Source organism: Thermostichus sp. MS-CIW-37, from assembly GCF_054060065.1.
In genome coordinates this window covers 1-162,272 of record NZ_JBSSCV010000003.1, presented here as the reverse complement: position 1 = coordinate 162,272, position 162,272 = coordinate 1, and the positions used below count along the sequence as shown (strand labels likewise).

Sequence of the window (162,272 nt, the reverse complement as noted above, 5' to 3'; positions counted from 1 at the left end):
CAGGACTTGGGTCATGGTTCTATCATAACTTCCGCATTCCTCCCGACACTGACCCTACGGGTACAGTGCGGGGCTCCTGCGATTTCTAGCTGAAGTTCAAGTGCGCTGTTGTTAGGTTAATCTCAAGCGTCAGTGGATTTCCAGCGTAATGTCGATTGTGCTGATCTGTGGCCCTGTGCGCTCCGGCAAAAGCCGGCTGGCAGAGGGTTTGGCTGCGGCTTCGGGCTTGCCGGTTGTCTACCTGGCTACCGGGCCGAAACCCGATCCCAAGACGGATCCAGAATGGGCAGAGCGCGTTCAACAGCACCGGCAACGGCGGCCTTCCAGTTGGCAGACTTGGGAAACCGGGAGGGACTTGGGGGCAGAACTGCAAAAGTTACCCCAGCCCTGCTGTGCGCTGGTGGATTCGCTGGGGGGATGGGTGGCGCAGGGCCTAGACTGTCCCTATTCAGAATGGGATCCCTTGGTGCAATCCTTCTTGGCAACCTTGCAAAGCCATAGAGGGGAGATCCTCCTGGTGTCTGAAGAGGTGGGCTGGGGGGTGGTGCCCGCCTATCCCATGGGGCGGCGCTTTCGGGATCGGATGGGAGAACTCACCCAAAGGCTGGCTCCTCTGGCTGACCAAGTGTTTTTGGTAACGGCAGGTTTTGCCCTCGATCTCACCCGCCTGGGGATCCCGGTGGCAGGCAAGATGGAACAGAGCTGAGATAAGCTGCATTTGCAAGCCAGATAGCCGTGTCGCTGTGCCGATTACCTTCTACCTTCCCGCCAAGGCCATTCAAACTCTGGATCTCACCCCCGGCCATGAGCTGGTGAAAACCCTGATGGCGGATCCCGTGCGTGCTGCCCAGCAGGTGCAATGCGCCATCGATTGGCCGCGCAGCCCTGAGGATCCGCGGGAGCTGTCCGAGATCCCGGAGGTGCGCCTGTGGTTTATTCGGTGGGATACGGTCTACCCCTGGATGCCCTACTTCCTCAATTGGCGTCAAGGAGAACTGGCCCGTTACGCGGCTATGATGGTGCCCCACCAATTCAACCCTCGGGAGGGCATTGTTTACAACCCAGAAGCGTTGGAGATCTTCGTCTACCAGAAGATCTTTGTGTTGATGCGGTGGTTCAAGCAGCAGAACCTGGGATCCGCCTCTATGCTGCGGGATATGGCTTTGGTGTTTGGCTTCGAGATCCAGCCGGAGTTTCTCGCCCTGTGGGAGGCAGAGCCATGAAGGTGATGGTGGCCGACACCTGGCCAGGGATCCCGGGAGCTACGGCAGTGGCCGACGCTTGGCAGCAGGTGGTTCAACGCCCTTGGGGCCGGCTCAGTGTGGATCCCACCCCTTCGGAAGCTCAGCTCAAGGCTCTCTGGCAACAGATCTCCGAGTGGGCAGGAGAGAGAGATCCCCTACTGGTTTTGCCGGGCAGCGTTGCCGATCCCATAGGGCCAGGCCAAACCTGGGCCGATCTAGCCCATGCGTGGGGGTTGAGCTTGCTGTTGACGTTGCAACGGGAGGCCGCCCTGAGCCAAGGTGCTGCTTTTGCCGCCCTGTTACGCCAAGCCAGGGCCCGTGGTTTGGGATGGGTGCTGGTTGGATCCCTGCCCGAAACTGGGGATCCCCAGGCTTTGGCAGAGCTGGATGCAGCTTTGATCCCACGCCTGGCAGCCCAAGTGGGAATGCCGGTGTTGGGGAGGATGGCTCCTGATGGCCAGATCCTTTGGGATACAGATGCTCTATCGCTCTGCGACGCTGGTAAAACCATTTTCAATCTGGCCGGAGCGGATCCTGCTAGAAGCGGGTCTCAAACTCGATGGAAATGACATTGTTGCCCTCAAAATCGGTACTGGCGCGGGTGAGGGTTTGCTCGTTGAAGCGGTAGCGGGCGCTGTAGCGGGTGGGCTGGAAGGGATCCGTCAAGTTCCGCTGCAGCGAGAGGGAAGTGGCCGGCCCCAGATCTCGGGCCACCTCCAAGGCCAGCCCCACTGAAGAACGGTTGGGAGCGCGGGTATCGATCTGGGGGATGGGGCTGAGGCGAATTTCATCCAGGCCAAGGGTATCCCGCAGAGCTTCCTGCAGCTCGCTGAGCAGGGCCGTTCCCGCCAGCCCGGCCACCCCTGCCTCTGGATTGAGTTGGGCCAAAGCCGTTCCCCCCAACAGGGCGACGATCTCTTCCGGGGAGCGGCTGGGGCTGCTGGAAAGGGACAGAACTCCATTGCGGGGATCCGCCTCGGCAAGTTGGCTGGCCCGCCCGTTGACCGTGGCAAAAATATCGATGCTCTGCTGGGATCCCGGCAGGTTGCGGTTGGTGTCGAAGGGGGAAAGATCTTGGGGGAAGCGGTACACCTCGAAGGCTTGGGTCATCAAGCGCAGGTTTAAGAAGGGATCAAAGGGGTTGTCCAAGTCGAAGGTGGCGGTGTTGGGGCGGGAGCGATCCAAGCGAAAGTTGGCGATGGGCAGGCTGACCCGGCCTCGCTCCAGAGTGATGGTGCCTGCCGGGCGCGGATCTTGGGGGGTGCCGAAAAGGCGCAAGGTGCCGGAAGCATTGAATTCAAACAAGTTAGGCCGCTGCACCCGGATCCGGGATCCCAAGGCCAGCTCCAGCCCATTCAACCGCGGCTGCCAAAAGGGTAGGGCTGTCGCGAACGTCGGCGGTGCAGAGTCCTCAGCCGCCTCTGTTGCGGTGGGTGGCTCAGGGCGAGGGCTTACATCCACAATCCCCTCGGAAACCTCTAAACGACCTTCAATCAACGGTCGCAGGAGCAGCCCCCCCACCACCACTTCTCCTTCCAGGCGGCCCGTGTAGAGATTGGGCAAGTTCAGGCGGATCCCTTGGAGCTGCAGGCTCAGCGGCTGCAGAGCTTCTCCTTCTTGCAAAGCTCCGCGAGAGTTGATGGGCAAAACGCCTCTGGCCACCAGGGATCCCTCCCCCAACTGTCCGCGCAGCTCCTGGACTTGCAGTTGATTGAGGTTAAAAGCAATCTGGCCTGTCAGGTCGGTGATGGGTTCCGGTAGGGCTGCCAGCTTGAGGATCCCGGAGTTGACGCTCAAGTTCCCCTGTAGGCTGGGCTCTCGTAAGGTGCCGCGGATGGTCAGCTCCAGTTGGCTTTGGCCGCCTTCCCAGCGCACTTGGTCGGTGAGGAGATTGATCAAGCGCAGGCCGCCGTTCTCAGCCTGTAAGCTCAGGTCGATCTGATCCTCTTTGGCTTGAACTAAGGACTCCGTCCCGCTGTCGCGATCGGCGAAGGGCAAGGTGTAGGGCACCAAGCCGGCAATGCGGATTGGCTCGTCGCCGTTGGCGAGAAGAGTGCTCTTCAAGCGCAGTTGTCCTTGTTGGTAGTCGAATTGTCCCGCCACCTCCCGCAGGGGCACTTGGTTAATCTGGGCGTTGACCACCGTCAGGGATCCGGTGGCACGGGGATCCCGCAGGTTGCCGGCCAGCTCCACATCCAGGTTGAGATCCCCCTGCAGCTCCAGCTCCTCCGGCAAGAAGCGATCCAGCAAAGCCAGAGGAAATCCTTGAATTTGCAGGGATCCCGACTGCTCCTCTAGGCCCAGCCTGCCGGAGAACAGGGCTTGCCGCTCTCCACTGCGCAACAGCAGCGGCTCCAGCACCACTGCTCCCTCCGCACCGCTTGTGGGAACGACAAGGCTGCCGACCGCAGTGAGGGTTTCAATGCCAAACTCCTCGGCTTGCCAATTCCGGCCCTCCAGTTGAAAGCTGACACGGGGCTGGGCAAGGTTGCCGGCAATACTCAAGCTGCCCTGAAACTCCCCTCGCAGACTCGTGGGCGGCGGGAAAGTGCTCCGCACCGCTGACGCGAACAGCGGATCCATGCGGCTGGCCAGAGTCTCCAGGTGGGCGGCCAGGATCTGGGCATAGTACTCTAGCTGCTCCAGGAGAGGATGGTTGGGCAAACCAACCGGATCGGTCTCCAACACCGAGGCAGGGCCCAAGGGGGGCAATTGGAAACCCCGGGTGGTGAGGTCGCGCCACTGCCGCCACTTGAAGGCGGAGATGATATCTTCTAGCCGACCTTGATGGGTGCTGATCTCTAGGTCAATTTGGGGAGCGAGAGCCGCCAAGGTGGGATCCAAACCGGCTTGCAGAAGAGTTGCAGGCAGCTCTAAGGTGCCCCTAGCCGTATAGGTGCTCTCGAACAAATCCAGTTGGGCTTGAGCAATGGTCAGCCGGGGAGAGCCGGAGTCGCCCGCAGTCTGGTAGTCAAAATCCACCGAGAAGCCCTGCACTTTCATCCCTCCCCACTGCAGATCCGCTACCGCAGCCCGTCCTTGGGCAGCACCACTCGCCAGGTCAACTGCCACCTCCCCATCGAGGTTCCCCTGTAGGCTGGCCCACGGCCCGGCAGCTAAGCCCCCCAGCAAAGCCAGCGGCAGCCGATTCACCGTCACCTGGAGCTGTTCCTGCTGTCGTTGACCTACTGCCTCCGCCTCCCCTCGCCGGACTTGAAATTGCAAAGGCTGCAACTGGGGATCCAACTGCAACGCCAGCCTGTCCTGCTGTCCCTGGAGATCCACCTCTACCCCTCGAGCAGACCCCTGGAAGGATCCGGCCAAGTCTTCAAATTCAACTCCTGCTATGCTGAGGCCCTGGAGCCGAGCCTCTCCCTCCACCTCTAGGTTGTCCAGGGATCCCCGAATCTGCCCCGAACCTTGCAGCACCCCCTCCACCAAGGGTGGCAGGCCGGGCACTTCTGCCAAGGAAACCCCATCCACAGCCAAGGCCAAATCCAGGGATCCCACCTGCAGGGTTTGAGGATCCACCGGGATCCGCCCCCGTATGCCGGCCAGCCGAGTTGCGTCGGCCAAGATCTCACCTTCTTGGATCACTAGGCCCGCCCCATCCCAGGCCACCTGGCCCCTTGCCTCTCCCAGAGGCTGCGACAGGATCACCGAGCCCTGCGCCCGCAGCGCCCCCAAAAAGCCCAGCTCCGACACCTCAGCCGTGTTCACCTGCGCCGTGAGGGCTCCTGAGAGGGATCCCGTCCATTGGGGGTTAAAGAAAGCCAGCGGCACATTCTGGGGGCTCACCTGGGCTTGCACTTGCCCTCCTGCCCACCGCCCCGCCACCTGCGCCTGCCCTCCTTCTACAGCCAAGACTGCCTGAGGCACCTCCACCACCCAACCGTCAGCCTCTGGCAAGAGCTGGAGCTGCCCTCTTCCGGCGATCTCTCCCCCTTGGGTTGCCCAGGTGGCCTCTACCTGAGGTTGGGATCCCGTCAGCGTCACCTGCACTTGCGCGGAAACCGGCCCCACCCAAGGAAGAGCGCCCCGGCGCGGCAAGTCTCCCCCGTAGAAAGCCAGCACCTGCTCCGCATCCATCCCCGTCACCTGCAGTTGGAACTGGCCCGCCAAGCCAGCAGCCCATTGCAATTGGCCGGATCCCTGAATGCGACCCCCCGCCGCCCTTAGGTCGATTGCCTCAAAAGTCAAGGTTTGATCTGCAAAGTGGAAGCCAAAGGCATACTCCGACACCGGCAGGCGATCCACCCGCCCCGGCGAAAGCCCCCGCAACTGTCCCCGGATCTGCGGCTGATCCAAGGCTCCAGTGACCGCTACGGATCCCCCTACCACCCCCTCCACCGCCACCGGCAGGCCAGTCACGTCAAACGTCTCTTGGATCTGTTGAAGACTGGCCGGCACCAGTTCCGCCTGCAAACCAAACCCCTGCCCCTGGCTCCAGTCCACAGGGCCTTTCAGCTCTGTGAAGGAAAGCTGACCCAAACGACCGCTGACTCCCTGCAGCTCCAGCCCCTGCAAGGTAAAGCCAACGGAGCCGTTCACCTCTTCAAAGGGATGCGGCAGCATCTCCAGATCCAGCCGAGCCTGTTGAACCTGGGCCTGCCCCGTCAACTCCAGCGGTTGATCCCGCCGCCAGAGCACCTGGAGATCCAAGCCAGTTTCCCCCTGCACCTCCGCAAAAGGGGCCGCCGGCACCACACTGGGCAAGAGATCCAAAGGCAGACGAGCCGCAGAAAGCGTCACCGAACCGGAAGCCTGGGCAAAATCCGCCACCCCCCTGAGCTGCAGGGGGTACCCCCCCTCCCCCTCCCGAGGGAGCAACCGTGCCGTCGCCTGGAAACTGGCCCGCCCCCCGAAAAGATCCTCCTCTCCTGGCGGGGCATTGTGAGTCAGCCACACCTGCACCTGGCCCTGCAGCCGATCAAACTGGCGTCGCTCCCCCACCAAAGGGATGGCCGTCAGGGATCCCTGGCGCAAACGGATGTTCAGCCCATGCAAGGGCAGGGATCCCTCCCCTTCGGGCAGTTGAAACTGAACATCCGCCCAGCCGCGATCCAGCGTTTCCATCAGCAGCAGTTGTGGCTGGTTTAGGGTAACATTCAGCACCCACTGACCCGTCTGCAGCCAAGTCCAGAAATCAGGGCTGAGGTCGATGGAGCCGATACTGGCCAGATGTTCAACGCGGCTTTCTCCCAAGCTCACCTGCCAGGGGGCCAGAAACCTCACCTCCCCCAATTCCACGCGCCGGCGCATCGCTTGCGAGAGGGTTGCTTCCACCTGCGGCAGCACGTGATCTTGAAGGTAGATCCCTGTTCCCCAGGCGGCACCAAAGGCGGCAGCCGTCAAGCCCAAACCCACCCCAGCTAGAGTGATGGGGGAAAGGTTGAATCGTTGCTGCTGCATCTTTGGATCTTGGTGATCCTCTCCCAACCGCCTACCCCTTAAAAACCTGACAGGCTCCCAAAAGCCATTCGTGCACTGCGGGCCGACCTTGCCGGCACAGTTGCCCCCATCCTACCCAAGGACTCCTGGCTTGCCACGAGGGAACAGAAAGAAGAAATCCCTGCTCCCAGGCGTAATTCCCCCAAAGACCCAGCGGAAAAATACCGTCTCGCGAAGAGAACGGGGATGCTAAGCTATCTCCACACCCGAGATTGAACCCACCTTGGGGCCTCTCTCAGGTGTTCCCTTCTGTCGAGATGGTTGAAAGGAGAAGAGCCATTCCGGAACCCCTATCTCTGACGGTCAGCTTGCGCGGCAGCCACGAAGCGCTGGAAAACTGCCAGGTCTTTCACCTGACCGGCCTTCTGGATGCCTTTTCCGAGCCGGTCTTTGTTAAGGTGGTCACCAAATACCTGGAAGAGGGATCCCCTAACCTGATCCTGGATTTGACAGGGATCGACTTCATCGACAGCTCTGGCGTCGGCGCCCTGGTGCAATTGGCCAAGCTGGTGCAGGGCCGCGCAGGTATCTTTCAGGTGGTGAGCAACCCCCGCATTACCCAAACGGTGAAACTGGTGCGCCTGGAGAAGTTCCTATCTTTGCGCAACTCCTTGCAGGAAGCCTTGGATCGCCTGAAGGAAGGAAGTACGGGCAGTACAGAGACCGCCTGATACGTAATAAGTATGGGTCTGGGAACCTTTTGGGGGATCAGTGCTGGAGCAGGGGATCCCGACTGGATCACGGTCAAAGCAGCCCGCATCCTCAGCACGGTCAACTGGGTGGCCTGTCCCCAAAATGCCGCCGGCCAGCCGGGCCTGGCCTATCAGATTGTGCGCCCTTGGCTGCGACCGGAACAAACCCTCTTGCCGCTTCGCCTGCCCTTTGTCACCCAGCCGGAAGTCCTGCAAGCTGCCTGGCGAGTGGCTGCCCAGCAACTAGCCCCACTCCTAGAAAGGGGAGAAGATGTCGCCTTCATCTGTGAGGGAGACGTGGGCCTCTACAGCACCTTCGCCTACGTGGCCCAAGCCCTGCGGCAGCGGATCCCCGCCTTGCCCATCCAGGCCATACCGGGGGTGTGCTCTCCCTTAGCCGCTGCTGCTGCCCTGGGATCCCCCTTGGTGCTCGGCTCCGAGAAATTGGCGATTTTACCGGCTCTGTTCGCCCTCTCGGAACTGGAGCAGGCTTGCGCCTGGGCTGAGGTAGTCGTCCTCATGAAAGTGGCCTCTGTCTACCCTCAGGTTTGGCAGTGGCTGGCCGAAAGAGGTTGGCTGCAACAGGCCAGCTTAGTGGTCTGGGCCGGCTGGCCCCAGCAAACCCTCTTCCCCACCCTGGAAGGACTGGCCGACTACCAGCCCCCCTACTTTTCCCTGCTGATCCTGCGTTCTTGGCCCCGAAATCAAGATTCTCTTAACCTGGAAAACGAGCTACAGCTGGAATGAGTTTTCTAGGATAGGGAATGAGTTCCTTCCGGCGATTAAGCCCGAAGCAGGGGTTGGTCGTTGTTTTTTTGCGTGTGTTTCCATTGAGCTTAAGTCCCGTACCGAGCCGGCTTGTTTCCCCAAAAAAGCAGGTATCTTGTGCCGGAAAGATGTCAAGGAAACCCAGTCCAGCATCCTTAGGATCCTTGCGTTGACCTACATCAAAAAGAGATGAAAAGACCAAGTTAAAGGAATGATCCGACCTGTTAAGAATAGTTGCCAACCTGGGTTGAGGGATCGGCTATAGGTTAGATTATGAATGTAGTGATTCAGGCGAGGAGGATAATATCTCATCCCCATCTCAAATGCGAGGCACCGCCTCTCGACTGACTCAAATCCAAAATTCAAGTCCAAAATTCTCTGTCGGTCAACGCTTTGATCCAAGCTTCCGATCCGTTGCTTCGGCAGACTCTCCTGAGAAGTGGTTGTCTCGCTCAGCAGAGCACCTGGTACCTACGACAGGTTTTCCTCAAAGCAGAACAAGGGAGTTAGGCAGATAGCAGTTGGGCTTGCTGCACAAGCCACTGGGAAAGTGAGAGAGCGCTCTAGGTGTTCCTCAAATAATCCTCAAATAAAAGTGGTTTTGCCAGATCAACAAGCTCAGCCGGCTATTTTGAGTCTCCATTCATGAGCGAGTCAGGGTGGGAAAATCGGTGATCAGGTTCAGGTGCTCTCAACCTGCAAGCTCTGCGAGTCGGAACCAGCGCTCAGTGGGACAAGGACTGCGGGCTTTAGCAATTCGAGGTTCTCTCAGTTCATAGTTTCACTCTCACTTTCAGGAGGTTGCTATGTTTACCTTTCTCTCAAAGATTGCTAGAGCAGTTGTCCGCATATTCGCTCCTGCCAAGTCCGATCTGGTGGAAGTGGGTTACCAGCCCATCACGGATGATATCTATCGCATCAACGGCTCAGCCTGCCGTTTTAGCGATCTGGAGATCTCATCGTAAACCTCAGAGTCGGATTCTGGTGTCGGAGCGGCCACTGGCGCTGGCCTAGAAATTGGAAACAAGTTAAGACAACTGAATAAGTCTTAGTTAAGTCTTGGATGCGGTTAGTCCGCGTCGGCAGGGGTGGTTTTCCTCCCTGTGGCCAAGTTCTACCGGTTCAGTGGTGGCTCCCCGTGGGGGTCACCACTTATTGTTTTGTTGTTTGCAAGTTGTTTGGGAAAATAAGGAGAATGCTTGCGGTTGCCCTATCTCAACCTGTGTTGCCTTCCCCCGTAGTTTACCCAGCTACATCGAATGATCTGGATCCCTTGGCCGAAGTTCTAGCCCAGGTTTTTCATCCCCCCTCAGGTCTGCAACGCTGGATCTACCCAATTCGCAAGCTGGGCATTCGCGAAGAGTTGCGCCTCAGGCTGGCCGCAAGGGATCCCTACTACTGCTGTCTGGCAGCTGCGGTGGGATCCGAAGTGGTGGGCACTGCCGAGATCTCTTTGCGGGTCACAGCCCACGGGAAGTATCCCTACCTCTCCAACTTGGCGGTGCTGCCCGGCTGGCGGCGGCGAGGAATTGCTCGTCTGCTTTTGCTCAGTGCTGAAGGGGTGGCGAAAGGGTGGGGCTACCGCTGTTTGCATCTGCACGTATTGGAAGACAATCTCCCCGCGCGGCAACTGTACGCTCAACTGCGCTATACCCCCATCGAACGCACCGCTCAACTCTGGCGATGGTTGGGGATCCCTCCGCAGCTTTTGCTCTGCAAGTGGTTACCTTGAATTGGCAAAGGAATTGGCAAAGCGGCAACATTGAGCTGGCAGAGTGGAGATGCTTCCCACCCCGCTGGCTTGCTTCTGCGCAGTGAGGCGAGTTCCTGGACTCATATAAAGTTATGTAAACTAGAGATGGGTTCTAGAGAGGTCTCGGAGGGGCAATGAGGGAATTGGGCAGGGTTTTCATGGGATTGGTTGTGGGCCTGCTTGTGGGCTTTGGGATGACTCAGCCTGCCTGGGCCCAGTGGGGAACTACTCCTCTCCCGCCAATAGGTTCTCCTGCGCCGGAGTTCGCATTGCCAGATCAATCCGGGCAAATACGGCGGCTGGCGGATTTTCGGGGGGAGTGGGTGGTGTTGTATTTTTACCCCCGCGACTTCACTTCCGGCTGTACGATTGAGGCCCGCCGCTTTCAGCAAGATTTGCCCAAGTTCCGGGCCATGGGGGCACAGGTTGTGGGCGTGAGCGCCGACTCGGTGGACTCTCACAGGCGCTTTTGCTCGGCAGAGGGGCTACAGTTTCCTTTGCTGTCGGATCCCGATGGTACGGTTAGTCGAGCTTACGGCTCCTGGATGGGCGATGTTGCCCTGCGCAATACGTTCTTGATCGACCCGGAGGGGATTTTGCGAGAAATCGACCCAATCGTGAACCCCAGCCGCCACAGTGCTGAGGTTCTGGCCCAGTTGCAGCAGCTTATCAGGAACTAGCCCTCTAGCTTTCCGGGCCAAAAGTCTGCTCGAACTCGTAGAGCAACTCGTCGATCTCCTCCAGCGCTTGGTTGACATCCACGCGCAAGCTGCCCAAGTCTGGCTTTTCCAACAGCTTGGCTACCGCTGGCCGGCGTTCGCGGATTAGCTTGATGCGCTCTTTCAAGGCGGCAATTTCGGCGGCGTCCATAGCTTCAGAGACCTAATTGACTGATACATTTACGCTGAACACTGCTGAACATCACTGTTCAACTATGCAGCGATAGCATTCTGTTTGTTTCCATTCGCGTTAGCGGGACGGAGTCCAAACAGAATGGCGGTATCCCGCAAAGCTTTGAGTAGAATACCCAAAGCGCAGTTTCCGTGTCGTCTTACTACCAATTTTCTGCTTTGCTTTGGCTACCATGTTGGCAGACTCGAAAGTAAACAGAAAGATCAACTGGTAGTAATCCGTACTGAACATATTATACATTATTTTCAGTATAGTTGAGCTTATTATTGACTAGAGTCATGCTCTCCTAGCTTATCGCTTCCGCTGGGGGAGTGTCGCCTGCTGGGATCCCTTTCTGAACCACCGAGAGCCAATCATAATAGAGCTGCGCAACCTGGCACTCAACCCCGCTTCAGAGGTGCTGACATGCTCCCCTACACCCAGATTGTCGCCCACCGTGGGGAGCACACCCACGCCGAGGAAAACACGTTGGCCGCTTTTGCTGCCGCTATTGAGGTGGGGGCCGAGCAAATTGAGCTGGATGTGCGCTGTAGCCGAGATGGGATCCCACTGGTTGTTCACGATGCCGATTTGGATGGACAGCCTTTGGCCGCATTAACTTGGGCCGAGATTCGGGCCCGCAAACCCACGATTCCCACTCTTGAAGAGACCCTGTCACATATCAAGGGCAAGATCACCCTCGATATCGAACTCAAAGAAGCAGGCTATGAGGAACAAGTCCTTGCCCTCGTTAGCGATATTTTGACCCCCGAAGAATTTGTGATCACCTCTTTTTTGCCTCAGGTGGTGCAGCGGGTTAAAACGCTTTTGTCCCCGCAACCCAAGGTTGGCCTGTTGATCGAGGCAAAGGCTGAGGAGCAAGCCAAGGGATCTTTACTTACCCGTTGCCGGGAGTTGGGAGCGGATTTTCTGGCCCCCCACTACAGTTGGGTGAACTTGCAGTTCTTGGCTGAAGCTGAACAGGCCGGGATCCCTCTGTACGTTTGGACGGTGAACGATCCTGAAGTGATGAAGTTGTGCTTGCAGCCATTTGCCGGCTCAGTAGGACAAAATCCCGTTGTTCAAGGGTTGATTACCGACCGTCCCCAATTGGCTTTGCAAATTCGCGCCCACCTTTTGGCAGGAGTAGAGGGGGCAAAACCCTAGACCATGGGCACAAACTGCACCGGAAAAGCCCCTTTTTGAACCCATCCTTGGGCTGTTTTGCAGAGGATCAGCAAGGACTGGGATCCCTGGGCACCGGAGTCCGAAGGGCTTTCTCCCACCGGCACCACCAAGGTGCCCCCCACCGCCAGTTGATCCAGCAGCACCATGGGCACAGTTGGGGGCGCTGCCGTCACCAGAATGGCATCGTAGGGAGCATGCTCTGGCCAACCTTGGTAGCCATCCCCCTGACGCACTTCCACGTTGCCATAGCCCAGGGCAGCGAGGGTTTGTTGAGCTTGAGCAGCCAATGGGGACAGACGCTCCAGGCTATACACTTGCCGGGCCAGCTCTGCCAAAACAGCCGCCTGATAGCCGGAGCCGGTGCCGATTTCCAACACCACCGATTCAGGCGTGAGGCGAGCAGCTTCTGTCATAAAAGCAACAATATAGGGCTGAGAAATGGTCTGGCCATAGCCGATGGGCAGAGGGCAATCCCTGTAGGCCCGATCCCGCAGATCAGAGGGGACAAAAAGGTGACGCGGCACTTTTCCCATGGCTTCCAGTACCCGTGGATCTCGGATCCCTCGTTTGATGAGCTGTTTCTTGACCATCTGCTCCCGTTGGGAAGCAAAAGGATCGGAAGCGTCTGGGGGCTGAGGTTCAACTTCTGGGATCCCAGCTGGAGAGCGAGAAGAATGTCTCCACCGGAAGGATGAGAATGGGTTGATCACCGATACACAACCTCCAGAAACGATGAGCTGCTCAGATCTGGACTCTGCTCAAGCTGTGGATAACACCGCAGCTGTTTGCTTTATGGGCTTATGGATCCCCGCCTGCCTCTTCCCTTTGTCGGCGAGGCAGAAAACAATTGCTACATACTGCGAGGATGGCTTAACCCTGTCTCTTTCATTGAAATTGAAAGAGAGCTAAGGGTGAGGGAAAAGATGCCTGTGGAGCCCTACCCCAATCCTGGCTCACTTTTGGCAAAACTTCACCACTTGATGAAGAGATTGTTGCCGAATGGGAAGATGGAAAAAGCGAAACAAAACCCCCAAGAGCCTTTGTTCTGATCCTGCGTGGCCTTCTGGAACTTCAGATGAAGCTCACAGCCGGGATCCCCATGGGAGATATGGGATCCGGTTTGATCAAAATTGTAAAGTTTTGTGCGCAATCTGCCGGGGCGAGCAATCACCACCCTGGTTCTGCCAGCGCAAGATTTTATAGTGTTGATCCCTACCTTTTCCCCGCAAGGGGAAGATGGTGAATGGGGTGACAGGCTGGGAACTGTCCTAGCGACACCTGGGGAGAGAGGCTGGGTTTAATAGACTGTAAACGTAATTTACGGTACAGATCTATGACAACTGCTGCCGCTTCTGCTACTCCCACTGCCCCTGAGACGACGCTGCTGAACGTCTGGCAAGTGCTGGCGGAAGAGTTTGCCGGTCAGGTTGCCCTACGGGATCCCCACGCGCAGCCAGTTTTCGAGATGTCTTATGGAGAGCTGTTTCGCCGCATTCAAACCCTGGCGGCTGGCCTGCAGGCTTTGGGCATTTGCCCGGGGGATCGGGTGGCCATTTTTGCCGATAACTCCCCCCGCTGGCTGATGGCCGATCTGGCCACGATGTTCACGGGAGCTGTGAATGTGCCCCGCAGCGCTGTGGCGGATCCCAGTGAGCTGGGCTACATCTTGCGCCACTCCGGTAGCACGGCCCTGATTGCTCAGGATCTGAAGACCCTGAGGCGGATCCGGCCGGATGTGCAGGAGCTGGGCCTGGAACGGCTGCTGTTGCTTTCCGATGAGCAGGAAGCAGGGGTGCTGAACTTTTCCCAATGGCTGCAAAAGGGTCGGGAACACACCTACCAACCCCCAAAGCTGGAGCGATCCCAACTGGCCACCATCATCTACACCTCCGGCACTTCCGGTCGGCCCAAGGGGGTGATGCTCAGCCACGGCAATCTGATGCACCAGGTGGAAAACTTGGGCGTGGTTGTACAGCCACAGCCGGGGAATAAGGTGTTGACCCTTCTGCCCACTTGGCACTCCTATGAGCGGGCTTGCGAGTATTTTCTCCTCAGCCGTGCCTGCATGCTGGTCTATACCAGCCCTCGCTTTATCAAACAAGATTTCCAACAGGAGCACCCCCATTTTCTGGTGGCAGTGCCGCGGATTTGGGAAACCGTTTATGAAGGGATCCAACGGCAATTCAAAGAGAAAAGCCCCCTGATGCAGCGGCTGATCCGCGCTCTGATGGCCGTGAGTGAGAGCCATGTGCTCTCTGGACGGATAGCTCGCAACCAGTCGATTTTGCATTACGGAGTCAGCCCCTGGGTGCGCCTGCAGGCTCGCCTGCAACATTGGCTGCTCTGGCCCCTGCACCGATTGGCCGATGTGCTGATCTACCGCAAGGTACGACGGGCGTTGGGCCCCAATTTTCAACATGCCATCAGCGGCGGTGGATCCCTGCCTGCCTACTTGGATCTGTTCTACGAGGTGGTGGGCATTTCCATCTTGAATGGCTACGGCCTCACCGAAACTTCGCCGGTGTTGTGCGCGCGGCGTCCAGACAACAATGTGCGCGGTACGGCTGGCCCCCCTCTGCCGGGGACGGAGTTTCGCATTGTGGATCCTGAAACTCGACAGCCCCTGCCCTCCGGCCAAAAGGGGTTGATCCTGGCCCGTGGCCCGCAGGTGATGATGGGCTACTACAACAACCCGGAAGCCACTGCCAAGGTGCTCAGCTCCGACGGCTGGTTTGAAACCGGGGATCTGGGCTGGCTCACCCCCGACGGGCAACTGGTGATCACCGGCAGAGCCAAGGATGTCATTGTCCTACTCAATGGGGAGAACATCGAGCCCCAGCCGCTGGAAGATGCTTGTCTGCAGTCTCCTTACATCAGTCAGATCGTGATCGTCGGGCAAGACCAAAAAAAATTGGCTGCCCTCATCTACCCCAACCTCGATGCCCTCAAAGCCTGGGCTGCCGAGCAAGGGATCCCGGCTGAGGAAGCCGAGCTGCTGGCCCAGCCCCAGATCCGCACCTTGATTTTGCAGGAGGTGCGCCGCCGCATCCAAGAACGCCCTGGCTACCGGCCCGACGAGCAGGTCAGCGACTTTCGCTTCTTGCCGGAGCCGCTGAGCGTGGAAAACGGCCTCATGACCCAGACCCTGAAGATCAAGCGCAATCCGGTGGCCGAGCGCTATGCCCATCTGATCCAAGAGATGTATCCGGCTTGAGGTGCAGGCCCGCCTAAGTTTGGGATCCCCGTTGTTGCTCCAAGTAGCGCCGGAATTGCTCCGGTGGAATGGCCCCTCGGTAGGCTCCACAGTAGTAGAGGGTAAGCACTGCCTTGTAGGCCCAATCGCTTGGCACCACATCCGGGAAAGGGCTGGGCAAAGTATCTGCTTGGTTGTTGGCGCAGGCTTGCAAAATTTGCTCTGTGGTGAGCTGTTCTGCCAGGTCTGGAGGGAGTTCCCGCAGGTTGGCTTGGGCCAGAGCGGCGGTGGGCAGGCTCAAACTGGAGAGGGCTGCGCCCACAAGAGCTGAGGTGAAGAGGTGTTGCACTTTCATAGCACTCCGTGCTGTGCAGAGCACAGACAACTCGAAGAGGGTTAACGAGGGATCGATTGAGAGGGAATCCGTCCGGGGAGTCCCTTCTTCAGGGTAGTACGGACGAAAGGAGCGTCTGGATCTGGATAGAACGCCTCAGCCGCTTTGTTCCCGGATTAAGATGCAGGAAACGGGGGCACCTCCAAAACCCCAAAACAAGCCAAAAGGCAAGATTGAGTCTGTACAGCAGGCTTTTGTGCTGAGAGCTAGAGGCCGATGAACGTATCCAAAGGGCCAAGTTTTGACGGCGTGGATCCCCCGGATCCCAAGCTGATCGATGCCTGCGTGCATTGCGGGTTTTGCCTGACCACCTGCCCCAGCTACCGTGTCATCGGCAAAGAGACGGACTCGCCGCGGGGGCGGATCTATCAGATGGATGCCCTCAACCAGGGGCAGATCGCCCTTTCTGCGGCTACGGTTTCCCACTTCGACAGTTGTTTGGGCTGTTTGGCCTGTGTTACGGCCTGTCCATCGGGGGTGCAATATGACCGCTTAATTGCCGCCACCCGCCCGCAAATCGAACGCAACTACTCCCGCAGTTTTTGGGATCGGCTTTACCGCCAGTTCATCTTCTCGGTGTTTCCTTACCCGGAGCGGCTGCAACCGCTGCTGTGGCCTCTCTGGCTGTACCAAAAAATGGGGATCGGCGCTTGGATCCGAAAGGGTCTGGAAAAGGTCTCCCCGCGTTTGGCGGCCATGGAATCCCTGATGCCCCCCCTGGAGGTGGAGCAACTGCTGCCCAAGCGTTACCCTGAGCGGATCCCGGCGGTGGGAGAACGCCGTTTTCGGGTGGGACTCATTTTGGGCTGCGTGCAGCGCCTGTTTGCCCCGCAGGTGAATGAGGCCAGCATTCGCGTCTTGACCCACAACGGCTGTGAGGTGGTGATCCCGCCTGTCCAGGGCTGTTGTGCGGCCTTGCCCCACCATCAAGGGCAACTGCAGCAGGCGGAAACCCTGGCCCGCCAGATGATCGATGCCTTTGCCGATTACGAGTTGGATGCCATTCTGATCACCGCTTCCGGCTGCGGACATACCCTGAAAGACTATGGCCACCTATTGGCCAGGGATCCCGACTACAAAGAGAAGGCAGCCCGATTTGCCGCCCAGGTCAAGGACATTCAGGAGTTTCTCGCTCAGGTGGGGTTAACGGCTCCCCTACACCCGCTGCAGCCGGAACCCCTGGTGCTGGTCTACCAGGATGCCTGTCACATGCTGCATGGGCAGCAGCTCAGCCAGGAACCTCGACACCTGTTGCGGCAAATCCCGGGGCTGGAGCTGCGGGATCCCGTCGATGCCGCCCTTTGCTGCGGTAGCTCCGGCGTCTATAACCTGTTGCAACCCCAGGTGGCGGATGAGCTGGGATCCCAGAAGGTGACGAACTTGCTCAACACCGGCGCCCAGGGGATCGTCTCCGCCAATATCGGCTGCCGCCTACAAATCCAGAAACATCTGCGCCTACAGGGCAAAGCCGGGATCCCCATCTATCACCCGATGGAATTGTTGGATCGCGCCCTTACCGCTGCGCGACGCTTTCGCGAACAAGCTACAGGGACTTCTTCGGGTCAGGCAGAGGTAGCCGAGGCAACCGGTTGAGTGGATCCTGGATTTCCGGTCGCGCTGGCGTAACCTGGCGCAACATAGCCTCCCACCCCACTTCTCTCCCCCATCGCCGATGGGCTATTCCATCAACAGGCCCAAGTCCAGGTGAGGCTGCCACAGATCGGCCAGGCGCTCCAGCAATTGCTCCCGCTGCTGAGCATAGTGGCCCTCCAGATCCGGCAAGGGATCCCAGCCTTTTTGTCGGCGCAGCCAGTTCAGCCATTGTCGCCGCCACAGGTGGTTGTCAAACAGGCCATGCAGATAGCTGCCCCAAATCCGACCCGTGGGATCCCGCCAGCCCAGGTTCTCTTGCTCGAACAGCGGCAGGCAGCCAGAGGGATCCGCCTGGGTGGATCCCTGATGAATTTCGTACCCCTGGATGGGGGCCAGGGCAGGCCATCGGCTTTGGGTCTGTACCTGCTGGGTGACCTTGGTGGGCTGTAAAACGGTGGTCAAAGGGAGAAAGCCCAACCCCGAGTAGGTGCCGGCGATCCCCTCCCAGCCTTCGGGATCGGCGATGGTTTCTCCCAACATTTGCAGTCCGCCGCAAATGCCGACGATATGGCCGGAGTATTGGCGCAGTTGCTCGGCCAAGCCGGTCTTTTGCAACGCGAACAGATCGTTGAGGGTGGTTTTGCTGCCGGGCAGGATGACCACATCCGGGGATCCCAAACTTTGGCCGGGGTGAACCCAGCGCAGATGGACGGTGGGCTCCGCCAACAAGGGGTCAAAATCCGAGAAATTGGCCACCTGGGGCAAACGCACCACAGCAATCTCCAGGCGCCCTTCCCTCAGGGCTTGGCCACCGGCCCGGTCGCGGCGATCTTCCCAAAGCAGGGGGTTGGCTGCAATTCCCATCGAATCCTCTTGGGGCAGAACCCAGTCCACCCAAGGCAAGACCCCGACAACTGGGATCCCGGTGTAGTTTTCCAGCCAATCCAGGCCAGGCTGCAACAGTTCCCGCGAGCCCCGAAACTTGTTGATGACAATGCCCCGGATCAGGGCCCGTTCTTCGGGTTCCAGCAGTTGGAGTGTGCCCACCACATGGGCCAGCGCCCCACCTCGGTCGATGTCCGCCACCAGCCAAGTGGGGGATCCCAAATGCAAGGCAACCCGCATATTTGCCAAGTCCCGATGTTTGAGGTTCACCTCTGCCGGACTGCCTGCCCCCTCGCAAAGGATCCAGTCGTACTGCTTTTGCAGGCGAGCAAGGGCTTCTTTAACCGCTTGCCAGGCCGGCGCAAACCAGCGCTCGTAATACTCTCCGGCGCGGTAGGTGCCCACCGCCACTCCGTTCAAGACGATCTGGGAAGTCAGGTTGCCCTGGGGCTTCAGAAGAATCGGGTTCATTTCCACCGCAGGGGGAATCCCGGCAGCCCAAGCTTGCAGAGCCTGCGCGTAGGCGATCTCTTTGCCCTCTGGGGTGACATAGGCGTTGAGGGACATATTCTGAGCTTTGAAGGGGGCGACCCTTTTTCCCGCTTTCTTGAGAATGCGACAGAGGGCTGTCACCAAAAGGGTTTTGCCCACATGGGAAGAAGTTCCCACCACCATCAAGGATCGACCTGAACAGCTCACCCCGGATCCCTCACCCTTGGTTTCTGGTTGTTGCCATTCTCCCCGCGGCCAGCCTCGCCAAGCCAGGGCCTCCGTTGGCAAAGGCGACTCTGCAATCCCCTAGTTAACCGCCCTGCTGATGCCCAGAGCCGCACCCTCCGGTCTGCACGGGATCCCAGGGGCTTGCGCTTTGTGCTTTCGACAGGATTTTGAGCTGGGGCAGATGGATTCGAACCACCGAATGGCGGGACCAAAACCCGCTGCCTTACCGCTTGGCGATGCCCCAATTCACATTGCTTAACCAGCTTAATTAATCTAGCGATGCAGCTTCGGGTCTGTCAACAGTTGCAGTGAGCTCCTATGCGTGGGGAAGCTGAAGCTCTTCGCCAAGGTCAGGGCCAATGTCAAGAGGAGTCACGGGGAGAGTGCGGGCTACCTCAAAGAAATAGGCGCGGATCTCTGGCCCGAAATAGATGACATCTCCGCTCCTCAGGTAGTGAGTAGCCACCCGCGTGCCGTTGACAAACACCCCATTGGTACTGGACTGGCCCTTGCGGTTGCCGTCGATCAGGCAATAGGTAAACCCTGTCCGGTTGGACTTGGTGGGCACCCGCACCAGGTAAGCGTGGCGACGCGAGACAAACCGATTGACGATCTGGATGGCGTTGGAGGGATCCCGTCCAAGCGTATAGATACTCTCCCGCAGGATGTAGCTGCAGGGCCGGACAGGATGGCAGATGGACAGGGTGAACTCCGGATGGGACACCGGCCGTTCAGGGACTTGATCGAACAAATCCGCCGGCAGATCAAAGCCCTGGCTGGGAAGAGGACTTTTCCCGCCAACCTCTGTGATGGAGGTGAAAAAATCGTCGTAGCTATGTGGCAAAGGTCTTCCCCCCTCAACGCTCAACGCCATTTACAGCAGCTTGGCTTTCCAAATTCAAAGTCTTATCTATAGTTCCCCAAAATCCTACTGCTTTCAAAGGAACTCTGGTCTTGGCGGGCTGCCGGAAAACCCACAAGCCCCAGTGTACTGTACTATACACCATAGGCAGCCTTGGAGATACCCCCTTTCCCCGGAAACTGGGCTTGGGCTCAGGTTGGGCCCATTTTGGTTTTCAGGAATCCCTTGGGAGCCTCAGCCTTCGCGGGCTATCCTGAGTAACAGATTCTTGAGGTAGGGGTGTGACAGAGGCCCTGCTGCGTCGGTTGGATGTGGCCACAGAAGCTGCCCTGGAGGCAGGGGCTTTGCTGCGCAGTTATGTGGGGGGCACCCTTGCCATTGAGGAGAAACGTCCGGGCGACTTGGTGACGGCGGCGGATCGCGCTTCCGAGGATCTCATCTTGAAAATCTTGAGGCGGCACTTCCCCGAAGATGTCATCTTGACCGAGGAATCAGGCCAGCAGGGATCCCCGGAGGGTGCCTACGCTTGGATGATCGATCCCCTAGATGGCACCACCAACTTTGCCCATGGCTACCCTTTTGCCGCCGTCTCCATCGGTTTGCTGCAGGGGCGGGAGCCGGTTTTGGGGGTTGTTTGTGACGTTTTTCGCGGGGATCTGTTTCGCGCCGTCCAAGGAATGGGGGCCACCCGCAACCGTCAACCCATTCGAGTCTCCACAACGGCTGAATTGTCTCGGAGCCTGCTGGTTACCGGCTTTGCCTACGATCGTCGCGAAACCCCCGACAACAACTACGCCGAGTTTTGCCACTTTACCCATCTCACCCAAGGAGTGCGGCGCGGCGGATCTGCAGCTCTGGATTTGGCCTATGTGGCCACCGGCCAGTTGGATGGCTATTGGGAGCGGGGCCTCTCCCCTTGGGACATTGCCGCAGGGATCGTTCTGGTGCGGGAGGCAGGCGGCAAGGTGACCGCTTATGATGGCAGCCCGGTGGACGTTTACAGTGGCCGACTGTTGGCCAGCAATGGCTGGTTACACGCTGCTCTGCAAGAAGAACTGGCCCAGGTGCGGCCTTTGCCGGTCTCCTTTCCCATGCGGCGGGATCCCCACCCAACCTAGAAAAACCGGGAAAGCTTGCCGGTTGAACGAGTTGAATTCGAGACAGAAGTAGTTGAAGAATAATCAAGAAGACTACAAAACATCCGTGTCGGGCAGGGTAGGTAGAAGATTGGTTAGCAAGCTCCACAGAAAACAGCGACATTGCTGCCGGGCGGCACAGTTCGGCCTGGCTCTCCTCTTGGGAGCGATGGCCCTTGGGGTTGCCACTGCTGGCCCCGGTTACCCTCAGCCGGCACAAGGGAAAGTCGCCCCCACCGAGCAGGCACAGCCCCTCGATTCCCGTTGGGCCGAGATCCAGGCCCGGGGGCGCATTCGGGTTGGCTTGGATCCCAGTCTGGGGCCGGCCTATCTCTATACCGACTTGGAGCGACAAACCTACGCCGGCTTCGAGTGGGATATCCTGGAGGCGCTTGCCCAAACCCTTCAGGTGCAGGTGGATCCCATCTATGTGGCCTGGAGCGAACAGTTGGCAGCTTTGCAAGCGGATGAGGTGGACTTGATCTGGGGGGCGCGGGAAGCTTTGGGCTTGGATCCGGAGCAGTTTCTGGCCACCTGGCCCTACTATCTCAGCCCGCAGCGCTTGGTGGTACGGGATCCCTTCCCCACCTCTGGGCCAGAGGAACCGGCCATTGAAGCACTGTCGCAATTATTTGGCCGCAAAGTGGGCATTGTAGTTAACAGTACGGGGGCAGCCCTGCTGGAGGCGTACAACGAGAGGAGAGGCAACGCCATTCGTCTCTTTGCCACCAGTAACCCTGAGCGCTTGTTTGCTCAGCTACAGGCTGGCCAGTTGGATGCTGTGCTGGTCGATCAGCCCGTTGCCGCCCTGAACCTGCGCCAAGCCGGATCCCGACTGCGCCTGGTGGGGCCGCCCTTGTTCCCCATGCCTCTGGTGGGAGTGGTATCCTCTCAGCATCCTTCCCTCAAGGAAGCTGTGGATGCGGCGATCGTGATCCTGACCGAAAACGGAACCTTGCAGCAAATCTTGGAGAAGTGGCAACTATGGGATCCAACTCTGATGTCCCCCGCCTCAACCGAGGGCTAGCCCGCTACGAGACCGACCATTTCGCCATCTTGGGCGTCCCTCTCACCACCGACTCCAAGGGGATCCGGCGCGGCTACCTGCAGGCGGCCAAGGCCCTCCACCCGGATCGGTTTGTGGGGGATCCCGAAGGTGCAGAGCGCGCCAACATCCTCTTTGCCAAGCTGGTCAACCCGGCCAACGAAGTGCTGACCAAAGAGCGGGAGCGAGGGGAATACGAAACGGTGCTCAAAATGCGGATCAAACGCCTTTTGGAGACACCGCCCCCCGACCTTTGGCCCTCTGGGGAAGCTGTCAAAGGCTTGGCCGAGCGCCCCGATTGGCAGGAAGAGTATGTCAGACGGGTGGAGAAGCTGGCCAAAGAGCAATACAGCTCCATGGAAACCCTGCTGGAGAAAACCGAGCAATTGAGCGAGCTGAACCTGGCCTATTTGTTGCTCAAGGCCGGCTACCAGGGGAGCCTAGCCCCTGCCTTTAGAACCACTACCGCGACCGGGATCCCAACCCCTTCCCCCAGCCGTACCACTGTGGGTGGGATCCCAGCCTCCCCCGTCGTTGCTCCGCCCAGCCGTCCCCCTGTTCAGCCCGTTCCCACCCCACCTCCGGCTCCCAAGCTCAGCCCTGCGGAAACCCGCTTTATCCAAGCCTTGGACATGATCGAGCGCAAGCAATACCGGGATGCAGTGCAATATCTGAACTTCGCCATCAGCGCTGAGCCCAACGTGGCCCGCTACTACCTGCACCGGGGCATTGCTCACCTGAAGCAGGGGAATGCTGGCATGGCCAAAGCAGACTTTATGCAAGCCAGTCGCCTAGAACCTGCAAACGCCGAGTTGATGGCAGAAGTGCGCCGTTGGATGCAGCAAGTCACCACCCAACAGCCCGTTCCCGTCCCCAAGGACTCCGTCCCGCCAACGCGAGTGGCCAGCCGTCAAACGTCACAGGCTCAGAAAGTGGTGCCGCCTCCCCGCAAAGAAGACAACGGCGGGTTCTTCAGCCGCCTCTTCGGCAGGAAAAAGTAGGCAGAGCCCCCCTTAACGCGCACCCCCTAGCACCAGCAGCGTCACCAGGGATCCCGTATTCCAGAGGCTGTGCAGTAGGATGGGAGCCAGCAGGTTGCGGCTGTGGCTGTACACCACCCCCAGCACCACCCCCAGCATGGTCAAAGGCAGCAGATCGGAAAGGTTGAGGTGGGCAAGGGCAAAGGTGAAGGCGCTAAGCCCAATGGCGGCCCCCATAGGCAGGTAGCGGCTTAGAGTAGGCAGCCAAAAGCCCCGGAACAGCACCTCCTCAAAAACAGGGGCACAGACAGACACCACGGCCAAAAACACCAACCGCGCCCCCCAACCATGGCTATCCAGCAGCAGGGGCAAAATGGGATTCCCACCCCCCGCCTGCGGTAGCAGCAATTGCGAGAGTGCCGCTGCCAGCACCACCAAAGGCAAGGCCACCCAGTAGCCACACAAGCCCCACAGCAGCCAAGGACCCCACAACCGCACCTGCAGCACCCTCTGCCAGCCGGGGTAGGCGTGCAAGAGACGGTACAATAACCCCGCCCCCAGCAAAGCGCCGGAATTGTAGGTGAGAAACAGGGCTACCGCCTGGTGCCAAGGGCTGAGCTGCCGTGCCCCCAGGCCGAGGATGATGATGTAAAGTCGAGGCACCAAAGCGTTGAGGGCGATAAACCCCAAAAACCAGCCGGTCAGCACCGCTTGCGCCCCGATCCCCGGCCAAGGCACTTCCCAAGCAGGGCCCAGAAGCGGACGTTTGCGCCAAAGGCTCCAGCCCAGCCAGCCCAACAAGAGCATCAACCCCAGCAGTGCCCCCAGCACGGGGATCCCGCCCACCACCGCCAGTCGAAATAGAGCCGCCAAGGCCAATTTTTCCTGCTGTTGGTTGAGGGCATTCAGGCTATCGCTGCGCTGCTGCAGTCGGTAAAGCTGTTGTAGAGCCACCGCCTCAAACCAACCATCCAGATGATTGCGAATCTGCACCTCCGCCTCTGGCAAGATGCGCCGCGGTGTTCCCCACAGTCCCTGTAGAACCTGGGCTGCTCTCTTTTGACTCGATTCCACCTCCATCGCGCCAGCGGCGCGGAGCACTTTGGGACGTTCCAGGTCGATGATCTGCTGCCATTGCTGCCGAGCAGCTTCCAGATCTTCTTGGTAGGCATAGAGCAAGCCCAGGCGCAGCCACAGTGCATCCAGCTCCGTCTGCAAATCTTGCATTGAGGCCAGAAGGGCAGGATCCACCTCTGGAGATTGGGCCAGTTCTGGGCTGGCCGCCTCAGATTCGCCAGCAGGAGTTGACCGGGCCAGCCGTTTCAAACGTTTCAGGCGTTCGGTGTAGTTATCGGCGGTCTGCTGATAGCGATTTTGGGCCACCTTGAACACATCCTGACCCAAAAGTGCCCGTGCCAGATCCTGATAGCGGGGATCATCGAGGGTGCGGGAAGCTTGCAGGGCGAGATCGGTTTGCAACAAATCCAACTGCGTTTGGGGCGGCGGCTGGAACCAACTGCTGGAAAGAGAAAGCCCGACAATCACAATGGCCAATAGGCTCAGCAGGTTGAGGATCCCACGGCGAACAGAAAGCCGAGCAGAAGAGGGGTCGGCAAAGGCCGTGGCTTCAGGGTGAGACATTGCGGCAACGGATCCAACTCAAGCGGGTTATATCCTATCTTCTGTATTGTCTTGGCGGAATGGAGTTGTTATTACTGCATTACGGATTTGTCCTGTTGTCACCGTCGCTCCAGCCAATAGCGATAGATGGGCAGGCCCAGTTGTAGGCAGTGCCACTCCCGCTCCGTGGGGATGCCGAGGGGATTGGAGTCCAAAGGCCCCTGGTGGGGATCCCAAAACTGCGGATGATCCAAAAATCGAGCTGCCATTTCTTCGGCCACCTCTTGGATATCCGATTGCAGGAAGACGGGGCTGCCCGGTCGCAGCAGCAGAGCCAGATCCGCCACCAGTTGGGGCTGGACGATCCGCCGTTTGTGATGGCGCTTTTTGAACCAGGGATCCGGAAATAGGATGGTCACCCGGCTGAGATCCCCCGGCGCAAACAGATGCCGCAAAGAGACATTGATGTTGGCAAACAGAAAATGGACGTTATCCAGCCCCAGCTCATCCCGCCAGGCATTGGCCCGCTCCACCAGCGCCTGCCGAATCTCTACCCCTAGGAAGTTCCAGTCGGGCTGCTCCTGAGCGAGGCGCAGCAGAAATCGTCCGCTCCCTGTGCCGATATCCAGATGAAAGGGCTGCCCCAGCCGCCGGTATACCCGTTCCCAATGGGGTGGGGGGGTGGGCTGCTGATACTGCGCCTGCAGGGGATTGACGTGCTGCCGTACCCGGTGACCGAGGCCCCTCTGTAAGGGGATCCCGGCCCAAGGCGGAGAAGGGGGGCGCTTCTCCAGTTGGCCCTCAGGCGATTGCTGCCCCTGTTGCACCTCTGCTTCCATAGACCACCTCCTGCCGCCAGCTGCGGCCCTCGCCCACTGACCAAGGGATCCCCCAGCTTGGAGGGGAGCGACAAAAGTCCAGGAGATCTAGGCTACCACCGGATGCTGTCGATGACTTGCCGCAAGATCTGGGCCGAGCGGTGCAGCTGCTTGCGCTCGCTCTCGGTGAGGGACATGGCCAGCGTGCGTTCCACCCCCTGCCGCCCGACCACTCTGGGCAAGCTGAGACAGACCTCTGGCAGATCGTACTCCCCTTGGGTGAGGCTGCTCACCGTCAAAACGCGGTGTTGATCCCGCAGCAGGGCTTGGACAATTTGCGTCACCCCCAACCCAATGGCGTAGCTGGTGGCCCCTTTGCGACGGATGATCTCGTAGGCAGCGTTGCGCACCTGCTCGAAGATATCCCCCAAATAGGCGGGATCCCAGTCCGGCGAGAGTTCCCCAATCGGGGTACCGGCAATGTTCACCTTGCTCCAAGCGGCCACCTCGCTATCCCCATGTTCGCCGATGATGTAGGCGTGCAGGCTACGCGGATCCACCCCCAGGCGCTCCGCCAAAAGATAGCGAAAGCGGGCTGTGTCCAAAACCGTCCCCGACCCAATTACCTGCCCTGCCGGCAACCCCGACAACTTCAGGGAAACGTAAGTCATGATGTCAACGGGATTGCTCACCACCAAGAGGAGTGTGTCAGGGCAATGGGCCATCAAGGCCGGGATCAAGCTTTTGAAGATCTCGACGTTGCGCTGCACCAAATCCAAACGGGTTTCTCCAGGCCGCTGCTTAGCCCCTGCCGTCAAAATCACCACGTCTGATCCGGCACAATCCGCCAGCTCCCCTGCCCGTATCCGCGTCGGCTCCACAAAGGGGATCCCGTGCACCAGATCCATCACTTCCCCTTCCAGCTTGTTGCGGGCGATGTCGTGGATCACCAGCTCATCCAGGGTATTTTGGATCACCATCGCGTAGGCACAGGCCATGCCCACCTGCCCAGCTCCGATGATGGATCCCTTCAAAAGGCGGCGAGAAGTCAGCCCCTCGACCTGCTGCTGGGAGCGCTGCTTGGGTTGGTGCTTAGAAACAGTCATGGCTGCAGCCGCTACTCTTCGTTCTCCAGCTTAAGCCTGCCTAGAGGAAGAAAAAAACAGGCTACCGCTCTCCAGAAGAACTGGAAAGGCGAGAAGAGGCAGGATCGGTTGCCGCAGCGGACTGGATCCATCTGAAACAATAAAAACAATAAATAGCCCTCTAACCTTCAACAGTCCTCAACCCGGCTGCTGGGTTAGCCGCTGCCAAAGCTCGAGGGGAATGCGCTCGTGAGGACACTTTAGGGACTGAATCTGAGCTAAATCTTCCGGCATGTAGTGCAAGGCTACCCGCGCTGCCGGATCCAAAAGGCTGCGCCGTCGTCGGTTACATTGCTCCGCTTCTCCCAGAAACACGTCCAGCCAGCCATCTCGCTCTTGGTAGCGAATCCTCAAAGCAGAGAGAGAAGGCAGAGCAGAGGAAACTTCTTTGCGGTAGAGCCGAAAGCCCTGCTCCAGACTCCAGCCCAACCACCACTGAGGCGCCAATTGCCCCAACTGCCTACACCACACCCCCGCCTGAACCTGTTGCCATGCCATGCTTGCCACTCCGCGACCCGCTCTCCCGAGGGAACTTAACTGCAAATCTTTAGCAATTGCCATTTGGGTAAGCACTCTACCAGACCTCCCTAGCTTGATGCAAGTCTTTATCAAAGAAAGTCCCTGCCAGGCCGGTATAATATTGCAAGTCTATATCAATAGAGTTACGCTGCTACTCAGTTGAGCGGTGGAGTTGTATCCATCAGTCTTCCTCTCTTGTCTTAGGTAAATTGGGGATCCCAAGCAAGCAGGAGTGGCCATCTTGGGTTGTCAGAGATCCCTTTTTCGGGCCTAGATGAGTTTTTTGCTAATGAGATTGATTTCAATTGCAGAAGCATGGTTTCTGCTTAAGTATGTCGATGCATGGGTATGGCAGAGCACGGGGGGAACAAGAAGCGATTTGACCTTGAAAACGGCAGCGCAGGTCTCCTCACGCCGGCAGGACAGAGTTCTTGATTAACCTGCAAGAGTTGCTTCAAAGAATATCCCCGCCGGAACACCTGAAAGCTCGTGCCAGCGCTGGGATCTTTTGTACTGAGTGATACAAACGCTTCTTCAGCAATCTGTAATGAGCAGATATCTGTAGGGTGAATGCTTATAAGATGAATGTTTATAATAAGGTAGGGCGTACTGCAGAGCCGTCTCTTTCGACTCCTCCTTCCCGTTGTCCGAATCTACTGGGTACTTCTAGCCTATGGTTGAAAGGGGGACTGCTGGGCCAGACCAGGCTGGCAGCGTTTATGATGCGCTGACGCGGGCCGATCTGTGGAATCCCCAGGTCATGTACCGTGGGCGCCCGGTACAGGCTCGGGGACGGGCTGTGCTGCGCACCATGTTCGAGAGCGTCAGCGATGGGTTGTTTGTCCTTGAGTGTCTGCCCCCGGAGCCAGAAAGAGGCTCACCTCAACCGCGCTGTCGGTTTTTGGTGGGTAACCCGGCTTTTTGCAGGATGTTTTTTCTCTCCTCTCGACCTATCGAGGGAGAAGAGCTCCAGAGTTGTCTACCGCCTTCTCTGGCTGCGCAGATTCAACTGCACACCGAACACTGCCTCAGCCATGGCCGGCAAGTGAGCTTTGAGCTGAGCCTAACGGCCTCTGCCGCTCCCGACCCAGAGTCGACCCATGTTCTAATCGTTACCCTTTCTCCAGTAGTTGAGGAGAACAAGCCAATCAGCCGAATTGTCGGCTCCTGTCAGGACATCACAGCACGCAAGCAAGTGGAGTGGCAGCTACAGCGCAGCCAAAAGCAACTGTTGGAGCACAACCGGGCTCTGATGGAGCTCACCCGGCACAAAGCCCTCAGCCAAGGAGACTTACAAGCTGCTCTGCAACAGATTTGTACTACAGCCGCCCATACCCTGGGGGTGGCACGGGTGGGGGTCTGGCTCTACACGTCGGAGCGCTCCAGCATTCGCTGCATCAATCAATTCGAGATCACCCCAGACAACCCCGAGGGATCCCATACTCAAGGGGCGGAGATCTGGGCCAAAGACTATCCCCGTTATTTTCAAGCCCTGGAGCAAGAGCGCACCATTGCTGCCGACCAAGTGGTGGCGGATCCCCGCACCGCCGAGTTCGGCAATTCCTACCTGACAGCAATGGGAGTGGTCTCGATGCTGGATGCCCCCATTCGACTGGAAGGACGGATGGTGGGTGTTCTCTGCCACGAGCACATTGGCTCCCCTCGCCACTGGACCTTAGAAGAGCAAAACTTCGCCGGATCCCTGGCGGATTTGGTGTCTCTGGCCCTCGAGATCTCGGAGCGCCGGCAAGTGGAAGAGGAGCTGCGCCAGGCTGAGGAGCGCTATCGCAATTTTTTCGAGAATGCGGTAGAGGGCATTTTTTTCACCGATGCGGCAGGTCGGTATCTCTCCGTCAACCCGATGCTGGCCCAGATCTGCGGCTACAGCTCCCCCGAAGAATTGATGCGCGAAGCGAAAGAGGCGGGCAAGCGGCAGCTCTATGTGGATCCCAGCCAGTGGGAAGAATTTGTGCGGCTATTGCAGGAACAGGGATCCGTACGCGGCTTTGAGTACCGGCTGCGGCGGCGGGATGGCTCGATCATCTGGGTCCGAGAAAAAGCCCGTTTGGTTAAAGATAAAGCCGGAAATATCCTCGGCTATGAAGGCATCTGCGAAGACATCACCGCCCAAAAGCAGAGCTTAGCCTACATGGAGTTTCGCGCTCATCATGATGCCCTGACAGGTTTGGTGAACCGCGAATCCTTTCGGGAGCGGCTGCAGCAGACCCTGCAGCAATACTACAGTGAATCTCTGGCCCTCTTCTTTGTGGATTTGGATCACTTCAAAGACATCAACGATACCTTCGGCCACGGTGTCGGCGATGCCCTGTTGCAGGGGGTAGCTGAACGGTTAACCAAGTGCGTTCGCTCTGGAGATATCGTCGCCCGCTGGGGAGGGGATGAGTTCACCCTACTGCTGCCCCGAATTGGCAGCCCCACAGTGGCAGCGCGTCTGGCTCAGCGGATTGTCGATGCCTTTCAAACTCCCTTCTCCTGCGAGGGCCATTCCCTTTCCGTGACCTGCAGCATTGGCGTCGCCCTCTACCCCCAAGACGGAGTGGAGGCATCTACCCTTTTGCACCATGCCGACTTGGCCCTCTACCAGGTCAAAGAAAAGGGTCGCAGCGGCTTTCAGCTCTACCGGCCAGTTTCAGGGATCCCGGCAGCAGTCCGCAACACTATCCTGTAAGCTGGTTGGGTCAGAGGCCCTTCTGGTTTGTGATTTGTGCATCCAGGTCGCAGCTATCGCCGTCTCATTCCCTTTATCCGGCCCCACCTGTGGATGTTGTTGCTGGGGCTGACCTGTACCCTTGGCTTTGTGCTAACCATGCCCGCCCTCGCCTACTTGATCGAGTGGGTGGCCCGCTCCATCGGTGCCGGGGATCTGGGGCAATTGCGGATGCTGGCCTTGATTGGGGTGGTGTTTTTCTTGGTGCGCGGCGCTTTTCAGTATGGCCAAGACACCCTGATGGCGAGGGCCTCCTTGCAAATGGTTTTGGAATTGCGCCAACAGATCTATGCCCACCTGCAGGCGCTGGATGTGGATTATTTTTCCGGCAGCCGCACCGGCGATCTGGTCTATCGCCTTACGGGGGATCTGGATCGGGTGGGAGAGGTGGTGCAGCGGTTTTTCCATCGCTTCATCCCCAGCGTGCTCACCATCTTGGCGGTGGTGGCCTACCTGTTCTATCTCAACGGCATTCTCACCTTGACCACCTTGCTGATAGCCCCCCTGATGGGAGCCTTGATCAGTTGGTTTGGGGATCGCCTTTTGTTTCGCTCCCGCCTCAACCAAGAGAAGATGTCGGATTTGGCCGCCCTCTTGACAGAGGTGTTTGCCGGGATCAGCCTCACTCGCGCCTTTGCGGCTGAGGACTACGAAATTCGCCGCTTCAGTGCCATTGCCGAAAGCAACCGCCTGGCCCGGTTTCAGACCGAACAGATGAGAGCCATTCAAGACCCGGTGGTGGGTTTTCTGTACGCCATGAGCGTGTTGGGTGTGTTTTGGGTGGGCGGCTGGCAAATTAGCCAGGGCAACCTGACCGGCAGCCAGTTTCTCGGCTTTATCGCCGGTGTTGCGATGTTGATCGACCCTATTGTTCACATCACCAACAACTACAGCGAGCTGAAACAGGGTGAGGCTTCGGTGGAGCGGATTTTCGAGCTGCTAAACACCCGCTCCCAAATCCGGGAGCTGCCCGGGGCCCGCCCCATGCCTCCCATTCAGGGTTGGGTGGAGTTCGACCAAGTTTCCTTTGCCTACAAACCGGATCAGCCGGTGCTCAAACAGATCAGCTTTCAGGTGTCTCCCGGCGAGATTGTGGCCTTGGTGGGATCCTCCGGCGCCGGCAAATCCACCCTGGTGAGCCTGATTCCCCGCTTTTACGATCCCCAGCAGGGCTGCATCCGCATCGACGGCATCGACATCCGCACCGTCACCCTCAAGAGCCTGCGCCGGCAGATCGGCATTGTGCCGCAGGAGATCACCCTGTTTTCGGGAACCATTGCCAGCAACATCGCCTACGGACAAGAGCATTTTGACCTGGAAGCGGTACGCCAGGCGGCCCAGGTGGCCAACATTGACACCTTTATCGAGAGCTTGCCCGATGGCTACGCCACCCGCGTGGGAGAACGGGGGGTCACCCTCTCCGGTGGACAACGGCAACGGCTGGCCATTGCCCGCGCCGTGCTCCTCAACCCCAAGATCTTGATCCTGGACGAGGCTACCTCTGCTTTGGACAACGAGTCAGAAGCGTTGGTGCAGGAAGCGCTGCAACGGCTGATGCAACGCTGCACCGTTTTTGTGATTGCCCACCGCCTCTCGACAGTGCGCACCGCCCACCGCATTTTCGTCTTGGAGCAGGGGCAATTGCTGGAGCAGGGAAATCACCGAGAATTGCTGGGCAAAGGGGGTCGCTACGCCCAGTTTCACCTGCGCCAGTTTCATTGAACCCTTGGCCTCTGGATCTCCTGGATCTCCCATGCCTGCCAGAAGGGCCGGTAAAACTCCGGATCCGCAGGTGCTCCCCCCGGGATCCCGCAGATGGCCGCTGCAAATTGCACGGCTCGTTGCACCAGAATCGCCTCCGGCCATCCCCGCAACAGCCCCAGGATGGCTACGGCGCTAAACGCATCTCCCGCCCCCACTGTATCCACCATCTGAGGCGCGGGCACTGGGTCGGCCCGATGGATCTGAGTAGGGGTGATCAGCAGCGCGCCTGCCGCTCCCAAGGTCAGAAATAGACCTTTCAGGTTCAGATGAGCCTGTAGGATCTGCCCTTGCTCCAGCACGTCTCCGGCAGGGATCCCTTCCAGTTGGGCTACTTGTTCCAGCTCTGCCTGGTTCAGCTTCAGCCAAGTGCAGGTGCGCAGCATCTCCTGGATGGCGTCTGGATGCCACCAGGGATCCCGCAGGTTGAGATCCAGAAACACGGGACAGCCCAAAGCGGGGATCCCCTCTTGAAAGTGGCGATGGGCTGCCTCCCGGCGGGCTGCCAAGCTGCCCCGGTAGAGCAGGCTGGGCTGGAGAGCTTGCAGAGCCCCGATATCCAACTGGATGTAGTCGTAGGCTTGGTCGGGCAAGATGGCGAAGGTGGGGATCCCTTGCTCATCCAGGGTTACTTGAACCTTGCCGGTGGGGTGAACAGAATCCTGCTGCAGACCCTCCAGGCGCAGCCCCTGCCGTCGCAAGGCCCCCAGCAGCTCTCTGGCGGCCTCGTCTTGGCCAACACGACTGAGCAAGAGGGGATCGGATCCCAGCCCCTTGAGGTTCCAAGCCACATTCAAAGCTGCTCCGCCCAGCACAATCTCTGTGGGGAAGCAGTCGAAAAGTACCTCCCCCAAGATGAGCGGCAAACCCAGGGGCACATGAGAGGGATCCATCTTGAGCACTCAGCTAGAAATCGCAGGAGCCCCGTGCTGTACCGGTAGGATCAGTGTCGAGAGGAAAGTCCGCCTCCATGGTTATAATTGTACTGCGGACACCAGAAACGGTTGTTTAAGGCACTGGTAACGGTCGATTGGGGGTGCTGTAAACCACCCCAGAGGCTCGTGGTTGGCTTGCCAACTGCAGGGCTACTAAAAGCCCGCTCTGTACTGCTTTAGCGGTCGGAGTCGGGTAGTTTACGAAGCAGCCGTTGACGTCCGCGGTGCGGAGCCCAATCCCTGGAGCTCCAGGATCTGCTGATAGGTGTTGCTGCGGAACCAACGCTCGATTTCTCTGGCCCGCAGCACCGGCAGCGGATGGGTGCGCCCCACCGTTTGCATCTGCTTCAGCTCCATCTGCCACAGATCCCCGTCCAGCTCGTCGTAAGTACGGGCCTGCTCCAAAAAGGCGTCCACGTTCAGCTTGGAGGCCAATTGCGGGGATCCCCCACACAATTTCATCAACACCGAGATCACCGTCTTGGCATCTTGGGCTACCAACAGCGCCGCCCGGTCACAGGTAAACTCGGCACACCGCAGCCAGTGCATCAGTTGATCCTGCAACGCCTGATAAAACAACCCCCCGAAGGGGAGCAAGCTGGTGGAGAGCATGAGAATGTTGGCCATCGTCAAGTAGACCCCGTGATTGCACTTCAAGTGGCCCAACTCATGAGCGATCACGGCCTGAATTTCCGGCGGCTCCAACAGATCCAGCAGAGAGCTGTGCAAGACAATGAAGGGCTTTTTCCCCTGCATGGCAAAGGTGTAAGCATTGGGCGTGGGGTTCTGCCGCACGTAGAGCTGGGGCACCTCCAGATCCAAGATGCGACAGGCCTGCACCAAAAGCTGATGAATTTCCGGCAACTGATGCTCGTTAATTTGGATACTAGAAGCAATGTTGTCCAGATAAAATATCTGTCCTGCTGTTGAGCCAAGCCAATTTTGAATCAGCAGGCCCAGCCCCGGCACTTGCTGCAGAGAGCGGGTGGCTTGCAGATCCACGGGATGACGAAATTGGTCGGCCCGCAGGCCCAGCAGAATGCGAGGTTCTCGTTGAATGGACGACATAGACAATAGACAACAGAGGGAGAAAGGACTTCGGTTACAACTCGTAGGGCACAAACTGGCGGTGGCGATTCAACAAAAATAGCCGCTCCGGCGGCGGATCCGGCAGGGTCGGCTTGTCAGTAAAATCAAACGGGTTTTCTCCAGAGGGGATCTCCCAATAGACCACATGATCTTGAATGCGAGTGCCATCGGTAACAAAGCGCCCAGTATCGGCGGCAGCACGCTCAGCGCGGCGATAGAGTCGCCCTTGCCAGGTCAAGTGCGGGGGCAGCCCCAATCCCAAAAACAGTTGCTGCCGACTGGATTCCTGGTTGAACACCGTTTGCAGGCGATCCGCCCAGATCCTTGCCAGATCTGCCGGTTGGGGAGCAGCATGAGCCTCTGCATCGGCTGGAGTTACCTCCAACAGCAGTTGCTGGTTCAAAAGAATCCGAGCGGCTTGAGCTGGGGGATCCCCGCTGCCGGTCGTCGAGGGATTGGGACTGGGGATATCCAGACTGACCTGCACCTGAGGGCTGCTGGCCTGTAGCAAAATCTCTTCCAACCGTTGCTTCAGCAGACGGAGGCGAGCGGGGGCATCGGGGGTGCGCAGGGTCAAAACCAGCTCACTCCCCACCCGAAACTCGCTTTCTGCCCAGGTTGCCTCACTCCGCCAACTCCCCATCAGCCCACCCACGAGCAGGATCCCTGCCCACCTCGCCATCCTTGCCGGCCCCCTTACCGAGGGTGAAGCGCTCCTCTGTGGCCTTGACAAGTTCACTAACCTCGCCTCTCCCCTGCAGGACTCCTTGATCTTAGCCGCTACCCTAGATACATCTGTTCTCTTGACCCTATGCCGTTGGCAAGCTCGGCTTCTTTGTCATTGTTCTAAGGTCATCATGCGGATCCCGACTTCCACCTATCGCATTCAGTTTCATGCTGGGTTTGACTTCGACGCAGCACGACAGATTGTTCCCTACCTGAAGTTGCTGGGCATCAGTGACTTGTATGCCTCTCCCATCTTCCAAGCCCGCAAAGGCAGCACCCACGGCTACGACGTGGTGGATCCCAGGCAAATTAATCAGGAATTGGGGGGAAGCGAAAAGTTTGAGCTCTTGTGGGAAGCCCTCAATCAGCAGGGAATAGGCTGGCTCCAGGACATTGTGCCCAATCACATGGCCTACGATGGCCAAAACCAGATGCTTATGGACGTTCTGGAGAGTGGCCCCAACTCAGATTTTGTTGACTACTTTGATGTGAATTGGAATCACTCTTACCTGGGGATCAAAGGCAGAATCTTAGCCCCTTTCTTGGGAGATTTCTACGACAAATGTTTGGAGTCGGGTCAAATCCAGCTTCGTTATGATGCCGATGGCCTAAGTATTAACTACTACAACTTGAGGTTCCCCCTCAATATTGACACCTATGCGGATGTTTTTACCTACAACCTGAGCAAGCTGCGGCGAAAATTGGGACGCAGCCACCCCGACTACGTCAAGTTGCTCGGGATCCTCTTCAGCCTGAAATTCATTCCCAGCAAGGAAGATCTCCTGGAGCGCACCGATCAAATTAGCTTTGCCAAGCATTCGTTGTGGGAACTCTACACTTCTAGCCAACCTATCCAGAGCTTTTTTGACGAGAACATTGCCATTTTTAACGGCAAGCCAGGGGATCCGTCGAGCTTTGACCTGCTGGATAGTCTTCTGGCGCGGCAACATTTCCGCCTTTCCTTCTGGAAGGTGGGTGCTGAGGAGATCAATTATCGTCGTTTCTTTACCATTAACGAGCTGATCTCGCTGCGGGTAGAAGATCGCGAAGTGTTTCGCAAAACCCATCAGCTTATCTTTAAGCTTGCAGAACAGGGACGATTTAATGGTTTGCGCATCGATCATATCGATGGCTTGTTCAATCCCGAAGAGTATCTCCATCGCCTGCGGGAACGCTGCCCAAATCTTTACATCGTGGTAGAGAAAATACTAGAGGCCAATGAAAGTCTGCCCCAAAGCTGGCCGGTTCAGGGCACAACGGGTTACGATTTTTTGGCTAAGCTCAACGGCATCTTTTGTCAAGAAGAAAATGCGGAGGCTTTTGACTCTCTCTATCAAAACTTCACAAATCTGCGATATGCCCCAGAGCAGGTTATCGAAGATAAAAAACGCTTGATCATCGAGCGCAACCTGTCAGGGGATATGGATAATCTTGCTTTTTTGCTCAAGCAGATCACCAGCCACCATCGCTATGCCAATGACTTTACCCTCTACAGCTTACGTCGAGCTTTGGTAGAAGTTTTGGTGTGCTTTCCGGTCTACCGCGTCTATATCCACGAAGGGATCCTCAGTCCAGAAGGTCAACAGGTGGTTCGTCAAGCCGTGGAGAAGGCCAAGGAGAACCTGCCCGTTTTGGTGAATGAGCTGAATTTTATTCAGCGCTTTCTCTGCCTGGAGTCTCTGGACAATTTATCAGACCAAGAGAAACATGAGCAGATCTATTTTGCCATGCGCTTGCAGCAGTTGGCTGGCCCTCTCATGGCCAAAGGGGTGGAAGATACTGCTTTTTATGTGTACAACCGCCTTTTATCTCTCAATGAAGTCGGCGGGGATCCCTGTCGCTTTGGCCTTTCGGTGCAAGAGTTTCACCGCTTTAATCAAGAGCGGGCAGCTCGGTGGCCTCTGTCCATGAATGCTTCTGCTACCCACGACACCAAGCGTGGCGAAGATGTGCGGGCCCGGCTGAATGTGCTTTCTGAAATCCCCGCCGAGTGGGAAAAGCACATCAATCTTTGGCATGAGCTGAACCTCGGCTACAAAGTCCGCAGCAAACAAGCTAAGCGCTCGGAACTGCCGGATCGCAATGACGAGTATTTGCTCTACCAGACATTGCTCGGCTCTTATCCCTTCCAACCGGAAGAGGTGCCCCAGTTTGTACAGCGGGTCAAAGATTATGCCATCAAAGCAGTGCGGGAAGCTAAGGTCCACACCGCTTGGCTTCGCCCCGATACCGAGTACGAAGAAGCCACTACCGCCTTTATCGAACGGATCCTTCAAGGTCCTAACCCCTTTTTGGAGTCCTTTTTGCCTTTCCAACGGAAAGTTGCTCACTTTGGCATTTTTAATTCTCTCTCACAGACGCTGATCAAACTGACCAGCCCTGGGATCCCGGATATTTACCAAGGCACGGAACTGTGGGATTTGAGCATGGTGGATCCCGACAATCGTCGGCCTGTGGATTTTTCCCGTCGCCTCGCCTATCTAGAAGAAATTCAACGGCGGGTTAAACAGGATCCTCTCCAACTCATCGCGGATTTGCTCCTGCACCGCAGCGACGGACGCATTAAGCTGTTTCTGATTTACCACGTGCTCAAGGCCCGCCAGGAACAGCCCCAATTGTTTCTCGAGGGCAGCTACATTCCTCTGCAAATCAGCGGATCCCATGCTGACCATGTTGTGGCTTTTGCCCGTCAGCACAGTAAGCAGGTATTGCTCACGGCGGTGCCGCGTTTTTTAACAAAGTTGATCGACGAAACCCAAGATCCTCTGGGAGAATCCGTTTGGGCAGATACCGAAATTCATCTGCCGCGCTGGAAGCGGCTGGACTGGGTGAATGGGCTAACCCAGGAAAGGATCCCTGCCGGCGAAACCTTGCCGGTGGGCGTTGTCTTGAAATCCTTCCCGGTAGCCCTGCTGTGGGGACAATCCCGCTAGCGGCCTAGGCGGGAGCTAGGGCCTGAAAGTTGACGATGCGGGCAAACTCTTGGGGGTCTAGGCTGGCCCCTCCCACCAACACGCCGTCGATCTCAGGCTGGGCCATCAGCTCATCGATGTTGCCGGCCTTCACCGAGCCGCCATACAAAATGGGCAGTTGGGCATTGCCCAAGTGTTGCCGGATCAAGCCGATGACCCGGTTGGCCTCTTGAGCTGCACAAGTCTGGCCGGTGCCGATGGCCCAAATGGGCTCATAGGCAATCACCAAGTTCTCCAGATCGATCCCTTGCAAGGCGCGATCCAATTGCCCCACAATCCAAGACTCGGTCAAGCCTTGCTCCCGCTGCTGCTGGCTTTCTCCCACACAGAGGATGGGGGTAAGGCCGTGCCGCTGGGCGGCTGCCAAACGCCAATTAACGGTTTCGTCCGTCTCGCCGAAGTACTGCCGCCGTTCGCTGTGGCCGACGATGACGTAGCGCACCCCCAATTCCGCCAGCATGGGGCCGGAAATTTCCCCGGTAAAGGCCCCCTGATCCTCCCAATGCAGATTTTGTGCCCCCACGGCTATGTCGGATCCGCGGCTTTGCTCTGCCACCACCGCCAGGTCTGTAAAGGGCACACATAGGATGATCTGCCGCTGGGATGCTGACCCTGACGGCGATGACCGTAAAGCCAGGCCCAACTCTCGCAGAAACTCGCGAGCCTCAGCCTGAGTCTTGTGCATTTTCCAGTTGCCGGCGATGAGGATGGGGCGCAAGATGAGATCCTCCCTTAAAGACAGCAGAAGGAAGGGATCCCGCAAGCAGAAAGCCCAATAAAACAGCAGGGATCCCAGCTTTGTTTTTTCGTATGACACAGTTTACCAGCAAGCGATCCCAGAAATACGGCGACGGGATCCCCTCTCCAAGCGCCGGTTAACCCTTCAACCAGCATGCAGACGGGACAGGCCAAGACCCAACAGGGAAGGCAGCTTCCTACAGCCCAACGAGCTGGGTGTTTTCAAAGGTAGCCAGAATTTCATCCAGATCTTTGTTCTGCAGCGAGTAGGTAGCGGTGGCATCGTTGCCAAACTGAATTTCGTCCCCGTCCTCCAGATCCCGAAATTCCACCCGTTGCCCGCCCACGTAAAGGCCGTTGGTGCTGGGGGTGCCCTGAATGTCTCCGTCGATGATTTGGTAAGTGAACCCATCGGGAGAAGAGGGGGATTCTGTTTTGACCAAAATGGCGTGGTAGCGAGAGGCGTACTGGGAGTCGATGCGAATGCTGTTGCGTGGATCCCGGCCTAAGGAGTAGAGCTCAGCCGTCAACCAGTAGGCTTTTGGCCCATGACGATCCTTGACGATCAGCACGTGATTGAGGGCCGGTCGGCGAGGGGGCGTGGTCATGAAAGGCACCCGCTTGCACAACACTGAGGGCAAGATAGCCAAAACATAACATAGGATCCCCCAGGTGGATCCCTGTGTCCACCAGATCAGCCTCTCCAAGAGCAGCGGAATCTGCCCATCACTCTGAGCTGGCGCGGGATCCCCCTGAGTAGATTTTTGTAACAATTCCTCTCATAATAGGATCGACGATGCAGATGGATCCCTGACCATGAATGGCTCGCAACCGGATCCCGGTGTTCAACCCCGTTCTCCCCAGACACCGAGGCTCATTGAGTTGCCGGAAGATGAAACCGATGCGCAGCTCAGCGATCCCCTGCGGATGCAGCGTTACGAATGTCGTTCTTGTGGCTATGTTTACGAACCGGCTAAGGGGGATCAGCTCAATCGGATCCCGGCGGGCGTGCCGTTTGAGGAATTGCCAGCCGATTGGAAATGTCCGGTGTGCCGAGCCGACAAGCGCTTGTTCCAAGCAGTGGGTGCCAAAGGCAAGCCTTCGGGTTTTCAAGAGAACCTGCGCTATGGCCTGGGGGTGAATGTGATGACCCCTGCCCAAAAGAACCTGCTGATCTTTTTGGGATTGGCGCTGGGATTTTTATTTTTGATGAGTTTTTATTTCGTCGAGTGAGGGTCAAGATGTTCAAACCCCTGAGGCTGGTGCTGCTGGTTGCTGTCTCGGTGCTGCTGATGGCGGCGGGGATGCCCAACATGCGGGTGGTGCCCTGGGAGCAGGTGGAAGTGCCCACCCAGAACATTCTGCTGGACATTGCCTTCACCGGCACCACCCCTTCCCATGGCTGGTTGGTGGGAGACAAGGCGACGCTGCTGGAATCCCGCGATGGGGGTCTGCACTGGCAGGTGCGGGAGCTGCCGGGTCTGGAGCCGGAAGCCTACCTGGCCTCCATTAGCTTTGCTGGGGCAGAAGGCTGGGTGGCCGGGCAGCCGAAGATCCTCCTCCACACCCTGAACGAGGGATCCGACTGGACTTCCATCCGCCTCAACAACCAACTGCCAGGGGAGCCGCTCTTGATCCAGGCTCTGGGCCCTGGCGCCGCCGAAATGGTGACCAATGTGGGGGCCATCTACCGCACCGAAGATGGCGGTCAGACCTGGCATGCCCAAGTGGATGAGCCGATTGGGGCCATCAAAAACATTGCCCGCGGCCCTGAAGGCGAATATCTGGCGGTGTCGTCGCGGGGCAGCTTCTACTTTCTGTACACTCCTGAAAGTCGCACCTGGAAGCCCTACCCGCGGGAAAGCTCCCGCCGCATTCAAAACATGGGCTTTGGCCCCCACGGCAGCGCTTGGAAATTGAACCAAGGGGCGGAGATCGCCTTTACCGATGACTTCACCTCCGGCCAGTGGTCGTCGCCGCTGCGTCCGGGGCGGGCCCTCAGCTTTGGCTACCTCAATGCCGCCTATCAAAACGACCACGACCTGTGGGTGGTGGGGGGTGGCGCTACCCTGATCCACAGCCCTGATGGTGGCAAAACCTGGGAACAGGCCAAGAAACTCAGCAACATCCCCGCCAACTTCTACAGCATTGAGTTTTTCGGCCCTGAGCAAGGGTTTATTCTGGGGCAACGGGGCACCCTCTTGCGCTATGTCAGCTCCAACAACTCCTGAAGGTCTCAGGGATCCCTAATCGGCACACGGGTGGATATACGCGCCAAGGATCCAGCTTCACGCCCGCGGCTGCTGGTTGCTGCCAGTGGCACTGGTGGCCACATTTTTCCGGCTTTGGCTATTGCCGAGCAGTTGCCCGACTGGCAGATCGAATGGCTGGGGGTGCCGGATCGGATGGAAGGGAAGCTGGTGCGGGAGCGCTATCCCTTGCACCGGGTTGTCATGTCCGGCTGGCAGGGATCCCCTCTCCGCAAGCTGCAAGCCTTGGCCCAACTGGCCCGCGCCACCCTGCAAGTGCGCCAACTCCTCAAGTTGGGACGGTTTGACGTTGTTCTGACCACCGGCGGGTACATTGCCGCTCCGACCATTTTGGCCGCCCGCTCGCTGGGGGTACCGGTGTTGCTGCACGAGTCCAATCGGATCCCGGGCAAAGTGACCCGTTGGTTGGGGAGATTTTGTCAGGTGGTGGCGCTGGGCATGGCAGAGACGGCAGAGCATTTGCCAGGGGTGGCTGCCCAAGTGGTGGGTACGCCGGTGCGGGCCGAGTTCTACACGCCCCAGCCTTTCCCTGCCGACCTCCCCATTCCCGACGGGGATCCCCTCATTGTGGTCATGGGGGGTAGCCAGGGGGCGCGGGGCCTCAACCGCATGGTGGCCGCCTGTGCCGAAGCTTGGTTGGAGGCGGGGGCCTGGATTGTGCATTTGACCGGCGGCAGCGAAGCTCAAGATCCGGAAGCCAGGATCCCCAGCCATCCCCGCTACCGGCCCTTTCCTTTCCGTCGAGATGTAGCTGCCTTGTTGCAGCGGGCCAACTTTGCCATTAGCCGCGCCGGAGCCATGAGCCTGGCGGAGTTGCTGACCACCGCCACCCCGGCCATTTTGATCCCCTATCCCTTTGCCGCTGAGGATCATCAGTATCAGAATGCTCTGGCCTTTGTGGGGCGCGGTGGGGGGGTGGTCATGCGAGAATCCGAAGAGAACTTGGACTTGCTGCGGCAAACGGTGTTGACCTGGTTGGCTCAGCCGCAGGTGGTTGCCCAAATGGCCGCCCACTTGCAAGCCACAGCTCCCCCCAATGCCAGCAAGGTTCTTGCCCGCCTGTTGCAGGAGATCCGCCAGAGTTCTGCCCGTTAAGCCGTGGTACAGCCAAGATTGGACAGCCTTTCCCAACGCCCGCCTGTGCCCGCCAAAGCGGCGGAGTCCCCAACCCTGCTGGCAGAACTCCCGCCCGCCGACAGGATGGAATCGCTGTTGATGCGGCTAGAACAGTGCTTCGGGATCCCCCAGCGGGCTCCCGATGGGCTTTCCCCCCGCCCGGATCTCCTGGACGAGTTGGTGGGCACGATCCTTTCCCAGAACACCACCGATGCCAACAGCAGCCGTGCCTTCCGCGCCCTCAAAGCCGCCTTTCCCTCTTGGGAAGCGGTCTTGGCCGCCGATCCGGCAGATCTGGTTCAGGTGATTCGCCCCGGCGGCTTAGCCCACCTCAAGGCAGTCCGAATTCAGGAGATCCTGGCTGCCATTCAAGAACGACAGGGATCCCTGAGCCTCGACTTTCTGCGCGACCTGGACGACGCCGGCGCCCTCGATTTTTTGCTCTCCCTGAAAGGGGTAGGGCTGAAGACCGCCACCTGTGTGTTGTTGTTCGGGCTGGGTCGGGATCTCTGCCCGGTGGATACCCATGTGCATCGGGTGGCCAACCGTCTGGGCCTGGTGCGGGCCAAACATCCCAACGACACTTTTGCTCAGCTTTCCCCCCAGATCCCCAGGGGCAAAGCCTATTCCCTGCATGTCAACTTCATCCGGTTGGGCAAGCGCATCTGCAAGGCCCGCATGCCCGAATGTGGCCGCTGCCCGCTGCGTCCCACCTGCCCCTCTGGGCGGCAGCGTTGATCCCGACAGCAGGGCTCTATTCTGCGGGCGCAGTAGAAGCATCTGGGATCCCCTCTTGTCCGTTCCTGCCGGCGTCTCTCTCTGCTGGGGGAACTTCCAACTCCAGGGCTTGCCGCACCGATTGAATCTCTTGGGAGAGCAGCACCCGCTCTCGATCCAACAGGCCGACGATCTGCTCCGGGTCTTCCCGCGAGACCACTGGCAATTGGCGCAAATCGTATTCGTACATCGGCTCAGCTGCCACCGCTACCGCCTCATCGGGGAAGGTGGTGAGAACCGGAGATTGGCTGACCTCCTGTACGGTTAGCTCCGCCAACTCCGCCGCCTCCTTATGGGCCAAGGCCCGCTCCAGATCTTCCAGGGTGAGAATGCCCCGCAGCCGCTCCTGTCCGTCCACCACCAACGCGCTATGGCACTTTTGCTGCAGCAAACTCTCCAGAGCTTCTCGCAGCGGTGTGTCTTGCCGAAGCAAAAGAGATGGGGGCACCATCACCTCTTGCACCGTCAGCTCTCTAGGCTCCTGCCCAAGGACTCCGTCAAGCGTTGCGTGGCGATAGCGACGGGCGGAAGGGTAGATGGCCGGCGAATGCAACTGCTCCGTCAGCCAGATGCTCAAACCCACTGCCGCCATCACCGGCAGCGCAATGTGATAGTCCCGCGTCATCTCAAACAGCAGCAAGATGGCCGTTAGCGGAGCCCGCACGCTGGCCGCCAACACCGCCGCCATGCCCACCATGGCGTAGGCAGCAGGGGGAGACAAGGCAATCAAGGGCAAAGCTTGAGATAGCACCTGACCGTAGCCTGCCCCCAGCACTGCCCCCATGAACAAAGCCGGGGCAAAGGTTCCCCCCACAAAGCCGCTGCCCAGGCTCAAAGCGCTCAGCAACAGCTTGCCCAATAGGAGCAGGCCCAGATGGCCAAGAGAAAAGGGAACGGCCTGCAGAATCGACTCAATGGTTTCATAGCCCACCCCCAACGCCAATGGGATCCCCAAACCTGCGCAGCCCAGGATCCCGCCCCCCAAAATGGGCTTGCTCCAAGCTGGCCAGGCCGCCAGGGGGCCACTGTTGAACAGGTGCTTGCCCCACTCCAGGGTGTAGCTGAAGGCCATAGAAACCAGGCTGGCCAAAAAGCCCAAGCCGAGATACAGAGGTACCTCCAGCAAGCTGTGGATCTCGTAGTCCGGCAAGACAAAAGCCGGCTGGGTGATGGTGGGCAAAAGAAAAGCGGGTTGTGCCCCCAACCCCACCTGGGCGATCAAGGCGGAGACCACCGCCGCCAACACCACCACACTGACAGCAGAAGTGGTGAAGGTGCGGGCCAAAGCCAGCTCCAGCGCCAAAAACACCCCGGCAATGGGCGCGTTAAACCCTGCCGCCAGGCCAGCCGCTGCTCCGGCAGCCATCAACAGTTGCACCCGCTCCCGCGAGAGGCGTAGGTTTTGCCCCAGCAGGGATCCCAGCAAAGCGCCACTTTCCACACTGGGGGCCTCAGGGCCAAGGGAAGCTCCCGCACCCAACGAGATGGCAGCCGCCAGGAGCTTGAGCGGGATCCACCAGGGCTGAAGTGCCAAAGGACGAGCAGGACTCACCAAGCTGGAGAGGCTCAAGTTGGGAAAGGGCACAACTGCCCCCAAAGCGCCGATCAGCAGGCCCCCCAGCACCGGCGCCAGAGCCAGTGCCCAAGATCCCAGCAGCCACAGGCCATAGTGTTCTGCAGCCCTGCCGAGGCCATCGACGAGGGTGTCCTGCAGCAGATAGCGCCACCAGCCAATCAAGTAGCGAAATCCAACCACCAACAGCCCCGTGGCCAACCCCACTGCCGCCGCCAGCAGCAGCAGCAGGTTCTCGGAGGAGAGGCGCAGGCGGAGAGCGGGGGCGCTGTTCATGATGGCTCAAGGGCTTTGGGAAGGCAGGGTTAAAATTTCTACACCGGTTTCGGTAACGGCGACTGTATGTTCAAATTGCGCCGAGAGCTTGCCATCCAAAGTGACCGCCGTCCACCCGTCGGAGAGCACCTTCACCTCCCAGGTGCCCTCGTTGATCATCGGCTCGATGGTGAACACCATGCCGGGGCGGAGTTTCTCCCCTTTTCCTCGCTCGCCGTAGTGGGGGATCTGGGGGGCCGTGTGGAATTGCCGTCCCACCCCATGCCCGACAAAATCCCGCACTACGCTGTAGCCCTGGGCCTCGGCGTATTCTTGAATGGCAGCGCCAATGTCGCCGACTCTCCCCCCCGGCTTTACAGCAGCAATGCCCCGCCGCAGACATTCTTCGGTCACCTCCACCAGGCGCCGCGCCCGCTCAGAAGGCTGTCCGACAAAGAAGGTTTTGGAGGTATCGCCGTGGTAGCCATCCAAAACCGGGGTGACATCGATGTTGATGATGTCGCCTTCTCGCAGGATCTGCTTGGGGCTGGGAATGCCGTGGCAGACCACGTGGTTGACGCTGGTGCAGATGGACTTGGGAAAGCCATGGTAGCCCAAAGGGGCACTTTTGGCCCCATGCGCCCGCGTCCATCGCTCGGCCTCGTCGTTGAGCTCTTGGGTGGTGACCCCTGGCCGCACCATCGGCTCCAAGTGCTTGAGCAGATCTGCTGCCAGGCGACAAGCCCGCCGCATTTTCTCCAGTTCCCGTGAAGAGAGCAACACAATGGGCTGAGGGGCTTGCGTGAGCTGGTTCATACCCGTCTGCAAAGCGGATCCCAACTGCTCCCCCCATCGCTGGGAGCGACGGCTGAGGTCTGTCAACAACGCTCGCATGTCTTCCATCATGAGACCTTATCTGTGAAAAGCTCTGTGAAAACGGATGGATCTCTGCACCTGCAGACTGTCCAGGATTGGGTTCTCAGTTGGGATTCTGAATCGCCTTGCGCCCATTCACAGACCCCTGCCGGCCATTTTCTGCCGCCGACGAATCCGCTGCACCAACCACAGCCCCAGAAAATAGCTGACAAGGGATCCCCAAAAACCGACAAACGCACAGCCGACAAACAGCGTGCCCGACATCTCCAAGCCCCACTGCATCCAGTTTTGCCAGGTGGCCGCCACCAGCTCTGTGGAAGGGGATCCCAGTAGCCATTCTCCCACCTGGTAGTTGAATGCATAGATGGGCACATAGGTGAAGGGATTACTCACCCAGGTTCCTGCCGCCGCCGCCAGCTTATTGCCCCGAAACGGAACAGCCAACACCAGAGCGGCCAACGTTTGAAAGCCGAAGATGGGGAAACAGCCGGCAAAAACCCCTACCGCCAAGCCACGGGCAATTTCTCTTGGCGACGATTGCAGCCGCAACAGGCGCAGATAAAGATAGCGCAGCCAACGCTTCCAGGAAGGATCCCGGCGGGCTAGGGTCGGCCCTGGTTGAGATCCAGAGTAGGATCTGGAATAAAGCTTAAGGGATCCCGGCGAAGGCCAGGAGAAAGAGGGCAGCCTCAACCAAAAGAGGGGGCTCATGGTGGCAAGGGGGCAACTGAGAGAAGGTGTTAAGTCCTGTAAATCCAGTGTATCTTTCCTGCCCTTGGCGACAAAGGGCCATTGGCAAATCCGGGCCAGCAGCAACGGGGTGACGCCGGGGGATCGGTTTACGGAGTGGTCACCTGAGCTTGTCCACCAAGGCCAGCACGAAGTTAAGACCCAAGTAGGAAACCAGCACCACCAAGAATAGGAACAGGGCAATGTTCAGCCCGGATCGCAGGGATCCCGATTTCATTTTGGGATCAGGCTTTTCGGGGGGAGTTGTCATCTGGAGTTCTGGGGAAGACTGTGAATCTAAGATCCCATCTTGGCTGTGCAGGTGTACCCATCGGCTTACTTTCCGAAGATTGAAGGCCTCTTCTCTGAACACGGAGCAAGCCCAGTTCCTGGCCCCCGGCCAATGGGAGCGACTTGGATCGAGAATACCTGGGTAAACTACCCGACCCTGACTGCTTCGCAGTACAGGGCGGGCTTTCGGTAGCCCTGCAGTTGGCAAGCCAACCACGAACCTCTAGGCTGGTTTACAGCAGCCCCCAAAAGCGCAATCACATTCGCACCATTCAAATCCGCATCTCCTTCCCATCCACAGTGCCCACACTTGAACGACTTGCCACTGCGGTAGGATTGCGTAGGATCGGGATGGATGTGCAAACACCGGTGGCAGGTCTGCGACGTGTAGGCAGGCGGAACAAGAATCAGAGCAACCCCCGCACGCAGAGCCTTGTACTCCAAAAATTGACGGAGTTGATAAAACGCCCAACTGTTGGCCCTGCGCCGTTCAGCTTTGCTGCGTGGCTGTTGATTGACCCTTTCCCGAATCCCTGTCAAGTCTTCCAGAGCAATAGCGCTGTTTGTCGCCTTTGCCCTAGAGACAATAGCTTTGGAGATGCGATGATTGACCCACACTTGAAAGCGTCTTTCCTTGCCAGACAGCCGTTGCAACAGTTCTCTGCATCTGCGCCGCGAACTGCGTGTGCCCTTACTGGCTTTGCGTTGGAGTACCGCCCTCAACCGGGAGTAGTGGTCTCGGACTCTGTTCAACTGCTGTCCATTCCAGTTGTCCCCCTCTAATATCTGTCCTTCCCAAGTCCACCCCGATCACCTTGTCGGTATCTTGTTGCTTGGGTGGCTTTCCCTCTACGCAAATCTGGATGTAGTAGGAGCCATCTTTGCGCTTGACCAGGGTGGCAGATTTGGGGTTGGAACCAGCCAGCATCCCACGCTGGTAGTTGCCAATGGCCAGTTCAAAGCGTTCTCTCCCTTCCACCGTGGTCAGCGACACCGTCCAGTCTTTTTGACGGAACGAGAAGATGCGTGCGTCGTAGGTAACGAACCTACGCTTGAACTCTTTAACTGGACGGTTGCGCTGTCTCGCCACTTTGCGGGCGCCGGCCAGCCGTCTGCAGACCTGTTGGGCCAAGTTACTGGACAAGCCGAATCGGGCGCGAATCTCGTAGTAGCAAAGGGATTGCAGTTTGACCGCATTGACGATCTTCTCCGGCGTGTTCTGGTTGACCCAGTTCAGTGCCTGCACAAAGGCATCCATCGTCGCGTCCAATTTAGCGGCTTGCGACTGGGACACCTTGAGCTTGCAGGATATGGTCAGGACTTGGCTCATAAGTCCATTGTACTTCATCAAAGCGCATTCCTCCCGGCACTGACCCTACGGGTACAGTGCGGGGCTCCTGCGATTTCTAGCTGAGGAGATCGCATCTCAGAGAAGACAACGGCACCGGGAACCATCTGAATCGCTCACCTGTTGAAGATGATGAGTTTTTCCCAGATGGACAATGGGAGTGGATCCGCTGTCTGCAAGCTGAGTTATCCTGCCGCCAAAATTGCCTCCAACAAGGGATCTGCCCCAAAACGCACCACATCCGTACAGGGCCGTCCGGTCTCGGCTTCCACCCGGCGGATCTGCTCCAGGGCCGCTTCTTCCTCCCAGCCGAAGGTATTGAGGGCAATCCCCACCACGGGCGCGGGGGCAAAGGCCCCGGCAGCTGCCGCCACCTGTTCATACAGCTCGATCACCTTGGGTAAGGGCGGGATGGGCACGTAGTCTATCCCCTTGATGTGGGTCTGGCCGGCGCGGTGTACCAGGATAAGGTGGGTGGGCTGGGATCCACGCAACAGAGGCAAGGTGGCCGTAGAGGCGGGGTTGAGCAGGGATCCCTGGCCTTCCAGATGCAGAATGTCGTGGTCAGAGCCATAGCGTAAGATCAGTTGCTCCACCGCCCCACTGGCATAGTCCACCCGCACCGCATCCAAAGGGATCCCCTCGCCGCCGATCAGGATCCCAGTTTGCCCGGTGGCCAAAAAGCGGGAGCGCAGGCCCCGTCTCAGGCTGGCCCGGTGCAGCTCCAAGCTGGTGGACATTTTGCCCACGCTCATGTCGGTGCCCACCGTCAACACCCGTTTACAGGGCAAGGTGCGGGCCAGGGCTTTCCCCACCGACAGGTTGGGGGGCTCGCGGCGAATATCCCAGATCCAGGCCCCCGGCTGCAACCACTGCCGAAACTGGGGATCCTCGGCCAAAGGCGTGTGCAGCCCATTCACCAGAGACAGGCCAGCTCGCAGGGCCAGGCCCAACTCCTCCCGCCATGCTGGCGGCAACTGCCCCCCTGAAGGGGCGATCCCAATCACCAGAACTTCAGGCCGGTGGGCCAGCGCCTCCTCCACCGAGGCCACGATGGGGATGTCTTTGGCAATTCCGGTCAGATGGGCCAGGGATCCCCCCGCCTGCTCCCGGTCGATCACCGCCACCACCGGGAAAGAGCCGTAGCGCAGCAGCCCCAGCCCCGTTTTCCCATGCTCCCCCAGCAACCCCCCGTGGAGCAGGATGGCCACGCGACTTTCGCTGGACAGGGATTCCGGCCTTCCCATTATTCCTCCCGCAGCTCTACCCCCAAACCCGGTCGGTCGGTGGGGAGCAGGCAGCCGTCCTGCAGGATGGCCCCGGCAAAGGGATCGTCGATGAGGTTGAGGTGGCTATCCAAGTCCAGGTAATCCACCAGGGGAGCCAAGTGGGCCGCCGCCGTATTCCCCAGGGCTGTGTTGCTGTAGCAGCCCAACATCACCTGTAGGCCGTGGGCTTTGGCGGTGTGGATCATGCGCCAGGCTTCGCTGAGGCCTCCGCACTTCATCAGCTTAATGTTGATCCCGTGGACGCGATCCACCAGAGGGGGGATATCGCGGCTGTCCATACAGCTCTCATCCACAAAAATGGGCAGCTTCGACTCGTGCCAGAGGGTGATCAGCTTCGCTTCCTGCCCCCTCTCCAAAGGCTGCTCCAGGTAGCTCACCCCTTGCCCCGCCAGCCAGTTGCTCATGCTCAGGGTTTGCTCCACCGTCCAAGCGCCGTTGGCATCTACCGTAATCAGGGATCCCAGCGGGATCACCTCTTGTACAGCAATCAGCATGTTCTGATCCGCCATCAGTCCTGAGCCGCTGCCCAGCTTGATCTTAAAGGCCCGCGCTTGGGTCTGTTCCATCCAGGCCAAGGCGCGCTGGCGGGCCGCCTGCGGGGTGGAGATGCCGATCGTCATCGTCGTGGGCGGAATGCGGGAGCGATCCAGCCCCCACAACTGCCACAGGGGCCTCCCTAGCCGTTTGCCCATCCAATCGTGCAGGGCCATATCCACCGCTGCCCGCGCTGCCGAAGGGATCCCGGCCCGCAGCAGTTCTGCCTCGATTGGCTGTCGCTCCCAGGGGGAATGGCGGCGCAGGATCCCTTTGGCCACGTCCAAGCCCATCAGGATGTCGTCCAGAGACTGGTGGTAGTCGTCGCTCACCGAAAAAGGGCAAGCCTCTCCCCACCCTTCAACTCCCTCCTCCTCAATTCGCACCCAAGCCAGGGTTGTCTCGCTGTGGGTACCTCGGCTGATGGTCAAGGCGTAGCGCTTGTGAACGGTGAAAGGTTCGACGTAGAGCCGCATGGGCATCTCCAGAAGAGGAAGCTTGGAGGGGCAATTGGGCCTGGGCCGCCCCTTTGAGCTTAGCTTGGTTCCCAGCCCAGCCTGCCCCCGTCCCCAAGCCCAGAAAACAAGTTATCCCTTGCCCCGTCCGCCGTCTATGGTGGGATCCAGATCCACCGTTCTCCATACCCTTGCCACATGAATACCGCCGAGCTGCTGGTTCGCTGCCTGGAAAATGAGGGGGTGCAGTACATCTTCGGCGTTCCTGGCGAAGAAAACCTGGAAGTCCTGCAAGCCCTGCGCCGCTCCTCAATTCGCTTTATCACCACCCGCCACGAACAGGGGGCCGCCTTCATGGCCGATGTCTATGGCCGGCTGACGGGCAGAGCGGGGGTGTGTCTCTCCACCTTGGGGCCGGGCGCCACCAACCTGATGACCGGAGTTGCCGATGCCAACCTGGATGGAGCACCCCTAGTGGCCATCACCGGCCAAGTCGGCACCGACCGCATGCACATCGAATCCCATCAATACCTGGATTTGGTGGCCATGTTTGCCCCCGTCACCAAGTGGAATGCCCAGATCGTGCGCCCCAGCATCACCCCGGAGATCGTGCGCAAGGCTTTCAAATTGGCCCAAACCGAGAAGCCCGGGGCCGTCCACATCGACTTGCCGGAAAACATCGCCGCCATGGAAGCCAGCGGCACTCCCTTGAGGAGAGATCGCCTGGACAAAACCTACGCCTCCTATCAAAGCCTGAACGAAGCGGCGTCCCTGATCTCCCGCGCCCGCAACCCCTTGATTTTGGCCGGCAATGGGGCCATTCGCGCCCAAGCCAGCAGCGCCCTCACGGAATTTGCCACCCGCTTGAACATCCCCGTGGTCAACACCTTCATGGGCAAAGGAGTGATCCCCTACACCCACCCCTTGTCCTTGTGGGCCGTTGGCCTACAGCAGCGGGATCTGGTCAGTTGTGGTTTCGACCGAACCGATCTGTTGATCGCCGTCGGCTACGACCTCATCGAGTACTCCCCCAAGAAATGGAATCCCGACGGCACCATCCCCATCGTTCACATCGCCGCCCTGCCGGCTGAAATCGACAGCAGCTACATCCCGAAAGTAGAGGTGGTGGGAGACATTTCCGACTCCCTGATGGAGATCCTGCGCCGCTGCGATCGCACGGGCAAGCCGGATCCCTATGGCATCAGCCTGCGGCAGAACATCGTCCGCGAGTACACCTGCTATGCCCAGGATCAGAGCTACCCGATCAAGCCCCAAAAGCTGATCTACGACCTGCGCCAAGTCCTGGAACCCGAAGACATCGTCATCTCCGATGTCGGCGCCCACAAGATGTGGATGGCCCGCCTCTACCACTGTGACAAACCCAACACCTGTCTCATCTCCAACGGCTTTGCCGCCATGGGCATCGCCATTCCGGGGGCCTTGGCCGCCAAATTGGTGCATCCCGACCGGCGCATCGTGGCCGTAACCGGAGATGGAGGGTTCATGATGAACTGCCAAGAGCTGGAAACTGCCCTCAGGGTGGGCACTCCCTTTGTCACCCTCATCTTCAACGATGGCGGCTATGGGCTGATCGAGTGGAAGCAACACAACCAGTATGGCGAGGCTGCTTTCGTCAAGTTCGGCAATCCAGACTTCGTTAAGCTGGCGGAGAGCATGGGCCTCAAGGGCTACCGTGTCGAAAAGGCTGCCGAGCTGATCCCCATCCTGAAGCAGGCCCTCGAGCAGCCGGTGCCCACCCTCATCGACTGCCCTGTCGATTACAGCGAAAACCTTTACCTAACCCAGCGGTCGCAAGCGTTGGTCTGCGAGGCTTAGGGGACGAGATGGATGTGAATGCGAGATTTGAGCCGAGTTGGGGCATAGTAAGCCCAGGGTTGGCGGCCTCTGGGAAGTCCAGACTTATGTATCTTTACCGTTGACCCTTAGCAGCCAAGTGCAGTGAAATAGAGGCATTGTGGGTGACCCGCCAGCATGAGCGATCTTCCTTCCCCTCCCTTTACCTCGCGCCGCGCCGGCGCTGCCAGCAAAGCTCTGGCCATCGCCAACGTCAGCATTACCCCCTTTGGCCGCAAGTTAAAGGAGCTGGGCTTTGCCGACGATAAGCAGATCCAGGACATCCAAAACGCCCTCAAAGCGGATCGAGAGGGCAACAGCAAGGCCCTGGCTCTGGTGGTCAAGGATATCGTGGGCAAAGAGATCACCCCTGACCTGGAGCGGGCTTACAAACGGCAGCAGCTCTTTGAACTGAAAATCATCTACGGGATCCCCTCCCTGGATGTCGACCTGGAGCCGATGGAGATCTCCGAGATGATTGGGCTGATCGACTCGATCTTGCCCCTCGACATCTGCAACCGCTACAAGTTCTTGCCCATTCGCCGCCAGGATAACCAAGTGACGGTGGCGATGGTCAAGCCAGACAACCTGCAGGCACTGGACGACATTCAACGGCGCTTTCGCATCCAAGGGCTGAAGCTGCAGCGGCGGGTCTTCACCCAGCGGGATTTCGAGACCCTGATCAACCGCTACATGGATGTGCAGGCGGATTTACTTGCTGTTAAAGGGATCAACGACGCTGTTGCCCAGCAGGAAGAAGAGGTGGTGGTCAATACCGCCGAAATCGATCTGGATGCTATTGAGGATGTGGCTGCCGATGAGGTCGGCGAGGGATCCCTGGAGCAGCAGGTCAAATCGGCAGATGATGCCCCGATTATTAAACTGTCCAACCAGATCCTGGTCAAGGCCCTGCAGGACGGGGCGTCTGACATCCACATCGAGCCACAAGAAGAATACCTGCGCATCCGCTTCCGCAAAGATGGGGTGTTGCGGCAGGCTTTTGAAAACTTTCCCAAGAAGATCGTCCCTGCCCTCACCGCTCGCTTCAAAATCATGTCCAATTTGAACATTGCCGAGCGGCGCATGCCCCAGGATGGGCGGATTCGGCGGGTCTTCAAGGGGCGCAAGGTGGACTTCCGGGTCAGCACCCTGCCCTCCCGCTATGGGGAGAAGATCGTGCTGCGGGTTCTGGACAACTCCGCCACCCAACTGGGGCTGGACAAGCTGATCACCGACCCAGAGACCTTGGAAAGCTTCAAGGAGATTGTCAGGCGACCCTTTGGCCTAATCCTGGTAACTGGGCCAACGGGATCCGGGAAAACCACCACCCTCTACTCGGCGCTGGCAGAAGTGAACGATCCCGGCATCAACATCAGCACCGCCGAGGATCCCATCGAATACTCCCTGCCGGGGATCACCCAGGTGCAGGTGATCCGAGAAAAGGGCATGGACTTTGCCATGATCCTGCGCGCTTTCTTGCGGCAAGACCCGGATGTGATCCTGGTGGGGGAAACCCGCGACCACGAGACGGCCAAAACCGCCATCGAAGCCTCCCTCACCGGCCACCTGGTGTTGACCACCCTGCACACCAACGATGCCCCCGGTGCCATTGCCCGTCTGACGGAGATGGGGATCGAGCCATTTATGATCTCCAGCTCGTTGCTGGGGGTGCTGGCTCAGCGCTTGATGCGCCGAGTGTGTACCGAATGTCGGATCCCCTACCACCCCACGCCGGAGGAGCTGGCCCGCTATGGCCTTACCCTCAGTGGCGACGGCGAGCAGCTCACCTTCTACAAAGCCAACAAGCTCTCCCCCAAAGAAGTGGAGCAGCGCAAGGCCACCGGCAAGCCCATCTGCGAGAACTGTGGGGGCGTGGGCTACAAAGGTCGGGTAGGGGTGTACGAGTTCATGCGCATGAACGACCGCCTTGCGGACTTGATCAACAAAGAGGCCCCCACGGAGGTGATCAAAGAAGCGGCGGTGGAAAGTGGCATGAAAACCCTGCTGGCCTACAGTTTGATGCTGGTGAAGCAGGGCCTCACCACGCTGGAGGAGGTGGATCGGGTGACCCTCACCGACAAGGGTCTGGAAAGCGAGCTGAAGGCCCGTGCCAAGGCTCTCAGCACCTGCCGCAACTGTGGCGCGGCCTTGCATGTGGACTGGATGGACTGCCCCTATTGCCTGACCCCGAAGTTTTAGGAAGTCGGCTTGGCACTTGACGATGTTGGGGTGCCGACTATAACACTCCTATACAGTTGCCTTTCTCACATGGCTTTGGCCGGCGGCTCTTTTGATAGACAGTTCTACTCGCCTTTGGAGAACCCAACCCTATGCCCCAACTGATGATCGAAGACCTCATGGAAGCAATCGTCCAAAAGGGCGGTTCCGACATTCATATCTCGGCGGGTTTGCCCCCCTACTTCCGCATCAATGGTCACCTTGAGCCGACAGAGCATGAGCCTCTCTCGGCAGAGGAGGTGCAGCGGTTGATCTTCAGCATGCTGAACAACAACCAGCGCAAGCAGCTGGAGCAAAACTGGGAATTGGACTGCTCCTATGGGGTGCGGGGGATCGGGCGCTTCCGCGTGAACGTCTACCGCGATCGCGGCACCTATGCTTGCGCCATGCGGGCCCTGGCTTCTGAGATCCCCAACATCGACAAGCTGGGCCTGCCGGATGTGTGTAAGGAAGCAGCTCGCCTGCCGCGGGGCTTGGTGCTGGTAACCGGCCCAACGGGATCTGGCAAATCCACTACGCTGGCTTCCATGATCGACATGATCAACCGCGAACGGGCCGAGCACATCCTCACCATCGAGGATCCCATTGAGTATATCTACACCCCCATTCGCAGCATCATCCACCAGCGGCAACTGGGGGAAGACACCAAGAGTTTTGCCAATGCCCTGCGGGCAGCGATGCGGGAGGATCCGGATGTGATCCTGATCGGGGAGATGCGGGATCTGGAGACCATCCAGTTGGCCATTACCGCCGCCGAGACGGGCCACCTCTGCTTTGCCACGGTACACACCAGTTCTGCTGCCCAGACGGTGGATCGCTTGGTGGATGTGTTTCCGCCCGAGCAACAGCAGCAGATTCGCGTGCAGCTCTCCAACTCCCTCAAGGCCGTCTTCTCGCAAACTTTGGCCCGCCGCCTTAACCCCAAACCGGGAGAGCCTGGACGGGTGCTGGTGCAGGAGATCATGGTAGTGACGCCGGCCATTGCCAACCTGATTCGGGAGGGCAAAACGGCCCAGATCTACTCGGCTATCCAGACGGGGGGCAAGCAGGGCATGAAAACGCTGGAGCAAGATCTGGCTAACCTTTACCTACAGGGCAAGATCGACTTCGATACGGCCATGTCTAAGACCTCTCGCCCTGAAGAGCTGCAGCGGCTTTTGGGCAACGTTACCGGGCCCTCGCCAGCCGCGGCTGCCCAACAACAGCGGCCAGCAGCAGTTGCCGCCCGTCGCTAAACCTCGTTGCCACCAGGCAGTGCTGGGATCCCGGGGTGAGGGTTCATTGCCGATCTCTAGCCGCTGACTTGATTTGTGGCTAAGCTCTAGCTGAGAGATTGTTGATCTGCCCAAGGTTTGGGCTGACTTCTCTTTTGCACCTGCGAAACATTTAAAGCCATTTCGTTATTTAGAGCGATCTAGCCGGGGGTACAGCCATGCCGCGCTATAAGGTTCGGGGGTTAAAGGCCGGTCAGCCGGTACGCCTGACGGTGGTGGCCAACAGCTTGACCGAAGTTCGTGCACGGCTGCGCCGAGACGGGATTTTTGCCAAACAGGAAGACATTCAGGAAGAAAAGCCCTTTTTCTCCTTGGAGACGTCTTTCGATTTGTCGATGCTGGGATCCATCGACATTCGCGACAAGGCAGTGTTCTCCCGGCAATTTGCTGCCTTGATCAACGCTGGCGTGTCGATGGTGCGCTCTCTCACCATCATGGAGGAGCAAACCAGCAACCGCAAACTCAAAAAGTACCTGCGGGCTATCCGAGCGGAGGTGGAGGCGGGGAAAAACCTCTCCGACTCCATCCGCCCTTATCCCGACGCCTTCGACGGCCTCTACTGCAGCATGGTGCAGGCGGGGGAGGTGGGCGGCGTGCTGGACGAAGTGCTCAACCGCCTGGCCAAGCTGCTGGAGGACATGGATCGCCTGCAGAAGCAGATCAAGTCAGCCATGACCTACCCAGTGGTGGTGACGATCTTGGCTGTCTTGATTTTCTTGGGCATGGTGCTGTTCATCTTGCCCACGTTTGAGAGCATCTACAACGACTTGGGTGGGGAGCTGCCCGGCTTTACCCAGTTTTTCATCAACATCAGCAAGTTCCTGCGCACGCCCCAGTACAGCTTGGGGCTGGTGGGCTTTCTAGGGGCCGTCTATTTTGCTTTCCGGCGCTTTTACCGCACCCCTGCCGGCAAGGAGACCATCGACGCGCTGGCCCTCAAGCTCCCTACCTTCGGGGATCTGATCCAGAAGTCGGCGGTGGCTCGCTTCTGCCGCACCTTTGGCGCTCTCACCCGCTCCGGGGTGCCGGTGCTGACTTCCTTGGAAATTGTGCGCGACACCTCCGGCAACCAGGTGGTGGCCAACGCCATTGACGCCGCCCGCCAATCCATCTCAGAGGGAGGGCAGATTGCCCCTGCTCTGGGCAAGGCCAAGGTCTTCCCAGTCATGGCCATTCAGATGATCAGCGTGGGGGAAGAGACAGGGGAGCTGGACGCGATGCTGATGAAGACGGCGGATTTCTACGAGCTGGAGGTGGAGGAGGCGGTACGCGCCCTCACCAGCCTGCTGGAGCCGTTGATGATCGTGATCCTGGGCGGTATGGTGGGCTGCATTATCGTGGCCATGTACATGCCCATGTTCAACGTGTTCGAGTTGGTGAAGTAGTGGATTGGGCTGACCCTTGAACCCCCAGGGCGGCCAGGGCACAGGGTAGGAGCAACAAAGGAAAGGGATCCCATGCTGAGGCGATGGTTAGCGGCCCTAGTGGTGTTTTTGGGGGTAGGGTTGGCAGTTTTGCTTTCCGAACAGCCGACGGGATCCCTGGCGGGACGGGTGGAGCTGCCGGCAGAGGCTCCGCCTGGGGATGTGCAGATCATTGCAGCCGGCCCGGTCACGCGCAGCGCCAGCTTGACCGCAGATGGCGAATATCGCTTGGATCGATTGCCTGTTGGGGAATACCAGGTGACGGTGCAGGGGAGCGGCCTGGAAACGGTGGGCAGCGAGGGATCCGTTCTGGTGCGGGAGGGGGCAACGGTTCGGATCCCCACCTTGCGCCCTCAGCTTGTCCCCCCCGGTCTCCATCTCTACAGCACCAGCCAGGTGTTCACGACCGCAGAACCGGCGCGGCTGCAGTGGCGGGCCACCAGCCTGGGCTCGGTGCAGCTCAGCCTCTATCGCTTTTCCCTAACAGAGCTGCAGGGATCCCCTCTCTTGCGAGATTTGGCGGATGCCGGCTATGGATCCTTGGATCCGGCTCTGTATCCCACCCTGCGGCGGGAGCTTGTGCGCAGTTGGCAGCAGCCGGTGCCACGACGAGCGGGAGAGGGGTGGACAGCCCAAACCTTGGAGCTGGGGATCCTGCCGCCGGGGGCCTACTGGGTGGAGGCGGAGGGCCGGGAGCCGCTGAATGCGGCTGCACCCTTGCCCCGTTTCGACCATTGGTTTTTGGTGAGCGATCTCGGCCTCATCCAGAAGCAGGATGCCAGCCAGTTGGTGGTGCAGGCGGTGCACCTGCGGGAGCTGCGTCCCCTGGCCGGGATCCAGATCCAAGTTTTCGGGGAGTGGGGGGATCCCCTGACGGCCACCACCGATGCAGAGGGGCTGGCCCGCTTTGGCCTGCCGGCGAGAGAGGGTTCTTCCCTGGTGGTCTATGGCCGCAGTGCCGACAGCACATTACAGGCTTTGTCCCGCAGCTATGCCTATGGCTGGAACCAGCCCCACCGGATCTACGCCTACACGGATCGTCCCCTCTACCGCCCTGGCCAAACCGTCTATTTCCGCGCCCTGGTGCGAGAGCAAACCCGCCTCACGCCGCCCCCCCCAGGACAAGCAGTGCAACTGACCCTTACGGCCCCCAACGGGGATGTGTTGAGCGAACAAACCCTGGCCACCAATGCTTTTGGCAGTGTCCATGGGGAGTTTCAACTGCCAGAAGAAGCGTCCCTGGGCAGCTACGGCCTGGAGTGGCAGGTGTCAGGGCCGCAGGGATCCAGCGGCGAATACACCTCTTTTCAGGTGGAAGCCTACCGCAAGCCGGAGTTTGAGGTGGCGGTGGTGCCCGACCGACCTTGGCTGGTGCGGGGGGGATCCCTGAAGGTGCAGGTGGAGGCCGAGTATCTTTTCGGCGCGCCGGTGGCCGCTGCCCAGCTCCGCTACCGAGTTTACAGCAGCCCCGACTGGAGCCTGCGCTATGGGCTGTTGCCCCGTTCTGCCGAGGAAGACTATTTCGCCGACGACCTGGGAGAGGAGCAGGGCTACTACGGCGGCTACGGCCAGTTGGTGGCGGAAGGGGAAGGGGTGACGGATGCCCAAGGGCGGGCGGAGTTTCGCCTGGATCGCCTGCTGCAGGATCTCAACTGGGAAGAAGACAGCTACTGGGGCCCCCAAGAGGTGCAGCAGTTGCGCATCGAGGTGGAGGTGACCGACATCAGCCGTCGCACCGTGACCGGAACGGCGCGGGCCTGGGTCACGGCTGGCGAATTTGCCCTCTTTGCCGAGGCCGACCGCCACCTGCCCGCTCCGGGGGATACCCTCACCTACCGGCTGCAAGCCCGCGATTACGATGGCCGCCCCGTCAGCGCCACCGGAGAGCTGAGCCTGGAGCGCTGGCGCTGGGATCCCAAGAGCAACACCTACCAACGGCAAGGTACCCTGCTGCGGCAGCCTTTTCAGATTGTCAACGGGGAAGGCAGCCTCGACCTCCACCTGCCCGCCGACCTGGAGCCGGGAGACTACCGGGTGCGGTTGACGGCATGGGATCCCCGCCGTCAAAGTGCTCCGCACCGCTGGCGCGAACGGGTGCAGGAGGTGGACTATCTCTGGGTGGTGGAGCCGGGCAGCCCCCTACAAAGTTGGGGATCCCTGCCCAGCCTGGAAGTGGTGGCGGATCGGCAGATCTACCAGGTGGGGGAAGAGGCCCAGATCCTGATAGTCTCGCCGCTGCCGGATGTGGCGGTGCTGGTGGGCATTGAGGGATCCCGGCTGCACCAGGTGCAGGTGCTGCGTCTCCAGGGGCATACGGCCACGCTGCGGCTGCCCATCCGCGGCGACTATCGTCCCAATCTCTACGTCACTGCCACTGCCATCGGCCCAGAGCGGCGGCTGTACCGAAGCGAGGCCCTGCTGCGGGTCTCCCCCTTGGATCGCTTTTTGCAGGTGGAGCTGCAAACCGATAAACCCACCTATCGACCGGGCGAGACCGCCCAAATCCAAATCCGCACCCGCGATGCCCAAGGGCAGCCGGTGAGCGCCGAGGTGGGTCTGGGGATTGTGGACAATGCCCTCTACCTATTGCGACCCGACTTCACCCCGGATATTCGCCGCTTCTTCTATGGGCGCCAGTACAACCAAGTTACCACCACTACCTCTTTCCCTCAGCAATATCCCGGCGGTGCTGACAAGCTGGCCGGCCAAGTGCGGGAAGACTTTCGCGATACCGCCGCCTGGTTTCCGGATCTGGTCACCAATGCCGATGGCCTGGCTCAGGTACAGGTGCGTTGGCCCGACAACCTGACCACCTGGCGCTTGACCGCCCGCGCTGCCACTGCCGACACCCAGGTGGGATCCGCTCTTGCCACGGTCTCAGTCAGCAAAGACCTGTTGGTGCGCTTGGCCGCTCCCCGCTTTTTCCGGGTGGGGGATCAGCTCACCTTGGCGGCCATTGTGCAAAACCGCACGGGTCAAGCCCAAGCGGTGGAGGTGCGGCTGGAAGTTCCTGTTCCTGCCGGTGGGATCTTGAAATTGCAAGGCCCGGAACGACAACGCCTCACCGTGCCGGCCCAAGGAGCGGGGCGGGTGGAATGGCCTCTCCAGGTTCTGGGGGCCGGAGATACCTCTCTGCGGGTCTGGGCGGAAGGGAATGGGCTGAAAGATGCATTGCAACTGCAGATCCCCAGCCAGCCCTTTGGGGCGGCGCATCGCTTCTCCCAAGTGGGCCAACTGGGAACCCCGTCTGGCTTGCGTGAAGGGGAGTCTGGCAGTCTGGAGTTGCCGCTGGATTGGCCCGCCACCTGGGTGCCGGGATCCCGGCAGCTACATCTGGAACTGGCTGCCAGCCCGGCAGCAACCCTGCTGGGGCCGCTGGATTACCTGGTGAAGTTCCCCTACGGCTGCACCGAGCAAACCCTGAGTCGCTTCTTGCCCGCCCTAGCCGTCGCCCAAGTCAGCGAGCAGTTGGGCTTGAACCTGCGCTCGCAAACCCTGGAGCGGCTGCCTCGAGTGCTTCGATCCGGCTTGCAGCGACTGGAGGGATCCCAGAACTACGATGGGGGCTGGGGCTGGTGGGCCCATGACCGGAGCAACCCCTATCTGACCGGATACATCCTGCAGGGGTATCACCTTGCCCAAGCTGCTGGCTATGCCCTCAAAGAGTGGCGGGTGCGGCAGGCCTTGGACTATCTGGCCGCTCAACTGGCCCAGCCACAAGCCCTCTCCCCGGATCTGCAGGCTTTTGTCGCCTACAGCCTGGCCCTCTGGGATCCCGCTTTGGTAACTGCCGACCTGCCGCCGCCGGCCCAGCTTTCCACCTTTGGCCTGGCCTACCATGGCCTGGCTGCCCTGCAACTGGGCCAGAGGGATCTTGCCCAGGCAGCCCTGGATGAGGTTCTGGAGCGGCGGCAACAGGATCCCCAAGGGCGCTGGTTTATCCCGGCTGCTCCAACTCGTGCGACCCAAGAGCGCTCCACCTACGACGACATGGAGGTGGCCGGCCCGCTTTTGCAATTGGCCGTTCGCTTGCAGGATGACCGGGCTGCCCAGATTGCCGATGCCCTTCTCCAACAGCGGCAAAACAACCGCTGGCGCACCACCAAAGCCACCGCCGATGCTCTCCTCGGCCTGTCCGCCTACTACCAAGCCCAGCAGCAGCAGCTTCCCGGCCCCGGCGAGGTGCGGGTGTTGGATGGGACAACCGGATCCCTTCTTGATCGCTGGCAGGCCGGCCCTGCGGATCCCCGCTATGGGCTGGATTGGGCTGACGCAGAAGTGGGGAACCTGAGCAGCCTGCGCCTGGAAAAGTCCGGCCCCGGCCCCCTTTACTACAGCTTGAGGGGAGAAGCCTTCGTCCCCAACCCTCTGCCCTCTCAAGCCCAAGGCTTTGCGGTGAGCCGCAGCTACTTCCGCCTACAGCCCCAGCTCCAACCCAACGGGAAGATCCGCTACCGAGAGCAGCCGCTGCGCCCTGGCGACACAGTAAGGGCCGGAGAAATCCTCCTGGCCCGGTTGACGGTGGAAGCCGAGCGGGACAGCCACTACGTGGTGGTCGAGGATCCCCTGCCCAGCGGCGCCGAGATCACCTCCCAGGATCCGCGAGAGTTCACCGGCTTGGCCCCAGACTACTGGTGGGACTGGTTTTGGACCCGCCAAGAGAATCGGGATGACCGCGTGGCCTTTTTCAGCACCGAGCTCAAGCAGGGTCGCCATGAGTTTGTCTATCTCTTCCGTCCGGAGATCCCCGGCCAATTCCAGGTGGCTCCTGCTTTGGCAGAAGAAATGTACGACCCCAGCCGCTATGGCCGCAGCGCCGCTTACTCCCTCGAAGTTCTCCCTTGAATGCCTCGAACCTGCCCACTTGGCCAGAAACAAAGTAACCAGTTGCGTCAGTGTGGCCCAAGGGCTGACGCAATGAGCAGCTGCGCATGGCTGGGCCGCCCCCAAAGCACCTGCTCCTGTTTGTAAACGACCATGCCGGGCGGGGATCCCTTGGGTTTGAACACCAGTTTCGGGCGAGTGTAGACTACCGGCACCTGTTCGCTGAGGCGACCGCGGCTGAAATGGGCCGCCAAATCAGCAGCCGCCTGCAGATCTTCGCTTTCTGCTACAGCCCCGGGGGGCAAGCGCAGCAGCACATGACTGCCGGGGATCTCTTGGGCATGAAACCACCAATCGTGTTCCTGAGCCACGCGAAAGGTGAGCTGATCATTTTGCAGGTTGTTGCGCCCCACCCAAATGGAGAAGCCACTGGGGCTGGTAAAGCGGTGGGGGTTGAAGGTTGCCGGTGAGGCATGTTTTGAGCTCGCCCGCAGAGACTCTGTCCCGCTGTTGCGAGTGGGACTCTCCAAGTAGCGCTGTTCAATCAGCTCGGTCTCAATTTCCTTGAGGGTGGTCAAGTCTTGGGGATCCCGATAGGTTTCCAGCTGCTGTAGAGACGCTTCCACCTGCTCGAGGTAGAGGATCTCTTGGCCAAGCGCCTCTTGTAAAGGTCGGAGGGCATCCTGGGCCCGTTTTTGTTTGCGGTGCTTGCGGTAGTAGGCTTGGGCATTGAGAATGGCATTTTTTTCGGGGTCGAGAGGGATCTTGACCGTCTGGCCGCTGGCAAAATCCGGCAGCTCGATGTGATGCAACCCTGGCCGCCAGAGGTGGAGGTGGGCCATCAACAAGTCGGCAGCCTGCTTGGAGGCTTCCGCTTGGGTGGAGTCGGCCAGCATTGCCTCAAATTGCTCTCGCCGCTGATAGAGCTTTTTCAGCAGGGTGGATACCCTTTGCAGCAGACGGTGGCGCTCTCGCTCAAACTGTTCGCGGTTAAGCTGAGCCTGGTAGTAGCTTTCCAAAAGTTGGTGCAGATTGAGTCGAGAAGGTTGTTGCAGGGACTCCGTCCCGCTAACGGGAACGGCACCGCTTGCCCAGCCGAGAACGGTGTATCCCTGGGGAGTGGGAGCTGGGTCAAACTGGCCTGTTTCCAGACGGGTTAACCAGTCTTGCCACCTGGCAAACAGTGCCTGCCAATCGCGGGCAGAGAGGTGATCGGTGGAGGTTTGCGGCGGGATCCCAGCCTGATGGCACATCGCTTCCACCAAATGCCGACTGAGGCCGCGATAACAGCGCAACAGCCGTTGGCCGATGGGGCCAGGGATCAGGGCGACGCGCTCTTGCCACCAGGAAAAGGGCTCGGATCGCTGCGGGATCGGGTCGGTTAGGGCCGGAGGAGCCTCGTAGGGCAGGCCCGGTTGTACCGGACGGATTCGCGATTGGCGCTCGCTTACCCCATGGCCACTGGCCAAGATCATGCCCGCCTCGTCCACCAAAATGGCATTGCTGTGCTTGCCCATCACCTCCAGGTAGAGATGGCGATAAGGGGGATCCCCGGGCCGAGGGGCAAAGCGCAAGTCAATCACCCGTTCCCAATCCTCCAGCAGAGCCAGCTCCGTCAGAGCCAAACCCTTCAGGTGCCGTTGGAGGAACTGGCTAAATTGAAAGCCATCCGGCTCTTTGGGAGGAGGCTGACAGAGGTGGAGACGGGCCGCCTGAGGATGCCAGCACAACAGCAAGCAGAGGCGGGCAGTGAGGGTGCGCAAGCCAATGACCACTGTCCACAGATCGGTCTGTTGGATCCATTCCACGCGGGCAGGCAACACTGGATCCCGACCTGTCTTAGCCTGGGTTAGATCGGCGAGCACAGCACGCAGGGTGGTTAAATCAACCGGCTGCATCCCTGTTGCTGATACATTTACGCTGAACACTGCTGAACATCACTGTTCAACTATGCAGCGATAGCATTCTGTTTGTTTCCATTCGCGTTAGCGGGACGGAGTCCAAACAGAATGGCGGTATCCCGCAAAGCTTTGAGTAGAATACCCAAAGCGCAGTTTCCGTGTCGTCTTACTACCAATTTTCTGCTTTGCTTTGGCTACCATGTTGGCAGACTCGAAAGTAAACAGAAAGATCAACTGGTAGTAATCCGTACTGAACATATTATACATTATTTTCAGTATAGTTGAGCTTATTATTGACTAGAGTCATGCTCCTTCGCTACGCAATGCTCAGGCGGCTGGTCTGAGGCTGGCTTATTCTGACCCTTGGCCCGCAGATCCGACGCCCCCGACAGATGTTGAGACGGGTCTGGAGTGGCTGGTGAAAAACTCTGGGCAAGTTTTACCGGGTAGTTTCACCACCTCTATCCCTATGGTGCTCCGCACCGCCGAGGCGACTGGCTGGGCAGGAGTATCCAACTCGGCAGAACAGAAGGGGTTGACCGCCTAATCTTCGTCTTCATCTTCTTCGTCATCTCCGTCTTCCCATTCCTCATCGAGATCCAGCAGCAGGGCATAGAGCTGATCAAAAAGCTCTGGCGGCTCATCGGGGGTGAGCAGGTAGGGATCCCCTTCGTCAGGCAGAGCGGCGTAGAGCAAAACGGGATCGAGGGGAGTAAAGATGCCGTATCTCTTCTCTTGGTAGAAAAAGGTAGCCAGCAGTTGAAACTCCTGGGCATCTTCCTCGCTCTCGCCCAGCTCAAACACATCTTCTTCTTCGACCGGGGGCAATTCCCCCTGAACTGTGAGGATGTCGAAGCCATTTTGCTGCAAGGTCAGGTTCAACTCCCCCAGAACAGCCTGGATGGTGGGCAGGGCAGCCTGTAACTCTTCGGGATCCGGCTCGTCCAGGATCCCTTCCATGTCGGCATCGCCGTTCACCGCTTGGCTGGGTTCCTCTTCCCCTTCCCAAACCAGCACTTTAATCACAGCATCAACGGGAGTCACCAGAGCATAGGTCTGCTCGTCGATGACCACCTGACGCAGGATCTCGCACTTGAGAGGCTGGTTTTGCTCGTCGCGGAGCACCAAGGTTTCATGGGATTCAGTCATTGAAAACAGCCCAGGGTAGGAAAGACGGGGGTGTACAGAAGCTCATTCTCCCATGTTCTGCCCCCCTGCAATGCTGAGGGATCCCTTCCAGGCCCACCGGCAGAACTCTATGCTTCGGCTTCTCCTTCTGCTTGGGTTAAGGCTTCCAGAGCCAATAAAATCTCCTCTTCTCGGCGGGCGTAGGTTTCTTCGTCAATTTCTCCCAAATCTAGCTGAATTTGCAGGGCTGTAAGTTCTTTTTGCAGGTTTTCTTTGCTGTCTAGCTGCGCTTCGGCGCGTTCTTGGATCTGCTCCGCTAGCCAAAGCAAACTTTGGGCCGGCCACGTCAACAATTGCCAAACCATCCCAGGGCCCCTAAAGCAGATGATGAGTCTTCGTAATCCTATCAATTTGGATTCTCAGGTGGCCATTGCCCCGGCCTAGCCGTGAAACTTTTTGTTCCCTTCCTCCCCAAGCTGGAAAGACTGGGACACGCACGAAGCGCCAGGGGAAACACTGGCTATTGGTGCTCAGGCAAGTCCTAGCCGCGAAGACTAATCCTCTCGCTGGTGCTTCTCGATCCACTCTATGAGCTCCCCCTCGGAATGGGTACACAGGCGCTCTCCCGTGATTGGGTCTTGGACAGACCACCAGACCATGCCGCTGCCATCTACCCACTGCCGCACCCGCAGTTCATCGCAGGCCGCCAAGACTGCCTTCAGGCTCTGCCAAAGGTGGCGCAGTCCTCTGAAGAGCGCTGAAGAGAAGGGATCCCTGCCGCCGTACTCGGCTGCCAGCTGCCGCTCTTCTTGTTTCAGCAGCTCCATCAAGCGGGTGTTGTTGGCCGCCCTAGCTGCTTCCAAACGACGGGCCAGGGAGGCTGCTATGTTTTGGCGATGGCGGGCCAGGAGACTTGTCCCCCTCATTTCAGCGATTGCACTCATAAGGCTGCTCTACATACCAGTACCTCTACACGATCAATCCTACCAAAAAATCTGTAGTCAAGGATACGAAAAGTGCAAAACCATCGGTCCTGCACGCTAACGTGCGGGATCCGATCCCAGTGCCCTGCCTGGGAGCTGCCGGAAGTTAATCCAACAAGGGGCCACCTGAGCAGCTCAGATCAATCGGCGGCTTCCCCGGACGGATTTAACGGGGGCTAATCCACAGGCAGCAAATTCAAGCGGAGCGGCAACCGGAGTTTTTCCGCGTCTTGCAGGAAAAAATGCTTGCAAGCCTACTTCCACCGAGCTGCCACAACTCGGAACGAGCCGACCAAAACAGCTTAGGCAGGAGGTGGAGAGGAAAAGGATGGGGGGCTATCAACTTCAATGTAGCCTAACCCTCTCTTCTGGACGATGGTCCGTAGCTCCTGAATCAACTTTTGATCTTGGGAAGCGGTACGTGCTCCTGACTCGGCAGCCCATTCTTTCAAGCTTTGAATTTGGTCACGAGCGATGGCAGCTAGAGGAACCGTTTGGCGAATGGCGGTCAGGATATCTTCTTGGGTGAACTCGCGGGGTGGATCCTGATTAAAGGCCATGTGCATGGCATCGTAAATGGTCTGTTCAATTTCCGCCCCGCTGAAATCTTCTACAGCCATGGCCAGCTCAGTATAGGAGAAGTCTCGTACTCGGTTGGACCGTAGCCGTTGGACATGGACTCGAAAAATCTCTTCCCGCTCCTTTTGGTTGGGTAAGTTAACAAAGAAAATTTCATCAAACCTCCCCTTGCGAAGCAGCTCAGCGGGCAAGACGCGGACATTATTGGCAGTGGCGACAATAAAAACGGGCTTGGTCTTTTCTTGCATCCACGTAATCAGGCTGCCGAAGACGCGCTTGCTGGTGCCCGAGTCGCCAGAAAATTCGCTGCTAATGCCCCCAAAGGCTTTATCTAGCTCGTCAATCCAGAGAACACAGGGGGCCATAGCTTCGGCAATTTGGATCATCTGGCGCACACGGCTTTCGCTTTCCCCGACAATGCCCCCAAACAATCGTCCCACATCCAGCTTGAGCAGAGGCATTCGCCACTCGCGGGCGATGGTTTTGGCACATAGGGACTTGCCAGTACCCTGAATGCCAACCAGCAAAATCCCTTTGGGGCTTGGTAGGCCATAGGCATGGGCCTGGACACTAAAGCTGTTGCGGCGTCCTCTAATCCAGGCTTTGAGGTTTTCCAGGCCACCGACGTTTTGCAGAGTCTCAGAGGGATTGTAAAACTCCAGGATTTCAGTTTGGCGGATGTATTGTTTTTTCTCTTCCAAAACGAGATCAATATCCCCTTCGCTGACTTTACCGCTGGAAGTACAGACAACCTCGGTTGACCCCTCTTCAGCGATTTCGCCAATCACCAGGTGAATGTGGCTTTGCCCATTCTTATTGGCTTGAAGCGGCGGCAGCTCAAGAGTGGCAGGATAGGCCGTGCCGCTTTTGAATAAAGGAAAGAAATCCGGTGCCTGTAAATAGGGGTTCCAGAGGTGCAAGGCATAAGTATGGCGGAGATGATCTTGGAGATGGGCAAAACGAGTTAGGGCTAATGCTCTGTCGTCAAGGGATCCCTTAAGTACAGCGCCTCTCCTGTTGACTCCCCGCAGTTTAGCTGCCGGCTAGGGGCAAGTAGCATGGGTTGTCAGCTAGGGGATCCCGCTAGCGTTTTGCAGGAGTTGGGGGAGGTAGGTAGAGGGTATCGCGGTGGTCAAACCAGATGCTCGCCAAACCTTTAAGCCAGAGGGACAGCCAGATCCATTTCCACTTGAAATCAAGTCTTGCGCCTTTGAGGTTTGCGCCTTCTACAGTGGCATGATCCAGGTTGGAGCCTTCCAAGTTGGCATAGCTCAGGTCAGCCCAACTGAGATCGGCCCCGCTGAGATTGGCTCGGCTGAGATCGGCCCCGCTGAGATTGGCTCCAATAAGGTTGGCCCCGCTTAAATTGGCGCCGACCAGCTTGACTCCGCCCAAGTCGATCCAGTTCAAGTTAGCTCCGCTTAAGTCGGCTCCCTCCAGGTTTCTGTTGTCGGGCCGACCATTGACCAGTTCCCACACAAGATGCCACTTGGCATTGAGCTGAGTTTCTGGAGAAAGAATAGAGCGTCGCAGGTTGGCCAATTTCAGATCTGCCCCCCTCAGGTTGGCCCCGCTGAGGTCGGCACCGCTGAGGTAAGCGTTACGTAACTTGGCTCTGCCCAGCTTGGTCTGGGTTAGGTTGGCTTCTCCTAGCTTGGCCTTGTTGAGGCTAGCTGCGCTCAGGTCAGCCCCGCTGAGATCGGCTCTGCTTAGGGAAGCTCGGCTTAGGTTAGCTCCGATGAGCTTGACTTGGCTAAGGTCTGCCCGGCTCAGGTTGGCTTTCCTCAGATCTGCCCCGCTCAAGTCCGTTTGGCTCAGGTAGCGCAGAGGGCTGGGAGCATTGACATCAAGCAAGTTCAAACCCGACCTGCCCAGCTTGGCCTCGCTGAGGTTGGTGCCGATGAGGTTAGCCTCCCTCAGGTCGGTGCCAACTAAGCTGGCCTTGCTCAAGTTGGCTCCAATGAGCTTGGCGCCGACCAATTTGGCCCCCACCAGTTTGGCCCTGACCAGTTCAGCCTTGATCAGGCTGGCTCCACAGAGGTTGGTTCCCTCCAGGTTTGCCTTATTCAGATTGGTCTGGCTGAGGTTGGCGCCTCTCAAGTCCGCCTGACTCAGATTGGCTTTGCCCAACTCTGCCCACCTCAAATTTGCCCCGCTGAGGTTAGTTCCTCTCAGGTCAGCCTCCACCAAGCTCGCCCCTGTAAGCTTGACTCCGCTCAAGTCAGCCTGGCTCAAATTGGCCCTGCTCAGGTCGGCATAGATCAGGTTTCTTGCCTGAGCACGGCCGTTGACGAGCTCCCACACCAAGCGCCACTTGGGATCCAGCTGTGTCTCAGAAGAGACGAGAACTCTGCGCAGGTTCGCCAGCTCCAGCTTGGCTCCCCGCAGGTTGGCCTGAGTCAAGTCGGCCCCCTCCAAGTTGGCCTCGCTGAGGTTGGCTTGGCTGAGGTTGGCTCCTCTCAAGTTGGCCGCGGCCAGCCTCGCCCCTTTGAGATTTGCTCGCGTCAGGTCTCTTCCCCTCAGGTCGGCCCGCTCTAGAATAGCCCTGCTCAAGTCAACGTGGTTCAGTTTTTTTTCCTGAGCACGGCCGTTGACGAGCTCCCACACCAAGCGCCACTTGGGATCCAGCTGTGTCTCAGAAGAGACGAGAACTCTGCGCAGGTTCGCCAGCTCCAGCTTGGCTCCCCGCAGGTTGGCCTGAGTCAAGTCGGCCCCCTCCAAGTTGGCCTCGCTGAGGTTGGCTTGGCTGAGGTTGGCTCCTCTCAAGTTGGCCGCGGCCAGCCTCGCCCCTCTGAGATTTGCTCGTGTCAGGTCTCTTCCCCTCAGGTCGGCCCGCTCCAAGTTGGCTCCGCTCAAGTCGGCTTGGGCTAGGCTTTCCCCCTGGGCAACGCCGTTGATGATTGTCCACACCAGGTGCCACTTGGGATCCATCTGCGTTTTGGGAGAAATGACAACCCACCTCAAGTTGGCGTCCGTTAGGTTGGCCCCCAGCAAGCTGGCGCCGATGAGGTTGGTGCCCAGGAGGTTGGCTCCGCTCAGGTTGGCTCCGTTCAGATCGGCCCCGCTGAGGTCTGCTTGAGTTAGATTGGCTCCGCTCAGGTTGGCATGGCTGAGATTCACCTGGCTCAGTCTCGCGCGGTTTAGGTTTGCTCCTCTCAAGTCTGCCCCACTCAGATCTCGCTGACTGAGGTTGGCCTTTCTCAAATCCGCCCAGCGGAAATCTCGCTCGCCAGCCTCCAATTTTGCCCCCAGATCTCCCACCGGACGAAGGGTAACCGGATAGGCTTTCGCGATTTGGATAAGTTGGGGATCACCCGAATCCATTAGGGTTGTCCAGAGAGCAAACTGCTTTTCCCAATCCAGAGGTTGGTTTAGGGTTTGGAGGAGAAGCTCTCTGCCTTTTCCGTTGTAATGGCTAAAACATTCGATGGCGCCGTTTGCGCTTCTGGGATCCTTGCCTCTCAAAACCGGCTGGAGGATCTCTAAACTGCAATCGATATTGCCCAGATCTTTATCAGTAACTGTAGGCACGCCTCATCCCCCCTTTGGCTGCTTTGTTCCTATTCTTGCTATGGGCTTAGAGAGGGTCAAGACCAGTTCAGGGAATTCCCTTAGAAAGGTTAACCTTTGATACAGGAATTCAATCCTTTTTCAAATTCCCTGATCCAAGATAGCGAGCTGAGGAAGAGGGAACTTCCATTTTGGCTATCGGCTTGCTTCTGCCTTGCCGGCGGCTGGTGCTGCAGCTTTTCCCTCAGCCTCGGCCAAGGGATCCCGGCAGGCAACACAAGCAGGGTAGGCAGACAAATACAAGGTGTTGCGGCGGCCAAACCACTCGTAGCGGTGATCTCGGATCTGTTCGTAGCCTCGATCCCCAAGACCCTTCAAGCCAGGGAAGCTGCGGTACAGAGCCAACCACAGCTCCCCGCCCGGCAGAAGAGCAGCAATCTGTTCAACGGCGGCGGATCCCTGCCAACGGCGCTCCGGCTGCTCCAGGTCGATGAGGATCATCCCCAGCTCCACCTGCTCCGGCGGGATCCCCCATTGGGCCAAGGCAGAGGCATCTTGCATGGGGGCATAGCAAAACCGTTGCCCGCGATCCAGTTGCTCCAAGAGCTGAACACCGGTGGCACAGAGGTTGCAGAGGCCGTCGTAGATGACCAAGTAGGGCATGGCGGGATCCCTCAGGCGGGCTGACCCAAAATCTGTGCTTGGTACTGGGCTTCGGTAAGCAGTTGCCGAGGCTGCCGCTGCAGGAACACCCGACCCATCAGGTGATCGTATTCGTGCTGAAAGATCCGCGCCGGAAAATCCTGCCAGACCACCCTTTGCTGAACGCCTTCTGGAGTGTAATACTCCACCTCCACTTCGCGGGCGCGGGCCACCAGACCACGGCAATTGGGCACACTCAAGCAGCCTTCCCAACCCAGCACCTGTTCAGCACTACAAGCCAGCAGACGGGGGTTAACCATCACCAGAGGCTGCATTTGCGGCGCTTCCGGGTAGCGGGGATTGGGACGAGAGGCCACAATCAGCACTTGGAGCAGGGATCCCACCTGAGGAGCAGCCAAGCCCACCCCCTGCGCCTCTTTCAGGGTAGCCAGCATACCTTCTATAAGATCCTGCAAGGCCGGCGTTTTGAACTCCGTCACCGGCTCGGCCACTTGCGTCAGGATGGGATCCCCCAATTGGCGTAGGCGAAAAGTCATGGCTTGCCCCAAGCAATTCTTCTTCTCAGTCTAGCGGGGATCCCTGAGCAGCCTAGCGGCTCTTGCCAGTAGCCACCAGTTCCAGGGCCAGCTTGGAGCGCTTCAGCCCTTCTGGGATGGGGATGGGGTAGTGGCCGGTAAAGCAAGCGGAGCAGAACGAGTTGGGATCCCGGCCCGTGGCAGCCAGCATGCCTTCCCAGCTCAGGTAGGCCAAAGAATCCACTCCAATCTTCTCGGCGATTTCCTCTACGGAATGCTGGGCGGCAATCAATTGATCCTGGCTATCGGTATCGATGCCGTAGAAGCAGGGATGGGTGACCGGGGGGCTGGAAATGCGCATGTGGACCTGGGTAGCCCCCGCCTGGCGCAGGGCCTTGACGATTTTCTGGCTGGTGGTGCCCCGCACAATTGAGTCGTCCACAATAACAATCCGCTTCCCCCCCAGCACATCCTCCAGGGGGTTGAGCTTCATGCGAATGCCCCGCTCCCGCATGGATTGGGTGGGCTGAATAAAGGTGCGGCCCACGTAGCGATTTTTGATCAGCCCTTCGGTGTAAGGGATCCCCAATTGGCGAGCATAGCCAATGGCTGCCGGCGTGCCGGAATCGGGAACGGAGATCACCCAGTCAGCTTCTGCCGGGGCCTCCTTGGCCAGTTGTTCTCCCAAACGCACCCGGTAGGAGTAGAGGCTTTCCTCATGCATCCAACTGTCGGGGCGGGCGAAGTAGATCATCTCGAAGATGCACAACTTGGGGGTGGCCTCCGCCCAACGCACCGATTGCAGCCCCTGACGGCTGATCCACACCAACTCTCCCGGCTCCACCTGCCGCAGAGGGTCGGCCCCAATGATATCCAAAGCACAGGTTTCTGAAGCCAATACATAATGCAGCGGCTCGGCCTCGGGGTGGCTGAGGGTGCCGTCGCTGCAGATGATCTCCAGCATCTCTGACTGCAGCAGCTCATCCAGAGCGGGGTTGCTGCTCAAAAGCCCCAACACCAGCGGACGCACCCCATAGGGATCCCGTGCCCCGATCAGGCCCTCTGGCGTGCCGATCACCAGACTAAAAGCCCCCTGACAGCGGCGCAAAGCTTGGCAAGTGGCCGCGATCCAATCTTGACCTTGGTTCACCGCCTGGGCAATGGCGTGGGCAATACACTCGGAGTCGGTGCTGCTGGTTAGGTGCCGGTCGGCGGCCTCCAGTTCCTTCCGCAGCTCTTCCGCATTGACCAAATTGCCGTTGTGGGCCAGAGCCAGCGGCCCCAGGCGAGTCTCCACGATCACCGGCTGAGCGTTGGCCACGCGGCTGGATCCAGTGGTGGAGTAGCGGGTGTGACCAACCGCCAGATCCCCGGTCAGTTGGGCCAAGTTCACTTCATCGAAGACCTGGGAGACCAAGCCCATCGCCTTGTGAACCCGGCAAAAGGATCCCTCAAAAGTGGCGATCCCTGCCGATTCTTGGCCGCGATGCTGCAAGGCAAATAGGCCAAAGTAGGCCAGCTTGGCCACCTCCTCTCCTGGAGCCAGTATGCCAAAGACCCCGCAAGCCTCTTGCAGCTCTTCCCGGGCATACCCCGCCCCGCTGATGTTTTCTGAGGGGTACAGGGCATCAACGCCAACGGCAGTCTGCCCCTCTGCTTCTCCACAGCCAGAAGATGGTTCTGCTCCCGCCCTTGCTGCCATGGATCCTCGTCTTGCTGTCACGCTTACCAGTCTAACTCGGCCCAGGTCATTCCCCTCTATCTGGCTTCACTCCCAAAGGGAGAGTCCACAGGTGGGGTTTGCAAAAAACTAATGCTCTATCTATAGTGTTAGCAGCGTGTGAGACGCTCCTGCTTTTGCGGCTGAGGAAGCAGGTTGGCCGGGTTTTTGAGTTAAATGCCACCGAAGCTCGGCTCTCCTAGAACCGGCAGGATCCCAAAGCTTTGTGTTGTGAGGAGTCAAACCCCATGAGACAGCAGCCCCATAGGTTCCGTCAGAGCTGGACGTTAGCAGCCTCCTCTGTAATAAGGGCCAGTGTAGCCGCTCTTCTGTCGTTGTCACTTGTGGCTTGCCAAGAAGATGCCGGCGAACAGCCTGCGGTTACCATCACGCCGATCTCGGTGGTGGCCCCAACGCCCACTCCTTTCGTCATCCCCAGTCCTGTCCCTACGCCGCTGCTCACCCCAACCCCCACTTCCACTCCCCTCTTTAATCCTTTCCCCACTCCCAGCCCCTCTCCCACCGCTTCCTTTGCGGCAGAGCCGCCTTCGATTGCCGTGGTGTCGCTGACGGACGCGCGACAGACAGTACCCTTCAACGTGCTGGTGGCCGTTACGACTCCTGCGGGTTTGGGGGCCGGCATCAGTTTCCGGGTGGAAATCCGGCAAAGCCCCCTCACCCTCACCTTTGATTTCACTGCCGCTGCCGTCGGCTGTCAGCCCAACAGCAAAACCTGCATCGGCACCATCCCCATCACCATTCCCACTTCTGCTCCCACCGGGGATTATGAAGTGACGGCAATGGTGGCGGATACCCAGGGCCGAATCGCTTCGGCCAAAGCTCCCTTGCGGGTGTTGCCCGCGCCCAGTCCCTCCCCCTTGCCAACGCCGACCGGCACCCCCAATCCCTTTCCCTCGGTATCCCCTTCGCCCAGACCCAGTCCCTCTCCCAGTCCTTCGCCGACGCCCAGCCCCAGAAGCTTCTAACTCCCTCAGGCAGTCTCTCTTGTCGATTCAGGACTAAGGTAGCTCTTGAAGAACTCGCTTCAGGGTGGCGATCAGGTGTTCAATATGGGCTTCCTCGATGATCAAAGGCGGGGAAAGGGCAATGGTATCACCTGTAGTGCGAATCAATACCCCACGTTCGTAGCAGCGCAAAAAAGCTTCAAAAGCTCGCGCTGTCGGTCGGCCAGGGATCCCTTCCAATTCAATTGCCCCCACCAAGCCGAGGTTGCGTACATCGATGACATGAGGCAAGCCGCGCAGGGAATGGAGAGCCTCTTCCCAGAGGGGGGCAAGGCTGGCAGCCCGCTCGAACAGGCCTTCTTCTCGATACAGGTTCAGGGTAGCCAAGCCGGCGGCACTGGCAACTGGGTGGCCGGAGTAGGTGTAGCCGTGGAAAAACTCGATGGGGCTCCAGGACAGTGTCCTGCTGTTGTCCCCTGGACGGTGCAGGTCATCAGCGGAACCAGCAGCCTCCATGAAGGCGCTGTAGATCTCTTGCTTGACGATCACTGCGCCCATCGGGATGGTGCCATTGGTGAGGCCCTTGGCACAGCAAATCAGATCCGGCACCACTCCGAAATAGTTGGCCGCAAAAGGGGATCCCAGACGCCCAAAGCCGGTGATCACCTCATCGAAGATGAGCAGAATGCCGTATTTGTCGCAAATGGCCCGCAGCTTTTCCAAATAGCCCACCGGCGGCAGCAACACCCCCGTTGAACCGGCAACCGGCTCTACGATCACCGCTGCAATCGTGCTGGCATCGTGGAGAGCGACGATCCGCTCCAAGTCTTCTGCCAAGTGGGATCCCCAGCGAGGCAGGCCGCGGCTAAAGGCGTTTTGCTCCAGGTTGTGGGTGTGGGGTAGGTGGTCTACGCCGGGAATGAGGCTGCCGAAAAACTTGCGGTTGTTGGAGATGCCCCCGACCGAGATGCCCCCAAAGCCAACGCCGTGGTAGCCCCGTTCTCGGCCAATCAGCCGCTGCCGGGATCCCTGTCCGCGTATCCGGTAGTAGGCGATGGCCATTTTCAAGGCCGTATCCACCGCCTCAGAGCCAGAGTTGGTGAAAAAAACGTGATCCAGTCCGGCAGGGGTGAGCTGGATGAGCTGCTCCGCCAGTAGAAAGGCTTTGGGATGGCCCATCTGAAAAGCTGGGGCGTAGTCCAGTTGGGCCACCTGCTGTTGGATCGCTTCCACAATTGGGGGGCGGCAGTGGCCGGCATTCACACACCACAGCCCGGCAGTCCCATCTAGGATTTGGCGGCCATCGTGGCTGGTGTAGTACATGTCTCGGGCGGCCACCAACAGGCGCGGGTTGGCCTTAAATTGCCGATTGGCCGTAAAGGGCATCCAAAAAGGCTCCAGATTCAGCTCCGCTTGCAGAGCGACGGCTGCTTTTTCCAGGGTTTCTTGCATGGCTGGCCCTCCGGCAGTAGATGAGATTTCAAGCTGGCAGAGATGGGATCTCTAGATTTAGATAATTGCTGGAAAGCAGATTTGGATTGGATAGTTATTGTGGATATAGTCGTTTCAAGTTAGGGTGAGACGCCGGGCTGTTGGGAGAAGCCTTCTGGCAGCGCACAGTCAACATTGAGTTAGGGGTTTAGTGTCCTAGTTTGAATCGAAATGACCACAGTCATTGGAAAGAGACTCCGTCTCGCCAACAGGAATGCTAGGGCAATCCTAATCGGCCTGAGATGCCTCTGAAAAGTTAGTATCTCCGCTCCTGAGGGGGAAACCGGGTGATCACCACGGGGCGATAGCTGATCTGAGGGGATCCCTCCCGAAAAGCGGCCAAGGTGTGTTGTAAAAACCGTTGATCGTCCCGTTGGGGGTAATCTTCCCGCGCGTGGGAGCCACGGCTTTCCCGCCGTGCCAGGGCGCTGGCGAGGATCAAGGCCCCCACCGTCATGAGGTTGTCCAGCTCCAGCGCTTCGATCAGCTCGGTGTTCCACACCTTGCCCCGATCGTCCAAGCGCAAATCCTGCTCGTAACGCTGGCGGATCTGCTGCCATTTTTGGATCCCTTCTTGGAGAACCGATTCGGTGCGGTAGACGCCGCAATGCTCGGTCATGCAATCTTGAAATTGCCGCCGCACCTGATCAATGCGGCTCTTCCCTGATCGTTCCAGGAGCCCGGCAATCCGGCTGGCGGCCTGTTTGAGTAGGGATCCCTCGTCCACTTTCGGCAAGGCTCGACCTCTGACGGCTTCTACCATGGCTGCCCCTGTGCGCCGCCCGAAAACAACGCACTCCAGGAGAGAGTTGCTGCCCAGCCGGTTAGCCCCATGCACCGAAACACAGGCCGTTTCACCGGCAGCGAACAGCCCTTCCACACGGGTTTGGGCATCCCGCAGTACCTGCCCCTCCACCGTCACCGGGATCCCGCCCATGCAGTAGTGCACCGTCGGTCGCACCGGAATGGGATCGACAACCGCATCGATGCCCAAGTGGCGATGGGCCTCCTCCCAACAGAAGGGCAGCCGAGTGTGGATCTTTTCTGCCCCCAGATGCCGCAGGTCTAAGTAGACAAAATCTTTGCCGTCAATACCGCGCCCGGCCCGCACCTCCGTAACAATTGCCCGCGAGGTGATGTCCCGTGGGGCCAACTCCATCTGGCTGGGGGCATAGGCGGCCATGAAGCGCTCCCCCTTCCCATTGATCAGATAGGCCCCCTCTCCACGCACTGCCTCTGAGATCAACACCCCCACCGGATACAGGCCCGTGGGATGAAACTGCACAAACTCCATATCCTGCAGAGGCAGGCCGGCCCGCGCCACCATCGCCATGCCATCGCCGGTGGAAGCAAAGTCGTTGGACGTGGAGTTGTAGATGCGCCCATAGCCGCCTGTAGCCAACATAACCGCCTTGGCCCGCACCACCTCCAGCCGCCCGCTGGCCTGCTCCAACATCACCACGCCCTGGGCTTGGTTGTCCTCCAGGATCAGATCCAGCACATACCATTCGCTGTAGAGCTTGACCCCAAAACGCTTGAGGTTGCTCACCAACTCGTGCAAAATGGCGTGCCCGGTTTTGTCGGCGGCATAACAGGTGCGCGGGTGGCTGTGTCCCCCAAAGGCCCGCTGGGCAATGCGGCCATCCGGCAGGCGGGAGAACAAGACCCCCAGGTGTTCCAGGTCAATGATCACCTCAGGGGCTTCCCGGGCTAGAATCTCCACCGCATCTTGATCCGCTAGGTAATCGGATCCCTTGACGGTATCGAAGGCATGAGCCTCCCAGGAATCTTGCGGATCAACATTTTGTAAGGCGGCGGCAATGCCCCCTTGGGCTGCTACCGAGTGGCTGCGAATGGGATGGGTTTTGGACACCAAGGCCAGGTCGAGGTTGGGATCCCGTCGCATAGCTTCCAAAGCCGCCCGGCAACCGGCCAGCCCTCCCCCAATGATGACAATGTCGTGCTCCAGCATGGATGCAGGCAAGCTCTCGCAAAGGATGTCCGCCACAGCTAGGATGGCGTTTCCCCATTATGGCCGGCTCCAGCAGCCTCCCCGGCAGCAACTGGGCATAGCTCGTTATCGCTACGCGACGCTTGCGCGAACGCGCCGGTGAGGTGTAGCCCCTTCCCCTCTGGACAAAAACTGTCAGGCCAGAAAATGAGACGCTTTCCGACAAGACCCATCCAACAGGCTTGGCTGGCTACGATAAAGGTTGGGCCTGGCTTTGCCCTTGAAGAACGTTGCAGCTCATGGCGTGGGTGAGAAGCTCTCCCTAGGAGCAGCCGGAAATGCCAGTGAGCCCGGTCTGGCAGACAGCCCTGAGCGGTGATGATTTGGTGTGGAGGATGGCTATGCGCATTGCTCAGATTGCCCCTTTGCATGAGAGTGTGCCCCCCAAGCTCTACGGCGGCACCGAGCGAGTTGTGTCTTGGCTCACCGAAGAGCTGGTGCGGCGGGGGCATGAGGTGACGTTGTTCGCCAGCGGCGACTCCCAAACCCAAGCGCGTCTAATCCCCTTTCGGGAGCGGGCTTTGCGTTTGGATCCCACGGCTATCGACACGGTGGCTCCTCATATTTTGATGGTGGAGAAAGCCTTTCAGATGGCAGACGAATTCGACATCATCCACGGCCACATCGACTACTATCCCTATGCCCTGGCCCGTCGCCACCCCCAGGTTTCTTTTCTGGCCACCCTGCATGGGCGGCTGGATATTCCGGAGCTTCAGCCCCTCTACACCGAGTTTCAGGATATTCCGGTAGTTTCCATCTCCAATGCCCAGCGGCTGCCTTTGCCCCAGGCGCGATGGCTGGGGACGGTTTATCATGGCTTGCCTCTGGATCTCCACTCTTTTTACCCGGAAACAGGGGATTATCTGGCCTTTTTGGGTCGGGTCTCGCCGGAGAAAGGGCTGGATACGGCTATTGAAATTGCCGTCCGGGCTGGGATGCCCCTCAAGGCTTCCATCAAAATCGACCCTGTGGATCGGCAGTACTATGAGTCTCAAATTGAACCCTTGGCCCGCCGCCATCCCAACGTGGAGCTCATGGGAGAAATTACTGAGCAGGAGAAAAGTGAGTTCCTGGGCAAAGCCTATGCAGTGCTGTTTCCCATCCGCTGGCCCGAGCCTTTCGGCTTGGTGATGATCGAGGCGATGGCCTGTGGCACGCCGGTGATCGCCACACGCTTTGGCTCCGTGCCGGAGGTCATGGCCGATAGCCGCTCCGGTTTTATTGTCGATTCGGTGGAAGAGGCGGTGGCGGCAATAGAGAAGGTGGGATCCCTAAGCCGAGCCGGGGTGCGGCAGGTGTTTGAGGAGCGGTTCAGCGTGGAAAGAATGGTGTCGGACTACGAGGCTCTCTACCGCCAACTGGTGAACGAGCGGCAGGAGATGTCGCGAAGAAGGCAGCTTAATAAGGCTTAGATGGGCCAAGTAGCAGCTAGGGCTGCTGGGCTGCATCGGGGGGCCCCTGCTTCTTCGCCTTCTTTGAGTGGACCGATAGCAGTAAGCTGTTCGCGTAGGAGACCGGCTGGATAGGGATCGAGAAGACCGAGATGGCAGAAGACATCATCCAAATTCAAGATCAGTACTACATCCGGGCCAGCGCCTCTTGGGTGGAGGCACGCTCTCATGTTCTCAAGCATGACAACTGCTTTGCCATCTTTGACCGGCGAGGGAACATGCGCCCCCTCGGCATCCGGGATCATGGCCTCTTCCGGGACGACACCCGCTTTTTGTCCCGCTGGGTGTTGGACTTGCAGGGAAAGCAGTTCCTGCTGCTCAGCTCAGAGGTGCGGGAAGACAAAGATATTTTGGCGGTGGATCTGACCAACCCGGAGTTCACCACCTCAGAGGGGCAGTTTATCGGTCAAGATACTCTGCATGTTTTACGGACTACTTTTTTGTGGAACAACGTTGCCTACGAGCGCATTCGCATTCACAACTACGGCTCGGCCTCGTTTCGCGTGCCGATTACCCTGCGCTTTGAGGCGGACTTTGCCGATATTTTTGAGATCCGGGGCATCCGACGGGCCCAGCGGGGTCAAGTGCTGCCGGCCCAGGTGAACCCTGAGGGAGTGGTTCTCCGCTACCGCGGCTTGGATGGAGTGGAGCGGCAAACCCAGTTGCAATTTTTGCCGGCGCCGGAGCTAGTGTCGGAGAAGCTGGCGCAGTGGTGGGTGCCTTTGGCCCCGCAGGAGGAACGGGATTTGGAGCTGAGGGTGATCTGCAGCTACGGCGGGGAGGAGATTGCCCCTTTGACCTACCAGGAGGCTCTGCAGGCGGAGCGGGAACAAAGGGCTTCCTTGCGGGCGCAAGCCCACCAGATTGACACCGGCAATGCTCAGTTTAACGATTGGCTCAACGCCTCGCGGGATGACCTGCTGATGATGCTCACCCGCACTCCCTACGGGCTTTATCCCTATGCGGGGGTGCCCTGGTTTACCACGGTCTTCGGGCGAGATGCCCTGATCACCGCCTTGGCTACTCTTTGGTGGTTCCCGGACTTGGCCCGAGGGGTGTTGCTCTATCTGGCGGCCCATCAGGCCCAGGAGCTGGATCCCAGTCGCGATGCGGAGCCGGGCAAGATCCTGCACGAGCAGCGGCGCAGCGAGATGGCCAAAACCCGCGAGATCCCTTTTGGCAACTATTTTGGCAGCATCGACTCCACCCCTCTGTTTGTGGTGTTGGCAGGACGCTATGTGCAGCGCAGCGGCGATCTCGAGCTGTTGCGGCAGTTGTGGCCCCATATCGAGGCAGCCCTGAGATGGATGGACACCTACGGGGATCCCGATGGGGATGGCTTTCTGGAGTACGCGGGCAAAGCTCACCGGGGCCTGCGCAACCAAGGCTGGAAGGATTCTGAAGATGCCATCTTCTACCCAGACGGATCTTTGGCAGAGCCACCTCTGGCCTTGTGCGAGGTGCAGGGCTATGCCTATGAGGCCAAGCGGCTGGCGGCAGAGATGGCCGAGCTGCTGGGGCGGCAAGAGCAAGCAGCCCAGTTGCGGCAACAAGCGGAAGAGCTGCAGCAGCAGTTTTGGGATCACTTCTGGTGCGAAGAGTTGGGGGGCTATGCCCTGGCTTTGGATGGCCAGAAGCAACCTTGCCGGGTGCGCAGCTCCAACATGGGCCACTGTCTGTTTTCGGGGATCGCCCATCCCGAGCACGCCGCCCGCATTGCCCGGCAACTGCTGGAGCCAGCTTTCTTCAGCGGCTGGGGGATCCGCACGGTGCCGGAGGGAGAGGGCCGCTACAACCCCATGTCCTACCACAACGGCTCCATCTGGCCCCACGACAACGCCTTGATTGCAGCAGGCTTATCTCGCTATGGCTTCAAGGGCGAAGCGGTGCGGGTTTTGACGGCGCTGTTCGATGCCAGCCAGTTTTTGGAGCTGAAGCGGTTGCCGGAGCTGTTTTGCGGTTTTGGTCGTCGGCAGCGGGAGGGCCCCACCCTCTATCCAGTGGCCTGTCTGCCCCAATCTTGGGCGGCGGCCAGTGTGTTTTTGCTGTTGCAGGCTTGTCTGGGGCTGGAGATCGACGGGCTGGCCCAACGGGTGCATTTGACCAAGCCCACTCTGCCCCTGTGGCTGCCCCACGTCATCCTTGAGAATGTGCAGGTGGGCCAGGGATCCCTGGACATCGGTCTCTATCTGCAGTCAGGAGGGGTGGGGATCACCGTCCTCAGGAGTGTGGGGAACGTGGAATTGACGGTGAAATAATTGCAAAATCCAAGACGTCCACAACACAACCTACAACTGAGTTTCACCTGCCAAATGTGGCGATAGAGACACAGCTCAACGGTTCAAACGGCTCATCCCACATCAGAAGCCCTACTCTTGAATGTAGAGCTGATCTAAATTCCACAAGGGCCCCAGAATAGGTCGGGGATCCACCCCTTGAATGCGGTTGCGCAGGGCCGAGAGAACCAGGGGGTTAAAAGTGCCGATTTGGGGCAGTTGTTCCTGAATGATGATTTGAAACCGGTCGTAGAGGGCTTTGCGCTTCTCAAACTCCAGTTCCCGCACCCCTTCAATAAAGATGCGGTCGATCTCCCGTTCCCAATCGCTCACCTCAACCCCTTCTGCCGGGTTACCGGGCAAATCTCCCAGATTGAAGAGGTGCAAACGGCCATCGCTGCGCCAGATGTTGGAGCCGTTGTTGGGTTCGGTACCGCCGCCGCCAAAGCCCAGCAACAGGGTTTCCCAATCGCGCCTATCGGTGCGCTGCACCAGGGTGTTGAAGGCGATGGGAGTAAAATCGACGGTGATGCCGATCCGCTCCAGGTCGGCTTTGATCAACGCGCCGGTGGCCTCTCGCTGATTGTTGCCAGCGTTAGTCAGCAGGGTAAAACGGACGCGGTTGCCCTCGGAATCCCGCAGGTGGCCCTCCGCATCATAGGTGTATCCGGCATCGAGGAGCAGTTGCCGCGCTTTTTCAGGGTTGTAGTCGTAGGTGGGCAAGCCCTCTTCGGGGCTGAGGTAGAAAGGGCTGGCGGGGGAGAAAACCGAGTGCTGGATCTCGCCCAACCCTTGCAGGACGCTATCGACGTAAAACTGCCGGTTCATGGCGTGGGCCACCGCCCGGCGGAAGTTCAAATCGTTGAACCAGCGACTTTTGACGGGATCCACAAAGGGCCGCCCGGTCTGGGGATCGCGGGCTCGGCTGAGGTTGAAGGCAAAGAAATTGTTGTTCAAAGTCTGGCCGAGATTGTAGATGGTGAACTGATCTCGCTCTTCTTCTCGCTTTAAGAGCTGGAAATCCCTCCCCCGCACCGAAAACACGTCGGTCTCGCCGGAGCGAAACTGCAGCAGCGCGGTGTCCTCTGAGTCCACAATGCGCAGGATTACCCGTTCAATGCGCGGGATCCCTTCCCCTTTCCAGTAATAGGGGTTGGGCCGGTACACCAGCCGCTGGCCGGGGGTGTATTCCTGCAAGATATAGGGGCCGGCCCCCACCAACTCCTGCACCGGCGTGTCGATACCCCAGGTTTGCAAGAAAAGGGGGTTGCCCTGGCTGTCCACCTGCTCGACGGTGGGCTCGAGGATGTGCTTGGGCAAAATAGGGGATCCGGCCTGCAGCAGAAAGGGAGCGAAGGGCTCCGGTAAAACAAACTCAATCCGCCGCTCGTCCAGGGCCCGCACCTGAGGCAGTGCTCCAGCTTCCCCAATTCGCTTCACGTCCCGCGAGGAAGTCGGGATCCGCTCGTCGAAGATGATGCGGTTGAAGGTAAAGTCCACATCTGCTGCCGTCAGGGGCTCTCCATCCGACCAGCGCAGCCCTTCCCGCAAGGTAAAGACATACCGCAAGCCGTCCTCAGACACTTCCCAGCCTTCCGCCAGCTCCGGTTTGGGCAAGAGGGTATCCTCATCCAAGGTGACCAAGCCCGCCTCCAGGTAGGCGATGGCGTCGCGGCTGGAGCTTTCGGCGGCCAAATAGGTGTTGAAGGTTTTGGGATCCGAAGTCACCGTGGCAACCAGATGGGGGGGGCGGGTGGGCGTGGCACAAGCGCTGAGCCAGAGCAGAAGGATCCCCAAGAGTAGAGGGACAAAAAGGCTTCTCTTGAGCTGGTCTGTTGAGGTGCTGTTTTGGCCCGCCATTTCTTTTGCCAAGTCGTTGTTCCAAGCAAGTTTGGGACGGCTCGCCCGCATCCCGCGCCCTGTGGCCCAAGCGCTCCGCGCTGCTGAGGCCCTCACCCCCAGCCCTTCTCCTAGAGGAGTAGCCCCCCTCCCGGCCCCTTTCCCAGGGGGAAAGTTGGGGATCCAGGTAATGGGTGGTTTGACTGCGACTTGGGCAGATTCTGCGTTTTTGAGGGAGCGATTGCTTGCCAGTTTGGCAGCTCAGGCAGTGGGGTGACCAGGTTCTTTTCAGATTCTGATGGGAAGGTCAGAGGAAGCTTGTCCTCTCTGTTCCAGCAACAGGGCTACTGCGAAGGCAGCAATGGCCTCTCCCTGACCTATGGGGCCCAGTTTTTCGTTAGTAGTAGCCTTGACCCCCACTTGCTTGGGGGAGATCTGCATCGCCTCTGCCAGGCGGGCCTGCATGGCGGGGATGTGAGGTTTGAGCTTCGGCTGCTCCGCCACCACCACACTGTCTACATTGGCAACGCACCAGCCCTCTTGGCCCACCAGCTGCACCACTTGCTGTAGTAAAAGGATGCTATCTGCCCCTTTCCAACGCTCTTCTTCAGGGGGGAAGTAGTAGCCAATATCCCGCAGAGCGGCAGCCCCCAGGAGAGCATCCATGATGGCGTGGGTGAGGACATCGGCGTCGCTATGGCCCAATAGCCCCTTTTCGTAGGGGATCCGGATCCCGCCCAGGATCAGGGGGCGCCCCTCGACGAGGCGGTGGATGTCGTAGCCCTGGCCAATGCGCACTTTTCCGGCTCCCTTGGGAAAACCATCGAGACCCTTGTCGACCATCGCCCCCTCCGAGGAGCTAGGGGGATGGGAGTCGAGTAACCGACAAGCAGCTTTTGAGAACGCCTCTTTCTATTCTGCCGGCTCCAGAGGGGAATAGCAGATGGGACAAGACGAACCACTGTAGCAGTCGAAGCAGATGAGGTGAGACTTCCCGTAGGGATTGGCGCAGCGCTTGGCCCACTGATAATCGCTGTAGCTAAGATAAGATCTTTTCCGCAAACGTCACATCTGGCCATCCCGCTTTCTTCTCCTCAAGCTTCCGAATTAAAACACCACACTAGAGAGATGATCCTAATCGATCCCTGAGCCCCAGCTTGAGAGAAACTATCCCCCAGCCCTGTCCAGAAGGGGATCCTGCCGCCCACAGGGGATCCCGTCTTCGAGAGGCGTCCAGCCCGGCTGCCAAAGATCCCGGTTCTTCAGGGTGGCCGCGTTGACCCAGAGGCGCACCTGGGGATTGCAGACGGCTCTGAGCTCGGCAAACACCAGCCCTCCTTCCCCTTGTTGGCGAGCGGTGACCTGAAAATGTCGCCAACCTAGAACAGGCTGAACGGAAGTCCATTTGGAGCCGAGGAGGTGCGGGAAAGGCTGTTTCCGACGGGGTTTGTTGCGAGCCACGGGACGGAGGGTGCGAGCGGGTAAGGGATGAAAGGGACCCAGCTTTCCGGCCATTCCTGAGGACGGCAGCGGGGATCGAGGGGAGCGGCAAAGCCAGCCGAGATCCTGAGTTTCCCTCAGATCCTCCTGTGATCGGTATGTGTGATCGGTATGATCGAGGGGATCCCTTTCCACTCCAGCCTATCCAACCATGGAGCAGCACCGGCAACGGCTTCAGTTCTCTTTCTGGCAGGCAGTCTTGAAGGGGGGCCTTCTGTTTCTGATCCTGGCTGGCCTAATCTTGGGAACAGGCCTGCCCTTGGGAGCGGCAACCGGCCCCACTTTGTCCGGCAAACTTACGGGGCCAGAGTGGCGACAAGCAGACCCGGAGGCCAAGCAGGACTTTTGTCGCAAAGCCTTTCAAGCGTTTCGCGCCTCTCCTTCCCAAAGCTATATCATCAGCTCCAATGTGCAGGCTTTGACCTCAGAAGGTTTGTGTCGGCGCTTGGATCAGTTTTATCAGTATGCCGTCAACGACGAGATCCCCATCAACCAGGCGGCCAATATTGCCCCATTGCTGTTTTCAGACTTACCCCTGGAGCAGCCTTGATCCCTGTGGAGCGCTTGGTCTGCTGGGGACAAAGGCGGCGGGCGAGGATCTGGGCCCAGCTCTCAACAGTTTGGCCGGATCTAGACAGGCGTAGCCAGAGGTTCCGGGGGTGCAGGGAAAGGGAGCTGCTGCAGTTGGGGTTGGTGGGGGCGGATCCCCATCGCTTGGCGCATCAAGGCAGGCTTGAGCAGCGGCAAAACCTCCAGTCCCCACAGGCCCAGGCGACGCAAGACCAGCAACGGCCAGCTTCGGTTGGAAAAGAGGCGATTGGCAGCATCGGTTGCGAAAAGAACCAGCGCATTTTCTGGGCGGCGACAGCGCTCGTAGGCTTGTAGCAAAGCCGGATCGCCGGGATCCTGGCCTGTCAGTTTGGCTTCGATTAACAGGGTGGCCAAAGCTGCCACGTCCCGCATGCCCAGGTTGGCCCCCTGCCCCCCCAGCGGATGGGTGGTGTGAGCAGCATCCCCCACCAAAGCTAGCCGGGATCCGATGTAGGTTTGGGCATGGGCCCGCTGTGGCTCATAACAGGCTCTGGGAGAGGCCGCCAGCAAGGCTCCCAACTGGGATCCAAAGCAGGGCCGGATGGCCTGCAAAAACTCAGCCTCAGACAAGCCCATCAGCCGATCTCGATCCGCTTGGCGCACTGTCCAGACGACGCAACTGCGATGGGGATCGGAGGTGGGCAAAATGGCGAAGGGACCGCTGACCTGAAAGCGCTCGTAGGCCACCTGCCGGTGAGGATGCTCATGGGTGAGGGTGGAAACGATGCACACCTGTCCATAGCCCCAGCGGGATAACGGGATCCCAGCCTGTTCCCGCAGCCGCGAACGGGCCCCATCTGCAATCACCAGCAAAGCAGCTCGCAGAGTTTGCCGGGATCCCTCCTGGGCCAGCTCTACCCGAATGTGATCTGCTGCAGGGGAGAAACTTTGCGCCTGAGCAGGGCTGAAAAGGGTTACCGAAGGGCACTCGCGAATGCGCTGCAACAGAGCTTTTTGGGTAATTTGATTTTCCACGACGTAGCCCAGCGCCGGCGCTTGGAGCGTTTCGCGGCACAACTGAGCCATCCAGGGGCTTTCCCCATCAGAGACCTGAATGCGGTGAATGGGAGAAACTCCCCAGGCTTCCATGAGGGGCCACACCCCAATTCGCTGCAGAATGCGGGCTGTCCCCAGAGCCAAAGCGCTGGCTCGGCCATCGGGCCCCACCCCCTGCGAGAGATCCCGCCCCTCGATCAGCCCAACACGGATTCCGGCCTGACCCAAAGCGGCTGCCAAGGTGGATCCCACCATCCCAGCTCCGGCAATCACCACCTCGAAGTCCAGTCGCCTTGGCTTGGCTGCTGTCGGAGCAATGGCTAGGGGAGCAGCGGAAGTGGGCAAAAGGCTCATGGGCACTCACGGCAAGTAGGCTTAACTTCCATTCTAGGGTTCCTGCACCCGGCAGGCCGCTAAGGACAAGCGGCAAGTGGGGTCAAAGCGCCACGAGGGATCCCTTTTGATCTCAGCCCCTTTGTTTGCTGCTGCAGGGTGGAATCCCTGTGGGTAGCTCTCTGCTGATTGTTGCCCAGGGGGAGCGGGCCGGAAGGTGCGCACCAGAGTGACGTTGTTGGACGAAGGGGTTGGTGCTGGGATCCCATGGGCCGCAGGGGGCTGGGAAAGGCATCCCTGAGCCATAGCCGATAATAGGACTGTCCTCTTGCCATCTCACTTTTATGCCCAGCTCCATCATTTCCCCGGAAAACCTGCTGGATCTTTGTGAACAGGGTGTACACAAGGCATTGGCTGCTGGAGCCGACCAGGCAGAAGTGTTTGCCAACTCAGGCCGGGAAACGGAAGTCACGTTTGAAAAAAACGACCTGAACCTGGCCCGCAGCAGCAGCGAGACCCTGTTCGGCATTCGGGTTTTCTGTGGCGGCAGGCTGGGCTTTGCCACCTCCAACCGCCCGGAAGAGCTGGCCGAGACGGCGGCTGAGGCTGTAGCCATGGCCAAGGCTTCGCCGGCGGATCCCCTGAACGGGCTGCCGGAGCCCCAACCTCTGCCCCAGGTGCCCTTTGCCCTCGACCCAGGCCTGCTGGAACTGGATGCCGCCACCCTGACCCAGTTGGGATCCCAATTGCTGGAGTGGGTGCGATCCAAAGACCCTCGCATCACCATCGACAGCGGCTCCCTCAGCGTTGAGGAAGAGACCCTGGCTATCGCCTCTTCCACCGGCATCCGCGCCAACCATCACAGCGTGGAAGCGGGGGGCTCCCTCTTTGGCATGGCCATTGATGGGGACGAGGTGGGCAGCTTTGCCTACGACGGCGACAGCGTCCAGAAGCGGGCCGATCTCATCCCAACGCTGGAGCGGGCTTTTGATCGCTTTGTCCAAAAATGTGTGGGGGCGCTGGGGGCTACCGAAGGGGAGAGCTTTCGCGGCCCTATCATTCTCCCTCCAGATGTGGTGGAGGACTTCCTGGGGGATCTCCTCTTTGTCTTGGGGGCAGATGCGGTGCGCAAAGGCAAAAGCCCTCTGGCGCAAAAAATGGGATCCCGGATCGCCAGCCCGTTGCTCACCGTGGTTTCTGAAGGCCTGGGCCTGCCCGGCTACCCCATTGAGCCCTTCGACCGCGAAGGGATCCCTCGCCAAATCACCCCCTTGGTTCACGAAGGGATCCTCTGCAACTTCATGTACAACAGCTACGAAGCTCGCGCTGCCGGGATCCCGTCCAACGGCCATGCCACAGGGGGGGCGGGCAGCCTGCCGGGGGTGGGGCCAGCTTGTTTGAGAGTGGCGCCGGGGACAACCCCCCTGTCTGAGCTGTATGCCATGGAGCGGGGCATTATTGTCACCCGTCTTTCCGGCAGCAGCAACCCCATCACCGGCGACTTTTCCGGGGTGGTGAAAGGGGGCTTCTTGGTCAAAGGCGGCGAAAAACGCCCCATCCTGGAGACCACCATTGCCGGCAATCTCTACGATTGTTTGCGTAATATCTCCGCCATCTCACAAGAGGTGACCGTTTTCAACGGCAGCACGGCTTTTCCTGCTCTGCGCATTGAAGATGTATCGGTAACGGCTGGCTAGTCGCGCCGGCGGGACGGAGTCTTGAATAACTGGGTATCGTGGGGGGCGGACAAGCCTTCCTGACCAGAGGGTGGAGAGTAGCCAGTCTGCGAACAGGCAGGAGACAAACAGAGGGTGGATCCTATGTGGCCAGTAGAGGGTCGGCAGCGCGTCATCATCGAGGCGGTGACACCGGAAATCGACGGCGGGCGCTACGCCATCAAGCGGACGGTGGGAGAGTATGTGGTGGTGGAAGCGGACATCTTCGCCGACGGCCACGATCAGCTCTCGGCGGTGCTCTGTTTTCGCGAGGCCGGTGCAGAGGGTTGGCAGGAGATCTTCATGGATCCCATCGGCAACGACCGCTGGCGGGCCCAATTTCAGGTCACTCAGATCGGCCAAGCTTCTTACCGGATTTTGGCCTGGGTGGATCCCTTCAAAACCTGGCAGCAGGATCTGTACAAGCGGGTGGAGGCCGAGCAGGATGTTTCTGTGGAGCTGCTGATCGGGGCCAAGCTGATCGAGCGGGCCGCCCAACAGCAAAGCGGCGATCGCGGTGGCGGCGCGGAGCACTCTCTGCAGGCAAAGCTGCGCAACTACGCCCAAACACTCCGCCAAGGGGGGGATCCCGCCATAGAAGCAGCCCTATCCCCCACGTTGGGATCCCTGATGCAGGTTTACGGCGAGCGCCCTTTTGTCAGCACCTACCCAGAGCGGCGGGTTTGGGTGGATCCGGTCAAAGCCCGCTTCAGTGCCTGGTACGAGCTGTTTCCCCGCTCCTGTGGCCCCAACGAACACACCCACGGCACCTTCCGAGATGTGGTCGCGCGGCTGCCGCTGATTGCGGAAATGGGCTTTGATGTGCTTTACCTGCCCCCCATCCATCCCATTGGGCGCACCTTTCGCAAGGGCAAGAACAATGCCATGACCGCCGAGCCAGAGGACGTGGGTTCTCCCTGGGCCATCGGCGGGCTGGAAGGCGGGCACAAAGCCATTCACCCCCAATTGGGATCCCTGGCCGACTTTCATCATCTGGTGGCGGAAGCCAAACGGTTCCACATCGACATCGCCCTGGATATTGCCTTTCAATGCTCTCCGGATCACCCCTATGTAAAAGAGCACCCGGAATGGTTTAAAAAGCGGCCCGATGGCAGCATTCAATATGCGGAGAACCCGCCCAAAAAGTATCAGGATATCTATCCCCTCAACTTTGAAACAGAAAACTGGCAAGCCCTTTGGGAAGAATTGAAAGGTGTGATCGAATACTGGATTGACCAGGGGGTCAAGATCTTCCGGGTGGATAACCCCCACACCAAGGCATTCGGCTTTTGGGAGTGGTGTATTGGTCAGATCAAAGCCAAGCACCCGGAGACGATCTTTCTGTCCGAAGCGTTCACTCGCCCAAAACTGATGAAATCGCTGGCCAAGCTGGGCTTTACCCAGTCCTACACCTATTTCACTTGGCGCAACGACAAGTGGGGCCTGACCGAGTATTTCACCGAGCTCACCCAAAGCTCAATGCGGGAGTACTATCGCCCCAACCTGTGGCCCAATACGCCCGATATTTTGAACGAGTTTTTGCAAAAGGGGGGTCGCCCGGCTTTTATGCTGCGTTTGATCCTCGCGGCTACCCTCGGGGCTAGCTACGGCATCTATGGCCCGGCTTTTGAACTCTGCGAAAACCGCCCGCTCCGTCCCGGCAGCGAAGAATATCTGGACTCGGAAAAATATCAAATCCGCCACTGGGATCTGGATGCCCCGGATAACTTGCGGCCTTTGATCCAGCAGGTGAACCGGATCCGGCGACAAAACCCGGCCCTGCAGAGCGACTGGAGCTTGGTGTTTCATCCCACCGACAACGAGGCCCTGATTTGCTATTCCAAGCGCACCTTCAGTGGCGATAACCGCATTTTGGTGGCAGTGAATTTGGATCCTTTCCACATTCAGTCCGGCTGGGTCACCCTCAACTTGGGGGCTCTGGATTTGGAGCATTGGCAAACCTTTAAGCTGACCGATCTGTTGGACGGCCAGCAGTATTCCTGGCAGGGATCCACCAACTACATCAAGTTGGATCCCTGGACGATGCCTGCCCATATTTTTCTCCTGGAGAGCTGAAGACCCTGAGAAGGACAGTACAGTGGTGTCATGCCCTCTGCGGAGTTCTCTCGATGGGCCAGGAGATTGCCTGCCTCAGCTTTGGCGCCGAAGACTTTGCCAAGTTCGCCGCTCAACTCCGGCAAGAGACGGATTTGCTGGAGCGCTGGTTGGCCGGTGCGCCGGGGCTGGATCCGGCTTGTCAGCCCTTTGCCCAGGGATCCCCGGTGGGCGGGTTTGAGCTGGAGGCATGGCTGGTGACCCCTCAGGGAGATCCGGCCCCGATCAACTCAGCCTACCTGGAAGCGGTGAACGATCCGCTGGTGGTGCCGGAACTGGCCCAGTTTAACGTGGAGATCAACAGCCGGCCCCAAGTTTTGACCGGCTTGGCTCTGCGGCAGTTTCAGCAAGAGCTGGGCCAAACGTGGGATCGCTGTTGCCGGGTGGCCGAACACTTGCAGGCGGGGTTGATGATGATCGGGATTTTGCCCACGGTGCAGCAAAAGCAACTGACCTTGGAGATGATCTCCCCCCGCAAGCGTTACCTGGCCCTCAATGAGCAAATCCTGAACTTGCACCGGCGCGAGCAATCCCCAGGGATCCCTTCCCTGGGGCTAGATATCGAAGGACCGGCTGGGCGGTTGCGGGTTACCCACCCGGACATCATGCTGGAGGCAGCCACCACCTCCTTTCAAATCCATCTGCAGGTATCCCCCCAACAGGCGGCCCGTTACTTCAACGCTTCCCTGCTCGTGTCAGCCCCCTTGGTGGCGCTGGCGGCCAATTCTCCCTACCTATTCGGGCACAACCTGTGGGCAGAAACCCGCATCCCTTTGTTCGAGCAGGCCCTAGATGGGCCACCCCCCCTTGCCCCCACCCACCAACCTCGCGTCACCTTTGGGCAAGGCTATGTGCAAGAGTCCCTGATGGAGCTGTTTTGGGAAAATGTGCATCGCTACCCGGTGGTGCTGCCGCAAACGTTGGCCGCCTCTCCCTGGGAGCTGGCCCATCTGCGCCTCCACAACGGCACCATCTGGCGCTGGAACCGACCCCTGATCGGCTTGGATCCGGTTCCCCATCTGCGCATCGAACAGCGGGTGGCGGCGGCAGGCCCAACCCTACCCGATATGATCGCCAATGCGGCCTTCTACTTTGGTCTGGTGCAAGCCTTGGGATCCCAGCCCGTCCCCCCCGAGCAGGAGCTGAGCTTTGCCCAGTGCCGCGCCAATTTCTACACGGCGGCCCGCTGGGGTCTGGAGGCCCCCATCACTTGGCTCAAGGGTTGGCAGGGATCCCTGCGCCAATTGCTGCTGGAAGAGCTGATCCCCCAAGCAGAGGCGGGTTTGGTTCAACTGGATCTGGCCCCCTCCGATATTCAGGAGTACCTGGGCATTCTCCGCGCCCGGGTGGAGTCGGGGCAGAATGGGGCCACCTGGCAGCGCCGCTATGTCGCCCGGCATGGTAAAGATATGCAACAATTAACCTGTGCCTACTGGGAACGGCAGCGGCAAGGCCAACCGGTACACACCTGGGATCTCAGCTAGGGCTCTCTCCACAGCCGGTTGTACCAGCGGTGGGCCACCGCGGCGGCAGGACGGATCCCTGGCCCGCATCTCGAGTGGGCAAACTCTCTCTCAGATGGCCTTGTTGCGACCCGAGCTACCGCAGCGAAACGGTTCATTCGCGACCAAGGACTTCGTTGGACTTCTGCTCCCTCCTACCCCAGGGAGAGAGGCCAGAAGCCAGAAGTTTGAATCGAGCCTCTTAGCCCAAACAGTATGCTCACCGTCCTCGATCATTTACCGGATCAACTGCTGGATCTAGAGGCCCATCAGCTTTACGACCGATTGGGTGGGCCAACCCTCATCCATCTGCCGGGACGACGGGATCCCGCCCTGTTTGTGTCCGTCCTGCTGCACGGCAACGAAACCACCGGTTGGCAGGCGGTGCGGCAGCTCCTCCGCCACCACGCCCAGCGGGAATTGCCCCGTTCTCTTTCCCTTTTCATTGGCAACGTGCAGGCTGCCCGCCACCGGCAACGGCGGCTAGATGGCCAACCGGACTACAACCGCATTTGGGGCCCCGGCTCCACCCCCGAGCACGCCATGGCCCAGGCCGTCCTGCAGCAAATGCAGCAGCGGGGCGTTTTTGCCAGCGTCGATATCCACAACAACACGGGCACCAACCCCCACTACGCCTGTGTCAATCACCTGGATGCCCCTACCCTGCACCTGGCCACCTTGTTTGGGCGCACCGTCCTCTATTTCACCAAGCCAGAAGGGGTGCAGAGCATGGCCTTCGGGCGCTTCTGCCCGGCGGTGACCCTGGAGTGTGGCAAGCCGGATCAACCCCACGGCACCCAGCATGCCTACGAATTCTTGGAAGCCTGCCTTCACCTGTCGGCGATCCCGCAGCGCCCTGTCTTCCGCCAAGATATCGACCTGTTCCACAGCGTCGCCATTGTCAAAATCCCGGATCAGGTGAGCTTCAGCTTTGGGGAAGAGGATGGCAACCAAGAGGGATCCCCCTCCCACATCCGCTTCCCGCCGGATTTGGATCTCCTCAATTTTCGGGAGCTTCCCCCCCACACCCCCATTGGCTGGACGAACAACGGCTTCCACCTGGAGGTGCAAGACGAGCAGGGCCAAAATGTGGCGGATCGCTTTTTCTATGCCTGCAATGGAGAAATTCGCACCAGCGTGCCCATCATGCCGGGCATGCTCACCCTCAACAGCCGCATCATCCGCCAAGACTGCCTCTGCTACCTGATGGAGCGCTACCCCCTGGCCGGCTGAGCCGGGCTGCCAATTTCCGATCCCCAAACCAGAACGGGTAGTGCTCCGCACCGCTGCGCTAACAGTACCCGTCTACCGAGGGATGGTGGGTACGCTAACGTGGGACAGAGCGACCCCTGCAAGCCCTATCCTGAAAACTGCCAACGGCACGCTGAGCCCACGGGATCCCTATGTTGCGCCTGCTGCGGATCGAGAACTTTGCCCTGATCGAGCAATTGGAGATCCCTTTTCGAGCGGGGCTGAACGTGCTCACCGGAGAAACCGGGGCCGGCAAATCCATCATCCTCGATGCGCTGGATGCAGCTCTAGGAGGTACAGCTCGGGCTCTGCGAACTGGCAGCGAACGAGGTCTGGTGGAAGCGATCTTCAGTCCTAATCCTGAACTGCAAGCCTGGCTAGAACAAGAGCACATCGACCCCCTAGAGGAGGGCCTGGTTTGTAGTCGCGAGCTGGTGTTGCGCAACGGCAAGCTCACCAGCCGCCTGCGGGTGAATGGGGTGCTGGTGAACAAAGCCCAGATGCTCAACCTGCGGGCCAAATTGGTAGAGATCACTGCCCAGGGGCAAACCGTTCAAATCCAATCTCCCCAAACCCAGCGCCGTTGGCTGGACGACTTTGGCGGCGAAGAGTTGTTGCGAACACGGGCGGAGGTGGCTGCCCTTTACCAAACCTGGAACCATCTGAAAACAGAGGTGGAATCCCGCCAGCAAAGCCAACAACTGCGCCTGCAACGGCTAGACCTACTGGAGTTTCAAGCGCAAGAGCTGGCCGCCCTGCGCCTGGAGGATCCCGACGAAATGGCCAAGCTGGAGCGGGAACGGGAGCGCCTGGCCCACCGCGTGGAACTGCAACAGCAAAGCTACGCAGCTCACCAATTGCTCTATCAAAACGACAGCGGCTCACCGGCCATCGCCGATCTGTTGGGCCAGGTAGAACGGTTGCTCCAGACCATGACCCAGCGGGATCCCGACCTAGCCCCTCTGGCGGAAATGGTCAGCAGCGCTCTCATTCAGGTGGAGGAGGTGGGGCGGGAGCTGGTTCGCTACGGCGAGACGCTGGAGGCGGATCCCGGTCGGTTGAACAAAATTGAACGGCGCTTGGCGCAACTCAGACAAGCCTGCCGCAAATACGGCCCGACCTTGGCCGAGGTGATGGCCCATGCGGAGCGGGTGCAGACGGAGTTGGCCCAACTGCGAGGAGACAACACCGACCTAGAGGAATTGCAGGTGCGGCTGGACAAAGCTGCCCAAGACCTGGAGCGCCATTGCCAGGTGCTCTCTCAACTGCGGCAACAAGCGGCCTGTCAACTGGAAAAGGCCCTCATAGAAGAGCTCAGCCCGCTGGGGATGAGCGCAGTGCAATTCCGGGTGCAGATCCAACCCGGCCCCCCGACAGCAGAGGGGGTGGATCAGGTGAGTTTTTGGATTAGCCCCAACCCGGGTGAGCCTCTTCAACCTTTGGCCAGCATTGCCTCGGGCGGCGAGATGAGCCGTTTTCTGCTGGCCTTGAAAGCCGTATTCAGCCGCATCGATCCGGTGGCCACCATGGTTTTCGACGAGATCGATACCGGCGTGTCGGGCAAAGTGGCGCAAGCCATCGCCACCAAGCTGCACAGCATTGCCCGAGATCACCAGATCCTCTGCGTCACCCACCAACCCCTGATCGCTGCCTTGGCGGATCACCACCTGCGGGTTCACAAGGTGGTGCACCAAAAACGAACTTCTGTGCGGGTGGAGCTTTTGGGAGAACGGGAACGCCGCGAAGAACTGGCCCAACTCACTGCCGGTCACTCTGCCCAAGAAGCGATGACGTTTGTGGAGGCTCTTCTCAACCAAGCAGCTCAACTGCGCAAGCAGCAAATGGCCAGTCCCGCTTGACTCTCCTTCTGGGAAAGGGGAGGGGAGTGAGGGCCTCAACCACCCAAGAACAGCTCCAGCACCTCAGGATTGTTCAACAAGTTGGGGCCGGTATCCTCAAAGCGGTTCTCTCCGGTGGACAAAACATAGCCCCAGTCCGCCATCTTCAGGGCCTGCTTGGCATTCTGCTCCACCATGAGGATGCTGATGCCGAGACGGTTGATCTCTTGCAGGAGGGCGAAGGTCTGTTCTATATACAGCGGCGACAGGCCAGCGGTCGGCTCATCCAGCAACAACAACTGCGGCTCCACCATCAACGCTCGCCCTATGGCCAGCATCTGCCGTTGTCCACCCGATAGGGATCCCGCCGCTTGGCGTCGTTTCTCTTTCAGGGGTGGAAACAGCTCATAAACCCGCTCCAGTTGGGCGGCAGGGTTGTCGCGTCGGATGAAGGCCCCCATCTCCAGGTTCTCTTGCACGGTGAGGGAAGGAAAGACATTGTTGGTCTGGGGCACAAAGCCGATTCCCCGCTGCACCAGTTGCTCGGCAGGCAAGTGGGTGATGTCGGATCCCTGAAACAGCACTCGGCCTGAGCGGATGGTGGCCAAGCCAAATAAGGATTTCAGCACCGTCGATTTGCCGGCTCCATTGGGGCCGATGATCACCACAATTTGCCCGGGGTTCACCTTCAGGTGGATCCCCTTGAGGATGTCCACCCCCCGGTAGCCGCTGTAGAGATCTTGGATGTCCAGCAAAGGGGTCATGAGAGGGATCCCTCCGAAGGCAGAGGGGAGGGCTGGGGTGGGTTTAGGGAGTCGGCCAGTGCCACAGATCCCAAATAGGCCTCCCGCACGGCTGGGTTTTGTTTGATCTCCTCCATGGATCCCTGGGTGAGAACCTTGCCGGCAGCCATGACCACCACATGGTCGCAGAGACGGGTCACCAGATCCAGATCGTGCTCGATGATGCAAAAGGTGCAGCCCCGCTCGCGGTTGAGATACTCGATAAAGCGCATCAAATCCGCCAGCAGGGTGCGGTTGACGCCAGCCCCCGGCTCGTCCAGCAGGATCACCCGTGCATCGGTCATCAAGGTACGTCCCAGTTCCAAGAGTTTTTTTTGCCCCCCGGAAAGGGTGACGGCCAGTTGATCCCGCAGATGGATCAGGTTCAGCCGTTCCAGAACCTCTTCCGCCCGAGCTTGCAGGTTGCGTTCTTGTCGTTGCACCCGCCGCCAACCGAACCAAGTGGCGAACAGGTTTTCCCCTATCTGGTTGGGGGGAACCACCATCAAGTTCTCCAAGACGGTCATGCGGCCAAACTCCCGCGGGATCTGAAAGGTGCGCACCAGCCCTCGACGGAACAGATGGTGAGGGGGCAGGCCGGTGATGTCTTCCCCATCTAGCCAGATGCGCCCGCTGCTGGGCCGAATAAACCCGGCGATGATGTTAAAGAGCGTGGTCTTCCCTGCCCCATTCGGGCCGATCAAGCCCGTAATCCGACCGGTTTCGATGCGGAAGGAACAGTGATCCACCGCGCTAATGCCGCCAAACCGCTTGGAGATGTCGTCGATAACAATCACGCCGCTGCCTTGGGAAAACCCCGCCGACCGATGAGTTCAGTATTTCTCAAAATATAATGAGCCCAATGGCCGAGTTTGCCCATTATCCTTCCTGGATTCCTACAGGGGCAACTGCCTTTGGAGGCCGCAGCCAGCCCTACAGCAGCCAAGGAACGGGCGAGATCCTGAGTCTGGCCCGCCTGTTTCCCGGAGCCATCTTTTCTTGAGGGAGTGGGGAACGCTTTGAGGTGAGCCAACGTCTGACTGCTACGGTTCAACACTTGCTTGACTTTTGGGATCTGAGTTCTACTTTCTCTTCCCTCATAGGAGGTTGTTGGTTATGTCTCCCATGAACAAACTCACCCGACGGGCCTTTGCGGCGGCGGCTGCCCTGACGGCTGCTGCTCTTGCCACCACTCTGCTGCCCAGCACGGCTCAGCAGGCCACTCAGGGGCCGGTCAAAATTGGGGCTTTAATGTCTCTTACCGGGGATCTGCAGGCCTTCGGGGAAAACTGCCTCAAAGGGATCAAGCTGGCGATTGACCAAATCAACGCCGCCGGTGGCATTTTGGGATCCCCTGCCCAAGTGGTCGAAGCGGATGACCAGACGTCGGCTCAGCCGGCTATCGACGCAGCTCAGCGGTTGGTCACCGTGGAGAAGGTGGCCGGCATCATCGGCGCCTTGGGCAGTGGCATCACCATTCCGGTGGCCACGACGGTTTCTGTTCCCAATCGGATCCCGCAAATTTCCCCCGCTTCCACCGCTCCTACCATTACCACCCTGGAGGACAACGATTTTCTGTTTCGCACAGTTCCTTCCGATGCCTATCAAGGGGTAGCCCTGGCCCAGATCACCCGTGAAGAGAAGCTGGAGCGCCTGGCCATTATTTACATTAACAACGACTACGGCCAGGGCCTTGCCGACAGCTTTAAGACTGCTTTTGAAAAGCGGGGCGGCACCATCACCAAGTCGGTTCCCTACGAGCCCGGCAAGGCTTCCTACCGCAGTGAGCTGACCCAACTGAAGGAAGGGGATCCCCAGGCGTTGGTGCTGATTGGCTACCCCGAAAACGGTGTGGTCATTTTGCGGCAAGCTTTGGAAGAGGGGCTGTTTGACCGCTTTGTCTTCACCGATGGCATGCGCTCTCCCGATGTGGCAGCCCAGGTGGGAGCCGAAAAGCTAGAGGGATCCATCGGCGTTTCGCCCCAGGCCCTCACCGATAGCAAGGCTTACCAAATCTTTGCCGAAGCCTACAAAGCTGCCTACGGGGAGCTGCCCCCCACCCCCTACATCGACACCGCCTACGATGCCGCTTTTGTCCTGTCTCTGGCCATTCAGAAAGCCGGCAGCACCGACGGCACCGCTGTTCGAGATGCCTTGCGGGAAGTGGCCAATCCGCCTGGCACCGAGATCCTGCCCGGAGAGTGGGCCAAGGCGGTGGAGCTGATCGGCAAAGGGGAAGACATCTTCTACACCGGCGCCTCTGGATCCATCAACTTCGATGAGAATGGGGAAGTTGCCGGCACCTTTGCCCACTGGACTTTCCAGGGGGGGAATGTGGTCGATCTGAAGGTGTTTGAGCCGGAGAGCTGATTTTCCCCTACGGCTCCTGAGCGGGGGCCGGTTTCTCCTTCCGAGCTCAATTGAGACGATATAAGTAAGACGGGCCTGCACAGAGTACTCTCTGCAGGCCTTTTTGTGGGTTTGGGCCGCGCGGCTGTACGTCCCCAGCAGGGATCCCTCCCCATCACGTAGCTTTTTTTGCGGCAACTCAGCGGAGGGCAAAGCAGGCTAAAGTGTCGGCATCCTGGCGTCTTGTGGAGAATCCTCGATGTTGTCCACCCAACTCCTCCTCCCCGGAGTGGCAGCTCTGCTCGGCTTCGGGTTTGCTCCAGCCGTCCTGGCTCAGACTTCCCACACCCAGCAGATGGCGATCCTGAACGGCAACGCCACCACCCTGCAAAGCAACGTCCTGCAAAACACCGTCCTGATCCTGCCCAACGTTCCCCCACAACAGTACGCCGACAGTTGGGGCTGGAGGAGCAGCCGCTCTTTGCCTCCCACTCCTGCTCCCATCACCGTCGTCATCCTCAACTTCCAAGTCAACCTAGCTGCCGAGGAAGTCGAGCCGAGGTCTTGCGGCCAGCGCTGTAGGGGATCCCTGCGCCTGCCTTGAGCGGGGGAGGCTGCTTTTTGCACTCCAGACTGCCCAAGTCCGCAATCCGGTTCGCGGCCACGCTCGGATCTGGGTGGATGGGGATTGATATAATCCAGGGCAATTGTCCGCTGCTGGGCGGCAGAGGGTTTTAACGCAAGCTTGGCCCGGCTCTGCAATCTTGCTTTTTGGTGTGCGAGGGATCCCCATGAATCGTTCCAGGCAACTTCGCCCTTGGCTAACTTCAGCGCTCACCCGCGGGATGGTGCTCAGCACCGCTTTTGCCCTCGCTGGAGCGTTGCGTAGCGATCTGCTGATGGGATCCCCGGCTTGGGCGCAATCGGTTCCTCAGCCCGGCACCCTCGACCTGCGCACCGGTGGCGACACCCCCGCCCAGCCCTCCCCCACCCCACCCCCCACTGCCGGCGAGCCAGAAGTGTTGGTAGCGGAGGTAGTGGTTGAGGGCACTGAAGATCCGGAGCTGATCAACCGGGTTTACAGCGTCATCCGCACCCGCGCCGGCGAGGTTTCCACCCGATCCCAGTTGCGGGAAGACATCAATGCCGTGTTTGCCACCGGATTGTTTGCCGATGTGCGGGCAGTGCCTTCCGATACGCCTTTGGGGGTGCGGGTCACCTTTGAGGTCAAGCCCAACCCAATCCTGAAAGCCGTGCGCACGGAAGGGGCGAAAGTTCTGGATCCGGAAGTGCTGCGGGCCGCCTTTGCCGACCAGGAAGGGCGGGTGCTCAACTTCGGCGAGCTGCAACTGGCTGTGGCCGAGATCGAGCAGTGGTACGCCAATAAGGGTTACGTGCTGGCCAAAGTGACGGATGTGCGCTCCTCTGAAGACGGCACCATCACCCTGGAAATCGCCGAAGGGGTGATCGAGGACATTCGCGTTCAGGGCAACACCAAAACCCGCGACTTCATCATCACCCGCGAGCTGAAGTCCAAGCCGGGGGATGTGTTTAACCGCAACCAAATCCAGGAAGACCTGCAGGCGGTTTTTAATCTCAACCTGTTTCAAGATGTGAATGTGGGGCTCAACCCCGGCCAGGATCCCGACAAGGTGGTGGTGGTGGTGAACGTGGAAGAACGTCGCACCGGTACCTTGGGCGGCACCATCGGCGTTAGCTCCGCCACAGGGGTCTTTGCCGGCCTCAACGTCTCCGAACAAAACTTGGGCGGCAACAACCAAAGTGCCAGCTTCAACGTGCAGGTGGGCACCAACGAAACCCTCTTCGACTTAAACTTCACCGACCCGCGGATTGCCACGCTGGACATTCCCACCTCCTACAACGTCAACATCTCCAACCAGCAGAGCTCCAGCTTTGTCTTTAATGAGGGATTCACCCTGCCCAATGGGGATCCCGTGCGCATCAACCGTCTTGGTGGCGGGGTGACTTTCTCTCGCCCGATTGGGGGCAATTGGCGGGCCAGCTTGGGCACCCGCATCCAATTTGTAGAAGCTCGCGACAGCAACGGGGAGCAGCAGCGCTTCGATGTGCTGGGCAACCCGATTACCTTCAGCGAGAGCGGCCAAGACAGCTACACCACCCTGCGCCTCGGCCTCATCAACGATACCCGCGACAACCCCAACAGCCCCAGCCAGGGCTCGGTCTTTCGCATCTCCACAGAACAGTCGGTACGTCTGTTTCAAAATGGCTTGAATGCCAACCGCCTCGAGGCCGGCTACAGCCAGTTCATTCCCGTCAACCTGTTTGAAACCCGCAGCGAGCGACCGCAGGTATTGGCCTTTGATGTGCGAGCAGGCACGACCATCGGCGACTTGGCTCCCTACGATGCTTTTGCCATTGGTGGCGGCAACTCGGTGCGGGGCTTTTTCGAGGGGGGTATCGGTTCCGGTCGCAGCTTTGCCACCGCAACCGCCGAATTGCGCTTTCCCATTTTCGACCCGGTGGGGGCAGTGGTCTTTGCCGACTACGGCACCGATTTGGGCAGTGGAGCTGCGGTGGCCGGCAATCCTGCCCTGGTGCGCAACAAGCCGGGCAGTGGTTTGGGGCTGGGGGTCGGCATTCGCATCCAATCTCCCTTGGGGCCGCTGCGCATCGACTACGCGGTTGGGCAAGGCGGAGCCGGCCAAGGTCAACTGCACTTCGGCATTGGCGAGAAGTTCTGACTTGGCCGTGGATCGGCTGCCGGCTTGCTATGGTGGGAGCAGGTGCTCGTCAGTGGAAGCAACCCATGAAACAGCAACTTGGCCAATCGTTCCGCGGCGGATCCCTGGCGCTCCTGCTGGGCCTCAGCTTAGCCCTGGCAGGGTGTGGGCAACTGGCGCGGCTGGGCATCGGCACAACCCCCATCGCCCAGATCGAACAAAACCCCTCCCGCTACACCGATGTGTATATCCGCGGTCGCGTGGTCAACCAGATAGGAGTGTTCGGCCAGGGTGTGTATGAGCTCCAAGACAACAGCGGTTCCCTTTGGGTCATCACCGACAAGGGGCTGCCGGCCATGAACAGCACAGTGACCGTGCGCGGTAAAGCCCAAGAGGGGATTGTGGTGGGAGGACGCAGCTTCGGGGTCTCGTTGGTGGAAGCAGAGCGCTTCTAGCCTGCCCCCAAAGCCAACATGGAAACGCGGCCTGCCAAGGTTTTGGCAATCTGCTTCAAGGCCCGGGCTGAAGCCGACTCAGGTTGGCCGATGACAATAGGCGTACCCATATCTCCCCCTTGGCGCAGGGCGATTTCCAGCGGGATCCGCCCCAGCAAAGGGATCCCCAGCTCGCGGGCCGTGGTCTCTCCCCCTTCTGAGCCGAAAATATCGTACTGGCGATCCGGCAGGTCGGGCGGGACGAAGTAGCTCATGTTTTCCACAATGCCCAGGATGGGCACCCCCAACTGCCGAAACATGTTCAAGCCCTTGCGGCTGTCCAGCAGGGCCACCGATTGGGGCGTGGTGACGATCACAGCTCCTGCCAGCGGCACTGCCTGAACCAGGGTCAACTGAGCATCGCCGGTGCCGGGGGGCATATCCACAACCAAGTAGTCCAACTCTCCCCACTGCACCTGATAGAGGAATTGCCGGATCACCCCGTTCAACATCGGCCCCCGCCAGATCACCGGCTGATCCCGCCCCACCAAAAGGCCCATCGACACCATCTTGACGCCGTAATTTTCCAGGGGGAAGATATCCTCGCCGCCGTCCTCCCGTTTTTGCACAACCAGAGACCGATCCTGCAGGCCCAACATCAGCGGCACATTGGGGCCGTAAATGTCGGCATCCAGTAGCCCCACCCGGGCCCCGCTTTGGGCCAGCGCCACCGCCACATTCACCGACACCGAGGTTTTGCCCACGCCCCCTTTGCCGCTGGAAATGGCGATGATGTTGCGCACACCGGGGATGGACTGGCGATCCGGCAGGGAAGGGGAACGGGGGGTTTCCGCCGTTACCGTGACATCAATGGCTTCGATGGGGGTCAACCGGCGGATGGCAGCTTTGCACTCCTCCACAATGAATTCCCGCAAAGGGCAGGCCGGCGTGGTCAGTACCAGGGTAAAGGCCACTCGCCCAGGCTCGACGCGAATATCCCGGATCATGTTCAGTTCCACCAGGCTGCGGCGCAGCTCCGGATCTTGAACAGGGCGCAACGCCTCAAGGATGGCGGCAGCATCAAGGGTGGAGGTTGTCATGGAATCCAAAGGCCCAGTGGGTCAGTCCATATTTCACTCTAGTCGGTTTTTCTGCTGGGTTCTCGTCGGCAGGGAAGGACAGCTCCAAAACTGGCTGCCGCTCTAGCTCTGCCGAAACAAGCTGACTTAGGCTATCGGGGTCGGAAGGCGACACTCTTGAACGGGTGAGTGAAGGAGAACGATCGTGCAAGCACTGGTCATGGGAGTTGGTTTGTGGTTAGGGCTGACGTTCTTGGCGCAGTTGATCCCTCTGCTGGAAAAGAGTGGATCCCGTCGCTTCTCAATCCGGGACGAGCGCGCCCACCGGGCCGTACCAACTCTCTCTTGTGGCTTGCCCTGGGATCCCTCCTGCCGCTACTTTTCTCGGTCACCCCACCTGCCCTGCGCAGTGAACCCTCTGGGCCCCTGCCGTTGTCCCCACTACGCCGCGCTCCCAAAGAACTCCGCCCATCAGCCGTCGGACAATCGGTAGCCTGTGGCCCATTGGGGACATCGGGGAGATGAATTTTGGCGCCAGCTGAAGCGGGTGAGTTGCGGGCCGGCAGGGATCCGCTTGAAGAGTGTGGCCAAAAGCAGACCGGAACGGTGCCCATGAGAGCACTCCCAGTCTGAGGATTCTGTGCTAGCATCTCTGCCGTGAGCACTTGCGCAATTGAATTGCAGGTTTATCGATTCAAAAGGCGTGCGAGCTGCTCGGTGTTGTCAAGAGCTAGGAGGTACATCTGTGAGTATTCAAGACCGGATTGAAGCTACGGCCAAGAATATCGAGGGCAAGATTCAAGAAGCAGTGGGGGAGCTCACAGGGGATGAAAAGCAAAAACTAGAGGGCAAGGCCAAGCAAATGGAGGCTGCAGCTCAGCATGCCAAGGAAGATCTGAAAGATGCGGTGAAAGAGGGTATAGACAACCTTTTGGGTTAATTGGGTTGAGCAGATTGAGTCGCTCAGCGGAGCGAGCCTTCTGATGCAGGCACAACCTTCACTTGTTCACTTTGCGTAAAGAATGCTTTGAAGTTTGAGGATTGGCAACAGAAGCATCCTCTTCTGGGCTAAGGGCTAGAGGTAAAAGCTGGACTTGCAGCAGCCTCTGGCCTTTTTCAGTTTGTGTTCGTGTCTGTTGAGCTGTTTTTAAGGTGGGAGGGCTGCTTTTATGGAAACACTGAACCGGCGAGCGGATATTGTTGAGCCTTCAGAATCCTCTGGGGATCTGGAGTTTCTCTACACTCGCGACATTGAGTTCCGTCAGGAAACAATCTACTTTTTGGTGGTGGATCGTTTTTTTGATGGGGATCCGGAAAATAACGAAGGGCCGAACCCAGAACTTTATGATCCTCAAAGGCAAGACTGGGGCAAATACTGGGGTGGAGATCTACAAGGGGTAATCGACAAGCTGGACTATCTGCAACAGATGGGGATCACAGCCATTTGGCTCACGCCTTTGTTCGAGCAAGTGGAGCGATTGTTTATTGAAAGTGCAGCGATGCACGGCTACTGGACGAAAGACTTTAAGCGCATCAACCCACGCTACATCGCCAAAGGGGAGGATCCCTCGCTCAACAATCCGGCCCCTACCACTTTCGATCGGCTCATTGCGGAGATACACAAGCGCAAAATGAAGCTCGTGCTGGACATTGTTTGCAACCACAGCAGCCCGGATACAGGGGGCGTCAAAGGTCAGTTGTTCGACGATGGGAAGCTCATTGCCGATTTCAACAACGATGTAAACCATTGGTACCACCACTACGGCGAAGTGACGAACTGGGAAGATGAGTGGCAGGTGCAAAATTGCGAGTTGGCCGGACTGGCGACGTTTAACGAAAACAATCCCGACTATCGCAACTACATCAAGTCCGCCATCAAGCAGTGGTTGGATCGAGGGGTGGATGCTCTGCGGGTAGATACTGTCAAGCACATGCCCATCTGGTTTTGGCAGGAGTTCAATGCCGATATCCAAACCCACAAGCCGGATGTTTTTGTTTTTGGAGAGTGGATCTACAGTGGCCCAGATGTGGAAGCTTCGGTGCAGTTTGCCAACCATTCCGGCATGACGATCCTGGATTTTGGCCTGTGCATGGCTATTCGGGCAGCTTTGGGGCAGGGGGCTGCTGAGGGCTTTCGCCTCGTCGATGACGTCATCGCCAAAGATTATCGCTACAACGGGGCTACAGAGCTGATCACCTTCATCGACAACCACGACATGTGCCGCTTCCAAACCCTAAACCCGGATCCGGAAATGCTGGCGGTGGCAATCGCCATTATCATGACCAGCCGTGGGATCCCTTGTATTTACTACGGCACCGAACAATACCTGCACAACGACACCGATGGGGGCAACGATCCCTACAATCGCCCGATGATGGAAAGCTGGGATCCCAACTCTCCACTTTATCGGCAGATTCGCCTGCTATCGGGGTTGCGCCGTCTCAACCCGGCGGTATCTTTGGGCAGCCAGTGGCGCAAATATCTGACAGAGGAGGTTTGGTGCTATACCCGTCGTTATCGGGATAGCCGCTGCTTTGTTGCCCTCAATCGGGGGGAGGCCACCCACCTGGAGCAGGTGGACACCGAATTTCCCGATGGGGAGCACACCTGTATCCTGACTCGCCAGAAGTTTACGGTCAAAGAGGGGAAGATCCACGGTTTGGATTTGCCCACCCGCGGAGTAATCGTCCTTAGCCATGTGGGAGAGCGAGTCAAGGGCCAGGTGATCGTGCGGGCCCAACTGAATGGGGTAAATACCCAACCGGGGGAATGGATTGTGGTCATCGGGGATTGCCCAGAGTTGGGCTATTGGGACATTGCTCGGGGCTACCCGCTGGAATACATCAACGCCAACACCTGGTTTGGGGAGATCCCTTTCAACGAAAGCGCCGGTAAAGCCATTGCCTACAAGTACGTTCTGCTGCGAGAGGGTCGTTCGCCGATCCGAGAAAACCTGGTAGCCCGCCGCTGGTTGCTGGCCGCCGAGGGAACGGTCAAGTGGCGGGATCGGTGGGCCGGTTGAAATGAACTACCCCACCGCATAGGCGGATGGGGTTTCCCCATCCCCTTGACGGCAGGATTTTAGTCTCTTCCTCTGCCCCAGGTGCTTCATAGCCCCACAGGACTTTGAAGTAGAGCTGAAGCATCCAAGACTCACGAGGCTGGTTCCCAACCCCGGTTGCCGATGAGTGGCAACGTTGTACATCACCATCACCGAGCCCCGATCCCTGGGGATTTCAAACCCACAACCAGAGCAGACATGATAGCGGTTGCTCAAGTCCGCCCACTCCTTGTGGACTGCCCCACATTGGGGACAGCGCTGGCTCGGTTTGAGGGTCTGAGTGGGAAGCATGAGGACTAAACCCCCTTTCTGCTCGATTTTGTAGGTAATCATCTGGTTCAATGTACCGAACCCCACCGACAGAATCGACTTGTTTAGCCCTGCCTTGCGCTTCCCACCCTTGCGGGTCATCCCTTTGACATGCAACTTCTCCGTTACGCCGTTCGCCTATGGCGGCGCGGAGCGCTTCGCCATAACGACAAGCTATCTCTGACGTCACTTTGTGTTGCCAGTCTTTGCGCTGACGGGCAACTTTGGCTTTGAGTTGCGCTTCCCGCCGGTGGATTTTCTTCCACCTTCTGGAAGCCTTGACGCCCTTTTTAGGAGCGCGCTTTCTCCGCTTCAACTTGGCAAGCTTGCGTATTTTCGCCTCACTTCTCTGAGTAAAGCGAGGGTTAGTAATCTCCTGAAACTCCGCCCCATCAAACAACGTCAGGGCGGTCTCTGTACCCAAGTCATAGGCAACGATGGACTCATATCGCAAATCCGACTGTGAACCAAACTTAGGTTCAGGTATCGCCACCTCCACCGTCAACGAAGCGAACCACTGCCGCCGGGACGGCTTGTAGACAAGGGTCAGCGTTGTTGACACGCCCCAATGCTTGGCTTGACCACGCATTTTCAGGGTCATGCCCAAGTCATTGAGTGTGACCGTGCCGTGCTTTCCCGTGCTGTTGACCTTCCACCCCGACCGGGCAGGATACGTCCAGCCCGAATACCGGCGAATGGACTTGAATCTTGGCTTCCTACTCAGTCCTTGAAAGAACCGTTGGTAAGCATAATCCACCCGCTTGACGGTAGCTTGCAGGGCTTGGGAGTTCAGTTGGGCAAACTCCCCCCACACCTGCTTGAATTCGGGGAGTAGGTTCTGCTGTTCCAGGTAGGTCACCGTTCGGCGGTGGAGGTGGTACTCGGTTTCCCGATGGGCAATGCAAGCATTGTAAAGATAACAATGCAGGCGACGAGCCTCGAACAAAGCTTTTTCCTGTGCTTTGCTGGGATACAGTCGAAAGGTCTGCCTTCTGGTTGCCATATGCGTTATCCTACCCCCACCTGTCCTAGTTCTGAGTGCTCCACAAATCCAGTGGCGCTATCCATCCCCACTCTATAGAGGGTGGGGAATTCCGGGCGTTTTGTTAAACTTGAGCTTGCTTGAACTTGTCGGGCAAGTTATGGAAATTCGCCCTGCCACCGCCTTGGACGTGCCTGTTCTATTTAATCTCATTTGCGCTTTGGCTGAATATGAGAAGCTGAGCCACTTGGTAACGGGATCCGCCGATCTGTTGCACCACTACTTGTTCGGCCCAGAAGCCTTTGCCTCGGCATTGCTGGCAGAAGTGGAGGGGCGAGCGGTGGGCTTTGCTCTCTATTTCCGCAATTTTTCCACCTTCCTGACCCGACCGGGGATTTACCTTGAGGATCTGTTCGTGTTGCCGGAGTTTCGCGGCAGAGGCATTGGCAAAGCGCTCTTGGCACGGGTGGCTCAGGAGGCGGTGGCCAAAGGATATGGGCGGCTGGAGTGGATGGTTTTGGATTGGAACCAGCCGGCGATTGAGTTCTATCGACGCATGGGTGCCAAGCAACATCCCGAATGGATTCTCAACCGCGTGGTGGGTGCTGATTTGGAAGCTTTGGCTCGGCTGGCTGAGGATCCCCATCGAGCTTGAGTGTGCCTTCTGTGGGGTAGTCGGCGCGGAAATTTTCTCAGAGCGGGAGAGGGAAGTGAAAACCCGCCGGCTGTCTCACCGCAATTGGGAATGGCCGACGACCAGCCGGAAATCTGGGGGCCGAGACCTCTTGTATACTTTTCTTGCGGCTGAGCTGAGCTCGAGGCCAAGCATGATCCCACCGCAAACCGCTATTCCCCAGGGAGCTGAGATCCTCTGCATTGGCACGGAATTGCTCTTGGGAGAGATCACCAATACCAACGCCCAGTACTTGGCAGCCGAGCTGGCGCAACTGGGGATCCCGCATTATTACCAGACGGTGGTGGGGGACAACGAGACCCGCATTCACCACGCGCTGGAGGTGGCCTGTGGTCGTTCTAGCTTGATATTGATCACCGGGGGCTTGGGGCCGACACCGGACGATCTTACCCATGAGGCGCTGGCTTCCTTTTTTGGGGCGGAGATGGTGGAGCACCCCCAAGTGTGGGAAGAGATCCTGCAAAAGTATGGGCAGCGGGGCATTGTGCCTTCGCCGAGCAATCGCAAGCAGGCTTTTCTGCCCCGAGGAGCGACGGTGTTGCCCAACCCGCTGGGCAGCGCCTGTGGCCTCATTTGGCGGCCCAGGCCCCACCTGACGATCCTCACTTTTCCCGGGGTGCCGCGAGAGATGCAACACATGTGGCGGGAGACCGCCGTGCCCTATCTGCGCTCCATCGGCTGGGGAAAGGAGGTGTTCTACAGCCGGGTATTGCGCTATTGGGGCATTCCCGAATCGACATTGGCGGAACGGCTGGGATCCCTGCTGGCGGGGGAAAACCCCACGGTGGCCCCCTACGCCAGCCAGGGGGAGGTACGCCTGCGGGTTACCGGACGTGCTCCCAGTCGTGAAGAGGCCCAAGCCTTGATCGCCCCGGTGGTGGAGCAGATTTTACAGATTTCTGGAGAAGACTACTTCGGCAGCGATGACGCCACCTTGGCTGGTGTGGTGGGGGAGCTGTTGCTGCAGCGGGGGCAAACTCTGGCGGTGGCAGAATCCTGCACCGGCGGGCTGCTGGGGCAGTTGGTGACCGGGATCCCGGGCAGCTCCCGCTACTTTGTGGGGGGGATCGTGGCCTACGACAACCGCATCAAGGAACAGCTTTTGGGGGTGAAGCCGGAAACCCTACGGCAGCACGGGGCCGTGAGCGAGGCGGTGGCCGCCCAAATGGCGCTGGGGGCCAAGCAAGTCCTGGGCTCCAACTGGGCCTTGAGCATCACCGGCATTGCCGGGCCAGAGGGAGGCACCGCCACCAAGCCAGTCGGTCTTGTGTATCTGGGTTTGGCGGATCCGCAAGGGAAGGTGGAAGTACACGAGTACCGGTTTGGCAGCCTGCGCGGCAGAGAGGGGGTGCGTTGGTGGAGCGCCCAGACGGCTCTGGATCGCTTGCGGCGGCGCTTGCTCTGCTACCCCCTTTAGGGGGGATCCAGTCTCTCGGGGTTGGATCCCTGAGTAAGCTGGGGGAGCAGATGGATCCAACCGATCTCCAGAAGCAGACCCTACCAGGCAAGGAGCAAGCCGATGATCCCCGATGCCGTCCAGGCGGGCAAGGAAGCCCTGCGGCAGGGCCGCCTTCAAGAGGCCATCCAACTTTTTGAAGGCTACCTGGCCCAATCCCGTCAGCAGGACAAAGCATTAGGGATCCCGGCAGACTCATCTGACGGCGAAGCCCTGGAAGCCCAAATGAACCTGGTGCGGGCCTACCACCAGTTGGGCCAGACGGAGAAGGCACGGTCCCTCTGCCTAGAGCTGCTGCAACACCCCAACCCCCAGGCGCAAGGCTGGGCCAAGAAGATCTTGCTTCGCCTGCCCACTGCAACAGAGTCTCCGGCGGCTCCGTCCGCCAAATCTGTCGAACCGCGTTCTGCTCCCCCAGATCCGGCTCCTGGGGCGGGATCCCTGTCCACCCGTCAACGGGCCGCCCAACTGGGTATGAAGATCCCCCTGCCGGAGCGGGCCGGCCCCCTGCATTGGGCCAAGTGGGGATCCCTGGGGGTGGGCATTGTCTTCCTTTGGTGGCTGAGCTTTGTGTTGGTAGGCAGCCATCTGGATTTTGGCCGGCTGAGTTTTCCGCGGCAGCTTTGGTTTTTGCAGGGGTTGCTGCCCTGGCTGCGCAATGGCCTGCGGTGGTTGGTGGCCGGCAGCCTGGCGGTCAACTTTGGAGTAGGCCTTCTCTTTTTTGCCCCCTGGCTGATGGATCAGCTCCACCAACGGCTGCACAAGTTGCGTTGGGCCAGGCTTGGCGAAATCGAACGCCACAGCCCCGAAACGGCGCGCCTGCTGCAGCGCATCTGTGCCCAAAACCAGCTAAAACAGCCCCGACTGGGGGTGATCCCAGATGCCGGGCCGCTGGCCTTTGTTTACGGCACTTTTTCTGATGGCTGCCGCATTGTGGTCACCCAAGCCCTGTTGCAGCAGCTTTCTGAGGATGAGATTGCCGCCGTCTACGCCCAGGCCCTGGGGCGAATTGTTAATGGAGATATCCTGGTCATGACCCTGCTGGGATCCCCGATTCAACTGGTTTACCTGGCCCTAGAGCAGGTGAGCCAACTGGGAAGCAAACGGCGGGATCTCATCGGGCATGTGGCCCCGCTGCTCTACCTCATCTACACGGTGCTTTCCTACCCGCTGTTTTTCCTCTCGCGCCTGGGCACCTACCATGCCGACCATTTTGCCGTACAGGCAACCGGCAACCCGAACGGGCTGATCGCTGCTCTGCTCAAATCGGCTGCTGGCCTGCAGGAGGCCCACAAAAACGACCGCCGACCTTCCTCGCTGTTGCACTGCACCCGCCTGTTCAGCTTTTTGGACTTCAAAACCATCGCCGCTGCCAGTGCTGCCGCCCGCCTCCAGGATCCCTCCCAAGCCGGCCAAGTCTTTCTTTGGGATCAGTTCAACCCTTGGGCCCGCTGGATGCAGGTCAATTCCAGCCATCCGTTGCCGGGGCACCGCTTCAAGGTCTTGGCGGGATATGGGGAGCGGCTGCGCCTCCTGCCGGAGCTGAGTCTGGGATCCGGGTCCAAATTGGATGTGGCCCGCCTGCAAAGCCGGTTTTGGCTGGATCTGGCCATCTACGCTGCCGAAGTGGTCGGGATCCTCATTGGCTGGCTGGTGGGGCTGATCCTCTACCTGCTGCTGCAAAACCGTCTCGATCCCAAGGTGATCGCGGCAGCAGCGGTGGTGGGCTACGGGGTGGGCTTGTGGGCCAAAGCGGGGTTGATGTACGGGGGATCCCTGCCGGCAAGGCCGACGGATGTGCTCAGCTTGCTGGCGGATCCCGACGCGGATCCCTGCCGCGGACAATGGGTGGAGCTGGAGGGGGAGTTGGTGGGACTAGGCCCCTCCGGCTATCAACTGGGGGCAGAGCTGAAGCTGCAAGATGCCACAGGGCTGATCCCGGTGCGCTTTACTTCCCCTTTGGGGCCGGTGGGCAATGTCTTTTCCGGCCTGAAGCGGATCCGCGCCCTGGTGGGCCGGCGCGTCAAAGTGGTGGGCTGGTTCCGCCGCGGCAATACTGCTTGGGTGGATCTGGCCTACGTCCAGGTGGGATCCAATAAGCTGCACAGCCGACCGCGCCTTTGGCTGGTTGTGTTCGGCTTGGGAGTCATCCTGCTGGGGATTTGGGGGGCGTTCTATTTCCCCAACTTGGCCTCTTACCTGCGGCGGTGGTGAGCCAGGCTCTCTTCCAGTTGGCTGAGAAAACTAGCGGCGAGAGGGCGTTAACTGTGCCTTGCGCAGGCGCACCGACTGGGGCGTGATCTCCACCAGCTCATCCTCGCCGATGTATTCCAAAGCCCGCTCCAGGGTCATCTCCACCGGCGCTTGCAAGTGCACCAGCTCCTCCCCACCCGCAGCCCGGTGGTTGGTCAGTTGCTTGGTCTTGCAGACGTTCAGCTCCAAGTCTTGGGGACGGTTGTGCTCGCCCACGATCATGCCCTTGTAAACGCGGGTACCTGGCGTAATAAAGAATACACCTCGATCTTCCGCATTCTTGAGGGCATAGGTAGTGGCCACCCCTTCTTCAAAAGCAATCAGCACCCCGTTGCGGCGCATTTCCATCTCAGAAGTCAGGGGACGGTATTCCAGAAAGCTGTGGCTCATGATCCCCTCGCCGCGGGTGATGCGGATAAACTCCCCCCGAAAGCCGATCAGCCCTCGCGCCGGAATGACAAACTCCAGCTGAGCCCGACCATCGGATCCCACCATCATGTTCTGCATTTCTCCCCGCCGTTGCCCCAGCCGCTCGATGCAGGCCCCCACCGTCGCTTCCGGCACATCCAGCACCAAACACTCATAGGGCTCATAGGGCTGGCCGTTGACCTCGCGGAAAATTACCTTCGGTTGCCCCACCTGAAACTCATAGCCTTCCCGCCGCATGGTTTCTAGCAGGATGCCCAGGTGCAGCTCGCCTCGCCCCGACACCAAAAAGCGATCCGGCGAGTCGGTTTCTTCCACCCGCAGCGCCACGTTGGTTTCCAGCTCCCGCATCAGGCGCTCCCGCAGTTGCCGCGAAGTTACAAAAGTACCCTCTTGCCCGGCGAAGGGGGAGTCGTTGACGCAGATCATCACCTGCAATGTGGGCTCGTCCACTTTGATGAGCGGCAAAGCCTGGGGATTCTCGGGAGAGGTGAGGGTATGGCCGATGTTGGCCTCGGCAAACCCCGCCACGGCGACAATGTGGCCGGCGGTGGCTTCCGTCAGCTCGATGCGCTGCAGCCCCTGAAAGCCGAACAGCTTGGTTACTTTGCCCTTGGCAATGGATCCATCCTCTTTCACCACTGCCAATGGATCCCCCAGACGGATGGTGCCGTTGTGGATCTTGCCGATCACGATCCGGCCCAGGTATTCCGAATACTCCAGCGTGGTGACCTGCAGTTGCAGCGGCTTGCCGGGATCCCCAATGGGGGGTGGGACGTGCTTGAGGATGGCCTCGAAAAGAGGCTTCATATCCAGGGATCCGCTGTACTTCCCTTCCAGAAAGGCTTTGAGATCGGCTTCTTCCAGGGCAAAGCCACGCAATCCGGAGGCAAATAGGTAGGGGAAGTCGCACTGGTCTTCGTCCGCCCCCAGCTCCAAGAACAAATCCAGCACCTTGTCGACGGCTTTGTAGGGCTCGGCGCGAGGCCGATCAATCTTGTTGACCACCACAATTGGGCGCAGACCCTTCTCCAAAGCCTTGCGCAGCACAAAGCGGGTTTGCGGCATCGGGCCTTCGTTGGCATCCACGATCAACAAGCAGCCCTCCACCATCCCCAGCACCCGCTCCACCTCGCCCCCGAAATCGGCGTGGCCAGGGGTGTCGACGATGTTGATCAAGGTTTCGCCGTAGCGGACGGCTGTGTTTTTGGCCAAGATGGTAATGCCCCGCTCCCGCTCCAGCGTGTTGGAGTCCATCACACAGGTGGGAATGTCTTCCCCCTCCCGAAAGATGCCCGCCTGGCGCAACAGGGCATCCACGAGGGTGGTTTTGCCATGGTCAACATGGGCAATGATGGCGACGTTGCGGATGGGGAGTGACATAGATAATCAGCCAGGGGAACATTGCCCTATAGGCAGGAGAGCCCTAGGGATCTCTTTACAACTTTAGCGCAAAGAAGCGTTACATCGCTAAACAGTTGAGCGCCCTTGACTCTGGGCTTAGCCCCAGCACTCCCAAAGGGTTATCCCGACTGCCTCAATATCCAGAGGGATCCCCTACATATCGGCGCCGCGCAGGTAAAGCACTAGGATGACCGCCGGGCCTGCCAAGACGATCAAGGCCAGCAGAGCCAACTGCACAAAAACTTCGTATTGTCCGAACATAATCCCAGATCCTGTGGCTTACGCTTTGTATCCTAAGGGGTGCCCTCCACCCCAGATGGGAGAGCTGTTACAATTCTTCAAGTCATGCGCTCTTCGCCAAGGGATCCCTAGCGCTCCTGCTGGGCTTGAAACACCACCGGATCCAGGTTGAACAGTTCCTGCAAGATCCGCATGGCTGCCCGCCGCGCCTCGATATCCCGTTTGGCCCGCAGTTGCACCATCGGGTCGTGCAGGATCTTGTTGACGATGCCGCGGGTCAGGGCGTCGATCACCTCCAGATGCTTTTCGGCGAAGTCTTTGCCCAGGCGGGAGAGGGCTTTTTCCATTTCCTGTTCGCGGATAGACTCCACCTTGTGGCGCAGGCTGGAAATGGTGGGCACCGTCTCCAGAGAACGCCACCACTCCATAAATTGATCCACCTCCTCTTCCACTAGGGCCTCGGCAGCCAGAGCCAGCTTTTGCCGTTGGGCGCGGTTTTCTTCCACGATGCGGGAGAGGTGATCCACATTGAACACCTGTACCCCCTTCAGCTTTTCCACGTCGGGATCGATGTTGCGGGGCACAGAGATATCCACCAACAACAGCGGCTGATCCGGCTGCAGCACCCCTGCCAGTTGCTGGTAGTTCAGGATCGGCTGGGTGGCGCCGGTGCTGGTGAAGACCAAGTTGGACTCGGCCACACTGTTCAGCAGCGACTCCCAAGGCAGCACCTGGATCGGCTGCTCAAATTGCTTGGCCAGGGCTTCGGCTCGCTCCAGGGAGCGGTTCACCACCGTGATATCGACTGCCCCTTTGGCCAACAGGTGCTGCACCAACAGACGGGCCATTCTCCCCGCCCCCACCACGGTAACTTTGCCCTGAGAGAGGGATCCCTGCTCTTGCAGGGCCAGCTCCACCGCTGCCGAGCTGATGGACATGGCGCCGGTGCCGATCTCCGTCTCGGTGCGGATGCGCTTGCCGGCGGTGATGGCCGCCTTAAAGAGGCGATTGAGGATGCGATCCATGCCGTTGCAGGCTTGGCCCAGTTGCTGGGCTTTTTTCACTTGCGAGAGGATCTGCCCTTCTCCCAGCACCAAGCTATCTAGCCCGGCAGCCACCCGCATCAGGTGGGTTACCGCATCCTGGTAAAGAAGGGTAAACAGGTGCGGACGCAGTTGGGGCAAGGGGATCCCTTTCAGCTCAGCCAAGAACTGCATCGTCTGCCGGACACCACTCTCCATTTCCGAGGTGACGATGTAGACCTCCAGCCGGTTACAGGTGCTGAGGATCGCAGCCTCCTCAATGTGGGGGTGGGTGCGAAGCTGCTGGATCGTCTCTCCCACCTCCGCCTCCGCGATGCTGAGGCGCTCCCGAATCTCTACGGGAGCTGTGCGATGGCTAAGACCGACAACCGCGATAAACATGCCTCTCCGTCGTCTGTACAGCAACAGCAAAAGTTATTAAAAACAAAAACTCTGAACAAAAGCAAATATTGTTTCAGAGAGAAAGCAAGAGCTGTGACCGATACGAGGGGATCCCTTGAGTCGGTTCCAGCAAGCTTAGGTAACTTTTCTCAGCCTACCTAAACCCTAAAACCAGTATCGAACCGGTTTTGCCGGATTTTGCTGAAGAGTTATTACGTTTTTGCGGGTTGGGTCTTGATAGACTTCGTAACTTTCCCAAAAAGGCAAGGGCGACCTCCAGCAGGGGAAAGCCGCCCCGATCTCCGAGGATGTTGGGTAGGGGATCCCTCAGCGCAGTTGCAGGCCGCGGGGCTGTTGGCCGTCTTTCATGTGGATGGTATCCACAAAGCGCACCGTGCGGGATTGGCTGGAGATCACCAAGGTCTCGGTGCGGGCCCCGCCCCCGAAGAAGCGCACCCCGCGCATCAAGTCGCCATCCGTGATCCCGGTGGCAGCAAAGAGCACTTCCTTGCCACTGGCCAGCTCTTCACACTCCCACACCTTGTCGGGATCCTCGATGCCTTTTTCTTTGAGTTCCCGTCGCGTTTCCTCCACAGGCGGCAGGTAAGTGCCCGCCTGAACTACTTCGGGATCGTAGATCAGCCGACCTTGGAAGTGGGCGCCCAAGCACCGCAGAGCGGCTGCCGAGATCACCCCCTCAGGAGCAGCTCCGATCCCCATCAGAGCATGAATGCCGGTGCCGTTGAAGCCCGCCGAGAGAGCCGCCGAGATGTCGCCATCGGTGATCAGCTTCACCCGTGCCCCCGCCTCTCGAATTTGGCGAATCAGATCGGCGTGGCGCTTGCGATCCATGACCACCACCGTCAGATCGGAGATCTCCCGATCCAGGCTTTCGGCGATGATCTTCAGGTTTTTCTCGGGGGGATAGTCGATGTGCACCTTGCCCTTAGCCTGGGGCGGAGCTGCCAGCTTCTGCATGTAGATGTCCGGGGCATGGAGAAGGCCACCTTTCTCGGAGATGGCCAGCACCGCCATGGAGCCATTTTGGCCTTTGGCCACCAGGTTGGTGCCCTCGCAGGGATCCACAGCGATGTCAATCTCCACCAGCTCTTCCACGCGGCAGAACTGCTCAGCATCCGGGCGGGTACAGATGCCCACCTCTTCGCCGATGTAGAGCATTGGGGCCTCATCGCGGGTTCCTTCCCCAATCACAATTCGACCGCGCATGGGGATCTGGTTTAGTTTTTCCCGCATGGCCTCTACAGCCACCTGATCCGCAGTCTTGTTGTCCCCTTTGCCCATCCAGCGGGCGGCGGCAATGGCAGCCTGCTCCACAACTTCGATGATCTCTAGCCCCAACTTGTTGTCCACGGTGTGCCCCCTTGCTGATCTCAGAATGGTGAAGGCCAACTTAAGGATATCTTCAGACTCTTCCTCTCAGTTTACCAGGGCAGGCTTCTCCTCGAGATCCGATTCTCTCAACCCCAATAAGCTGAGAGAACAAATCTCCCAAAGCCAGTCAGGAAGAGCGATCCCCGTCTTGGTGGCTCGCTATTGTCGCTTGGGGATCAGGGATGGTAGCCTATTTTAAGGGCAATAAGTTTTTCTTAACGCAATTAAAAAAACGCAATGAAAAGATACGCTTTCGTCAACCGTTCCGGACAGGTTCAGGTGATCCGAACGATCCCCGGCCACTGGGAGCGCACCCTCTTCCCCGGCCAGCAGGCGATCTTTGAGGCGGAGCCGGACGACTATCTGGAAGTTTACAGTTGCTGCTGCTCCACCGCCATCCTGGAAGAGCGCCGCCCCTGTCGCCATCTGGTGGATTCTTCCTCGCCTGAGGTTGATCTCTACCTATGGTCATCTTCACACCGGGGAACTCTGGCGGATGCGTTGAACGGTTGACACGCTCCACCGGCTTGCTTCCACGCGGCAGTAGAAGGTGTCTTGGCAAGAGGACTCGGCTTGCCCAAGATAACTAGGTTGGGGATCGCTTCTCCTGAGGCCGATCCCCGAGTTTTTCAGAGGGCGGACGCGGCTCTGGAGAAGGGGCATCGGGGGGACGGGTCAGGCAACTGCCCCGCGCAGCATTGCGAAAGGTATCGATGCGCTCCACGCAATTTTGATGGCCGCAATAGGGGCAATACAGGCGATCCCCAGGTTGGGGCTCCACATCGGCCTGGCTCCACCACCGCCGACAGCGGTCACAACAAAAGTGATAGAGGAACTCCAGCGCCACTCTCATGGGATCCCTTGCAGAGCTGAGCCGATCAGCATGGAAAAATGGGCATTATCCGGATCCCGGCAGTTGGGATCCCTCCCTAGCCCTCGGATTAAGACAAACTCATTATGAGTATGGTATGTTAGGTTTGGTTTACGTTTGCACTTTACCGCAAGGAGCGTGGATTGATGTCTCAGGAAGGATGTCTGCGGGTTGGCCAAGCTGCTCCCGATTTTTCGGCCACCGCCGTCTATGACATGGAATTCAAGACGGTGAAGCTCTCCGACTACCGGGGTAAGAAGTATGTGGTGCTGTTCTTCTACCCCTTGGACTTCACCTTTGTCTGCCCAACGGAGATCACGGCCTTTAGCGACCGCTATGACGACTTTGCCAAGCTGGATACCGAGATCCTGGGCGTCTCGGTGGACAGCGAATACTCTCACTTGGCCTGGATCCAGACCGACCGCAAAGCCGGAGGGGTGGGCGAGCTAAGGTATCCTCTGGTCTCTGACCTGAAAAAGGAGATCAGCGCTGCCTACAATGTTCTGGATCCGGAGGCCGGTGTGGCGCTGCGCGGCCTGTTCATCATCGACAAAGAAGGGATCATCCAGCACGCCACCATTAACAACCTGGCCTTTGGCCGTAGTGTGGATGAAACCTTGCGCACCCTGCAAGCCATCCAATACGTGCAATCTCACCCCGACGAAGTTTGCCCGGCCAACTGGCAGCCCGGCCAGAAAACCATGAATCCCGACCCGGTGAAATCCAAGGAGTTCTTCGCGGCGATTGCCAAGTAGGTTGGCCCCTGGGATCCCTGGCTACATATAGGAGATCCCCAGCGCTTCCGGGCGTAGCTTCAGCTCAAGGTGGGCTGGAGCTTTTTTGTCGAAAACAGGCAAGCAAAAGATCCCCCAACCTTGCTAGGGGATCCTGAAACCCAGTAGGGAGCGAAGCTGTGGGGAGTTCAATCCCAGGGTTTCCCGCCGGTGAACTTGTAGGTAATCGGCTCCTTGTTTTTGCCGATGTTGCGATCCACTTTGCCGATGGGCTCGCGGCCTTCGTTGACCTTCTCGGGAAAGACGCCGTCTTTGGGATGCACCAACACAGGCTCCCCCCCCGCGGGAATGCGGAAGATCTGGTAGTCGTTGATCTTGTAGTCGGATCTCAACTGGGCACCCAGCGCCAAACACTGCTCTTTGCGGGCAAAGGTGAGAAAGTTTTTGCCTTCCACCATCTCAGCAGCGCCGCCGGTGGGCATTTCAAACACCTGCCCCGGCTTGCCCGTCCAGGTGATGACGTATTTTTCTTCGGTTTCGGCTGCGCTCAACAGCCCCCCGGTGGATCCCCCAAATAGAGGCAGCTTTGCTCCCTGACGAGGATCGCCTTCCATCACAGCCATAGTCTACCTTTCTCAACTCGTTGTGGTTTGCGGTGGTTTGCCTTGTCCAAACCGCGGTTTGCGGCGCGAAGCACTTTGAATCTACCACTGACTCGATTTTTGGCCCCAGTTCCGCCTGGGAACTGTAATCTTTCGTAGCAGACTGGCTGGCCCTCAGACAGATCCCTGGGCGCCCTGTAGGCCACCATAGAACAAGCCGGAGACCCACAGCTTTCTGGAAAAGGAATAGCGCCCATGGCTCAGTGGTCACTCCATCCCAGCTCGCAATCCAATGCCAGGGTCATTCTCATCCCCACCGCCTTTGGCCACGACACTCAGGCTCCAATGGCCATTCTCAACGCCGGTTCAGAGCTGTGTGCCTTCGAGCCGAGGTTGGGGATCGATGTGGATAAGCTGGCGGTGGCGCAGTTGCCGGGGCTGGTGGATGAGCCTCCCTACGGCATGTGTGAGGCGGCGGTGACTCAAGCTTGGAGACGACAACAATGGCCGGTGCTGTTGCCTTCGGTCTTGGCTGCCAGTTGGGGGGCCATTCGTGCCCTCTGGAAGCACTACCCAACTCTGAGTGTGGTGCATTGCAGCGCTCATGCCAACCTGATGCCGCCCCCAGAGATGACCCAGCCGGATCAAGATACAAGCTATGGCAGTGCTGCCTGGGTGGAGTTGCTCTATCAGCACATGCTGCCGGTGATCCATGTGGGGTTGCGCAGCGGCAGTGCGCGGGCCTACGCATGGCTGAAAGCCCACCACAGCCCAATATTCTGGGCCCAAGATGGCTGGGATCCCCAGCAGGTGGTGGCCTCTTTGCCGGATCAACCGGTGTTTTTGGTGGTGGACTGCAGTGTGTTGGATCCTTCCTTGGCGCCCGCGGTGCATCACCCAGAGCCAGGGGGGGTGAGTTGGCCGCAACTGTTGCAGACCTGTGAGGCCATCTTTGCTGCTCGTCCTGTGGTTGGCCTTTCGCTGGGAGGGGTGGCGGTGGGATCCGCAACACGGCAAACTGCTCGCGTGGTGGCCCGCCTGCTCAATTGGTTGCTGGCCTGCTATGCCCTCCACTCCCTGAAGGTGACCGCTCAACCGCAACCTGCCCAGACGGTTTAAGCTGCTCAAAGATGAATGCCTGAATATCTGGGAATGGTTGCATGAACCTCTATCGCCGAGTGATCTTCCCGCAACTGTTGGATCTGGCCCTCTCGGGAGAACGGATAGAGCGCTATCGGCGGCAGCTTCTGGCCCATGTGCAGGGATCCGTTCTGGAGATTGGTTTTGGCACCGGCCTCAACCTATCCTGCTACCCAGAGCACATTCGAAAGATCACAGGGGTAGATCCCAATCCCGGCATGGGATCCCTGGCTCGTCGGCGCATTGCATCTTCTCCCATCGCCGTTGATTGGCAGGTGGCGGATGCCCAGGAACTGCCTTTTCCAAGCCAGAGTTTTGATAGCGTGGTCAGCACCTGGACATTGTGCAGCATTCCTAATGTGGCCAAGGCTTTAGGGGAAATCCGGCGGGTGTTGCGAGCAGGGGGAAAGCTGTTTTTTCTCGAACACGGCCTCAGCGAGGATCCCCAGGTGCAAAGATGGCAAAATCGTCTCAACCCCCTCCAAAAAGTGATTGCAGATGGCTGCAACCTCAACCGAGATATGGCCCGGTTGATCCGAGAAGCGGGGTTTCGGTTTGAGCAACTGGAGCGGTTTTATATGCCTGACCAGCCGAGATTCATTGGCTACACCTATCAAGGCATAGCGCTTCCCGCCGCGGAAGGAAACTTCCAGTTCTAGAAGACTTGAGCAGCCACCAATTTTCCAACAGCTCTCTACCTGTTCGCCTTTCTAATCACACAGTCTAATCACACAGTTGCAGACGGGATTGCGGCTGCCGCATGGCCGGGTCGATCTCGTAGGTCAGCTCAAAGTTGATCACCCGCCAGCGCTGAGGGGATCCACCCCTATCCTCTGGGATTTGGGAGCTGAAGCTGACGGGCAAGCCATAGAGGCGAGGTGGGCCAGGACGACGGTGGGATCCCTGCTCCAGATAAGGGGTGAGCAACTGGCGGTAGCGCTCGGCCACGATCACCTGAGTGGCTCGCATTCCTTGCATGCGCAGCCGATCCAACTCTTCATGAATCTCAAAACGGATCCCATCGGCGTGGGTGTGCTGACGAAACCAGCGACCTTCCCAAAAGCGCCAGCGCCGTCCGGATTGCAGGTGTACCAGCTCCTCTTGTTCAGCATCCGCCTCAAATGCACCATGGCGAGGGCAGAGGTAGGTATCGGTCAGGGTGAGGGCCGCAATCGTTTGCCGACAGTGGGGGCACTGAATGCTGGGGCCGAAGATCGGGTAGGAAAAGGCAACAGTCATAGGGAACCCCACAAAACGCGGCTGGATATCTGGGCAAATCTGCAGTTGTCCACATTATAGATGTTGGCTTTTGGGGATCCCCATGACAAAACCGGAGGAGATCTTCTAAATTGGGAGGTAGGGGGGATGCGCTCGAAGTCTGTACTGATTCTGGGCGAGCCTCAAGGAGCTCCGCGATAGCAACGGGGAGTGGGTGGTACCCACTTCTTTGCTTTTTGAGGGGGCTTACTGTCCCCTTTGCCAGCTCCGGCTCCAAGGGGTTTGGATCTGGCTGCAGCACCGGGTTGGTGACGAGTAGGTTATGGTTCACCCTCTTATTCCACAGTTGGAGAGCTTGGCCCGTCCCTTGGCCGCTCAACTGGGATACCAGTTGGTGCAGATGGTTTTCCACACCAACCAGCATCCGCCAGTTCTGCGGGTGGATATCCGCCCACTGGATCCCGACCGAGAAACCAGCCATGCCGATTGCGAAGCCATGAGCCAAGCCTTAGAAGTCGAGCTGGATCGGGTGGATCTGATCCCCGGCCAGTATGTGTTGGAGGTGTCCAGCCCTGGCATCAGCAACCTTCTCACCAGCGATCGCGACTTTGTGGTTTTCAAAGGGTTTGCGGTGGAGGTGACCTTGGATCCGCCCTACAAGGGCAAAGCCGTCTGGTCAGGACACCTGCTGGGTCGGGATGAGGAGAGGGTTGCCTTATCTCTCAAGGGGCGGCGAGTCCAGTTGCCCCGCGCTTCGGTGCAGCGGGTTGCCCTCTCATCGGAAACTGACTAGGAGACCGGAGATAGAGAGAGCGTTTGACCGCAGGTGGTGCGGCCCTCCCTTCGCATCAGAGATGCGGGTTCAGTTCCCGCTGTGGAGCAATGGCAACAGCAAGTTTCACGAAGTTTGTGCAGGAGGACAGTGGTTATGGCGATGGTGCCTCTGCCGGGTTTGGCGGAAATGGTGGAGATGATCTCGCGGGAGCGCAACTTGCCCCGCCATGTGGTCACCGATGCTCTGCGAGAGGCGCTGCTCAAGGGCTACGAACGCTACCGCAAAACCATCCAGCGAGATGTGGTCTTTGCAGAAGACCACTTCCGCAATTTCGATGTGGAGTTGGATGTGGAGGCAGGAGGCTTTCGCGTTTTGGCCACCAAAGCCATCGTTGAGCAGGTGCAAAACCCCGACCATGAGATCTCTCTGTACGATGTGCAGCAGGATTACCCAGAAGCCGAAGTAGGCTGGGAAGTCACAGATGATGTCACCCCACAACAGGCGGAATTTGGCCGCATGGCGGCCATCCAAACCAAGCAGGTGCTGGCGCAAAAGTTACGGGATCAGCAGCGCCGTCTGATTCAGGAAGAGTTCCGCGATCTGGAAAAAACCGTACTGCAGGCACGGGTGCTGCGCACCGAGCGGCAGACGGTGATCATGTCGGTATCCAGCGGTTTCGGACAACCTGAGGTGGAAGCAGAACTGCCCAAGAAGGAACAGCTGGCCAGCGATCGCTACACTCCCAACGCGGTGATGAAGGTCTATCTCAAGAAAGTCTATGAGGGATCCCGGCGGGGGCCACAGCTTTTGGTTTCCCGGGCCGATGCTGGCTTGGTGGTGAACCTGTTTGCCAACGAGGTGCCAGAAATTGAAGAGGATATCGTGCGGATTGTGGCAGTGGCGCGGGAGGCCAACCCCCCTTCCCGAAATGTGGGGCCACGTACCAAGATTGCGGTCGATACGGTGGAGCGGGACGTGGATCCAGTGGGGGCCTGTATTGGCGCGAGGGGATCCCGGATTCAGGCGGTGGTAGCGGAGCTGCGCAACGAGAAAATCGATGTCATCCGCTGGTCGCCGGATCCTGCCACCTACATTGCCAACGCCCTCAGCCCGGCCAAGGTGGTGGAGGTGCGGCTAGTGGATCCGGAAATCCAGCAAGCTCATGTGTTGGTCAACAGCGACCAGCTCAGTTTGGCCATTGGCAAAGAGGGGCAAAATGTGCGCCTGGCAGCCCGCCTCACCGGTTGGAAAATCGACATCAAGGAAGTGGAGAGCTACCGCGCAGCGCTGGAGGAGGCCCAAGCGCAAGGGTTGCCCTATCCCTTCATCACTCCGGCGGCACTGGAGCGCTTCCGGCGGCGGGCCGAACGGGCTGCTCTGGGCCTAGAGGATGAGGAATACGAAGAAAAGCGCCGCTTGGAGGAAGAGGAGCTGGCGGGGGACGATAGGCTGGAAGAAGACTGGGCTGACGAGGACGAGGACTTCGACTACGACGCCGAGTTCGACATTGCCCAGCCGAAGGGGTAATGATATACGCTCTACCCTCACTTTGCCCGTACACTTTGCTCGTAGAGGGCGGCTTCTGCCGGAAGTCTGGGCTTTGGAATGAGTTTTGCTGCAGGGGATCGCGGTTGCACCGAGACCGCAATGGCGCATGTGGGGTTTTCCTGCCTGCTTGGGCAGAACTGCCCTGTTCCGGCAATCTGCATTGGTGAAAGATGCTAGCTTTTGTTAGCATGCAGGAGCCAAAAAAGTTCGGCAGGCAAATCAAAACTCTTCCGAGCCAGAACCCAAACCTCAATCCAACACAGCGGGATCCCTTGGCTAGTTCAGAGTTTGCCCTGGAGCAGTTGCTCTTTGCCCCGGCCACGCCCGACCCCGACGCGGTGCGGGTGATCTATGCCTTTCCCAACACCTACGCAGTGGGGATCACCAGCCTGGGCTATCAAGTCATCTGGAGTCTGCTGGCCAGCCGCCGAGATGTGGCCGTCTCCCGCCTCTTTACAGATCTGGCTGAACCCCTGCCCCGGGAGCCGGAGCTGTTCGGCTTTTCCCTATCCTGGGAGCTGGATTATGTCCATATCCTGGCTCTGCTGGAACGGCACGGGATCCCTCCCAGATCTGAGGAGCGGGAAGAAGCCCACCCCTTGGTCTTTGGCGGCGGCCCGGTACTGACAGCCAACCCTGAGCCCTTTGCCGAGTTTTTTGACCTGATCTTGTTGGGGGATGGGGAAGGTCTTCTGGAGAAGATGATCGAGGTCTATCGGGAGGTGCGCCAGGGATCCCGGGCTGAGAAATTGCAGGCGCTAGCGCAGGTGCCAGGGATCTATGTGCCCGGCTTGTATGAACCCCAATACCGGGAGCCCGACGGCCCGGTGGAGAAGGTGCTCCCCAAAGTGGCCGGGATCCCTAGCTCCATTCGCAAACACACCTTCCGCGGCAACACCCTCTCGGTTTCCACAGTAGTCACCCCCAAAGCGGCCTGGGAGAGCATCTACATGGTGGAGGTGGTGCGCAGCTGCCCGGAGATGTGTCGGTTTTGCCTGGCCAGCTATCTCACCCTGCCTTTCCGGGTGGCGGATGTGGAGGGGCATTTGATCCCGGCGGTAGAGCGGGGGCTGCAGGTCACTCAGCGGATTGGGTTGCTGGGGGCTTCTGTAACCCAGCACCCCCAATTTGAGCAGTTGCTGGAGCACTTGGCCCAGGATCGCTTCGAGCAGGTGCGTCTCAGTTTGGCCTCGGTGCGCACCGCTACCGTAACCCCACGTCTGGCGCAGGTACTCTCCCGCCGGGGCAGCCAGTCCATTACGGTGGCCATCGAAAGTGGCTCAGAACAACTGCGCCAGATCATCAACAAGAAGTTAAGCAACCCGGAAATCTTGGCAGCAGCAGCCCACGCCCAGGCTGGAGGTCTGAAGGGCATTAAGTTCTACGGCATGGTAGGGATCCCGGCGGAAACCCAGGCAGATCTGGAGGCCACAGTAGCCCTTTTCCAAGAGCTCAAAAAAGCGGCTCCCGGCCTGCGCCTGACGCTGGGTTGCAGCACCTTTGTGCCCAAAGCCCACACCCCTTTTCAGTGGCACGGGGTGGATCCCAAAGCCGAGAAAAAACTGCAGTTTTTCCAGAAACACCTGCGTCCCCTGGGGGTGGAGTTGCGCCCGGAAAGCTATAGCTGGTCGGTGATCCAAGCCCTCATCTCGCGAGGGGATCGGCGGGTGGGAAAGGTCTTGCAGTTGGCGCGGGACTTTGGCGAATCTTTGGGGAGCTACCGGCGCGCTTTCAAAGAGCTTAAAGGGCAACTGCCGCCCCTAGACTACTACGTGCACAGCCACTGGGATCCAGGGGATCCCTTGCCTTGGCAACACATCGAAGGGCCCCTCACCCTGGAGCGACTGTTGCAACATCGCCAGGAAGCTCTTTCTGTTCGCATCCCTTAGAGATGTCTATTGGGGTTGTTTGCAGGCCGCAATGCTGCTGGCAATGACCGCCTCGGTTTCGGCCAAGCCTTTCCAGCCCAAGATCTGGGTTTCTTTCTTTTCCAGGCGCTTGTAGGTGGCGAAAAACTCCGCGATCTCATCCAGGCGGTGCTGGGCGATGTCTTCCAGCTTGGTCACTGCAGCATAGCGGGGATCCTTAGCAGGCACACACAGCAGCTTCTCATCCGGATCCCCGCCATCGATCATCTGCAACATGCCCAAGGGTCGCACCGTGACCACACACCCTGGGAAAGTGGGCTGATCCATGATCACCAAGCCATCCAAGGGATCCCCATCCCCGGCCAGCGTGTTGGGCACAAAGCCGTAGTCATAAGGGTACTGCACCGAGGAGTAGAGCACCCGATCCAGCGCCATTGCTCCCATGTCTTTGTCAAACTCATACTTGTTTTTGCTGCCGCCGGGAATCTCAATCAAGAGGTTGAGCAGGCCGGGCTTGGGTTGGGCAGGGATCCGCGACAGGTCGATCACAGCAAGCACCCTCGGATTGGGAATAGACAGCCAGAGGGTATTCTGACATACTCCTTGCCCCAAAGGACAGAGACTCTTGACACTTGCCGGGAACAGGCGGGACGAAACCCTTAGCCGCCTTCACATTGCTTCACATTATTTTCTCCACGTCTGGCTTAGCGTCGCATCTTCCTCGACGAGATGGGAGACTGGGTTTTCTCTCCCCCTTTCCCTCAGCAGGCCCAGAGCCGCCTGGAAGGATAGGGTTCCGGATCCGGCTTCCTTGATTGGATCAGACATACTCCCCGGGCAAGATTCGAACTTGCGACCAATCGGTTAACAGCCGACCGCTCTACCGCTGAGCTACCGAGGATCAAGCGTTTCTCATCATAGGGGAAAAAAGGACTGCTAGGCAACTGCCGATGAGGGGTTCTGGTTTGGCCTTGGGATCCCTGTTCAGTGGAGCGGGCTTGATTTTGCTCAATTGCTCGCCTTTCTCAGGTCTATCTGACGGATCCAGGGGACAAACCCTGAAAACGCCCTCGTCAACCGAACGGAAGCCATTACAATGGTTACGGACATTTGCCAGCGCCCCTCATGGACTTCGGAGTCGGATTTCTCTCCAACAACGTCATGCTGCCGATCCTGGATTTTTTCTATGGGATCGTGCCCAGCTATGGACTGGCCATCATCTTCCTGACGTTGGTGATCCGCTTTGCCCTCTACCCGCTCAATGTGGGATCCATCCGCAACATGCGGCGCATGAAGGTGATCAGCCCGGTGATGCAGCGGCGGATGCGAGAACTCCAGGAGAAATACCGAGACGACCCGCAGAAGCTTCGGGAAGCCCAGGCCAAGCTTTACAGCGAGCTGGGGGCCAATCCCTTGGGGGGCTGCCTGCCACTGCTCATTCAAATGCCAGTGCTGTTTGCCCTGTTTGCCACCCTGCGGGGATCCCCTTTTGCGGCAGTAACCTACGATGTCAACTTGCAGATCCTGCCGGCGGAAGTGGCGGCTGAGGTGGTACCAGCTCCCTACGTCAGCCCCAGCAAGAACATTTTTGTCACCGACTCTCTTCACAAGCCGGTGGTGTTGGTGGAACCCAAAGGCACCAAGATTGCCGTCGGGGAAGAGGTGCAATTTTTGCTTCAAGGGCCGGGGGGCAAACCTTTTGAGCAGTTGGTGGCCGAAGCGGGCGGGGATCCCAGTCTGTTACAGCCCACCTGGAAGATCACCAAAGGAGAAGATCGTGCCCAGATAAAGCCGGATGGCACCTTGCTGGCTCTGCAGCCGGGGGATGTGACCGTGCAGGTGTCCATTCCCGGTTTGGCCTCTGACACCGGCTTTCTGTTCATCGACAAGTTGGGCCGTGTGGGGGCCTTCGACGAAGATGGCACCATCCACTGGGATATCATCGCCATGATCGTCATCTTTGGGGTGTCCATTTACCTGAACCAGTACCTAACCAATGCCGGACAGGATACCGGCAAAGAGGATCCCAGCCAAAGTTCCATGGCTCGGATCACCCCTGTGCTGTTCTCGGCGATGTTCCTGTTCTTCCCTCTGCCGGCAGGGGTTTTGCTCTACATCCTCGTCTCTAACATCTTCCAAACGGTGCAGACCTTCCTGCTCTCGCGGGAGCCGTTGCCGGAGAACTTGCAGCAATTGGTGGAAGAGGAGCGTCGTCGGGCTGCCCAGACGATCACGGTGGAGGCCAAGGAAGTGGAGAAATCGACCAAGCCCAGAGCAGCCAAGGAGGGACGGGAATCCTTGCCCTTTGAGCCCTAGGGGATCCTCGCTGTTGGGGTGGACTTGTGGTGGAGTGTTGATACCTGATACATTTACGCTGAACACTGCTGAACATCACTGTTCAACTATGCAGCGATAGCATTCTGTTTGTTTCCAACCAGAATGGCGGTATCCCGCAAAGCTTTGAGTAGAATACCCAAAGCGCAGTTTCCGTGTCGTCTTACTACCAATTTTCTGCTTTGCTTTGGCTACCATGTTGGCAGACTCGAAAGTAAACAGAAAGATCAACTGGTAGTAATCCGTACTGAACATATTATACATTATTTTCAGTATAGTTGAGCTTATTATTGACTAGAGTCATGCTCTTCAAAGTTGGAAGCTGCCCAGGATGAGCCGTCCTAAGTCTTCTACGGGATCTGCTGCTAAGAAATCTGAGGGAACCGTTGCCCCTTCGCCAAACAAGTCCACCTTTGCGGCCAATCAAGAGCGAGCCAGGCAGTGGTTACAGCAGGTGCTGGCGGCTATGGGGATCCCAGCGGCGGTGCGGGTGGTGGGGGAGGTGCTGGAAATCGAGGCGTCTTCTTTGACCCCAGCTCAGAAGCGGCTGCTGTTGGCGAAAGCCCCCCCCTTGCCCTCTCCATCTTCCAGAGATTCCCCTCAAGAGGAGGATCGCTCCCCCGTGGTGCTGGATGCGTTGCAGTACCTGGCCAACACCCTTCTCAACCTGAACCAGCCGGAAGACCAGCAGCAGCCCTACATTTTGGATTTGGACGGCTATCGGCAGCGGCGTTTGCAGGAGCTGAAGGTTTTGGTTGCCGCTGCTGTGGAAAAGGTGAGGGCCACTGGCCGGGAATACGAGTTTCCCGATCTCTCGGCTGCCGAGCGTCGGCAAATTCATACTCTCTTGAATGACCCTGCCTATGCCGATCTGGAAACTTTCAGCCGTGGCAAAGAGCCCGACCGGCGCTTGGTTATCCGTCGGGCAGCTTCCCCATCTTGAGAGTGGGCAGAGGGCTGGGAACAAGTTGGCCCTCTTGCTACGGTGACGACAGGGATCCCTGCTACCCAAAACGCGTGAAGGGGGGTGCCATGCTGAGGCCAATTCGTCTATCGGATCTGCGGCAGATGCCCGGTCAAACCCAAGAATTGCAGTTTAGGCAGTTTTTTTCGGGCTTTGAGAGTTTGACCCCTGTGGAGGGATCCCTGGAAGTCAGCCATCGGGGCCATTTTCTCGAAGTGAGTGCTGAAGCTCGTACCATTGTCACCCTCACCTGCCACCGCTGCCTACAGCAGTTCAACCACCGGCTGCACCTGGAAGTTGAGGAGATCATTTTGATTCGGGATCCCGAACCTCTCCCCTTGGAGCTGGAATTGCAAGACGAAGAAGATCTGCTGGAGAGCCTGCCCCCCAATGGTGAGCTGGATGTCGAAGACTGGATGTACCAGCACCTGCATTTGGAGATGCCCCGCCAGTTGCCCTGCCGTCCCGATTGTCCGGGCATTGCGGTGGAAGCTACAGCACCAACGGCGGATCCCCGCTGGGCAGCCCTAGCTTCTCTCCTGGAAGACTCTCCCTAGCTTTTTTGATGTTGCGCCCACAAGTTCTCTGGCGTTTTGCTCGACCCCACACCGTCTACGGCACCAGCGCCAGCGTGGTGGGCCTCTACCTGTTGGCGGGGTTTGTGGCTGCCGGATCCCTGCAACCGGTTCTCTCCGCACTACCCCACCTGGTCTGGGCTTGGGCGGCCTGTCTGGCGGCCAATGTCTACATCGTCGGCTTGAATCAACTGACGGATATTGAAATCGACCGCATCAACAAACCCCATTTGCCCTTAGCTGCTGGATCCCTGAGTTGGCGACAGGGGGTGGGGATCGTCGTGGGTTGTGGAGCGGCGTCCGTCCTACTGGCCATGGCCGGGATCCCCTACCTGCTGCTGACGGTGCTTTTGAGCAATGGGATCGGCACGGCCTATTCGCTGCCCCCCTTGCGGTTGAAGCGTTTTCCGCTGGCGGCCTCGGCTTGCATCTACAGCGTGCGCGGCTTGATCGTCAATTTGGGCCTTTACAGCCATTTTCAGCAGGTGATGCAGGGAAGGGTCGAGCTTTCGGCTGCGATTGTTTGGCTGACGGGGTTTATGTCGATTTTTGGGCTGGTGATCGCCCTTTTCAAAGATATTCCCGACATGGAAGGGGATCGCCAGTTTGCCATTGCCACCTTCTCGCTGCGCTTTGGGCCAGAGCGGATCTCAAGGTTTTGTATCGGCATTTTGGCCTTGTGCTATCTGGGATTTATCGGGGTGGGAATCTCCTTTCTCCTTGCGGGCAACGGCTTCTGGCTGTTGGTGGGCCATGTGTTGGGGCTGGGGATCCTCTTGGGCTATGGTGTCCATCTGGATCTCAACCGCCGAGATGCGATCGTTGGCTATTATCAACTGATCTGGAAGTTGTTTTACTTGGAGTATTTGCTTTACCCTTGGGCCTTTTTCTCTTTTTTCTAGAGCATTTCTTGAAGCTGCAGTCGCTTCAAATTAGGGTGGACACCTGAGCTACTGATCGCGCCAGCGGGACGGAGTCCTTGAAAAGACTTCTGGCCCTATGCATTATTGCTCTACAACACTGACGCGACCAACGTTTCGGGTGTGGGCACAGTATCCTAGTTTGAACCAAAATGAGCATAACGATCTCCCCAAACTCAGACAGGAAAAAATCTAGAGATACCGCGTCATTTGCACTCGAAAGCGGCCTTTTTTCGTTTCGGCTACCTCTTCGATTTGCAGCCGACCCCGACCTCGAATGGCAATCCAATCCTGAGGGCCAACGGTGTAGCTGGCTTGGGTAATGGGCTTCCAATTGACCCGCACTTCCCCCCGTTGGATTTCTTCCACCATCTTGCTGCGGGAGATGCCAAACCCAGCTGAGGCTACCGCATCCAAGCGCAAAGAGGCTTCTATGCTGGTGATGGATTTGACGCGGGGGGGCTGAATGTTCAACTGGCCCAGGGGGATCCGGCTCACTTTGACAGGCACTGTGCGCACCTGCGTCAGGTTTAGGGCGAGGTAGTCCACCATTTCGGGCACAACGATGGCCTGGGCGCCTGAGTCTCCCAACACAAGGATGTCTCCCACTTTCTCGCGGGCGATGCCGGACGCCAACAGGGCTCCCAGAAAATCGCGGTGGGTGGCCGGGTCGAAGAGAAAGTTGCCTTGAATCTGAATGGCGGCCAATGGGATCCCTTCTGGGTCGGACTTTGGATCCCGGACATCCAGACCCACCTCAGAGCGGGCCAGGGCTATGCGTTGGCGCTCTGCTTGAGGGTACCCTCCCCAAGCCCACACTTGTAGTTCGGTCAAGTTGCACAGCCGAGCTTGCACCTCTGCTATTTCCGGTGGCGAGAGGAAGTCGCTCCAGACCACTTGCCAGGTTTTGAGAGCTTGCTCTCCCAAATCCAAGACCCGTGCCAAGGTTTCTCGATGCTCTGCCCCTCGCAACAAATCGGCTCTGGGTAGCATTTGGGGTGCTTCGACCTCTGTGGTTCAGTCCCGTTTTTCCCATGCTAAGCTAGATAGCCGGAATCACGGCGGGCGTAGCCAAGCGGTTAAGGCAGAGGATTGTGGATCCTCCATTCGTGGGTTCGAGTCCCATCGTCCGCCCTTGAGCGGAATCAGGAAAATTCAGTCAGGACAGGGCCACAGAGGCCAGTCCATCTATCTAGACCCTGACAAACGAAAACAGACAACACCCCATCTGGACGCAAAAATCGTGAAGGTATTCGTCAAGGTGATCTGGAGCACCTGCCTCTCCCTCTCAAAACAAGCTCTGCTGTGGTCTTTCAGGTTAGGGTGAGCTTCTGGCCCCCTGCATTATTGCTCCGCAACGCCGACGCGAGCAACGTTTTGGGTGTGGGCACAGTATCCTAGTTTGAATCGAAATGACCATGACGCTCTGCTTGCGGATGGACTCACCAGGACTTTGTCCCGCTATCGCGAACACAGCTCAAGATTAGGGTTCCCACTTCGTCAATGACCCCCGTCCAATCGGCTTCGATCACCGCAGTTGCCTCCGGCATCTCGACAATTGCCGGCCCGCGCAGTTGAAACCCCACATCCATGCGCTGCCGATCGTAGACCGGCACCGAGCACATCCTGCCCCCAAACCATGCCTCTCGCCGACCCTTGAGGGGATCCCCTGGCAAGGGGGGGGGTGCGGTCAAAGGCACGGTGGGTAGGGCCTGCACCGCCTGGAGACGCAACTGAATTGCCTCCACCGGCTGGGCTGAATCTTGCCATCCATAGCGTTGTTGGTGGGCCTGGTGAAACTGCTGTTCCAGATGAGGAATCGGATCTGACAACTGCACCGGGATCTCCAACTCAAAAGACTGGCCGCGATAGCGCAAGTCCAAGCTGAAGTGCAACGCCGGCTCCTGCAGATCGGCTTGGGCCTGGCGGATCAGGGGTTCTGCCCATTGGGCCAGCAGGGATCCCCCTGAAGCGGACGTGAGCTGCCGCAGAGGTTGGAGGATGGCCCGCCGATAGTCTCGCCGCAGATCTGCCAAAGCCATTCCCAGCGCCGAGAGCACCCCACAGGCAGCCGGGATCAAGATCGTGCGGATGCCCAGCTCTTCTGCCAAAGCACAGGCATGCATGGGCCCGGCTCCGCCGAAGGCCAACAGGGCAAAATCGGCGGGATCCAAACCCCGCTCCACGCTGATCACCCGCAAGGCCCGCGACATGGCGACATTCGCCAAGGTGCGAATGCCAACGGCAGTTTCCTGCAAGCTCAAGCCCAAGGGATCCGCCAGCGTGGCAATAGCCTGTTCCGCTAGCCTCCGCCGTAGCTGCACCGAGTCGCCCAGCCGCCCGCCATCCGGCAGGTACCCCAGCCAGAGGTTGGCATCGGTAACCGTCGGAGCTGTTCCCCCCCGACCGTAGCAGGCCGGCCCGGGGTTGGATCCGGCACTCTCTGGCCCCACCTGGAGCCCACCGCCGGGCAGCAAATAGGCCAGGGATCCGCCGCCGGCACTGACGGTGTGGATGTCAATTTGGGGCTGTTGCACGGGCAAGCCGCACACCACCGCTGCGGGAGTAACCTGGGGGATCCCATCTTGGATCAAGGCCACATCTGTGCTGGTTCCCCCCATATCGAAGCTGAGCAAGTGGGGGTAGCCACTCAGCCGACCCAGATAGGCCGCCCCATAAACCCCGCCTGCCGGCCCTGAGAGCAAAGCCACCGAAGCATGGGCCGCCGCCTGAGCAATGGAGGTCACCCCGCCGGAAGACTGCATGATCAACGGTTGGGGGATCCCTCGCTCCCGACATCCTTGGGCCAAGCGGTGCAGGTAGCCCGCCAATGCCGGGCTGAGGTAGGCATCGATGGCGGTGGTGCTGAAGCGCTCGTATTCGCGGAACTCCGGCGCCACCTCGCAAGACAGGGAAAGGTGCAGATCGGGAAAAGCCTGCCGCAAGGCCGTCCCCAGCCGCTGTTCGTGCTCCGGGTAGAGAAAAGAAAACAAAAACCCCACCCCAATAGCGCGGATCCCATCCCGCTGCACCCGTTCCCCCACCTCCTGCACCACCCGCCGGATTTCGGCATCGGTGAGCGGCTCCAACACTCCACCCACGCTGCAGCGCTCCTTCACCTCCAGGCAATGGTGGCGGGGCACCACTGGCTCCGGCTTGGGCTGCGTCAGGTCATACAGAGAGGGGCGGTTTTGACGGGCAATGGCCAGCACATCCCGAAAGCCCGCCGTGGTCAAAAACAGGGTGGGGGATCCCTTGCGCTCCAGCAGCGCGTTGGTGGCTACCGTCATGCCATGACAGAAGAGGTCAACCCAGAGCACCCCCAGCTTGTCCAGCGCCGCAAAGACTCCCTCCTCAGGGCTGGGGGTAGACAGCACCTTCGCCGTCTGAATCTGGCCGTCGCGCAGGAGCACCAGATCGGTAAAGGTGCCCCCCACATCGATCCCCAAGCGGGCCAAGCTGCGGCTTGCTTCCGTCTGATCCAGATTGGCCGGATCGATGTTGCTACCCAACGCTGACGCGACCATGGCTTCTATCGCTTCTATAGTCCATCGCTGTCCTTCACCAGCCCTGCCCGAACGGCATCCAAGAACTGGCGAGCAGTGCGACCGGAAAAGCCGTTTTGCTGTTGGGCCCAGATTAAGGCCTGGCGGCGCAGGGCATCCAGAGATTGGGTGAAACCCAGCCGCTGGGCCAAGTGTTCTACGGTTGCCAGGTAATCTCCCTGGGTGAAGGGGGTGAAGGTGAGGGTGAGGCCGAAGCGATCCCGCAGCGACAGCTTTTCCTGTACGGTATCCCAGGCGTGAACTTCTTGATCTTGGGGATTGGGTCGGTCGCCGAAAAACTCGCGGATGAGATGGCGGCGGTTGCTGGTGGCATAAAGGCGCACGTTGAGGGGCGGCGCGACGAGATCTCCCTCCAGGAGCACCTTGAGCTGCTTGAACTCGGTTTCCTCTGCCTCAAAGGAGAGATCATCCACAAACAAGATAAAAGGCAACACCTGCGCCCGCAGCTCTGCCAAAATTTCCGGCAACTGAATCAAGTCTGTTCGCCTCAGCTCCAATAGGCGCAACCCCTGCGGGCCGTAGCGGCGCAACAACGCCTTCACCAGAGAAGACTTGCCGGTGCCCCGCGCCCCGTAGAGCAACACATGCAAAGCCGGATCCCCCCGCAGCAGGGCTTCGGTGTTGGCCGCCAACTGCTGTTTCTGCCGTTCGTAGCTGTAAATCTCCTCCCAGTCAGGCAGATCGGGAGCGGGGATCCCTTGCAGCCCTGATGCCCCCCAGCGAAAGGCCCAGTAGCGAGCACAGATTCCCACCCCTTCTCGGCGATAGTGGGCAATCAAGTCCTCCAGGCTCAGGCCCCAATCGGCAAAAGGGCGGGGATCCCAGCCAGCGCTATCGGTTTCCCCATCGGGCCAGGGGATCCCGAACCCCAACGCCTGCATCTGCTCGGCAATGGTCTCCTGACTGTCCGCTAGGGTTTGCAGACAGCGCAGGTCGTGGCGGGCCGCCTGCATAAGAGGCTCTGGGATCCCTTGGGATCGCAGCGCTGCACGGGCAAAGGGGTTATCGGCCCAGCGGATCTCCCGGATCAGCCATTGCCGCCAGCTCAGGCCCTGCCGGGCCAAAAGCTCAAACCAGCGCCCGTAGGCCCTCCAGCACGGCAGGGGATCCCCACTCATCAACTGCTGGATTAGCTCCTGCCAGGCTAGGGCTGGGGGGTGGGTGCAGATGTCCCGGAATACCAGCAGCTTGGCCGCTGCTTCTGCTGCTTCTTGGAGGGGGGTCATCGCTTGAAGCCGCTCTAACTTGGCGTTGCTTATCCGCTCCCTAGGGGAGGAGACTGGGGGTAGTTGCGTTAACAACACGGAGCGCTTGAGTTACCTGGCATTGTCCCGCCGGCCCAGTTCATAGAGGCCTCCGCCGACGCAGGCGATCAGGCCGCAGGAGACGGCCCAGCTTTTGCCCAAGGAGATCTCCGTCAGGGCTACCACCAAGCCTGCTGCCAGCAAAAAGGGAAGGGTGCTCAGCAAGGAAGCCAAAGCTCCACTGGGATCCCATAGCAATTGCTTTTCCCAGCTCTCCTGCAGCTTGTGATGCAGCGGCGAAAACCCCCACATTAGCCCTAAGCCCCACAGAGCCGTGGCGGCCCATAAAGAGGGGCGAAGCATCTCCCAGCCCACAAGTCCAACCCCAACGGGATCCACCGGTCAACTCCCAACCCTGCCTTTCTAGGCTAGCGGGATTGGGCCCAATCGGTGGCGGTAATGGTGGTGCCAGGAAATTGAATGGGGTTGCCCAAGCTCTGGATTTGGGCCTGGAGAGCTGGCAACAGCCGCAAATCCAAAAGCGGCTCCTCCACGATCGCCGCCGGGATCAGATCCCGTTCTAGGGCAAAGTGGGCCGTGTGGCCGGCGGCGGTGCCAATGGCCCATTCCACGGGGTGCACCCGGTAGGAAGCGCTGGCGATGCGACTGGTGGCGATGTTTTTGTTGCCGGCTAGCAGATTGTCAATGCGCTGGGGGATCAGAGCCCGCAGGGGGATCTGGTAAGGGTAGCTGGGGGCCTGCGCGTCTTTGTTGTTGCTGGGGGGCAGGGAAAAACCCGGCAGCAGGCAATCGTGAAAGTCGATGGGGTACTGGCCCACCCCCACTGAGTCGTAGAAGATAAAGGGGCGACCACGATTCAACTCCGATTCCCGCGTGGTGATATCCGACTCGTAGATGGTAAATCCCTGCGGGTAGGCCCCACTGGGGCGACCGATGATGCGCCGTGACTCGCGGATATAAGGGTACTTGGAGAGGCCGCTGGCAGTTCCCATGGGGGTATTGGGCCCCCGTAGGTAGGCATAGCGCAAGTAGAAGTCTTTTTGAAAGTTGGGATCCTCCTGCTGCAGGAGAAAATCTGTCCTTCCCGCCACCAGCCAGTAGAAAAAGCCCTTGGCATGTTGCTCGCCCCGCCGCAGGGCTTCCACCCGCAAGCCCCCCATCCAGCCGCCGGGATCCAACTGGCCTGAAGCCTGCAACTGCTCGTGGGTGAGGATGAGGTTCATCTCCGGGCCGGTGATGCGCCAGTCGTTGCCCCAAGTCCAGTTTTGCATTGACTGATCCCCCACCCGAATGGCCTCTTCCCCAAAGCCGAACACCTGCCCCCGGATGCGGCGGTAGGTGAAGATCAGCGCAAAGTTGAAGCGAGGGTGTTCGTAACTGTAGTAGGGGCCGTGCAGGGGATCGTTGTAGAACTCCGGCTTGACCGGCACCTGCGGCACGGGGAAGCGCTCCATGACAAAGGTGTAGGTGAAGCCCTGGGTACAGTAGGGATCCACGTAGGGCTTGGAGCTGGGTTCCCAGCGGCTTTGGCCATCGGTTCCCAGGCGGTAGGGCACCCGCGCCAAGGGCAGCAGCTCGCCGGTTTCGGTGGCATCGATCACCACCCAGGGCAGGGTTTTGTCTTGGCGTTCTGGCGGCGGCTCAAAGCGCAGGATCTCCTTGTCCCAGTCGTCGGTGGGCTCCAGGCGGTAAAAGTCCAGGAGATAGGTGGACAAATCCCCCCGCTGCTCCGGCTCCACGCCGGCGTGTTTGGGGATGTTACGAATGGCCTGCACACTGCGGATCTGAGAGTCTTTGATCTCCAAATCCTTCACTACCGTCTCGGTGAACAGCCGCAACTGCCCCGACTGCAGATAGGGATCCAACATCTCCCGGATAACCTGATGGCCCACCTGAGGGGAAAAGCAGAGCACGCTCACCCAGCATTTGCCCGGATTGGGATCGCCGCCGTATTTTTCCCGTACCCGCCGGCGAAACTCGCTGTAGCCTTTGGGGAAGATGTCATTTTCTCGTTGCAGGGGTCGCTCGTCCAAAGCGGAGACTCCCTGGGCGCTCACCTGCCCCCCAATCCAATCGCTGATCTCCGTCATGCACACCTGCCGGCCCAGTTGCAGCGCGTCATAGGCCGCCGCCACCCCCCCCAGCCCACCCCCGGCGATGAAAATCTCACAGGGGATCCGGGTTTCCGGCAAGGGCTGGGCCAGAGCCGCTCCGGCGCCCAGGATCCCTGCTCCCAACGCCACACCGCTCCACCCCAGAAGGTTGACCTGAAGTTTCATCGAATGAGCCTCTCCCCACCCACGCTCTGGCTTAGCCTTTTGGACTTTCCGGCAACCTCTATCATGGGAGAAAGCCTTGCGGATGCTCATGCCGGATTCCACCTTTGTCATCACCACCCCCATCTACTACGTCAACGCCGCTCCCCACATCGGCAGCGCCTACACCACCCTGGTGGCGGATGCCATTGCCCGTTACCATCGCCTGCGGGGCAAGGATGTGCTGATGGTGACGGGAACTGACGAGCACGGCCAGAAGATCCAGCGCACCGCCGAAGAGCGCGGCATTCCCCCTCAGCAGCACTGTGACGAGATTGCGGCTCAGTTTGCCCAGCTTTGGCAGTTGCTAGACATCCGCTACGACCGCTTTATCCGCACCACCAACCCTCGCCACAAGGCCATTGTGCGGGAGTTTTTTCAGCGGGTTTGGGATCAGGGGGATATTTTCGTTGGGCGGCAGCAGGGGTGGTACTGCGTTGCCTGTGAAGAGTTTAAAGACGAGGCGGAGCTGCTAGAAGGTGGGTTTTGCCCTCTGCACCCCACCAAGAAAGTGGAGTGGAAAGATGAAGAAAACTACTTTTTTCGCCTCTCCCGCTACCAGGAAAAGCTGGAAGCCCTCTATGCCGAGCAGCCGGAGTTTATCCAACCAGAAAGCCGCCGCAATGAGGTGATTAACTTTGTCAAGCAGGGCCTGCGGGACTTTTCCATCTCTCGCCCTAGTGTCTCCTGGGGGATCCCTTTTCCGGCGGATCCCGGCCAAACCCTTTATGTTTGGTTTGATGCCCTCATCAACTACATCAGTGCTGCTTTGGATCCTGACGACGAGCCCACCTTGGCAAATGCCCTACGCCGCTACTGGCCTGCGGATGTCCACCTGGTGGGCAAGGATATTGTCCGCTTCCACGCCATTTACTGGCCGGCCATGCTCATGTCCGCAGGTCTGCCCCTGCCCAAGCAGGTGTTTGGCCACGGCTTTCTCACCAAGGATGGCCTCAAGATGAGCAAAAGCCTGGGGAACACAGTGGATCCCTTTGAGCTGGTGCGCCAGTACGGCGCCGATGCCGTGCGCTACTACTTTCTGACGGAAATCGAGCTGGGCAAGGATGGCGATTTCAGCGAGGGCCGCTTCGTTGACGTGCTCAACGCCGATCTGGCCAACGACCTGGGCAACTTGCTCAACCGCACCCTCACCATGCTCAAGAAATATCAACCGGACTACCGCATTCCCGCAGTTGGGATCCCGGCTGACCACCCTCTCAAAACCTTGGCCGAGACCCTTGCCCCTCTGGTGGCCGCGGCCTACGAGGGGATGGATCCCGGCTCTGCCGCCCGCAAGGCCCTCAGCTTGGCCCAGGCCAGCAACAAATACCTAGATGAGCAGGCCCCTTGGACGCTGCACAAACAAGGGCAGGGGGAACGGGTGGCCCAGATCCTCTATGCCGTTCTGGAAAGCGTGCGCTGGGTGGCAGTGCTGCTCTCGCCCCTCATTCCCGCTCTCAGCCTCAAGATCCTGCAGCAACTGGGGTTCTCCCTCACCGACATCACGCAACTGCGCTGGGATCCGGATGCTACCTGGGGTCAGCTTCCCCCTGGGCAAGAACCCCAGCCCCCCACGCCCGTCTTTCAGAGAATCCTGAGGAGCGCCTAAGAATTGGCAGGATCCGGTCGGGAAGATTGGGCATCGGGCTGGGATCCCTCTGGTGTGGATCTGTCGGCAAAAGGGCGAACATCCCCCAGGGGAATGGTTGAGGAAGCGACGGGGAAAGCACGGTTGGACGGGTCGGATGGGCGCAGCCGCGGGTTATGAATCGCGCCAGCAGGGGAGGGCACTTCGCCGGACAGCGTCTGCCAAGCTGCCCGTACCCCTGCCCAAAGGCTGCGGATATTGACCTGGGCGCCACGGGCTTGGGTGCGTGCTCCTTCGATGGAGCGGTTGACCTGCTTCACCACCTGCCCGGCCCCTTTCACCCCTTCGTCGAGGCTGTCAGCAATCTCGCTCACTTCCAGGCTGGTCAGGCGCAGGGCTTCCAGTGTGGGCGGCAATTCCCGCAGCAGGGTATCGAAAAAGCGTTCTACACTTTGAGCGGCTCGACCCAGTTGGATGACGGCGGGCAGCAGGGTCAGGATCACCGCCAAAATGCCCACTGCCACCAGACCTACCGAGAGGCCCAGCCAAAATACCGGATCGGTCATCGCGCTTCTTCCTGTCGATCTTGGGCTTCTAAGTTCGCTTCTTCCCTGGCCAGGACGCTGCGGTTTTGGGCTTGGCTCAGTTCTTGTCGCTTTTGCAGCATCGCCTCTTTGCCCACCGCCACCGCCTGTTGCAGCCTCAGCAGGGCCTCGTCCAGACTTTTTTGGGCGGAGTCGAGCAGCTTTTCCGATTGGTACTGCAGGCTGCTGGTCACATCTTCTGCTACCTCTGGCAGGGCCTCTGCCGATTTCTTCAGCAGTCGCCGCGTTTCCCGTCCGCTGCGGGGAGCCAAGAGCAGGCCGATGGCGGTGCCCACAGCAGTTCCCAGCAACAGCCCACCGATAAACGCACCAGTCCGGTTTTCAGCCATGCTTTGCCAGAGTTGAGTTGGATACGGGTGGCCCCGAAACTAGACTACCTCAAGATCTCTCTAGATCTCTGGGCTCTCTGCTTTCGCCGACCGCCCCTAGAGAATCCGCAGGGGATCCACATCTATGCTGACGCGGATCCCTTGGGGGAGATGGCCAATGGCGGCCTGAATCTGGGCAGCCAGCTTCGGGCGATCCCAATCTTGGTCGGGCAGTTGCTTCAGCAGGATCTGCCAGCGGTAGCGTCCGGCAACCCGCTCCACCTGAGCTGGCCCCGGCCCCAACACCTCTGCTGGGATCCCCTGTAGGCGTTCGGCCACCCGATGGCAGTAGCGCTCCAGGGCTTCCAGGCGGGTGCTGCTCAAGCGGATCAAAATCAAAGCTCGGTGGGGAGGATAGCCCCCCTCTCGCCGTTGTTGCAGTTCTGCCCGCAAGAAGCCCTCGTAATCTTGGGCCAGCACCGCCCTCAAAATTGGGTGCTCCGGCAGATAGGTCTGGATAATCGCCTGTCCTGGCAGGGATCCCCGGCCCGAGCGCCCTGCCACCTGGGTGAGCAGTTGAAAGCTGCGCTCGCCGGCGCGATAGTCGGCTTGGTGCAACAGCCCATCGGCGGCCATCACGCCCACCAAGGTTACCTGGGGTATGTCCAGCCCTTTGGTGAGCATTTGCGTGCCCACCAGCACCTGGGCCTTGCCGCTGCGAAACTGCTCCAGCAAATCGCGATGGGATCCCTTGCGGCGGGTGGCGTCGCTGTCGTAGCGCAAAATTGAGAGCTGCGGCCAATGCTGGTGCAGCACTTCCACCACTTTTTGGGTGCCGGTGCCGAAGTGCTTGAGGTAGGGGGATCCACAGGCGGGGCAGCGCTGCGGATGGGGTTGGCGGGCGCCGCAGTAGTGGCAGCGCAGTTCCTGCCCGCCGAGATGGGCCAGATGAAAGGTGAGAGAAACATCACAATGCTCGCAGGTGAGGACAAACCCGCAGCTACGGCACAAGACGAAGGTGCTGTGGCCGCGGCGGGGGACAAAGAGAATAGCCTGTTCCCCTCTGTCCAGCGTCTGCTGCAGGGCCTGGTGTAGACGGCGGCTGAGGATGCTGCGGTTGCCGGCTTGGAGCTCCTGGCGCATGTCCACCAGCTCCAGTTGGGGCAGGGTGGCCGGGATCCCAGCTTGGGGGATGCGCTGCGGCAGGGCCAGCCGGATCCACCGCTGCGGATCCTGCAGATGGGCAGCATAGGTCTCCACTGCCGGGGTCGCACTGCCCAAGACCAAGGGACAACCGGCCAGCTCGGCCCGCCACTCGGCCACCTGCCGGGCGTGGTAGCAGGGCTGGGGCTGATCCTGCTTGAAGCTGTCGTCGTGCTCTTCGTCCAAAACGATCAGGCCCAGCTTGGACAAGGGGGCAAACACCGCCGACCGAGTGCCGATCACCACTTGGGGGGTGGAGGACAGCATCTGCCGCCAGGTGTCGTAGCGCTCGCCTTCCGAGAGGCCGCTGTGGTAGGCCCACACCTGGGATCCCAGCCGCGCCCGAAACCGATCCATCAGTTGCGGGGTAAGGCCGATCTCGGGCACCAGCACCAGCGCCGACTGCCCTTGCTGCAGCACCTGGGCGATCACCTGCAGGTACACTTCCGTTTTCCCAGAACCGGTGACCCCGTGCAGTAAAAACTGCTGGAACCGGCCCAAAGCTTGCCGGATCGCCTCTACCGCCTGGGCCTGGGCGGCCGTCAAGGGCCTGGGCGGATCCCGCCACCCCGGCAGGCTGGCATCTCCCAGCCGCAGCAGTGGGCGCTCGTAGAGGTGGACACGGCCTTTGCGGGCCAACCCCTGCAGAACCGCTCGGCTCACTCCTGCCAGGCGCTCCCACTCGGCGAGCAGCAGCTCTCCCCCCTTCTGCTTGAGGATCTGCAGCGCCTTCTGCTGAGGGAGGCTCAGCCCCTCTGGGGAGTCGTCGGCCAGACTGGCGGCCAGCTGGGTTTTCACCCTGCCCCCCTGTTGCTCCTGCCAAAAGCTCTCCACCCAACCCCGTCGCTGCAGTTCCCGCAGGGCGAGGGCGGCAGTGGGCACCTGCTGTTGCACATAGCGCCAAGACAGCTCTCCCCCTTTGGCCTGAAGCAGCTGCAGCAGGGTTTGGGCAGCCGGCGAACATTCCTCCCCTTCGGCAGGGAGCCTGAGCAAGCGGACACGCCGCTGAGAACGGCTGAGCAAGCCGGGGGGCAATACCGTGCGCACCACCTGGGCCAGAGGGGTGAGGTAATAGTCGGCCACCCGCTGCAGCAGGGGCCAGAATTCTTTGGGCAGGATCCCTTTGGCCACCACCGCCTCGATCTCCCGCACCGACTGCGGATCCACCCCTGCCGGCAGCTCGGAGCGCCAACCCAAGGCCACTGCCCCCGCCATTTGCTGACCAAAGGGTACGCTGAGCAGGTCGCCCGCTTCTGGCGCGGATCCCTCTGGCACACGATAGGTAAAGCAACCCCCCAAATGGGGATGATCCACCCACACTTCCAGCCAGCGGGGAGGCACAGGCTGCAACACGGGATCCCTCACGGACGGGGCAGAAACCTCGGCAGATCGACCGCCCGCTTGCTTGCCCGAGCCGGCAGAGGCTGAACTGTGGACTTTGGCTTAGCAGCAGGGGTTGGAGACAGAGGCTGGCCCAGGGACTCTGTTCGCGTGAGTGTGCCGGAGGCATTGGACTCCACCCCGCCGGCCCGAGGTGGGACATCCAAGCCTTTGCGCTCCAAAGCCGCCTTCAAGCTCAGCACATGCATCTGCTGCTGCTCATATTTTTCTCGGAGGGAGCGGTTTTCTTCGCAGAGGGCGGCACGCTCCGCCTGCAGAGCTTTGATCTGCTCTGTTTGCTTCTCCAGTTGCCCAGATAGGGCTGTGATCTCTTCTTGCAGGTGGAGAATGGCCATTTGGGCAGAGTGCAGTTCCGGCTGTCGGTCGGGCTGAGCGGCCAACTGCTCCAAGGCAGCCTGCAACTGCCGCTCCATGGCGGAGAGATGCTGCTGGGCTTGGGCGTACTGTTCCTGGAGATGGCGGTGCTCTTGCTGCCAACGGGCAACTTCTGCTTGGGCTTGGGAGAGGGCCACTTGCAGCGCTTCGGCCTGGGCCTGCCACTGCTGTTGAAGCTGTTGCTGCGCCAGGGATCCCTGACGCAGGTGCTCCTGTTGAGCTTGCAAAGCCGCCAATTGAGCTTGGGCTTCGGCCAGGGCTGCTTCCAACTCCTGCCGCTGTTCCCGCCAGCGCTGCTCGGCCTCGGCTTCTGTCTCGGCATAGCCTGCCAAACGGGCCTCGAGGTGTTCCCGTTGCTCCTGCCAGGCTGCCTGTTGGTCGCTGTACAAAGCTCGCAGGCTGCTCAGCTCCGCTTGAGTTTCGGCAATTTGGGTGCGGGCCAGAGAAAGCTCTGCCTTAAAACGCTGCAACATCTCCACCCGTTTTTCTGCCACATCTTGGGCTTCCAGAAGAGAAGCTTGCAGCTCCTGCTGGCGCTGTTCCCATTGACGGCGCTCCTGAGCGTGGGCCAAGCGTAGCTGCTCAATCTGCTCCTGCAGGGCCTCGATATCTTGCCGCTGCCGTTCATTTAGGCGTTGCCGAGCCGCCAGTTGAGCTTCCTGCTCCGAGATCTGCACTTTCTGATCCGCCAAAGCCTGCTGCAACTGTTGCAAGAGGTGCTCCCGCTCCTGCAGCGCCTTTTCTTGTTCGGCCACCTTCTGGCGCAAAGCCTGCAGTTGTTCCTGAAGAACTCGCCGCTCTTGGAGCTCGGCTTCGGCTTTGAGCAGACGGCTCTCCAAGGGCTGTTGCTGCCTCAGGGCCAAATGGCGCTCCGTGCTGGGATCCGGTTCGGATGCTGAACAGCCCGCATGAGTCTCTGAAAGGATGGGATCCGAGTCACCTGAAGAGGGAGCACGCATAGATTGAAGGAGAGATGAAGAAGCGGGAGCAAATGATAAAGTTCCCTGCAGTATAGAGAGATTTTTGGGCGGGTTCAAGCCAGAAGGGTGATCTTGTAAAATCTCCTGCTGCTCCGCACGGCGCGGAGTGCTATCGGCCTGTTTTGGCCGCGCTCTTGCTTCTGAGGTTCCCAAATCCCCGGACTGGGCAGAAGGGCTTGGCTTACTTTTTTTCGGCCGCGAGGCCCGATCCCGACCGGAAGAGGTCTCCCCTTGCTTGGGCGTGCTCTGAGAGTCTGCCACCTTGCCCCCTTTCATCGCCCACAACACCCACCCCCGCCATCACGGACAGATGGCCCCACCATTCTAAACTGAGTCTAAATCTAAATCGACTCGGTCTCAATCCAAGCGTCTCTGCTGAGTGTAGAGGAGTCCCGCCCGTGCTCGGAGCTCCTGGCAGACGCAGGTCGGCCTCATCGTTGCAGGGGCAAATGCGAGGACTCGCTTCCACTGGCCCGAACAGGGCAGCCAGAGAGCCTGTGGAAAACCGTCTTATCTTTGTCCTTTCTTTTGCGATACTGCTAGGGGTGATGTTGAGAATGACAGCACGATGGCGATGCAAAATGGAGCCAGGGATCCGCTTCAACTTCCTCAACAGCAGACGGGCTCGGCGGGATCCCAGTTGTGCCTTGCCTGTTCTGCTCCCTGTGGCCTACTGTTGAGCCTGCTCTGGGTTGTCCCTGCTCTTGCTCAGCCGGAATCTCCCAGCTCTGCTGCCTTTGCTCTGCCCAACAGCCGCGAAATCCTCACCCCCCCACCCCCCCCCACCCTATCGATTCCCCCCAACCCTGCTGACTCCACCCCTGCGGCTGACCTGACTCTAAAGGGGGCTTTGACGGCTGAAGAATTGGTGGTGCCCCAATCCCCCTTGCAGGTGCGCATCGAGCGAAGGGAGGGCTTGTCTTTGGAAGAAGCTCTGGAGATCGCCGTTGCCCAGAACCCGGCTGTGCAGCGGGCCAGACTGACTGTCGAGCGGGCCGAGGCCGGGGTAGCTCTAGCTCAAGCTGCCTTTGCTCCCACCCTCTCCAGCCGTGCCAACTACCAGTACAGTGAGGCTCCCTCTCCGGGTGGTGGGCCAAGGCGCGAATCCCACACCCTCTCGGCCAGTGTGGTGCGGGTGGAGTATACCGCTTTTGACAGTGGCCTCAGGGAGCAAAACCTGAAGCTGGCCCAGGAAGCTCTGCGCATCGCCCAACTGCAACTGGAGCAAACGCTGCAGACGGTCAAACAAGCTGTGGCCAATGCCTACTACGATCTGCAAAGCGCAGATGCCAGGGTTGCCATCAGCCAAGCTGCCGTTGAAAGCTCTGAAGCTACTCTGCGGGATGCTCAAGCTCGAGAAGGGGCCGGGCTGGGTACCCGCTTTGAGATTCTCCAGGCAGAGACGGAATTGGCCAACAATCGACAAACCTTGCTGGTGGCCCAGAACACCCAGCAACTGAATCGCCGCCGCCTGGCCGAACTGCTGAATTTCCCCAGCCCCACCGACGTGTTGGCCAGCGACCGCATCGAGCCGATGGGAGAGTGGGATCTCAGCCTGGAAGAGACCATCATTGCTGCCTTTGCCCAACGACAGGAATTGGAGAGCCGACGCCGAGAATTGGAGCAGGCCCAAAGCCGTGTGCGCCTAGCACAGGCCCGCAATGGCCCCCGAATTGGCTTATTCGCCAGCCTCGATGCCGTTAACGATTTCAACGCCAGCCGCGATAGCTTTGATGTTGGCTATTCGGTGGGAGCCAATTTCAGCTTGACTTGGTTCGATGGGGGAGAAGCGGCTGCCCAAGCCCGCCAAGCTCAGATCGACGGGCAGGTGGCCGTGAGCAATTTCGTCGGCACCCGCAACGAAATCCAGCGGGGGGTGGAAGAAGCCTTTCTGACCCTCAGCTCCAGCCGTGAACAGATCGACTCGGCCAAAGTGGCAATTGCCTCGGCAGAAGAGAGCCTGCGCTTGGCCCGGCTGCGTTTGCAAGCAGGGGTGGGCACCCAAACCGAGGTGATCAATGCTGAAGCTGCTCTCACCACTGCTCGTGGCAACCTTTCCAATGCTGTAATCGCCTACAATCGCGCCTTGGTGCAACTGAAACGGGCCATTGGCAGCCTTTGACCTGAGCCTTTCTCCCTCACTCCCAGCCCTTCTTCCAAAAGGAGAGGGGTGCTATGGATACCGCGACGAAACAGTTCTATTCCAAGCTGGAAGTATAGTTGCTTCAGGTTAGGCTGAGACAGCCAGGCTATTGAGAGAAACCTTCTGGCCCTCTGCATTATTGCTCTGCAACGCTATTGCTCCGCAACGCTGACGCGAAGACGCGACCGACATTTTAGTTGTGGGTACAGTGTCCTGGTTTGAGTCGAAATGACTATGACCCCAGCGCTGCGCATTGCCAACGCGAGCAAGAAAGAGGGGGAACTCTGTGAAGACTATGAAAAAGCAAACCGTGAAAAATCCCCTGCCTTCGGGTGTGGGGAGAACGTCAAACCGCCCCCCCCTGCAATTTGTAATGGCCACAAAAGGGGATCCCTAGAGCTTGCGGGAATAGAACTCGACCACCAAAAGCTCGTTGACCGGGGCGCAAATTTGCTCGCGGGGGGGCAATTCCTTGATGCGTCCGCGCAGCTTTTCTTTGTCAAACTCCAGGTAGTCTGGCAAGAACAATCCCGGATACTCCGCGTAGGCGGCCACCAGCTTGCGGGAAGATTCCTTGTTTTTTACCGTAATCACATCCCCCACTTTGCAGCCATAGCTGGGAATGGTTACCTTTTGGCCGTTAACCTCTATGTGGCCGTGGCTCACGAGCTGCCGAGCTGCCGGAATGGTTGGAGCCATGCCAAGACGAAATACGATGCAATCCAACCGCATTTCCAGCATTTGCAGCAAGGCCAAACCGGTGGATCCCTTGGAGCGCCGTGCCTTGCGCATGTAGCGGATCATCTGCCGCTCGCTCAGCCCGTAGTTGAAGCGCACCTTCTGCTTTTCTTCCAGGCGAATGGCATATTCGGATTTTTTCTTGCGCTCGGCCCCGTGCATACCGGGTGGATTGGTATTTTTGGGGCGCTTGCGCGTCAAACCGGGCAGATCAAGTCCCCCAAAGCGACGAATGATTTTTAGGCGGGGACCTGTGTAGCGGGACATGCGGGCATTTCTCCAAAATCAGCAAACAAACTCTGCAAGAGATGGTCAGCTAGGGAGCAAGAGTACAAACCACCAAAAGAATCGGCGATCTACTATATTAAGCGTTTGATCCCTACTTTGGGCAAGGGGGCAAGGCTGTCTTTTGGGATCCCGTCTCCACCGTTCTAACTGTCTTGTCAGTCGTAGTGAACCCCCATTTGGGTGCGGATGAAGGCGCGATCTTCGCTGAGCAGGCCGTTGAGGGTGCGCCGTTCCCCCAAGATGGGATCCGGATCCAGGCCGATGGCTTCCAAGTCGGCCAGCACCATCAGCTCCACCAATTGCGGGAAGCTTACTTTGGGTTCCCACCCCAGGACTCGCTTGGCTTTTGAAGCATCCCCCAACAGCAGATCCACCTCGGTTGGGCGGTAGTAGCGGGGGTCGATCTCGATCAACACTTGGTCTTTGTACAGCCCCTGTTCGGCTTGGCCGGAGCCTTTCCAGGTAATCGGCAGGCCCACCAGCGCGAAGGCCCGTTCCACAAACTCACGCACGGTGTGGGTTTCCCCAGTAGCCAGCACATAGTCATCCGGCTGGGGTTGTTGGAGCATCATCCACATCCCCTCGACGTAGTCTTTGGCGTAGCCCCAGTCCCGCTTGGCATCCAGGTTGCCCAGGTACAGCTTGCTTTGCTTGCCGGCAACGATGCGGCTGACGGCGCGGGTGATCTTGCGGGTTACAAAGGTTTCCCCTCGCCGTGGGCTTTCGTGGTTAAACAAGATACCGTTGCAGGCGAAGAGGTTGTAGGCTTCGCGGTAGTTGACCGTCTGCCAGTAGCCGTACACCTTGGCACAGGCATAGGGGCTGCGCGGGTAGAAGGGGGTGGTCTCCTTTTGCGGGATCTCCTGCACCAGGCCGAACATCTCCGAGGAGCCTGCCTGGTAAAACTTCACCCGGATCCCGGTGCGCTGCTGATAGTCGCGGATGGCCTCTAGGAGACGCAGGGTACCCATGGCCACTGCATCAACAGTGTATTCCGGCGCATCAAAGCTCACCCGCACGTGGGATTGGGCCCCCAGGTTGTACACTTCCGTCGGCTGCACCTGTTCCAGGATCCTGCGCAGGGTGGTGCCATCCGTGAGATCCCCGTAGTGAAGGAATAGCCTAGCCTGGGGGTCATGGGCATCCACGTAGATGTGGTCGATGCGGTCGGTGTTGAAGGTGCTGGCGCGGCGGATGATGCCGTGAACTTCGTAGTTTTTCTGCAACAACAGCTCGGCCAGGTAAGAGCCATCCTGTCCGGTGATGCCGGTAATTAGGGCACGTTGGGTCATAGAGTTGGGGGCAAAGATCGGGAAAAATGAAGAACCAAGTGGCTCAAGGCTCAAGTCCAATGGCAAACCTCAAAGCGGAGACCTTGAAGCGAGAACATTATAGTGCAGCAGGACTGATACATTTACGCTGAACTTTCCTGTTCGCTTGCGTGGCGTAGCCACACATTGCTGCCCAGAGAAGCAGCGATAGCATCCTGCTCAGTACTGAACAGAATGGCGGTATCCCGCAAAGCCCTGAGGAATACCCCCAGAGCGCCTTGCCAATCCCGTGGTAGCTTGTGGTTGCATTCGGGACAGACAAACACCTTCGCACCCCCTAACTGGGTGTGGATATGCCCACACCTCGTACAGGTCTTGCTGGTGTACGCCTCTGACACATCCACCACCACGTTCTTCTTCCTGGCTTGGAACTTCAGGAACTGCTTGAACCGATAGTGCGCCCAGGTCAGCATCGCCCTAGCCGTCTTGCTACCAAACTTTCTTCCCGCCTTGGCAACCATCTGGGCCGACTCGAAGGTGGGCAGAAATATCAAGCGGTAGTGATCGGTCAGGAACGCTGCTACCTTGCGATGGCACTCGTCCACTAGGTTGTGTTGATCTTTTATTTGAGCCAAAAGAGAGCACTGACGAGATAGAGAAAACTCAAGAAGTTTCTTGCCAACTTGTCAAAACGAGAAAATAGATGCCGGTACTGCTTCAACTTATGAAAAAAAGCATTCGGTTAAATGCCTTTCTTTATATAAATGCTTGTCATAATACCGCTGCGTCTTTCTATTCCTTTTAGGCGGAATAACCGCTTGAGCTTCCCCTATCTTCTCAATCAACTTATCGGCATCATATCCTTTATCCCCAATTACTTTGGTATCCTCTCTCTGCCAGCCCTCTATCAATTCTTCCCCTTGAGTAATATCGTTCCTTTCTCCGCCAGTTATCCTCAATTCCAGCGGATTTCCCAACCCATCTACACTCACATGAATCTTGGTGCTGTATCCGCCTCGGCTTCTCCCCAAAGCTTGCTCCCCTTTTTTCCGGCAGCACAGGAGTGCGCTCGAACCATGGTTGAATCAATAATAAGATGCTCTAAATCAGGGTCGTCAATAAAATACTTGAACATCCGTTCCCACACTCCAAAACGACTCCACCGGTGGAATCTTTGATAAATGGTGTACCATTTGCCATATCCTTCTGGGAGGTAGCGCCAAGGAGCACCAGAACGTGCCATCCAAAGAACTGCTTCAATAAACTGTTTACAGTTTGCTTCTTTCCCAATGTTAACTCTCTCTTCTGTCCGTAAAAAGCCAATATCTTCTGCCATTTGTTTTCATCTAAAAAACCAACTTCATCCTCTTTCCTCCATAAATTATTCTCTCCATCTCAACATAAGATCAACACGACCTAGGACATTGAACCCACAACCAGAACCTTGAATACAGAAGGCCAGAAGGTTTTTCTCAGTAGCCCGTCTGTCTCAGCCTAAACTGAAACAACTATATCGCCACATGAGGCTTCGGCAAATGCGCTAGTGGAGCGGAGTCCTTTCGCCTACAGGTCTAGAGGCTTGTTTTGGCCGGAGCTGGGCTGCTCGCCATCCATTCTTCTCCTGAGTGGAAGGCGATTGGAGAACACCTCATGCTAGGCATTGCTAACGCGAACTGGCATTCCACTCATGGTGAAAGACGCCCGGCCTGTCGATGCGCTCAAAGGTGTGGGCCCCGAAGAAGTCCCGCTGGGCTTGGGTGAGGTTCTGGGGCAGGTTGGCGGTACGGTAGCTGTCGTAGTAGGCCAAGGAAGCGCTGATGGCCGGGAAAGTGCTCCGCACCACTGACGCGAACGGGATCCCCAAGGCCGCCGCTGTGGCCACCACCCGCCGCCAGGAGCCCTGCCGTTCCTGGAGGGCCTGCTTAAACTCCTCATCTGCCCAGTCTACGCGGGTGTAGTGTCTCTAGTATCGACGAAATCTTCAAGTAGAGCCAGTATAAGCTGCCTCGGTGAGGGAGGATTCCTGGTAAAGGCGGGTGGCAGGAGGAAATCCACAGGCGCTGCCATCTTTGTGGATCACTTTCTCTTCCCAGGGCAGGCGATAGGCCCCATTCACCAAATCCTGCATGTAGGTGTAGGGGCAATCTTGGGCTCCGCCTTTGACGGCCACATAGCCACGGTGTCCGAATTGATAAATGTTGTTTTCCACACCCCAATGGATGCGAGCTTCCCGCACCAAATCTGGGCGCACTTCGCCAGTAATGATTTCATCAGGGCGATGGGATCCCATGACCAGGGGGGTGCCATCAAAGTTGCAGATCATGCCCTCCCCCATAGAATCAAACGTGCCATCCGACCCACACATACACACCGAGGCCGTCACCATCAAATTGCAAAAGGCATTGGCCTGATTGGTAATTTGCCAACTGTGGCGAATGGGGGCAGTATATCCGGCAGTGCGCAACATAATCTCGGCCCCTTTGTAGGCACACTCGCGGGCCATTTCTGGAAACATGCCATCATGACAAATGATCAGGGCAATCTTTGAGCCATTCGGGCCATCACAGACAGGGATCCCTAAATTTCCCGGCTCCCAAGGTTCGACGGGAACCCAAGGATGCAGCTTGCGATAGTACAGTTGTAGGTTCCCTCGATTGTCGAGAATAATGCCGCTGTTATAGGGATTACCCTGCGAGTTGTATTCCATGATTGAGAAGCAGCCCCAAATATCGTTCTCTCGGCAGGCGGCACTGAAGGCAGCTACCTCTGGTCCATCCAGTCGGCACATGATCTCCGGATTAGTGTCCATCGACAGGCCGTGCAGAGAGTACTCCGGAAAGACCACCAAATCCATGCTGGGCATGCTGCGGCGAGCCTTCCCCACCATACTGACTATCTTTTGGGTTTGCGCCGCCAGATCATCGGGAGTAACCACATTGGGTAGCTGCAGTTGCACCAGTCCCAATACAACACCGTTGGGAGTTTTATTCAGGCCACCGAGTCCACTCATGATCAAATCCTTTGCTGATGAAGATGGAATGGGTTAGAGAGTTAGTCGAATGGATTTAAGAACTTGTAAAAGCCGATGTATCGATTTGCTATCTAGCAATCCCAGCTTAGGTAGATAATGGTAGGTAATGGGTGAACCTTGCTGTAACAAGATAAATTGGTAGTCTTCTCCATTTGTAGCTAATCCCCAAACAAATTCTTGATTTTTTATTCCTTTGTAAGCATAGGTCAATAATTGGGCGATGGCCAGGCTTGTAGCTACTGTTCCTCCCTTGGTTTCTATCACGAGGATCCAAAAGCTCTCTCTTGCTCCTCTTCTAATGGCGAGTAAGTCTACACGACCTTTGATGGCAACTTGGCCTTCTTCCTCCTCAACGATAATATCGGCAATATTTTCTTCTAGATTAATTTTGATGTCGCTCGATAGAAAGCCTGCCAGTTTGAGAAGTGGAGAAACAAACAGAAATTTGACTTGCCCTTCATTCAGAGTGTCATCGGCCAGATAGCTAAAATACAATTCCTGGAGTTGGGTCAGCTCCTCAATCTCCCGTTCAGTCAAAGGGGGTAAGTCCAGTTTTTCCTCGAACTCTAAAGAATCTCCCCGACACAGCCCTAAGAGCTCGTGAACCTCTCTCAGAGTCAGGGTATTGGCAGGTCGGGTTTGTACAGCGGTCATAACCAGGGATCCCTAAATCGGGTTCACTTCGACTATAGCCAGTCGGCTACTTCCCGGTGCCCAAGGCCCCAGGCATGCCTGCCAGGGTTCGCCGCGGAGAACTGGTCAGGATCATGATCCCCAAGGTCAGCACGTAGGGAGCGGCATTCCACAGGTAGTAGTTGGACTGCACACCCACCGACTGCAAGGCTGGCCCAATCGCCTGAGCTCCGCCGAACAAAAAAGCAGCCAATAAACACTGCAACGGGTTCCACTTGGCAAAGATCACCAGGGCCACGGCCATCAAGCCTTGTCCGCTGGAAATGCGTTCTGTCCAACTGCCGGGGTAGTATAGGGACAGGTAAGCTCCTCCCACGGCTGCCAAGAAGCTGCCTGCCATGATGCACAGAGCCCTTACCTTGGGCACCGAGATCCCCATGGCCCGTGCTGCATCGGGGTTGTCGCCCACAGCCCGCACGAATAGGCCCCAACGAGTGGAGCGAAAGAACCAGTGCATGACAAAGGCCAGGAGGATCCCCAGCAGCAGAAGTGGGCTCAGTTTTAGGGCAGCTTGAATGGCAGGACTGCTGCTCCAATTTCCCAACTCAAAGGCAGGTAGCCGGGGGGCTGCGGGCTGAATGAAGGGTTTGCCCAGGTAAAAGGCCATTCCACTGCCAAAGATGATCATAGCAATGCCCACCGCAACATCGTTAACCCGAGGTTGTTGGGCCAAAAAGGCGTGGATCCCTCCCAAGGCTAAACCGGCAAACCCGGCCACCAATACCCCTAACCAAGGCGCGACCACACTGCCTGCCGTGTTTTGGGTGAGGAAGGAGATGGCGTAGGCGCTCATTGCCCCCATCAACAGGGATCCCTCTAGGCCGAGGTTGATTTTGCCGCTTTTTTCCGTCAGACACTCCCCCAAGCTGACGAACAAAAAAGGCGCACTTCCCCGCAAGGTTCCGGCGATCACCGCCAAGGGGATCCCCCACCATCCTAGGGCTTCTGTTTCCATCTGAGTTTTTCTCCTGACCACTGAATTGGTTACTTGACCAAATCATTGCTACTTCGGGGGCCAGTTATCTAGGCTGGTTCTGAGGGTTCTCGATCCCGAAAAAAGTCGAAGCGCCCGTAGAGGGATTCGCTGTAGAGAATCAGCAAAAAGACAATGCCCTGAAACACCAACACAGTAGCATCCGGCAAATTGTGGGAGCGCTGCAAAATGCTGCCGCTGGCCAGGATCCCTCCCAGGAGGATAGCCATCGCCACTGCTGCGGCTGGGTTTTGTCGAGCGACAAAGGCCACCAGAACGCCGCTGTAGCCATAGCCCACAGTCAAGGACTCATTGGCCCGCCCGTGTACGGCAGCCACCTCTACCATGCCCGCCAAGCCGGCACAGGAGCCGGCCAGAAAGGTGATTAACAGTGTGAGTTTACCGACAGCAATCCCCACCATTCGGGCCACCTTTGGGTTACCCCCTATTATGCGCACCGAAAAACCCAACGTGGTGCGTTGAATCAACACATAGGCAACCAGGCAGGCAACGATGCCATAGACCAAGCCGAAGTGGATGCGGGTGCCCCATAGCCGACCCAACATGTTGGCCTCGTCAACGGCAAAGCTGGAGGGCTTGCTCAAGAAACTGGGATCCCGCAGCGGCCCCCCCACCCAATGGTTCATCAGGGCAATGGCAATGTAGTTCATCAACAGGCTGCTGATGGTTTCATTCACACCCCGGTAGTGGCGCAGTGCCCCCACCACCATGATCCACAGGCCACCGGCCACCATGCCCGCCAAGGCCATCAGGAAAACGACCACGGGTGGAGCCAGGGATCCCGCCCACAGCCCCATCGCCACAGCTGCCACCCCCCCCATCACCAGAGCTCCTTCATTGCCGATGATCACCAGCCCCATGCGGGCCGGCAGGATGGTACACAGGGAGGTGAGCATCAGGGGAGCCGCCCGTTGCAGAGTATTTTGCCAAGAGAACCAACTGCCGAAGGCAGCTCTGTAGATGGAGCCATAGACGGCGAAGGGATTTGCGCCGGCCATGGCACAAAACAAGCCGAAGATCAACAGCGAGGCCAACAAAGCCCCAAAGGGCAGTAGGATCGGCTCAAGGCTGGAGCGCCACCGCAGCGGAACCGAGCGGGAAACAGCAGAAGAGGTGGTAGCCATCAGCTAGAGATACTCCCGATCACGCCTTCCACCAGGTAGTCCATGGATTCCAGCTCGATTGCCCGCTGGCCGTATTCCACTCCGGCAGGGATCACCTCTTTGCCGGTATTGTCTTTGAGAGGGCCTTTGTAAATGACCAACGAGCCAGCTTGCAACTGGGCAAGGGCCGCTTCTCCAGCTTTTTTGGCCTCATCGCTGGCTGCCGATCCCCAGGGGGAAGTTTTAATGAATTTCTCTTTGATACCCCCCCGAATGAGGTGGGGGATCCCACCGTTCATCAGGGTTTTGCCCGCCTGGATGGCTTCGGCAAACTGGGTATAGACGCTTGTCCAGTCGTATTCAGCGCCCGTCAAATAGCCCTTGGGAGCCAGCGCCGCTTGGCTGGTGTTGTGACCACAGCTCATCAGACCTCGCCGCTCTGCTGTTTCGATAACGATTTTGGGACTGTCCACATGGCAGGTGAGCACATCGATGCCTTGGTCGGCCATGCTGTTGGCAGCTTCTGCCTCTTTGACAGGTAGAGCCCAATCTCCCGTAAAGATCACCTGAGTGGTGATGTTGGGGTTGACACTCTTGGCTCCTAAGGTAAAGCTGTTGATGTTGCGCAACACAATGGGAATGGGTTTGGCGGCGATAAACCCAAGGCGGTTGCTTTTGGTCATGGAACCGGCCAGCACCCCGTTGATGTAGTGGCCTTCATCCAAGTAGCCGAAGTAGCTACCGACGTTTTTCGGATGCACTCCCTCAATGTAAAGTCCACCGGCGTGAAAGAATTGTACCTCTGGATATTCCTTGGCTACCCGCAAGATATGGGGATCGTAGTAGCCAAAAGAAGTGGGAAAGAGTACCGTTGCCCCATCTTGCTCGATCATGGCCCGCATGGTTTCTTCCACGGCCACCGTTTCCGGCACATTTTCTTCTTCAACGGTTTTCACCCAAGTTAGGCTGGACAAGCCAACTTTTCCCTCTGCATGGGCCTGGTTCCAGCCAAAGTCATCTTTGGGGCCAACGTAAATAAAGCCGATGGTGATCTCTTTCTTGTTCTGGGCCTGGGCACGCCACAACTGTGAGGTCAAGGTGATGGCAGCGGCGGCAGCACCAGAGCGAAGGAGCTGCCTACGAGTGTACAGATGACGAAACAATGGCCGGCTCATGTTGAGAATCCTATTCGTGAATAAGCTTTCTGGAAAGACGAGACCCAGCAGACTCGGTGAGGTTCTGAACCTCTGCTGAACCCCTGGCAGCAACTACTGTATTTGATAGCCTCTATCGAGAAGTTTTGGTAGTCTAAATTACAGTTTTCTCGATTCAAAGTTTTGATGCTTCACTTTATGCTGGCAAAAGTCCTTCCCGCTCACCCAAAGTTCGGTTAGCCCGTTTTTGGCACTGATAACATTCTCAAGTCTGATGAGTTTTGCGAGTGGGTTTTATGGGTTTTCAATGGCAAGAGGGTGTTGTTCTGGCCGGCCCGGATCTGGTTCCCCATCGCTGCTCCCGCTTCGGGGTAGAACAAGACACCGTTACCTGCATGGAACTGGGGGATCCCATTGTTGGGTTGGAACAGAGATCCTGGGTGATTTTGCCGGCTTTCACCAACAGCCACACCCACATGGGGGATAGCTGTCTGCCGGATGGGGCGACAGGCCTGACTTTGGAAGAGGGGTTCTTCCGACCTGACGGCTACAAATATCGAGAGTTAGCCAAACAGTCGCCGCAACAGCACCTGGAACACATCGCCGCTCACCTGCGCTACATGGCGGCAACGGGCACCATCCGACACATCGATTTTCGCGAGCAGGGGGTCTACGGCTGCCAACTGTTGCGGGAAGCTGCAGCCCAAACCGGGATCCACTCAGTGATCTTGGGCCAGTTTGAGAGCCTCCCTTTCAGTGAGGAGCAATTGCGGCAAAATCGGGATCCCTTAAACCCCCAAGCCTATCAAGAATTGCAAGAGATTCTGGCAGTAGCAGATGGATTTTCCGAGAGCACCCTGAACGATTTGACGGAACCCGCCTGGCGGCAGATCCACGACCTGACCGAGAAAATAGGCAAGCTGCGGGCCATCCACTGTCTGGAAAATGAGGGGTATCGAGAGGTCAGTCTGGCCATCGCCGGACGGGGAGATTTGGAGCGTGCTCTTGATTTTTACCGTCCCCATTTGGTGATTCACGCAACGGTGGCCAACGCAGCGGAAATTCAATTGCTCTCCCGGCATCGGGTGAATGTCGTTTTGAACCCACGGGCCAATGCCAACTTGGGACTGCCTCTCCCGCCGATTGCCCGCCTGCTGGAGAGTGAGGCCAATCTCTTGCTAGGCACCGACAACGGACTTTTGAATAGCCCGAACCTTTTGGCAGAGCTGGATTTCACCTACAAAGTGGCCAAAAGCCAGTTTGGAGATGCGGTGCGCCCTGATCCAGTCGAGATTTTGAAGATGGTGACCAGCAACATCCGACATTTACGGCCTCTACTGGGATCCGATGTGTACGGCTATTTGGATGTGGGGCTGCCCGCCGATTTGGTGTTGCTGGACTTCACCCGTCCTCATTTGCGGGCCAGTCGTCATCTAATTGCGTCGATTCTCACTCGGGTTACCCCGGCAGATGTGGTGCTGACGATGCGGCAGGGCCAGGTACTGTGGCGGGATCCCCAGCGGGTCAACTGATGTCGAAGCTGCGACTGGGAAAAGCTGGTGAAATGCGATTATTCCTGTCTATTTCTGGAAGCGATGTAGGCTCGCCACCCCCCCCAAGCGGTGATGTCCAATTGCCCCTCACACAGGTAGGGTTCGGCTAGGATCCCCAGCACTTCCTCCCCTTCTGCCAAAAGAATGCGGCCCACTGACAAGCCTGGCGGCTCTTGCAAAAGGAGTTGACCCAACCCATGGGCAGGGATTTCCCAAATCTCCAGAGCAATTGCAGAACCGCCCTGGCAAACCCGTACCATGCCTGGATAAAGACCGTCGATGGACCAAAGCCGATAACAAGCGGCTGTTTGGGCTTCCCGCACAAAGCGACCCCCAATTTGCAGTAGGTTCTCATTGAGGGGTAGCCCCCGCATCAGGGTGCCATTCACGGCCAATTTAATGTCCATATCAAATCAAACAGATTCTCCCGCCTCCGGATCCCCGGCCAGAGAGGGATCCCAAGACCTCCTCATGCTACCCGTTGCTAACGCGAACTGGCATTCCACTCATGGTGAAAGACGCCCGGCCTGTCGATGCGCTCAAAGGTGTGGGCCCCGAAGAAGTCCCGCTGGGCTTGGGTGAGGTTCTGGGGCAGGTTGGCGGTACGGTAGCTGTCGTAGTAGGCCAAGGAAGCGCTGATGGCCGGGATCGGGATCCCCAAGGCCGCCGCTGTGGCCACCACCCGCCGCCAGGATCCCTGCCGTTCCTGAATGGCCTGCTCGAACTCCTCATCCAAGAGCAGGTTCACCAGCTCTGGATCCCGTTTGTAGGCCGATTGGATCTCACCGAGGAAGCGGGCGCGGATGATACAGCCCCCTTTCCAAATCCGCGGAATCTCGCTGAAGGTGTAGACGTAGCCGTGGGCAACGGTGGCTTTTTTGAGCAGGGCCATCCCCTGAGCATAGGAGCAGATTTTGGAGCAATAGAGAGCAGCGCGCAGATCTTGGATAAAGCGATCGGGATCCCCTTCAAAAGTGGCGTCCGGCCCTTTCAACTGGGCAGAGGCAGCCACCCGCTCCTCTTTCATCGACGAGAGGATACGAGCTTGCACTGCCGCCTCGATGGTGGGCACCGCTACCCCCAGATCCAGAGCATCTTTGACCGTCCACAAACCGGTGCCTTTCTGCCCGGCCTTATCCAGGATGAGATCCACCAAAGGCTTGCCGGTTTCCGGATCTAGGGTTTGGAAAATCTTGGCGGTAATTTCAATCAGGAAAGATTCCAGCTCCGTTTCATTCCAAGCCTGAAAAATCTCCTGCATCTGCGAGGCCGACAGCTTCAAGGCCCTGCGCATTAGGTCATAGACCTCGGCGATCAGCTGCATATCGCCGTATTCGATGCCGTTGTGTACCATCTTCACGTAGTGCCCGCCCCCTTTGGGCCCCAGGTAGGTGACACAGGGGCCGTCTGGCACTTGAGCGGCAATTTTGGTCAAGATGGGCTCCAGTTGTTGGTAAGCCTCTGGGCTACAGCCGGGCATGAGGCTGGGGCCGTTCAGGGCGCCCTCTTCCCCGCCGCTCACCCCCATGCCGACAAAGTGGATCCCGGTGGGAGCTAGGGCTTCGGCACGGCGATCGGTGTCGGTGTAGAGGGAGTTGCCGCCGTCGATGATGATATCCCCCGGATCCAGCAGCGGCTTCAGCTCGTCGATCACCGCATCGACCGGCGCGCCCGCCTTGACCATGATCAAGAATTTGCGGGGCCGCTCCATCAGTTGCACCAGTTCCGGCAGGCTGTAGGCGGGGGTGATCCGTTTGCCTTGGGCTCGCTCCCGCATGAACTGGTCGGTTTTGGAGCTGGTGCGGTTGTAGACGGCAACCGGAAAGCCGTTGCGCTCGATGTTGAGGGCCAAGTTTTCCCCCATCACCGCCAGGCCGATCACCGCAAAGCTGGGCTTGCTCATAGTTGGGCACTATCGACACCTCACCCAATCTAGAGGCCAATCCGACCGACCGGGTTCAGGGATCCTGTTTTCTTCACGTTTGCCGTGGTTGCGGGTTTTGGGGTGGGTTTCCAGGACAGCTCAAGCTCTCGCGGGTGGTTACACCGGTTACCGGGTGGGATCCCTCAGCTCGCTCACACAACTGCCGCTTTGCCGCCCGATCCACATAGGCTTCGCTGAAATCGGCGCCGGCAATCTGCGCGCCCTGCCAAACTGCCCGCGCGGCAATGGCTCCCGTGAGGTTGGCCCCCCTGAGATCGGCTCCTGCCAAATTGGCCAGATCCAAGAGGCTATTGCTCAAGTCGGCACCGGATAGATTGGCCCCTGCCAGGTTGGCTTTGGTGAATGCCGCCCCCGCAAGGTTGGCCCCGTGCAGATCGGCGCCCTGCAGGTTGGCACTGACAAAGCTGCTGCCCCGCCAATCTTGGCCGGACAAATCCTGACCCTGCAGATCGGCGTTGTTGAAGTTGAGACGGGTTTGGCTACCCGCTATGGAGCCCCAGAGGAGCCAAAGCAGCAGAGTGGCCGCCAGCAGCATGCCCAGCTTCCCGAAGTCGCGCCAGCAAGTCGAGGCGTTGGATTTTGGGGCCATCGAGGATCCCTAGATTCTCTACCCCCATTCTTGCCGATTTTCCCCTTGCCCACTGAGAACTGGGATCATTGCGTTGCAGCAGAGACAGCCGTTATCCGCCGTAGGTTACATTCCGCTCGGTGGTGCGAAATTGCAGGATCGTCAGCCCCACCACAATGAGAAACAGGACGATGGATTGCGCGGCAGCCCTACCCAAATTGCCTGAAGACACTCCGATTTTGTAGATCTCGTAGATCAACACCGAGGTGGATCCGGAAGGGCCCCCAGCAGTCAGCAAGTCAATGGTGCCAAAGATATCGAAAAACGCATAGGTCATGTTGGTAATCACCAAAAAGAAGGTGATGGGAGAAAGCAGCGGTAGGGTGATGGCAAAAAAGCGACGCACTGCCCCGGCCCCGTCGATGGCAGCCGCTTCCAGCAAATCCTTGGGCAGGTTTTGCAGGCCGGCAAGGTAAAACAAAATGTTGTAGCCCATCTGCTTCCAAACGCTGGCAAAAATCACCACCCAAGGGGCCAAGTTGGGATCGCTGAGCCAGTTTAAACGGGGGATCCCCACCAGGCCCAGCAAATGGTTGGCCACCCCTCCCAAGGGGTTGAACATGATAAAGAAGATGATCCCGGCCACCGCCGGAGAGATGGCGTAGGGCCAGATCAGCAACACCCGATAAATCGCCGCCCCCCGAATCGGCTGATAGGCCAGCGTGGCAATCAACAGGGATCCGCTCAACCCCAGCACCACGATGGCCGCCGAAATGGCAAAGGTAATCCCCAGGCTGCGCAGATAGGTGGAATCCGTCAGCAAAGCGGTAAAGTTATCCACACAGACGAAGCGGCTGCGCGGCGCCCCCACAAACGTGAGCAGGGTGGAAAGGCGGAAGGTATCCAGCCCTGGGTAGTAGAGAAACACCACCAAGATCGTGAAGGTGGGCAACAAGAGCAGCCACGCCAGCCACCACTGCTTAAAGATGCCCCTCTCCTGAACAGCTGGGCCGGGGATCCCCAGGCGGCGCTCCTGCTCCTTCTGCGTCCACGCCAACAGCGGCCAGAGGGGAATGGCCATGCCCGCCAGCACCAGCCCCACGCCAAAGGCCATGTCGATGGCCTTGCGCTCCGGCTCAAAAGTGCAAAAATCCAGGGGCGCCATAAAAATCAGGGATCCCAGCCCTCCTGCTAGGCCCCCCAGCACTGCCCCCACCGGCACAGGCCACTCGATGCGTCGAAAACGGAGCCCCATCCAGAGGGATCCCAGCAACCCCGCCAACAGCGGCACCAACACTTGGACGAATCCCAACATGCCTCTCACCTCGGCTTTGCTCTTCACAAGAGCCTTATCAAAGCCCGGAAAGGGGCAGGCCGCCGCCCACCCCCATCCCTCAATAACACCCCTGGCCCATCGACACTGGGGCTACTGGTAAAGGGAGTTGTACTCGGCCAGAAGGCGGTTGGCCTCCTCGTTGGCCTTGGCCATGGCCTGGGCCGGATCCCCGCCTTTAAGCATCAGATCTTCCATGGTTTGGGTTACCACGTTGCGAATTTCGGGGAAAGCCCCCAGCAGCGCCCCCCGAGTGGCAGGGGTCACTTTGGAATTATTAATTTGGTCGCTGGCGGTGAAGAAGTTGGGGTTTTCCTTGAACCAGCCCTTCGACTCCAGCAAGGCTACCGAGCTTTTCCGAATGGGCAAGTAGCCGGTCACTTGGTGCCACTCGGCAGCATTTTCGGTGTTGTTCAGCCACAACATGAAGGTCAGCGCCCCCTCTTCCACCTCCTTGGGCAGATCCTTCACCAGCCAGAGGCTGGCTCCCCCGATCAAGTTCCCCGTCCAACCCTTGTCGGCGTTGTAGGGCATGCGGGTGGTGACCAGCTCGATGTTGTTCTGCTTGGCGGCATTGGTGATGTTGGCGGCATCGGCGCTGCTGGTGATGGCCATGGCGACGGTACCGGTCTGGATGGCCTGCTCGGTGGCTGCCCAATCCCGCTGCTTGCCGCTGTAGATGTAGTAGCCTTTGTCATACATCCCTTTCCACCAGGTGGCGATGGCAATTGACGGCTCCGAGTCCAAAAAGACCTGGGTGGCACGGGCGGCACGGCCATTGTCGTTGTTGGCCAAGAGGGCATTCTGCTGGGCCATCCACTGCTCGTAGAACCAGCCGTGATTGGGCCAGGTCACACAGCCCTGGGGAGCGTCGGGGAGGGCCATGATCTTTTGACAAGCAGCCTCCAGCTCTTGCCAGGTGGCCGGCGGCTTTTCGATCCCAGCCTTCTTCAAGATGGCCGTGTTGGAGTAGAGAATGGGGCTGGAGCTGTTCCAGGGCATGGAGGTAAATTTGCCATCCAGGGTGTAGTAGCTCACCACCGGCTCGATAAAATCGTCGAAATTCACTGGGATCCCGTTCACTTCGGTGCGATTGCCCAGAGCCTCGGCAATGGACTTGAAGTAACCAAAATCCCGTGCCCGTTGGGTGCCCACCTCAAACCATTGCACCACCGAAGGAGCAGCATTTTGTTGAATGGCCAGGTCGGTGGCTTGCTGAATTTCTTCGTAGTTGCCGTAGCCTTCGACCGTAACTTTGTATTGAGGAAATTGTTTGTTGAACTCTGCCGCTTTTTCGCGGACCCAATCCAGGCGGTTGTCGGTAAAGGCAATCCAAACTTTGACTTCGGCAGGAGACTGAGCAAAGCTGTCGGCAGCCAGAAGAGCAGCAGCAGACGCAGCCACCAGGCCAGCCGCAACAGCCAGGAAAGTACGACGGGTGTTCATAGAAAAATGCAGTCGCATTCGCTAAAGGCACCTCTGAGATTACAGCACCGACATTAAGAGCAGGTTATGTCTGGCGGGATCCCTCTAGGAAGTGAACCTTCAGGCCAAAGTCAGAGTCAGACAGGGTAAAGGCTGAGCCTGGGTTATGATCGACAACCTCTCTAGGGGTCTGGAAAAATGAGAATGAAGATGAAAAATGCAAGCTTTTGCCTGTTGTTGGCTATTGCCCTCCTGATGGCGCTTGCCCCCTTTGCGCAGGCTCGCCCCCGTCAACGCACTGCCACAGCCACCACGCCAACGGGCGGATCCCCGGCCCTGAGCGACGAACGCACCTTCACAACTTCCGGCACCTACACTCGCACCGGGCCAAGTGGCAGATCGGGTAGTGGCACCTATTCCGGCCAGGGATCCCGGCAACTCATTCCCGGTCAAGGGATCCAAGGAGACTACTCCGGCCAAGTCACTACCCAACAAGGTCAGACCTGGAACCTGAACCATCAGCACACCACCACCCGCACGAATGAGGGCTGGCAACGGCAGGGCAGCACCACGGTGCACAATGCCCAGGGCGAGACGGTAGGCAGCAGCTCAAGCCTTACTGAGGGCCAAGCGGGGCAAGGCTGGCAGCGCAGCGGCCAATTCAGCAATGCCCGCGACCAAACCTACACCACCGAATCGAGGGGCACACCGACGGGGCCAGGACAATGGCAGCGCGAGGCTCATGTTTTCAATGCCGAAGGGGATCTGCTTGGTGGCACCCAGTCCTCTGTGCAGTACCGATTTGTGCCAGGACAAGGCTGGGTGAAAACAGTAGAAGGCAAGACTCTAAAGGGTCAACCCATCCGCCGCACCACCACGATCGGCCCCAACCTGTGAAGAAGAATCTGAAGGGCACTTTAAGGGATCCCTTAGGATTTTGTGGGAGGAAGCGGGCGGACGGAATCGAACCGACAACAGCAGTTTGGAAGACTGCGGTTTTACCATTAAACTACGCCCGCACAGGCATTCACTGATGCCAGAAGCCTATGATAGCACCTCTCCCCAGTCAAGGTCTGGAGAGAAATCCATTTCCATCAGCGAGACGGGCTTCTTGGGTGGGCTGCGCTTACTTGCGGCGGAGATCTTTCTGGCGTTTCTTCTGCCATTGGCGAAATTCTTTCTCGTAGCGTTCACCTTCTGTTTGGTAGGCGTTCCAGCCCTTGAGGGAAACGGTCAAGCCCCAGCCCATGAGGATAAATAGCGACCAAGATAGCCCTCCACCGGAGAGCCAGTCTAAGCCCAGCAAAAAGCTGTTGACAATTCCATAGCGGCCCAGCAGTTGGTAAAACTGCCGACGGCGGTAGCGCTGGAATTCTCGGTGTTGGCTGTTCAGCTCTTGCCAGGCCTTCCATTCCTGCTCGGCCAAGTCCAGCTCTTGGGGGGAGATCCCCAGTTCGGCAGCCATCTCCTGCAGTTGGGAGCGGGTGAACTCGCCCAGGCGTGGCTGGCGGGCAATGGCCCGCTGCAGGATCTGCTGCACGTCCTCTTGGCTGTACCGGGATCCCGACATTTGGCTGGCTGATATTCAACTTTGTAAACCTTATAATCCCCTAGTCTAGGCTAGCCGGATCTTGGGCCTTATGAAGCGCCGTCTGCTGCGGGATCCCAGCTGGCAAATCTCAACTCGAATGTCAAATCGCACTAATCGCAGTCACCGAAAAAACTGGGTCTGAAGCCCCGCCCTTAAGGCCTACGGCCCGCTGACGCGACAGGGCGGCTTTCATGTGTGTACAATACAACCCATGAAACAGACTCTAACACTGGTTTGTAAGTCCAACCCACGCCCGAACAGGCGGCCAAAATACAAGCCACACTCCAGGCCTTTGCCGCCGCTTGCCACTACACCAACCAAACGGTCAAGCCAAATATCTGCAACCCTGTTGCCATTCAGGCACAGGTGTACCAAACCCTGCGCAGCGAGTTCGGACTCAGTGCCAACCTAGCCGTTAGAGTCTGTGCAAGAGTGGGAGCTAACCGCAAGACT

The 162,272-nt window shown here is 58.8% G+C and carries 129 protein-coding genes, 4 tRNA genes and 7 pseudogenes; 61 read left to right on the top strand and 79 right to left on the bottom strand.

Features of this window, described 5'->3' with window-relative positions; translation table 11 throughout:
- Positions 1-148 precede the first annotated feature (148 nt).
- The 3 genes from cobU to ACVWYZ_RS02835 are packed head-to-tail and all read left to right on the top strand — an operon-like array spanning position 149 to position 1,813.
- Entirely contained in the window at positions 149-706 is a 558-nt protein-coding gene (gene cobU, locus ACVWYZ_RS02845; RefSeq protein ID WP_457465911.1) for a bifunctional adenosylcobinamide kinase/adenosylcobinamide-phosphate guanylyltransferase, read from the top strand.
- A gap of 37 nt (positions 707-743) precedes the next feature.
- On the top strand, positions 744-1,223 hold the full coding sequence (locus ACVWYZ_RS02840) for a CRR6 family NdhI maturation factor (protein WP_414358003.1): 480 nt from the start codon (positions 744-746) through the stop codon (positions 1,221-1,223).
- Entirely contained in the window at positions 1,220-1,813 is a 594-nt protein-coding gene (locus ACVWYZ_RS02835; RefSeq protein WP_414358000.1) for a hypothetical protein, read from the top strand. Before ACVWYZ_RS02840 ends, ACVWYZ_RS02835 begins: the two co-directional genes overlap by 4 nt.
- Here ACVWYZ_RS02835 and ACVWYZ_RS02830 read toward each other — a convergent pair.
- Positions 1,782-6,656 carry a translocation/assembly module TamB domain-containing protein gene (locus tag ACVWYZ_RS02830; protein WP_457465908.1) on the bottom strand — a complete coding sequence of 1,625 codons (4,875 nt, stop codon included), beginning with the start codon at positions 6,654-6,656 and terminating at the stop codon, positions 1,782-1,784. The genes ACVWYZ_RS02835 and ACVWYZ_RS02830 overlap by 32 nt on opposite strands.
- Before the next feature lie 296 nt (positions 6,657-6,952).
- On the opposite strand from ACVWYZ_RS02830, the gene ACVWYZ_RS02825 reads away from it, so the two are divergent.
- From ACVWYZ_RS02825 to ACVWYZ_RS02810, 4 genes are all read left to right on the top strand, one after another.
- The gene (locus ACVWYZ_RS02825) at positions 6,953-7,366 is read left to right on the top strand and encodes an STAS domain-containing protein (RefSeq protein WP_457465906.1); all 414 of its coding nucleotides are present in this window, start codon (positions 6,953-6,955) and stop codon (positions 7,364-7,366) included.
- A 12-nt stretch (positions 7,367-7,378) separates the two neighbouring features.
- The gene (locus ACVWYZ_RS02820) at positions 7,379-8,134 is read left to right on the top strand and encodes a precorrin-2 C(20)-methyltransferase (RefSeq protein WP_457465904.1); all 756 of its coding nucleotides are present in this window, start codon (positions 7,379-7,381) and stop codon (positions 8,132-8,134) included.
- Between the two features lie 1,294 nt (positions 8,135-9,428).
- Positions 9,429-9,887 carry a GNAT family N-acetyltransferase gene (locus tag ACVWYZ_RS02815; protein WP_457465902.1) on the top strand — a complete coding sequence of 153 codons (459 nt, stop codon included), beginning with the start codon at positions 9,429-9,431 and terminating at the stop codon, positions 9,885-9,887.
- Between the two features lie 215 nt (positions 9,888-10,102).
- Positions 10,103-10,588 carry a peroxiredoxin gene (locus ACVWYZ_RS02810; protein ID WP_238376979.1) on the top strand — a complete coding sequence of 162 codons (486 nt, stop codon included), beginning with the start codon at positions 10,103-10,105 and terminating at the stop codon, positions 10,586-10,588.
- A gap of 4 nt (positions 10,589-10,592) precedes the next feature.
- On the opposite strand, the gene ACVWYZ_RS02805 is transcribed toward ACVWYZ_RS02810, so the two are convergent.
- Complete coding sequence (locus ACVWYZ_RS02805; RefSeq protein ID WP_414344512.1) at positions 10,593-10,778, bottom strand: hypothetical protein; 186 nt, start codon at positions 10,776-10,778, stop codon at positions 10,593-10,595.
- A 447-nt stretch (positions 10,779-11,225) separates the two neighbouring features.
- Between ACVWYZ_RS02805 and ACVWYZ_RS02800 the strand changes: the two genes are divergently transcribed.
- Positions 11,226-11,966 (top strand): glycerophosphodiester phosphodiesterase, encoded by a 741-nt coding sequence (locus ACVWYZ_RS02800; RefSeq protein WP_414332228.1) that lies wholly within the window; start codon positions 11,226-11,228, stop codon positions 11,964-11,966.
- On the opposite strand, the gene ACVWYZ_RS02795 is transcribed toward ACVWYZ_RS02800, so the two are convergent.
- Positions 11,963-12,697 carry a protein-L-isoaspartate(D-aspartate) O-methyltransferase gene (locus ACVWYZ_RS02795; protein ID WP_457465900.1) on the bottom strand — a complete coding sequence of 245 codons (735 nt, stop codon included), beginning with the start codon at positions 12,695-12,697 and terminating at the stop codon, positions 11,963-11,965. The two genes, ACVWYZ_RS02800 and ACVWYZ_RS02795, sit on opposite strands and share 4 nt — an antisense overlap.
- Positions 12,698-13,320: 623 nt before the next feature.
- Here ACVWYZ_RS02795 and ACVWYZ_RS02790 point away from each other — a divergent pair.
- A complete protein-coding gene (locus tag ACVWYZ_RS02790; RefSeq protein ID WP_457465898.1) occupies positions 13,321-15,201 on the top strand; it encodes an AMP-dependent synthetase/ligase in 1,881 nt (626 codons plus the stop codon).
- Between the two features lie 13 nt (positions 15,202-15,214).
- Here the strand turns inward: ACVWYZ_RS02790 and ACVWYZ_RS02785 are convergent, their stop codons facing one another.
- Positions 15,215-15,535 (bottom strand): hypothetical protein, encoded by a 321-nt coding sequence (locus ACVWYZ_RS02785; protein WP_414331146.1) that lies wholly within the window; start codon positions 15,533-15,535, stop codon positions 15,215-15,217.
- Between the two features lie 255 nt (positions 15,536-15,790).
- On the opposite strand from ACVWYZ_RS02785, the gene ACVWYZ_RS02780 reads away from it, so the two are divergent.
- Positions 15,791-17,167, top strand: coding sequence for a (Fe-S)-binding protein (locus ACVWYZ_RS02780; RefSeq protein WP_457465896.1), 1,377 nt, complete (start codon positions 15,791-15,793; stop codon positions 17,165-17,167).
- Positions 17,168-17,251: 84 nt separating this feature from the next.
- Here the strand turns inward: ACVWYZ_RS02780 and ACVWYZ_RS02775 are convergent, their stop codons facing one another.
- The 3 genes from ACVWYZ_RS02775 to ACVWYZ_RS02765 form a co-directional block, all read right to left on the bottom strand.
- Positions 17,252-18,751, bottom strand: a complete 1,500-nt coding sequence (locus ACVWYZ_RS02775) for a cobyric acid synthase (RefSeq protein ID WP_457465922.1) — start codon at positions 18,749-18,751, stop codon at positions 17,252-17,254.
- Positions 18,752-18,944: 193 nt separating this feature from the next.
- Positions 18,945-19,016, bottom strand: a tRNA-Gln gene (locus tag ACVWYZ_RS02770).
- 72 nt (positions 19,017-19,088) lie between these two features.
- Positions 19,089-19,646 (bottom strand): FHA domain-containing protein, encoded by a 558-nt coding sequence (locus ACVWYZ_RS02765; protein WP_414356749.1) that lies wholly within the window; start codon positions 19,644-19,646, stop codon positions 19,089-19,091.
- A 269-nt stretch (positions 19,647-19,915) separates the two neighbouring features.
- Here ACVWYZ_RS02765 and ACVWYZ_RS02760 point away from each other — a divergent pair, with 269 nt between their 5' ends.
- From ACVWYZ_RS02760 to ACVWYZ_RS02750, 3 genes are all read left to right on the top strand, one after another.
- Complete coding sequence (locus ACVWYZ_RS02760) at positions 19,916-20,752, top strand: inositol monophosphatase family protein (RefSeq protein ID WP_414356752.1); 837 nt, start codon at positions 19,916-19,918, stop codon at positions 20,750-20,752.
- A 187-nt stretch (positions 20,753-20,939) separates the two neighbouring features.
- Positions 20,940-21,797: an ABC transporter substrate-binding protein gene (locus ACVWYZ_RS02755; protein ID WP_457465894.1), complete on the top strand. Its 858-nt coding sequence runs from the start codon at positions 20,940-20,942 to the stop codon at positions 21,795-21,797.
- The gene (locus ACVWYZ_RS02750) at positions 21,755-22,816 is read left to right on the top strand and encodes a J domain-containing protein (protein WP_457465893.1); all 1,062 of its coding nucleotides are present in this window, start codon (positions 21,755-21,757) and stop codon (positions 22,814-22,816) included. The genes ACVWYZ_RS02755 and ACVWYZ_RS02750 overlap by 43 nt, the downstream gene beginning before the upstream one ends.
- 12 nt (positions 22,817-22,828) lie before the next feature.
- Here the strand turns inward: ACVWYZ_RS02750 and ACVWYZ_RS02745 are convergent, their stop codons facing one another.
- The 4 genes from ACVWYZ_RS02745 to ACVWYZ_RS02730 all read right to left on the bottom strand — a co-directional run bounded on the left by ACVWYZ_RS02745 (position 22,829) and on the right by ACVWYZ_RS02730 (position 26,876).
- Complete coding sequence (locus tag ACVWYZ_RS02745; RefSeq protein WP_457465891.1) at positions 22,829-24,436, bottom strand: CPBP family glutamic-type intramembrane protease; 1,608 nt, start codon at positions 24,434-24,436, stop codon at positions 22,829-22,831.
- Between the two features lie 98 nt (positions 24,437-24,534).
- Positions 24,535-25,254, bottom strand: a complete 720-nt coding sequence (gene trmB / locus ACVWYZ_RS02740) for a tRNA (guanosine(46)-N7)-methyltransferase TrmB (protein WP_414374841.1) — start codon at positions 25,252-25,254, stop codon at positions 24,535-24,537.
- 92 nt (positions 25,255-25,346) lie between these two features.
- The gene (locus ACVWYZ_RS02735; RefSeq protein WP_457465921.1) at positions 25,347-26,267 is read right to left on the bottom strand and encodes an L-lactate dehydrogenase; all 921 of its coding nucleotides are present in this window, start codon (positions 26,265-26,267) and stop codon (positions 25,347-25,349) included.
- Positions 26,268-26,516: 249 nt separating this feature from the next.
- Positions 26,517-26,876 (bottom strand): hypothetical protein, encoded by a 360-nt coding sequence (locus ACVWYZ_RS02730; RefSeq protein WP_457388178.1) that lies wholly within the window; start codon positions 26,874-26,876, stop codon positions 26,517-26,519.
- A 694-nt stretch (positions 26,877-27,570) separates the two neighbouring features.
- Here ACVWYZ_RS02730 and ACVWYZ_RS02725 point away from each other — a divergent pair.
- Complete coding sequence (locus ACVWYZ_RS02725) at positions 27,571-29,586, top strand: diguanylate cyclase domain-containing protein (RefSeq protein ID WP_457465889.1); 2,016 nt, start codon at positions 27,571-27,573, stop codon at positions 29,584-29,586.
- Between the two features lie 36 nt (positions 29,587-29,622).
- On the top strand, positions 29,623-31,347 hold the full coding sequence (locus ACVWYZ_RS02720) for an ABC transporter ATP-binding protein (RefSeq protein ID WP_414374844.1): 1,725 nt from the start codon (positions 29,623-29,625) through the stop codon (positions 31,345-31,347).
- Here the strand turns inward: ACVWYZ_RS02720 and ACVWYZ_RS02715 are convergent.
- The 3 genes from ACVWYZ_RS02715 to ACVWYZ_RS02705 form a co-directional block, all read right to left on the bottom strand.
- Positions 31,341-32,279 (bottom strand): carbohydrate kinase family protein, encoded by a 939-nt coding sequence (locus ACVWYZ_RS02715; RefSeq protein WP_457465887.1) that lies wholly within the window; start codon positions 32,277-32,279, stop codon positions 31,341-31,343. The two genes, ACVWYZ_RS02720 and ACVWYZ_RS02715, sit on opposite strands and share 7 nt — an antisense overlap.
- Positions 32,280-32,519: 240 nt before the next feature.
- On the bottom strand, positions 32,520-33,389 hold the full coding sequence (locus ACVWYZ_RS02710) for a M48 family metallopeptidase (protein ID WP_011433741.1): 870 nt from the start codon (positions 33,387-33,389) through the stop codon (positions 32,520-32,522).
- A 34-nt stretch (positions 33,390-33,423) separates the two neighbouring features.
- Positions 33,424-34,092: a hypothetical protein gene (locus tag ACVWYZ_RS02705; RefSeq protein ID WP_414332314.1), complete on the bottom strand. Its 669-nt coding sequence runs from the start codon at positions 34,090-34,092 to the stop codon at positions 33,424-33,426.
- A gap of 175 nt (positions 34,093-34,267) precedes the next feature.
- Here ACVWYZ_RS02705 and treY point away from each other — a divergent pair, with 175 nt between their 5' ends.
- On the top strand, positions 34,268-37,069 hold the full coding sequence (treY, locus tag ACVWYZ_RS02700; RefSeq protein ID WP_457465886.1) for a malto-oligosyltrehalose synthase: 2,802 nt from the start codon (positions 34,268-34,270) through the stop codon (positions 37,067-37,069).
- 4 nt (positions 37,070-37,073) lie between these two features.
- Here treY and tpiA read toward each other — a convergent pair whose 3' ends face one another.
- Both tpiA and ACVWYZ_RS02690 read right to left on the bottom strand, forming a co-directional pair.
- Positions 37,074-37,826 (bottom strand): triose-phosphate isomerase, encoded by a 753-nt coding sequence (tpiA, locus tag ACVWYZ_RS02695; protein WP_457465919.1) that lies wholly within the window; start codon positions 37,824-37,826, stop codon positions 37,074-37,076.
- Between the two features lie 217 nt (positions 37,827-38,043).
- Positions 38,044-38,553: an FHA domain-containing protein gene (locus tag ACVWYZ_RS02690; protein WP_457465885.1), complete on the bottom strand. Its 510-nt coding sequence runs from the start codon at positions 38,551-38,553 to the stop codon at positions 38,044-38,046.
- Positions 38,554-38,773: 220 nt separating this feature from the next.
- Between ACVWYZ_RS02690 and ACVWYZ_RS02685 the strand changes: the two genes are divergently transcribed.
- The 4 genes from ACVWYZ_RS02685 to ACVWYZ_RS02670 are packed head-to-tail and all read left to right on the top strand — an operon-like array spanning position 38,774 to position 41,970.
- Complete coding sequence (locus ACVWYZ_RS02685; protein ID WP_457384587.1) at positions 38,774-39,079, top strand: rubredoxin; 306 nt, start codon at positions 38,774-38,776, stop codon at positions 39,077-39,079.
- Between the two features lie 8 nt (positions 39,080-39,087).
- Positions 39,088-40,077: a photosynthesis system II assembly factor Ycf48 gene (locus ACVWYZ_RS02680; protein ID WP_457465883.1), complete on the top strand. Its 990-nt coding sequence runs from the start codon at positions 39,088-39,090 to the stop codon at positions 40,075-40,077.
- Positions 40,078-40,107: 30 nt separating this feature from the next.
- The gene (gene murG / locus ACVWYZ_RS02675) at positions 40,108-41,211 is read left to right on the top strand and encodes an undecaprenyldiphospho-muramoylpentapeptide beta-N-acetylglucosaminyltransferase (RefSeq protein WP_457465882.1); all 1,104 of its coding nucleotides are present in this window, start codon (positions 40,108-40,110) and stop codon (positions 41,209-41,211) included.
- 3 nt (positions 41,212-41,214) lie between these two features.
- Complete coding sequence (locus tag ACVWYZ_RS02670) at positions 41,215-41,970, top strand: endonuclease III domain-containing protein (protein WP_457465880.1); 756 nt, start codon at positions 41,215-41,217, stop codon at positions 41,968-41,970.
- Positions 41,971-41,986: 16 nt separating this feature from the next.
- On the opposite strand, the gene ACVWYZ_RS02665 is transcribed toward ACVWYZ_RS02670, so the two are convergent.
- The 7 genes and pseudogenes from ACVWYZ_RS02665 to ACVWYZ_RS02635 all read right to left on the bottom strand — a co-directional run bounded on the left by ACVWYZ_RS02665 (position 41,987) and on the right by ACVWYZ_RS02635 (position 49,380).
- Positions 41,987-43,858, bottom strand: a complete 1,872-nt coding sequence (locus ACVWYZ_RS02665; RefSeq protein ID WP_457465878.1) for a chloride channel protein — start codon at positions 43,856-43,858, stop codon at positions 41,987-41,989.
- Between the two features lie 6 nt (positions 43,859-43,864).
- Complete coding sequence (map, locus tag ACVWYZ_RS02660; protein ID WP_414342345.1) at positions 43,865-44,653, bottom strand: type I methionyl aminopeptidase; 789 nt, start codon at positions 44,651-44,653, stop codon at positions 43,865-43,867.
- A gap of 195 nt (positions 44,654-44,848) precedes the next feature.
- Positions 44,849-45,424 carry a DUF2062 domain-containing protein gene (locus ACVWYZ_RS02655; RefSeq protein WP_457465876.1) on the bottom strand — a complete coding sequence of 192 codons (576 nt, stop codon included), beginning with the start codon at positions 45,422-45,424 and terminating at the stop codon, positions 44,849-44,851.
- Positions 45,425-45,563: 139 nt separating this feature from the next.
- Positions 45,564-45,713 (bottom strand): hypothetical protein, encoded by a 150-nt coding sequence (locus ACVWYZ_RS02650; RefSeq protein WP_457388187.1) that lies wholly within the window; start codon positions 45,711-45,713, stop codon positions 45,564-45,566.
- Positions 45,714-45,880: 167 nt separating this feature from the next.
- A pseudogene (locus ACVWYZ_RS02645) lies at positions 45,881-47,063 on the bottom strand (RNA-guided endonuclease InsQ/TnpB family protein).
- A gap of 203 nt (positions 47,064-47,266) precedes the next feature.
- A complete protein-coding gene (locus ACVWYZ_RS02640) occupies positions 47,267-48,328 on the bottom strand; it encodes a DUF1611 domain-containing protein (RefSeq protein WP_414383856.1) in 1,062 nt (353 codons plus the stop codon).
- A complete protein-coding gene (locus ACVWYZ_RS02635) occupies positions 48,328-49,380 on the bottom strand; it encodes a dipeptide epimerase (protein ID WP_457465874.1) in 1,053 nt (350 codons plus the stop codon). Before ACVWYZ_RS02635 ends, ACVWYZ_RS02640 begins: the two co-directional genes overlap by 1 nt.
- A 177-nt stretch (positions 49,381-49,557) precedes the next feature.
- Between ACVWYZ_RS02635 and ACVWYZ_RS02630 the strand changes: the two genes are divergently transcribed.
- The 5 genes from ACVWYZ_RS02630 (at position 49,558) to ACVWYZ_RS02610 (ending at position 60,994) form a co-directional block, all read left to right on the top strand.
- On the top strand, positions 49,558-51,195 hold the full coding sequence (locus ACVWYZ_RS02630; protein WP_457465872.1) for an acetolactate synthase large subunit: 1,638 nt from the start codon (positions 49,558-49,560) through the stop codon (positions 51,193-51,195).
- Positions 51,196-51,351: 156 nt separating this feature from the next.
- Positions 51,352-53,412, top strand: a complete 2,061-nt coding sequence (locus ACVWYZ_RS02625; protein WP_457465870.1) for a GspE/PulE family protein — start codon at positions 51,352-51,354, stop codon at positions 53,410-53,412.
- A gap of 131 nt (positions 53,413-53,543) precedes the next feature.
- Entirely contained in the window at positions 53,544-54,686 is a 1,143-nt protein-coding gene (locus ACVWYZ_RS02620) for a type IV pilus twitching motility protein PilT (protein WP_238376760.1), read from the top strand.
- 197 nt (positions 54,687-54,883) lie between these two features.
- Positions 54,884-56,110, top strand: coding sequence for a type II secretion system F family protein (locus ACVWYZ_RS02615; RefSeq protein WP_457465868.1), 1,227 nt, complete (start codon positions 54,884-54,886; stop codon positions 56,108-56,110).
- Between the two features lie 72 nt (positions 56,111-56,182).
- Entirely contained in the window at positions 56,183-60,994 is a 4,812-nt protein-coding gene (locus ACVWYZ_RS02610) for an alpha-2-macroglobulin family protein (RefSeq protein ID WP_457465867.1), read from the top strand.
- 47 nt (positions 60,995-61,041) lie between these two features.
- Here the strand turns inward: ACVWYZ_RS02610 and ACVWYZ_RS02605 are convergent, their stop codons facing one another.
- The 9 genes and pseudogenes from ACVWYZ_RS02605 to purF all read right to left on the bottom strand — a co-directional run bounded on the left by ACVWYZ_RS02605 (position 61,042) and on the right by purF (position 71,954).
- Positions 61,042-62,871 (bottom strand): Rqc2 family fibronectin-binding protein, encoded by a 1,830-nt coding sequence (locus ACVWYZ_RS02605; protein ID WP_457465865.1) that lies wholly within the window; start codon positions 62,869-62,871, stop codon positions 61,042-61,044.
- Positions 62,872-63,417: 546 nt separating this feature from the next.
- Positions 63,418-64,023: a DUF3727 domain-containing protein gene (locus tag ACVWYZ_RS02600; protein WP_457465863.1), complete on the bottom strand. Its 606-nt coding sequence runs from the start codon at positions 64,021-64,023 to the stop codon at positions 63,418-63,420.
- Positions 64,024-64,130: 107 nt separating this feature from the next.
- Positions 64,131-64,367: a gas vesicle protein GvpG gene (locus ACVWYZ_RS02595; protein ID WP_011433717.1), complete on the bottom strand. Its 237-nt coding sequence runs from the start codon at positions 64,365-64,367 to the stop codon at positions 64,131-64,133.
- Positions 64,368-64,556: 189 nt separating this feature from the next.
- Positions 64,557-64,946, bottom strand: coding sequence for a hypothetical protein (locus tag ACVWYZ_RS02590; RefSeq protein WP_457465861.1), 390 nt, complete (start codon positions 64,944-64,946; stop codon positions 64,557-64,559).
- A gap of 341 nt (positions 64,947-65,287) precedes the next feature.
- Positions 65,288-66,295 (bottom strand): annotated as a pseudogene (locus ACVWYZ_RS02585) (AAA family ATPase); the annotation flags it as partial.
- Between the two features lie 352 nt (positions 66,296-66,647).
- Positions 66,648-68,888, bottom strand: coding sequence for a pentapeptide repeat-containing protein (locus tag ACVWYZ_RS02580; protein ID WP_457465859.1), 2,241 nt, complete (start codon positions 68,886-68,888; stop codon positions 66,648-66,650).
- A 381-nt stretch (positions 68,889-69,269) separates the two neighbouring features.
- Positions 69,270-69,737 (bottom strand): thiol-disulfide oxidoreductase DCC family protein, encoded by a 468-nt coding sequence (locus ACVWYZ_RS02575; RefSeq protein WP_457465857.1) that lies wholly within the window; start codon positions 69,735-69,737, stop codon positions 69,270-69,272.
- Between the two features lie 11 nt (positions 69,738-69,748).
- Positions 69,749-70,273 carry a peptide deformylase gene (gene def / locus ACVWYZ_RS02570; RefSeq protein ID WP_457465855.1) on the bottom strand — a complete coding sequence of 175 codons (525 nt, stop codon included), beginning with the start codon at positions 70,271-70,273 and terminating at the stop codon, positions 69,749-69,751.
- Positions 70,274-70,325: 52 nt separating this feature from the next.
- Positions 70,326-71,954 carry an amidophosphoribosyltransferase gene (gene purF / locus ACVWYZ_RS02565; protein ID WP_457465854.1) on the bottom strand — a complete coding sequence of 543 codons (1,629 nt, stop codon included), beginning with the start codon at positions 71,952-71,954 and terminating at the stop codon, positions 70,326-70,328.
- 362 nt (positions 71,955-72,316) lie between these two features.
- Here purF and ACVWYZ_RS02560 point away from each other — a divergent pair, with 362 nt between their 5' ends.
- Positions 72,317-72,958, top strand: coding sequence for a hypothetical protein (locus ACVWYZ_RS02560; protein ID WP_457465852.1), 642 nt, complete (start codon positions 72,317-72,319; stop codon positions 72,956-72,958).
- 33 nt (positions 72,959-72,991) lie between these two features.
- Here the strand turns inward: ACVWYZ_RS02560 and ACVWYZ_RS02555 are convergent, their stop codons facing one another.
- On the bottom strand, positions 72,992-74,389 hold the full coding sequence (locus ACVWYZ_RS02555) for an aminotransferase class III-fold pyridoxal phosphate-dependent enzyme (RefSeq protein ID WP_457465850.1): 1,398 nt from the start codon (positions 74,387-74,389) through the stop codon (positions 72,992-72,994).
- A gap of 295 nt (positions 74,390-74,684) precedes the next feature.
- On the bottom strand, positions 74,685-76,400 hold the full coding sequence (locus tag ACVWYZ_RS02550) for a succinate dehydrogenase/fumarate reductase flavoprotein subunit (RefSeq protein ID WP_457465917.1): 1,716 nt from the start codon (positions 76,398-76,400) through the stop codon (positions 74,685-74,687).
- Positions 76,401-76,780: 380 nt separating this feature from the next.
- Here ACVWYZ_RS02550 and ACVWYZ_RS02545 point away from each other — a divergent pair, with 380 nt between their 5' ends.
- A complete protein-coding gene (locus tag ACVWYZ_RS02545; RefSeq protein WP_457465915.1) occupies positions 76,781-77,851 on the top strand; it encodes a glycosyltransferase family 4 protein in 1,071 nt (356 codons plus the stop codon).
- A 131-nt stretch (positions 77,852-77,982) separates the two neighbouring features.
- Positions 77,983-80,148, top strand: a complete 2,166-nt coding sequence (locus ACVWYZ_RS02540) for an amylo-alpha-1,6-glucosidase (RefSeq protein ID WP_457465848.1) — start codon at positions 77,983-77,985, stop codon at positions 80,146-80,148.
- Positions 80,149-80,259: 111 nt separating this feature from the next.
- On the opposite strand, the gene ACVWYZ_RS02535 is transcribed toward ACVWYZ_RS02540, so the two are convergent.
- The 3 genes from ACVWYZ_RS02535 to ACVWYZ_RS02525 form a co-directional block, all read right to left on the bottom strand.
- On the bottom strand, positions 80,260-82,026 hold the full coding sequence (locus ACVWYZ_RS02535) for an ABC transporter substrate-binding protein (protein ID WP_457465913.1): 1,767 nt from the start codon (positions 82,024-82,026) through the stop codon (positions 80,260-80,262).
- Positions 82,027-82,293: 267 nt separating this feature from the next.
- Positions 82,294-82,803 (bottom strand): 2-C-methyl-D-erythritol 2,4-cyclodiphosphate synthase, encoded by a 510-nt coding sequence (gene ispF / locus ACVWYZ_RS02530; protein WP_414342922.1) that lies wholly within the window; start codon positions 82,801-82,803, stop codon positions 82,294-82,296.
- Positions 82,804-83,172: 369 nt separating this feature from the next.
- A complete protein-coding gene (locus ACVWYZ_RS02525) occupies positions 83,173-83,466 on the bottom strand; it encodes a TIGR02450 family Trp-rich protein (RefSeq protein WP_414389296.1) in 294 nt (97 codons plus the stop codon).
- A 238-nt stretch (positions 83,467-83,704) separates the two neighbouring features.
- Here ACVWYZ_RS02525 and ACVWYZ_RS02520 point away from each other — a divergent pair, with 238 nt between their 5' ends.
- On the top strand, positions 83,705-84,055 hold the full coding sequence (locus ACVWYZ_RS02520) for a hypothetical protein (protein ID WP_457465844.1): 351 nt from the start codon (positions 83,705-83,707) through the stop codon (positions 84,053-84,055).
- Positions 84,056-84,135: 80 nt separating this feature from the next.
- Here ACVWYZ_RS02520 and ACVWYZ_RS02515 read toward each other — a convergent pair whose 3' ends face one another.
- Entirely contained in the window at positions 84,136-85,446 is a 1,311-nt protein-coding gene (locus tag ACVWYZ_RS02515) for a UbiH/UbiF/VisC/COQ6 family ubiquinone biosynthesis hydroxylase (RefSeq protein ID WP_457465842.1), read from the bottom strand.
- A gap of 323 nt (positions 85,447-85,769) precedes the next feature.
- Between ACVWYZ_RS02515 and ACVWYZ_RS02510 the strand changes: the two genes are divergently transcribed.
- The 5 genes from ACVWYZ_RS02510 to recN all read left to right on the top strand — a co-directional run bounded on the left by ACVWYZ_RS02510 (position 85,770) and on the right by recN (position 93,867).
- Entirely contained in the window at positions 85,770-87,122 is a 1,353-nt protein-coding gene (locus ACVWYZ_RS02510; RefSeq protein WP_457465841.1) for a TldD/PmbA family protein, read from the top strand.
- Positions 87,123-87,245: 123 nt separating this feature from the next.
- The gene (locus tag ACVWYZ_RS02505) at positions 87,246-89,216 is read left to right on the top strand and encodes an alpha-1,4-glucan--maltose-1-phosphate maltosyltransferase (RefSeq protein WP_457465839.1); all 1,971 of its coding nucleotides are present in this window, start codon (positions 87,246-87,248) and stop codon (positions 89,214-89,216) included.
- Positions 89,217-89,269: 53 nt separating this feature from the next.
- On the top strand, positions 89,270-90,739 hold the full coding sequence (locus ACVWYZ_RS02500; protein ID WP_457465837.1) for a glutamate-cysteine ligase family protein: 1,470 nt from the start codon (positions 89,270-89,272) through the stop codon (positions 90,737-90,739).
- A 234-nt stretch (positions 90,740-90,973) separates the two neighbouring features.
- A complete protein-coding gene (locus ACVWYZ_RS02495; protein ID WP_457465835.1) occupies positions 90,974-91,990 on the top strand; it encodes a M14 family metallopeptidase in 1,017 nt (338 codons plus the stop codon).
- Positions 91,991-92,160: 170 nt separating this feature from the next.
- Entirely contained in the window at positions 92,161-93,867 is a 1,707-nt protein-coding gene (gene recN, locus ACVWYZ_RS02490; protein WP_414382099.1) for a DNA repair protein RecN, read from the top strand.
- A 35-nt stretch (positions 93,868-93,902) separates the two neighbouring features.
- On the opposite strand, the gene ACVWYZ_RS02485 is transcribed toward recN, so the two are convergent.
- Both ACVWYZ_RS02485 and ACVWYZ_RS02480 read right to left on the bottom strand, forming a co-directional pair.
- Complete coding sequence (locus ACVWYZ_RS02485; RefSeq protein ID WP_011432416.1) at positions 93,903-94,610, bottom strand: ABC transporter ATP-binding protein; 708 nt, start codon at positions 94,608-94,610, stop codon at positions 93,903-93,905.
- On the bottom strand, positions 94,607-95,425 hold the full coding sequence (locus ACVWYZ_RS02480; RefSeq protein WP_414329274.1) for an ABC transporter ATP-binding protein: 819 nt from the start codon (positions 95,423-95,425) through the stop codon (positions 94,607-94,609). The genes ACVWYZ_RS02485 and ACVWYZ_RS02480 overlap by 4 nt, the downstream gene beginning before the upstream one ends.
- A gap of 319 nt (positions 95,426-95,744) precedes the next feature.
- Between ACVWYZ_RS02480 and ACVWYZ_RS02475 the strand changes: the two genes are divergently transcribed.
- The 4 genes from ACVWYZ_RS02475 to ACVWYZ_RS02460 all read left to right on the top strand — a co-directional run bounded on the left by ACVWYZ_RS02475 (position 95,745) and on the right by ACVWYZ_RS02460 (position 100,134).
- Complete coding sequence (locus ACVWYZ_RS02475; protein ID WP_457465832.1) at positions 95,745-96,998, top strand: ABC transporter substrate-binding protein; 1,254 nt, start codon at positions 95,745-95,747, stop codon at positions 96,996-96,998.
- Positions 96,999-97,236: 238 nt separating this feature from the next.
- Positions 97,237-97,581 carry a hypothetical protein gene (locus ACVWYZ_RS02470; RefSeq protein WP_457465831.1) on the top strand — a complete coding sequence of 115 codons (345 nt, stop codon included), beginning with the start codon at positions 97,237-97,239 and terminating at the stop codon, positions 97,579-97,581.
- A gap of 187 nt (positions 97,582-97,768) precedes the next feature.
- Positions 97,769-99,700: a BamA/TamA family outer membrane protein gene (locus tag ACVWYZ_RS02465; RefSeq protein WP_457465830.1), complete on the top strand. Its 1,932-nt coding sequence runs from the start codon at positions 97,769-97,771 to the stop codon at positions 99,698-99,700.
- A 65-nt stretch (positions 99,701-99,765) separates the two neighbouring features.
- On the top strand, positions 99,766-100,134 hold the full coding sequence (locus ACVWYZ_RS02460) for a hypothetical protein (RefSeq protein ID WP_414358252.1): 369 nt from the start codon (positions 99,766-99,768) through the stop codon (positions 100,132-100,134).
- Here the strand turns inward: ACVWYZ_RS02460 and ACVWYZ_RS02455 are convergent.
- Positions 100,131-101,213 (bottom strand): Mrp/NBP35 family ATP-binding protein, encoded by a 1,083-nt coding sequence (locus ACVWYZ_RS02455; protein ID WP_414358250.1) that lies wholly within the window; start codon positions 101,211-101,213, stop codon positions 100,131-100,133. The two genes, ACVWYZ_RS02460 and ACVWYZ_RS02455, sit on opposite strands and share 4 nt — an antisense overlap.
- A gap of 184 nt (positions 101,214-101,397) precedes the next feature.
- On the opposite strand from ACVWYZ_RS02455, the gene ACVWYZ_RS02450 reads away from it, so the two are divergent.
- From ACVWYZ_RS02450 to ACVWYZ_RS02440, 3 genes are all read left to right on the top strand, one after another.
- Positions 101,398-101,685: a DUF6464 family protein gene (locus ACVWYZ_RS02450; protein ID WP_414358248.1), complete on the top strand. Its 288-nt coding sequence runs from the start codon at positions 101,398-101,400 to the stop codon at positions 101,683-101,685.
- Between the two features lie 252 nt (positions 101,686-101,937).
- Positions 101,938-102,132 carry a CsbD family protein gene (locus tag ACVWYZ_RS02445; protein ID WP_414358245.1) on the top strand — a complete coding sequence of 65 codons (195 nt, stop codon included), beginning with the start codon at positions 101,938-101,940 and terminating at the stop codon, positions 102,130-102,132.
- A 229-nt stretch (positions 102,133-102,361) separates the two neighbouring features.
- Positions 102,362-104,215, top strand: a complete 1,854-nt coding sequence (locus ACVWYZ_RS02440; RefSeq protein WP_457465826.1) for an alpha-amylase family glycosyl hydrolase — start codon at positions 102,362-102,364, stop codon at positions 104,213-104,215.
- A gap of 6 nt (positions 104,216-104,221) precedes the next feature.
- On the opposite strand, the gene ACVWYZ_RS02435 is transcribed toward ACVWYZ_RS02440, so the two are convergent.
- Both ACVWYZ_RS02435 and ACVWYZ_RS02430 read right to left on the bottom strand, forming a co-directional pair.
- Complete coding sequence (locus ACVWYZ_RS02435) at positions 104,222-104,545, bottom strand: zinc ribbon domain-containing protein (protein ID WP_457465825.1); 324 nt, start codon at positions 104,543-104,545, stop codon at positions 104,222-104,224.
- A complete protein-coding gene (locus ACVWYZ_RS02430) occupies positions 104,430-105,566 on the bottom strand; it encodes an RNA-guided endonuclease InsQ/TnpB family protein (RefSeq protein WP_457465823.1) in 1,137 nt (378 codons plus the stop codon). Before ACVWYZ_RS02430 ends, ACVWYZ_RS02435 begins: the two co-directional genes overlap by 116 nt.
- A gap of 139 nt (positions 105,567-105,705) precedes the next feature.
- Here ACVWYZ_RS02430 and ACVWYZ_RS02425 point away from each other — a divergent pair, with 139 nt between their 5' ends.
- The 3 genes from ACVWYZ_RS02425 to ACVWYZ_RS02415 all read left to right on the top strand — a co-directional run bounded on the left by ACVWYZ_RS02425 (position 105,706) and on the right by ACVWYZ_RS02415 (position 109,909).
- Positions 105,706-106,200: a GNAT family N-acetyltransferase gene (locus tag ACVWYZ_RS02425; protein ID WP_414358523.1), complete on the top strand. Its 495-nt coding sequence runs from the start codon at positions 105,706-105,708 to the stop codon at positions 106,198-106,200.
- A 172-nt stretch (positions 106,201-106,372) separates the two neighbouring features.
- Entirely contained in the window at positions 106,373-107,656 is a 1,284-nt protein-coding gene (locus ACVWYZ_RS02420) for a competence/damage-inducible protein A (protein WP_457465820.1), read from the top strand.
- Positions 107,657-107,758: 102 nt separating this feature from the next.
- The gene (locus ACVWYZ_RS02415) at positions 107,759-109,909 is read left to right on the top strand and encodes a M48 family metalloprotease (protein ID WP_457465818.1); all 2,151 of its coding nucleotides are present in this window, start codon (positions 107,759-107,761) and stop codon (positions 109,907-109,909) included.
- Positions 109,910-109,939: 30 nt separating this feature from the next.
- Here ACVWYZ_RS02415 and typA read toward each other — a convergent pair whose 3' ends face one another.
- From typA to glpX, 4 genes are all read right to left on the bottom strand, one after another.
- On the bottom strand, positions 109,940-111,757 hold the full coding sequence (gene typA / locus ACVWYZ_RS02410; protein ID WP_457465816.1) for a translational GTPase TypA: 1,818 nt from the start codon (positions 111,755-111,757) through the stop codon (positions 109,940-109,942).
- Between the two features lie 174 nt (positions 111,758-111,931).
- Positions 111,932-112,039 (bottom strand): photosystem II reaction center protein Ycf12/Psb30, encoded by a 108-nt coding sequence (psb30, locus tag ACVWYZ_RS02405; RefSeq protein ID WP_099812430.1) that lies wholly within the window; start codon positions 112,037-112,039, stop codon positions 111,932-111,934.
- Between the two features lie 107 nt (positions 112,040-112,146).
- Complete coding sequence (locus ACVWYZ_RS02400) at positions 112,147-113,442, bottom strand: glutamyl-tRNA reductase (RefSeq protein ID WP_457465813.1); 1,296 nt, start codon at positions 113,440-113,442, stop codon at positions 112,147-112,149.
- Positions 113,443-113,769: 327 nt separating this feature from the next.
- Positions 113,770-114,813 carry a class II fructose-bisphosphatase gene (gene glpX, locus ACVWYZ_RS02395; RefSeq protein WP_457398014.1) on the bottom strand — a complete coding sequence of 348 codons (1,044 nt, stop codon included), beginning with the start codon at positions 114,811-114,813 and terminating at the stop codon, positions 113,770-113,772.
- A gap of 258 nt (positions 114,814-115,071) precedes the next feature.
- Here glpX and ACVWYZ_RS02390 point away from each other — a divergent pair, with 258 nt between their 5' ends.
- Complete coding sequence (locus ACVWYZ_RS02390; protein WP_457465811.1) at positions 115,072-115,347, top strand: DUF1830 domain-containing protein; 276 nt, start codon at positions 115,072-115,074, stop codon at positions 115,345-115,347.
- Between the two features lie 73 nt (positions 115,348-115,420).
- On the opposite strand, the gene ACVWYZ_RS02385 is transcribed toward ACVWYZ_RS02390, so the two are convergent.
- Complete coding sequence (locus ACVWYZ_RS02385; protein ID WP_457411688.1) at positions 115,421-115,687, bottom strand: hypothetical protein; 267 nt, start codon at positions 115,685-115,687, stop codon at positions 115,421-115,423.
- 164 nt (positions 115,688-115,851) lie between these two features.
- Between ACVWYZ_RS02385 and ACVWYZ_RS02380 the strand changes: the two genes are divergently transcribed.
- Positions 115,852-116,460 carry a peroxiredoxin gene (locus ACVWYZ_RS02380; RefSeq protein ID WP_414357471.1) on the top strand — a complete coding sequence of 203 codons (609 nt, stop codon included), beginning with the start codon at positions 115,852-115,854 and terminating at the stop codon, positions 116,458-116,460.
- 167 nt (positions 116,461-116,627) lie between these two features.
- On the opposite strand, the gene ACVWYZ_RS02375 is transcribed toward ACVWYZ_RS02380, so the two are convergent.
- Positions 116,628-117,053 (bottom strand): photosystem I reaction center subunit II PsaD, encoded by a 426-nt coding sequence (locus ACVWYZ_RS02375; RefSeq protein ID WP_457385725.1) that lies wholly within the window; start codon positions 117,051-117,053, stop codon positions 116,628-116,630.
- A 243-nt stretch (positions 117,054-117,296) separates the two neighbouring features.
- On the opposite strand from ACVWYZ_RS02375, the gene ACVWYZ_RS02370 reads away from it, so the two are divergent.
- A complete protein-coding gene (locus ACVWYZ_RS02370) occupies positions 117,297-118,160 on the top strand; it encodes an arginase family protein (RefSeq protein WP_414373853.1) in 864 nt (287 codons plus the stop codon).
- Between the two features lie 41 nt (positions 118,161-118,201).
- Positions 118,202-118,840, top strand: a complete 639-nt coding sequence (locus tag ACVWYZ_RS02365; protein WP_414417711.1) for a class I SAM-dependent methyltransferase — start codon at positions 118,202-118,204, stop codon at positions 118,838-118,840.
- A gap of 64 nt (positions 118,841-118,904) precedes the next feature.
- On the opposite strand, the gene ACVWYZ_RS02360 is transcribed toward ACVWYZ_RS02365, so the two are convergent.
- Positions 118,905-119,420 carry a TIGR02652 family protein gene (locus ACVWYZ_RS02360; RefSeq protein ID WP_011433824.1) on the bottom strand — a complete coding sequence of 172 codons (516 nt, stop codon included), beginning with the start codon at positions 119,418-119,420 and terminating at the stop codon, positions 118,905-118,907.
- A 301-nt stretch (positions 119,421-119,721) separates the two neighbouring features.
- Between ACVWYZ_RS02360 and rimP the strand changes: the two genes are divergently transcribed.
- From rimP to ACVWYZ_RS02345, 3 genes are all read left to right on the top strand, one after another.
- Entirely contained in the window at positions 119,722-120,192 is a 471-nt protein-coding gene (rimP, locus tag ACVWYZ_RS02355; protein ID WP_011433822.1) for a ribosome maturation factor RimP, read from the top strand.
- A gap of 135 nt (positions 120,193-120,327) precedes the next feature.
- On the top strand, positions 120,328-121,701 hold the full coding sequence (gene nusA, locus ACVWYZ_RS02350; RefSeq protein ID WP_457465807.1) for a transcription termination factor NusA: 1,374 nt from the start codon (positions 120,328-120,330) through the stop codon (positions 121,699-121,701).
- A 293-nt stretch (positions 121,702-121,994) separates the two neighbouring features.
- On the top strand, positions 121,995-123,611 hold the full coding sequence (locus ACVWYZ_RS02345; protein WP_457465805.1) for a B12-binding domain-containing radical SAM protein: 1,617 nt from the start codon (positions 121,995-121,997) through the stop codon (positions 123,609-123,611).
- A 6-nt stretch (positions 123,612-123,617) separates the two neighbouring features.
- Here the strand turns inward: ACVWYZ_RS02345 and ACVWYZ_RS02340 are convergent, their stop codons facing one another.
- Positions 123,618-124,136: an inorganic diphosphatase gene (locus ACVWYZ_RS02340; protein ID WP_414331173.1), complete on the bottom strand. Its 519-nt coding sequence runs from the start codon at positions 124,134-124,136 to the stop codon at positions 123,618-123,620.
- Positions 124,137-124,419: 283 nt separating this feature from the next.
- A tRNA-Asn gene (locus ACVWYZ_RS02335) sits at positions 124,420-124,491 on the bottom strand.
- Positions 124,492-124,715: 224 nt separating this feature from the next.
- On the opposite strand from ACVWYZ_RS02335, the gene yidC reads away from it, so the two are divergent.
- Entirely contained in the window at positions 124,716-125,906 is a 1,191-nt protein-coding gene (yidC, locus tag ACVWYZ_RS02330) for a membrane protein insertase YidC (protein ID WP_457465803.1), read from the top strand.
- An 86-nt stretch (positions 125,907-125,992) separates the two neighbouring features.
- Here the strand turns inward: yidC and ACVWYZ_RS02325 are convergent.
- Positions 125,993-126,176: pseudogene (locus ACVWYZ_RS02325) on the bottom strand (hypothetical protein); the annotation flags it as partial.
- 79 nt (positions 126,177-126,255) lie between these two features.
- On the opposite strand from ACVWYZ_RS02325, the gene ACVWYZ_RS02320 reads away from it, so the two are divergent.
- The 3 genes from ACVWYZ_RS02320 (at position 126,256) to ACVWYZ_RS02310 (ending at position 128,365) form a co-directional block, all read left to right on the top strand.
- On the top strand, positions 126,256-126,867 hold the full coding sequence (locus ACVWYZ_RS02320) for a Jag family protein (RefSeq protein ID WP_457385859.1): 612 nt from the start codon (positions 126,256-126,258) through the stop codon (positions 126,865-126,867).
- A gap of 89 nt (positions 126,868-126,956) precedes the next feature.
- Entirely contained in the window at positions 126,957-127,445 is a 489-nt protein-coding gene (locus ACVWYZ_RS02315; protein ID WP_414381600.1) for a YceD family protein, read from the top strand.
- An 8-nt stretch (positions 127,446-127,453) separates the two neighbouring features.
- The gene (locus ACVWYZ_RS02310) at positions 127,454-128,365 is read left to right on the top strand and encodes a homogentisate phytyltransferase (RefSeq protein ID WP_457465802.1); all 912 of its coding nucleotides are present in this window, start codon (positions 127,454-127,456) and stop codon (positions 128,363-128,365) included.
- Positions 128,366-128,575: 210 nt separating this feature from the next.
- Here the strand turns inward: ACVWYZ_RS02310 and ACVWYZ_RS02305 are convergent, their stop codons facing one another.
- Positions 128,576-129,376, bottom strand: a complete 801-nt coding sequence (locus tag ACVWYZ_RS02305; protein ID WP_457465801.1) for a photosystem II S4 domain protein — start codon at positions 129,374-129,376, stop codon at positions 128,576-128,578.
- Between the two features lie 68 nt (positions 129,377-129,444).
- Between ACVWYZ_RS02305 and ACVWYZ_RS02300 the strand changes: the two genes are divergently transcribed.
- Positions 129,445-129,517: transfer RNA gene (locus ACVWYZ_RS02300), tRNA-His, on the top strand.
- 308 nt (positions 129,518-129,825) lie between these two features.
- Here the strand turns inward: ACVWYZ_RS02300 and ACVWYZ_RS02295 are convergent.
- The 4 genes from ACVWYZ_RS02295 to ACVWYZ_RS02280 form a co-directional block, all read right to left on the bottom strand.
- Positions 129,826-131,910, bottom strand: a complete 2,085-nt coding sequence (locus ACVWYZ_RS02295; protein WP_457465800.1) for a hydantoinase/oxoprolinase family protein — start codon at positions 131,908-131,910, stop codon at positions 129,826-129,828.
- 14 nt (positions 131,911-131,924) lie between these two features.
- Positions 131,925-133,175, bottom strand: a complete 1,251-nt coding sequence (locus ACVWYZ_RS02290; protein WP_457465799.1) for an ATP-binding protein — start codon at positions 133,173-133,175, stop codon at positions 131,925-131,927.
- Positions 133,176-133,265: 90 nt separating this feature from the next.
- Positions 133,266-133,556, bottom strand: a complete 291-nt coding sequence (locus ACVWYZ_RS02285; RefSeq protein ID WP_457385869.1) for a hypothetical protein — start codon at positions 133,554-133,556, stop codon at positions 133,266-133,268.
- A gap of 65 nt (positions 133,557-133,621) precedes the next feature.
- On the bottom strand, positions 133,622-135,493 hold the full coding sequence (locus ACVWYZ_RS02280; RefSeq protein WP_457465798.1) for an FAD-dependent oxidoreductase: 1,872 nt from the start codon (positions 135,491-135,493) through the stop codon (positions 133,622-133,624).
- 88 nt (positions 135,494-135,581) lie between these two features.
- Here ACVWYZ_RS02280 and metG point away from each other — a divergent pair, with 88 nt between their 5' ends.
- Positions 135,582-137,138: a methionine--tRNA ligase gene (metG, locus tag ACVWYZ_RS02275; RefSeq protein ID WP_457465797.1), complete on the top strand. Its 1,557-nt coding sequence runs from the start codon at positions 135,582-135,584 to the stop codon at positions 137,136-137,138.
- Here the strand turns inward: metG and ACVWYZ_RS02270 are convergent.
- From ACVWYZ_RS02270 to ACVWYZ_RS02255, 4 genes are all read right to left on the bottom strand, one after another.
- Positions 137,135-137,683 (bottom strand): hypothetical protein, encoded by a 549-nt coding sequence (locus ACVWYZ_RS02270; RefSeq protein WP_457465796.1) that lies wholly within the window; start codon positions 137,681-137,683, stop codon positions 137,135-137,137. The genes metG and ACVWYZ_RS02270 overlap by 4 nt on opposite strands.
- Positions 137,680-138,051 (bottom strand): YtxH domain-containing protein, encoded by a 372-nt coding sequence (locus ACVWYZ_RS02265; protein ID WP_414409151.1) that lies wholly within the window; start codon positions 138,049-138,051, stop codon positions 137,680-137,682. Before ACVWYZ_RS02265 ends, ACVWYZ_RS02270 begins: the two co-directional genes overlap by 4 nt.
- A 96-nt stretch (positions 138,052-138,147) precedes the next feature.
- Positions 138,148-140,586: a primosomal protein N' gene (priA, locus tag ACVWYZ_RS02260; RefSeq protein ID WP_457465794.1), complete on the bottom strand. Its 2,439-nt coding sequence runs from the start codon at positions 140,584-140,586 to the stop codon at positions 138,148-138,150.
- Between the two features lie 8 nt (positions 140,587-140,594).
- The gene (locus tag ACVWYZ_RS02255; RefSeq protein WP_457465793.1) at positions 140,595-141,872 is read right to left on the bottom strand and encodes a hypothetical protein; all 1,278 of its coding nucleotides are present in this window, start codon (positions 141,870-141,872) and stop codon (positions 140,595-140,597) included.
- 685 nt (positions 141,873-142,557) lie between these two features.
- Between ACVWYZ_RS02255 and ACVWYZ_RS02250 the strand changes: the two genes are divergently transcribed.
- Positions 142,558-144,111, top strand: coding sequence for a TolC family protein (locus ACVWYZ_RS02250; protein ID WP_457465791.1), 1,554 nt, complete (start codon positions 142,558-142,560; stop codon positions 144,109-144,111).
- A 414-nt stretch (positions 144,112-144,525) separates the two neighbouring features.
- On the opposite strand, the gene rpsD is transcribed toward ACVWYZ_RS02250, so the two are convergent.
- From rpsD to ACVWYZ_RS02200, 10 genes and pseudogenes are all read right to left on the bottom strand, one after another.
- Positions 144,526-145,137 carry a 30S ribosomal protein S4 gene (gene rpsD, locus ACVWYZ_RS02245; RefSeq protein WP_011432724.1) on the bottom strand — a complete coding sequence of 204 codons (612 nt, stop codon included), beginning with the start codon at positions 145,135-145,137 and terminating at the stop codon, positions 144,526-144,528.
- Positions 145,138-145,313: 176 nt separating this feature from the next.
- On the bottom strand, positions 145,314-146,450 hold the full coding sequence (gmd, locus tag ACVWYZ_RS02240) for a GDP-mannose 4,6-dehydratase (RefSeq protein ID WP_414357356.1): 1,137 nt from the start codon (positions 146,448-146,450) through the stop codon (positions 145,314-145,316).
- Positions 146,451-146,572: 122 nt separating this feature from the next.
- Positions 146,573-147,040 (bottom strand): annotated as a pseudogene (locus ACVWYZ_RS02235) (zinc ribbon domain-containing protein); the annotation flags it as partial.
- 11 nt (positions 147,041-147,051) lie between these two features.
- Positions 147,052-147,755 (bottom strand): annotated as a pseudogene (locus ACVWYZ_RS02230) (IS5 family transposase).
- 337 nt (positions 147,756-148,092) lie between these two features.
- A pseudogene (locus ACVWYZ_RS02225) lies at positions 148,093-148,359 on the bottom strand (NADP-dependent phosphogluconate dehydrogenase); the annotation flags it as partial.
- A gap of 51 nt (positions 148,360-148,410) precedes the next feature.
- On the bottom strand, positions 148,411-149,439 hold the full coding sequence (locus tag ACVWYZ_RS02220) for a formamidase (RefSeq protein WP_457465789.1): 1,029 nt from the start codon (positions 149,437-149,439) through the stop codon (positions 148,411-148,413).
- 33 nt (positions 149,440-149,472) lie between these two features.
- Complete coding sequence (locus tag ACVWYZ_RS02215; protein ID WP_414357564.1) at positions 149,473-150,114, bottom strand: restriction endonuclease subunit R; 642 nt, start codon at positions 150,112-150,114, stop codon at positions 149,473-149,475.
- Between the two features lie 46 nt (positions 150,115-150,160).
- Complete coding sequence (locus ACVWYZ_RS02210; protein ID WP_099812292.1) at positions 150,161-151,108, bottom strand: ABC transporter permease; 948 nt, start codon at positions 151,106-151,108, stop codon at positions 150,161-150,163.
- Between the two features lie 68 nt (positions 151,109-151,176).
- Positions 151,177-152,271 carry an ABC transporter permease gene (locus ACVWYZ_RS02205; protein WP_414406450.1) on the bottom strand — a complete coding sequence of 365 codons (1,095 nt, stop codon included), beginning with the start codon at positions 152,269-152,271 and terminating at the stop codon, positions 151,177-151,179.
- On the bottom strand, positions 152,271-153,425 hold the full coding sequence (locus tag ACVWYZ_RS02200; protein WP_414406449.1) for a BMP family ABC transporter substrate-binding protein: 1,155 nt from the start codon (positions 153,423-153,425) through the stop codon (positions 152,271-152,273). The genes ACVWYZ_RS02205 and ACVWYZ_RS02200 overlap by 1 nt, the downstream gene beginning before the upstream one ends.
- A 275-nt stretch (positions 153,426-153,700) precedes the next feature.
- On the opposite strand from ACVWYZ_RS02200, the gene ACVWYZ_RS02195 reads away from it, so the two are divergent.
- Positions 153,701-154,936, top strand: coding sequence for an amidohydrolase family protein (locus tag ACVWYZ_RS02195; protein ID WP_457465786.1), 1,236 nt, complete (start codon positions 153,701-153,703; stop codon positions 154,934-154,936).
- Between the two features lie 38 nt (positions 154,937-154,974).
- Here the strand turns inward: ACVWYZ_RS02195 and ACVWYZ_RS02190 are convergent, their stop codons facing one another.
- The 5 genes from ACVWYZ_RS02190 to ACVWYZ_RS02170 all read right to left on the bottom strand — a co-directional run bounded on the left by ACVWYZ_RS02190 (position 154,975) and on the right by ACVWYZ_RS02170 (position 160,249).
- Complete coding sequence (locus ACVWYZ_RS02190) at positions 154,975-155,364, bottom strand: allophanate hydrolase-related protein (RefSeq protein ID WP_099812288.1); 390 nt, start codon at positions 155,362-155,364, stop codon at positions 154,975-154,977.
- A gap of 77 nt (positions 155,365-155,441) precedes the next feature.
- Positions 155,442-156,860: an NADP-dependent phosphogluconate dehydrogenase gene (gndA, locus tag ACVWYZ_RS02185; RefSeq protein ID WP_457465783.1), complete on the bottom strand. Its 1,419-nt coding sequence runs from the start codon at positions 156,858-156,860 to the stop codon at positions 155,442-155,444.
- Between the two features lie 73 nt (positions 156,861-156,933).
- Complete coding sequence (locus ACVWYZ_RS02180) at positions 156,934-157,491, bottom strand: pentapeptide repeat-containing protein (protein WP_457465782.1); 558 nt, start codon at positions 157,489-157,491, stop codon at positions 156,934-156,936.
- 91 nt (positions 157,492-157,582) lie between these two features.
- The gene (locus ACVWYZ_RS02175; RefSeq protein ID WP_414329418.1) at positions 157,583-158,785 is read right to left on the bottom strand and encodes a carbohydrate ABC transporter permease; all 1,203 of its coding nucleotides are present in this window, start codon (positions 158,783-158,785) and stop codon (positions 157,583-157,585) included.
- 111 nt (positions 158,786-158,896) lie between these two features.
- On the bottom strand, positions 158,897-160,249 hold the full coding sequence (locus tag ACVWYZ_RS02170; protein WP_457465781.1) for an ABC transporter substrate-binding protein: 1,353 nt from the start codon (positions 160,247-160,249) through the stop codon (positions 158,897-158,899).
- A gap of 189 nt (positions 160,250-160,438) precedes the next feature.
- Here ACVWYZ_RS02170 and ACVWYZ_RS02165 point away from each other — a divergent pair, with 189 nt between their 5' ends.
- Positions 160,439-161,125: a hypothetical protein gene (locus tag ACVWYZ_RS02165; RefSeq protein ID WP_457465779.1), complete on the top strand. Its 687-nt coding sequence runs from the start codon at positions 160,439-160,441 to the stop codon at positions 161,123-161,125.
- Positions 161,126-161,176: 51 nt separating this feature from the next.
- Here the strand turns inward: ACVWYZ_RS02165 and ACVWYZ_RS02160 are convergent.
- Together ACVWYZ_RS02160 and ACVWYZ_RS02155 are read right to left on the bottom strand one after the other, a co-directional pair.
- Positions 161,177-161,247, bottom strand: a tRNA-Gly gene (locus ACVWYZ_RS02160).
- Positions 161,248-161,354: 107 nt separating this feature from the next.
- Complete coding sequence (locus tag ACVWYZ_RS02155) at positions 161,355-161,798, bottom strand: 2TM domain-containing protein (protein WP_457465777.1); 444 nt, start codon at positions 161,796-161,798, stop codon at positions 161,355-161,357.
- A 232-nt stretch (positions 161,799-162,030) separates the two neighbouring features.
- Between ACVWYZ_RS02155 and ACVWYZ_RS02150 the strand changes: the two are divergent.
- Positions 162,031-162,272 (top strand): annotated as a pseudogene (locus tag ACVWYZ_RS02150) (RNA-guided endonuclease TnpB family protein); the annotation flags it as partial.

Coding starts and splice junctions, on each gene's coding strand:
- cobU (WP_457465911.1), top strand. CDS start 149: ATGTCGATTGTGCTGATCTGTGGCCCTGTGCGCTCCGGCAAAAGCCGG.
- ACVWYZ_RS02835 (WP_414358000.1), top strand. CDS start 1,220: ATGAAGGTGATGGTGGCCGACACCTGGCCAGGGATCCCGGGAGCTACG.
- ACVWYZ_RS02830 (WP_457465908.1), bottom strand. CDS start 6,656: ATGCAGCAGCAACGATTCAACCTTTCCCCCATCACTCTAGCTGGGGTG.
- ACVWYZ_RS02825 (WP_457465906.1), top strand. CDS start 6,953: ATGGTTGAAAGGAGAAGAGCCATTCCGGAACCCCTATCTCTGACGGTC.
- ACVWYZ_RS02820 (WP_457465904.1), top strand. CDS start 7,379: ATGGGTCTGGGAACCTTTTGGGGGATCAGTGCTGGAGCAGGGGATCCC.
- ACVWYZ_RS02810 (WP_238376979.1), top strand. CDS start 10,103: ATGACTCAGCCTGCCTGGGCCCAGTGGGGAACTACTCCTCTCCCGCCA.
- ACVWYZ_RS02805 (WP_414344512.1), bottom strand. CDS start 10,778: ATGGACGCCGCCGAAATTGCCGCCTTGAAAGAGCGCATCAAGCTAATC.
- ACVWYZ_RS02800 (WP_414332228.1), top strand. CDS start 11,226: ATGCTCCCCTACACCCAGATTGTCGCCCACCGTGGGGAGCACACCCAC.
- ACVWYZ_RS02790 (WP_457465898.1), top strand. CDS start 13,321: ATGACAACTGCTGCCGCTTCTGCTACTCCCACTGCCCCTGAGACGACG.
- ACVWYZ_RS02785 (WP_414331146.1), bottom strand. CDS start 15,535: ATGAAAGTGCAACACCTCTTCACCTCAGCTCTTGTGGGCGCAGCCCTC.
- ACVWYZ_RS02780 (WP_457465896.1), top strand. CDS start 15,791: ATGAACGTATCCAAAGGGCCAAGTTTTGACGGCGTGGATCCCCCGGAT.
- ACVWYZ_RS02765 (WP_414356749.1), bottom strand. CDS start 19,646: ATGGCGTTGAGCGTTGAGGGGGGAAGACCTTTGCCACATAGCTACGAC.
- ACVWYZ_RS02755 (WP_457465894.1), top strand. CDS start 20,940: ATGGCCCTTGGGGTTGCCACTGCTGGCCCCGGTTACCCTCAGCCGGCA.
- ACVWYZ_RS02750 (WP_457465893.1), top strand. CDS start 21,755: ATGGGATCCAACTCTGATGTCCCCCGCCTCAACCGAGGGCTAGCCCGC.
- ACVWYZ_RS02745 (WP_457465891.1), bottom strand. CDS start 24,436: ATGTCTCACCCTGAAGCCACGGCCTTTGCCGACCCCTCTTCTGCTCGG.
- trmB (WP_414374841.1), bottom strand. CDS start 25,254: ATGGAAGCAGAGGTGCAACAGGGGCAGCAATCGCCTGAGGGCCAACTG.
- ACVWYZ_RS02730 (WP_457388178.1), bottom strand. CDS start 26,876: ATGGCATGGCAACAGGTTCAGGCGGGGGTGTGGTGTAGGCAGTTGGGG.
- ACVWYZ_RS02725 (WP_457465889.1), top strand. CDS start 27,571: ATGGTTGAAAGGGGGACTGCTGGGCCAGACCAGGCTGGCAGCGTTTAT.
- ACVWYZ_RS02715 (WP_457465887.1), bottom strand. CDS start 32,279: ATGGATCCCTCTCATGTGCCCCTGGGTTTGCCGCTCATCTTGGGGGAG.
- ACVWYZ_RS02710 (WP_011433741.1), bottom strand. CDS start 33,389: ATGTCGTCCATTCAACGAGAACCTCGCATTCTGCTGGGCCTGCGGGCC.
- ACVWYZ_RS02705 (WP_414332314.1), bottom strand. CDS start 34,092: ATGGCGAGGTGGGCAGGGATCCTGCTCGTGGGTGGGCTGATGGGGAGT.
- treY (WP_457465886.1), top strand. CDS start 34,268: ATGCGGATCCCGACTTCCACCTATCGCATTCAGTTTCATGCTGGGTTT.
- ACVWYZ_RS02685 (WP_457384587.1), top strand. CDS start 38,774: ATGCAGCGTTACGAATGTCGTTCTTGTGGCTATGTTTACGAACCGGCT.
- ACVWYZ_RS02680 (WP_457465883.1), top strand. CDS start 39,088: ATGTTCAAACCCCTGAGGCTGGTGCTGCTGGTTGCTGTCTCGGTGCTG.
- ACVWYZ_RS02665 (WP_457465878.1), bottom strand. CDS start 43,858: ATGAACAGCGCCCCCGCTCTCCGCCTGCGCCTCTCCTCCGAGAACCTG.
- map (WP_414342345.1), bottom strand. CDS start 44,653: ATGAACCAGCTCACGCAAGCCCCTCAGCCCATTGTGTTGCTCTCTTCA.
- ACVWYZ_RS02655 (WP_457465876.1), bottom strand. CDS start 45,424: ATGAGCCCCCTCTTTTGGTTGAGGCTGCCCTCTTTCTCCTGGCCTTCG.
- ACVWYZ_RS02650 (WP_457388187.1), bottom strand. CDS start 45,713: ATGACAACTCCCCCCGAAAAGCCTGATCCCAAAATGAAATCGGGATCC.
- ACVWYZ_RS02640 (WP_414383856.1), bottom strand. CDS start 48,328: ATGGGAAGGCCGGAATCCCTGTCCAGCGAAAGTCGCGTGGCCATCCTG.
- ACVWYZ_RS02635 (WP_457465874.1), bottom strand. CDS start 49,380: ATGCGGCTCTACGTCGAACCTTTCACCGTTCACAAGCGCTACGCCTTG.
- ACVWYZ_RS02630 (WP_457465872.1), top strand. CDS start 49,558: ATGAATACCGCCGAGCTGCTGGTTCGCTGCCTGGAAAATGAGGGGGTG.
- ACVWYZ_RS02625 (WP_457465870.1), top strand. CDS start 51,352: ATGAGCGATCTTCCTTCCCCTCCCTTTACCTCGCGCCGCGCCGGCGCT.
- ACVWYZ_RS02620 (WP_238376760.1), top strand. CDS start 53,544: ATGCCCCAACTGATGATCGAAGACCTCATGGAAGCAATCGTCCAAAAG.
- ACVWYZ_RS02615 (WP_457465868.1), top strand. CDS start 54,884: ATGCCGCGCTATAAGGTTCGGGGGTTAAAGGCCGGTCAGCCGGTACGC.
- ACVWYZ_RS02610 (WP_457465867.1), top strand. CDS start 56,183: ATGCTGAGGCGATGGTTAGCGGCCCTAGTGGTGTTTTTGGGGGTAGGG.
- ACVWYZ_RS02605 (WP_457465865.1), bottom strand. CDS start 62,871: ATGCAGCCGGTTGATTTAACCACCCTGCGTGCTGTGCTCGCCGATCTA.
- ACVWYZ_RS02600 (WP_457465863.1), bottom strand. CDS start 64,023: ATGACTGAATCCCATGAAACCTTGGTGCTCCGCGACGAGCAAAACCAG.
- ACVWYZ_RS02595 (WP_011433717.1), bottom strand. CDS start 64,367: ATGGTTTGGCAATTGTTGACGTGGCCGGCCCAAAGTTTGCTTTGGCTA.
- ACVWYZ_RS02590 (WP_457465861.1), bottom strand. CDS start 64,946: ATGAGTGCAATCGCTGAAATGAGGGGGACAAGTCTCCTGGCCCGCCAT.
- ACVWYZ_RS02580 (WP_457465859.1), bottom strand. CDS start 68,888: ATGGATTCGGGTGATCCCCAACTTATCCAAATCGCGAAAGCCTATCCG.
- ACVWYZ_RS02575 (WP_457465857.1), bottom strand. CDS start 69,737: ATGCCCTACTTGGTCATCTACGACGGCCTCTGCAACCTCTGTGCCACC.
- def (WP_457465855.1), bottom strand. CDS start 70,273: ATGACTTTTCGCCTACGCCAATTGGGGGATCCCATCCTGACGCAAGTG.
- purF (WP_457465854.1), bottom strand. CDS start 71,954: ATGGCAGCAAGGGCGGGAGCAGAACCATCTTCTGGCTGTGGAGAAGCA.
- ACVWYZ_RS02555 (WP_457465850.1), bottom strand. CDS start 74,389: ATGCAAGAAACCCTGGAAAAAGCAGCCGTCGCTCTGCAAGCGGAGCTG.
- ACVWYZ_RS02550 (WP_457465917.1), bottom strand. CDS start 76,400: ATGCTGGAGCACGACATTGTCATCATTGGGGGAGGGCTGGCCGGTTGC.
- ACVWYZ_RS02545 (WP_457465915.1), top strand. CDS start 76,781: ATGCGCATTGCTCAGATTGCCCCTTTGCATGAGAGTGTGCCCCCCAAG.
- ACVWYZ_RS02540 (WP_457465848.1), top strand. CDS start 77,983: ATGGCAGAAGACATCATCCAAATTCAAGATCAGTACTACATCCGGGCC.
- ACVWYZ_RS02535 (WP_457465913.1), bottom strand. CDS start 82,026: ATGGCGGGCCAAAACAGCACCTCAACAGACCAGCTCAAGAGAAGCCTT.
- ACVWYZ_RS02515 (WP_457465842.1), bottom strand. CDS start 85,446: ATGAGCCTTTTGCCCACTTCCGCTGCTCCCCTAGCCATTGCTCCGACA.
- ACVWYZ_RS02510 (WP_457465841.1), top strand. CDS start 85,770: ATGCCCAGCTCCATCATTTCCCCGGAAAACCTGCTGGATCTTTGTGAA.
- ACVWYZ_RS02505 (WP_457465839.1), top strand. CDS start 87,246: ATGTGGCCAGTAGAGGGTCGGCAGCGCGTCATCATCGAGGCGGTGACA.
- ACVWYZ_RS02500 (WP_457465837.1), top strand. CDS start 89,270: ATGGGCCAGGAGATTGCCTGCCTCAGCTTTGGCGCCGAAGACTTTGCC.
- ACVWYZ_RS02495 (WP_457465835.1), top strand. CDS start 90,974: ATGCTCACCGTCCTCGATCATTTACCGGATCAACTGCTGGATCTAGAG.
- recN (WP_414382099.1), top strand. CDS start 92,161: ATGTTGCGCCTGCTGCGGATCGAGAACTTTGCCCTGATCGAGCAATTG.
- ACVWYZ_RS02485 (WP_011432416.1), bottom strand. CDS start 94,610: ATGACCCCTTTGCTGGACATCCAAGATCTCTACAGCGGCTACCGGGGG.
- ACVWYZ_RS02475 (WP_457465832.1), top strand. CDS start 95,745: ATGTCTCCCATGAACAAACTCACCCGACGGGCCTTTGCGGCGGCGGCT.
- ACVWYZ_RS02470 (WP_457465831.1), top strand. CDS start 97,237: ATGTTGTCCACCCAACTCCTCCTCCCCGGAGTGGCAGCTCTGCTCGGC.
- ACVWYZ_RS02465 (WP_457465830.1), top strand. CDS start 97,769: ATGAATCGTTCCAGGCAACTTCGCCCTTGGCTAACTTCAGCGCTCACC.
- ACVWYZ_RS02460 (WP_414358252.1), top strand. CDS start 99,766: ATGAAACAGCAACTTGGCCAATCGTTCCGCGGCGGATCCCTGGCGCTC.
- ACVWYZ_RS02455 (WP_414358250.1), bottom strand. CDS start 101,213: ATGACAACCTCCACCCTTGATGCTGCCGCCATCCTTGAGGCGTTGCGC.
- ACVWYZ_RS02440 (WP_457465826.1), top strand. CDS start 102,362: ATGGAAACACTGAACCGGCGAGCGGATATTGTTGAGCCTTCAGAATCC.
- ACVWYZ_RS02435 (WP_457465825.1), bottom strand. CDS start 104,545: ATGCTTCCCACTCAGACCCTCAAACCGAGCCAGCGCTGTCCCCAATGT.
- ACVWYZ_RS02430 (WP_457465823.1), bottom strand. CDS start 105,566: ATGGCAACCAGAAGGCAGACCTTTCGACTGTATCCCAGCAAAGCACAG.
- ACVWYZ_RS02425 (WP_414358523.1), top strand. CDS start 105,706: ATGGAAATTCGCCCTGCCACCGCCTTGGACGTGCCTGTTCTATTTAAT.
- ACVWYZ_RS02420 (WP_457465820.1), top strand. CDS start 106,373: ATGATCCCACCGCAAACCGCTATTCCCCAGGGAGCTGAGATCCTCTGC.
- ACVWYZ_RS02415 (WP_457465818.1), top strand. CDS start 107,759: ATGATCCCCGATGCCGTCCAGGCGGGCAAGGAAGCCCTGCGGCAGGGC.
- typA (WP_457465816.1), bottom strand. CDS start 111,757: ATGTCACTCCCCATCCGCAACGTCGCCATCATTGCCCATGTTGACCAT.
- psb30 (WP_099812430.1), bottom strand. CDS start 112,039: ATGTTCGGACAATACGAAGTTTTTGTGCAGTTGGCTCTGCTGGCCTTG.
- ACVWYZ_RS02400 (WP_457465813.1), bottom strand. CDS start 113,442: ATGTTTATCGCGGTTGTCGGTCTTAGCCATCGCACAGCTCCCGTAGAG.
- ACVWYZ_RS02390 (WP_457465811.1), top strand. CDS start 115,072: ATGAAAAGATACGCTTTCGTCAACCGTTCCGGACAGGTTCAGGTGATC.
- ACVWYZ_RS02385 (WP_457411688.1), bottom strand. CDS start 115,687: ATGAGAGTGGCGCTGGAGTTCCTCTATCACTTTTGTTGTGACCGCTGT.
- ACVWYZ_RS02380 (WP_414357471.1), top strand. CDS start 115,852: ATGTCTCAGGAAGGATGTCTGCGGGTTGGCCAAGCTGCTCCCGATTTT.
- ACVWYZ_RS02375 (WP_457385725.1), bottom strand. CDS start 117,053: ATGGAAGGCGATCCTCGTCAGGGAGCAAAGCTGCCTCTATTTGGGGGA.
- ACVWYZ_RS02370 (WP_414373853.1), top strand. CDS start 117,297: ATGGCTCAGTGGTCACTCCATCCCAGCTCGCAATCCAATGCCAGGGTC.
- ACVWYZ_RS02365 (WP_414417711.1), top strand. CDS start 118,202: ATGAACCTCTATCGCCGAGTGATCTTCCCGCAACTGTTGGATCTGGCC.
- ACVWYZ_RS02360 (WP_011433824.1), bottom strand. CDS start 119,420: ATGACTGTTGCCTTTTCCTACCCGATCTTCGGCCCCAGCATTCAGTGC.
- rimP (WP_011433822.1), top strand. CDS start 119,722: ATGGTTCACCCTCTTATTCCACAGTTGGAGAGCTTGGCCCGTCCCTTG.
- nusA (WP_457465807.1), top strand. CDS start 120,328: ATGGCGATGGTGCCTCTGCCGGGTTTGGCGGAAATGGTGGAGATGATC.
- yidC (WP_457465803.1), top strand. CDS start 124,716: ATGGACTTCGGAGTCGGATTTCTCTCCAACAACGTCATGCTGCCGATC.
- ACVWYZ_RS02320 (WP_457385859.1), top strand. CDS start 126,256: ATGAGCCGTCCTAAGTCTTCTACGGGATCTGCTGCTAAGAAATCTGAG.
- ACVWYZ_RS02315 (WP_414381600.1), top strand. CDS start 126,957: ATGCTGAGGCCAATTCGTCTATCGGATCTGCGGCAGATGCCCGGTCAA.
- ACVWYZ_RS02310 (WP_457465802.1), top strand. CDS start 127,454: ATGTTGCGCCCACAAGTTCTCTGGCGTTTTGCTCGACCCCACACCGTC.
- ACVWYZ_RS02305 (WP_457465801.1), bottom strand. CDS start 129,376: ATGCTACCCAGAGCCGATTTGTTGCGAGGGGCAGAGCATCGAGAAACC.
- ACVWYZ_RS02295 (WP_457465800.1), bottom strand. CDS start 131,910: ATGGTCGCGTCAGCGTTGGGTAGCAACATCGATCCGGCCAATCTGGAT.
- ACVWYZ_RS02290 (WP_457465799.1), bottom strand. CDS start 133,175: ATGACCCCCCTCCAAGAAGCAGCAGAAGCAGCGGCCAAGCTGCTGGTA.
- ACVWYZ_RS02285 (WP_457385869.1), bottom strand. CDS start 133,556: ATGCTTCGCCCCTCTTTATGGGCCGCCACGGCTCTGTGGGGCTTAGGG.
- ACVWYZ_RS02280 (WP_457465798.1), bottom strand. CDS start 135,493: ATGAAACTTCAGGTCAACCTTCTGGGGTGGAGCGGTGTGGCGTTGGGA.
- metG (WP_457465797.1), top strand. CDS start 135,582: ATGCCGGATTCCACCTTTGTCATCACCACCCCCATCTACTACGTCAAC.
- ACVWYZ_RS02270 (WP_457465796.1), bottom strand. CDS start 137,683: ATGACCGATCCGGTATTTTGGCTGGGCCTCTCGGTAGGTCTGGTGGCA.
- ACVWYZ_RS02265 (WP_414409151.1), bottom strand. CDS start 138,051: ATGGCTGAAAACCGGACTGGTGCGTTTATCGGTGGGCTGTTGCTGGGA.
- ACVWYZ_RS02250 (WP_457465791.1), top strand. CDS start 142,558: ATGGCGATGCAAAATGGAGCCAGGGATCCGCTTCAACTTCCTCAACAG.
- rpsD (WP_011432724.1), bottom strand. CDS start 145,137: ATGTCCCGCTACACAGGTCCCCGCCTAAAAATCATTCGTCGCTTTGGG.
- gmd (WP_414357356.1), bottom strand. CDS start 146,450: ATGACCCAACGTGCCCTAATTACCGGCATCACCGGACAGGATGGCTCT.
- ACVWYZ_RS02220 (WP_457465789.1), bottom strand. CDS start 149,439: ATGAGTGGACTCGGTGGCCTGAATAAAACTCCCAACGGTGTTGTATTG.
- ACVWYZ_RS02215 (WP_414357564.1), bottom strand. CDS start 150,114: ATGACCGCTGTACAAACCCGACCTGCCAATACCCTGACTCTGAGAGAG.
- ACVWYZ_RS02210 (WP_099812292.1), bottom strand. CDS start 151,108: ATGGAAACAGAAGCCCTAGGATGGTGGGGGATCCCCTTGGCGGTGATC.
- ACVWYZ_RS02205 (WP_414406450.1), bottom strand. CDS start 152,271: ATGGCTACCACCTCTTCTGCTGTTTCCCGCTCGGTTCCGCTGCGGTGG.
- ACVWYZ_RS02200 (WP_414406449.1), bottom strand. CDS start 153,425: ATGAGCCGGCCATTGTTTCGTCATCTGTACACTCGTAGGCAGCTCCTT.
- ACVWYZ_RS02195 (WP_457465786.1), top strand. CDS start 153,701: ATGGGTTTTCAATGGCAAGAGGGTGTTGTTCTGGCCGGCCCGGATCTG.
- ACVWYZ_RS02190 (WP_099812288.1), bottom strand. CDS start 155,364: ATGGACATTAAATTGGCCGTGAATGGCACCCTGATGCGGGGGCTACCC.
- gndA (WP_457465783.1), bottom strand. CDS start 156,860: ATGAGCAAGCCCAGCTTTGCGGTGATCGGCCTGGCGGTGATGGGGGAA.
- ACVWYZ_RS02180 (WP_457465782.1), bottom strand. CDS start 157,491: ATGGCCCCAAAATCCAACGCCTCGACTTGCTGGCGCGACTTCGGGAAG.
- ACVWYZ_RS02175 (WP_414329418.1), bottom strand. CDS start 158,785: ATGTTGGGATTCGTCCAAGTGTTGGTGCCGCTGTTGGCGGGGTTGCTG.
- ACVWYZ_RS02170 (WP_457465781.1), bottom strand. CDS start 160,249: ATGAACACCCGTCGTACTTTCCTGGCTGTTGCGGCTGGCCTGGTGGCT.
- ACVWYZ_RS02165 (WP_457465779.1), top strand. CDS start 160,439: ATGAAAAATGCAAGCTTTTGCCTGTTGTTGGCTATTGCCCTCCTGATG.
- ACVWYZ_RS02155 (WP_457465777.1), bottom strand. CDS start 161,798: ATGTCGGGATCCCGGTACAGCCAAGAGGACGTGCAGCAGATCCTGCAG.